Source organism: Saccharospirillum sp. MSK14-1 (genome assembly GCF_003054965.1).
GTDB lineage: Bacteria > Pseudomonadota > Gammaproteobacteria > Pseudomonadales > Natronospirillaceae > Saccharospirillum.
Genome location: NZ_MIES01000020.1, coordinates 1 through 170,507, shown reverse-complemented (window position 1 = coordinate 170,507; position 170,507 = coordinate 1). Strand labels below are relative to the sequence as shown.

Sequence of the window (170,507 nt, the reverse complement as noted above, 5' to 3'; positions counted from 1 at the left end):
GAAGCCACGGAAAGTGAGCTTCGTAAAAACGACAACCACCAACCAGTTTGCTTGACGACCATAGAGCTGTGGAACCACCTGACTCCTTGCCGAACTCAGTCGTGAAACGCAGCCTCGCCGATGGTAGTGTGGGGCTTCCCCATGTGAGAGTAGGTCATCGTCAAGCTTTTAATACCACCCCGGACCAGAGATGGTTCGGGGTTTTTTATTGTCTGCAACACAGGCACCACGATGACCTCCTCTACGAGTAGCGGAGTGCCGCCCAGCGGGATGCCGCCCAGCGGAACGCCGCCCGGGTCATCGTCTGCGAACCCCCGGTCAGAGATGGCTCGGCGGTTCGACTGAAATTTAGGATGAAGAATCAGTGGCCACTGACTGTGGATTGGAATGAAACTGGAAAGCCGCCCGGCCCTTCAACGAAATAGATTTTTTCTCCGTGAGCTTCCATTGGCCCTTGAGGATTAAGACCTTGCTCTTTGGCGCGCGCTGCAAAAGCATCGGCGTCATCAACAACCAGTTGCAGCATGGTGCCAGCGGGCATTCCCTCACCGTCGGGCCAGACTTCAATCCAACTGTCCCCAGCGAGAAAAATACCGCCTTGTTGAGCATCGGACTCTGAATCAGTTTTGGGGGTTAGCCCTAATGCCTGATAGAACTGGAATAACGCTTCAGATTCCTGGCTGATGGTGCAATACCGTAAGCTGAGTACTTTCATGAGTCGCTCCCTGCCTCTAAAAGTTAAGTTATTGTGCTATCCGCCCCAGGCAATAACGCCCATCAAACGATGGGGCAATAACGTAAAAACCCCGGCACCTAGCAGTCCCCAATGGGTCAACAGCATAATTGAACGATGCGTTTTCACACGATGTCGGCGTGCAGCCGTGACACCACTGACCAGACAGATCAGCGTGTAAACGCTGAGGATATGAATGGGACCAAAGCCGCCAGGGAACCAGTGCACGGTGCGCAGCCAAAAAGACGAAATCGCTACACCGGTTAACAGCGCGACCCAGCAGTAGCCGCTCACACGATGAAGCAGGCACCCTTTTCGGCTGCTGAGCGCCACTGCGCCTAATATCACGGCAATCAGTGCTGCACTGGCGTGAACAGCGGTGACTGTTGAAACGGGTTGTTGGACAACGAAGAGTAACAGCTCAATCAATAACCAACTGGAGATCGCAGCCGGTAACAGGATCCAGACGTAATGGCTTGGCGATATGCGGACTTGAACGGTCATCGGGACTCCTTATTGTTGTTTTCCCTGCGTCTTTTAACTGTTTATTCCGGCGAATGTCGTTGCAATTGGTTTTCCAATTCCGCCATACCGGAAGGGACATCCAGGGACTGACCCAGATCGTTAAAAGTAGAGCCCAGAGCATGTAGCGTCCGGAACAGGTTGTGAACACGGCATTGTTCACCCATTTGACCGATACGGACGATGGGTGGTCCGAATGAACCGGCGATTTCTACGCGGTAATGCTGAGAAATATGATCACATACTGGCTTGGCATCCAGGCCGATGGGCAGCTTAATGCCCACCACCGAATTCAATCGTGCTGGCCGTTTAACATAGAGGTTTAGCCCTAACGCTTCGATACCGGCCTGCAATGCACGACTACTGGTTGCATGGCGTTCAAAGCGACGCTCCAGTGTCTCTTCACAGACCAGTCGCATGGCTTCATGCAACGCCAATAAGCCGGAGACCGGAGCGGTATAGTGATAGGAAGCGCGGTGCCAGAACTGGGTAGCCAGAGTGGCATCCAGTGTCCAATGCGGCATCGGCATAGGACGATCGGAAATACGGGCCCAGGCGCGCTCTGAAAATGCCACCAAGGAAACGCCAGGAATGGAACTGAGGCCTTTCTGACCGCCAGTAATGACCGCGTCGATGTTCCAGTTGTCCATTTCCAACGGCATGGTTGAGAGCGTGCAAACGGCATCGACAATAATCAGGCAATCGTATTCGTGAGCCAGTTGGGCGATGCGCGGTAAATCGGTATTGTGAGTCGTATTCGAGGTTTCACCTTGAACCAGGGTCATGACCGCGGGGCGGAATCGTTCTAGCACTTGGCGTATTTGCTCTGGATCGGCGCCCTGCCCGTCCTCAACTTCCAGTTCTTCAACCTCACCGCCCGCGCGACGAGACATTTCAGCCAGACGATGACTGAAAAAGCCATTACGCACACTCAAAACACGAGTACCCGGCCAGACCAGGTTGGCCACGGCCATTTCCATGGCCGCTGATCCCGGTCCGGCAACGCCCATCAGCCAAGGCGATTCGGTTTGAAAAATATAGCGCCCCATGCGTTTTACCTGGTCGATGATGCGCGCCATCGATTCACCCAGATGATTGATCACAATGCCATTAGCCGCAGCGACAGGCCCAGGAATAGGAACCGGACCCGCGCCCATCATAAGCAGGGGTTCTTCGGGCAAAATACGACTGAGGCTATCGATCTGGGGGACTTCTAACATGCTGTTTGACTCACTCTGATACCGCTGGATAACTGTTCAGATACTAGCATGACGCGCACATTAACCGTCATAGGCCGTCAGCTCATTGAAACGAATTATCGCGTCGAGTTCATCGACATACGCCTGACCACGTTGCGAGTAATTGATCAAAGTCGGTGCCAGAGCCAAGCCAGTAACGGGTTCATCTGCTGCACGCAATTGAGCGCGTCGTTCACGCAATTCAGCATAGGCATAGTGGGTATTGATGTTGTTCACGTAGCGACGAACGGATTGTCGTGCTGACGAAAACCGGGCGACTTCATGGCTGGCGTCGTCATCGCGTGCTTCCGGTACCAGTCCGCAGCCGCGCGAATAGCACCACTGACCAAAATAATTATTTCCTTCACGGGCAAAACGCGATGTTCCCCAGGCGCTTTCGTTAGCGGCCTGAGCCAGAGCCAGTGACGGCGGCACAATGTCGACATGAATTAATAAGGCATTCCAGTGTTCAACATTGCTGGATTCAAAATCATCTAATTCATAGCGGTTTGCAAGGGACGCCAACCAGAGTCGGTCAACCCAACGGGCTTGGTCATTGGCGATGATCTCAGTAAGCTTTTCTCGGCTGGAGAGAATGGCTTCGTTTTCCGCATCGATCAGTTGTTCGAAATACGCGAAGAAGGCGTTCTTGCGTTCGTCACCTTCAGAGAAGGTCGTGAAGTCTGGCGCTTTAGGCGTTGTAGGATAGGTGTTCAGCCCGGTCGCCAGTGCTAACAGCAGCACCAGCATCAGACCGATCAGAGGAAGATGGCGTGTCATACAACTCCAAATCGAGATATGTGGAGTCAGTATACCAAGGCTGATGGTAACCGCAGCAGGCTCGCTTCAGCGGCGCCGCATCACAGCAACAAAGAGGGTGTCCGCATCTTCATGAGGTGCACCCAGCAGCCGTTGTTCGATCCGTTCGAACTGAGGATGTTCCGCCAGGAAGTGATTAACCCGGTCCTCATTTTCGGCGACCAGCCAACTGCAGGTTGCGTAAATTAAACGACCGCCACGTTTGACGGCGTTGCTGGTACGACTGAGCAAGGCATCCTGAATGTCGTTCAGCTCGGCCAGCCGCGCACTCGTTAAGCGCCAGCGCGCATCGGGGCTGCGTCGCCAGGTACCTGCTCCGGTACAGGGGGCATCCACTAGAACGGCATCAAAAGGTGCTGTCTCGGGCAGGTCAGTTGTGCCATCCAGAATGGCGGTGTTCAGGCCATTCAACGCCAGTCGAGCAGCACGGTGTAGGCATTGCTTTAAGGCCCCAGGGCGAATGTCGGTGGCTAACACTTGTCCACTCGGTTGCGCTGCATCGAGTAACGCTAACGCCTTTCCACCAGCGCCAGCGCAAACATCCCAACAACGCTCACCACTTTGCAAGGCGACTGCTGTTGCCACCGCCTGGCTGGCTTTATCCTGAATCTCGATCCAGCCTGCCTGCCAAGCCTGAGAGCGCTCTAGTCCTGGCCGTGCGGCTAGCGCCAGGGCTTGATTGTCACGGTCCAGGCATTCAAAGCCCTCTGCGATTAAGCTCGCTTGTGCTTGATCTTCATGGCCATGGGCCAGTCGCAGCCATAACGGCGGGCGTTTGTTCTGCAACGCCAGCCAATTGGCCTGATCGGCTTCACTCCAGTCGCTCGTTGCCGCTCTTTCGGCCAACCAAGGGGTCCATTCGGACAGCCAACCCTCTTCCAATTGTTGAACCGTATCGCGCTGTTGGTCGCTGAGAGAATCCAACCAGGCCCGGCGTTGTGGACCATCGGTAATTTCGCGTGGCAGTTGGTTGTCGGCGCCGTCGAGCAACACGAACCAGCTCCAGATATCGGCGGGCGACATCTGTGTGAGGTAGGGCCAAAGTTGGTCAGCCGAGGGTTCCGTTGCTTCACCTTGCCAGCACTGGTGCAAAAATACGGGAACCGCTGCCTGCCGAGACAAACGAAAGAAAGCGTCACTGTAAAAAGCACGATCTTTACGACCGAACTTTGGCTCGGCACGAAAACGCTCAGCCAGCCAGCGATCGGTCGATGGCCAACTGGGTTCATTCAGCAAAGCTTCAGTCAGGCGTATTAAATGCGACCAACGAAAGCCGGGCCAGGCGTGTGCAGTCATAACAGCACCGGAATCAGACTGGGCGGCGCAGTATAGAGCAGCCGATAGCGGCTGCACAGCCAGAGCGCCTCTGGCAAGATGCCGAAAGAGTCCATCAGGGAGACAACAACAATGACGCAGCCGTTGGCACTGATTACCGGTGGTACGTCAGGCATTGGCGCAGCTTATGCGGCGCTGCTGGCTGAATCGGGTTACAACTTGATACTGATTGGGCGGCGTGAACGACAATTAACCGCCGTTTGCGACAAGCTGACAACGCAATATGCGGTATCCGCTGAGCCTATGCTGACCGATCTATCGGTAGCCTCCGAGCGTGAGGCACTGGTTCAGCGTATTGCCTCCTTGCCCCGACTGGATGTTTTGATCAACAACGCGGGTTATAGCAAAGACGGTCTTTATGGTGACGTCAGTTGGGCAGAGCAAAAGGCTTTGCTGGACGTACATGTGCAAGCCACTTGTGAGCTATCGCACGCAGCATTGCCATTGCTATTGGCGCAAAAAGGCACCCTCATTAATGTCGCCTCGGTCGCGTCCTGGCTGCCGACCCCACATACCGCCCTTTATGGTCCGACCAAAGCCTTTATTCGTTCATTTTCTGAGACATTGGCGCTGGGCTATGGCCGCCAGGGTTTGAGCGTTCAGGCGTTAAGCCCGGGTTTTACCGTGACTGACTTCCATGAAAAATTGGGAATTGCTCCGGAAAAATTTTATCGCAGCACTGGCATACTGCGGGCCTGGAGCCCCGAGCGTGTGGTGCGCAAGTCCTGGCGTGATGTGCAGCGTGGTCGTATTGTCAGCATTCCGGGTTGGAACTACCGTCTGATCGTCATGCTATTGCGTCATATTCCGATGCGCCTCATGCACTGGGTTATGAAACGGTCGACCATCGCGCGCTTTGGTGCCGATTAACCCAGGTGTCCTGTCCACCTGATACCGGCCTTGTACTGGTCGCGCTTAGACGGCAGGCTTGACCTAATTCCACTTAGAAGAAAATCATGCACTGGATAATTACTCTAGGCCTGTGGCTCTATGCGGCCGCGCTGATTGGTTTGAGTCTGCGCATTCTTATGCGCCGTCGGACCGTTGGTGTCACCCTGGCCTGGCTGTTGCTGATCTACGCCTTGCCCTTACTTGGGATCAGTCTTTACGCCTTATTTGGCGAGCGGTATTTGGGGCGATTACGAGCAGGCCGCGCCCGCACGCAGTTCCGTTTTTATAACCAGTGGCTGGAAGACGTCAGTGTCCGTCAGGATATTTCCGCACCGATAAACTCACCCTTACGACCGGTCATGGAACTGACTCGAGGCAGTCTTGGTATGCCGGCGCTGGAAGGCAATCACTGGCGTACGCTCGATACTGCCGACGCAGTTTTTGATGCCTTATTGGCCGATATTGAGCAGGCTCAAGAATGGATCTTCATGGAGTTTTATATTCTGGAAGATCGTGGCCGAGTGGCGGAAGTGTTGAATGCACTCGTGGCTGCACAGTCACGAGGCGTTGCTGTGTATTTGCTGCTCGACAGTGTCGGTTCAAATAAATTTTTATCCAGCAAACGATGCCAGTCCATTAGAGCCGCCGGTATTGACGTTCTGGATGTTCTACACGCCAATGTATTGCGCATGTTTATGCAACGCATGGACCTTCGTCAGCATCGAAAACTGGTTAGCATCGACAATCGTGTTGCCTATAACGGCTCAATGAATCTGGCCGATCCGCGCTGGTTCAAAAAAGATTCCGGTTTTGGTCCCTGGGTGGATTTACAGGTCCGTTTGGAAGGACCGATCGCAGCCATTATTCAGGGCAGTCTGATCTTTGATTGGGAAATGGAAACCGGTGTGCGGTTAGAACCGGCGTTAAGCTGGCCGCAACAAACCCAGGCCGGCGGCAGCCTGATGCAGTTCCTGCCAACAGGCCCTGCCTTTGAAGAAGATATTCTGTTGCAGGTGTTGGTAACGGCCATTCATAACGCCCGCCAGGAAGTCTTTATCAGTACGCCGTATTTCGTGCCGGAAGAAGCGTTGTTATTGGCGCTAAAATCGGCAGCCCGGCGTGGATTGACCGTCACCTTGCTGATACCACGCCGCATCGACAGCCGTTTGGCTCAGTATGCGGGTCGGTCTTTCTTTGATGATCTGTTGCACAGCGGTGTCGAAATTCGACGCTTTACCGGTGGGATGCTGCACACCAAAAGCGTCATCATTGATGATCACCTGGTGCTGGTCGGTTCGGTGAATCTGGATATGCGGTCGCTGTGGCTGAATTTTGAAGCCACCTTGGTGGTTGATGATCCGGCTTTTTACGCTGATATGCGACTGGTGATTGATCGCTATCTCGCGTCCAGTCATCGCCTGGATCTTAAAGAATGGCGTAAACGGAAAGTTCACAAGCGCGTGTTGGAAAACCTGGCGCAGCTGGCCAGTCCGTTGCTGTAAAATTGGTGGCGGTTACAACACAGTACGGCCGTATATTCCCAGCAGCATGGCGACGGACACAACCCCGGTTGCCGGAAATAAAATCAAGAAAAATCGCACTGGGTGATACAGGCCGGATGCGCCAGCCAGTAAACCAATGCCACCGCCGCCGCCGATCATCCAATTGCCGGGTAAATTCACCAATACCACCAGTACCCAATAAGGGTGTGCGACCAGATAGCGCTCGGAAAAACGCAGCAGGCGTGAACGGATGCGGTCGTCATCGGCCGATTGAAACGCCTCATCCAAACGCTGCTGCAATCGCTGAATGACCGGCCAGTCACGCAGGTTTTGCCCTAAGACAAAAGCGACCAGTAAGCCCACTGGGGTTGCCATCCAGATCGCAACAATACCCGGGGTGCCCAAGGCTGCCATGACCATCCAGCCCATTTCGACTGCGGGTACAAAAGGTATGGCCAGCGCCAGCGCGTAGATGGCTGCGGTCAGCACGATAACCCAGGTTGTCGAAAGTCCACGCGCTTCCAGCCAGTCCATGACCAGACCTTTGCCATCGGCAAAAAACAGCAGCCATACCATTGCTGTTAATGCGGCTAAAGCCAATATTCGGCGTGAATAAATAATCAAGTTATTACTCAATAAGGCGGCGCCAACTGTACATCGGAATGGCTGGCAACTTCTGCCGAAGTCATGGTGGGATCGGCCAATATCAAATGGACTTTGGGTGTTAGGCTGCGGGCTTTTTGCAGGGCAGATGTTAGGCGCTGCAATAAGCTCGGTGGTAGTTCATTGGCGCTGGCCAGGGTTGCTCCGATACTGACTTGAATTCGCTCGTTGTGACCACCCAGATCGAACGCCAGCCGTGTGGATGAGTCGTGTATCTGTAGCGCCAGTTCCGTAATACCGGCGGGCTGAATGACGGCATCGCTGGCGAGCATTAATTGGTGCTCAGTGAACCGGCCTACAAAAAGGTTGGCGTTGGTTTCGGTACGCAAACGTTGCACCAGCTTGCGGATCAGCTGATCACCGGCATCCTGACCCAAGCGGCGACTGATTTCAGGGTAGTCGTCAATATCGACCAGAAAAACCGAAAACGGACGGCCTTCGTTAAACCAGCCGGCCAATTGTTGCATCAAACCATGACGGTTCGGTAAACCCGTCAAGGTGTCGATCAGCGCTAACCGTTCCAGCTGCGCCCGTTGTTGTAACAGTCGGTGAATAAAGAATCGGCAGGTAATGGCCATGCACAACAGGCAAACAACCAGGTCGAGCCATTTGAATCGATGAATCTGCTCAGCAGAAATGATCAGCCAGGGATCGGTCGGCTCAGGCAGAATAAAACACAGGCTGAGTAACGCCAGCGTCAAGGTGAGCAGGCTGATTTGCCATTCGCGTTGCTGCGGAGGCAGCACCATAAAAATCAGCGCAGGTACCATGATGAAATAGTATTCGGCACCTTGGCTGTCATTGAAGCCATAAAGATTGATGATGGTGATGTCGAGCAGCACCACCAAGGTCATCCAGACGGATGCAAACAGCGTTTTGCCCAGATAAAAGCCAATGATGCCCAGAAGATGAAGCCCGGCACAGAACACAGGAAACAGGGCCATCATCGGATGGGTGTCGGTCAGGCGTAATAACGCAGCGTAGAGGAGATAGACCAGCAGAAGCGCCCACAACATGATGCGAGTGGCGAGCTCTTGCAGCTGCGCATCGCTGGGCACTGCCATAGGCCAGACTTTCACGATTGAATCTCCCGCTGATGGAAGGAACGCAGATCAATCTTCAGCGGTGAGATTGACCCTAAGGTCTCAAGGTTGTCAAGGCGCCTGGCGGCGCCTTGTTGGGTTTCGATCAGTGGTCGTGATCGTCGCCGGAATGAACATGTCCATGTTCAAGCTCTTCCGCTGATGCTTCACGGACTTCCTCAACGGAACCTTTGAAGCTCAGTGCTTTGCCAGCCAGCGGGTGGTTGCCATCGACGGTGACCTGTTCGTCAGCCACCTGAGTCACGGTGACTTGCAGCGGGCCGTTTTCAGTCTGAGCGGTGAAAACCATGCCTTCTTCAACCTTCTCCACACCCTGGAAGGCTTCTTTCGGTACAGACTGAACCAAACCATCCTGGTGTTCGCCATAGGCTTCTTCAGGCGATACGGTGACGTCAAAATTGTCGCCAACAGCCAAGCCAGCCAGCGCGTTTTCCAAGCCTGGGATGATATTGCGGTGGCCATGCAGATAGACCAGCGGCTCGCGACCTTCGGAGGAATCGACGACGACGCCGTCTTCATCCTTAACTTCGTAATGGATGGAAACAACGCATTGGTCAGCAATGTTCATAGGAAACTCCTGTTGGAGGTGGCCGTGCGATCACGGCCCGAGAATTTATGGCCTCATAAGGCCTTGAGGCCCCGACATCGGTCCGGTTGCGGTCCGGGCCAGAGAGGACCATCTCAGTGAGGATGGTCAGGGAGCACAGATGCGACGGCGTCGAGACAGGTGCAAGAATACCAGCGGCGCGTCGACCAGAAAAGAATAGAGCCCAATGTGGTCGCTTAGATCAGCGTTAAAGTGCTGAATATTGATCGATAAAGGCACGCGTTCGCTGGATGGCACTGTCCAGGTTGTCCGTGTGAGTCAGTCCGCTGGCCTTGCGCGGTTTAAGACTGTGATCGCCATCGGGCAACCAATGCACGTCAATGTGGCTCGGCAAACGATAACCTTCCACCTCATTGCGATTGCCCAATGCATCGCGCTCGCCCTGACAGATCAATACCGGACAGCGAACCTCTGGCAGATGATCCAGGCGCTGTTTTTCCGGCTTGCCGGGTGGGTGAAAGGGGTAGCCATAAACACAAACACCGGCAACCTCTAGCTCCGCTGCCAGCAAGGTTGCCATACGGCCTCCCATGGATTTACCGCCGATAAACACCCGCGGTGTGTCCAACTCGCTGAGCACATCTTGGAAGTGACTGAGCAGCTTGGGGGCTCGATCCGGTGGGCGTTTGGTGCCGGTTTCACGCCGTTGTGCCATATAGGGAAATTCAAAACGAAGCACTCGAATGCCTTCCTGGCCTAAACCTTCGGCCAATTGGTTCATAAAATCGGAGTCCATAGCGGCGCCAGCACCATGGGCGAGCACGAGGGTTGTACCTTGGTCGGGACCATTCGTCAGCATGAGGTATCCTTATTCGCGAATAACGGCATGCTAAAGGCAGAAGCGGTCACTGTGTAGCGCTGTGGTTTTCTTTATACTGACGGTCGATTCATAGGGCAGTCAGTGTTGATCATGTTTAAGCCAACCTTAATTACTGTTGTGATTCTCCTGTTAGCCGGCTGTAGTGCGGTTCCTATTCAGGAAGTAGACCCGGCCGATCTGGATATCAAAGTTGAGTATCGGCATCAGCCCGATACCGTTGACCTGCGTACCCAATTGCGGGCGGGAATGTGGAGCCGTCGCGTGAATGCCGACAGTAACGGCTTGGAGGTGATTACCGCTGGCGGCGAAGTCGTGCGGTTAAAGCCTGGCATTGAAGAGGGCGATTATGGCGCCCAGCTGGAACCGGATTTTGGGCCTTATCAGCTCATTCTGCCGAGCGTGGCGCAAATGACGTTACCGTTGACCGAGCCGGTCACCCTCAATGGGCAGGCGCAAATCGCCGGTCAAGTATTTGATCGCAGCGATGAGTTGTCCTTAGCCGTGGCCGGTCAGACTGAACGGGTTCGTGGCTGGTCTTTCACCGCCTATTGCGGCGCTGAATATTGGACGCTGGATTTGTCGTTAGCGCAGGATGAAACCGAAATACAACTGCCGCTGGCCACCTTGATGCGCCAAATAAATGCGCGGGCCGAGGCGGACCTGGCTGGCCAAATACCGGTCAAGGTGACGCTTTGGGAATCGTATCAGCCGTCCTGGGTTGAGCCTTTCCGTCCCGGCGTTGCCAGAGCGGAAGACAGTGTCGACTTCACCGTGGACACCGCCAGCTTTCGGGTCAGCGGCAACTTCAGGCTGGCGTTATCAGACAACCTGTCCATCGGTGTTAGTAATCAGGCTTGGCCGGTTCGCTATTGCCATTGAGGCAGCTTGATGGACGCAGCTTGTTGCAGCCAGCCGTGCAGCTGGTGCAATGGCATGGGGCGGGCAATCAGATAGCCTTGGGCGCGGTGGCAACCCAGTTCACGGCACAATGACAGGGTGTGTTCATCTTCCACCCCTTCGGCCACGATCAACGCACCCAAAGTCCGGGCGAGTTGGACGATGGCCGTCACAATGTGTTGGTCCGTTTGAGACATGCTCAGAGCGCGGACGAAGGCGCGGTCAATTTTGATTTCATCCGGTTTGATGCGTGATAAGTAAGCCAGAGATGAATAGCCAGTGCCGAAATCGTCGATGGAAAGCAGGCATCCCAACGCCCTCAGTCGCTCCAACGTATCCAGGCAGCGATCGGTTTGTTCCATCACCATGGTTTCGGTGATTTCGACTTTCAGTCGACTGGGTGAGAGCCCGATGTCATCCAAGCAGGAAATTAAATCTCTGCCGTCGACCTCAGCGATCAAATCCAGCACGGATAAATTAACCGACAACGGCCAGCTGGGTGATTGTGGATCGGATTGCCAACGGTCGACTTCCGCCAACACATAGCGGGTTAACGCGGAAACCCGGTTCATCTGTTCAGCCAACGGAATGAATTCAGCCGGTGATACATCCCCGAAAACCGGGCTTTTCCAGCGCAACAGGATTTCACCGCCGGTCACCTCGCCCGTGTTTAAATCGATCACTGGTTGCACATGGCAACTCAGCTCACCTGCCTGCAACGCCTGTGGCAGCGCTTGGGCCAGGCCAATTCGGCGTTGAAAGACGGTATCTTGTTCCAGGCTATAGGATTGAAAGGGTATTCCCTGCTGGTGACCGCTCACTAAGGCGACGTTCAAGCGCCGTAGAATTTCGTCTAACGCTTCCGGTTGAGAACCGACATGAAAACAGGCCACTTGGCTTTCCAGTTCAAAGGACTGCCCGTCCACTTCTAAATCCAAATGGCTTAAGGCGGCCAATCGTGCTTTTAGGTCGGGCTGGCGTTGTTGGTCAACGAGAACCAGAAAGCTGTCGTGGGAGAACACAGCCAAAGAGGCATGACGATAGCCGGGTAAACGCTCAACCCCTGGCAGCTGATTAAGACCTTGATTCCAATACTGCATGGCTTGGACGCTGAGTCGCTGTACCAGGCCCGGACCGAGTAGTTGCAGTAAGGTCCGAAAGCCGTTCAATTGCACCAGCAGCACGACAGGTTCTGACGCGTCGTTACAGAGTTTTTGCCAATGCTCGGAGAGTTCTTGGTCGATATATGGCCGGCCGGGTAAGCCGGTGGCCGTATCGGTGAGCAGTAAGATGTGCTGTCGTTCTTCTAAGAACCTCAGGCGCGCAGCAACGGCAAACGCCATCAATAACAACTCTAACAGCGCTGAAATGAAAAAAGCGTTGAGCGCCAAGTCGGAGACGGGCCACAGACCAGAGTACGCCAGAGTGCCGACTGACCCACCAACAACCTGCACAAAAAGCGCAGCAATCAGCAGACGAGCCGGGTGATAACCCGCACGCTCCTGGCGCCAGGCAAACCAAAAAACCGGCACAACAACCAATAACTGCGCGAGGATATAAAAGGGTAGAACCACGCGATCTGGCCAGGTCAGTGAGGCGGCGACGCCAATCAACTGAATGAACGGGATGCCATAGCGAAACCGTATTGTCTTGGGCGGCGCCGGGTCACCTTGACTCAGAAAAGCCAACGCAAAGCGGTACAGCAGTAATTGAATGATGAAGTTCAGCGCCAGGATGTGATTGCTGAACCAGGAAACCATCGAAGCGGGTAAAAATTGATAGCCAAAGCCTTGCAGCGAGCCGACATAAAGAATGAGCAGAGCATGAAAACTGACTAACCAGCCTTGGGTTGAGTCGAGTCGGCCAAACAATAAAACCAAATTAAAGGCCAGCAAGGTTGCCAGAACCGCAAACATCGACCAGTCGATGGCAAAGTGTTTGCGTTGCAAGGATTCCCAACGAATATCGGGGGTAATGCGAACGGCCAGCGCAATGGGTGTATCGGACTTGAGCCGGGCCATGAGGTGGTAGTGTTGTTGGCCTTCCAGCAATATTGGAGCATTGAATCGTTCATCGGCGGCTAGGCGAGCGTAGTTGGGCTGATTGCGACCTAACGGCAGTGTTTCCAGAATGTCCCCGTCGGGACTCAGCAGGTACAGGTCCAGTTCTGCCAGAATGACGTTCTCATTCGATAAGTAATAGCGTTGCAGACCCTCGTCCGTGTTCTCAATATCAAACAACAACCAGACGGCTTTCCCGGTCAAGCCCGGTGGGGTGGTGGTGTTATCGGCGGCCGACAGTGCCAGCCAAGCCTGTTCCGGCCCTAAACTGGGATCGGCAACCCAGGTGGCATCCGGTTCGGTAAGCCAACGACTGGGCATGTCTGCCGACAATTGATGACCAGCGAGCACCGGGCCTGACAATGCCAAACCCAATAGCCACGCTAATGCCTGCTTACTCCAAGCTGCCATCAATACACTGTGCCTCAATAAAACCGTTAACGCGTAAACGATACGAATCCGTATCAGTCTAGCCCGCTTTCGCCGGGCATGCTGCTCTGTTCAGGCATTGTTCGCGCCACCACCAATAAGGAACATAGCGTCTACCACTTGGAACGCTGTTTGGCTCGATTCCTTCCCGTCTGGGCCGATTACTTCCTAGACGTTTACACGATAAACTGCCTGTACCGCTGCTCCAGGGACTGAAGCTCGGACACTCTCATTCATGTCGCAGCAGGACATTCCCATGACTTGGCTCAGAAATCTGTCGATCGCCAATAAGGTCCGCCTGCCCTTGGCGCTGATCTTGTTGATGACCTTGGTCATGACGGTTGGAGGGATTCAAAGCATGCTGGCACTTAATGCCAGTTCAGAAACTCTAATCAGCCGTTATCAACCAGCGCAATTGGCGCTGGCTGACATCAAATCGAATTTATACCGGGCGCTGGTGGCACAGCGTGATTATATCCAGGGGGGGAACTGGGGTACCCCGCGAGATCAAATGGATGCCTATCGAGACCAGCAGCAAAATGGCATTTCCTTTACCCGAGAGGAAATCGACCGGTTGCGTGGGTTGCTCACCTCTCCGGAAAACCAGGAATTACTAGACGGCATTCTGGCATCGGTTGATGAATGGGAATCTCATTCCACCGAAATATTAGAACTGGCCACCGACGGCTTAGCTTCAGTGGCCTATCAGATCAGTATTACTGACGGTGAAGCGGCGTTTTCTGCGGCCAATACGCTGGTCGATGATTTGGCGCGACAGGTGAACGCAGAAGCCCAAGCGCAGGGTGACAGCGCTATTGCTCAGGGTGACAACACCATCTATGCCTTTCTGATCCAGCTGCTGCTGGCGTTGGTGGTCATATTGGCGATTGGCGTCTTGCTGCCGAGGTCGCTGTCTCGGCCGATCATTCACCTGCGTGATCGACTCAGCGATCTGGCTTCCGGTGAAGGTGATTTAACCGCGCGGTTGACCCTGAGCCAGCGCGATGAAGTGGGTCAATTGGCTGAGCACTTCAATCATCTGATGGAAAAACTGCATCACTCTATGGCCCGGGTGACTCGCGTTAATCGCCAGTTACTGGACAGCGGCCACACCATGAATTCCGCCAGTCGCAGCAACATCCATCTGGCCCAGCAACAAGAAGAATCCATGGACCAAGTGGTGACAGCCGTTGAGCAGCTCCATGGTTCCGCTCGGGAAATTGCCAGTAACGCAGAACGCGGTGCTGTGAGCGCTAATGAAGCGCTGGACAGTGTTCGTGATGGTACAGAGCGGGCGGAACAGGCCAACCAACGGATGCAAACTTTGATGCACGGTCTGAACGATGCTTCAAGTGCGACCCATAACTTGGCGGATGAAGCGGAAAATATCGCCGGCGTTTTGGAAGTGATTAAAGGTATTGCAGAACAGACCAATTTGCTGGCGCTTAACGCAGCGATTGAAGCGGCGCGTGCAGGTGAGCAAGGGCGAGGCTTTGCCGTTGTTGCGGATGAAGTTCGTTCATTGGCCAGTAAAACTCAACAGTCGACGGAAGATATTCAAGAACGCATCGAGCGATTGCAGGCTGGCGTGAATCAGACGGTCGAATCCATGAACCGGGGTACCGAACTCGGTCAGGAAACGGTCTCGGACGTCAGTGAAACGACTCAGGCGTTTCAGAAAATTCAGACGTACATGCAAGAGATTAACGACATCAGTACCCAGATCGCGACGGCTACAGAAGAGCAAAGTCAGGTGGTGTCGGGCATCAATGAGAACTTGCAATCCATTGCTGATTATTCAAAAGAAAATACCGGTAACTCGCAGAAAATTGATCAGGCCGCTGATGAACTGACGCGTCAGTCCGGGGAAATTCAGTCTGTTTTGGATGGTTTTAAACTCTAGGCGCATCATGCGCCTTTGGTGTTATGTCGAGGAAGTGTGTGTTCGTTCAAATTTACAGCCCTTGTAATTTCGCCGAACAGAACCACGTCTTAGTGCATTAATGGTTTTACCGTGACATAACACGAAGGAGAGACATTGATGAATGTGATTATTTTCTTATTAATTGGTGCCCTGGCGGGTTGGCTGGCAGGACAAATTACTCAAGGCGCAGGCTTTGGCATTCTTGGCAACATTGTCGTCGGAGTGGTCGGTTCGTTTATCGGCGGTTTCGCGTTCAGTTTGCTTGGCTTTACCACCTGGAATCTACTGGGTTCTATTGTCACGGCCACGGTCGGTGCGGTGATTTTGCTGTATATCGTCAGGTTGGTGAGCTAAGTGATCAGTTCGGTAGATTGACACTGCAGCATTGTAAGCGCGTTATCGCATTAAAAAGCAGCTTCGGCTGCTTTTTTTATGGATTGCGTGGTTGCAAAAAAAAACCCTCACTTTCGTTGCCAGTAGATGGAGAACATTGAAAGTGAGGGTGAATAGGCGGTTCTTGCGGAATCGCTTTAGCGTTTTCTGTTTCAGGTAAAAATGGCATCCTTGCCAGGCCTCCGTGCCTCAGCTTCCCTAGCTGGAGGGCGAGTCCATTACCAGCGACAAAAATTATGAACCATCGACGTTTGATTGATCGTGGTAAAAACCGTTGTATTTTTTGAATATTTATCCAAATAACATTCAATCGTTTGAGAAAATCCATATATCTACCTGCCGTTGAGCGGTGTCACTCAGAGGTTTGGTGAGAAGCCTGTATCACCATTCGAAAATCGACTGCTCGAGCAACGTTGTTGATTCTGTTGGCTGTAGCACCGTTTAGTGTCGGGCAATAAAGTCACGCACCGCTTGAAGAAAATCCGTCGAGGCGGGTTCCCTTCCCAGTAGCGAATGACTGTCACTGTTCAGGCCGACAAATTCGGCGTTCGGAATGTTGGCCGCCAGATCGAGCCCATCGTTAACCGATACTCGCTGGTCGTCCCTGGAGTGGATGACAAGCGTTGGCACGGCTACCATTGGCAATAAATCCTGAACGTTGATGTGGTCGAATATGGACATGAAACGGGCTGCATTCTTAGGAGACGTGCTGGTTTTTTGGAAGTCATTAAACCAAGCCGCTTCGCTGCTACTGGCACTGGGCATAAACGTGGACGAAAAAATTTGACGATAAGCCGGGTTGTCACGTGACCATCCCATTTCGGTTAAGGTAACAACCGCTTCTCTTTCGCGTTTCAACATTGCGTTGTTGCTCAGTCCATAACCTTTGGCGTAGCCGCCAAACAAAATCAGATGGCTGACTTTGTCAGGGTGTGCGACGGCATAGGCGATTGAAAGTGCCGCACCTTGTGAAATGCCTAACAGCGCAAACCGGTTAACGCCACAGGCACCCACAACCGCTTCCAAATCTTTAATAAAAGCCGGGAAGGAGAGGTCTGCAACGCTCCAATCCGATAACCCGCAACCACGTTCGTCATAGCGAATAAAGCGATGGTCTGACGCTAAGTCTCGAAATAAAGGACTCCAGATGGGCGCATCCCAGTCATGCTCCAGGTGATTCAGCCAATTGGCTGCTTTCACGATGGCAGGTCCGTTGCCGACAGAGGCATAGGCAATGCGAACACTGTCTTCTGTTGTGCAGAACTGAATTTTTTGCCGCCGGGCTAACGAATAATCTTGAGGGTTTCCTATCTCGGTGACGGTAGAACGCGCGTTGTTTTCCGACCGTTTTTTGGGGGACCACTGAATTCCGGCCGTGTGAAACCGTTTGGTTAATTTAATCGATGTTGTGCTCAGTTCCTGAGCCATGCCAATCGATTCCAGAAGTGTTATTAATCGGGTCGCCGCCGACGGATTGTAGGGTTCTAACTCCTCCCATTTGCGAGCCCACAGCAATTGCTTTGACGCCGTTAGTTCCGGATGATTTGAAAGCCGGGACATGACTTTCGCTCTCAACTGGGCCGCCATTCTACGCTGGGCAGTAAGCCACTGTTGAAACAGATCCTGGCCGGGAAGGTCTAGCCCATCGAGAAAGGTTTCTTGCAGTCGTATCGTTAGATTTTCCAGCTCTGTAGGCGATATAAACGGATCGTTTGCTTTCATTTCGATGTCACGAATGTCGATGGAAATGTCGTAAGTCAGCAGTGAAGCGCGTTCTCTATCGGAGACCAGTCGTTCTTTATCGGGTACATTGACGATTTGCCGGATCTTGCTTAATGACCAGCGCAAGGTGCTGCGCGGGTCGTCTGGAAGTTTCCAGAACACCTCGCACAGCCGGTCCCGGCGGTGAGGTCGTGCCGTCACCGCGAGGTAAGCGAGAAGTGCTCGGGTTCTTTTGGAGGGCGGCAGGGCCACGGGGATACCATCGTTACTGATGGCCAGATCACCCAAGGTCTTGATCGATAGTGTCATTGTCCAGCTTCCTGATTCATCGAATGTAAATGCACCCATTGCCCGTTCAAATTTCAAACGTAAGAAACGAATTACCACGTTCGTTCAAACGCTGAGTCAAACGGCAACAAGATAGATTGCGTTGGTGTGCAACGACGTGCAGGAAAATGAGTCGGGATAGTTGGAAGGGTGATCTGGCAGACAGTCGTATGGAAGCCGAATCACGATGCCTATTCTGAACTACATGAATTATTTTTTGCAATGACTAAGTCAATATTTTCTTAATAAAGTGACGTGATCAGTGGATTATATTTTCTTAATTCAGCGTGGCTATAAGCTGGCTATCTCAATGGATTGACGTTTTTCTCGACGTCGTAGGAGGGTCTTTTATTGACCCAAATACGTTGGATGTAGACCGTCTTATGCATGATTTATGGCTGGCTGGGTGTCATATTCTAAGCGTATGGATAACCATATTATTCAAGCTATCTGAGTCGTTAATTAATCAATATCGGCATTATAAAGCACCGATTATTTGGCAAAGTTCCAGGGTTCGCCTTTGTTTTGATCGTATTGCTTTTGGTGTTCGGTGACTTCTTCAATGCGGTTTTCGACGAAATCCGCTAGCTGAGTAACCAGCAATGCACTTTCCCGTCCGAGGTGGGTCAAACTGTAGTCCACATGCGGCGGTAAAACCGGATGCATGGTTCTCTTAACAAAGCCATCGCGTTCGAGGTTTTGTAGAGTCTGGGCCAGCATTTTCTCACTGATACCTCCGATCATCCGTCGCAATTGACTGAATCGATGGCTGGGCTGTGCCAACAGGGCAGCTAAAACGATAACCCCCCATCGACTGGTCAGATGCTGAAGAACGGGACGGGAGGGGCACTGGCTGGCAAAAATATCACCACGGGCCAAAGTGGCACTCAAGCTGCGCCAGGGATGTTCCTGTTGGGTGCTCATAATACTAACCTTTTGGTTGGTACTTACTAAAAGTTAGTGGTTAGTCTAATCTCATTGCCACTGGATGACCAGTCACTATGAGGAGATAACGATGATTGCCATAACCGGTGCCAGCGGCCAATTGGGACGCTTAGTACTTGATCAACTGCTGCAAACCACCGCAGCCAATTACATTGTTGCACTGGCTCGTAAGCCAGAGGCGCTGGCCGCATATGCGGATCAAGGCGTGATGGTTCGTTTTGCCGACTACGATGATCCTGCAACCCTTCCTGCCGCATTAGAGGGGGTTGAAAAGCTGCTGTTGATCTCGGGCAGTGAAGTGGGAAAACGCGCGCCTCAGCATCAGGCCGTCATCGATGCCGCCGCTCAAGTGGGTGTTTCCTTGCTGGCGTACACCAGCATTCTGCACGCCGATCGATCCAGTTTGATGCTGGCGCAGGAGCACCGGGCGACCGAAGCAGCCCTGCAGTCCAGCAGTGTTCCGAGCGTCCTGTTAAGGAACGGTTGGTACAGTGAGAACTACACCGGAACAGCAGCGATGACCATTGATCAGGGCGCTCTCTATGGGTGTGCCGGTGAAGGTCGCATTGCCAGTGCTTCGCGCGCCGATTTCGCAGCGGCTGCAGTGGCAGTGTTGACGTCGGATCAGCCGCAGGCAGGCAACGTGTATGAACTGTCAGGCGATGCCGCTTTTAGCTTGAGTGAGTATGCCGCTGAGCTGGCCAGACAAAGTGGGAAAGCCGTTGTCTATAACAACCTGAGCCAGGATGATTATCAGGCGCTGTTATTGAAAGTGGGCCTGCCAGAAGGGCTTGCTGTCATGCTGGCTGACTCGGAAGGCGGTGCCGCTCAGGGTGATCTCTTTGGCGATTCGGGGGATCTCAGTCACTTAATCGGTCGAGCAACCACGCCGATTGAGGAAAGCATCCGCGACGCATTAAAGGCCTGATTCTGAGGTCGTGCTCAATAAAGTCCCAGTGCTCAGGCTGAGTCGCTGGGACTTTGGCTGTAGGAACCTACTGAACCAGCAACCAAAAAAATCGACAGTTGATTTATTTGGCGCTGATCCAGCCCAATTGACGAAAGAAAATCTCTGGTGCCGGACCAGACAGCGCCTGTTTCTTTGTGTCGATGCCATCTTTTATCGATGACGTCGAACCTATTTGGAGGTCCGAAGAATGATTGTCATCGTCATCACAGACGTCTGCTTTAGCCAGGGCGTTTACATAAGCTGACTGTGCCCACTGCCCGGAGTCTATTCGGCGGAAAATAAAGGCCGCACCTGTATAGCTGGATGCGGTAGTTCCGTGTTTCTTTGGATGCGCTGAACTAAAGTCGTCCTCAGCAATGGCCAGAATATTATTACGGTCATTTAGGTGAACGGCAAAACCGAAATATTCGCAGATTTCAATGTCAGTGGACTTTAAATAGTTGATCGTTTCGGTGAGTTCAGTAGACACTGAAATCAGGGGTGAATCAGTAAAACCCTGCTCATTGAATGCTCTGAGTACATACTGAGCATTGAGTCGGCAGTATAACGGCGTTGTCCATACTAAAGACTCCCTGCCCGGTAAGATGTAGGGCCCTACTAGCTTAAATTCTGCTTGGCCATCGATGCGTTCCAGTAACTGATAGTGGCTGGCACCGTCGACGTCGCGCCATTGAAAGCGCAGGTTGCGTGCAGACGAAAAACGCAGATTAATTTTTGGCACTGCCGGTGTCATTAAGGTGGCCGTGTTTATTGGCTGCGGTGATGTTATCTGCCGTTTCTTTTTCCCTTTGTTTACTAGCATCAAAGTAACTGCAAAGAAGATAAGCAGAGCTGCGACTTTTGACAGCAGCAGGAGATAATCGGAGTAACTCATGGTGGGGTCTCAATAAAAACTGGGATGCTGGTGAATGCTTCAGATAGAGGTGGTGGGGCCCAATCGCATATTCCCTGCTCTTGAACCCCACCCGAAAGACGTCCTTGTCGCGGGAGTCCCTTCCCGGCCCTATCCCCGACTCTTAAGGCTGTGCAACGAACCAGACGTTGCCGACGCCGTGACCATTGGTATCGCCTTCTTTGCGATCGCCAACCCAGGTGTATAGAGGACGACCTTTGTAGGTCCACTGCTGGCTACCATCGTTACGATCAATGATGTCGAAATCGTCCTCAGCAGAAGCCGTAGCGGCCGCAGTAAACGGAGGCCAGTTATCGGCGCAGCCACCGTTGCAGTTTGAAACTTCAGGAGCGTCGTTGATGAACGTGTAGAGCGTCATGCCATCACGATTGGCCAGGACAGTACCCTGGCTGGTGCTGACTTCTTGGGTGAACTGATGGTTGTTGCCATAAGCATCGGTTGCACAACCGGCGGCCGTAATAACGGCCAGAGTCATGGCAGCTCCAAAAGTAGTCGCTTTCATTTTTTCTCGTCCCTTTTCATAAAATTACTGAGCGCAGTGCGCTGTTTTAAAAACGGAGTCCCTGGCTAAGTACCGATGACCCTCCGGTAACGTAATCGCCTTCAAAGAGTGGCCCTTTTGGGTAACAGGCATTTGCTCATTGGCTTTAACAGTCATCCAGACGACGCAGGTGTTGAACCTGGATGCACGGAAAAATAATTTTTTTAAATGCTTTCTCGGATCGGTCATGAAATGGATGACGCAATCGCATCAAGCCGTGCGATCCAGGTGACCGTCGAGGTCATCTGCCAGCATGAGTCCGACTAAGTAGTTAGCTAATTCATAGGGGTCGGCATCGGCGCAAGGACGGTGATCGACTAAATACCCGCAACCTTGCTGCACGACCGAAGGTGGAATGCGAACAGCCGCCGTGCGTTGGGTAATACCGGCACTGAAATGCCAACCTATATCAGGCTGGCAGTGGTAACTGTGGGGTTGTCGCTGTGAGCTGTTGTCGAGTAAGTACGAAACCGCCTGGATGGCATTGAGGCCACAACGCGGATCCCGTGTGTAGCGTGTCGAGAAGCTGGTATGGAGGTGTGCATAGCCTTGCTCAAAATGGTAATGCACATCGAGACCGGCTTGCTCAGCCAGACGTGCCAACAAAAAGCGAGCCATCCATAAATCATCGGACGTTTTGAGAGCGTCACAGACGTCGCCGGCAACGCCACGAGGTCCCATTTGAAAACGCCAGTTATTGTGAGTGGACTCCGAGTTCATACCGTAAAACAACAGGCCAGCCTCCAGGCAGGCCCGAGCGTGTGCTTCCACGACGGAGCAGGTATCGAAGGAGCGTGAGGCAACACTGCAATACGCCGATTTATCATCAGCCGGTGTTGGCTCGGTGCTGCCTTTTCGAGTGAAGTGATAAGGCTGCTCGAAACCGACCCACGGATCGAGATCGTTATAGGTATCGTCCATCAGTGCCCTGAACGGGGCACGCTTATTAGAGATGTGTGTGCAACCGCCAGCGTCCAGGACTTCGCACAATACTAAATAGTGCCCCTGCCCTCGCAATGGATCGGCATAAAGACGAACGGGAGAAAGAACGCAATCATGGTCGTGGCTGTCGGCTTGGGCTGTCAGAGTGCCATCGAAGGACCAGCGCGGCAGGTCGTCAACGGTAGGCGAATCTCCCAAGGACAGAATACGGGCTTTGCTTCTCAAACCCGGCGAAGGTTCATAGCCGTCAAGCCAAATGTATTCGATGATACTGAGCTGGTTCATGAGCGCAGGGTCCTGAGATTCCCGGTTGGTTGAAGGCGTCCTGCTGGCACAAGGCGTAATGGAAGGAATCGGCCGCACCAGCTCGATGGGCGGGAATATAGGGTATGATCGTTTGAATAATCGTTTGAAAAACGAGAAAATTTCGATCTTATCGTGTGAAAAATCGTGGTATTTGTGACGAAATGTTAAAAAACCACGTCTGGTTCAACTTTTTACTTACTCGCTGACCCTTGGAAAACGGACACCGTGAAACTGACTTTGCAGACCCTGGGTGAGTTTAGTATTGCCTGGGATGACCAGCCGGTCGCCTTGCCGTCATCAAAACGAACCCGTGCCCTGCTGGCCTATCTGGCGATGACTGCCCGGCCTCACCGGCGCGATCGTTTGTGCGAGGTGTTCTGGAAGTTACCTGATGACCCTCGGGGCGCGTTGCGTTGGTCGCTCAGTAAGATCCGTCGTCTGGTCAACCAGTCAGACGTAGAGCGTCTGGCCGCTGACCGCGAGCGGGTTGCTCTGTTGACGGCGGATATTGAGATTGACGTCCGTTGTCTGGCCCAACGGTTGGAAGAGCCAGGGCTGACCATTGATGCTCTGATAGACATCGACCGTCAATTACAAGAGCCATTGCTGGATGGTCTGGACTTGGCGAATCAGGAGATTTTCCAGCAATGGCTGAATGCCGAGCGACAGGAAGTCACACGGTTGCGTGCTAAGATCGCCGGTCGTCTGGCCCATCACGACGACATTGACGTCACTGTGCAGTTGGACTGGGCACTCAGTTGGTCCGAATTAGATCCCTTTTCTACACAGGCAGCGCATCGGTTGTTGGAGCTGTTGCAGGTGTCTGGCGACTCGGAAACCTTTGCTAAGACCGCCACTCAATTAACCCAGCGCTTTCGCAACGCCGGTATTCCCTGGTCTCTCAAGTTACCGGATCAGGTTTCTAAGGCAGATCCCGCGGTTAATCCTGATGTGACTGAGCGCGAATTACTGGCCAGACAGAAGATTCAGTTTTGTGCCGCCGCCGATGGTGTGCGAATTGCCTATGCGTCAGTCGGCAATGGGACGCCTATTGTGAAAGCGGCAAACTGGTTAAGCCATTTAGAGCACGACTGGGATGCGCCCATCTGGAGCCCCTTGTTTCGAGAGTTAGCCCGAGACCATCGGTTCGTTCGTTATGACGAGCGAGGCAATGGGTTGTCGGACTGGTTGGTCGGCGAACTTTCGTTCGATGCGTTTGTGACCGATCTGGAAACCGTGGTCGATGCCAGTGGTGTTGATCGATTTGCGTTGATGGGCATTTCACAAGGCGCGGCGGTTTCCATCGCCTATGCGGTCAAGTACCCAGAGCGAGTCAGCCACCTGATTCTATTTGGTGGCTATGCCACCGGTTGGCGTGTTGATGCAACCGAAATTACCCGGCGTGAACGCGAAGCCATCATTACCCTGACCGAGGCGGGTTGGGGCCAGGATAATCCGGCTTATCGACAGATTTTTTCCTCGACTTTTATGCCGAGTGCCAGCGCTCAGGAGTTGGCCTGGTTTAATGAATTTCAACGGCTGACCACATCACCGGAGAACGCAGCACGGTTTTTGTCGGTCTTTGGCGATATTGATGTCCGTGAGCAGCTGGCCCAGGTTCAGGTTCCAACCCTGGTAATTCATTCTCTGGGTGATCAGCGAATTCCCGTCAGTGTTGGTCGTGATATTGCTGCGGCTATACCGCACGCGGAATTTGTTGGCTTGGAAAGTGATGGTCATTTGCTCTTAGGGCGTGAAGCTGCTTCGCAGGCATTTGTCAAAGCCGTTCGGGATTTTATTGCCAATAATTAATTGAACCGCTGTTCGATAATTTGTTGGTAACTTAGCAGGCCAGGCTAAGTCGATAACGTTCAACCGAAACCGATGAATGATGCACAAGGTATATTAAAAAATCATGTTCGCTAATACGCCGAAGCCACCTTATTACGCCGTGATATTTTCGTCCGAATTAAGTGATGACGTCTCAGGCTATGAAGTCATGGCCGAACAGATGATAACGTTGGCAGAACAACAGCCGGGGTTCCTCGGCGTAGAGTCTGCCCGAAGCGAAATTGGCATCACAGTATCGTACTGGTCAAGTCTGGAATCGATTCGAACTTGGAAGCAACAGACGCAGCACCGTCAGGCGCAGCAATTAGGTCGAGATCAATGGTACCGTGATTTTCGGGTGCGGATTGCCAGGGTCGAACACGACTACAGTCTGTGATTTTCACCCGGTTTTGGGCAGGGTTCAGTGCTGTGGGAGTGGCTTTCAAACGCAGTAAGAGTGGTCCGATCATGATAGCCAATGGTGAGATAAGTTTGTTGTTTGAAATAAAACCAAGTAGTTTTGAAAGGATATAACGAACAAAAAAACCGATCGACCTGTATCGGTTTCGACACTATAAGCATCAATTTTATTCAAAAAATCAGGGCTGATTTCCGGATAATTCGTGCTAAAAACACAAAATTTTGCGTGATCGTTTTCAATGGATTACCTATTGAATGATTGAAACGGTCGAATTGATAAATCGCATTGTATGTGCGTAGGAAATTCAGCGTGAACTTGATTGTTAATACCCTGGGTGAATTAAGTATTACCCGGGATGGCCAAACCCTGGCATTACCCTCGTCCAAACGGACACGAGCCCTGCTTGCTTATCTGGTGATGACTGCTCGAACCCATCGCCGAGAACGTCTGTGTGAGGTGTTCTGGAAATTACCGGATGACCCCAGAGGCGCACTGCGGTGGTCGCTGAGCAAAATTCGTGGACTGGTCAATCAGGCTGATCAAGAGCGATTGGCTGCGGATCGAGAGCGTGTGTCCTTGGTGTCGGATGATATCGCCGTGGATGTTCGTATTATGGCGTCCCAGCTTGATGAGGGTCAGCTGTCCACTCACGAACTGGAAAGCATGCGTCTGAAGCTGCAAGAGCCTTTATTGGATGGTTTGGATCTGGCGGATCAGGAGCTGTATCAGCAGTGGCTGAGCAATGAGCGTCTGGCGGTTAAGAAATTGCGTCTGCGCGTGTTGTCGTTGCTGGCACAGCACCCTCAATACAATCAGCATGAACAATTGCATTGGGCGCGCGCCTGGGAATCCATGGACAGCTATAACACGAAAGCCGCCCGACATTTATTGACACTGCTTGAGACGTTGGGGTTAGAGCCTGAGTGGCAGTCTATGCGCACGCAACTCGCCCAACGCTTCCAAAATGCGGGCGTTGAGTGGGTTGATCCTGCCGTTATCCGGGCCGCTCAAGAAGCGGCTAAGCAGGATATTCCGAAGCGCCGGAAAGAATTTGCATCGCGACAGACCATACAGTTTTGTACCGCCCCCGATGGCGTTCGGTTGGCCCATCTGTCGACGGGGTCTGGACCGACCGTGGTTCAAGCGGGACATTGGATCACCAGTTTGACGCAAGACTGGGATGCGCCCACCTACAGTTCGCTCTATCGAGACTTGGAGCAAAATCATCGGCTGGTGCGGTATGACCAGCGAGGGTGCGGGTTGTCGGATCGAGACATCGGCCGGTTTACGCACGATGACTGGGTCAGCGATCTGGAGACCGTGGTCGATGCCAATCAACTGGATCGTTTTGCTCTGTTTGGTATTTCGCAAGGGGCGTCGGTGGCTATCGAATACGCCGCCCGTCATCCCGAGCGGGTCAGTCATTTGGTGTTGCTCGGTGGTTTCCCGGTAGGTTGGCGCAATCGCTCTTTGGAGTCGGCGCGCGAAACCAAAGCCATGATCGATATGAGCATGGTGGGCTGGGACAAAGACGACCCCATTGTGATTCGCTTGTTGGCGGTGTTGCTGATGCCCAATACCAACATCAGTGAGTTGAATTGGTTTGCCAACTATCTGCGCGATATCACCACTCAGGACATGGCCCGACGCATTTTGTATCTGGTGGGGGAAACCGATGTCACCGAGCATCTGGCGAAGGTTCAGGCACCGACTCTGGTCGCTCATTCGCTCGGCGACCGGGCTATTCCCGTCAGTTCCAGTCGGGCCATCGCCACGGCCGTCGCCAAGGCTGAGTTTCTCGGTTTGGAAAGCCAGAACCACATTATGTTCGGCCGGGAACCGGCAGCGCAGGTGTTCACCGAAACGATGCTCGATTTCCTCAGCCGCTAGCGAACCGTCGTTCTTATTGAGCGGCGTTGCCGTCGCTTTGTTCCCATTGCTCGGTGTCTTGGCGTTTAACGGTTTTGTGGTCGTCTTCGTTAACGCCCATTTTCCAGTAGCTGGAAATATAAAAATGGCTCTTGGGAATCTCGGCTGTTTCGCGAAAGTGCTGACGCAACGCGCGCATGGAATTGAATTCACAGGCCGCCCAAACCGACGGCGTTCCCGTTAACCAGGGCAGTTGTTTCACTGCATCTACCAAGCGCTGTCCGCTGGGGTCGGCGCTGGGGGCGATGACCCAGTGCAGTTTCACGCCAGGCGGATGTTGCAACGGCTGAATGTCGCTGTTGTCGGTCACTTCCAGCACAACATGTCCTTGAGCGTTGTCCGGCAACTGCTCCAGATTGACGCTGATGGCCGGCAGCGATGTCATATCGCCGACCAGTAAAAACCAGTCTGCCTCAAAATTAACCATCTTTTTCGGACCCGGACCGCGGATATCAATGCGCTCACCGGGCTGGACGGTTTGTGCCCAGTGCGATGCCAAACCGGCCGGTTCGTGCAGTGCGAAATCAACGTCGATTTCATCGTCGCGTTGGTGACGAATGGTGTAGGTGCGCATCAAGGGTTTGTCGTGGCCTTCGCGCGGAAACAGAAACTTGAAATAGGCGCTGGCCTGGTCGGTCGGAAAATCCGTTGCTTTCAGTCCGCCTAAAGTAACGCGCTTCATATGAGGGCTGACATCCGTCGTGCGGATAACTTCCAGTTGTCGTTGGGCAGGTGCAGGCATGGCTGAGCTCTCCTGGGGTGAACTGGCGGGTGACACATTGGTAATCATGCGCTGCGCCAGTGACATAAATTGAGTGAGATCGTCGGCGTTCAAGGTGTCGGTCAAACGGGCAACCGCTGCTTCTTCGGCGTGTTCCAACTGCAAACGCAGCGCCCGTCCCGTGGCCGTCAGCTGCAACAGTTGGCTGCGACGGTCGTTCGGGTTGTGCTGACTTTCGATTAACTGCGCATCACGCAATTCACCGAGTGCGCGGGTAATTTGCGCTTTGTCAGCACGCATGGCACCAGCAATTTCCCGAGCCGTACAGCCGGGTTGATGAGCAATGCCTTTCAGCACCCGGATATGCGTGACGGGCCAGTCGATACCCGCACGGCGAATCGTGTCGCGCAGTTGCGAGCGGTAAGCATGCATCAGCTGGTGAAGGCTTTCGCTGAGCCGTGTCGACATAAATGAGAACGCTTATCAAAACTATTCGCGGCGGATTGTGCGCGTCATAGTTGACAGTGTCAACCGATTTGCAGTCTCTGGTCATGCGTCATGGCATACGCCAAACTAGCCGCTTTGCTGCCAATTAGGGCGTCGGCTGTGTTGCCACCGCACAGTGTCATTGCCGTGCCGTCGCCTGGCGATGAGTCCTACTGATATAACCGAAGGAACGTTATTGTGCCCTGGAAACCTCAGATTGCGGCGCTGGCCATGGTGTTGCTCAGTGCCTGCGCGTCGAACGCGCCACCGCTTCCTATTGCTGAGGATGATCCGTTGCCCAGCGCCACTCCGGCCGACGTGGGTATGGTGGACGATTATCTGCAGCAGCTGGATGCCGATCTGGCGCAGGTCGAGGATCACCAGCTGCATTCGGTGCTGGTGGCTCGCCAGGGGCAGTTGGTATACGAGCGTTATTACAACGGTTACGCTGCCAACACGCCGCATGACTTACGTTCGGTGACCAAGAGCATCACGTCGTTGCTGACCGGTATGGCGGTGGATGACGGCGCTGTATTGAATGTTGATCAGCCCATGATGGGTTATCTGGGCGAGGCCTATCCACAGGTTGAGAATAAAGGCGGCATCAGCCTTCGGCACCTGCTGACGATGTCGTCCGGTCTCGACTGTGACGATCGCGATGGGCAGTCCCGCGGTCAGGAGGATCGCATGTACCGCCAGCGCGATTGGGTGGCGTATTTTCTGGCGCTGGAGAGCGTTGCACCACCGGGCCAGTACAGCGCGTACTGCACGGGCGGTGTCGTTGCACTCGGTCGGGTGATCAGCGAAGCGACCGGTCTGCCGGTCGATCAGTACGCGCAGCAACGCTTATTGTCGCCGCTGGGCATTCGCAATGTTCGATGGGCGCGCTTTGATGGTGATCGCCAAATCGACACGGGCGGTCATTTGCTGATGACACCTCAGGCGCTGGTCAAAATAGGTCAGCTGATTTTGCAGCAGGGCCAATGGCAGGGTGAGCGTTTAATGAATCCGAACTGGATCGCCGAAGCCACCACACCACAGATGCAGGTCGATGGTACCGACTATGGCTTTCTCTGGTGGTTGCACGAGGTCGATTACGGCTTGCAGCCAGTGCGCATCATTGCCGCCCGGGGGAATGGTGGTCAGACGTTATTTATCGCGCCACAGTTTGACCTGGTGGCGGTGATGACGGCGGGTTATTACAACAATCCCGAGGCATCCGTGGTCGATCGTATTTTCTTCAATGCCATCTTGCCGTCCATTCCCGAATTGCGGGCAGCTGCGCAACGCACTGTGCCTGACGTTGCTGAATAAGGAGTCGACTGATGAGTTATCGTTCACGGGTGGATCTCTGGTTGGTGCTGGTGTTGGCCGGCGCTTTTATCCTCAGTTTGCTCAGCCTGGTGCCGACCTTGGGGTTCGCGTTGGCCGTGCTGCTGGAATTGTTAGTGGTGATGGTCATGGCATTGCTGTTGTGGCCGTGCGAATACCGCCTGGAGCCGGATCGATTGAGCATTCGTTCAGGGCTGCTCAACTGGCGGCTTCGCTATGAAGAAATTGTCAGTGCGCAACTCAGTTATGACCCCACCGCCGCACCGGCCTTGTCATTGCGACGCGTTAAAATTCGCACCACCGGACGCACGTTTTTAGTCTCACCGATGGATCGCGAAGGCTTTATTAACGCGTTGATGGAACGCGTCGATCAGGCCGGCTGACCTTTACAGAAGGCGGCTCTCGAAATCTCCGACTTCGTCTAGACTGGGTTTCAGATCTAGGCAGATTCCAGGGAGATGGGATGAAGCGCCTCAGGCTCGTGCTGGCTGGGTTTTTGTTGCTGGGCAGTGCAGCATTGGTTCCCGGCAGTCAGGCCGAAACAACCCCAGAACTTAATGTTATGTCGATCACTGGTATTCCCAGTGCAGAACTGGCCGGTCGCATTATGACGGCGGCTTACGCCAAGCTGGGTTGGCGCATCAACATCGTTCGCTTACCGGCTAATCGAGCGCTGGTCATGGCGATTAACGGCGAAGCCGATGCGGACATGATGCGCATCGCCGCCTTGGATGGCCGCTACCCCGAACTGGTTCAAGTGCCCTATCCGCTGTTGCGCGGTGAGTTGCGAGCGGTCACCCGGAATTCAAATCTGACCCATTGGGACCCGGTCGCGCTGGCAGATCAACGCATTGCTATTCGACGCGGTGTGGTGATTGCCGAGCGTGCGACTGCGGGCATGCAGGTCACTACCATTGCGGATGCCAAACAATTCTTGCCGATGCTGCTGCGCAATCGGGTGGACATTCTGGTGGTCTCAAACATTGAGGGCATCGATCCGTTTGAAGATGCCGATTGGTCACAGTTAAAGGTGCTTGAAAACGCAGTGGCGCCTTTTACCTTGCATCACTACTTACACCGTCGGCATGCCGATCTGGCTCAGCCGTTGGCCGATGTGCTCGCAAACATGCACGTCAGTGGTGAGACCGACGCCATTACTGCCCGGTTTCTCGAAGAGACCGACCAGGCAGATGTCTGGCAGCCCGGTTCACTCAGCGACCGTTAACTGCAGCCGTGCCTTGCATCTGCCCCAGCCAAACGGACAATAACGGTCCGACCCAACTCTGAGGCCTGACTATGACGCCACATTGCCTGATCCTTCCTGGTTACGGAGACTCCGGCCCACAGCATTGGCAAAGTCGCTGGCAGCAGGACACGCACTTTGAACGGGTTGAGCAAACCGACTGGATTCACGCTGAACGCACCGCCTGGGTGGCAGCGCTGGAGGGCGCGGTGCAGCGTAATGCCGACCGACAATTGTGGCTGGTGGCACACAGCCTGGGGTGTCTGACGGTTGCTTTTTGGGCCGCCGAGCATCCATTAACTCAGGTCCAGGGAGCCTTGCTGGTTGCGCCACCAGACCCCAATGGCGACCAGTTTCCGGCCAGCGTCCGTGGTTTTAATCCGGTGCCAGCGCAATGGCTGCCGTTTCCAAGTACGGTGGTGATGAGTACCAACGATCCCTATGCCAAGCCGGCTTTTGCCGAACAATGTGCCACCCAGTGGGGCAGTCACTTAGTGAATCTTGGCGACTGCGGACACATCAATCACGACAGTGGTTTGGATGACTGGCCAGAAGGCCGGGCGTTACTTCAGGCATTGATGGAACCGTCGCCACGCAGCTAGAGCTGCTGCACGATTCATCTTTTCTAGTCGACGTTTTGATGGCGAATCATCGGTTAATACAACGATAGCTCAAAATTACCACGTATTTTACAACGCTTAATTCAGCGCTTGCCTGAGACCATGACGGTCATTAATACAGGCACAGGATTAAGCCCATGCGATCCCCATTGTTTTTAACGCCTTCCTGGCGCTTCACATTAATGCTGTTGGTCACGGCTGCGATCGGGGGCTGTGATTCAACATCGTCGGCGATGCCGCCAGTGCAGACGACAGCGCTGGCGGACACCGATCGAATTGTGCCGCCTGCGCCGGATGTACAGACCACGGTCGGCGATGCCTTTGGCACCGCCATAGCGATCAGTGCGGATGGCAACACCTTGGCGGTTAGTGCGCCGGGCGAAGACAGCGACGCACGTGGATTCAATGGCGATGAATTCAACAACAAAGCCCTTAATTCCGGCGCGGTTTATCTGTATCACAAAGCCGATGGTCGTTGGATCCGGCAGGGATTCCTGAAAGCCAAAGACAGTCAGTTGGAAGACCGCTTCGGCAGTGGACTTAGCCTCAGCGCCGATGGTTCGGTGCTGGCCGTCGGTGCTTCCCAGACCGATGAGCTGGATGACGTCGCTGCCTATGGCAAAGGCGTCAACCAGGGCTCGGTCTATCTGTATCGACGCAAGCAGCAGCACTGGCACTTCGAAACGCAACTCAAAGCCAGCAATGCCGACAGCTTTGACGGCTTTGGATCGGTACTGACACTCAGTGCCGATGGCCGCACCCTGGCAGTGACAGCACCCGGTGAAGACAGCACTCGTGACGCCATGCCGGATGACAACACCGGCCACAACACTGGGGCGGTTTATCTGTTTGGCTGGCACCGTAACGGCTGGCAACAACAGGCATTGCTGAAAGCGCCCACCACAGAATCCATGGAAAATTTTGGACAGGCGTTGAGTCTCAGCGCGCACGGAAAGATGTTGGCAATCGGGGCCAGTCAACACGATGGGTCAGTGACGGTGGATGGAAAACCCAAACGTCTGCACAACACTGGCGTGGTGTATCTGTTTCAGCACCACCAGGGTCAGTGGCAACCCCAAAGCCAACTCACAGCGCACTACAGTGACGAGCGTGACAACTTTGGCAACGCCGTCAGCCTCAGTGCCGACGGCACGCATCTGGCGGTCAGCGCTCAAGGCGAGGCCGGATTACCTGGCGCAATTCAAGGCGGGCAAGACAACAGCGCCACCAACGCAGGCGCGGTTTATTTGTTTGATTTCATCGCCGGTCAATGGCAGCAGCAGGCCTATCTCAAAGCAGATAATGGCGAACAAAACGACGGCTTTGGCAGCCAATTGCAGTTAAGCGCCGACGGCAAATCATTGGCAGTCAGCGCACAATGGGAAGACAGCGCGGGCGGTAAACATGACAACAGCGCGCTTCAGGCGGGTGCGGTCTATGTCTTTGACCGGCGCGAAACACACTGGAAACAAACGGCCTATTTAAAAGCCAGCGCACCAATGGCTAAGGACCAGTTCGGCAATGCGCTCAGCCTGAGCGCCAACGGACGCACCCTGGTGGTTGGTGTGGCGGCTGAAGATGCAGGCTTAAATGAGAACGGCAAGGACTATCATCCGAGCATGGCGCTCGGCTCTGGCGCGGTGTATTCGTTTTCAAAATCGGCGGATCAGTGGCAGCTAAATAACTATTTCAAATCGAACATGGGCAGCGGCATCAGTCACCCGCCTATTGCGGCCAATCACTAACCGGCCGGTGGCGATCCGGTTTTGGTCGCCACCGAAAACAGCACCATGGGGGAACTGTCGGGCACCCAGTCTTGGTCCAGGTAAAAGCCGGCCGTGCGAAGGTCCTGGCGTAACGCATCCATGGTGAACACTTTCAGCACCGGCAATAAGCCCAGTTTTTGCCCGATGGGCGCCAGATAACGTATCCACGCCATCTTCTCACCGACGCAGGCCGTACTGCTGATAAATTGTCCGCCGGGTTTCAGAATGCGATGCACCTCCACCAGTGTCTCTTCCCGATTGGGCAACAAATGCAGAATGCTCATACCCATGACAACGTCGACACTGTTGTCGGCCAGGTTCAGATCAAACAAGGTGCCGCGGGTAAACTCCACGTTGTTGACGTGGGCGTCGGCCGCTTGCTGATGTGCAATGGCCAACATGCGCTCGGAGATATCGACAGCACGCAGTCGTTTAACAAAGGGGGCTTGTGTCACCGCCGTAGTGCCAGTGCCACAGCCGAATTCCACCACCTCACTGTCGGCGTTGAAGTGCTCACGCATCAGCGTCAATTTGCGTTGATAGTCGGCCTCGCTCGGTACCGGCTGTTGATAGTATTTATTCGCGATGCGGTCCCAAAAACGATGTGCTTGCATCTCAGTCATCCGTCGGCGTGAAGCGTCAGTATTGGAGAAAAAGCGGACGCTTGCCAGTGCGCTTTGGTGAGGCTTGTAAAGCCTGCCGCCAAAGCACGATCTTGGTTACACTGGGTCATCATTTCTGCCGTTGGAGAGAGGCAATGACGCTCACCTTGCGCTGGCTGGTATTAGGTCTGACCGCGGTTACCGCCAGCACCCAGGCCGCTCAATGTTTCGACCGTTCTGAACAATCGCATCGGTTTGTGGTCGACAGTCATTTGCATTTTCAGCCCTTCAGCGGCCCGTCGCTGCCACATGAAGAATTAATCGGTTATCTGGAGCGTGCCGGCATTCAATACGCCAATGTCTATGGCATCGGACAGACGCGTATTCAGGACTGGGGCTGTTTTTATGGCGGGCGTTGTGACGTCAACACCATCATGCCGACGATGAAAAATGATTTTATCAACGCCAAAAACATGGCCGATCATCCGTCGCGTAACGTCGGGCTGACCTTATCGATGACCTTTCCTGATCTGCAGCATCCGGAAACCATCGTGAATCGCATGGACATTTTAGACGCCGAATTTCCGGGTTTTTTCCAATGGATGGGTGAAGCCAATGTGGTTAAACAGGCGCTGTTTACCTGGGGGCATGAACCCGCCACCTTGGAGGACATCGACGCCTGGGCACCTTTTATGGCGCGGCTGCGTGAACGCAATATGCCATTGGCGTTGCATTCGGATTTTGGCAATGACCAGGACCCACTGAAATACCTGCCTCTGATGCAAGCGGTGCTGGAACGTTACCCCGACAACATCATTGTCTGGATGCACCTGGGCATGTCACGTGAACAACGCGATATGGAGCCGCGCCAGCACACCCGAATTCTCAGCGAGATGATGGCAACTCATCCGAATCTTTGGGTCGATATTTCCTGGAGCGTGCTCTACGACTATTACTTTTCTGAGCCAACACGCCGTCCGTTTTACGTCGATTTTCTCAACCAGCATTCGCAACGAGTACTGACCGGAACCGACATCGTCGCCTCAGAAAACACCGGTTATTCACAATACGAACGCGCGCTCGAAACCAACAGCTACATCAACCAGTTTCTGGATGACGACGCCTTTCGCAACATTGCACTGGGGCAGAATTATTTTGAATTGATGGGGCTGGAAGAGACCGCGCCGGTCATTTGCACCGATTGATGTCGGTGCCAACGACCGGACGGAAACAGCGGTTCAGTCGCGGAAATTATTGAACTGCAATGGCAGGTCAATATCGGAGTCTTTCAGCAATGCGATGGCTTGTTGCAGGTCGTCGCGCTTCTTGCCGTTTACCCGAACCTGATCACCCTGAATCGATGCCTGTACTTTCAGTTTGGCGTCTTTGATGAGCTTAACAATCTTCTTCGCCGTGGGCTGATCAATGCCTTGCTTAAAAGTCAGCGTTAGCGCAAACGTCTTACCGGAATGCACCGGCTCGTCATCGATATCAGCGCCCGCTGCGCTGACGTTGTGCTTGGTGCAGGCTTTACGAAACAGATCTTCCAGCTGACGAACCTGAAAATCGGATTCGGTTTTCAGCGTCACTTCCAGACCGTTTTGTTCAATGCTGGCTTCTACGCCGCGGAAGTCAAAGCGGGTAGCCAGTTCGCGGTTGGCGTTATCGACGGCATGACGCAGAGCGACTTCGTCGGTTTCAGATACGATGTCGAAAGTAGGCATGGGTTCTCGCTGTGAATCAGTCAGTTAGCAAGGGTGCATCATAGCACTAAAGACGTGATGCGATTTATTCAAAATTCAGTCGCGCCCGGGCGTTTTGATTACGCAGGGCGTCGTCACGGTTGGCGTACAAGACGATGGCCGCCGGCGTGATCAGCAACGCCTGACCATCGGCCAGGCCAATAAATCCCGCCTTATGCTCGGTCACAAAGCGTTCGCCCGCAGGCGCTAACCGGTGCGCGTCATCCAGCTCGACCAACGCCAGCAAACCGTTGCCCAAGGGATCATCGGGCGAAGCGGCATCCTTGTATAGCGCTACGGCGCCCTGGCTCAACACCAGCACCGGCCCACCTTTAAGGTGCACGCGCTCGGTGGGTTCACCATTAGCCAGGGGCCGGCATTCCAGTTCGGTGACAATGTCTGAGCTGCCATAAAACAACATGGGCTGGGTCCTGTCGGTCGGGGCGAGTACCATAGGCCCGCCGCCGTCCACTGACAAGCCGAACAAGAGACCGCCATGGCCAAACTGATATTCCGATTGCACAACGTCCCTGACGATGAAGCTGACGATGTGCGCCAACTGCTCGATGAGCAGGGCTTTGAAACCTATGAAACCAGCGCCGGTCGCTGGCGCATTTCCATGCCGGGCATCTGGTTGATCGACGACAGCCGCAAAGCGGAAGCGCGAGCGGTGATCGAGGCCTATCAGCAGGAACGGCAGGCGCGACTGCGTGGTGAATATAATGCAGCGCAGCAGGCTGGCGAAGTGCCTTCCATCTGGCAGCGGCTGGTGGCGAATCCGTTGGCCTCCCTGTTGATTCTGGCGGGCCTGATCGCGGTCACTCTGGTATCGACCTTGCCATTTTTCGCCTTTTTATGACGCGTTTTTGGCTGATCCTGGCCTGGGGGTTTCAGCTGGTCAGCCTGGCACTGGTGATGGCTGCCATCGCCTTGCCCCGCCTGCAACCCGCCGATGAAGGGTTCCTCTCGGGCACATTACTTTTAGCTGCCGCCATGGTGTCGGCCGTGCCCGCGCTGATCGCGGAACTCCGAAAGAACGAACTCAGTAGCAGGGTGTTTCGTTGCTTGGTGTATCCAGCCGTCGGCTGGTGGGCGTTGATGGTTCTGCTGTCTCTGGTTGTGCTCGTCCTAAACCTGTCGTTGTTTTCTGTTTGAATCGTTTCAGCACACACTGACCTCGACGCTGGTCGGCGCCGCTGTGGTTATGGCCAGGCGGCAAAGGTGGTGTCGTCGTGAAATTCCTTAGCCCGCATTTCCCGTCGCCAGGCACCGGGTGCGGCGCCGATCTGACGTTTGAAAAAGCGATTGAAATAGGCGGGGTCACGAAAACCCAAGCCGTAGGCAACTTCAGCCACCGACAACGGCGAATGCGCCAGTCGCTGGCAGGCTTCGCTGAGCAGTTTGCGTTGAATCAGCCGACTGGGTGATTGACCGGCATCGCGCTGTGTCGCTGCTTCCAGGCGACGTTCGGTAACGCCCATGCTGGCGGCGTAATCCAGCACTTTCCAGTGTTCGCGAAAGTGCAGTTCCACCAATTGCAGAAAACGTTGATAGACCACGGATCGGGTTTCGCCGGACGCCGGGTGGGGTGGCCGATCGGTATCCAGGCGGTGCAGATGAGTCAGCAAGGTGGTCAGTTGGGCTGCGACAACAGAGCGGGCGCCGATATCGCTTTGTTGAAGTTCGGCTCGAATGGTCGCGAAACAGGGCTCAATGAGCGCCCAAAATCCGGCATCTTCCGGTTGGGTGGCATGAACCGTGTCGGCCAGGACCCGGTAAGGCAGGTCGGGGTCGAGGCGACCGGTCACGGCGGGAATTAACCAGTCTTCTGAAATCGACAACAACATCCCCTGGCTGCCCGCTGCAAATCGCGCCTGCACCATCATGCCCGCCGGCAACCAGGCCAGCGCGGGCGCTTTCAGCGGCAGCTTGGCGCCTTTGAACTGCGCCAGAGCGGAGCCTGATTTCAACAGTATGCATTGGGCAAAATGCCGCCATTCCTGGCGCGGTGCGGTCCAACTTAAATCGGAACGCGGATAGGCCACATCGATGACATCGAGATGGCGTTGAATGGGCTGTGACAATGCGTCTTGGTTCATATATTGACCAATCGATATGGCATAAAGTGCAATTTTTCGTCGTAAAAGTACCATACAAAAGCGTTTTACTGTCCAACGCTTTTCTCTACCGTAAGCGCCAGAGTCGACATACAACGATAAAAATCCGTCGAGGACAGTGTCATGTACGAAGTGCCCATGTGGCTGGCTGGTAAGCCGGTCGACGCGCAGAACAATCGCAGTTACCAGGTTCGCAATCCCATATCGGGTGACGTTGTTACCACCGCGGCCGCGGCGTCGGTTGCCGATGCCCGGGCGGCCGCTGACGCCGCTGCCACTGCTTTTCCCATCTGGTCGCAAAAGACGCCAGGCGAACGCCGCACCGTGTTGTTGAAAGCCGCTGATAATCTGGCCGCGCTGGCCGACGAAGCGGGGCAACGGGTTATGGCCGAAATGGGCGGCACGGGCATGTGGGGTGGGTTCAACATCCACCTGGCGTCCTCGATGCTGCGTGAGGCGGCTGGCATGACCACTCAGATCGACGGCGCCATCATTCCGTCTGATGAAGCCGGCATGATGGCCATGGGCATGCGCCAGCCAGTGGGTGTGGTGCTGGGCATCGCGCCCTGGAACGCGCCCATTATTCTGGGTGTGCGATCGGTCGCCATGCCGTTGGCCTGTGGCAATTCGGTGGTCTTCAAAGCGTCGGAAATTTGCCCGGCAACGCACCAGCTGATTGCTCAGGCGTTGATCGAAGCGGGGTTGCCCGACGGCACGCTGAACATGGTCACCAATGCGCCCGAAGACGCGCCGGAGATTGTTAAAGCGCTGATCGAGCACCCGGCGGTACGGCGTGTGAACTTCACCGGTTCAACACGTGTGGGCCGCATCATTGCCGGATTGTGCGCCGACAACCTCAAACCCGCCTTGCTCGAACTCGGTGGTAAAGCGCCGATGGTGGTGCTCGATGACGCCGACGTCGATGCCGCTGTGAACGCGGCGGCCTTTGGTGCTTACATGAACCAGGGCCAGATCTGTATGTCGACCGAGCGCTTAATCGTCACGCCCGGTATCGCTGACAAATTGGTCACCAAACTGGCCGAAAAGGCGCGCACCATCACCGCGGGCAAGCCGGAAGCCGGGAACACCATTCTTGGCAGCGTGGTGAATGAGGCGGCGCTGGAACGACTCAATCGCCTGATTGACGATGCGGCACGTAAGGGGGCTGAGGTACTGGCCGGTGGTCGCTCGGATTCGGTGTTAATGGACGCCACCTTACTCGACCAGGTCACCTCCTCGATGCAGATATACAGCGAGGAATCCTTTGGCCCAGTGCTCTCTGTTTTGCGCGCTCAGGACGAAGAGGATGCTATCCGCCTGGCGAATGACAGCCGCTACGGCTTGTCAGCGGCGGTGTTCAGCCGCGACTTCAACCGCGCTTTGGCGGTGGCCGGGCGCATCGACAGCGGCATTTGTCACATCAACAGCCCGACGGTGCAGGATCAGGCACAGATGCCCTTCGGTGGCGTTAAAGACAGCGGTTACGGCCGCTTTGGCAGCAAAGCCGCCATCGATGAGTTTACCGAGCTGCGTTGGATCACCAATCAGATGAGCGAGCGTCACTATCCGTTCTAGGATTCGTTGAACGCGCATTTCGCACCCAAGGAATCATGAACCCCGGTCGCCTGAGCGTACCGGGCCAGGCGAAGTGCGTCCGCTTGAACGCCGATTTTCAAAACGGCAGACCCGAGTGTTTGTCGAGACAGGCCTCGCCCGACGTGGCCAACAACAAGAAGAAAACCTGCCATAACAATAAGAGAGGTAAAGGCAATGAGATTGCAATGGATGTCGAAAACGCTGGGTGTCATCACCCTGGCTGGCAGCCTGGCGCTGAGTGCCCAGGCCGAAGACCCGATCCGCATTGGAGCGGTGGCTCCGAAAACCGGCCCGCTCGCCGGTGGCGCGGCGGTCACTTACTGGCCGAACGTGCAGTTGTGGAGCACCCAGGTTAATGACGCCGGCGGCTTGCTGTTGCCCGATGGTTTGCGTCGTCCGGTCGAGATCATCGAATACGATGACCGCACCGACCCCTCCGAAACCATTCGTGCGGTACAGCGGCTGGCGAACAATGACGATGCCGATTTAATCATCCCGCCTTACGGCACCGGTATGGCCTTAGCTGCGGCGCCGATCTTTGATCGCCTCGGTTATCCGATGCTGAACGTGACCGCCATTACCGACCAGACCGATGCGCTGACCGATCGCTACGACGGTGTGTTCTTCACGCTGGGTGCCACCACGCCGATCGCTCAGGGCATCGCCAAACTGGCCGCCGATATGAAAGCCGACGGTGAACTGGGCAACCGGTTGGCCTTGGTCAACGTGGCCGATGCCTTTGGTATTGAGCTGGCGAAAGCCGCGAAAACGGTCTTCGAAGACGAAGGTTTTAACATCGTCTACGAAACCTCTTACCCGCCGACCATTCAGGATGTTTCGCCGATCATCAATTCGGCCATGGACGCCGAGCCGGACTTGTTCGTCGCCTTTTCCTATCCGCCGGACACCTTCGCGCTGACCGAGCAAGCACAGGTCGCCGGTTTGGATGAGCAGGTGGATCTGTTCTACACCGCCGTGGCTAACGCTTTCCCGGCCTACCGCAACCGCTTCGGCGACAGCATCAACGGTGTATACGGCGTTGGTGGGGTGAACCCGGTAAATCCTGATTTTGTGGCCTACCGCGAAGCCCACATTGAGGTGACTGGTCAGGAGCCGGACTACTGGGCCAGTGCGGTGATGTACGCCTCCTTGCAGGTCATGCAGCAAGCTGTCGCAGAGGTCGGTCTGGATCACGATGCCATTATCGATTACGTCAAGAACAACACCTTTGACACCGTGATGGGCGACTGGGATTTCGTCGACCAGCAGATCGAAAACTACTGGACGGTGGGTCAATGGCAGGGCGGCCAGTTCTATGGTCTGGGCTCCACCCAGGGCATGGATGGTGAAGCTGAGCCAATCGACTGACAGTAACTGCGGGCGAAGTCAGCCATGGCATCGCCCGCGTTTCGGTTCGTCGTTCTTCAGGTCGTTCTTTGGGTAAGTGTTGTCATGCAAATTCTGATTACCGGGATACTGCTCGGTGGCGTGTACGCCATCATCGCAGTGGGGCTGTCGTTGCAATACGGTGTGGCCCGCATCATGAATCTCGCCCTGGGTGAAATGCTGGTGGCCGGCGCTTTTGCCGCTTTCTGGTTTGCCACCGCTCAGGCGCTGAATCCGTATTGGGCTTTGTTGGTGGTCGTCCCCGGCGGCTTTATAGCCAACTGGCTGATCTATCAATTCCTGTTGCGACCCTTGGTCCGTCGCGCCAAAAACCGGGGCCAGCTGGAGGTGGATTCCATTCTCGCGACCTTTGGTTTGAGCTTCACGCTGGTCGGTATTTTTTTGTGGATTTTCGGCGGCCAGTTTTTTAATTACAGCTTTTTATCGGTGCCGGTTGAACTCTTCGATTCGCGTTACGGCCAGAACCGAGTACTGGCCTTTGCAATGGCGGTATTGATTTGCGGTGCCTTGTGGATCTGGCTAAACCACACGCGCTCCGGTCTGGCATTGCGAGCGATTTCGGTTGACCCGAAAGCCGCCAGTCTGGTCGCCATCGATGTCGAAAAAACCTCGGCCTTTGCCTTTGCCCTGGGCGGCGCCGTTGCCGCAACCGGCGGTCTGGTGCTGAGCACCTTTTTAACCTTTGACGCCTCCATCGGTATCGTCTTCACGCTGAAGGCGCTGATCATCGTCATCATGGGCGGTGTCGGCGATATTCGCGGCGCAGTGGTGGCCGCTTTGGTGTTGGGCATTACCGAAACCCTGGTTGCCCGACTGATCGATCCGGGGCTGACGCTCGCGGCAGCTTACGTGCTCTTTTTATTGATTCTGCTGTTCCGTCCGCAGGGTTTGTTCGGGAGGTCTCAGTCATGAATCAAAGCACGCTGCGCTGGCTGTTGGTGCTGGCGGTTTATGGTGTCCTCGCCTGGGTGCCGGCGCTGCCCGATGCCGGTGGTTGGTTGTCGTTGATCGTACCGATGACCATGTACATTGCCTTGGCAACTTCCTGGGCGTTGTTCTCCGGTCCGACGCATTACATCTCACTGGCCACGGCCGCTTTTTACGGCGTGGGTACCTACATTCTGGCGATGGGCATCGAAGCCGTGCCTTACCCGTTGTTGCTGTTAATAGCCGCGTTAGCCGGTGCGGTATTAGCCGCTCTGGTGGGCTGGGCAACGTTGCGATTGTCGGGTGTGTATTTCGTGATTTTCACGCTGGGTCTGGCCGAATTGATTCGCCAGGTGGTGACCTGGCTGCAAAACAATTTCGGCGGGTCACGCGGTAAGTATGTGTTTACCGACATCACCGAAGCCCACATTTACTGGCAGTTATTGGCGCTCACGCTCATCGTGTTTTTTGTCGGCTGGTTGATTCAGCGGTCGCGACTGGGATTCGCCATTCGCATCATCGGTGGCGATGAAACGGTGGCAAAGCATTCGGGCATTCATGTGGCCGGTGCCAAGATCGCGTTGTTTATGGTGTCCGGTGCGGTGGCTGCGGTGGTAGGGGCCATTCTGGCGCCGCGTTTCGTCTACATCGAACCGGCCATGGCGTTTAATCCGCAGCTGTCTTTTATGGTGGCCATTATGGCGTTGCTGGGCGGCTTACATCGGTTATGGGGGCCGCTTATGGGCGCCATTCCCTTTGCACTGGTGTGGGAATTCATTGCGGCAAATTTCCCCGAACAAACCACCTTGTTAATGGGCCTCGCCTTTTTGGCGGTGGTGTTTTACATCCCCAATGGCATTGCCGGTGTGATGGAAAGCTGGCACCGCAAACTGCGCGCCAATCAGGAGGTGGATCATGGATAAACGCATCGCTCTGGAAGTGCGGCAGGCCACCAAAAAATTCGGTGGGTTAATTGCGGTCAACGACGTCAGCTTTGAGGTGCACGAACAAGAAGTGGTCGGCCTGATCGGCCCCAACGGTTCGGGTAAAACCACCATGATGAACTTGATCAGTGGCGCGCTGCCGGTCACCGGCGGTTACGTCATGATGGGTGACACCCTGCTCAGTGAATTACCGCCGCGAAAAATTGCCCGCGCCGGGGTCGCGCGCACTTTCCAGTTAGTGCGGGTGATTCCTGCGATGACCGTTTTGGAGAACGTTATGGCTGGCGCGACCTTCGGTCATAAACGGCTTTGGGGGCAGGCGTTGCGGGTTTATTCTCAGCGCCAGCTGGAGCGTGTTGGCTTGGCTGACGCGGCCGAACAACCGATGAGCAACCTCACCTACATTGATCAGAAACGTGTCGAGTTGGCGCGCGCTTTGGCGGCCAATCCGACCGTAATTTTACTGGATGAATGGCTGGCGGGTTTGAACCCAACCGAGCTGCAAACCGGTATTGAACTCATCCGGTCGCTGCGTGATGAAGGTCGCACCATTATTTTGGTGGAGCATGTCATGGACGCCATTCGCAGCCTGTGCGATCGCTGCGTGGTCATGAGCAGCGGCGTCAAAATTGCCGAAGGCTCGCCCGCCCAGGTGTTGTCCGATCCTCAGGTGATCGAAGCCTATTTGGGAGAAGATTATGAATAACTCAACCCAGGGGCTCGTGGTGCAGAACGTCAGTGTTGCCTACGGCAAACACCAGGCGCTGGACAACGTATCGATCGAAGTCGAACCCGGCGAGATCGTCGTCATTCTGGGCGCCAATGGTGCGGGTAAGTCGTCATTGCTTAGCACCATTGCCGGGCTGGTGGAACGGCAAAGCGGTTCCGTCAGCATCGGCGGTGTGGCGACCTCCGGTTTCCGGGCGCATCAGGTGGTGTCGTCTGGCCTGGCCTTGGTGCCGGAAGGTCGCGGTATCTTTGGCGATCTGAGTGTGGAAGAAAACCTGACACTGGGCGCTCATGCGGCTCACGCCCGTGTGCGTGAAAGCGAACAACGCGACCTGGTCTATCAGTTGTTTCCCAAGCTGATTGAACGTCGCCAGCAAATTGCCCGCACTATGAGCGGTGGTGAACAACAGATGGTGGCCATCGGCCGGGCGCTGATGTCGGCGCCGGACATTTTAATGCTCGACGAACCCTCGCTGGGTCTATCGCCATTGCTCGCCAGCGAGGTGTTTAAGACGCTGAAAAAAGTTCGTGAAACCGGACTGGGTATTTTGCTGGTCGAACAAAATGCGAAGCAAAGTCTGGGCATTGCCGACCGAGGTTACCTGCTCGAAACCGGGCGCATTACCGCCGAAGACAGCGCGCAAAATCTGCTGAGTGATCCCGCTGTGCGTCAAGCCTATTTAGGCGGTTCGGCCAGTGCCGAGGTGCCAAAAACCGAGCAACCGGTCGCCGCTAAACTCAGTGCCCCGGCCGTTGAAAATACCCGCCAGCGATTAGCAGGACTGGATCGACAAACGCCGCAAAGTGCCGATCAGCTGGCCGGCGTTAATCTGGCTGACTGGGTCCGCAATGCCGAACTGAAACAGCGTGAAAGTTGGCTCAGTCCGACGCAAACCGAACGTCCCAAAGCCACCGACAGCCAAACGCAAACCGGCAGCGCACTCGATGACATGCTGGCGCGGTTTGAACAATCGGCGCGTCAGGCGGCGAACGAATCATCCGAACAGAGGTGACTATGTTTTCGAATACCATGCCAACTCAATCCGTGTTTCCAATTAAAGGTCAGTATATCGGTGGCCAGTGGCGACCGAGCGACCGTCGTTTCGACGACGTGAATCCTTCCAATGGCGAGCTTTGGGCGCAGCCGTTTGACGCCAGCATCAGCGATACACGAGCAGCCATTGCTGCGGCTCAGGAAGCATTTCATGACTGGTCCGAACGCCCCTACACCGAACGCTCCGCCTATATGTTGAACGTGGCTGAGCTGTTTGAAAAACGCCGCCCGGAGATTGTTAAAGCCGTACAACAGGAAGGCGGTGGCTGGTTCGGCAAAGGCCAGTTTGAAGTGGGATATACCGCTGGGGTTTTCCGTGCCGCTGCGGCGTTGAATTATTCCGCCATTGGCGAAGTGTTGCCGTCCGAACACAACAAGGTGAGCCTGGCGGTTCGTCAGCCAATGGGCGTGGTCGGGGTGATCAGTCCGTGGAATATGCCGTTAATTTTGACTTCGCGCGGCCTGGCGTTTCCGTGCGCGTTCGGTAACACCATTGTGCTGAAGCCGTCCGAAGATACGCCCTACGTTGGGGGGCTGTTGTTTGCCGAATTGTTTGAAGAAGCGGGAGTGCCGCCGGGTGTTCTGAACGTCGTTACGTGCTCGCGTGAATCGGTAGCGGCGGTGGGTGATGAACTCATTGAAAATCCGTCGATTAAAGGCATTTCTTTTACCGGTTCGACCCCGGTTGGCCGGTCCATCGCCGCTAAAGCCGGCGCACATTTAAAGAAAGCCTGTGTCGAACTGGGCGGCAAAGATTCGCTGATCATCCGTGCCGATGCCGATATGGAACGCGCACTGGGTGCCGCCAATTTCGGCAGCTTTATGCACCAGGGGCAGATCTGCATGTCGGTGGAAAAGGTCTTGGTGCACGAAGACATTTTCGATGAATTTCTGCGTCGTTTTGTTGAGCGAGCGGCCCGTTTGAAAATGGGTGACACCGCCGATACGGATGCGGTTATTGGTCCACTGATCAACGACCGTCAGGCGCAGCGAGTGAAAAGCCAGATCGATGACGCCGTCGCCAAAGGGGCTAAAGTCTGGCTCGGCGGTCGGGTACACGAGCGCTTTGTGGAACCGACCATCCTCACCGGGGTCACGCCCGAGATGACACTCTACCGCGACGAAACGTTTGGCCCGGTGGTGCCGGTGATTCCGTTCTCATCCGATGCCGAAGCCATCCGCATTGCCAACGACACCGAATACGGTTTGTCGTCCGGCATCATCAGCGCCGATGAAGAACGCGCACTGGCGATGGCGCGGCAACTGCAAACCGGTTCGTGTCACATCAATTGCAGTTCTGTAAACGACGAACCGCACGTACCTTTTGGTGGCATGAAGGCGTCCGGTTTGGGGAATCACGGTGGCCGCTGGTCGCTGGAGACGTTTTCGCAAACGCGCTGGATCACCATGGATCGCGGCGGCCGGCCCTTCCCGCCGGTTTTCTAACTGATGTCGACAATAATGAATAACAACAAGCCAAACTCAGTGGGAGAATCCGCATGGCTAATTCTTTGATTTGGGTGCTGGTGACGCTGGTCGTCCTGGCTATTGTCATCGCCATTCTGGCGCGTTTTTATCAACGCGGGACCAGTGAAGTGGCGTTAGTGCGGACCGGTTTTGGTGGACGCAAAGTCGTGCTCGATGCGGGTCTGCTGGCGGTGCCGTATTTCAATAACGTCACTCGAGTGAACATGCAGACGTTGCGCCTGGAAGTGAAGCGCAGCGGTAATGCGTCCTTGATCACTCAGGATAAATTGCGCGTCGACGTCGGCGTGGAATTTTACGTGGCCGTGCGCAGCGAACGGGCGGCGGTGAGCCGAGCGGCACAGACGTTAGGCAACCGCACCTTCGATGCCGCGCGCCTGCGCGATTTAATTGAAGGCAAGCTGGTGGATGCGTTGCGCGCGGTGGCGGCACGCTACAGCCTGGATGATCTGCACGAAAAACGCAGTGACTTTGTACTCGAGGTAAAGTCGGCGTTGGAGACCACACTCGAAGGCAACGGTCTGATGTTGGAAAGTGTGTCGCTGACCGATATGGACCAAACGCCCTTTACCGACCTTGACGAAAACAACGCCTTCAACGCCGCCGGTATGCGCAAATTGTCAGAGCTGATCGCGCGTTCGAAAAAGGAACGCGCCGACATCGATGCCGATGCTGAAATGGCGGTGCGTCAGTCGGCGCTGACGCTGGCGAAGCGAAAGCTCGATCTGGATCTGGAAGAAGAGAAAGCGCGCATCGAACAGACGCAGCAAATCGAGTTGCTAAAAGCCGCGCAACTGGCCGACATCGCTGCACGCAAAGCGGACAGTGAACGCACCATTGCCGCCAGCCGGATTGAGATGGAGCGCGCCATTACCGAAGCCACGTTGCAACGCGATATCGATTTGCACAGCCAGCGCGAAGCCGAACGCCAGGCGCGTATCCGGCTGGATGGTATCGAAGCGCAGGCGGTGGCCGCTCAAGAAAAGGTCGCGACGGACAAAGCCGTGGGTGAAGCCGAACGCGGCAAACGCGTGGCTGCATTGAAAGCTGAAGAAGCCGCGGCAGCACGCATTGCCAGCGCGCGTGCTTTGCAGGCCGAACTGGAAGCGGAAGCCGAAGGTCGGCGCGCGTTGGTGCAAGCAGAGAACGGCATGAGCGACAGCTTGATGGCTCTGAAAACCGAGCAGGCACGTTTGGATGCGTTGCCCAAGGCCATCAGTGAAATGGTCAAACCGGCGGAGAAAATTGAGTCGATTAAGATTCACCAGATTTCCGGCCTGGGACAGCCACTGGGTGCCGAGGGCAATCGGGTGGGCGAGCGTTCCGCCAGTCATCAGGCCCTGGACGCCATTCTGAGCATGGCGGTACAGCTGCCGGCGTTACGCAAGCTGGGTGAGGAATTGGGGTTGAGTCTGGACGGTCCGTTGTCGTCAGTGCGCGACGATCGCAAAGACGCTTAAGCCATAAAACGCCATCCCGGCAGGGCGTCGGGATGGCGTTTTTGCGTTTAATCGACCTGGAATTTCCGGGCGATTTGATCGATGCGGGTCGCCACGGTTTTCAATTGGCTCATCACATCCTGCACTTCGGTGGCTTTGGCTTTCACCTTCTCAGACGCTTCGGCCACCATGGCGGTGCGGGCGGACATCTCGGTTGTGACCGATGACTGTTCCGTTGCGCTGGTGGCAATCTGATGGTTCATTTCGACCAGTGCATTCATCTGCTCGCTGGCGTCGGTCACCATGTTTTCAATGCGCGCCATGGCCGCCAGGGTTTCCTCGCGCTGCGTGCGCGACAACTGCATCTTCTCGACGGTCTCTTTCGCCATGCTATTGAGCCGTTCCAGAATGGTGCTGACGTCGTCGGTGCTGGTTTGCGTGCGTTGCGCCAGCTGACGAACTTCGTCGGCGACAACCGAGAAACCCCGACCGTGTTCGCCCGCACGAGCCGCTTCAATGGCCGCGTTTAACGCCAGCAAATTGGTCTGCTCAGAAATGCCGTTGATCTCATCCAAGGTGCGCGAAATGCTTTGAATTTCCTGGTCCAGACCGTTGATGGATTCTTCCACCGACTGCGACAGCGCATCCAGTTCACCCAAGGTGGCCTGGGTCGCTACCGACTGTTCGTTGATGCCCTGCATTTGTTCCTGTGCGGTTTCCGAACGGCTGCGGGTTTCTTCCGAGTGGTTGGCAATGTCGGCAGCGGTGGCCGCCAGCTCTTCAACCGCGGTGGCGTTGGAGTACACCGATTCAGCCTGGTCGTTACTTTCACGCGCCATCAATGTTGCCGATTCGGTGCCTTGATCAGAGACCTGGCTGATGGTGCTCACGTCCTGATTCAACTGACGAATGTCGTTGCGTAATTGACCGAGGAAGGTGTTGAAATCCTGCGCCAGTTCGTTGAATACATCGATGCCACTGCGCGGCAGTTCGGTGGTTAAGTCACCCTGGCCCGATGCCAGTCGTTTAACGGCGCCACCGAGGGCGTCGAGCGCTCGGTAAATGCCGCGAACCAATAGGGTGATCAGCCCCAGAATCAACAAAGTGCCCACGCCCATCACAATGGCGGAGGTCGACATCATGTCCCGGCCTTCATCGACAATGGTGCCACGAATGGCGCCGGTCAGTGATTCGGCCGAGTCGATGTAAAAGCCGGTGCCGAGCATCAGATTCCACTGCTCAACCCAGATGGCGTACGAGTATTTGGGTTCGGCAATGTCCCCGCCCGGACGCGGGAACAAGTAGGTGAAATAGCCGGTTCCGGCTTTGGCCGCGTCGATCAGACCTTTAATCAGGTAAGTGCCGTTGTCGTCCTGGAGGTTGTAGTAGTTATTACCAATACCACCACCGGGGTGCAGCAGACGAACGCCTTCGCCATCGTAGCCAAAAATATAGCCGTCACCCTCGTCAAAGCTGTAGTTGCCGAGCATTTCCATCGCCGCGTCGCGGCCACGCAAACCGGGCTGTTCGAGGTAGGGTTGGAGCAGGCCTTCGACCGAATCCATGATGGTTTTCAGCCGCTGGCTTTCAATATCAATAACGGCGTTGTGGATGTGCTCTGCGGTGTGCTCCTGCAGCGTTTTATTACCCAGGTATTGAGTGCCCATGCCTGCTATCGCCAAAGCGACAACCGGCAATACCGCAATACCGTACAACAAAGCTCTGAGTGACAGCTTCATGCTAAAGATCTCCATTTATTTTGTTGTTTTCTGGAGTATGAGTGAGGTGGACAGAAGTGACACCCATCGACCACTGGTTGATTGTATTTTTGTTTGTTTTTTGGTCAGAACGTCAGCAATAGGGCCAGTTGATGGTTAATTTAGACCAAAAAACGGTCAAGTAGACCTTTGGTTACATCTTGCTACGTCTAACCACGGGTAAGAGGTGGTTAATGCCAATCTTGTTGATAGTAATTATCATTTAATTTATCGTAAGATAAATAACTCAAGATCAATGACAGGAGCCTTCATGTTCAGTCTTAGCCACAGTAGCCGGCAGCTTGCTCGTCGATGGGCGGCTTTGGCGTTGCTGGCCGTCTGCTCGGGCAGTGCCGTGCTGGCCGATCGTTTGGTGGTGTTGGATGCGGGTCATGCCAGCATTCTGGATGCGCTCGGTGTGGCCGATCAGGTGGTGCTGGCGCCCTTGGACCCAACGCTTGAAGGTCGCCTGCTGCAGGCGGAGCGTTTTCATCGGACGGTTTCTGCCGAAAGTCTGATCGCCCTGCGTCCGGACTGGCTCATTATCAGCAACCCTGCGCGCGAAGCCGATCTGCAGCAACATGCCCAACGTCTGAATATTCCAACGGTGGTGATTGAACGGACTTTGCCGGCGATTGAGCGCATCCAGCGGCTGGCAGAACTGACCGCTACGGAGTCCCAGGCCCAGCCATTGATTGACAGCATTCTGCTGGATTATGCCCAGGCCGAAGCGCGTGTTGCTGAACGTGAACCCCTGCGAGTGCTGCATGTTTCCAGTGGCGGCGCCGGTTCCAGCGGCAGCGTGACGGGCGCGGGTGCCGGCACCTCAGCGCATGGCCTGATCGAGCGCGCCGGAGGAATTAATGTCGGCGCCGAGGCCGGGCTGGAACGATATCAGTCGCTCAGTGCCGAGGGTGTTATCCAGATGGCACCTGAGGTGGTGGTGGTTTCCAATCTGGAGTTGCCGGCGCTGGGCGGCCGCGATGGCGTCTTTGAGCGGGTGCCTGGCTTGGCCTACACCCCGGCGGCGCTGAATCAGCGCCTGGTGGTGCTCGATCACGCCGCCATCAAGTTCGACGCCGACAGCTCCGGTGAGGCCACTTTGGCGCTGGCGCGCGCGCTCTATCCGACGGCTGTGACTGAGGCCGGACAATGACACTGGCGCTTGGTTTGATGCGTCGCACTGGCCTGTCACCCCTGGCCTATGCGCTGTTTGGGCTGCTGATTGTGTTGGCGCTGGGCATTACTGTGGCCGTTGGCGTGGTGCCCCTGTCGCTGGCGCAAGTCGGCTCGGCATTGCTGGCACCCTGGCAGGATTCGGGTTCGGATGTGGTCGCTCAGGCTGTCGTCTGGGAGCTGCGCTTGCCGCGCGCCGTCATGGCGTTGTTGGTCGGTGCGGCCCTCGCCACTGCCGGTGCTGCCATGCAGGGTTTGTTTGGCAATCCGCTGGCCGACCCGGGCATTGTCGGCGTCAGTTCCGGGGCCTCTCTGGGTGCGGTGGCCATCATCGTCTTGCAGATCAATACCCTGGGTTCCTGGACCTTGCCGGCGGGTGCCTTTGTTAGCGGTTTTGCTACCACCTGGCTGATTTACTTGCTGGCGCGGCCGTCCAGCCATCCGGGTGATAACGCCCGGCTGTTGTTGATCGGTATCGCCATCAATGCCGTCTGCGGCGCGGTGACCGGGTATCTGACTTACCTGGCCAGCGTCGAACAGCTGGAGCAACTGATGTTCTGGTCGATGGGCTCGCTGGGCAGCGTGCACTGGGTGCCGGTGATGACCATCGCGCCCATCGTCGTAATCGGTGTCTGGCTGCTGCGGCGTCAGGCGGTGCAGCTCGATTTGCTGGCATTGGGCGAGCGTCAGGCGCAACACGCCGGTGTCGATGTGCCACGCCTGCGCCTTGGCTTGATTGCGCTGACCGCGTTGCTCACCGCTGCCGCCGTCGCCTTTACCGGCACCATCGGTTTTGTCGGTCTGGTGATTCCGCATTTGATTCGCACGCTGGTCGGCCCCGGCCATCGTCATCTGCTGCCGTTATCGGCGCTCGGCGGTGGCTTGCTGCTGATGCTGGCCGACCTGGGCGCCCGCTCACTGGATCCGCCGAATGAGATTCCCATCGGCATTTTGACGGCCACCATCGGTGGCCCCTTTTTCCTCTGGCTGATTGCGCGCCAGGGCCGGGCGGGGAGGCTGTGATCATGCTGCGCTTGGAACAGGTATCGCTCGACATCGATGGCCGCCGTTTGCTCGACAACGTCAGTCTGGACTGCCCGGCCGGATCGGTCACCGCACTGATCGGCCCCAACGGTGCCGGTAAATCCACGCTGCTGAGTCTGATGGCCGGCGACCGCGTACCCAGCGCCGGTCGGGTGCTGCTCGATGACGTCGAACCGACCCGGCTGTCGGCGCGTGAACTGGCTGCGCGCCGCGCGGTGATGCCGCAGGACAGCATGCTGCATTTCGCTTATCGGGTGCGCGATGTCGTGCATATGGGCCATGCGCTGCGCGACCTGCCGCCGGATGAAGACGAACAACGCGTGGCTGACGCCATGGCCCAGGTGGAAATCACCGATCTCGCCGACCGCAACGCCATGACGCTGTCCGGCGGCGAACAGGCGCGCACCACCTTTGCCCGCATCCGCGTTCAGCAAACGCCCATTGTGCTGCTCGACGAACCTACCGCCGCACTCGATTTACGGCATCAGGAGCAACTGTTGCAGCGCTCTGCGGCCTGGGCCCGCCAAGGCCATTGTGTGGTGGCGGTGATGCACGATCTGAACCTGGCGGCGGCGCATGCCGACCGTCTGGCGTTGCTGGAGAACGGCCGTCTGGTCGCCGAAGGCACGCCCTGGGAGGTGCTGGAAAGCCAGCGCCTGGAAACCGTTTATCGGCAGCGCGTGGCGGTGATGACGCACCCCGAACGCGGCTGCCCGGTGGTTGTAACCGCCCCTTAAGGAGACGAGATGGACACCCTGGATCAACCCAGCGTACGCGCGGTATTAGACCGCGAACATCAGGCCGCCCAAGCCCAGCGCACCGCGCGGGCGGCCGCCTCATCGGCCCCGGCACCCCGGGTACGCCGGGACTTCCGCGAGGCCGAGTTTTTCCAGCACCGTTACCTGGCCGTCGGTCCGGGTGAGGGCGCTTTGCTGTATATGCTGGCGCGGACCGCCGGCGCCCGAAACATCGTTGAATTCGGTTCGTCCTTCGGCATTTCCACTCTCTACCTGGCGGCCGCAGCGGAAGAGAACGATGGCCGGGTGATCGGCAGCGAATACTATGAAAACAAACGCGATCACGCCTTGAGCAACCTCGAAGACGCCGGTTTGGCGCATCGTGTTGAAATCCGTCTGGGGGATGCGCTCGAAACCCTTGCGGACGTTCCTGACGCCGTGGACCTGGTGTTTCTCGACGGCGACAAAAGCCTTTATTGGCCGGTGCTGGAATTGCTGCGGCCGCAACTGATCGACGGCGCCGTGATCGTCGCCGACAACCTCGACCATTTCGATGACGACCCGGAAAACTTCCGCAGCCGCATCCTGGCGCAACCGGAGCGTTATACCAGCCGTGTTGTCCGGCTTGGTAAAGGCGAAATCAGCATCAGCCGTTATCGCCGCGACTGAATTCCCAACCTTTTCAACCCAGATTCCGTAAGGAGTTTTGCATTATGAATATCGTACGATACAAACGCCTGGCGCTGACGGCGGCGATAGCGCTGTCCGGCCTGGCGGTCGCAGAAGACAATTCCCTGGCTCCGGTCACGGTAACGGCCAGTGCCTCGGGCGAAGCCAAAGACAGCGTGGTGGCACCAGCCAGTATTTCGGTCATCACGCGCGAAGAACTCGAACAAGGGTCCTATCGCGACATTTCCGAAGCCATTCGCTCGGTGCCCGGTCTCTATGTGCCGGAAGGTTCGACCGGCAAGGGCGGCACCGGCGAAATCTCCATTCGCGGTCTCGACCCGCAATACACCCTGATTCTGGTCGATGGCGTGCCTCAGGGCTCGCAACAGGGTTACTACAACGGCTTCGGTTCCGGCGCCGAGTTTGGCTGGTTGCCGCCGGTCAGCGCCATCGAACGCATTGAAGTGATTCGCGGCCCGATGTCGTCGCTGTACGGTTCGGCGGCGCTGGGTGGCGTGGTCAACATCATCACCAAACCGACACCGGAACAGTGGTCCGGCAGCGTCTCGCTCGATCGCATGTCTCAGCAAAACGATGACGCCGGTGACCGCCACCAGGCGCAATTCCAGATGAGCGGCCCCTTGTTGGAAGATCGCCTGGCCGCAACGATTCGAGGCGGTTTCTTTAACCGCGACGAAGACGCCATCGACGGCGGCTACGCCGAATTCCAGCGCCGCGACCTAAGTGCGGCGCTGGACTGGACCATCAGCGAACGTCAGAGTCTGGGCATCGAAGCGGGCGTCGCAACCCAGGATACTTTTGCCCATGCGGAGCTCAGCGGTTCCGACCGGGAACTGCAAACCCAGCGTCTTTATCAGTCACTGAACCACGAACTGAACTGGGCCGGTGGCCTGCGCACACGCAGCTACGTGCAGAACGCTGAACTCGATAACCAGACGCAAAATGCCAGCTATCGTCGCACCACCGTGAACAGCTCGACCTTGGTGCCGCTGGGTGCGCATCTGCTGACGCTGGGCGGTCAATACCGACTGCAACAGACCGACAACCCCGAGCGCGCCATCGGCAAGGCCGAACTGGAACGCTGGGACGCGGCAGCCTTTATGGAAGACGAATGGCTGATGACCGACCGTCTGTCACTGACCGCGGGTGCGCGCTGGGTGCAGGATGAAAACTACGGCGGCGAACTGGTGCCACGCGGCTACGCCGTGTTTGAAGCCACCGAACGGCTGACCTTCAAAGGCGGTGTCAGCGCCGGCTATCGCACGCCCGATCTGAAACAGGGCGATTCCGACTGGGTGGAAGGCGGCGGTGGCGGCTCCGTTGATGGGGCGGACATCGGTAACTCCGATCTGAACGCTGAAAGCAGCCTCAGCTATGAACTGGCGACTTACTGGAGCGGTCGTAACGGGGCTATTGCCGGGGTGACACTGTTTTACACCGACTACAGCGACAAGATCGAAAAACCGCTGATCTGTGACCGCGTCACCGGCCCGGATGGCAGCTGTGTTTATCAGGGTTATGACTACGAAAAAATCTTCGAATATCAGAACGTTGATGAAGCCTGGATTCGCGGTGTGGAGCTGACGCTCGACACGCCGCTGTTCGCCGGCCTGGACCTGCAAGCCGGTTACACCTTCACCGACAGCGAACAGGAATCCGGTGACAACGCCGGCAATGCCCTGAACGATCAGCCGCGTCATCGCGCTAACCTGGACCTGAACTGGCAGGCGACCGACAACACCCGGCTGTGGGGCAATGCCCGCTATCAGGGCGAGGCCGAGCAGGTGCAGGCGAAAGGCGGGCTGAGTGAAGCGTTCGAGGGTTACACCCTGGTCGACGCCGGTGTGCATTATCGTCTGCGCCCGACGGTCGCCTTGCGCGGTGGCGTTTATAACCTGCTCGACGCCGACATCAACGCCGAAGATCACGGCCGGGTGTTGGATGGTCGGCGCTTGAATCTGGGCATCGACATCGCCTTCTAAGGCGTTGCCCCCTTGGGGGCATTCACTTAGTCTGCGTGCTGAGTGAGTGCCCACTTTCGTTCTGTTTAAGGAAATACATCATTGGTTTCGCCCACCACCAACCCGACCACCGACGGCGGCTATCTGGCCGCGGGGATGCCGGCGACGCGCAAGCTCAGCGCCACCGATCTGCGGCTGTTGATCCTGGTGTTGCTCAGTGAGCAGGAAAGTTACGGCACTGAACTGGCCGATCGCATTGAACGCCTGACCGCCGGTTTCTACCGGCCGAGCCCAGGGATGATGTATCCGCGTCTGGCCGAATTGGTTGAGCAGGGTGCGGTGGAATTGCTGCGCGAAGGACGGCGCAAACACCATCGCATCAGCGACCGGGGCCGGGCCTTGCTGGCCGAACACAGCGAAGCCGCTGAGCGGGTACGCTGGCGGCTGGAATCGACCGGGCGCAAGTATCGCAAGCTGCGCGCCTCCATCAGCCAGGCCGTGGATTCCGATGAATCGGGCCTGCCGCTGGCGTATGAGCAATTAGCGGCGCGCCAGGATTTAAAAGCCGCGCTGCGCGAATGCCTCGATCTGGACGCCGCCGGCCAACGCGAAGTGACTCAGATTCTGCAGGAAACCACCGCGCGTATCCGGGCGTTGCGCCACGACTGACGACACCAGCCTGTCATCGCGCTGTGGTAGGCTGGTGTTTTGCATCGCTTCAGGAATGTCCATGCGCATACTCACCGACACCCACGCCCACACCGTCGCGTCCGATCACGCCTACAGCACCGTGCACGATTACTTCCGCATCGCCCGGGAAAAAGGCCTGCAACTGTTCAGCATCACCGATCACGCCCCGACCATGCCCGACGGCGCTCATTACTGGCACTTTGGCAATATGAAGGTGATTCCGCGTGTGGTTGAAAACGTCGCCATGCTGCGTGGCATTGAAGCCAACATTCTTGAGCCTGACGGCGGCGTCGATATTCCCGACAAGCTGCACGGCTTTCTCGATTTCGCCATCGCCAGTTTCCACGAACCGGTGTTCACACCGTCCGACGAAGCGACCAACACCCGAGCCATGGTGAATACGATTGCCAGTGGCCATTGCCAGATCATCGGTCACCCGGGCAACCCGAATTATCCGATTGATGTGGAAGAAGTGATTCGCGCCGCCAAAGACAACAACGTGCTGCTGGAAATCAATAACTCCTCGTTCACCCATTCGCGCATCGGCAGTGAGCCGCATTGCCGTCACATTCTGGAGATGATCGACCGGCTCGACTGGAAAGTTTCTTTCGGGTCCGATTCGCACGTGGCCTTCACCGTCGGTGAGTTCGATCAGGCCATTGCCCAGGCTGAAGCCTTGGGTTTCCCGCAGACCCGTATCGTCACGGCCAATGCGCCGCGGTTTTTAAAGTTTCTCGGCGAACACGGTAAAACGGTGGCCAAAGACCTCGCCGTCTGGGCCGCGCAGTTCGACCCGGATTGATCCGCATTGACAGCGCCGCAGCCGCTGCCTAAGGTAGCGCTTCGGTTGCAGACACCGGCCGCTCGCAGGCGTTAACGCTCTGGTGAAGTTCTGCCTTCTTCGATGTTCCTCCCCCTGCGCATTCTGTTCGCGAAGGTGGTAACGCGAGCCCCATCTCTCCTGTTTACGAACACAGAATGCCAGCGCGTGGAGTAACTGCCGTGACCGCTTCCAATGCTCGTTCCGGTGCGTCGTTTTTGCACGACGACCTGACGTCCCTCTTTGCCCGAACTGCCCTGCCGATCATCGCCATCATGCTCATGAATGGCCTGCTGACGGTGGTGGATGCTTGGTTTCTCGGTGTCTTTGTCGGCGCGGATGCGCTGGGCGCCGTTACCCTGGTGTTCCCGGCCTTTATGTTGATGGTGGCCTTGTCGACGCTGATTTCGGCCGGTATGTCGAGCCTGTTGGCCCGGCATTTAGGCGCCGGCCGTACCGAACAGGCGCAGGGTGTTTTTGTGGCCGCCCAAGGGTTGGCGCTGCTGACCAGCCTGGTGCTGATGGCGCTCTATCTGCTCTGGGGTGGCAGCTTTACCCAGGCCGCCGCCCAGGGCCGGACGGAACTGTCGCAGATGGCGCAGATCTATTTGCGCATCATCGTGTTCACGTCTCCGCTCATGTTCAGCCTCGGTGTGCAGGGCGATGCTCTGCGAAACGAAGGCCGTGCCGGCTGGATGGCGATGATGGGGCTGGTGGTGACGCTGTCGAACATGCTGTTCAACTTCGTGTTGATTGTTGTGTTTGAGTTGGGTGTGGCCGGCTCGGCATACGGCACCGCGGCGGCTCAGTGCTTGGCGTTACTGTTGATTTTTGGCTTGCGCTTACGCGGCGGTACCCGGCTGCAATGGCAATGGCACGCCGGTTTTCAGCGCCTGGACGAATGGCTGCACCGTTGGCGCGATATTCTCAAGCTCGGGGCGCCATCGAGTCTGTCTTTTTTTGGCATGGCGCTGATTTCAGCGACCATCATTGCGTCGTTGAATGCGCAGGACACGCCGAATTATGCCGCCACGGTATCGGCGTACGGCATCGTCACTCGCTTAATGACGCTGTGCTTTATGCCGATGCTGGGGTTGTCGCACGCCTTACAAACCATCTGTGGTCACAATCATGGCGCTCAGTTGTGGCAGCGCAGCGATGATGCCTTGCGGCTGGGCTTAAGCGTAGCGCTTTGTTATGGCGTGCTGGTCGAATTAACGCTGGTGTTTTTCGCCGCACCGATCGGTCGGTTATTCGTCGATGATCCGCTTGTTGTCGCGGAAGTTGCACGCATTTTGCCGGTGATGGTGGCGTTGTATTTTCTCTCCGGCCCGATGCTGATGCTGGGCGCTTATTTTCAGTCGCTCGGCGACGCCACACGCGCCGCTCTGTTCAGTTTGACGCGGCCATACTTGCTGACCCTGCCACTATTGCTGATGTTGCCGTTACTGCTCGGTGAACGTGGCATCTGGCTGGCAATGCCCACTGCCGAAGGCTCGATGTTGGTGATCGCCCTGGTGGTGCTCGCGCAGACTGAACGCCGGCTGGGTCTGCGCCGGGGTGTGTTTCAGGCCAGTCGGTTATGAACGAACCCTTGCCGACGCTGGCGGAAAATAAGGCGCAGGCGAAACGCTTGCGTCAGTTGATGGCTGAGCAGGGCGTGGCCGTCAGCCACAGTCAGTCGCTGGAATTAATCGCCCATAATTATGGCTATCGCGACTGGAATACGCTCAGCGCGCAGCTGAACAAACAGCAGTCACCGGTTGTTGCTGGCAGTACGGTGACGGGCTGTTATTCGGGCCAGACGTTTCGCGCCTCGGTGCGGTCCGTTCAGCCGGAGCGGCTGGGTTTTTGGCGCGTTCAATTGCAGTTGGAGCAGGCAATGGATGTGGTCACGTCGTCGCGGTTTTCGAGTATTCGGCGCCGACTGACCGCCACCATCAATCACCAGGGCGTAACGGAACAAACCCGTGGCAACGGCGAGCCGGTATTACGACTGCACCCTCCTGCCCATCACTGAGTCACTTCAGCTTTGGCGTTGTACAAACTCCGGCGTCAGCCGCAGCACTTCCGGCGAGTCGGTGCGCTGGCTGGCAATGGAGGTGATCAGGTGATCCAGTGCCTGAGTCACCAATTGCTGCACCGGTTGCGCCAGCGTGGTCAGCTGGTAGCCCGGCCAGGCCGCCTGCGGTACGTCATCACAGCCGATCAAACTGAACTGTTCCGGGCTGGTTTTTCCCGCCGCACGCAAGGCATCCATGGCACCGAGTGCCAGTGCATCGCAGGCGCAAAACAGGGCGTCGGTGTCGGGGTGATCGCGCAGCAATTGTTGGGCGGCGCGATAACCACTGGCATAGCTGTAGTCAGGGTTGCTCAAACAAGGAACCGTGTTGAAACCTGTTCGGCTCAGTGTCTCGATAAACCCCTGTTGGCGTTCATGTGAGGCTTGCCCGTCGGCGCGGCCGCCGATAAACGCCGGTGCTTTTCGCTGTTGACGGAGCAGGTAATCGGCGGCGCGTTCACCGACGGCGCGGTTATCGGTGAGAATCGCCGACACCCGCCCGCGTGGGTCTTCTCGGCCCAGCAACACCGCCGGCGTACCCAGCGCCAGAAAGGCATTGGTGGCTTCGGGTGACAGTGAACCGGCGGCGATGATGGCGCCTTCAACCTGATAGGCAATCAGTCGTTCCAAAGCGTCATCCAGGCTGCCCTGGGCATCGGGCATCACCAACATGGCGACCCGCCCTTGCGCTTGCAGCGCTTGCGTTAACTGGCTGAAAAAATGCGGCTGGAAAGGATTGTCGAATTCACCCATCACCACGGCAATTAATCCTGACGAGGGTCCCTGTTTCGATTTCACCAGGGAACGCGCCAAGGCATTGGGCCGGTAACCGAGTTCGCGAGCCACCGCCAACACCTGTTCGCGGGTGCGGGGGTGAATACTCGCTTCGGGGGTGAAGGCGCGCGAGACGGCCGATCGGGAGACGCCGGCGCGGCGTGCGACATCCGAGGCGGTGACGGTGCGTGGGCGTTGGTCCGCGGATGTTTTCAAGGCTGACTCCCCGAGTTTTCAATCTGCCAGCGGCCCCCTTTAAGACGCAGGCAATCGCCGTCGCGCGGTACATAAATGTCGGTCATGGCCGTGGCTTCCTGGCGGATCTGTGTCTGATGATCGGGACCAATGTGGTACGGGCACAACAGGCTGCCGGTTTTGCGCTCCAGTTCCTGACACAGCGGCCAATCGCCGTGATGCGATAACCGCGAGAGTGCCTGACTGACTTCACATTCCTGAAACACAATATCGGCGTTGGCGAGCAGGCTTTTGTTGTGTCGGCTGGGACGACCATCGCCACTGTAAAACAAACTGCCTTGGGCACCGCGCAACCACAATGACCGGTTTGGCACCGAGTGCCGGCTGGTCGCGGTGGCCATCCGCCACGGACCGAGCGCATCGAGGTCGGCACTGTCGACCCACTGTATGGAAAACCCCGGGTCGTCGTCTGGCCAGTGACCAAAATAACTGAGATTTTGCAGCCGGGCCCACTGCGCGCGCTGGGCGACAATCAGCAGCGGTCGTTTGCGCTGGCAATGTTGCCAGTGGTTGATCAGCGTCGTTAGCCCCAGGCAATGATCGGGATGACAATGCGTAAAATAGAGCGCTGATATCGCTTCCGGGTCAAGCTTGCGTCGCCATAATGCCGGTGGCACGGTCGGCCCGCAGTCGATCAAACATTGAAAGCCCTCTTCTTCCAATAATAACGACGCATTAACGCCCTTAGGTTCGTAAGCGGCGCCCACGCCGATAACGTCGATCTTCATTCTATTTCCTTGTTTGTGCCTGCGTACGTGCTTACTGACGGCTTGGCTTTCGGCAGTATGCTGTAAGTACATCTGTATAAGTCGATGGCCGCCCCCGATGTGTCGGACCACCCTGGCGACCGACGCCTGCCGAAAGCCAAGCCGTCAGCAATCACTCGTTTTGTGCCGACATTGTCATCCCGACCTTGAGCCGGGATCTCGGTGTTACTTACCGTTCACTGCGGACTCATCGCAAAGCCACGCAATAAATGTTTTTGCAGATACCCCGCCAACAATAAAACCGGCAACGAACTGAGCGCACCAATCGCCATAAGCGGCCCCCAAAAAGTTTGGTTTTCGGTGGTGAAGGTGGCGATGTATAACGGTAAGGTGAATTGGCTCGGTGTCTGAATAAACAACAGCGCGAACAGAAATTCATTCCACGCTAGCAGCATGGCGAAGATCAATGTTGCGACCAGACCGGGTGCTGCCAACGGTACGACGACGCGCAGTAAGCGTTGCACTAAACCCGCGCCTTCCAGTGAGGCGGCTTCTTCTAAATCAATCGGAATCTGGCGTACAAAACTGAGCAGCATCCAGATGCAAAACGGCAGGGTATACACCTGATAACTGAGCATTAAACCTAAATGCGAGTCGAGTAAATTCAGCGCATTCAGTACACGATACAGCGGAATGGCAACGACGATCGGTGGCAGGGTTTTAATCAACAAAACCAGCAATAAAAACGCATGGTCGAGCCTGGCCGGGAAGCGGTACCGAACCAGTGCATAAGCGGAAATAAAACCGACGCTCAGTGATACCGCTGTGGTGCCAATCGAAACTACCAGTGTATTGAATAAACGCCGTAATACACCTTCATCAAACAACTGAATAAAGTGAGAAAAAGTCGGCTGACTCGGCCAGAAAACCAGACTGGTGCCAATGTATTCAGCCGCCGGTTTGAAGGCGGTGCCGAGCATCCACAGCGTTGGCAAGGTGAAAAACAGCACCGCTAAGGTAACGCCGAGCGGGCGAAGCAAACGAGTCATTAATGCGGTCTCCGCATCACTTGCCAGGCATAGGCCAGACTCAACACCAAAGCGATGATCAGCATCACGACGGCGATAGCGCTGGCGGTACCCAGGTGAAAAAATTTAAAGCCTTGTTTATAGGCAAGCAGCGATAACGTCTCGGTGGAATACGCCGGGCCACCACCGGTTAAGACGTAGTTTTTGTCGAACAATTTAAAGGCGTCGATGGACCGCAACAGCAGCGCTAAAAACAGCGGCGCGCGTACTAACGGCAGCCGTACATGCCAGAAACGTTGCCAGGACGTTGCGCCTTCCAGCGTGGCGGCTTCTTCGATGTCGGGCGGTATGGCTTGCAGACCGGCGAGCAATAATAGGAACGCCAGCGGTGTCCATTGCCAGGTGTCGACCAGCACGATGGCGGCGAGTGCGGTTTGCGGATCGGATAGCCAACTGACGCGGGCAATGCCGAGCACGTCGAAGAAGTTGTTCAGCCAGCCGAAATCGTAATGCAGCCAGGCCTTCCAGATGGATGAACACACCAGCGTCGATAACATCATCGGGTAAATACACAGTGGCAACAGCCAGGCACGACCGCGAAACGGCTGATGAAACAGCAGCGCTAACAGCAAGCCTAAACCGACCTGGGTGAGGGATGCGGCGAGTGTAAAAACGATGGTGTTGCGTGTGGCCTGATTAAAAAACCAGTCGCTGAATAAGTCGCGGAAATTATCGAGGCCGACGAAGGTCATCGGGCCGCCGTATTGGGTGTTGGTGAAGGCCAGCATCAGGCTGTAACCGATGGGGTAGAGCGTGAGCAAAGCCAGCAGCACCAGCGCCGGTGACAGCAACAACAAAGGGTGCCAGTGGGATCGGAACATGGGTGGCCTGTTTTTTTGGGTTTTTGTGGGGGGTGAGGCGGTGCGCCGCCGGTACTGTTGATCGCGGGTCGGCGTGAACCCATCCCTGGGACCTAGGCCTCGGCATCCATGCCTCGGACTACCCGCGATCAACAGTACCGACGTCGCACCTCAGGTTGTGGTGCGGTTGCGGTGAGGTTATTTACCGCGAAGCCACCATCCGTTCATGCGCCTGCTCGGCCGCTTGTTCGGCGCTCAGGCGGCCCAGCAGAGCCAGTTGCAGGTAGTCACCGAGGATCGATTCCAGCTGCTGCCAGTCCTGCACGCGTGGGCGGGCGGTGCCTTGGCGCAGGGCGTTGAGTTGGTTGGGGTACCAGCGGTATTGCGCAACGACGTCATCATCCAGATAAACGCTGGTGCGCGTCGGCGGCAGGCCTTTTTCGAGCGTCAGCTGACGCTGGAAGTCGGCGCTGGTGAAAAACGCCAGGAAGTCTTCGGCCAAATCCGCGTGTTCGGCGTGAGTGGAAACGCCCATCTGCCAAACGCCGAGCATCGGTGTCGATTCATTCACCTGGCCCGGCGGCGGCACGATGTTGACCTGACCGACCACCTGGCTGACTGCCGGGTCGTCCATCGACGGTACCCAGGACGGCCAGACTTCAATGGCCATGGCGGCTTTGCCTTGTTGGATGGCGTCGCGCACTTCGCCGGAGTTGTAGACTTCAACGCCCGTCGGAGCAACGTCGCGCAGGCTGACGAAGGCTTCAATCGCTTCGACAGTGGCCGGGCTGTTCAGCGCAATGTTGCCGTCTTTATCGACGATATGGCCGCCGTAAGCCCACAGCATGGGCAAGAAGCCGGTGACGATGGGGTTGCCTTGCGTGCCACGGAAAACCACACCGGCGCGGTCATTGGTTTTCAGGTTCTGGGCTGAGCGAAAAACGTCGTCCCAGCTTTGCGGTTCGTCCATCAAGTCAGAGCGGTAGGCGAACATCGCCACGTTGCCTACAACCGGCAGCGAGTACAGCGGGCCTTGGCCGACCGGGTAACGGGAGATGTCGGTCAGCGACGGAATGAAGTCCTGGCTGACGGCGTCTTCGTTCAAGGCGGCGAGCCAGTTGTTGCTCATAAATTCCGGCGCCCAGGTGTCGTCGATCATCACCAGATCGAAGCTGGAATCGCCTTCGCGCATGCCGATGACCAGTTTTTCATAGAGCGAGCCGTAGGGCAGTTTCAGCAGTTCAATGTCGGTGCCCGGATGCGCCGCTTCATAGGCGTCGACGCCGGCTTGCAAGGCGTCGCCATAGCCGCCGTCACGGCCAGCGATGACCAGATCGGCCGCTTGAACCACACCGGTCAGCGCCATGGCGCCAGCCAGCAGGGTGGTAGAAAAAGCAGTGATAGGTTTCATGATGTTCTCCGTTGGGAGTCAGTCAGTTTTGAAATTGCACACGTGTGCAACGCTAAGGGCGGGCTGTGACGGTTCAGTAACAGCCCTGTGAAGCTTTAATGAACGTCAGTACGGCAGCAGGTTGAAACGCTGGTTCGCGCCGCCGCTGCAATTGGCCAGTTCCGCCTGCGTGCCGTTTTGCTGGCTGTTGCCCGGTACGGCGGCGCAGCGATTGCCCATGCCGACCAGTTCGCCATGGGTGGTCAGACGCCATTTCTCGCTGTCGCCACCGTCGCAATCCCACAGATGCAGCCCTTTACCGGCAACCGACTGACCGCCGTCGATGTCGAAGCAAAAGGCTTCGTTGCCAACGGTGCGCAGCTGAGTTTCATCGCTGTAACGGAACACCTGATTCACACCGTCGTGGCAGTTCCACTGGTGAATGTCAGCACCGTCGGCGTAGCTGGCGCCTTCGACATCCAGGCACTGACCACTGTGTTCGGCCTGCAAGCGGAAGCGGTTGGGAAGGGAGCGGCGTTCGCCGTTCAGCGGGAGGCGGTTGCCGTAAGTGTCGAGCGTTTCACGGCTGATCATCGAAGCACCGGACGCCACCGCAATGTAGGCGTTGTGATAGGCATCGAAGTGGTGATTATCGGACGACCAGAGGTTGATCACCTGACGATTCAGCGCCGAGGCTTCCACCGTTTGTGACCAGTACTTGAGGTTTTCAGTATTGCCACACACCACCCAGTTATTGGCTGCGTAACCGCTGAAATCCTTGGCACTGCCGTAGGCGTCGAAGTAGATCGGGTCTTCCGCCTGCGGGCAGATCAACGCCTGCGCCTGGCTACCGAACTGTTCGACGTAGGCGCGTTGGGTCTGGTTCTTCTGGCTGATCGGGCCGCCGGTCAACATCACCAGAAACTGGCCGCGCAAACTGCCGATGCTCGGCCAGCCATGATTCAAAACACCCAGACGCAGACTGCTGTTGCCGGTGGACTGACGCAGCTCTTCGGGCGTGAAGATACGACTGCCGAGGGTTTGTGACAGCTGAGTGTTCAGCTGACTGCGCGCGCCGCTGTCCCAGCCGAACAACAAGCCGGCTTTTAGGTCGATTTGCAGCGTGATCGGCAGGTGGTTCGGATGGCTGTTGCTCCAACTCACCAGATCGTTCAGGCAGTCGGCAAAGCTGCCGCCGGAACCGCCGTTGCAGTTGTTGGCGTAGTCGCCATCGGTGCCGTTGTGTTTCACCACCAACTGACCGCCGGATTCCCAGACATCGAGTTCAACCACGCGGTTACCGCGGTTGAGTACATCGAGCAGGTTGGAAAACTGTGCGGTTTCGTAAGGGTTATGCGGGCGAGACCAATAGGCCTGGTCGTACGCCAGGTTATCGGACAGCCCCTCGGCCGACGGCACCGCCGCACTGGCCACAGACGCAATACAGGAGATTAAACCCAGGCCAAGCCAGGCACGGGCATTGGGGAAAGTCATGGCATCGTCCTCTTTATGGTGTTGTTGTCTTCAACGGATGTGCACACGTGTGCAAGGGCGAGGATGTCAAAGCGCTGTGACCATCGACTGACGAGCAAATGAAGCTTTTTTGAACCTAAGGCGATTGGCTTTGGTAGGCTGAGCGGCGTGTCTGGAAATCGCCGGGAGGAACCCGTCCGATGTTTAAAGTCATTCCAATTCTGCGCATCTTTGATGTCGACAAAGCCCTGGCGTTTTATCGCGACTTTCTGGGCATGAACGTCGACTGGCAGCATCGTCACGAACCGGGCCTGCCGTTGTATTGCCAGGTTTCCACCGGCGAGCTGGTGCTGCACCTGAGTGAACATTCCGGCGACTGTTCACCCGGCGCCAAAGTGTTCATCCAAACCGATCAGCTGGATGCTTTGTTTCACGCCATCAGCCAGCGCCACTACGCCTACAGCAAACCCGCCATCGAAACCGCGCCCTGGGGCGATCGCTGCTTTGAAGTGATCGATCCGTTCTCCAATCGTCTGCTGTTCAACCAAGCCTCATGACTCAGTGCCGCGTTCTCAGCGTTCATCACAGCCACTACCCCAACCCCATCCGCTTTCGCCAGGGTGAACCGCTGCAACTGGGTCGGCGCGACGACGAATACCCCGGCTGGGTCTGGACCACCACACCCGACGGCAATCAGGGCTGGGCACCGCTGGCACTGATGAGGGTTGAAGCCGATGGGGTCCAGGCGCAAGCGACCGAGAATTACACCGCCTGGGAACTCACCACCGAGGTGGGCGAACGACTGACGTTGCAGCGTGAATTAAACGAGTGGGGGTGGGTGGTGCGTGCCTCGGGCGAGGCGGGCTGGGTGCCGTTGGCAACCTTAGAAAAAGTGGCCGGCCTTTAGGCCGACCCAGAGCGTCGGGTCATCCGCGCAGATGACCCGATGCCTAAACCGCGCAGCGATCTAGGGGGAGTTGAAGTTCATCCAGCGCAGGTTGCGGGCGGCATCTTGCCAGCTCGGCACCACTCGAAAACCGCGGCGTTTGCGCCAGGGAGATGGCAGTATCGGCGATTCGGCCGGGCTCAGTTCTGGCGCTTCAATATAGGGTTCACAGCTGGACAGATCGTCCGACTGTTCATTGGCTTTGTCGCCACGCATATAAGCCAGCTTGTTCCATTGACCTTTCATATCGCGCAGAAACACATAGGCGGCACAGTGGCTGTCGGTAGCGCCGAGGCTGGCCTGATCGGAGTCAGCAATGATCAGCGTGCGGCCACCCGCGCTTTGAGTCACTGAAAAACCAAAGTAGGCCGTCGGGTCGATGTTGTTCTGTTGCAGATAATTCAGCTTCACCATCAACCGTTCACCAACCGACAGCGCCGCGGAATCGGCAAAGCCGTTGGCGCTGAAAGCCCGCAATACATACTGAGTATTGAGCCGGGCGTGCAGGGGACGATTAATGGTGCGTTTTTCACGACCGGCCGAAATGACCGCACCGACCGGCTGAAACACAGAGTTCGGGCCCGGACGCTCCAGCAATTGGTAATGGGTGGCACCGGTGACGTCGTGCCACTCGAAGCTCAGTTGCTGTGAGGACGTGAACTGCACATCCAGTCGTGGCGCTACCAGCGTGCGCGACTCCCGACGCGCTCGTTGTTGCCACCAGGGTTGGCGCTGAGGTTTGGGTTGATGGCCCAGCGTTCGTACAAACGTCATGGCCAATGCCAACAGAACCAGGCATTTAACGATGATCGTGAAAAAGGTTGGCGCTTCCATGTTTTTATTGTCCTGCTATTCAAACGTCCGTGTGACGTTGCTGTGGTTGATTGAGTGGGTGGTTGAGCCATAGGGCTCGGTTCAGAGTGAGGACAGTGTGCGTCCATATCGTTTGAATAAGCGTTTGAATCAAAGCGATTCATCGAGGATAAAGTGTGACAAACTTGGCAAAATTATCGCCCTTTGATCATCAATAGCGCTTTCAATCGTTTAATTAGATCGAAATGGGCATTAAATGCGGGCCGGTCGATGTCAGCTTCAAACGGTCATGGCGTCGTTGTTATTCACCTCTCGCTCAGGAAGCCAACACGGTGAGCCTTTCATTACAGACGCTCGGTGAACTGATCGTGTTTAATCACGATCAGGCGGTGCCGCTGCCTGCGTCCAAGCGCACCCGCGCCGTTTTGGTCTATCTGATGCTGACCGGCCGAATGCACCGCCGTGACTGGTTGTGCGAGCTGTTCTGGGAAAACGCCGATGATCCCCGAGCCACGCTGCGCTGGTCGTTGAGCAAAATCCGGTCGGTGGTGAATGACGTCGACCACGAGCGCCTCTGGGCCGATCGCGAGCGGGTGCAATTGAACGATCCGGATCTCGACATCGACATTCGCAATCTGGCCGCCAAGGTGTCCGATCCCGCCACCTCAGCTCAGGCATTGAAAGGCATCAACCGGGCGTTAAAACGGCCGCTGCTTAAAGGTCTCGACTTACCAGACCAGCCGCTGTTTCAGCAATGGCTGCAAGCCGAACGCGATGAGGTGCAACTACTGCGCAGCCAGCTGTTAGCCCGACTGGCGAGTGAGCCCCATTTGGACTGGGCGGAACAACTGGAATGGGCCCGTGAATGGCTGGCGTTGGAACCGCTCAATACCTGCGCAGCGACGGCGGTGCTCACGCTGCTCGAACAATTGGGTGATTCCTGGGAGCTGGGCTGGTTGTCGACCGAGCTGAGCCAACGGTTTCTGGAGGCGGGCATCGCCTGGTCGTCGAAGACGCGCACCCAAGCGGACAATTCATCCGGCGCCTTTGTTTATCGCACCCCCGAACGGGAACTGCTGGCGCATCAACGCATTCACCTGTGCACCGCCAAGGATGGTGTTCGGTTGGCGTACGCGGCGGTCGGCTCCGGCTACCCCATCATCAAAGCCGCCAACTGGCTGAGCCACTTGGAGCACGATTGGCACTCGCCGATCTGGAGCCCGTTGTTTCGTCGTTTAGCGCTGAATCATTACGTTGTGCGCTACGACGAGCGCGGCAATGGCCTGTCCGATTGGCACGCCAACGACCTGTCGTTCGACGCCTTCGTGACCGACCTGGAAACCATCGTTGAGGCCAGTGGAGTCGACCGTTTTGCGCTGCTGGGCATCTCCCAGGGCGCGGCGGTTTCCATTGCCTACGCCGTAAAACACCCGGAGCGGGTCTCACACCTGGTGCTTTTTGGCGGCTACCCGGCCGGTTGGCGCATTAACGCCAGCGACCGTGTAATTCGCGAGCGCGAAGCCATCATCACCCTGACCGAAGCAGGCTGGGGACAAGACAACCCCGCCTATCGGCAGATATTTTCATCAACCTTTATGCCCAGCGCCGACAAAGCTGAACTGGACTGGTTCAACGACTTTCAACGCCGTACCGCATCACCGGAAAACGCGGCCCGCTTCTTGTCGGTGTTCGGCGACATCGACGTGCGCCACCTGCTCTCACAGGTTCAGGTACCCACCCTGGTGCTGCATTCCGAGGGCGACCAACGCATTCCAATCCAGACCGGTCGCGACCTCGCCGCCGCCATTCCCGGCGCCAAATTCCACCGCCTCGACAGCGACGGCCACCTGCTCCTGGGTCGCGAACCCGCCTCCAAAGCCTTCATCGACGCCGTCCGCCACTTCATCGCCACCCACTAGCCGGGCGTCAAATGGGCTAACCCCTTGATATGGCGGCGAATCTGGACTTGAACCGGCGAATCTGTATACTGCGCGCCAGTCGTCGAGGCACTATCGTCTCGGTGGATGAAGCCCGGTCTTCGACTGAACAGACCAGAAGACGAGGCTCAAGCAAGACCCGGTTTGTTCAAACGTTATCCGCCCGTCGCTTTTATGCCCGCAGGGTGCAGCTGGATAGAGCGCTGCCCTCCGAAGGCAAAGAGCTGGAACCATCCTCTAACGGACAAGCCAGAGGGTGTGGGAAGGGGATAATGTTGGCCAGTCCGAAAAGTTATCCGCCCGTAGCTCAGCTGGATAGAGCGCTGCCCTCCGGAGGCAGAGGTCTGAGGTTCGAATCCTCTCGGGCGGGCCAAACATAAAAAAAGCCCCGCCCTGTGCGGGGCTTTTTTTATGTCCGCCCACCCGAGTCGGACGAGAACCTCAGTCAGGTTCGATCAAATGCCAAAGGCATTTGAGGCCGCCAAAGGCGCCGCGAAGCGGGCGGTTCCACGCCAAAGCGTGGAAGCGAGCCCATCCTCTCGGGCGCCTAACTAGCCCCGCCCTGTGCGGGGCTTTTTTTATGTTCGCTCGTCCCGAGTCGGACGAGAACCTCAGTCAGGTTCGATCAAATGCCAAAGGCATTTGAGGCCGCCGAAGGCGCCGCGAAGCGGGCGGTTCCACGCCAAAGCGTGGAAGCGAGCCCATCCTCTCGGGCGCCTAACTAGCCCCGCCCTGTGCGGGGCTTTTTTTATGTCCGCCCACCCGAGTCGGACGACAAAGCTGTCGGGAACAGCTTTGCGCGAAGCCCGAAGGGTGAGCATCAGGACGATGCGAACAATACCTCAGTCAGGTTCGATAAAACGCCAAAGGCGTTTGGCACTGCTCCCGGCCTTCCATGGCCTCCGCAGCATTAGCACCTCCGTGTGCGTCGGCCGCCGAAGGCGCGGCGCAGCGGGGGGTTCCATGCGAACAGCATGGAAACCGAGCCCATCCTCTCGGGCACAGACCGAGCCGCCCTGTGCGTTTTTTCATACATCAAAAAATCCCCTAAGCGTTTTAGTTCACCCAACCACGTACGGACAGATGTGACACGCAAAAGATAATTTCAGTTGAATGCCATGAGGCGATTACCTAAATTCGCATGACCTTCAACCTGGGATAATGCAGTTCCGTGAAGCGACTCTTACTGGCACTTCCTCTTGGTTTGATCTCATCGACGTTCACGGTTTCCGCGCAGGCAGAAGGCGCTTATCTGAGTGCAAGCGTTGAAGCGATCGAATTCGCTTCAGACAGCGTTTCCCTGTTATTTGATTCTGCTGCGCCGGTTGTATCGGTCGGGGCAGGGTGGCGGTACACCCCCTATTTTGGCTGGGAAAGCAAAGTGGGCATTGGCCTCAGTGAGTATGCTGAAAGCGACAGCTTTGCCGGATACAACCATGATTTCACCCTCAACCTGTCCGGGTATTTCTCAACCATGCTGGTTGGAATTTGGCCATTGATGGAGGGTTTAGATCTCTATGCCAAAGGCGGAATCACGCACCTGAGTTATGCAATAAATCAGTCCTATGAGAACGATGCTGGCAATGATAACAACAGTCGCCATACCACCGGCTTCTCGTTAACCCCCACGGTCCGCTTCGGTATTGCCTATCGTTTGTTAACGGATTGGTCATTGGGCGTTGAAAGCACCTACCTGGGCAGAATTGAGACCGATTGGATTGGAGAGGGGTTCGACTCAGGGCCGGGCTCCTTTGCCGATGAGTCCGGTGATTTCTATGGCGTAACGGCAACCCTCAGCCGACATTTCTGAAGCATTTATAAAAAGTCCGTTGGCGGCGGGGCTTTGCTTCGGGTCAGGAAAACGTGGGTAAGAGAGTTGGGTGACGGTTTAAGTTACCGCTGTTACATCCACCTCAACCTGCAACTCATGCGCCCCACCCCCATTCATCACGCCTTTCAACGGCGTCACGTCGCCGTAGTCACGTCCCCAGCCCAGCGTTAAATAGCGCTCGTCCGGCAGGCTGCCATTAGTTGGGTCGATGTCGAGCCAGCCCCAGCCGGGCATAAAAACACTCAGCCAGGCGTGGCTGGCGTCGGCGCCGACGAGTTTTTGCTGGCCCGGCGGTGGCAGGGTTTCCAGGTAGCCGCTGACGTAGCGTGCGGGTAAGCCAATGGAACGCAGCGCGCCGATGGCGAGATGAGCGAAGTCCTGACAGACGCCTTTTTTCTGTTGCAGCACCTCAGCGACCGGCGTTGCCAGCGTGCTGAAGCCAGGGTCGTATTGAAAGTCAGTAAAAATGCGTTGGTTAAAATCGAGTATTGCTTCGAGCAGTGGCCGTTGTGCGGTGAAGGATTCCAGCGCGAACTGTTTCAGCTCCAGGCTGTGATGCACAAAGGGTGAATCGAGCGTGAATAATCGAGCTTCCTGGCTGTCGGCATCGTTGCTCTCACTGACCTGACTTTGCGGCGTTAATTGTTCAACCGCCGCTTCCCAGCGGGTCGTGCAGGCGTCGCCTTCGGGTACTGGTCTGGCTTCGGTTGTTACCAGGCTGTGAGCCGTCACTTCCAGCGTGTCGTGAATATCCTGAATGGCAAAATAGGCGACGCGATTGCCAAAAAAATCGCGCCGTTCGTGTTGGCGTTGGGGCGCCGGTGTAATGGTCAGCCGGGTTTGTGTGCAGCGTTGCCAGTCGAGGTTGCGCGGCAACAATCGCGCTTCGTTCTGGCTGAGCGTGACGGCACTGCTGTAGCGGTAGCGCGTGGTGTGGCGTAATTGATATTTCACTAGCCGTTTCCTTGCACCGTGACCAGTTGCTTGGGTTGTTCGGCATGGCTGAAGTAGCTGTTGGAAATCGCTTCGGTGAGTGCATACAGCGGTGCGACCACGTCGTTCAATAAGGTTTCTAAGGCCTGGCGTGCGTCGGCGCTTTGTTCCAGATCGCTCAGGCTGTCCAGATCGACCAGATGCAAATGACTGTTCGCCTGAATGATTAAGCGTATTTCGCGCGGGCGAAACGGCGTGTTTTCCGGGTGCGGCAGTTGCTCAATCTGACGTTGCAAACGGCCGAGCATGTAGCCGATGGAGCGCGGGTTGGTTTCATCGAACAACAGCAAATCGAGAATCGCCGTCGGGTACAGTTGCGAGCGATACCGACGCCGGTAAACGGTTAAATTGTCGGTCGCCGACAGCACCCGTTCCCACAATTCAGGGCCTGGGTTTTGAGCATGAATCATCGACAGTTTTAATAATTCGACACTGGCGATGCAGCGTTCGGTGATGCGGCCAATGTCCATGAATCGCCAGCCAAAATGATGCGGCATGGTTTCGTTGCATAAGCCGAATACCGCCGCCACCAGCGTAATGATTTCTTCCAGACTGTGCTGCGCCGCGCTGGCGCCTTGCAGCGTTGGCAGGGTGTGCACTCTTTGGCGCAAGGTGTTGAGCGTGCGCCAGGCATCGTCGCCCAGATGATCACGAACGGCGCGGCCGTTGTGCAGCAGTGAATGAAACAGCCAGGGAATATCGCCTTCGGTACGGGCAACATCGAGCAGCGCCGAACGCAGCGCACTGAACTGTCGAATGGCACCGGCCGGGTCTTCTGTTTCCGGTTCCTGATAGGGGTTCACGTCGCTGGGCAGTGGCAGTTTTAACGCCGTGAATAAGTCGGGCAACAGGGTGTCGTTGAGCTGCCACTGGCCTTGCTCCACCAGACACACCATGCTTTCACGCACCAGGCGTGAACGGTTATCAAGCCGCTCACCATAACGACCAATCCAGAACAGATTTTCGGCTACACGGCTGGGCAAATCGGAACCATCGCGAGTGACCAATAAGCTCGACTGCGCGCGTTGCAGCAAGCTGACGTGCGGCTGCACCACGGGCGATAACACCCAGATGTCTTTTACCGTTTGGCTGTCCATCGGTGCCGTGCCCGGTTCCGCCACCCAGGCCAAACCGCCGGGCATAATGCGATGACGTTGCGTTGAGTTGGCATCATCGCCCGGGTCGGCCAGCGCAAAGAAACGCAGGCACACAGGCTTGGGTAGAATGCTGTTATTTTGCTGATCGTAGCTGGGGGAGGTGGCGGAAATCAGCGGCTGTTCGGCGACAAAAAAATGCGGCGCATCGGTCATGGTTTGACGCAATTGTTCGAGCTCAGCATCGTCCATATGTTCGGGCTGAATCACCCGTTCGGCATCGCGCACATCGCGAATGCGCCACGGTGTTAAATCACCCAATACGGCGTCGCGGGCCTGTGGCAACCCACACCACAACAATGGGCGGCCCGCCAGCTTTAATGGCTCGCCCAGCAGATGGCGACACAGCGCCGGTAAAAACGCGGCCAGTGCCGGGTGTTCGAGCACGCCCACCCCCAGCCCATTGGCAATGGCCACTTCACCGCGTCGCGCCGCCTGCATTAAACCGGGCACGCCGAGCAGCGAATCGCCCCGCAATTCCAGTGGGTCGCACCACGGATCGGTAATCTGGCGGACAATCACGTCGACGGTTTTCAAACCGCCCAACGTTCGCATGGCGACGCGGCCATCGCGCACCACCAAATCGCTGCCTTCCACCAACGAAAAATTCATGTAGTTGGCCAGCCAGGCGTGTTCAAAATAACCGGGACTGCCCGGTCCGGGCGTTAATAAAACGATGTTGGGTGCATCGCGATTGGGTCGCGCCAGTTCGGCCAGGCAGCGATGAAAATTTTGCAGAAAGCCCGCCAGCCGATGCAAGGGCGCATCGCGGTACAGGCGTGACAGTGCACGCGCCAACACCACCCGGTTTTCCAGTGCATAACCGACGCCCGAACTGGCCTGGGTCCAGTCGCCCAATACGCGCCACTGGCCATGGTGGTCGCGCATCACGTCCATGCCCTGAAACAACACCTGCGGCCGGTCGGCATCGCTGCTGTTATCGGCGGCGGCAAACAGCCAGCCTGGGTGACTGAACACCAGCTCGGCCGGCAAAATGCCATCGCGAATCACACGGCGTTCGCCATACAGATCGGCCACCAGCCGTTCCAGCAAGCGGGCACGTTGTTGCAGGCCGGCTTCGAGAATGTCCCAGCTTTGCGGGGTAATCACATAAGGAATGGGGTCGAGTTGCCAGGAGCGCATTTTGCGCACGTCGTCTTCATAGGCGTTAAAGGTGACGCCGTTTTCATACAGCAAATTCTGCGCTTCGAGCGCCATCTGCTGAAAACCGTCCAACCCCAGCTCGTTGAATTCTTCAATCAATGGCTGCCAGCGCGAGCGCACTTTGCCCGCGGCGTTGACCAGATCGTCATAGGTGTCGTTCGGTTCGTTGCGCCGTTGCTGATAATGGGCGAGCAAACTTTCCGACAGGCTGTGGGTCAAGGTCGGACTGGGCATGGCTGGTTGGTTTCCGCTCAACGTCTGATTCTGTGGATGGCTGATCGTTCCCGGCGTTGAAAGTGCTTGTATTAGCGCCGTTCAGGTCCTCATGATAGCTGATAAATCAGCGTCATCCGACTGAGAATAAGATGCGATTGTTTCACTGCGAATGCTGTGGTCAGCGGCTCTATTTTGAAAACACCCATTGCGTGCATTGCGACACGCCTCAGGGGTTCGACCCTTATACGCTGTCTCTGCGTTCGATGACTTCCGATGCGTTTCGACCCTGTATTAACCGCGAGTCAGGAATATGCAACTGGCTGGTACCTGCCCAAAGCGATGATCAATACTGCTTGTCGTGTCGTATGACGTTGGTCATTCCCGATCTCAGCGTGTCTGGCAATGTGACGCTCTGGGCCGATATGGAAGCGGAAAAGCAGCGGCTCATCTACAGCCTGTTCCGACTGCACCTGCCGTTGGTAACGCGTCAGCTAGACCCCGACAACGGTCTGGGGTTTCGGTTTATGGCCGACGCCCCTCTTGGCGACAGCGAACGCATTATGACCGGCCATCTCGATGGTGTGATTACGCTCAATCTTGCCGAGGCCGATCCTGTGGTACGCGAAGCCACGCGCCGCCAGATGGCCGAACCATACCGCACTATTTTGGGGCATTTTCGGCACGAAGTGGGCCATTATTACTGGCAGCAACTGATCAGCAACGGTGACTGGCAAGAGGATTTCCGGCGCCGCTTTGGCGATGAGCGTGACAATTATGCCCAGGCGTTGCAGCGCCACTACCAGCAAGGACCCCGCCAAGGCTGGCAGCAACACTACATCAGCGCCTATGCCAGCTCACATCCCTGGGAAGACTGGGCCGAAACCTGGGCGCATTATCTGCACATGGTCGATACGCTGGAAACCGCCTACGAATATGGTCTGACCACGATGCCGCGTGGTTCGGCGACGTCCAGCGCGGAAGTGAACCTGCACGACGACCCTTACCAAAAGCTCTCATTTGATCAACTCATCGCTCAGTGGTTACCGTTAACCACAACGATGAACAGCCTCAACCACAGCATGGGCTACGATGATGTGTATCCTTTTAATTTATCGACAACGGTGATCGATAAGTTATCGATGGTTCATTCGGTGATTCATCAGCACTCGAACGGGATTTAACACCGAACGAACTGGCGCAGCTCTTGCTCTACATCAGGAACCGGTTCGAAGTTTTTCACCAAACCGGACATGAACGGCCGCTGGCATTGCCCGGCGGTCCGGACACAGGAGAGTGGTCTATGAGCAAAATACAGTGGTCCGAATACGCCTGCGATGGCTTCTACGATGAACTGCTGGCTCGCCCTGGTGAACCCCACCCGGCAGCATCCATGCTGTGCGATTATCTGTCCGAACTGGGTGGCCGGGAACTGGCCGAATTAAAGAACGCCGCCGAGGTCGCCATTCAGGTGATGGGCATCACCTTCACCGTCTATTCCGAAGGCAGCATGATCGACCGCGCCTGGCCATTCGACATTGTGCCGCGCATCATTCCATTGGATGAATGGCAAAAAACCGAAGCTGGTTTAAAGCAGCGCGTGCAAGCGTTGAATCTGTTTATCGACGATCTGTACCACGATCAACGCATCATCAAAGACAAAATATTACCGGCCGAAGTGCTCGCGCAATCGGTTAATTTCCGCAAGCAATGCGTCGGCATTAATCCGCCGAATAACATCTGGGCGCACATCTGCGGTTCTGACATCGTGCGCGACAAAGACGGCACGCTCTATGTGCTGGAAGACAATTTGCGCGTGCCCTCCGGCGTCTCCTACATGCTGGAAAATCGCAACGTCACCAAACGCATTCTGCCCGAACTGTTTCAGACCGGACGCATCCAGCCGGTCGACGACTACACCGGCCAGCTCTACGACATGCTGGTATCGATGTCGCCGCGCCCCGGCGACGACCCGCAAGTGGTGGTGATGACGCCGGGCATCTACAACTCCGCCTATTTCGAGCACTCCTATTTAGCGCAGCAAATGGGCGTGGAACTGGTGGAAGGCACCGACTTAGTGGTCGATGACGACGACGTGGTGCACATGCTCACCGTCGATGGTTTAAAACGCGTTGATGTGATTTACCGCCGCGTCGACGATCTTTTTCTCGACCCGGAAGTCTTCAACCCCGAATCGGCCCTGGGCGTACCGGGGTTGATGCGCGCCTGGCGCAACGGCAAGGTGGCGTTAGTCAACGCACCGGGTGCGGGCGTGGCGGACGACAAAGTGGTCTACGCCTTCGTGCCCGAGATCATCCGCTACTACCTCAGCGAAGAACCGCTGCTCGCCAACGTGCCCAGTTATTTATGCATGCGCGATGACGACCGCAAATACGTGCTCGATAACCTCGACAAACTGGTGGTGAAACCGGCCAACGAATCGGGTGGTTACGGCATGCTGGTCGGCCCGCACGCGACCAAAAAAGAACGCGCCGCTTTTGCCGAACTGATTAAAGCCAACCCGCGTAATTACATGGCGCAACCGACGCTGAATTTATCGACCACCCCCACGCTGATTGAAGACCGGCTGGAGCCGCGCCATGTTGATTTACGGCCGTTTATTTTATCCGGAAAAAACAGCACCGAAGTGACCACTGGTGGCTTAACGCGGGTAGCGTTGAATAAAGGGTCGCTGGTGGTGAACTCGTCCCAGGGCGGTGGCAGTAAAGACACCTGGATTGTGGATTTAAAATAACGTCGGCGCTGACGCCCGGCTAAAGGAGAAGGCTTATGCTGTCTCGTGTGGCTGAAAACATTTACTGGTTAGCGCGTTATTTGGAACGCGCCGAAGACACCGCCCGTTTAATCAACGTGACCAGCAATCTCTTGCTGGATTTTCCGCGCACCACGCGTCTGGATTGGGACTCGCTGGTGGTCATCAGTGGCGCCGAAGAGATATTCGACGAACATTACGACACCCGCAGCGCCGATAACGTCCTGAACTTTTTATGCGTCGACCAACACTACCCCGGCTCCATCATCTCATCCCTCGACGCCGCGCGCGAAAACCTGCGCACGACCCGCGATATTTTACCGCGAGAAATTTGGGAAGAACTGAACACGCTTTATCTCGACATGCATCGCCAGGCCGAAAACGGCATCACCTCGCGCAAGCGCGATGCCATCATGAAGCGCGTTATCCGAAGCTGCCAAACCATCAATGGCGTAATTGAAGGCTCGCTCAGCCACACCCAGGTGCACACCTTCCTGATGCTCGGCCGCAACCTCGAACGCGGCGACATGACCACACGCATCATCGACGTTCGCTCGGCCAATTTGTTGCCACGCAACACCGACGACCTCACGCCTTTTGAAGGCCTGCAATGGATGAGCGTACTGAAATCCCTGACCGGTTATCAGATGTACCGCCAGCAAGTGCGGCTGCGTGTGAAAGGTCCGGACGTGCTGCGCTTCCTGTTGCAAGACGAATACTTCCCCCGCTCAGTGGCGTCCTGTTTAGGACAGCTCTCCTATGAGTTGGAAGACCTGCCCGGCCACGACGAAGCCCAGGCGCTGGTTGATAAAACCCTGTCATTACTGATCAACGCCAACCTGGTGTCACTGGCCTACGAACCGGACTCACTGCACGACTTTGTGGATGAATTGCAGATCAGTTTTAACGAACTGCATCAGGCGATTGCTGAACAGTATTTCAGTGGTGCGTATCGCAGTCAGAGTCAAAGCAGTGCGGCTTAGAGGCTGGTGTTACGACGGTCATCTTAATGACAAGCCGGGATCTCATTTTTAATTTGCAGAGAATAGTGCCTGCACCTTTTAGCGGCCATCAAGTTCACTCGCGCCGGTAGTGTACCGCTATAACGCCACTACTCAGTGATTGTGTTGAAACCAGTTGTAACTTTCGCGTACTGGGCAGACCGTTCTGGTATAGCGTCGGACCATGCCCGGCTATCCTGGGATGGATTAGAAATTTGTACTCATCAATCAAATCCAGCCGGTCCAGTTCTGTCGCCAGCTGACCGCTGCCAATGAGTACCCCGGCCGGAGTTGCGTCTTTCAGCTTTTGTACGCCGGAAGCCAGGTCGCCGCTGATGTGGTGACTGTTGGACCAGGGAAAGTCTGAACGCGTTTTGGAAACCACATACTTAGGTTGCTGTTCCAGTTTTACGGCCCATTCGTGTATCGCTGGCGATGCTTCAATTTCGCCACGCGCCACTGCCGGCCAGTAGCTTTCCATCATCTCGTAGGTGATTCGGCCCCATAACATAGCGCCGCTGTCGTCCATCATCTGGGTGAAATAGGCGTGCGTTTCATCGTTGGCAATGCCTTCTAAATGGTCGACGCAACCATCCAGCGTGAGGTTAATGCTAAAGGTTAAAAGTCCCATATCCAGCTCTCCGGCTAAGGTAATGACAGGTTAATAGGTTGGTGCAGCAACCATCAGGCTTGGTTGTAGGCATGCTCAAGCAGCGCAACGGCGAGCTTTAGCGTGGTTATCGTAGCGTCCATAACAACCTCGGGCAGGTTATTGAAACTCAGCAAGGGCGTGGCTTTGAACAGGGTGATTGCTCCCGTGTTTAGGCTTTGCCGTCGGCATTGACACAGGCTAGTCGAACCGCAAACGGGTAAATCGACATTGATAAAATGACTGACACATTGATGGTGAAAGCTCAGGGCGTTAGCAGCAAGGCGCACGTCTTTTTGTTCTCATTCTTCGCAACCGCAGCGGCGTTAATGGATGTTGTTAACCCAGCAGCTCAACTACCTTGGTCACAGTTCGCCAATTGCGTGCGGTTGTTGCGACCCCTAATTTCCGCTCTACCCGTTCTGCCAACTTTGAGCGGCCAATTCCATCGGGCGCGAACAGGTAAAATACCTGATCAATCAGCGTGAAATCTTCGCTGTTGCTCTTGAGTTCAGCCAGCTCATTTAATCTGGGATCCACAGCAGGCGTTGCAAGAAAAAACAGCTGCACGCTTTTGGGTTCGTCTTTAGCCTGTGGATATGGGTTGGCAGCAATAGCGGCTTCCAGTTCGGTCTGTGTTAACAGCAGTATCTCGGGTTTAAATCCGTGAGCCTGTTGCACGGCCAGGCCGATCTGTTCGGCTAAATCAGTGGCGTCGCCAGCCGGATGCTCGAAGACGGCATTGCCGCTTTGAATATAGGTGCGGATGTTCTGTGCGCCCAGTTCCGTCAATAGTGCTTTGAGCTGTTTCATCGGCAGGCTGTTACGACCACCGACATTGATGCCACGAAAGAAAGCGATCCAGGTTTGCATATGCCGCTCCTATGAAGGGGATGGTATGACAGTAGCGCAGCATAGCGCGCATTATATTCAAGCATCCATATCGGGCTTTGCCGTCTTATTAGCGCAAAGCCATTAAACCAACCCGCAGGATGCTGACCCAGAGTATCGACCTCATCGGTTCGGGTTCCACTCACCCCATCGTCCCGGCCTTGAACCGGGATCTCAGGCGGCAATGGGTGATCGACGATGGCACTACTTAATACTCCGCACCCGACTCATCAGCAACAACACCGCCACCCCCAACTGGACGGCCAAGCAGCCATAAAACACCGGGCCAATACCGTAGCGGGCGACCCAATAACCCGAGGTCGCCAGGCCAATCGGCATCAGCAGTTTAAACAGTGATCCAGTGATGCCGGCAATGCGCCCCAGATGTTGTTGAGAAAACGCTTCCTGGCGATAACTCCAAATGCAGATGTTGCTGAATAAACCGACCAAAGACAGCAAGAAGAAGGTTGCCATTAATCCGATGGCGGAAGGCCACAACACCGGCCCGGCAAAGCACAAAGCTGACAGCGCTATGCTGGCAATCAGCAGCAGGCCCAACCCAAAACGGCGGCGTATTTTATCGGCGATAAAGGCTGCGATCACACCACCAACACCCGAGGCGGCGACCATATAGCCGACTTCGATGGCGCTCAGTGCCAGGCGGTCTTTGGCGAAGAAGATAGCCTGAATCCAGAACACCGAATCGGTGGTGTTAATGACCATCACCGCCAGGGTAATCAGCACCATGCGCCGGTCCTGAATAAAAACCCGCCAACCTTCGGCCAAGGCATGGCGCAGCGAGGCAGTCTGTTCTGCTTTTACCGAAGCAATATCGAGTCGGTTGAGTTGCCAAAACGCCAGCAGCCAGATCAGCGCCAACAACAAAAACGCCTGATGCAATTGCGAGAACAACAGCAAGGCACCCGACAACACCGGCCCGACGGTTTCCATCAAACTATAGAGCGAGCTCATGCGCGCGGTGGCGATGTTCTGTTGGCTTTGCGGCAGTGCCAGTTTCAGGATCGCCATACGGGCATTGCTATAACCGTAATTAAAAGCGGTCATCAAGAAAGCGCAGGGGAACAATAGCCACAGCGGTTGTGACAACCAACTGACTGCTGCGTAAGACACCATAATGGTGACAATCTGGCCGGCGAGCATAGCCTGCGACCAGTGTTTCTTCTCGAAACGATCGACCCAGACGCCAATAAACAGTGCCAGCAATAAGTTGGGCAGGAACTCGGTGGCTCGCATCCAACCCATCATCTGCGACGATTGCGTCAGGTCGTAGACCAGCAGCGGCAATGCCAGGTTGTAGATTTGCTGGCCAAAGGCCACGAACATAGCGCTGGAAAACAGCGTGAAAAAGGTGGGGTTGGTCCACAGTTTAGGCCGGTCTTCGGTGATGGACTGCATAAAGGTTGCTTTCGAAGTGGATTGGGTTTTCCATTGTCTTCGTTAAAAGATGAAGAAAAATAGAAAGATAAATCCGGGATTTCACCTTTATGTATTACTGGAAGGCGCTGGTCTACCTAAACACCGAGCTGGCTGTTGGCGAGCCCACAGCCATGCCGCTGGATCGGCTGACAAACGCCATCGGCTGTACCCGGCGCAACGCTCAACTGCTGGTCAAAAAACTCAGCGCCGAAGGCGTGATTTATTGGCAGCCAGCGGCGGGGCGGGGGCGTTTACCCAGCATCACCATGTTGCAAGACATAGAGCCGATGCTCGCCAGCCAAGCCCAAAGTTGGTTGGCGGAAGGTAAAATAGAAGCAGCCTTAACCCTGGTGACACCGTCGCAGCGCCAAGCGTTTCTTGCTAATTATTTGCAGCGTTATGCAACACCATCGGCAGCCGGAGATGTGCTGCAAATTCCGTTTTATCGGGCGACTCACGACCTCGATCCGATCAACATTACCCGCCGGACCGAAAGCCATTTGGCGAATTCTCTGTATGCCAAGGTGCTGAAGTGGGATGTGAACAGCGGCCGTTACCTTGGTGATCTGGCACAGCGCTTTGAGCGGGTTGGCGATGCGCTGAACATCACCTTGCGTAAGGATTTACGCTTTCACAACGGCGCGCCGATCTTGGCACAGAGTATTGCTGATCATCTGCACCGCTTGCTCGACCACAGCGAACATTACTGCAACCTCTATCAGTTGATTGATGGTATCGATATTCACGACGACTATCGCTTTTCGGTGCGCAGTCAAAGCGCTGCTAACTTGCTGCCCAAACTATTAGCCAACGGACCCATGGGTATTACGCAAATCGATGCCGGTCGCGTTATTGGCAGCGGGCCGTTTCAGTTGGTGGAGCAAACTCAATGGCGCACGCTGTTGCGAGTGTCGTCGCACTACCACGGTTACCGGCCATGGGTGGATGGCATCGAAGTATGGAACGTTGGCGACAACGCTAAAGATTTCGCCGCTAATAGCCACTTGTTTCATCCGCTCGCGCAACAAGCCAAAAGTAAGCGAGACTACGAAAGCAAAGTGCAGTGGGAGCGCGGTTGTGAATATGTGACTGTTAACGCTAATCGTCCATGGGGCCACAGCCTGAAGCAACGCCAAGCGCTGATGACAATCGTCCGGGCGTTGGCGTTACCGGCACAGTTCCGTGAGGGTTTTGCCGGTGCGAATGGCATGATGTCAGCCCCAGCGGCGCTTGCGGTTATCGATAGTGAGCGTGCCCAGCAGGCGGCTCAGTTGTTAACGAATCGCCTGGCTCCGTTGCAGTTGCTCACCTATCAGTTAAACAACCACATCGAGTATGCGCAGCACTTGCAAAGCGGCTTTCAGCAACTGGGTATTGCCTGTCAGTTGAAGGTATTACCGTTCCCGGAATTCAATCGCAGTACCAGTTTTGCGCAGGCCGATATGGTGATTTCCGGTGAGGTTTTTGAAGAGGATGTTGACCTGGCCTGGCTCGATTGGTTACTCAGCAGTTTGAATCTGCAATCGAACCTGACCGCAAAGCAACGTCAGTGGTTGCAACAGCAGCTCACAAAACTTTATCCGTTAGATGAAGCGCAGCGATTACCCGCGTATCAGCAGCTCGAAAAAAAGTTGATTGATAAGGCCGTGTATCAACCGATTTTCCATGTGCAGCAACGGCTGAACTATGCCGACAGCGTCAGCATGACCGATCTGCTTGCCAATGGTTGGGTGGATTTCTCGGAGGTTGTGTTGCAGCGCTGATTGCCTTATTCCAGACAAACCAGAGGGCAGACACTATTGTTATTGGAGCTTGGGTGTTGAAGTCTTTATTATCCGCGCTCGGTTGAACCCGGCTCTTTTAACACCTTTCTAATAAGCGTTCTATCACAGTGAAACCAGAAATCATGACGTTGTCTCGATCTCCGTTGGCGCTAGTGCCTTTATTGTTGTTCCTGCTGCTTTTTGTCGGCAGTGGTCTTTGGTATCAGGCGCAGGGCGTTGAAATGCCCTTCTATCAAATCAGTGCGCCGGTGGCGATTCTGCCCGCCATTGCGCTGGCGTTGTTGCTGGCGCACGGGCGTTTCAGCGAACGGCTCGATGCCTTTGTGGCGGGCGTGGCCGATCACACCATCATCACCATGGTGCTGATCTACCTGCTCGCCGGTGCCTTTGCCAGCGTGACGGCCGCTATTGGTGGTGTGGATGCCACCGTTAACTGGGCGCTCAGTGTGGTGCCGCCTGCATTGATTCTGCCGGGTTTGTTTGTGGTCACAGCCTTTGTTGCCACCGCCATGGGAACCTCCATGGGCACCATTTCGGCCATTGCGCCGTTGGCGATTGGCGTGGCGGGTGCGACTGAACTGCCATTATTACTGACCGTCGGTACTGTGGTCGGCGGCGCCATGTTCGGCGATAACCTGTCGATCATTTCCGATACCACCATTGCCGCCACCCGCACTCAGGGTTGCGACATGCGCGATAAATTCCGCATGAATTTTAAGATTGCGCTGCCTGCCGCACTGGTTACTTTGGTCTGGTTATTCGTGCTGAGCGGCCGCGCTCAGTTGGGCGATTTACCCGAAGCCGACCTGATTAAAATGCTGCCCTATCTGCTCGTTTTGGGGTTGGCCGTGGCCGGGGTGAATGTCTTTCTGGTGTTGTTCAGTGGTGTGTTGCTATCCGGCGTGATTGGTCTGGCCAGTGTCGATGGTTTCAGCGTCGCCACCTGGTCGGCCAACATTTATGACGGCTACAGCGGCATGCAGGAAATTCTGATTCTGTCGTTGCTGATTGGTGGCCTGGCGGCGCTCATGAAGCGCGAAGGCGGTCTGGGTTGGTTGATCGGTCGCATCGAATGGGTGAGTCGCACTCTGGGTGCCAAACCCGATTCGCGCCGCGCTGGCGAACTCAGCATCAGTGCCTCGGTCGCGCTGACCAACCTGTGTACCGCCAACAACACCGTTGCCATTCTGATCAACGGTTCGGTCGCGAAGGAGCTGGCACAACGCTACAACGTCGACCCGCGTCGCAGTGCCAGCTTGTTGGATATTTTCTCCTGCGTAATACAAGGCTTGCTGCCCTATGGCGCGCAGATTTTACTGGCGGCATCGCTGGCCGGTGTTTCACCGTTAGCGCTGGTCACCGAAGTGCGTTACAACTGGGTCTTGGCGTTGGCAGCATTGCTGTCCATTGCCTTTGCCTGGCCGAAGGTTAAAACCAAAGCGCAGTAAGTTCTTTGCCGTGAAATGGCATGTCCTATCCCGGCTCCGAGCCGGGATTTTTATGTATAAAACCCGGTCATGGACGCGACGGTGTGAACGACCAACAAGCCGACTCGCGTCAGAAACTCAGCTAAACTACCGACGGCCTCACTAACAAGTATTCAAAGGCTCGGTATGAAACAACTGCTCGCACTCATTGCGCTGTCGCTGCCCACGGTGGCCCTCGCTGATTGGCCGCTGGCCGTGACGCTGGGGTTGGAATCTCACACCGGTGGCGACCGCTGGGACAGCATTGAGCGTTCAGGAGAACCCAGTCGGGATATTGACCTGGGTGATGGGCTTTATTTTTCGGGCGGGGTGGCGGCGCAACTGCCCGAGTGGCCCATCAATGGCCGGTTAACGTTGCACTCTCGACTGGGTGTAAAAACGGTGTTGGGTGAAGGCGATGATGGCCGCTATTCCAAACTGGCGTATCCGTTAGAACTGGGCCTTCGTTATACTAACGACTGCGCCTTATTCAGCACCCTGGGGTGTGGTTTTTTTATCGAAGCCGGTGCCGTTTATCCATTCTCTGCGCACTACCGCATGGCTGGCAGCCAGGAACGTGATGACGACTTTGAAACACAACCGGGCTATTCACTTCGCGCCGGTTGGTTTGTGTTCTACCTGGGTTACTGGCACCAGAGGTATCAACTGAATAACGAAGATTATGATGCGTCATCGCTGAACGTTGGTATTGAAGTGCCAGTTGCCGTGAAAGGTAATTGGGGTTTTGGGCGAGAATAGGAGTACGTTTTAACCCCTAGAAAAATGACGCCTTTTAATTTTTCGTACAACGCACCGAAAGATCTATCTGAATAGTTAACCAGTCTGTAACTGGCCTAAGGCTACGAATATAAATTAGTAAAGCCAATATACACAAAAAAGAGGAGGGCGTACTAAGTGAGTGTAGGTCTTAAGATTGGCAGTATTAATACTGAAATTGGAAGTGCTGATTTTTTGCATGCCTTCTTCTCAACGGTGAGCTACCGGTTGGAATCGGATGGCTGGGGTTCGCGGTTCCCCGTTATTATGAACGAGCTTTTCCAAGGCCAGCTGGATGCAGCTCATGTTGACGCAGCGATAGTCGAGCTCGATTCAATACAGGAAGAGCTCAAGTCGTTCAAACCAAAAGATGTAATTTGGGACATTTATAACCTGGATGCGAAGCCACCGTGGGGCGATAACATCAGCGCCCGCATCACTGACTTGTCTAACTACTTTGTCACGAGCAATGGCAGCGATCTTATTGAAGTAATGAGAGATCGATTTAACCGGCTGAAGTTAAAAGGGACATTTCTGGAAATAGCAGGCGTTGGACTGGTTGGAAAGCGCCGCTGATTTATTCAGATCACAGCGCTCATCCAGATGGCCATCTGTCCCATTTATCCAAAAGGTCTATCAAACACCTTCCGTATAAAACCGAATATAAGCATTTTTATGCGTCTTGCTGAGCAGAATTTTCAGCGCCACGGTCAAAGCCATTATCAGAATCAGCACATTGCCAGCGATCAGCACAATGGCAGACAGTATGGCCGGAAAAGCGGTGACAACAATGCCCAGGCACAGATTGACGAGCACAAATGGCAACGCGCCGATAAGAAGGCTCAGCAGGATCAGTCGCCAAGCAAGCGTCCAGCAGAACTCAAAGCTGGGTTCAATTTCGTGTTTTCTTTCCGTGGGTTGTGTTGAGTCTGGCACGGTATGGCCTCGTTAATCAGATTGCATTTAAAGAAGGGTCGTTGAGTCTGCACGCGATCGCGCCGCTCATTTACAGGCCGGTGCCACCCAGCGGCTGTGTTTCAAAGCGTTCACCGAAACCGGCGATTAAGGGTTTGCCTTTGGCGATGGCCTTTTGCACCGATTCCAAATTCAATGAATCCCGATGCGCTTCCTGGCTTTCCCAGACTTCGGTTACCCACAGGGCATCGTCATCGCTGGAATCGTTCGCCACGACGTAGCTCAGGCAACCGGGCATGCCGGCGATGCCATCCAGCAAGATCTCCGATAACGCCTCGCGCTGGCCTGGCTGCACCATCAGTTTTCCGATCAGACCATACAGTGTTCCGTGTGCCATGGCGGCGTCTCTCAATGGGGTTGCGGTTAATGAGCGCCGACTCACCGTCGGGACTGCTTTTAAAAGTATCGCCAAGTTACTGCACTGGCCGCGTGAGTGCCAATCAATGCTGGCACTGCCGGTCAGTCACCCAGAAAGGCCGTCTTTCTGTCCGCCAAAGCAACACCGTCAGAATTATGAATGAAACTAATAATGTCGTGATATTTACTCGCTTTTATTCAACATCCGCAGCCCCTAGACTGCTCTCATTCTTGAAGGCACCCGCCCAAGCGCCGCTCAATCAAATGGGTCAGGACGACGATCGGGCAAGCCTTCACCGCTCAAACACCGCATCAGGATGGCTATGTCAATGAACAGTGAATTTGGATTCCTCATCAAGAGCCTTCGTTTCGATGAAGATTATCAACCGGCGGACAGCACCCGCATGACCACCAACTTTGCCAACCTGGCCCGAGGCGAGCGTCGCGAGGAAAACCTGAAAAATACGCTGCGCATGATCAACAACCGCTTCAACGCCCTGGCGCATTGGGATAACCCAACCGCCGATCGCTACTCGGTTGAGCTGGACATCATTTCCATCGACATCGACGTGGAAGGCAATGGCGAAACCTTCCCGACCATGGAAGTGCTGAAAACCAACATCGTGGATCACCAAACCAATACCCGTATTGAAGGCGTGGTGGGTAACAACTTTTCATCCTACGTGCGCGACTACGATTTCAGCGTGTTGCTGCTGGAGCATAATAAAGACAAACCACAGTTCAGCGTGCCGGAAAACTTTGGCGACCTGCACGGCAAGATGTTCCAGTCGTTCTTACGATCAACCGTTTATAAAGAAAACTTCAGCAAACAGCCGGTCATTTGTCTGAGCGTTTCCACCACCAAAACCTACCACCGCACCGACAACCAGCACCCGGTGTTAGGCGTGGAATACAAGCAGGATGAGTATTCGTTAACCGATGAGTACTTCCGCAAAATGGGCATGAAGGTGCGTTACTTTATGCCGCCGAACAGTCAGGCACCGCTGGCCTTTTATTTCTGCGGCGACCTGCTTACCGACTACACCGACCTGGAACTGATCAGCACCATCAGCACCATGGAATCGTTCCAGAAGATTTATCGCCCGGAAATCTACAACGCCAATTCCACGGCGGCGCAAACCTATCAGCCGAGCCTGAAGTATCAGGATTATTCGGTCACGCAAATTGTGTACGACCGCGAAGAACGCAGTCAGTTAGCGGTGAAGCAGGGCAAGTTTGCCGAAGAGCACTTTATTAAACCCTATCAACGCATTCTCGATTCATGGGCCGCACAGCGCGTTGCTTGATTAACCAGGACTAAAACCAGCATGACAATAAAACAACTGTTACCCACGTCCACCGCCGGCAGTTTGCCGAAACCGTCCTGGCTGGCTGAGCCTGAAAAACTCTGGTCACCCTGGAAACTGGAAGGCGATGAACTGGTGGATGGTAAACGCGATGCGCTGAAAATCTCGCTGCACGAACAGCAGCGTGCGGGCATCGACATCGTCAGCGATGGCGAGCAAACGCGCCAGCACTTTGTGACCACCTTTATTGAACACCTCGATGGCGTCGATTTTGAAAAGCGTGAAACGGTGCGAATCCGCGACCGTTACGACGCCAGCGTACCGTCCGTTGTCGGCGCGGTCAGTCGGCAAAAACCGGTGTTTGTTGAAGACGCTAAATTTCTGCGTCAGCAAACCGACCAACCCATCAAGTGGGCGCTGCCAGGCCCGATGACGATGATCGACACGCTCTACGACGGTCACTACAAAAGTCGCGAAAAACTGGCCTGGGAATTCGCCAAAATTCTTAATCAGGAAGCCAAAGAACTGGCCGCCGCCGGAGTGGACATCATTCAGTTCGACGAACCGGCGTTTAATGTCTTCTTCGATGAAGTGAACGACTGGGGCATCGCCACACTGGAAAAAGCCATCGAAGGGCTGGAGTGCGAAACCGGCGTTCACATCTGCTACGGCTACGGCATTAAAGCCAATACCGATTGGAAAAAAACGCTCGGTTCGGAGTGGCGGCAGTACGAAGAAATTTTCCCGAAACTGCAGGCGTCGAGCATCGATATCGTCTCATTGGAATGCCAGAACTCGCGCGTTCCGATGGATTTAATCGAATTGATTCGCGGCAAAAAAGTGATGGTCGGTGCCATTGATGTTGCTTCCAACACCGTCGAAACGCCGGAGGAAGTGGCCGCAACATTGCGAAAAGCACTGCAGTTCGTCGACGCCGACAAACTCTGCCCCTGCACCAACTGCGGCATGACGCCGCTGCCCCGTCAGGTTGCGCGCGGCAAGCTGGAAGCCTTAAGCGCCGGTGCCGCCATCGTTCGTCAAGAGCTCACTCGTTAAGCCGTCACGACAGAGCGAGCCAACAGACGGTCGTCGGATCACCGGCGGCCGTCGTTCCATTTCAACTCAGGCGAACGATTCAGGAGCCACCATGACCCTGCTCAGCAGCGCGATTGAGCCATTGCAGTTTCGCGATGCGCTGGGGCACTTTGCCTCAGGCATTACCGTCATTACTTCGCAGTTCAACGACGAACCGGTTGGCTTCACCTGCCAGTCGTTTTACAGCGTGTCGATGGAACCGCCCCTGGTCTCGTTCAGCGTCATGGCCCGCTCGCTCAGTTATCCAAAAATCCGCAAAGCCGGACGCTTTGCCGTAAACATTCTTGCGAACGATCAAGCGGCCATTTCCAATCAGTTTGCCCGGCGTGGTGACGACAAATGGCGCGGCGTGCAATGGCAAACCTCACCACTGGGTAACCCACTGATTGATGGCAGCCTGCATTGGCTCGATTGCGACATTCACGCCGAACACGATGCTGGCGATCACCGCATTGTCATCGGTGAAGTCAAAGCACTGAACCCGGCCAGGGGTGCAACAGCACCGCTGCTGTACTTCAAAGGGCAGTATCATAACCTGGCGGAATAGAGAGCCTGGTTACGCCTGAGCGTAAGCCGCTTCCAGTGCTGCAATATCGAGCTTCACCATGGGCATCATGGCATCCATCACCGCCTGAACTTTCTTCGGGTTGTCGTCTGCGATCAGTTCCATAAACCGCCTGGGTACAACCTGCCAGGTCACACCGAATGGATCGGTAATCCAACCGCACTGCAAAGGCGTGGCACCGGCTTCGGTGAGCGCATTCCAATAAGTATCGACTTCGAGTTGATCGTCGCAATCGACATACAACGAAAAGCCCTGAGAAAACTCAAAGTATGGCCCGCCGTTGTAACCTTTAAACGACTGACCACCCACAACAAACTCAGCCGAGGTAATCGGACCGTCGCTGCCGGTACGGGCAATATTGGTGATTTGCGAATCCGGAAAGGTCGCCGTATAGAAGGCAATCGCGGCTTCGAGCTGGTCGTTAAACATCAAAAACGGAGTGACTTTAGACATGGCAGTTGTACCTCGCGTGGATGAAGGTGAGTCAGACACCGTTCTGGTTGCGAAAGTAAGCCACCAGCGCATTCGCATGGCCGTGACCCATCTGGTGTTCGCTCTTCAGCCAGGCCACCATTTCCATATGCTTCAGTTCTGTCTGGGTGGCGAGCAAGTCGAGCCAATGCTGTATCGGAAAGCCGTATTTCGCCTCAATGGACGGAAAGTAAGACGCCGGGCCTTTTACCGGTTTGTCGTTCGTCATGAGCGGGTGCCTACAGTGAGCTAGGGTGATTGGGGTTGCTATAGGCTAGTCGATTGGCGGGGCGTGAATTCGACAACGGTTGGTAACTTTAATGGAGTGATTTAAAGCAGGGGCGGTGTTTTCCGAAAGAGGACGACTAAGCCCTCATTGAATAACGAGGGTCTCACCCGCTTCACTGCAATCACTCACTTCAAACGAATCAACGGCGTTGACGCCGACGTTTATGTTCGTGACACAGAATTCATCGCTGGATTCATAGAGCGCTTTTGAAGTCTGAGATTCCAGTTCCAGCAAGTACAAAGTGCCGGTGCCGTAGATCGGCGATGTCTTAATCAACAGCTCATTGCGATTCGGAACCCAGAAAAAACCCAGTACATCCGTTCCCCAGCTGGCGTCCTGCCAGAAGCGTTCGGCTTCGCGATAGGGTGGCCTGACGTAGCGGCCATAGTCTTTAACAAAGGCAGCGACATTGGTGCCCGCGGCATCATCACAGAAAACATAGAGAGCGAAGTCTCCGTCGGGTTGATCGTACACACCCGGCTCGCAGACTCGCGGGAAAATATCTTGGAGTGGGCCTGCAAAGGTCAGGCTCGACAGTGACAGAAGAAGAACGGCAAAGAGTGTTTTAGGTGTCATTCGATGACTCCTTGTTATAACTCAGATAGCCACCCTACATCGGCTACGCCCGAAATCCTATGGTGTGTTGAAACCTAGATAAATACTGCGGAATGAAATCTAAATCTATGCAGCATATTTTATGTGCTTCTGTCTCTATTATTATAATTGACTGATTTAAACTGGAAAAAATTATATGGTGACGTTACCCAAGGGCGTTAACGATGAGTTTCTAGCGGGATGCGGACCTTTGCCCAGTTCATGAATAAAACGATATTCACCGCCACCCGGGCTTATACCAGAAAAGACAGCACCTTCGTTCAACAGAAGAGTTAACGCAGGTTCGATATGTTGGCAGGAGCGTTTTGTCATCCTAGTTCTAATTAAGTCTATAGGCTCAAGCCATATCCCACGTACACAATTGAATACCATGGCAGCTAAATAAGTACACTGAGACGGTGAAATTTCCCTGCGCCAGATTAGCGACAGGCTCTTCCGGCAGCTTATTCCATAGCCAATCCAGGTCGGTTGATGTTTGATCTTCTTTTGAAAATGCGCCGGTAAAAGCTGCCTTATTATCGAAATCTGTCTTAGAAGCAATTTTTTCAAACACACAGTATTCGCCATTCATTATTGGCCAAATCTGATCTTGCCAAGTTGGTAATGGCGGCGTTCTGTGAATGATGGTCTTTAAGTCTTCCGTATTGCTGCCAAGGGCTTCATTGGTGGCAATGCCCAAGGGCTCAAGCTTCCCTGCTGCTAAGCATCTATCACAGATGCACGCAATCTCATGCACTCCATAAAAGCTGGCAGCGTCAAACCAATGTCCCTCTGTATTGCAGATAGAGCAAGCGAGCGATTCTTCTATTTTATGAGCGAAGTTGTCTGGGTCACGAAAGTACTTGAATCTCATAGTCTCAACCAGTCACTCAGCATTAAACCAGCTCGCCCAACGTTACGTGCTCAACCCGAGAGGTCAATTCACCCGTTACGGGAATCTCTAAAGGCGGGAGGTCGAATGAGGGAAGCTCGATGGTGTGCAGAGCATTTTCAACCCGATAGTGATACACCACGTCATCTTCCTGATGGTAACTGAACGTCAGGCCAGACAGTTGGCCTTGCTCATCGTCATGGCGTATCTGGTAACGGGATTGAATCATCAGATGATCGTCTTCCTCACGAACATCGCGCCAGGCGACAGGTGTGTGGCCGCCTTCATAGCATTCGAATAACAGCATCTGGAATTCGTGCAGGCTGTAGTCGCCCAATTTTTCGTTGTTGGCGTTGAGTGGGCGATAGTACAGGCCGGGTTGGCAGTATTGGCCACTGGCGTGTTTCAGCGTCAGTCTGAGGCCGTCGTGATCGACAAGCTCGAACTCGCTTTTGGGTAAGGTGAGTTGTTGTTCGAAGTGGATGACCTGAACGGTTATGTCGCTCATAGAACCATTGTCAGCAGTAACGAATAGATGAGCCATTATAGAAACAGCCGGTATGGTTATCTATGAAAGGAGGCGTCAGTTATGGTTTTTTTGTGAGCCAGGCAGGCTGCGTACAGAGAACACTCAGTCGCAGCCCTGTCCTGGGGTTGTATCTAAACACGCGAACCAGAAATAAGCGTGGATTGGATGTCCGGCAAGTCCTTCACAATTTTTGCGTAAGCCAGCGACATGCTGCCCGCATCGATGTTGGAAACCCGCCATTGACCGTCGTTCAGCGTAAGAGACCAGACGGTACTGACTTCTTTGTATCGCTTGCTGCCTTCGACGACTTTTCCTGTGTCTGTTTTTTGCAGGTAGTCTTTCATCTTGGCTCTAACGGCAATCACAACCATGGAATCTTCATGTTCCTGGCCGCGATTCCGGTGCACAAATAACAAAGGTCTGATGTTCGAAATTTTCTTCACATCGCATACATTCTTAAGACCCTCTTTTTTCCAGCGTTCCAGATGCACCAATTGTTGATTCTGCCAGTACCAGTCTGTCATCCATTCTGCGGCGCTGGATAGATCTTCGTCGTCCCAGCTGGAGTGAATGCGGAAAAAACAGTCCTTTAACCGTTCCTGTATTTTCAACCATTCAAAATCGGGACTGTGCATCGACATAAAGCGCAGATCTTTTTGGGTCCGTCGCTCTGCAAGTTTCTCCCGCATGGAGACATAAATGATTAACGGGAGAAAAATAATCGTCAGGATAAAAAGCCCAATGCGGCCCCAAAACGACTCGAACGCAGCGCTGGCTATTTTCCCGCCCGGTCCGGCAAAGGCGGGCTCACAGAGCACTAATAGAGAGAGAACAACCACAGCCACGAGGGCGCGTTTATGTTGCTTCATGTCGGTTCCTTCTGTTTCACCGTGCAGGTCCATTCAGGCAGCCTGGGCCATCAAGACGAAGTGCGCTGGCTGGGCTGTTGTTAGCTATCTTTGATTGAAGAATAAACAGTCTTCATACCGTTGGCGAGTTGATTCAGTGGCGTCTGGCGCTAACCTGGCCGGGCTTAAACAACATTAACAACGAGCAGGGCGTTGCTTTATACCACCGGCGCCCCTTCCGGGTATTGCGGCAACCCATCGGAAAGCGTGACCCAGCCCTGTTTGGACGACACCCAAAAGTGCATATCCGGTTTGAACAGCGATGGGTCGTCCAGGCTGCCAACGGTAAGGCCCATAACCCCGGCCGCTGCGCGCCGGGAAAACACGCTGGCGCCGCAGTGTGAACAGAAGCCTCGCTCCAGTGTTTCGGAGGAGCGGTAAATGCTCACCGGGCCGGTCATGGCCACATCGTCAATGCGCATCAGCACGCGTGCATTAAAGGCCGCACCAATGGCTTTCTGGCACAGCCGGCAATGACAGATTCGCTGGTTTAACGGCTCACCCGTTGTTTCATAACGAATGGCTTGGCACAAACAACCGCCGGTGAATTGAATCATGGTTCAGCCCTCTGTTCCGTACTGTTTCAGCCGGTACAGTGCTACTCAGCGCTGATTCTGTCCAGCATCAGGTACTTGGGCGCGCATTCCCCAAAGACGGTATAGGGGTTCATGCTGTTGCCATAGTTCTGAATCAGCAACGAGCCTTCCTCCAGCACGGCGGTCACTGCCTGGGGTTCGCTGGCATTGGTGTCGGATGCAAACAGTTCCGAAAAAATAATCCCATCATTCTCCAACTGAAAGTAACCCGTGACCGCACGGCTGGTTGTGGTCAGGGTGTAGATACCGCGGCCGTCTTTTTCTCTGAGCTCAATTGTTAGTTCGCACGCCATAGGTTGAGCGCTTTCATAACGCCCAACAACGGCATCAAGGGTGTCGGCCCGGGCAACGAAAGAGCAGAGCGCCGGAAGCATCAGGCAGGTATTTCTTACGACAGCTTTCAGTGAGTAATGCATGGTTTCCCTCAGTGCGATTGTAGGCAGGCGGTACAGATGGATCGGGTGTTAGCCCGGCCTTGATTGAACCATTATGTCGCTAAAGCTTGTTGTGTGGCGTGATGAGGCTTTGCTTTTCGTGTGTTCCATTCTCGCTTGTCTATCGTGTTTCGCTTTTCGAATAAAAGCCACAGCGGCAACGTATCCTGAAAACCCAGTCTGAAACCTGGCAATCGACCTAAGCAGAACCATTGGCTATGGTAATGACGCTGAACATTGCACTCGCCAAAAGGAGGGCGCTGTGATGAAACGGGTAACCGGTATAGGCGGTGTGTTTTTTCGGGCCAACGATCCGCAAGCCTTGGGTGATTGGTATAAAACCCACCTGGGCATCGACGTTCAAAGCTGGGGTGGCACGGTGTTTCGCTGGGCTGACGAGAACGGCACGCCCAGCGCCGGAACGACCACCTGGTCCGTTAGCGACGGCCGCTATTTCGCACCCAGTCAATCGGGTTTTATGATCAACTACCGAGTGGCCGACTTGCACGCCCTGTTACAACAACTGCGCGCAGAAGGTTGCCAGGTGATGGACCAGACGGAAGAGTCTGAATACGGCAAGTTTGGCTGGGTGATGGACCCGGAAGGCAACAAGGTAGAATTATGGGAGCCACCGGAAGGCCAGTAACGTCGCACAAGTCGTACAAAAAAGTGGCCAGAGCGTAAGCGTCGCTAAGGTGTAAAAACGATGGGCCTGGATTTAAACGCGTTAGGAAAACCCAAACCGGGAATGGAACAAGAATTTAACCGCCTGTTCCATGAAATCCCCCAGTTAACCGGCGAAGAACGGCAACAAAAAATGAACCGGTGGTTTGATGTTCAAATATCACCCTATGACACCTTGGAAACACCGAGAGTCGGGGTGGATCAACAAGCCACCGATTGGTTGCGGGAGCACTACCGAAAAGAAGGCATCGCGGACCAAACCGAAGAAGAATACCTTCAAAAGCACCACGGCGTGTATGTGCCCAGGCTTACCAAGCCGTGTGATGGCATACCGGTCTATTCGAACTCTGGCTTGAACATGGCGGCCATACACAGCTTCAGAGGGCAGTTCGTCGTTGAAGATTGCTCGGAACTAGTTGGGGTATCGAACCTTGACCGCTTATACCAAAACACCCTGGCCGAAGACGCGCTGCTACTGGCAGAAGACATTCAAACCCTTGCGAAAACCTATGCGTTAAAAGAAGGCGTCGCTTATGTTGAACACCTGAAGAGTGTCGACGCCGCCGATACATCGGCAGCGCAGAATGCGCACATCCTGTTCTCGCTGGCAAAGTGGTTACGGTATTGGGGCTTTCGAGGGCATGGCTTTGAAGCGGATTATTAGCGGGGGTTAACCGAACCCCCTTTGTTCACGGGCCAGTTAACAGGCCAACCATAAACAGGGCGCCATCGGCGCCCTGTTTAACGATGCAAGCACCGTTCATTCATCGTCAATCGGGTTGGGTTGGAAATGGAATGGCACCTTCACCCCCATTTCCCAACTGGCGCCATGGGTGGTGGAGCGCCATACGGGGTCTGGAGCAGGGGTAGAGTACTCGCTTGGTCTATTGCTCCCGCCGCCGACCAGCAACAGGCTGTATTTTTTACCGATGGGGTCGAAATACGGGGCCACTTGGTGGGTGCTGCGGGCGGTGAATGGCATGGGGTGCTCGTACTGAGTCCAGTCTGTGCCATTGGGCGAGGTCCAGACGTCGTTTTTGTTTTCTGCGTCGCTACCGTAACCGCCAATCATGATCAGCTTTGTACTCACACCATCGTTATAGGGCACCACCTGATGCTCGGTGCGTGCGCCATAGGCATCGCCCGCTTTTTTCTCCCAGGTTTTACCGTCTGCCGAAAACCAGATATCGCCCTGAATGCCGTTGTCATCTGTACCGCCAAACAACCAGAGCCCATCGCCAAACGCCACCACCTGATGGCCGTGCCTTGGGCTGAATCGCTCACCCGTTGCAATTTGTTCCCAGTCGATGCCGTTGGTCGATACCCAGACATCGTTGTGCTTACTGGTAGCATTAACACCGCCAATCAACATCAGCTGATCGCGCACGCCGTTGTTAAACACCAGCAGCTGGTGCCCTTTACGAGCCGCGCTAAAGCCATTGCCCTTAGGCGTAATTTTTTCCCAGCGCAGGCCATCACGTGATGCCCAGAGTTTGGCGTCGTAACGCCCAAGCATGTTTCCGCCAACCAGCCACAATCGCTCCCCTTGCCCATCATTGAACGCAACGACTTGAGAGTCATGGCGTAACTTTCCATAAGCGGGGTTGTCGTTTCTCAGGTTCCATTTCAAACCCTGGGTAGAAGTAAAAATCGTATTGTTGGTAAACAACCACAGCTGAGCGCCAGTGCCATCATCGTACGTTAACAGCTGATGATTGACCGAACTATCAGGGTATAGACTCATCACATTGTGCGACTGCCAATCAGCGCCGTTGCCGGATGACCATACGTCTGAATAATAAATGCCATCATTATTGTCTCCAGCGGTTAACCAAATACGATTGCCAGTGCCCGCGTTGAAGACCACGGCTTGATGTCCGTATCGGGCAGGGAAGCCAGCGTCGGGTGTTTTTTGGGTCCAGCGCTTACCATCTTTGGATACCCATACATCTTTGAATGCCCATGCATCATTTTCCGAGTTATACTGATAGTCATAACCCCCAATGAGCCAAAGCTGTTCGCCCTGTCCATCATCAAAGGCAACAACCTCTGTCGCATAGCGAGCCCCAAAGCCTGCGCTGCTGGTGATTTTTTTCCAGACGATGCCGTCGCTGGAGGCCCAGATGGTATCGGGTTGGTTTTCTCCACCGACCCGCCACAATTGCCGGCCTTGGCCATCGCCGGCATCGAACACCACCAGCTCGCCATCGTGATCGCCAAAAGCCGCGTCGTTGGTGAGCACCTCCCAATCGATTCCGTTGCTGGAGACCAAAACATTGTTTCGTGACCCATCGTTCCTGTGGGTTGCACCAACGCGCCAAAGTTGCTCGCCAAGACCTGCATCAAACACAACGACGCGACCGCCGTAGTAATCGTTAAAGGTTTGCGGTGTATCCTTCCGTACCCAGGTGGTGCCGTTATCCGATACCCAGATATCTTCTACAGGTCTGCCGTTATCCCACCCACTGAACAGCCATAGCAGTTCGTTAAACACCACAGCATCGCCTGGCTGACGAGGCACAAACTCTGCCGCCTCTGTACGTTGGCGCCAACTGACGCCATCGGAAGAAGACCAGACGTCATTGAGAGTTTGACCGCCATCATCCTGCCCTCCAATCACCCATAGCTGATTGTTAAACACCGCCATTGCATGGGCACTTCGGGCTGAGAAAAACTCGGTCGATATCCGGGTATTGGCGGTTTGGTTGCCCTGGCGTAATTGGTAATAGCCGGTTTGGGAAAGAGTGGCGTGGGTATCTTCAATAATGATAGAGCCGTCGGTGACGGTTTCGGGGGTGGCGCAAATTCCGGACGCATCGTAATCGCAGTTTGGATCGCTGGTGGCGTAGAACTCGGCGGGTTCGTCGCGGATCAGTTCTATTTCTAAGTCGGAGGAGTCTGCGCCAATCCAGCCGAACAACTGGTTTTGCGGTTCCGGGGGGATCAGCGTTGGCGGGGGAGTACCCTCGGCACCCGTCCGCGACGGACCACTTTCAGAATTACAGCCCGCCAAAACCAGCAAGCCAGCCAGCAGGCTTGCCAGTAACGCAAACCGAGGGGAGTGAAGGGAATTCAGAGAGGTCATGATGAGCATTCCTTGCATCGCCTTGCTTAAAGGAATGGCCATCATCTCAACCGATGGTTTGAAAAATCGTTTGTATGTGGGTGGTGAGTTGTAAATTAAGCGTTTGAACGGAGGGTTATTTGGGGGTGATTACAACGGTAGGGTCTCTTCTGTGCTTTGTTGATCGTTTTCGGACAGGCGGCCACGACTGGGTAAAACGCACAAACCGACAATGAAAGAGGTCAGAACGCCATACATTAGATCCGGACCGGTAAGGAACTCAAAACTCGTGAACGTGTGCAGCCCTCCACCCAACCGAAGTACCCAGACTGACCAGCAGGAAGCACCCAACCCACCACACACGGAAACAAAGGCTACACCAGCGAGGGTCTTTTTGATTTTGAGCAGTGAGTACATCACCCCCAACAGCAGCGCCGGTATAAAGTAGACGAATCCGAGGGCCGCCATCTTGATGGTCAAGGGCAGTGTTTCTTTGGGGGCAATGAATATGGGGAACATCGACATGAGCACACTCGCTGAAACCGACACATAGAGTGGGCAGAGCGAGAAATAGAAAGCGACTTTAATGGATGGGTATTTCATGGGTGTGTTTTCACAGGCCTATATTGCAATGTGTTATTGGCTGCTTTCGTCAGTCGCGCCCTTCGATCTACACCGACACTAAATGCCAGCGGGAATCGGTGAACTCTACCAGTGTTACCCTATGCTCACTCGACCCTACATGCATTGTAAACGGATGCGTTTCTCCCGCTGGAATTTTAAGCCAGACCGAACTCATACTGTCTACTGATAAAGAACCTGTCGTGACGCACTCCGACGAATACTGGCCGCTACAAAGTTGAATGCCATTCAAATCGGACAGAACAACAGACGCAGAGGGACTCAGGTTTTTAAACTGAACTTTACGCGACCGTACAACGTCGTAAGCGAGCCGTGAGTTTCTGTTTAACTGCGGAATAATGGGAATGATGATGCCAATATACTTGGAGGTTCTTCGATAGGGACGAGAGCAAACCTGTACCGATTCAATGTCCTCAGGCGTATAACACCAGATGTTGCTAAAGCTGTCGTAGCTTGATGCGCTGTTGGGTTGCAACTCAAAATGATGGTTTCTGGCAGAGATGGTACAGCCGGAAATGAGGATGATGGTTGCAAGGAGGGTGGTGGTTTTCATTCTTTGGCTTTCTACTCAGCGGAACTGGCGTTGGCTTCAGTTAGTATGAGATACCCATTGTCGATTGCACCACCTGAATCCCAGGAAATTTCTAAAACACGAAAGCCTTCTGAACTTGGAAAATTAGGCGATTCCACTTCTTTTCGAAAGGTCACTGTATCCTTCACTTCCTCTCCTGTTTCTGCCCAGTAGCTAGTAGCCTTGATTTTACTTTTAAGGCCAAAGTCGAATTCGCTGAGATCCAGTTTCGAAACGCAATGTTCGAACAAAAGTTCATAGATGCCATTGCCTAACGGTTCGAACTTGCACTCTTCCTGACCGAGCGAAATTTTATGTAGTACGAGCATTTGAGCCTCCTTCATGAATCTCTGGTATGAAACCTATGCCTGACTAGAAAGTATTGGGCTGCCCTGGAATAGTGACGAGCTAACCAAACATTGAATGCTTTGGGAGTGTTCTTCAACAGGCCTCAAGCTTCCACATTCCGTAAGGGTTGTTCAACAAGGTGTTACCACCGTAATGGATGGAAGGGTGAGCTTTTATGCGGTAAGCGGGAGACTATGAATCAACCGAGAAAGTCTGACCGTCGGTTCAGTTAATAGCAGTTAATAGGACATCCACCTTAAGCCTCTCTTAGAGTGGGCGTCCTGTTAGCACCTTAGATCACTTTATTAAGCCTAATATCTCTGACTTCGTCGGCTCAGGTACATTCACCCAAATGGTATTATCTGATACTTGAAGAGAGAGTCTTAGGCCTGAAGCGGCCACCGAAACAATATGCTTATACCAGTCAACATGACTCCACTTTCTAGGCGTTGGTGCTTTGAAGGCTTTACGCTCTCTGTCCCAATATACCTCGGCTGCTTCACGATATATGTTGTGATATTCCTCTTTCCCACCACTGGAAAGTACAAGGTACATTTCGCCGTTTTCAAGAATCTCTATCTTGGATATTTCTTCGACTATCATAGAGCTACTGTTTTCTGTATTGATTGGTGTCTGATTAAAGTACTGCTGTGAAGAATGTTCTGGTAGTCCATTTTTACTACTGTGGGTTTCCTGTTCAGTTCTTCTTGATGCTTTAAAGCAGAAAAAATAAGTAGCAACTAACATGGCTACCGCCAATAGGTTAATAGCAAAACCAGGACCTGGGTTGAATAGGTCCTCTGATCGCGCCGTGATAGAAAAATGTAAACCGGGACTGAATATGTAATACCATGTTTCAGTATATAAGCGGACGGTTTGCGGCAGGTAAAAAATTAAAAACAGAGCGCCACCGATCCGCGTATTGAAGAACATGTCAATTGCCCCAACAGCACCTGCAACTGAAAAAGCACTGAATAGCAGATTGTGATTACTTAGGAGTGTTAGAGACCACAAAGAGAGTAGCAGACTGAAGGCGGCAAGAGCATAGAGCTTTTTTACTTCGTTTTGTCATATGAGGCCTTGGGGAAGTTGGGTGAGGTGCTAGTCTCTAAATGGGCTGTGCGATACCAGTTCTAGTGATCGGCACCCTGCTTACTTTTAACGCATTCATTCCAAAATGAGAGTACAGATTTTGCAGCCCTAGCGCTCCTATCGGCAGCTTCCCCAGTAACAGTCTGTACGAATGGGGGGATGATCTTTTTAGGCGTTTTCGAGAAATCAACTGTCGACATTCTCTGCCCGTCCTCTCCTTCCGTTTGACTGAGCGGCGGCAAGATGAATCTTGTGGCGGTATCTGTCAGCTTATAATGAATGAGTTTATTTCTAAGTCTGACCAAGTCTTCAACTGAAGAAAGAAGTGACTGTTTCACTTTAATATCGAAAGCTTCCTGGAAAATAAGTGCTACCTTCTTTGTGAGTGATGACGACTTCCCTGACTTTTTGAACCTATTCCTTAGAAAAGAAAAGTCTTCCAGATCCGTGTTTTTGAATAAATCCTCCGCCATTTCATTTACGAAAGCCTCAATACACATTGAGGCGAAAACAATTGCTACAATTGAATCTGATTGAAGCACGCCATCGGTATGGTTATTCACAGAAATGTCAGCGTATCTTTCGGCTTGAACTAAATAGAATGTAACCAAGGAGTGGTGTTTAAAAAAAATACTGTCGCTATTAGCATTTCCCTCAAAAATTAGTGCCATTAATATTCCCTAATAATATAGGATATTTGTTAGGAGCTGCTTTTGTTTAGCCATTCATCTTTCCAGGCAAGGAAGTCAAAATCTCCTTGGATAGAGAGTGCCGAAACGGTATCTGTAATTAGGTTTTCCAAATCAGAAATAACATCTCCGCCTGCCTGTACTCCTACAATTGTGCCGCCCGATCCTGGTCCATTCGGCTCGTGCTTTGACCAATGAAAAGTGAACCTGTCAGTGATGTATTGACGTATATAGGATTCTGCATCCTGATTAGCCCAGTGTTTATCAGGATAAAATCTTGCTATCACTAGCCACGCATACTCCAGAAAATCTATGACGTCATAACTTGCTTGGCGCATATCCGTTGTTATACCTGTATCCCACCCCTCCCGGGCATTTTCCATGACTGCCTTTCTCATCACAGGTAGTGCTTTGATGAAACGATAATGGCTAGGGTTGTCTAAGTATCTACGTGAAAATGTATTCGCTGGAGACTCTGTTGTTCCTTTTGGCTTTGTAGTCAGCTTTTTTGGGGCACTCTTCTTGTTGTTGCTAGTTTGGAGGAGCCAAGCTACAACTACGGCAATAACAGTTGCGAATGCACCTATTATTGCCGAAACTATATTTGAGTCCATATATCAAAATACCTAATTGGTTTCCAATCATTAATGTAGAAAAAATGGACACTCACTCTAGCCCAAGAGTGTCAGCTAATATATAGCCAAGATCTAAACACTGTTTATTTATTGGAATCGCTAGATATGATTAAGCCAAGGGCAAAATTTTATGATCTTTAGTTGCGTCCTACTTTTCTAGATAGAACTCCTGACCTTAAATTAGCTATTGGGTTCGCTGTTACCTGTCCATTTTTGATTGATTTCAACACTACTGGGGCACTTGCATTTTCCATTAGCCAGTTTAATGGTGGCCGTCTGGTTAGCCGATGCTAGCCTGAAACATTTTTGTATTTTTCATATTCATCTTGGAATAAACGTTCTGACTCATCATGAAATTGACCTCTTTTATTATGGAGGTCATTTAGCTTTTCGCTAATGCTTTTATAAATGATTTGGTGTGCTTGATTTTTTAATTTTTCTTCATTGTACTCGTCAATCTCAAAACTATCGCCAAGAGCTAAGTTGACTAATTTTAACAGAGTTGTTTTATCAATCTTGTCGATAGTCTCGTATTCTCCTATATCTGTCAGAAAGTACCCTTGGCTATTCTCAATTTTTAATGTTTTCATATCCTTCCCTTCTATCTAAATAGGCATCTTCGCCAGCTTCTAATGCATTCATAGTTACATGAAAATTACTGATTGATTTTCCGTCAGTAGAACGTAGATCTGTATCAGATGGATGGCCAGAATATCTTCTATATATAATGTTATTTCCTTCTATCTCTTTGGATGTATAAACTACATAATCGGCATTAATTGACGCACCCACTGTACTGTTATGTGTTACAACGACTACTGGCATGGTCTTGGCAATCTGCTTCAGCATCTGATTGGCTTCGCTTTTCAAGAAAATGTTATCAAACGAAGATTCAGGTTCGTCTATCAAAAGGTAGTCAAAATTTTGAGCATCTTTAATTTCTTGTAGAAGACGAAATTCTGATCTTTCGCCACCGGAAACCTTGAATCCGTCTTTATTGAGTATTTCATACTCAATACATGCAAAATACTTATAAAACTCAGATGGGGTCCAAGCTCCATTCTCTTTTAATGCGATAAGATATTTATATGGGAAGTCGTATTCTTTGTAGGCATCGCTAAACCCAGCTCGCTGTCCACTTACTCGTAAGATTTCACCAGCTCCATTAAAGGCTCGTTGCTTGCATATTACTTTGAACTCCTGGATATTTTCCTGAAATATTATCTTCTCAGTCTGTAATAGCTTTGCAATTTGGTTGAATTTAGAGACTTTTTCATTCTCCATCATGACTGTGTATAGATCGATATCTTTAACTTGTGTTGCTGATGTTCTTAAATGCAGCTTGCCTTTAACATCTTTTACTATGTCATTGACCCATACTTTCTTCTTTCTTTCATATGCTTTGTCCCAAAGAAGCTCTATTAACTCTATAGCTAGAGACTTTAAGTGACTAACTTCAATATGCTTATCAATGATTCCTCTATATTCAATGTTGTCTATTAATTTTCGAACAGCTCCTATAAGTTCACTAAGTCCATTGTCTTTAGTAACTTCAAAGTTAGTTTCATTAAACAGTGCTGATTTAGAAAATGCATCTCGCTTCTCCGCTTCATCAGCTGACTTTAAGAGCGTTGATAGATACTCATCAGTCTTTCTTTCATTGATCCTAATATCGATGTTTAGTATTTCATCTAGAACCTTCTTGAATGGAGTTAGGTGTTTGTCGGCAAATACACTCTTCTTGCGAGCAATATCTTCATTGAATTCCTTTTCGTAATTAGCATCATCTCTCTGAACAAGAGAGAATTGAGGAATGTACTTTACATTTTCACAGTCCTTGTTGATCTGAGTCAGTGTTTCTGTTTTTCCTGATGACCGAGCTCCGAGGATAATATTAAGGCCAGTGGATAATTTTTGTCCGTCATCAAAAATTTGAAAAAGCGAATTGCCCTCTGTCCTTGATAGCGCCACCTTATTTTTGTCGCGAAGACTATGTTTTAAAGATTTTAATGTGATTTTCCCGCAATCGACGTATGTATGTTTAGTGGGGAATTTTTTGATGCCTTCGCGAATTCGGACGTCACTAAATATAACTGGTGTTATTTCTTTATTGTCTTTTGCCAGACGAATGAATTTTTTTGGGCTGTCAACCTCACCGGCAGATATGTATTTTATTATTTTCGATAGTGTGCTTCTTGATATGGCTGGCTTTTTTTCATAGTGGGGGATTAGTAGGTATTTGTTTAAGTCACCAAAGATAGTAATCAGTTCATCTACGCTAATAGAATCTCCGGTATTTTTAATTTTGTCAGTTACACCCTGAGTTTTGATTTTAAATTCTTCTAGGTTCTGATTTTCGGAGATTAGAAGAAGGTGCCCTGTGGTTAAGTTAATTTCAATGCCCGGGAATATTACACAGTCAAGCTCACTATCAATTTTTCTGAATTGCTCCAAGTCGAAAAAATCATGATTAGTTATCGCTATGGCGTCAAGTTCAGCTGATTTGACATATTCCTTTAATTTCTCCAGCGAAAAATCAAAGTGGCCATCACTAATTGTAGGGACCGTGTGCATGTGAAGGTCAATTTTCTTCATTTTTCCTCCATTAAACTAAAAGAACACAAGATCCCGGACGCACAGGAGTATAAAATATGGCGAGTGTCATTTTTGTGTAATATTGCCTTTCTCTTTAGTACAGTTAGGACCTCAAACACGCTACCGCCCAGCCAGCTACAAGGCACACCAATCCCTCAGGTTGTAACCGCATACAGCAGTCCCGACAGGATGCCCCCGATCTGTGATGGGCTTCAAGAAAGACAGGCGCGTTTGTGTCCGCTTTTGGGAAGAGAATTGCTTGGAAAGGTTGGCGGGAGAAATCCAGAATCAGGTGATCCCAAATAAAACGCCCGCCAATACAACAACTTATAAGACACTAACCGAATGGTGCGGCTCGTTCTTTAAACCGCCGCCGAATGCCTCTGCGCATTCGCTTCCAGATACCCATCAAACGCCGCACACACGGCTCTGACCAAAGGCCGTCCGGTTTCGGTTAGCTGAATGTTCCAGCCGTTTACTTCCACAATGCCGTCGCCGGTCATGGCGCGGATTCGGTCGAGTTCCGGTAAGAACCGGTCGGGGAAGGTTTGGTGTTGGGCGCAGAGGTCGCTTAGGTCGACCGATAGGTCACACATCAGGCGGTTGATGATGTCGCGGCGCAGGGTGTCTTCGGCATCGACGGCGACGCCTTTGGCGAGGGCGCTGTTGCCTTGGGCGATGGCTTTGCGCCAGTCGCCGACGCCGGTGAGGTTTTGGGCGTAGCCTTGCGGTAACGATGAAATGGCCGAGGGGCCGAAGGCGATGAGGGCTTCGGCGTTGTCGGTGGTGTAGCCTTGGAAGTTTCGGTGCAGTTCGCCATTGCGTTGGGCGATGGCGAGGCTGTCGTTGCGGTGGGCGAAGTGGTCGAGGCCGATGGCTTGGTAGCCGTGGGCGGCCAGTTGGTTTTGAATGGCTTCGTATTGCGCCCAGCGTTCTTCGACGTCCGGCAGGGTGTCGGTGGCGATCACTTGCTGGTGTTTCTTCATCCAGGGCACATGGGCGTAGCCAAATATCGACAGGCGGTCGGGCCGCAGGCCGATGGTTTGGTCGACGGTGTTGATGAGCGTTTCGACGCTCTGGTTGGGCAGGCCGTACATCAGGTCGACGTTGATGCCGTTAATGCCTTTGGCGCGCAGTTTGTTGATGATGTCGGCGACGTCTTCGAGGCTTTGTTCGCGGTTTACGGCCTTTTGCACGGCGGGGTTAAAGTCTTGAATGCCGATGCTGGCACGGTTGAAACCGTTGGCGGCCATGGCGTCGATAAAGGCGTCGGTGGAGGTGCGCGGGTCCATTTCCAGCGCGACTTCGGCGGTGGGCAGAATGTCGAGCCGGCTGCGCAGTAATTCCATGATGCGGTTTAAGTCGCTGGCCGAAAGAATGGTTGGGCTGCCGCCGCCAAAGTGCAGATGGGCCACGTTAAAGCGTTGGCCGTGGGGCAGCAGTGACAGGCGCTGATCAATTTCTTCGAGCAGTAAATCGACGTATTGGCTGACCGGTTGGTAGCGATGGGTGATCTGCGTATTGCAGCCGCAGAACCAGCACATTTTTTCGCAATAGGGTACGTGCAGGTAGAGCGACAGCGGTTGCGCCGGGTCCAGCTCGCCCAGCCAGCGAGCGAACTGCTCACCCTGGATGCCCGAGTGAAAATGCGGGGCGGTGGGGTAGCTGGTGTAACGGGGCAGGCGCAGATCGTATTTTTCGTAGAGGGCGAGTTGCATGGCAAGCGGACCGGCTTCTGTGTGTCGATGATGGAATGGCGGCAGTGTGCCGCCTTCCGGCCCGGTGCGTTTTGATGTGGGTCAAGGTTGGGTGGGTCGGAAAAGGTGCATTTCTGTCCGCTTTTGAAATGGCGGAAAAGCCATGGCGTGACTACTTTTAAGGGCTGATAACCATAAAAAGGAGCGCGAGAATGACGCTCAAGCGACGTCTGATGTTAACCCTGCTCGGCGTGGGGTTATTGCCCGTCATGCTGTTGGCCATTTTGAGCACCCGAGATGCCCGAACCGCCCTGGAAAGCCAGGCGTTTGCGCAGCTGGAATCGGTACGGGCCATTAAGCGCGCAGCCGTGGAGCGTTACCTCACCACCATTGTTGACCAGACCTCGAGCCTGGCGCGCAGTCAGGCGGTGGTCGATGCGATGGTCGATTTCGAAGAAGGTTACCGGTTGTACGCGCGCGAATCGGGCCGGTCGCAATCGTCGTTGCGTTCTCGCGTGCTGCCGTATTACGAGCAGGAATTTGTGCCACGGGTAGTTGATGCTCACCCGGAGGCGCAAATTGAAGCCAATGACTTAGTTGAGCCATTAAGCCTCAGTGCGTTGGCCATGCAATACGCCTACATCATCGAGAACCCGAATGAGGTAGGCAGTAAAGACGAAATGACGGCGCCAAGAACCTTTTTCGGTTATGACCAGGCGCACATGCAGTGGCACCCCTATTTCCGCGATTTTCTACAGCGCTTTGGCTTTTACGATATTTTTCTGATCAACAACGGTGGCGACATCGTTTATTCGGTGTTCAAAGAAGTCGATTTTGCGACCTCTCTGGTCGATGGCCCCTATGCCGATTCGGGTTTGGCTGAAGCGTTCCGTTTGGCATTGGAGGCACCCTTTGAAGACGATGCAGTGCTGGTCGACTTCAGTATTTACCGGCCGTCCTACGATGCCCCGGCGGGGTTTCTGGCGGTGCCGGTGTTTGAGAATAATGAGCGCGTGGGCGTACTGGCATTGAAATTCCCGCTCGACCGGCTCGGCAGCATCATGCAAGAGCGCGCGGGCTTGGGCCAAACCGGTGAAACCTATTTGGTGGGCAGCGATGGCCTGATGCGTTCTGATTCGGTGATGGACCCGGACCATCACAGCGTGGAAATGTCGTTCCGTCACCCCGAAACCGGCCGTGTGGATACCGACGCAGTGCGCGCGGGTTTGAGCGGAGAAACCGGCAGTCTGATCGGCACCGACTACAGCGGCGGCACGGTGTTATCCACCTACGCGCCCATAACGATTGCCGGTTTGGATTGGGTTTTGGTGGCCGAGCAAGATCAGGCGGAAGCCTTTGCACCGGCGAACCAATTGCTGGTCAGCGCGGCGATCATCGTGGCTGTTTTAGTGGTGATTGTGGTCGGCATCGCGCTCTATACCGCGCGCAGTATTTTGAAACCCCTGGGTCGCGAACCGGCCGATTTGCAACGCGTGGCGGTTGCCATTGCCGACGGCGATTTGCGGCTGCACGACGATAACCACGAGGCCACCAGCGGTGTGTATCGCTCCATGCAGGAGATGGTGAACGGCCTGCGTTCGTTGGTGCAGCACATCATTGAAGCGGCTGATCAGCAGGCGTCATCGGCTCAACAACTGACGGCCATTACCGATCACACCCTGGAAAACGTGAATCGCCAGAACGAGCAAACCGAGCAGGTGGCCACCGCCATTGAACAGATGAGCAGCGCCATCAATGAGGTGACGCGCAACACCAACGAATCCGCCGAGGTGGCAAAAACCACGCACCAGGCAGTGAATCAGGGCGTGGATGATGTGGTGCAGATGTCGGGCGACATTAACCAGATGTCCAACGACCTGCGCGATGCCAACGCGCGCATTCAGGCGTTGCGTGAAGAAATGAAAGGCGTCGACGCCATTCTGGAAACCATTAAAGGCGTGGCCGAACAAACCAACTTGCTGGCGTTGAACGCGGCCATCGAAGCGGCGCGGGCCGGTGAACATGGCCGTGGCTTTGCGGTGGTGGCCGACGAAGTGCGCAGTTTGGCGCAGAATACTCAGTCGGCAACCGACGAGATTGCCAACACCGTCGATTCGTTGCTGGTGTCGTCGAAGGAAGCCGCCACCCTCACCGACGATTGCAGCGCTTCCGCCCAGACCATTGCCGAGCGGTCCACCGAGGCTGCCCAGCGCTTGCGCGATACGCTCAAAGAAGTGCAGCAAATTGTGGATATTACGCTGCAAATCGCCAGTGCCTCGGAAGAGCAATCGTCGGTGGCCTCGGAGGTAACGTCACACGTGGCGCGCATTTCCTCGATGGCGTCGGAAACCGAAACCGCGGTGCAGGAAATCAGCGTAGCCAGCGCCGGTTTGGCGAAACTGGCCAGCGAGCTGCAAAACAGCGTCACCCGTTTCCATTTGGATTAACGTCCTCCCCCCAAAAAAGCGCGGCTGGGACGCTGCGTTCAGCAAAAATCAGCGTCGGTATATTGGCGAAATTATCGCCATCTTGGGTAGTAAAACCGGCGACGTTCTCTATTAGCACACGTTTCTATACGGGCCTTATAGCCATTCTGTAAACGCTTACAGAGCGCCATAAGCCGGTAATTTGACGATTAACGTTAAATCGACCGATGTTCCGGTTGGCGTTTTGGTCGGATTGGGCGATTAAGGTTCGTTGACTTCGGCCGACATGAATCGATGATGACCGGCGGTCGGGTTGATTAAAAAACAATCGACCTTCGCCTTGCTTCGCAAGCAAACATTCAAGTGATAACTCAAGTGATAACAACAGGGATCACCCTGACTCCATCATGCCCGGTATGACTGATTTTCGGCGACGGTGTGTCGCCGAACGGGAATGGCTGTGTCTGGTGGATATTCAATGTGTAAAGGAGTAACGGATGTCTTTGAATATTCGCGCCCGCATTTTGGTGCTGGCGATTGTGCCTTTGGTCTTGGTGGCGGCGCTGCTGACGGCCATTAACCTGCGTCAGGCGTCCAAAATGGGCACTGAATCGGTCGGTGCTTTTGAGCAGACGCTGTCGCAAACCTATGGCGCTCAGCTGGACAGCTATTTGTCGCTGGCGCGCACCGCCATTGTCGATCTGTACGAAGGTAATGTGTCGGGCAGTGAATCCCAGCGCCAGGAACGCGCGCTGAATATTCTGCGCAAGCTGCGTTACATCGACTCCGGCGCGCCGGGGTATTTCTTCGTGATGGACGACAAGGTAAACATGCTGGCGCATGGCGCGAACTCCGCGCTCGATGGCCAGAACCACGCCAATCTGGAAGACGTTAATGGCGTGCGTTTTTCCAAGTCGATGGTCGATAAAGCCACCGCCGGTTCCGAAGACGTAACGCGTTACTGGTGGAACAATTCTGAAGGCGTACCGGCGCCAAAAATCAGCAAGGCGATTTATCTGCCGGACTGGAACTGGGTGATTGGCACCGGCTTTTATATCGATGGCCTGGAAGCGCAGTTGAACGTCGCCCGCGATGAAGTGCAGGGCCACCTGACTCGGGCCACCGGTATTTCGTTGACGGCCGCCGTGTTGGCCGTGTTGGGCATTGCCGTGGTGGCGCTGGTGGTGGCACGGGGCATCAGTAACCCGCTGCACCGTGTGGTGCATGCCATGAACGACATTGCCAATGGCGATGGCGATTTAACCCAGCGCATCGAGATCAGCAGCCGCGACGAAATTGGCGACCTAAGCCACAGCTTTAACGCCTTTGCCGATCAGGTGACGGCGCTGGTGCAACAGATTCACCGCTCATCCGGCGATATCAACGGGTCGGTCTCCAAGCTTGATGCCATTTTGAGCCAGACCGAAACCGGGGTGATCAGCCAGCAAGAAGAAAGCGATCAGGCCGCGGCCGCCATTAACGAAATGGCCGCAGCGTCTCAGGAAGTGGCACGTTCGGCCAACGATGCCGCCGCGGCGGCCAACGATGCGCAGCAGCAGACCGAAGATGCGCAGTCGAAACTGGGCCGGGCCATTGCGGTGATTGATGGTATGGCCGATCGCGTCAGCGAAGGCGTGGCGGCCACGCAAAACCTGAGCAAGGAATCGGACGCCATTGGTGCGGTGCTCGATGTGATTCGCGAAGTGGCCGAGCAGACCAACCTGCTGGCTCTGAACGCGGCCATTGAGGCGGCGCGCGCCGGTGAAGCCGGCCGAGGCTTTGCGGTGGTGGCCGATGAAGTGCGTCAGTTGGCCAGCCGCAGTCAGCAATCGACCGAAGAGATTGAAACCATCGTCACCCGTTTGCAGAGCGGTTCCAGCGAAGTGGCACGCATGATTGAGTCGATTCGTGGCAGCAGCAACGACACCGTGTCTGAAGCGCACGAAGTGGAAACGGCGTTGCAAAGTGTGTTGGCGGCGGTAAACACCATCAACGGTCAGAACGCTCAAATTGCCAGCGCCGCCGAAGAGCAGAATTCGGTGTCGGAAACCATTAACGAGAACATGCAACGCATCGTGACCGTTTCCAGTGAAACGGCGACCGGTACCCGGTCGGCGCGCGATTACAGCCAACAGTTGTCGAAGGCCGTTCAGGATCTGGATGCCATCGTGAAAGGTTACCAAGTGTAATTTCCTGCTTGAGCGCCTCGCCGGAGAAGCCCGTGTGAGGCGCTTTGGCCCTCCGTATAGAAATCGAACAAAAAAGTACTGGTTGGAATAATGGTCTGAACTAGACTGCCACGCGTATTTGATTTTTCTAATGTTCTAACTAGGAACCTGGCGAATGAAGTTCGGTATCACCTCTGATGCAGATGCAGTCTTAAAGGCCATTAACAGTTCTCAGGCGGTTATTCAGTTTAAGCCTGACGGCACGATTATTACGGCCAATCCGCTGTTTCTCGATTTAATGGGTTACCGACTCGAAGAAGTCGTCGGTAAGCACCATCGTCTGTTCGTTGAATCTGGCATGGCTGCCAGTGCCGACTATAAAACGTTCTGGGCCGACCTGGCCGCAGGCGAGGCGAAAACCGCCACCTTTAACCGCGTTGCCAAAGACGGCACCGAAGTCTGGATTCGCGCCACCTACACGCCGGTGGTACGCGGCGGTAAGGTGCAGCGCATTATTAAATTCGCGACCGATGTTACCGCTCAGGTTGCTGCCAAAGCGGAGGCAAAATCGCAGCTGGATGCGATCCGTCAGGTTCAAGCGGTTATCGAATTTAAACTCGACGGCACCATTGTTAACGCCAACGATAATTTTCTGCAGTTAATGGGTTATCGGCTGTCGGAAATCCAGGGTCAGCATCACCGTTTGTTTGTTGATAAAACCGAAGCCGACAGCGCTGATTACCGAGCGTTTTGGGAATCTTTGCGTCAAGGCGAGCATAAAACGGCGGAATTTAAACGTATTACCAAAGATGGCTCTGATGTCTGGATTCACGCCACCTATAACCCGATTCGTGATGCCCAAAACCGGGTGGTGAAAGTCATCAAGTTTGCCAACGACATTACCGCTGAAGTGCGTAAGCGTGAGCAGTTCCGGTTGCTATCGCTGGTGGCCGATGAAACCGATAACGCGGTGATGATTACCGACGCTCAGCACCGCATTCTGTATGTGAACCCGGGCTTTAACCGGATGACCGGCTACAGCGCGCATGAGACGTTAGATCGCAAACCCAGTGAGATTTTAGCCGGTGCCAATACCAGCCCGGTGACGCGTGACCGCATTCGTGGCGAGCTGGATGCACGCCGACCCTTTTACGAGGAAGTGGAAGTACACCGCAGTGACGATTCACCCATCTGGGTCTCGGCGACGGTGAACCCGGTGTTCGATCCGCAGAGCAAAGCGCACGTCGGATTTGTGGTGATCATGGCCGATATTACCGATGTCAAAGTGAAAGCACTGGAAGCACAAACGCGCTTTGCGGTGATCAACGAAACCAATGTGTTGATTGAATGGTCGCGCGATGGCCGGTTGCAGGCATTGAACGATTACCTGCAACAAAGCCGGGGTTTGCAGCGCGAGGCTCTGGAGAAGGCGTTGTCGTCCTGGGAAAACTATCTTGACGACCAACAGCGCCAAACATTATTGGACGGCCAGAGCGTTAAGCTCGACATTGTGGTTTCGGTTGACCAACAGCAGGTGGGCATTGGTGCCACCTTTACCGCCATGCGCGACAGCCAGGGCGATGTCACCAAAGTGATTCTGTACGGCACCGACATCAGTGAACGCATGAAGGTGGTGCAAACCAGCGAAGCGGTGATGGGCGAGTTGTTGCAATCGGGTGAAAACATCAATCGCATGGTGTCGAGCATTAATGGTATTGCCGAACAAACCAACTTGTTGGCCTTGAACGCGGCCATTGAAGCAGCGCGTGCCGGTGAAGCGGGCCGTGGTTTTGCGGTGGTGGCCGATGAAGTGCGATCGCTGGCGGCAAAAGCGGGAGAATCGGCCAGCGAAATTAACCAGGTGGTGAGCAAAAACCAGGAATTACTGGGCGCTTTGTCATCGACGCTGAATGACTTGAGCAGCGAACGAAAGGCCGATTAATCGGTGCTGTAGTCCGCCATGATCTGCGCATAAATGCCGTTGGCCCGGATGGTGGCCAAGCCAGTGGCGAGCGCGCGTTGTAATCGTTGCGTACGTGAAGAGTCCAACGGCATTAAAACCACCGTATCACTTTGCCCAATAGTGCGGTCATCTATAACCAATTCCGACACGCTGGGCAGTTTTGTGTGTAACTCCCGGATGTAAGCCCGGGCGGCAACCTGATCGAAAGCAGCGACATCAAACCGTCCGTAAGCCAGCATGCGGAACAACAGTTCCTCGCTGTTCACCACTTCCAATGATTGTCCGCTTTGTTCAATCCATTGATAAAAATCGACAGCGATTTCGTAACCGACCACGTTGCCGAATCGCAGCCCATCAAGATCGGAAAATTCCTGCCAGTGACGTTCCTCGCCCGGTGCGAATATCAGACTGAACTGGTGTTCAAAGACGGGTTCAGAGAGCGCAAAGTGGTCGGCGCGGTCGCCTTGATTGGTCCAGGGAAAGGTGCCGTCGATCTGACCTTCCTGAGCCATGCGGTAGGCGCGCGGCCAGGGTACAAAAATGAAGTTAGCATCGTGCGATTGGGTGGCCAGAGCCGCACGGACAATGCGCGGCCCAAGACCAAAGCCTTCGGCGTTGCGATCAACGAAGGGTGGAAAATCGTTTATCGCAAAGCTGAACGTATCGGCTTTAGCGGCCAGCGCAAGGATGACGAATAGTGATACAACCCACTGTTTCATTCACTGATCCGAGTGGCAATAAAAATAGCTTGAATGGCATCCTCCGCTTTTTTTTGTCGAATTGCTACGCCTGACCGCACAACTTTCAGGATCGGAACAGGTCGACCTCAATGCCGGCGGACGCGAATACATGATCGCGACTGTTTTCCAGACCCGCGCGCAGATGTTCAATGTCGACGTTTAACAGGCGGCCTTGCCATTTCCGAAGTTTACCCGCTACCAATACGGTATCGACGTTGCTGCGATCCATCAGCGACACCACAGCGCCGGGTACATTATTTAATGGCGCAACATTCATGGCTTGTGCATCGAGCAAAATAATATCGGCGTCTTTGCCGGGGGTTAAAGAACCGACTTTATGGTCAAGTTTTAAGCCACGCGCGCCTTCGATGGTGGCAAATCGCAGGCAGTCACGTGCGGTTAACAAGGCTGGTAAATTTTCTTCCCCGGCGAGGGCCGCTTCGTTAATAAAAGCGCGTTGCAGCGTTAACGTTGAGCGCATCTGGGTGAACGGATCAGCGGTCATGGTGCATTCCACATCCGTTGATAACGACGGCTGCAAACCCAGGTCGAGGCATTTTTGAATCGGTGGCATGCCATGACGCATGGTCATTTCAATCGGCACCGACAGCGAAACATGGGCACCGGCGTCAGCGGCTTTTTGCCAGGCCATATCGCTCATGCCGGTCATGTGAATAAAAATATTGTCCGGGCCAAATTCACCCGCGCTGGCGAGCTGATCGAACGTGGGTGCCATGCCGAAGGTACCGACCACATGCAAGGCGATGGGCAGACCCAGTTCACGACCCACACGCCAGGCGTTTTCATAGCCGGGCAAATAAATTTCACCACCCATGATCATGGTGGTCAGTTGATCGTCGGAACTGAAATGCTCTTTGCGAATGCGGCGTGCATCTTCGGGGTAGCGGGCATCGTCGCCCCAGCCTTCAAAGTAGCCGAATACAGCGCGGCGGCCGGTGTCTCTCAGTGCCTGAATGGCCGAGTCGGAATGTTCCGGTGAATGGTGAATCTGGCTTACGTCCATCACACTGGTGACACCGGTATCGAGCTGTGACAAACCGCCAAAGAGTTCGTTGATGTAGACGTCCTCGGTGCGGTATTGCAACGACAGTGATTGCAAAATAGTTTCGTAATAGTTTTGTTCGCTGTGCGGTTGGCCATCATTGATCAGAATGCCGTTCACCAGAAATGAACGCAGCGCGGTTTCAAACTGGTGATGATGGGTATCGATAAAACCGGGCATGACAATTTTGCCAGTGGCATCGATAACGGCGGCATCGGGTGCATCGATGTGTGCTGCGACCTCGACAATGCGGCTGCCTTCGAGCAGTACATCGCCCACCGGAAAATCGCCAATGCTGTCGTCCATGCTTAACACGGAACCGCCGCGAATCAATGTGCGGCGCCCAGTATCACCGACGCCTTGTGGCAGCGCTTGCGCTTGCCCGACTGTGGCTGAGGTTGCACCGGGCGCGAGCAAAGGCGCATCGCCACCACCGGCGGCCATTTTCAGAAAGTCACGCCGGCTATCGGCGCCATGGGCTTGATTGCGATGATCACAGAGACGACACATGGGATAACCCTCTTGTTGTTGTTTTGTTGTGGTCCAAACGCGAAATTCGGGCACTGTTCACTTTGCCAATAAATCCAGCGCTTCGTTGTCAAACTTTGAAATAGCGATGCTATTCCTGCGGCTTTCCACCTCGCTCTGAACTTATTGGCGTCGCTCCTTAGTGACTGAACTTCACCTTTGGACCACTGGTGGATCTATGAATGTTTATGGTTTTGTTTATTGGCCTCACAACAGTTGGCAGCAGTCTTCAAACGACAATCGTGGCAAACGGTCATGCAGTTGTGATCGATCGCCGTAGCCGAGATTGCATAAAAAATTACTGCGATAAGCGTGGTGGGCGCTGTCACTGAAAAACAGTCGATCAACGGCATCGTTATCGAAGCCGGACAGCGGGCCGCAGTCGAGACCTAAGGCGCGTGCCGCCATAATGAAATAACCGCCTTGCAAGCTGGCATTCCGCAACGCCGTTTCTTCACGCAGCGGCTCGTTACCGACAAAGTCGTTACGCGCTGCCTGAGCGTGTGGAAACAGTGTTGGCAGTTGATCGTGAAAGCGACGATCGTAAGCCAGAATGGCAGTGACTGGAGCGGCTTCCACCTTGGCCACATTGCCCGATGCTAACGCCGGTAACAGGGTTTGTTTGGCGTGTTCCGTGCGTAGAAAAACCAACCGGAGCGGACTGCAGTTTTTACTGGTCGGCCCCAGGCAAACCAGCTGATAAAGGTCGCGCAATAATGCATCGGGCACGGCTCTATCTTGCCAGTAAGAAAACGAGCGCCCCTGATGGAACAGTTGTTCAAGGCTGGCCGTTGGCAGAGCGCGGGTGTCCGAATGGTTCATGACAGGTCCTCAGTACAAGTAGGCCAGGGTGGTCGACAGTGACGGAAAGGCCGTCAGCACCGCGAGACCCACCAACATGGCAAAAAAGAACGGCATCACGCCTTTGAAAATTTCCTGGATCGGAACGCTGTCGTCATTCAGGCTGGCTTTGACGGTATACACCGAAATACCGAACGGCGGTGTGACCAACCCAATTTCCACGGCGATGACGGTAATGACCCCAAACCAGATCAGATCGAGGTTAAAAAACTGGGCAATGGGTAAGACGATGGGCAACACAATCAACATGATCGACACCGAATCGATGATGCAACCCATCAAGATAATGACCAGCAAATACACCACTAAAAACTGGTAAACGCCCAGCTCCAAACCGGTCACCCACTGAGCAATGTTCATAGGCAGACCGGTCAGTGCCAGCATGCGGCTGTACAGCGAAGCGGCCAGAATCAGAAATAAAATGGACACGGCGACATGGCCGGTTTCACTGAGTACGCCGTAGAAAGAGCGCCAGCTTAAGCGCCGCTTGACCAATGCCAGAACCAACGCACCGCTGGCACCCACGGCACCGGCTTCGGTGGGGGTGAAAAAGCCGGAATACAGGCCGCCGAGCACGAGCACCATGAGCAGCAGAATCGGTACCAGTTTGGCCATCAGCTGACCGGGGCTGGGTTGGTCGTGATCTAAATCGGCGTTGCTGTAGTTGGGCTGCTCCATAAACGCTGGCCGCAGCCAGGCAATTAAAACGATGGTGGCGATAAAGCCCAGCGCCAACAAAATGCCCGGCACGATACCGGCGATGAACATCCGCCCGACCGATTGCTCAGCCAATACGCCGTAGACGATCATCAGCAGTGATGGCGGAATCAACATGCCCAATACCGAACTGCCCGCGACAACGCCGACCGAAAAACGGGGCGTGTAACCATGGCGACGCATTTCCGGTACGGCGACCTTAGTGAACACCGCCGCCGAAGCAATGGATACGCCGGTGATGGACGCAAAAACGCCGTTGGCGCCGACGGTGGCAATGCCCAGGCCGCCGCGCAGTTTGCGCAGAAAATGTTGGAACACATCGAAGGTGTCGCGGCCGATGCCAGAGATCACCACCAGCAATCCCATCAACACAAATAAAGGCACCACGCCGTAGAGATAACTGCTCAGCGAATCGTTTGCCGCGGCGCTGACCATCCGAGTGGCGAGTTCCGGCCCGCGTAAGGCAGCGATGGCCACGAACGAAACGCTCATCAACGCGATAGCGATGTGCAAACCGATATAAATCAAGACCAGCATGGCCACAATGGCGATGGCGCCGATTTCCAAACCACTCATTCGGCGTTCTCCTCAGTGTGGGTCACTGGTTGAAAGATCCGGCCGATTTCACGCACCGCCAGCAAGATATATTGCAGCACAGTCACGGCGGCGCAGAACAGCACGACCAGACGAATGGGCCAGATCGGAAAGGTGAATACGCCCTCCACGCCCATGAATAATTGGCGGTCAACGGCGTTGAGAAAAACCGGCAATGTGCCGTCGAAAATGATGGCGAGCATGGCCGCGCCCAGCAGATAAAAAATGGTTTTTAGGGCATGACCCAGACGCGGGAATTGGCGCGAAAAACCGGCGATAAAGATGTCCGCCTGCGCCATGCGGCCGTGACGTAAGGCGCTGGCCAGTTGAAAAAAAACGATCATGACGATGGACGCCGATACCAGTTCGGCGACGCCACTGATGGGGTGATTGAAAAAATTGCGCGCCAGCACATCCGCGCAGATCAGCGCCATGATGGCGAAAATCAGCACAGAGCCAACGGCGTTCAGGCCATCGGTGAGGGCACCAAACCAGCTTTGTCGTTGGGTCGGGCCTTTAAGCCAGGTCGAAAGAGTCACAGTCAGGCTCCTCGGTGCGAACCCGGCACGGCCGGGTTCGGTTGCAGGGAAATGCGCGTACCGGTTATTCCTGATCCCAGGCGCGTGCGGGTTCAAAACCGCGCTCACGCATGGCGTTCATATAGGTACTGAGCAATTCTGAGGCGGGCAGTCCACGCGCTTCGTTGCGTTCAACCCACTGATCGGCGAGGTCGGGCATGCCATCGATCCAGGACTGACGTTGCTCGGGCGACAATTCAAACACCTGCACCGGCGGGTTCTGATCGGCGCCGAGAATAAGCATTTCTTCGAGCGCGTTGTCATAGCGTGAAGCCAGGTCGCTGCCGTGTGCTTTGGAATACACCGAGCCTGCTTCCATTAAGGCGTCTTGAACCACCTCAGGCAGGCTGTCGAAACGGTCTTGGTTGAAGCCGAGGCCGCCGGAGAACACCACGCCCATATTCACTTTGGTGATGTAAGGCGCTACCTCGTAAACCCGCGCTGGCAGAATACCGGTGGCCAGGCTGACCACACCTTCGGAGACGCCGGTTTGAATATCGGTGTAGTAGCTGGCCAGCGTGCCATCGACTGGGGTGGCATCGACCGGGTTTAGCCAGACACCCAACACACCGGGAGCGGAGATGCGTCGTCCGTTGAAATCATCGAGGCTGTCGACCGGGAAGTTGGTGTACAGATCGTAGGTATCGGAGGCCGTCGCGCCGAGAAAGACCACGCCGTTGTCGGTCCATTCACTGGCCAGTGCCGGTTCGGAACGCACCAGGTCGTTCATCACATCGAGCATCAAGATCGGGTCGCCCGTGGTGAACGGCGTGTACGCACTGATCTGACTGAGCGGCATGCGCGAGCCTTCCAGATAACTGAACACCCAGCCCATATCGGCAATGCCATCGCGCACCGAGGTTAAGGTGGCGTTGGCGCCGTAGAGCTGACCGGCATACGCTTCGGTCCACTGGATTTTATAGCGACCATCGGCCGCCAGAATGCGATCCACTTCGGGGATAAAAACGCCCGGAATCATGCCCACCCAGGGAATGGTGGTCGGGTGACTGGAACCCACGGTCAGACGAATGGTTTCTTCGGCCTGGCTCGCCAGCGGCAGTGATGCCAGGGCGCTGGCGGTCAGCCCTAAGGTGATGCCGGCGAACCGGCGGGCAATGGGGTGATGGTTCGGTTTCATAGCAATCTCTCTTTCGGTTTTGTTGTTGTACAGAGTGATTTGAGGCGTCCGATCCTCAGTCGATGGGCGATTTCGGCAAGCGCGATTCGCCTTCCGATAAGTCGAAAATCAATTCCAGCGTGCTGTACTGACCGCTGACGTCCTCGGCCGGTGCCTTGCCGTCATCGTGAATGGGGAACGGCACGGCGAGGTCGGCACAGGTGACGCCGAACACACAGTCGGATTCGATAAAGCGATCGTCAGCGGGGAAAATCTGCGTCACCAGCGTGCTGTGATCGGGCGCTGACACGGTGAAGTGCAGGTGCGCCGCCCGGAACGGATGGCGGTTCTGGGCCGCCAGCATTTCACCGACGATGCCGTGGGTCGGAATGGGATAGCTGGCGGGGCGGATGGTGCGGAAATGGAAGCGACCATCGGCGTCGGTGCGGAATTTTCCGCGCAGGTTTAAATACGGCTGGTCCGGGTCCTGGTTTTCGTACAGACCTTCGGGTGAGGCGTGCCAGACTTCCACCAGCGCATTGGCCAGCGGCTGGCCATTCACGCTCTGCACCTGCCCGGAAACAAAGAGCGGAATATCGCTCGGTTTGGGGTCGGCGCGATTGATGTTGGTGCCCAGGGGGTATTCAGGGTCTTTGCGGCTGTAAAACGGACCGAGCAGCGCCGGCGACATTTGGTCCGCCTGGCGGTTTTGATTGAGGATCATCACCAGGGTGGAAAAGCCGAGCGCGTCGGACATGACCATGGTTTCGTTGTGACGATCTTTGGTCAGATGACCCAAACGGGTGACGGCGTTAATGGCCATCATAAATTCTTCGTCGGAAAGTTTGACCTCCCGACCGAAGGCGTGCAGATGACGCACCAACGCTTCGAGAATCTCACGCAGGCGTGGATTTTCGGTGCGGCCCATGGCGCGTAAAACGATGTCGGTAATATCGTCGGGCGTTGACGGAATACCGTGACAGAAGATGTCTTCTTTTGCGGGTAAATCGAACATGATCGGGCTCCGTTTTTGTTGTGTTCTGGATGCCGTTGATTCAGCGGTTTTACTTTTTGTTGAGTTGTTTGTTATTCAGTTCGTCCAGAATTTCCTGGCGGTGTTGATCGAGCAAGGGCGGCGCGCTCATCTGCAGTGGCCGCTGGCCGTCGTAACTAATGGGTGAGCGTACCGAGCGAAAGGTTCCACCGGCAGGATGCTCTGTCTTAATTTCCAGTTGCAGGTGTTTGGCCTGAGGGTCGTTGAGCGCTTCGCTGGCGTTATACATGGGTGCGTGGGGCACGTCTTCGGCCAGTAACCGGGCGCACCACTCATCGCGTGGTTGTTGGCGGAAGATGCCTTGTAACACCTCGATCATCGCTTCCTGGTTGTCGATGCGGCGTTCGCGGCTGCTAAAACGGTCGTCTTCGAGCAATTCCGGATAACCGATGGCGCGTGCCAGGCCTTGCCAGAATTTCTCCGGCGACGACATGTGCAGCGCCACCCAGTGACCGTCGCTGCATTCCATCACATACGACTGCGATACCTGTGGCCGGCTGTAAGGCCCCATGATTTCGCCTTCGGAAAAATAATGGGTGAAGGCATCGAGGTTGAAATGGCACATGGCTTCGAGCATTGACACATCGACACGACGACCGACGCCGGTGCGGCTGCGTTCGAACAGCGCGCCCAGAATGCCGTAGGCGGCGTAAAAGCCGGACAGCGAATCGGCCATGGCCGGACCCACAACGCGCGGGTTTTCCGGATTGATCAACAAGTTCAGAAAACCGCTGGCAGCCTGGGCAACGGTATCGTAACTGGGGCGCTGCGCCGCTGGACCGTCCTGACCAAAGCCGCTGATGGCGCAATAGACCAGCTGAGGGTTCAACTCGCGCAGGCGTTCTTCACCGGCACCCAGCCGGTCGGCGGCGCCGGGACGAAAATTCTGAATGTAGACATCGGCGTTGCGGATCAGGTCGTCAAAGATGGCGCGGTCGCTGTCGTCTTTGGTGTCCAGCGCGATGGAGCGTTTGTTGCGGTTGTACGTCTGGTAATGCGGGCTGTACAAGCCGCCTTTAAAGGCGCGAAACGGGTCGCCGCTGCCCGGCCGCTCTACTTTAATGACGTTGGCGCCCAGATCGGCCAGCAACATGCTGGCGGCGGGTCCGGTGATAAAGGTGCCTTGTTCGATGACGGTAATGCCGTCCAATACCTTACTCATGGCCGCAGTATCCTCAGGTTCAGCGCTGGAAGTCGGCCGGCACGGTGCCGGTGTATTCGTAGTGTTCGGTCGCCTGGTACGACAGCGCGAAACCGGCCGGCTGGTCGGCTTCTTCGTTGAGATGCGCAATCAGGCTCGCGGTGCGTGCCAAAATCGGTACGCCGCGCAACGCACGGACCGGGAAGTCGACCCCCAGCAGTACCGCGGGAATGGCGGCGGATACATTGAGCTTGAGGTCTTTGCCGATGACGTTGGGAATGGCGGCTTCGACGGCCTCGGCCATGTCGATAAAGCGAGTGTCCGCACCGGCCTTGCGCGCCACCCGGAACAAGGCCTCAACGCGTGGGTCACGGGCTTTGTGTTGCGGGTGGCCATAGCCGGGAATGGGCTGACGTTCGGCGCGTAACGCCTGGACAGCATCAAGAGCGGCCTGAGCCAGGTCGGTGCCGTTCTGCTGGCGTTGTTCAATGTCTTTAAACAGTCGGCCCGCATTCTCCGACGCGCCGAGAATGACTGGGCCGCAACCGAGAATACCGGCCGCCACCGCGCCTTGCAGCGCATCGGGTGCGGCGGCAAAGGTCATGCGGCTGGCCTGCACGGACGGTACGAAACCATGCTCGGCAATGGCGACCAGGGTGGCATCGAGTACCGCACGGGCGGCGTCGGTCGGTTGTTTTCCGGTGAGCAGCAGATGGAAGTAGTCGGAGAAGCTGGTATGGCCGATCAGGTCGTCACACAGATCCTGGCCGCGCACGACAATGCGCTCGGCGTTGGAAATGCAGATGGCGCTACGTGGGGTGGTTTCGCGTCCGATTTTCATGGTTCGGTTCCTGCGCTGTTTTTATTTTGAACCTACCCTAAGCGCCCTTTATGATTTATAAAAATGATAAATATCGTTAAAAACGATCGATATCATCGATAATAAAAAGAACAGGGGATGGGAATGGAACTGCGACACTTACGGTATTGCCTGGCGTTGGCTGAGGTGCAGAACTTCACTCGGGCGGCGCAGCGGGTGCATGTCACGCAGTCGACTCTGTCGCACCAGATTCGCCAGCTGGAAGACGAACTGGGCGTGCAGCTGTTTCACCGCCACGGCAAGCGCGTGACCATCACCGAGTCGGGCCGTGCCTTTGTGGATCAGATCAACCCCATTGTCGGTCAGGTGGATGGCATCGTGGCCTCGTTGAAAAATGTGCCGGATGAACTGACCGGGGAATTGCGTATAGCGGCGACGCACAGCTTTAACGTCCAGCTGATTCCTCAGTGTCTGGCGGCGTTCATGCAACGCTTCCCGCGCGTCAAAATGGTGGTGGAGGAATTATCGGGCGCGTCGATTGCCGTGGGTCTGGAAAATGGCAGTCTGGATTTGGGCGTGTCGTACCGCCCGGCCGTACCGCGTGGGCTGTGGTTTGAGCCGCTCTTTAATGAAGAACTGAAACTGATCGTCGCGCCGGATCACGCCTTGGCTAAACGCAAACGCGTGCGGATGGGTGAACTGAACGGGCTGCCGCTGGCGTTATTAACGCCGAATTTTTCCACCCGTCAGTTACTCGATGAATGTTTTATGGCCGCCGGTGCCACGCCTCAGGTGGTGGCCGAAATGAACGCCATATCACCCATGGTGGAATTGGTGCGCCAAACGGGTTTGGCGAGCATTGTGTCAGCGAATGCTTTGGCGGGGGAGCCGGGGTTGGTTGCCGTGGCATTGGAAAACCCAACACCGGTACGCACACCGGGATTACTGTGGAATAAGGCGACGATGAACCGCCCGGCAACGCGCCAGATGGCCGATATCATTCGCCAGCAGGCGCACAGCGATATGGCCTGATCAGTGCTGGTAATTCGCCAGCCATTCATCTCCCGGCGTGGGGCGGCTGAAGTAATAGCCTTGCAGATTGGCTTCCGGATAGTGTGCCAGCAATTTCAGTTGTGCTTCGTTTTCGACGCCTTCGATGACCGTGCGCAGACCGAGCTTTTTCGCCAACAGATAGATCAGGTCAACAATGATCGCACCGGCAGAACCGGGGGTAATGTCGGCACTGAATGACCGGTCGATTTTAAGCTCGGAGATGGGCAGCGTTTGCAGGTAGCTGAGGCTGGAATAGCCGGTGCCGAAGTCGTCGATCGACACTTCCACGCCCAGGCCGTTCAGGCGCAGAATTTTGTTAATGACCTCGTCTTTGTCTTGAATCATCACGCTTTCGGTCATCTCAATCACCAGATGCTGACCGGGAATATTGGCTTCGTCGATGGCGTTAGAAATGAATGTTACGAAATCCGGACGCGCAAAGTGATCGGACGTCACGTTCACCGCCAGCCGGAACGGATCGTCTGGCAGCAGGGGTAATGCTTTTAAATAAGCGAGTGACTTTTGAATCACCCAGCGGTCGATGTCGGGCATTAACCCCAACTGCGCGGCCAGGGGTAAAAACTGATCGGGTGGTACCAGTCCGCGCTCCGGGTGTTGCCAGCGAACCAGGGCTTCGGCCCCGACCACCTTGCCTTGATGATCGTGCTGGGTTTGCAGATAAACGCATAGCTCGTTGTTTTCGATGGCGGATTTCAATGCCTGACCGAGCTGGAAATTTTCCATCACGGCGTCGCCCATCGGCGTTTCAAAAAACACCACCTGTGCATGATCCACTTCTTTAGCGCGATGATGGGCAGTTTTAGCGTTACGCAGAGCATCAAACGCCGATTCTTTTTCACTGTGCGGCAACAGGCTAACGCCAATAGTGGTGCTGATGTCGATGCTGTTGTCATTCACCAGCAAGGGTTCACCCGTGTGCCAGAGAATGTTTTCCACCAGTAGCGAAATGGCCTGTGTTAACGATTCCGAGTCACCATCGGCGACTTGCAAGGCGGGTAACAGAAAGGCGAACTCATCGCTGTCCATGCGCGACAGAAAATCAAAGTGAGAGGCCAGGTCTTGCAGTTTGTTGGCAAACTGAACCAGCACTTCATCGCCGACGGGAATGCCGAGTGAATCGTTGATCTGTTTGAACTGATTGATATCGAGGAAGAGGATCGCCGACATGCGGTTGTTGCGCCGGCAGGCTTTCAAGGTGGCGTCGAGGCGATCCAGAAAGAATGCCCGGTTGGGCAATTTGGTTAAGGGGTCGTACCAGGTGAGAAAATCGATGGTGAATTCGGTTTCTTTAACCGAAGTAATGTCACTGAACACCGAGACATAATATTTCACTTTATTGTCCGAGCCGCGAATGCTGCTGATGGTGCGTAACTCCGGATAACTGGAGCCGTCTTTGCGACGGTTCATTAATTCACCGCGCCAATGACCTTCCTGCTTCAGTGACGTCCATATGTGGTGATCGAACTCCATGCGTTTGAAATGCTGGCGCAAGTATTCCGGCCCTTTGCGCAGTACTTCGTCGTCTTTCAAACCGGTAATGCGACTGTACGCCGGATTGATGGCTTCGATGGTGCCCAGGGCGTCGGTAATGACCACGGCTTCCATGGCCTGGGTAAAGACCGATTGCAACAACAAATCGGCAATGTGCGCATCAGGGTCAGGCACCAGACTGCTGTGCCCCAGATCGACATTACCGATGCGCTCTTCCAGTTGCGACGCGCGTTCCATGATGCGTCCCATCATGCCATGAACCGACAAATGGGAGCGGATGCGTGACAGGACCACGGAGCGATTGAACGGCTTATGGATGTAATCGATAGCGCCCAGCTGAAAGCCCGCTTCTTCGGAGGCAGCATCGGTTTTAGCGGTGATAAACATCACCGGAATTTCGCGCCAGTCGACGCTGTTTTTCAGTACCTGACAGAGGGCATAGCCGTCCATGCCGGGCATGACGATATCGAGCAAAATCAGATTCGGGCGGGCTTCGTTTTCCAGGTAACGCAGCGCCTGTTCTGCACTGGTGACAACGGCCACGCGATAATCAAACTTTAACGTATCGGCCAACACCTTAAGGTTGTCTGGTTCGTCGTCCACTAACAGAATAAGAGGCTGCAAGGTGGCGCTGATGTCGGTGTTCATGTGCCCTCTCCTTCGCTGATGACTCGGTTCCTGCCTTCGGCCTTGGCCTGGTACAAATATTGGTCAGCCCGTTGGATCAGATCGTGGCTGATTTGAGAATGCTCTGGAACCGTTGTGGCCATTCCCCAACTGGCGGTCAGATGGATGTCTTGATCGTTAAAGGTAATCTTCGTATTGGCCAACAGCGACTGTGCCTTCTTGGCCAGTTGCAGTGCAAATTTATACGGCGTATTGGGCAACAGAACCACGAATTCTTCGCCGCCGTAACGACACACCAAATCGGATGGGCGTTTGGCTGTGGCGGTCAGAACCCGCGCCATTTCAATCAGGCAATGATCGCCGCCGTCGTGGCCGAAGGTATCATTTACGGCTTTGAAATGATCCAGGTCGCCGAACAGCAATGACATAGGGGCTTTTTGTCGGTAGTGCAGTGACCAGTAACGTTCATAGACCGAATCGAAGGTGCGCCGGTTGGCCAGGCCGGTCAGTGGATCAAGGCTGGCGAGGTTAATCAGCAATTGAGTTTTTTGTTGCAGTTCCAGGTGCGATCGCAATCGCGCCTGTAACACCGGCAGAGAAATGGGTTTGCGCAAAAAATCGCTGGCACCGGCTTGCAGGCAACGCACCTCGGTATCGGCGTCATGGCTGGCAGTCAGAACCACCAGGGGAATATTGGAGGCGTGTAATTGATGGCGCAATAAACGAATCAGTTCCAGTCCATGCATGTCAGGCAAGTTCAGGTCGAGCAGGATCAGGTTGGGTTGTTCCTGTGCCAGGTTCAGTGCCTGCTCACCATTGGTGGCGATGAGCGTTTCGCCGCATTCATTCAGGGTGGGCAGGATGGAATGGATGATCAACGGATCGTCTTCAATAATCAGAATGCGGGCATCCGGCGTGTCGTGATTAAACATCGCTGCGCTCCTTGATCTTTTTGATGGTGCTGCGGGCATTGGTGTAGTCGAACTGGTCAATCTGCTCGAGTAACTGTTGATAGCGGCTCGCCATGGCACCAGACGAGGCAAGCCCGCGTAATTGCATCAAGAGTTCATCGGAAACAACTCGTGACCGCGACAAAATGGCATCAACCTCATTGAGCAACGCCGGGCTGTCTTCTGCATTGACGGCAGTTTGGGGTAAGTTGTTCAGCGATAACGGTTTTAGAGCCGATAAGGTTTGCTCCAGCGGTTGCTTGATGCTGTCGAGTGGGACCGGCCATTGTGATTTAACCCTTTGTTCCAGTGACTGGGCGGCCTCGCTGAGTTGCAATAGACCCAGACTGCCAGAGGTTCCTTTAATGGTGTGTAGCATCCGTTTGACCGTTTGAACGTCATCCGCCTCGGCGGCCTGGTTGAGCTGTTTACTGAAGTCCTGATAATTGCGCGCAAAACCCAACAGCAAATGTAGGACAGCGGCTTCCTGCCCTTGAAAACGACGCATGACTTCGTCGGTATTTTCGCCCATCTGGTCGAAGAGACTTTCCAGGTCGACGCCGGATTCCGATTGAGTATTGGCGATGGGTCCGGCTTCTGTCGGTTGCGTTTCCGGCGAGACTAGCAACCAGTGGTACAGCGTATCGACCAGCTGTACCAGATCGATAGGTTTGGCCACATGGTCGTCCATGCCCGCGCCCTTGGCCTGAGCGATATCGTCTTCCATCACAGCGGCACTGAGCGCGATGATTGGCAGTTCAGGTCCAAGCATTTCGCGGATACGGCGGGTGGTTTCGAAGCCATCCATCTCCGGCATATGCAGGTCCATCAGGATGGCGTCGTATTCGTTATCGTGCACCAACGCCAATGCTGTTTCACCGCTGTCACACACCTCTAAAGAAATGCCCAGATTGGCCAGTAAGGTACGGGCAATTTCCTGATTCAACGCATTGTCTTCGACCATCAAGATGCGTTTATCACTCAGCTGCTTGGCCTGGTCTTTCATGCGCGCTTGATCGTCTTCATCCTGAGTCAACTCGCTGTCAGCGCTGTTGCTATCCAGGCGGGCGAGGACATCGTAGAGCGCTGAGGAGGTGAAGGGTTTTTTCAGCAGAGGGACGTCATGGATATCTTGAGCTTTGATGTCATTGAGCAGATCGTAAGGGGCTTGGTTGGTCGTTAAAACTGTGAGTGGTGGTGTCTCATCGTCATTGCGCACGGCGTTAATGAGTTCCAGGCCGGAATCTTCATTGAGTTGCCAGTCGACCAAGATGGCGTCGTAATCTTTGTCGTCCTGGTTCACCGCCGCTAATCCTTCTTCCAGGGTCAGGGCGGTATCGGCTTTTATGTTCCAGCTTTCGAGGTAGGCTTTGGTCATATTCACAGAGGCTCTGCTGCTATCGACCACTAGTACCTGTTTCATTCGGGGTGGACGCTGGATTGCCTCTTCAACCACTTCATGATCCAACTCGAAATAGAATTCACTGCCTTTGTTTTCGGTGCTGCTGACACCAATGGTGCCGTCCATGAGTTGCACCAGCGTCCGACAGATACTTAAGCCCAGCCCAGTGCCGCCGAATTCGCGAGTGGTGTCGTTATCGGCCTGGTTGAAGTATTCGAAAATACTCTGCTGTTTCTCTTCAGGAATGCCGATGCCGCTGTCTTTGACGGAATAAATCAGATGCGCATTTAGGGCATCTTTGCTGGCCAGGGTGACGGATAAGATAACCTCGCCTTGGCGAGTGAATTTAAGGGCGTTGCCGACCAGATTATTCAACACCTGGTTCAAACGATGCGGGTCGCCTTTTAATCGGCGCGGTATGCGCGGATCAACCCAGACCAAGAGTTCGACGTCTTTTTTATAGAAGGCGGAATCGAATAATTTAACGGTATTGTTAAACAGCCGCTCCACATCGAAGGATTCATAGTTGATGGTTAATTTTCCCGCCTCAAGTTTCGACAGGTCAAGAATGTCGTTGAGCACATGCAGCAATGATTTGGCCGACGCCCGGGCATTGTTGATGTAGTCGTGTTGCTGAATGTTCAGTTCAGTATCGCGAATGATATCCAACAGCCCGATGATGGCGTTCATCGGTGTGCGAATTTCATGGCTCATATTGGCCAGAAAGTGGCTTTTGGTCGCCGCAGTAGCTTCGGCCTGGCGGGTGCGTTCGGCCAGCGCCTGGTTCAGTGCTTCGACATCTTTGCGCGCCTGAATGATTTCTGTGAGATCGGTGCTGATGGAAATCACACCGTTGATCATCGACCGCTGGCTGTTGGCCGGGTCCGGTTTGATGTGGGGCACGTAAGTTGTGTGCAGATGTTGCGTGCGATTTTCGCCATCGATAACGGTGCGCTCAAAGGTGGTTTTGTCACCCTCCATTGCCCGTGTTAGCAAGGGGTAGCACAGTTGGTAGTCATCGCCTTCAAGCGCTTCATTGAAATATTTACCGAGCAGCTCGGAGCTGGGTACTTTGAACCAACGCTCGAAGGTTTCGTTGACGTATTCGCATTGTTCGTCACGATTCCAGTAAATCACCAGGGCGGGCAATACATTGTTCAGGGTTTGCTGAAAGGTCAGGCTGGCGTCGAGTTCCTGAGTCACATCAGCATTGTCGCGGCGCAATTGGGTGGCGCGTTTTTGGGTTTGATACATCACTGTGCTGAATGCAGCCAGGGCCAATAACAAGGCGCCGCTGACTAACAGAAAATAGCGCAGGTTACCGCTGGCGGCGGCGTTCAACGCACTGCGCGGCACCACGGCCATGACCCATAATTCGGTGCTGGCGATAACGGCTTCGCTGTCGTTGCCGATCATCAATTTCGACCACCGCCATTTACCCGAGGGTAACTCAGCGAGGTTGTCAGCACCCTGGCTATTGTTCAGGCTCTCCCAAAGTTCGGGGTAAGTTTGGCCAATGGTGATATCGCTGCCTAATTGCGAACCCCACAGCCATTCCTGGCGATCGTGCAATAGCCACTGACCTTGGGAATCGGCCAGATAAAGACGGTTTTCGGACTGAAAGCGATGGACGGTTTCGAGCAGGGTGCTGAGTTCCAGATTAAAAATCAGGTAACCCAGATCAACATCATTAACAACGGGCAGGCGCAAGCTGTATCGGATGGTGGGCCGCAGCGGGCGCTCAATTTCACCAAACTCAACGTTTAAATCGGCGTCTGTAATGGCGACCTCGTAAGGCTGCGACGAGATGGCGAGTTGGTGATAGTAGCGATCGGCTTTGTTCTGCAATTCGTCATTGGGCGATTGGGTAATGTTGCCAGTTTCCCGGTCGACATCGACGCGTAAGGCTTCGTCGCCGTCAGGCAGTATCCAGCGCAGTTGCATGTAGTCGCGATTGCGCAGCGCGACGCCACTCAAGCTCGCGGCCAGGGCACGGTTGCGCTCAACCGGGTTGCCACTGGACATGGCTTGCAAAACGAAGGGATTGGCAACGGTACCGATGAGGTGCTGGATGGGTTGGTTTAATGCAGCGTTCAGCAGTGCGCGTGTTTCAGCCAGTTCGCGAATTTGTAATTCGTCAAAAGCGGCTTTTTGTTGTTCTTCGCGTTCATGTTCGATGCTGTAGCCAAGAAAAATAAACAGCAGGGTGATAGGCACCAATACCAACGTTAATAACCGTTTTGCATCCTGGTCCAGTGTTGGCAGGTTCGACTCACTCATCAACCACAACCTCCTTCTTGATTGTTACTTGGCAAAAAACACCGCACCCCTCTCCTGAGGCCTATTTCAGCGTAGTCTAACATTGGCCGATTGGTATTTTTTTACATCCCGATCAGCGAGATTCGTAAAACGTCCCGGCAGATGAACGCCCTGTTCCCAGTCAAGCGCCCGATCAGATGACTTGCGTCAGTTTGAACGTTCCGGACTGCTCTAGTCTGTGATGCTGAAAACAAAAAGGAGCCTTGCTATGTCGATTCCTCATTCTCCGCCGGGTACTCAGGTCTTTGATGGCCCTATGGCGACGCAGGGTTATGCCCTGAATAAGCTGTGTTATTCCTTTAATGAAGCCGCTGCGCGCGAGGCCTTTCAGGCAGATGAAAGCGCTTATTGCGACCGTTTTGGTCTGAGTGCTGAGCAAAAAGAGGCGCTGCTGAAGCGCGATGTGCTCAAACTGCAGGCGCTGGGTGGTTCGATTTATTACCTGGCGAAATTCGCCGGTGTACTGGGTTTGGGTGTGCAGGATGTCGGTGGTTTGCAAACCGGGATGAGCACCGACGAATTTAAAGCCATGCTGGTTGATGGCGGTAACCGTCGTTTTGGAGAGTATGATTATGAGTAAGATCATCGGCGGTATTACCACCAGCCATATTCCGGCCATCGGTGTTGCGATGGACAAAGGCCTGGAAAACGAACCCTATTGGAAAGAATTTTTCGCCGCTTATCCGCCGGTTCGACAATGGCTGAATGAACAAAAGCCCGACATTGCCATCGTGTTCTACAACGATCACGGTCTGGAGTTTTTCCTCGACCGCAAACCGACCTTTGCCATTGGCACCGCCCGTGAGTATCACAACGCCGACGAAGGCTGGGGCATCAAGCCCATTCCGCCCATTACCGGTGAAACGGATTTGTCGTGGCACATCGTGAACAGTCTGATTGAAGACGACTTCGACCCGACTGTTTGTCAGGAAATGCGTGTCGACCACGGTTTGACGGTTCCGCTGTCGCTGATGTACCCAGGCCACGATTACCAGCATATTCAGGTGATTCCGGTGGCCATTAACTGCGAACGTCACCCCATGCCGAAACCGTCACGCAGCTTTGCCCTGGGTCAGGCTATTGGCCGGGCGGTGGAATCCTGGTCGGGCGATAAGAAGGTGGTGATGTTCGGGACCGGTGGTTTGTCGCACCAACTCGATGGTGAGCGCGCTGGTTACATTAACCACGAATTTGACCACTACTGCATGGATCAGCTGGTGCCGAACCCGGAAGCGCTAACGCGTTACTCCAATGGCGATCTGCTGAAAATCGCCGGTTCACAAGGCGTGGAACTGGCCATGTGGCTGGCGATGCGCGGTGCGCTGCCGGGCAAGCTGACCGAACTGCACCGGTCTTACCACGCACCGATTTCCAATACCGGTGCTGGCGTGATGTTGATTCAAAACGACTGAACGAAAAAAACCCCGCCGAAGCGGGGTTACTGCGCTGAAGGCCGCCGGGCTAAAAGAGGGAAAACGCACCGGCGGGTGGCGTACAATCGTTTGGCTTAAGCCGCTTGTTTCTTGGCGGTTTCAGCGACGTGCTGGCCTTGGAAGCGGGCGATGTCCAGTTCGTTCTCGCTCGGCTGACGGCTGCCGTCGCCACCGGCCAGGGTGCCGGCACCGTAAGGGCTGCCACCGGTGATGTCGTCCATATAGGTCAGGCCAGGACAGGTGTAAGGCACGCCAACGATGACCATGCCTTGGTGCAGCAAGGTGGTGTGGAACGAGGTGATGGTGGTTTCGTGACCGCCGTGCTGAGTGCCGGTGGAGGTGAATACAGAACCCACTTTGCCCACCAGTTTGCCTTGTGCCCACAGACCGCCGGTCTGGTCGAGGAAGGTGCGCATTTGGCCGGTCATGTTGCCGAAACGAGTCGGGCTGCCGAAGATGATGGCGTCGTAATCGGCCAGTTCATCAACGCTGGCAACCGGATGTTCGAAGTCGGTTTTGGCACCGATGGCCGCCAGCGCTTCAGCGCCCATGGTTTCCGGGACGCGCTTGATGGTTACGTCAACGTCGCCAGCGCTTTTGGCACCTTCGGCAACGGCTTTGGCCATGGTTTCCATATGGCCATACATGGAGTAGTAGAGCACCAGTACTTTAGTCATGTCAGTTTCCTCACTGGACAATGTGAACGAAAAGTTCGAATACGGGGCTCAGTATGCGCGCCTGCTGTCGTGATCAAAGCGAAGGAAATTGACGCCTGGGTTCAAAGATTTTCACCAAGGTGAGAAACGACGTTATCCGCCGCGCTCGAGCACTTTCTGGACGTACCAGCAGCTGGCGTGGATGTTCAATCCTTCCTGCCGTGCCCAGCCTAAACCGGCGTCGACCAGCTTTCGGGCCAGTCCGCGACCGCGCCAGTTGCCGGGCACATAGGTGGAGGTGAAGTCGATGTCCTGGCCGTTGATCTGATAGCGCAGATGACCCTGACCATCGTCCAGTGAGAGGATGAATAGCTGTTCGTCGGGGCGATGTTCAACCGCGTTCATGGTGGCTCCAGTGGCAGGAAAGAGGTGTTCATTCTTGCCGTTCCACCGCGCTTGCGTCCAGTGTTGCTAGAGCACGCGACCTTGGAGGTTGGCTTCCAGTCGTTCGATGCTGCGTTTACTGCTGTTTGATTGCGGGTAGATTTCCAGCACGGCTTCAAAGGCGCGAATGGCGGCGTTGGGTTGTTCCAGCTGCGCGAAAATGGCGCCGAGGCCGGACAAGGCGCCAAAGTGACGCGGTTCTAATGCTAGCGTTTGGTCGATGTCGGCGATTGATTGCTGGTAGTTACCCAGCAGGTAATGCACGGTGGCGCGTTTGTTCCAGGCTTCGGCGAAGTCGGGTTCGACGTCGATCAACGCATCGAAATTACTCAAGGCGGTTTCCAACTGACCGGCGCGCAGCGCGGCGGTACCGCGACGCATCAGCAGACCGGCTTCGTCGTTGGGCGCTTCGCTCCAGGCGCGCCAGATTTGTTGTTCGATCATGGCCGAGGTGGTGGCGTCGGGCGCGCGTTGCAGTCGGGCGAAAAGCGGATCGAGCCGGACATTGAACTGATCGGCCGCGGTCAGGCTGGCAAAGACCACCAGCAACAGCGACAGACTCCAGCGATGAACGGACATAAGGCGGCTTCCGTTAACGTCATCTTGGAATCGGCAGTCTAGACCAAAACCGGCGGCTTCACTGTCGACGGTAACCGGGAGGGGGTTAGAAATTCGCCGGCGTGGTGGCTGAGATGATCTGACAGGGTTCGTCGTAGGGGTTGCGGAAACGGTGCGGTCGGGTGGAATCGAAGTAGTAGCTGTCGCCTTTGCTCAACTGGTAGACCTCGCTGCCAACCGTCAACTCAAAGGCACCGCGCACCACCAGTCCGGCTTCTTCGCCTTCGTGCACATAAAGGTCGGCGCCGGTGTCAGCACCGGGTTCGTAGGTTTCGATCATAAACGCCAGAGCGCGTTTGCCGAAGGCGCGGCCGACCAGCTTCAGCTGGACGTCGTTGACCGACAGATCGAGCAGATCGTCCGGCGCATAGACCACCGGTTGGGTGGATTCGTTGTCGCTGTCTTCAGCGAAGAATTCGACCAGCGACATGGGGATGCCCTGCAGCACCTTTTTCAGCGAACTGACGCTGGGGCTGACGCTGTTTTTTTCGATCATGGAAATGGTGCTGTTGGTGACGCCGGCGCGCTTGGCCAGCTCCCGCTGCGATAATCCATGTTGTTCACGAATGGCTTTGAGTCGTTCGCCTACATCCAAGGGTGCATCCCTCCAGGGGGTTTCATTATTTTTTACAGACTATCAAACGCTACCGACCCTCACGATGCAAGCCCAGAAGCCACGGTGGTTATGGCTTGCAAAGCGCCGGTCGCTATGTCAAAAATACCAAACAATTGCCCAGTATAATTAACAGTTGAACCCATGACCACGATGTTGAATCCCCGCACCCATGGCCCGGATCATCCGGCCTCCTATTACGTTGATACCGCCCGCTACGACCAACGCTATCCGCAACTGACGGAATCGATTCAGGCCGATGTCTGCGTCGTCGGTGGTGGTTTCAGTGGCGTGAATACCGCGCTGGAACTGGCCGAGCGCGGCTACAACGTGGTGCTGCTGGAGGCGCATCGCATTGGTTGGGGGGCGTCCGGTCGCAATGGTGGTCAGTTGGTGCGCGGCATCGGTCATGGTTTAGCGCCGTTCCGCAAAGCCCTGGGCGACAGTGGCATGGCGGAAGTGGAAGCCATGGGCAGCGAGGCGCTCGCTATTGTGGCCCAGCGCATTGAACGCTATGGCATCGATTGTGATCTGCGCTGGGGGTATGCCGATGTCGCCAACCGGCCCCGGCATTGGCGTGAACTTCAGGCCGACGTTGAGGCTCTGAAAAAGACGTCGCTGGGTGATCAATTTGAGTTGGTTCCGCCGGAGCGTCTGGGCGAGGTGGTTGGTTCGGATCGTTATCTGGGCGGCGTGGTCGATCACGGCAGTGGTCATCTGCATCCGCTGAATCTGGTGACCGGCGAAGCCAGAGCTGCGGCCGATCTGGGTGTGCGGATTTTTGAACGCAGCGCCGTGACCGAGATGGTTGAAGGCGAACCGGTGCGCATCAAAACCGAATTGGGTGAGGTGACCGCGCAGCGGCTGGTGCTGTGTGGCAATGCGTATGTTGCCGGTCTGAACAAGACGCTGGCCGGGAAAGTGCTGCCTGCGGGCAGCTATGTGATGGCGACCGAGCCTCTCGATGACGCCACGGCCAAACGCGTGTTGCCGGGGAATCACGCGGTCTGCGACATGAATGTAGCGCTCGATTATTACCGGCTGTCGGCCGACAACCGCCTGCTGTTCGGCGGTCTGTGCAACTATTCCGGGCGCGACCCGCATTCCATCGAAGCGGTGCTGAAACCGCATCTGGAGCGAGTGTTCCCCTATTTAAAAGACGTGCGCATCGACTACCAGTGGGGCGGCATGATCGGCATCGGCGCCAACCGCTTCCCCCAGGTGGGCCGACTGCAACCCAACATCTACTACGCCCAGGCTTATTCCGGCCACGGCGTCAACGTCACTCACCTGGCGGCCCGGGTGATTGCCGAAAGCATTCACGCTGAAAGCGGGCGTCTGGATTTGCTGGAGAAGGTCAAACACATCACCTTCCCCGGCGGCCCGCGTTTTCGTTCGCCGTTGCTGGCGCTGGGGATGTTGTATCACCGCTTGAAGGATGTGCTTTAACCAAGGGCGCTGTCACAATGACGACCCGATCAACCATGGAACTCAGCTAATGAACCCAGTCGAACACCTGAGCATCTACATTGATGCCAAACCCGAAGCGGTTTATGCCTTTGCGGGAAATCCGGAAAATTTGCCGCAGTGGGCGGCGGGTCTGGCGCAAGCGCAACTGGAGCGTGACGGCGAAGTGTGGATTGCGGAAGCACCCTTCGGCACGGCCCGGGTCCGATTCACGCCCGACAATACCCTGGGCGTGATGGATCATCAGGTCGAACTCGATAACGGCGAAGTGGTGTTGAACCCGATGCGGGTGTTCGCCAACGGTACGGGCAGCGAGTTTGTGTTCACCCTGATGCGCCGCCCGGCCATGACCGACAGCGAATTTCAGGATGACAAAGCGGCCATTGAACGTGATCTGGCCGCGTTGAAATCGCTGCTCGAACGCTGACGCCGGTTAACCCGGCTCAGCTATCAAACCCCAGCGCTTCGCGTACTTCGTTAACGTCGTCGGCGATGTCGTCTTCGTCATTACTGTAGCGGGAAAAATCTTCCTGCACCGCCGCGAAAAATTCCTCGACCTTGTTGTTATCGGTCAGCCATTGAGCAATGTTCAGTTGCTCGCTCCAGGTGAAGAAATCATCGCGTCCCCACTGGTCGGCGGCGTGCGTCAGTCTCGCCAGTATTACCGGGTAGGTGTGGTCGTTGATGCCGCGTTGCGGAATGAGTTCACGCAGGAATTCACCGACGGTTTCTTCCGGCACCGCCAGCGTCAGGGAGGCGAGGTATTCGGCATAGAGCGGGCCGTATTCGTCACTGTGGCGCAGCAGCGCTTCGGCAGCGTAATTGCCGTAAGGCGTGTCGTCTTCGTACCAGCCATTGCCGTTGTCTATCTTAATCAGCCAGTCGATCTGGGCGCGCAGGTAGCCTTCGATTTGCGGCCAGGCTTGCAGTTCGGCGGCACGGTTGAACAGGGCATCGAGATACTCGCTGATGGTGACGTCGGGCAGATCCGTTTCGCTGATGGCGAGCGCTTCGATCGGGTGTTGCAGGTAGCTATATAACTGCGCTTCCAGCGCCTTTTGTTCGCCCGATTTCAGCCAGTCGTCCAGGTGGTTGTATTCGAAACTGCCGATGTCCGGATCGCGTTTGGTGTTATGGCTTTCGATCAGCCAGTCATCGAGCAAGGTGCCAATGGCATCGGCCGAATCGGCGCTGGCAATGGAATCGAGTTTTTGTTGCCAGTGCTCAAGCGCACGCTGCTTCATATCGGCTAGCTGACTGAGTAACTCAGCCGGAATGCCAGCGCGGATTTCTTCGTCGCTGCGTTGGGGGCCACTGAAGTAACCTTCGTCTTCCCAGTCTTCATCGGGGCCAATCGGAGCGGGTAGTGACTGATAGAACTCATCCCACTGCTCGCTGTCGCCGTGGCGTTCTTCCAACAGGAAAATCCCTTCACTGGCAAAAAAGGCTTCGTGATCGGGGTCGATGGCGTTCAGGTAGCGGCTGATTAACGGCAGCCAGCGGGCGTCGCTTAAGCCCAGTTGGAGCGCACAGTCGGCCAGTGCCGGTTTATCGCCTTCACCGAAGCAGTTATCGGCGTCGGGATAGTCGATAAAGTGTTCGAGAATTTCCGCCATCTGAGCGGCGCCGTCTTTTACGTCAATGGCGCGCGCAAAAAAGCGCTCCTCGTTCCACACCTGTTTGCCGTCGCTCAGCGCAATGATCAGTCGGTTGCCGTGACACAGTTCAGCGATGTCTTCGCATTTGACGACCAGGCGTTTCAGCGCGAAGCCGACGCCCACATCGCTATTGAGGTTAAAGACGTCGAGCACGGTGCGGCCGACCAGGGCCAGGTCTATTTCCTGTTCGGCGCTGGCTTCCCAGCCGTCTTCCCAGTACTGCTGGTCATCGGGCAGCAGGCACCAGTCATCGAGGCCGGCGCTGTCGCCCGTGAGCCGCGCTATGGCGTTTTGATCGAGCGATAGCCAGTGCCGGTGATGCCAGTCGTCGAACACAAAAGCCGGTTGTTCGGCGCTGGGCCATTGCACCAGACCGCGTTCGAGAAAAAAGTGGCGGCGTTTATTGGCGTCGGTTTTTTCAGCGGCACCAAAGAGCGGCGAACGCCATTGGCCGTCGACACTCAGACCGCGTACCGAGCCATCGCTATAGACCACCCAGACCTTGCTGTCGGCAAAATGCAGTGCGCTGATGCGTGCGAGAAATTCCTGGCGGTGTTCATCATTGTTCGGGTCGCTGATGTCGTCCAGTTCATCCGGGCTGAAAGCGCGCACCGTTAAGCGCTGTACCAGGGCGTTGTTGCCGCTGCCGAACTGGGTGCTGTCGATCAGATCGATCTGACTCAGCCAGCGGCCGTCGGCATCGACGTAAATTTTCATGGTCGGCAATGCCAATAAACCGCTGTGAGTTTCGACTGCAACGCGGCCGCTGTTGTGGCTCCAGTCTTCCGGTGGCGCGTCGAGATTGTGTTCGTATTCCCAGGCCACACCGGCGTCGCGATCGATGCTCAGGCGCAGCCCAAATTGCGCCGGCCTCCATTGGTCGTCGCTGTGCCGGTAGTCGCCGGCGCAGGCGACAATCAGGCTGTTGTCCGGTCCGGCAAAGAGCGGATCGGTGAACTTAATGTCGTAGAACGGGTAGGGGCCGACTTCGTCTTCGTCGATGTCGTCGTCGGCGAATTCGAGTTTCAGCGTCTGGCTGAAGGTCAGTTCATCGCCTTCGAATTGCCACAGATCGAGCTGGTCATCGTTGTGGCTTTTCTCCGACAACACGGCAAGCGTTTTGCCGTCGCTGAGCACCACAGCGTGGCAATACTGGCGCTGATAATGATGCACAAAGGTGGTTTGCTGACGCTGCGTATCGAGCAGATAAAAACAGCCATTAATATCGTAAGCAACGCGGCTGTGTTGCTGGCCTTCGACGCCATGAAACGGCTGTGTCAGGGCGATGCTGCCACTGGCTTTATCGAGCGCTGTGGTCCAGCGCAGTTGCCATTCTTTCAGGTTGTTGCCGGCTTGTAATAAGTACAGACGCGGCGCGCCGTTTTCGCAGTCGGCGTAGAGCAGGTGGTTGGCTTGTAGCGCAAAGAAATTTTGCATCGTCGGATCACCAGTCGTCGTAAGGATCGCGCACGTCGGCGCGGGCATCGCTGTCGTTGTAAGGCGCGGGCACGGCGGCTAAAAATTCAGCCAGTTCGCTGCTGCCGTCGTGTTGTTCGCGGATCAGCGGCAGCGTCTGGTTAAGGTGCAGCGGGTCGGCTTGTTCCAGATTGGTATTGGCGTGCTGGAAATAACGCGCCAGCAGCGGCAGCTCTTCGGCTTTGTAGGCCAGGCAGATGGCCAGATCGCCGAGTACGCTCTTGCGGTCGAGCGGTTGTTCCGGGTCGATATTGGCGCGCAGATTTTGCCATTGCTCGGTCGATAACGGCCAGTCAAGCAGGGCGTTCAAAATGGCCTGCGACAGCTCACGACCATTCTGGCCATCGCTGTCGGCGTGGCCGGCGTAAGGGAAAAACTGGGCTTCGCTTTGCCGACGGCCGAGGCTGTCGCTGAACGCAAAGTAGCAACGCGGCTGGTTTTGCTGAGCGAGTTGCGCGCCGATGGCGGGCATCAGCGTCAGCAGTTGTTGCAGCGCGGCAATCTGGCCAGCGTCGCTTTCCAGATCGCTGCTGGCGATTTCGATGCGGCCGCTGGCGGCAGGAATGGCCTGGCGTTGTGCCTCCAGTTGCAGCGCGGCGGGTTGATAGGGCGAACAGATCAGCCAGTCGTCTTGTATCTGGTCGAGCTGCGCCTGCCAGGTTCTGGCGTCTTCGAATTCGCCGATCGACAACCGCAGTTCACCGGCCGGCGCGGGCAGCAAGGCGACGACTTCGGCGTCGCTGAACAGCGCTTTGACTTCGCCGTTAACCAAACGACCCAGTTTGTAGAGTGGTGAAACAGCCTGGCCGTCCTGGCTGATTTTTAAAACACGGCCATCGAGCCACGCCAGCCAGAAGTGCTCTGGCTGGTTGGGGTCGATCCAGACGCCGGTCAGGGTGTTGAGAAAATCCTGCCAGCTGTCGTTGTATTGCGAGCTGAGTTCGCCGGAGGCCAGCGCCGCTAAATCGTCGCAGGCGTCGTCGTCGAGATCGATCATGGCCGGGTCGAGCCAGCGCAGCGGCAACCGCCAGCTGGCGTCCGGCTGATTCAGATTGATGGCGGTGACGCCGGCCTGAAAACGACGCTCGTCGCCTTCGCCTTGGGCAACCACTTCATTGGCCGCCGACTGCACCAGCCAGCCAGCTTCTTTAAACAGAAACTGGCTGCGACGGACGCTGACTGATTCCGGTGTCGGTTTGGAATCGAGTTCGAGCCAGTCGGCTTGCTCGTTATCCGGATCGATGATCAGCAATTGATGGTCGCGGAATTTGTAGCCGTCTTTGTCGTTGCGCGCATAGAGCGCGAACTTGCCATCGGCGCGCAGCGTCAGCATCTCGTACTCGAAGCGCAACTCGTCCGGGGCGTCCAGCGCCAGTCGCGGACCGTCGGCTAGGTCCGGCAGGTTGAAGCTGATCAGGTGAGGGCCACGGATGCCGGGCAGCCGCATCCGGCCAGCCATCCACAAGCGCTGACGGTTGGCATCGAGACAGACGCCCAGATCGCCACCGAAGTTTTGTTTCAGCGTCGGTTCCAGGGTGTGAATATAACCGTTGCCTTCAGTCCCGCCTTCGGCATTGGCGATATAGATCGAACCGTCGCGGCAGACGGCGATAAAACGCTGCGCATCGAGCCAGTCGAGCAGGTGAATGTCGGCGTCTTCGGTGCCGATCAGTTCGTACTGGGCGACCAGTTCGGGCGCGCTGTCGCCCTGGCGTGTGATGCGAACCTGCTGCGGGCCAATGTAGTCGAGCGCGGCGGCGCTGAGCGTCAGGGTATTTTCAGACATAAAACCTCCGAATTAAGAACGGCCCAGCAGGGCATTAAAGGCACGCGCTACCACAGCGCCCACGGCGCGGGAACGATCGGACTTCAGGCTTTCCAGGCCGGGACGGTGACGCTCGGCATCTTCTGCCAGCCAACTGACCAGGCGCTGGCGGTTTTTGGCGTTGAGCACTTTATCGAGCGGCGGGAAGGCGTCTTTGCTGGCCCAGTCCGATAGATACGGAAAAACGTCATAGTCGACCGCCAGAGCCACGCGCATGGCCGGCGGGATATCCAGATGGTCGATTTTCCCCAGTACCCAGGCGGCGGTGTCGCTCTGCAGTTGGGCCGAGACATCCGGGTCGCGAATGCTGTCGTGGCCCATCACCGGATGCGACCAGCGCTGTTCCATCTCGACGTTGCCACTGGTGATTTGCGCGGCCACATAGGCCGGTTCCATCGGCTGCCGTTCCAGCAGTTTCAGGCCGCGCCGACCGTGGTTGAGCATCAGCGTGACCAGTCGATTGCTGCGCCGTTCATCGAGCAGCGTCCACAGATAATATTGCGGGCCGAGCAGCGTTTCGGTGTTGGTGCGTGAACTGAGGTCCTGCGCCAGATGTTTAGCCAGGAAGTGCTGCAGTTCGCTGCGGTCTGGGTTATCGGCCGGCTCGTTCAGGTAAGCGAGTACTCGCTGGGCGGTTTCCAGCCCGACTTTTTGCCGCGCCGGGTAGATCTCGTCCCAGTCGAGGTTGTCGTCCACCACCGAATGGTCGATCAGGTAATGCGTCAGCGCCTGTTCGAAATCGCTGTCCAGCCAGTCCGGCAGATGCAGTTCGTTGCCCGGGTCGGTGGCGGCATGTCGGCTTTGCAGGTCGATGCAGAACTGGATGCGGTCGCAGTCTTCGCGACGCTGCAGGGCGTCGAGAAAGGCCAGATATTGCTTGCGCGCATGGGCTGCCAACATGCCGCCGCCGTTCAGCTCGACCTCGGCGAAGTGATCGAGTTTGGCGATGTAGCGCTGCCAGAAACGCGGATGCGCCGGTCGGTAATGACTGACGCGCTGATCCGAGATCACCTCGAACACTGCCAGTTGCGCTTCATCGACGCCGCAAGCTTCCAGTTGCTGGTACAGCTGGTGCTCCAGCACCTCGTCGTCGATGCCATGCAGCAGCGGGTATTGGCTGTGGATGCGCAAGGTTTTGCGCAGCATCCGTTGCGGTGCCAGATCGAGCAATAAACGCCACAGACGCTGCACAGACTCAAGCAATTCCGTTGCGGAAATCTGGTTCTGCTGCTGCGCCACCTGAAGTTGGAACAGCAGCATGGCGCCGGCCTGGAAGCCGTTGCGCTGGAAGAACAGCGAATAGCCGGGCTGGTTATTGGAGATGCGATCGCCCAGCGTGCCGGCATCGTTACTCAGGTGCTGCGCTAACCAATCGCGGGCGCTGGCGTGATCGCTGCCGCTGCCTGCCAGAATGTATTGGCGCACCGACTCGTCGAGTTGGCCGTCGCGGCACGCCTGCGCCAGGGTGTCGCACAGGCTGGGCATCAGGTTTTGCTCGATCCAGTTAAACAGCAAACGCCGGGTATCGGCTGCGACTTCCGGTCGCTGATAGCTGTGCCAGGCGTAGTAGAGCGTGCCCGGTCGCACCGGCCAGCGGTCGGGGTTGAGCACCTGCGGAAACTGATCGGCCAGTTCGTCCGGCAGGCGACACGAATGCGGTTCGATGTCGTAGCGATCCAACCCGCCCAGCCAGTCGCTGAAGCTGCGCGCTTTTGCGCGGTCGTTCAGGGCGGCCATTTGTTCGGCCGGGGTCTGGCGTCTGGGCGGCTCGTCGTTAATGTCGTCCGCTTCGTCTTCCATATGCGCCAGAGCGATGACGACGAGTGGATCTTCATCGACGTTGGCGCTTTCGATCTGTTGTTCCAGCGCCATGGCTTCGCTTTCCAGCGTGCCGCTTTGGAAAGGCTGTTGGTTCACCTCATCGAGCCATGCTTCGTCGTCGTCGCGCTCCACCTCGACCGGCCAGTCGGCGTCCAGGCTTTGGTAAAAGCTCAGTACCGGTTCGGTGTCGTCGTAGCTCTGTTCGCCGTGGTAGGCCAGCAGCGGCCGTTCCATCAGGCGTTCATGCAGTTGCTCGCGGAACTGCTGGTAGCGCTGGGCGTCGTTTTGCAGCACCTGATAGAGCGATTCGGCTTCAGGCTGAGCTTCCTCGTTTAAGTGAAAACGGCTGCGGAAGCCGGGGTTGTCGCACCACAGATAGGCGCGCAGCAGGTTGTCGTCCCAGCCGTGCTGTTGCAGAAACGGCAGCATCAGACCGTCGGCCAGGCGGTGATGTTCGTTGTCCCAGTAGGGAATGATAAAGCTGGTGAAACGCCACAGTTGTGCCGGGTCGTCCAGCGCCAGCAGGTAGAGCGCTTCCAGACCGAACAGAAACTCATCGTCGACATTCATATCGGCGCTGTCGTTGCGACGGCGGGCGTAGTCGAGGATAAACAGCGACGTCTGGTGCAGCGCCGGTTTCAGTTCCGGGTAGTTCAGCGCCGCCGCAAACAACAGCGCTTCGCTGAGATAGATCGGTTGGCCGTCGCTGATGGATGTGGGTAATGCCTGCTGGCGGATGCGTTGTACGGCCCGTTCCAGTTGCGGTAGCTGCTTGCCCGCGTCCGCAGGCTGCAGACGGCTGCCGTCGGGGTGCACAAATTCGACATTGAGCAGGCGCTGGTTGCCTTTGTCGAAGGCCTCGTCGCTATCGAGCAGCAGCCGGTACTGACGCAGAGCGTCCTCAAAACTGCTGGGGTCAGCGGGATCGACAACAATAAAAATCTCTTTGTCGAACTGGCTCATCGGCGGCACTCCAGATTTTAAAGCGGCGCAAAATAATCGACCGACCACCAATGCGCAATGACGCAGATCGCATTAAGCGTTTGTTTTTATTAATTTTTGTGTGCGTTTTTTAACCAGGAACGGCCGCCGAATTGGCAGCCGTTTGAAGGTTTTAATGCAGCGGGTTTTAAGTGTCTCCCGTCCAGCGTCTCCCGCTGCAAGCGCAGCCTACAGCGCTTACAGCTTTATCCAGGTCGCCTTAATCTCCGAGTACTTATCGAACGCATGCAGCGATTTATCGCGGCCATTGCCCGACTGTTTATAACCGCCGAAGGGCGCCGTCATGTCCCCAGCGTCCCACTGGTTGACCCAAATCGAGCCGGCGCGCAGGCCTTTGGCAAAGCGATGGGCGCGGCTGAGGTTGGCGGTCCAGACGGCGGCCGCCAAACCATAAACGCTGTCGTTGGCGATGCGCAGTGCTTCGTCTTCGTCGTTGAAGCGAATCACCGACAGCACCGGGCCGAAGATCTCTTCCTGGGCGATGCGCATGTCGGCGGTGACGTCTTCAAACACCGTCGGCTCGACAAAGAAGCCGCCGTCGACGGCGTTCAGGCGTTCGCCACCGGCGGTCAGGCGGGCGCCGCCTTCGTGGCCGGCAGCGATGTAGCTTTGTACGCGCTGCAATTGGGCTTCATCGACAATGGCGCCAACGTTGGTGGCCGGGTCGAGCGGGTTGCCGGGTTTCCAGGTGGCGATGGCAGCGCGCACCTTCTCCATAAATTCATCGGCGATGCTGGCTTCAACCAGCAAGCGCGAACCGGCGGTGCAGACTTCGCCCTGGTTAAAGCAGATGCCTTCGGCGGCGGCCGCAGCGGCGGCGTCCAGATCGGGCGCATCGGCGAAAACAACGTTCGGTGACTTACCGCCGGCTTCGCTCCAGATGCGTTTTAAGTTGGACTCGCCCGAGTACACCATCAGCTGTTTGGCGACGCCGGTGGAGCCGGTAAATACCAGCGTATCGACGTCCATATGCAGCGCCAGCGCTTTGCCGACGGTATGGCCGAAGCCGGGCAGCACGTTGAACACGCCTTTGGGAATGCCGGCTTCGGTGGCAAGCGCGGCCAGTCGAATGGCGCTCAATGGCGATTTTTCCGAGGGTTTCAGAATGACCGAATTGCCCATCGCCAGCGCCGGACCGATCTTCCAGCTGGCCATGATCATCGGGAAATTCCACGGCACGATGGCGGCGACCACACCGACCGGTTCGCGCGTCACCAGGCCGAGTTCATCGTGCGCCGTTGGGGCAATCTCGTCGTACAGCTTGTCGATGGCTTCGGCCGACCATTGAATGGAGCGCACCGTGGCGGGAATATCGACGCTGGTGGAATCGCCAATCGGCTTGCCCATATCGAGGGTGTCGAGCAGCGCCAGTTCGTCGCCATGCGCTTTGATCAGTTCCGCAAAACGCAGCAGCACCGATTTGCGTTTGGCCGGTGGCAGTTGTGACCACTCACCACCATCGAAGGCTGTGCGGGCGGCGACGACGGCGCGGTCGGCATCGGCGGCGTTGCAGGCGGCGACATTGGCCAGCAGACGGTTGTCGATGGGGCTGCGTGATTCGAACGTTTCGCCCGACAGCGCATCGCTGTATTCGCCATCAATATAGGCGCGGCCTTCGGGTTTCAGAGTGGCGGCCTCTTGGGTCCAGTATGCAAGCGTTTGGGTGGTCATGGCGGCCTCGGCAATGGCATTTGAATGCTGCCACCTTACTCCACTGCCTTGTGAACTTTCAATATATTGAACGCTTGTTGAGGCGCGCTTTTGGTGCAGCTCGGCTCAGACAGAATCAACCTATGCGGTGGTTGGCGGCCGTGAATCTTTGGCATACACTGGCGCGACATGTTCAAAATAACAAACGTCGCGATGCCGATTTCGAGCAAGCCGATGTTTCACCTCATTGCCATAGCGAGGCTGCCATGTCTGTTAATACCGATGCCTTCTGGATGCCCTTCACCGCCAATCGCCAATTCAAGGCCGAACCGCGCCTGCTGGTAGCGGCCGAAGGCATGCACTACACCACTGAAGACGGTCGTACTCTGCTCGACGGCACCGCGGGCCTGTGGTGTGTGAACGCCGGTCACGGTCGTGAGTCTATTTCCTCCGCGGTGCATAAACAAATCAGCACTCTTGATTACGGCCCGACGTTTCAGATGGGCCACCCGGCACCGTTCGAGCTGGCCGAGCGTCTGGTGCAGTACACGCCCGAAGGTATGAACAAGGTGTTCTTCACCAACTCCGGTTCCGAATCGGTCGATACCGCCCTGAAGATTGCGCTCGCCTATCACCGCGCCAAGGGCGACGGTCAGCGCACCCGTTTGATCGGCCGCGAGAAGGGTTATCACGGCGTTGGTTTCGGTGGCATTTCGGTGGGCGGCCTGGTGAATAACAAGCGCGCCTTTGGTCCTGGTCTGCCCAATGTGGCGCACTTGCGTCATACGCTGCTGCCGGAAAATGCCTTCAGCCGGGGTTTGCCGGAAGCCGGTGTCGATTTGGCCGAAGACCTGCAACGCATGATCGACCTTTACGGCGCCGACACCATCGCCGCGGTTATTGTCGAACCGGTCGCCGGGTCGGCCGGTGTGGTGTTGCCGCCAGTGGGTTATTTGAAACGCCTGCGCGAGCTGACCCAACAGCATGGCATTCTGCTGATTTTCGATGAAGTCATTACCGGTTTCGGTCGCGTTGGCGAAGCCTTTGCTGCGACGCGTTTTGGTGTGACGCCCGATTTAATGACCACCGCCAAAGGCCTGACCAACGGCTCTGTGCCGATGGGCGCGGTGTTTGCCGCCGACTTTATTCACGATGCCTTTATGAACGGATCCGATGCGACCATCGAGCTGTTCCACGGCTACACCTATTCCGGTCATCCGGTGGCGGCGGCTGCTGGTCTGGCGACGCTCGATATTTACGAAGCTGAAGGTTTGTTCCAGCGCGCACTGGAACTGGAAGTGCGCTTCCAGGATGCGTTGCACAGCCTGAATGACCTGGATGTGGTGAAAGACATTCGCAACATCGGTCTGGTCGGTGGCATTGAATTGCATCCGCGCGATGGCGCTGTGGGCGCGCGCGGCTACGATGTGTTCCATCACTGTTACTGGCAAGGCAATGTGCTGACCCGCTGCACTGGCGATACGCTGGCGCTGTCGCCGCCGCTGATCATCAGCGAAGACCAGATCGACCAAATCATCAGTGCCATCCGCACTGCCATCCAGAGCGTTGGCTGACACCGAATCGAGGAGTTTGTTATGCAACAGATCAATCACTTTATTGGCGGCCAGCACACCGGCGCATCCAACCGTCAGGGGCCGGTGTTTAACCCGGCCTTGGGTGAACAAACGGCTCAGGTTTCGCTGGCGTCGAAAGCCGAGGTGCAACAGGCCGTCGACGCCGCACGCGCAGCCTTGCCCGACTGGATGGAAACCTCCCCCCTGAATCGGGCGCGAATTTTATTTCGCTTCAAAATGCTGCTCGATGAACGCCTCGATGAGCTGGCGCGGGTAATCAGCGCCGAGCACGGTAAGGTGTTTGAAGACGCCCGCGGTGAAGTGATTCGCGGCATGGAAGTGGTCGAGTTTGCCTGTGGTATTCCGCATTTATTGAAAGGCGAAATCACCGAACAGGTTGGTCGTGGTGTTGATGCCTGGTCGGTTAATCAACCGCTCGGTGTGGTCGCCGGTATTTCGCCCTTTAACTTCCCGGCCATGGTACCGATGTGGATGTGGCCGGTGGCCATTGCTTGCGGCAACACCTTTGTGATGAAGCCCTCGGAAAAAGACCCGAGTGCGGCGTTGCTGGTCGCCGACTGGCTCAAAGAAGCCGGCTTGCCCGACGGCGTGATGAATGTGGTCAATGGCGATAAAGAAGCCGTCGATGAATTGTTGGTGAACCCGCACGTCCAGGCCGTGAGCTTTGTTGGATCCACACCCATTGCCGAATACATCTATCGCACCGCCAGCGAACACGGCAAACGGGTGCAGGCTTTGGGCGGCGCCAAAAACCACTTGGTCGTGATGCCCGATGCCGATCTGGATGGCGCGGTGAATGCATTGATGGGTGCGGCTTACGGGTCGGCCGGTGAGCGTTGTATGGCGATTTCCGTCGCAGTTGCGGTGGGTGACGTTGCCGACGAGCTGGTGGAAAAACTGGCCGCCAAAACACGCGAATTAAAAATCGGTAACGGCGCTGAAAAAGGTCTGGATATGGGACCGCTGGTCAGCGAAGCGCATTTGCAGAAAGTGACCGGCTACGTCGATAAAGGCGTGGCCGAAGGCGCGCAATTGGTCGTCGACGGTCGTGGCTTGCAAGTCGCCGGTTGCGAGAACGGTTACTTTATTGGCGGCTGTCTGTTCGATCAGGTGACGGCGGACATGACCATCTACCGCGAAGAAATTTTTGGCCCGGTTCTGTGCGTGGTGCGCGTGCCCGATTACGTCAGTGCCGTGAAACTGATCAACGCTCATGAGTTTGGCAATGGCACGTCCATTTACACCCGCAGCGGCGGTGTGGCGCGCCAGTTTGTGCGCGATATTCAGGTCGGTATGGTCGGTGTGAATGTGCCCATCCCGGTGCCGATGGCTTTCCACGCTTTTGGTGGCTGGAAGCGGTCATTGTTTGGCAGCAATCACGTTCATGGCATGGAAGGTGTGCGCTTCTACACCAAGCGCAAAGCGGTCACCGCGCGCTGGCCCGAAGGCGACCTGGGTGCCGAATTTGTGATGCCGACGCTGGACTGAGCCAGAGTCAGTTATTCCATTGGCTGGATGGAATACGTTGCAGGTGGATGTGGCTGGCCAGCCGCAGGGTTGGCCGGATTAAAAACTGAAAACTGCCGACGATAAAGAACCAGACCGCCAGCGTTTCCTGGCTGGGAAACAGAAACAAAACACTGCCGACAAAAAACCAGATGGCGATAAGGAAGTCGTTAACAATACTCAGCACTTCGTAGCGTCGTCGGATGACCAGTTGCTCATGACCCAATTGCAGGGTGAGTGGGTTGTCCAGGTTGGTGTCGGTCATCGTTGTCTCCATTGCCGTTAACCTTGGCAAGCATAGAGGCACGACAATTCACAACGCAAACAGTGCTCTTGCAGGAGAGTTTTGAAGATGGCTGAACGCATCGAACACACCGGTTCTTATTACGCGGCCACGGCCAATGCGGCACCGGACCGGGCACCGCTGACGGAATCGATCGACGCTGATGTGTGTGTTATTGGCGCGGGCTTTACCGGGTTATCAACGGCACTGCATCTGGCCGAAGCCGGTTTCAAGGTGGTGGTGCTGGAAGCGGCGCGCATTGGCTTCGGCGCCAGCGGCCGTAACGGTGGCCAGCTGGTCAACAGTTACAGCCGTGATCTGGATGTGATCGAGCGTCATTACGGTCATGACATGGCGAAGATGCTCGGCTCAATGGCGTTCGAAGGCGCTGACATTATTCGCCAGCGCATCGCGCAATATCAGATCGATTGTGACTACAAACCCGGTGGATTATTCGTCGCGTTTAACAAACGTCAGATGCATGAACTGACGGAGCAGAAAGCGTTGTGGGCGCGGTATGGCAACGACGAGATGAGTTTGCTGGATCAGGGCTCGCTCGGTGATTACCTGAAATCTGACCGTTACATTGGCGGTTTGCTGGACCAGCGCGGTGGTCATATCCATCCGCTGAATCTGGCACTCGGTGAAGCGGCGGCGATTGAAAGCCACGGTGGCCAGATTTTTGAAGACTCAAAGGTGATCCGCATCGACCGCGGTGAAAAGCCGGTTGTACACACCGACCAAGGCCAGGTAACGGCGAACTATATTATGGTCGCCGGCAATGCTTACCTGGGTAATCTGGTGCCGGAACTGGCGGCGAAATCGATGCCCTGTGGCACGCAAATTGTCACCACCGAAGTGCTCGGTGAAGCCAAAGCGCGTGAACTGATCCCGCAATTGCAGTGCGTCGAAGACTGTAATTACAAGCTCGATTATTACCGCATCACCGGCGATTTCCGGTTGCTCTACGGCGGTGGTGTGACCTACGGCGGTGGCGATCCACGCTCCATCGAAAACTTCTTACGGCCGCATCTGGAAAGCACTTTCCCGCAACTGAAAGGCGTGAAATTTGACTACGCCTGGGGCGGCGATTTCCTGCTCACCATGAGCCGCCTGCCGCAGTTCGGCCGCATCGGTGACAACATCTATTACGCTCAGGGTTACAGCGGTCACGGTGTCACCACCACACATCTGGCGGGCAAACTCATTGCCGAAGCGTTGCGCGGCCAGGCCGAACGTTTCGACGCCTTCAGCGCGCTAAAACACTTTCCGTTCCCGGGTGGCCGACTGCTGCGCGCGCCCTACACGGCGGTGGGCGCGCTCTATTACGGCCTGCGCGATAAGCTGGGCCTGTAACGGGTTAAAACGCCCCGGCAATGCGCTCTGGTGCGAAGATTTCAATCCAGTAGCCGTCCGGGTCTTTGATAAAGGCCAGATCGTTCATCTTGCCGTCTTCCGGGCGTTTGACGTACTCGACGCCCAGTTCATCAAAACGCGCGCAGGCGGCGTCTAAATCCGGTACGGCAAAGCCAATGTGTCCGAACCCCTGTGGCTGGTCGTTGCCGTTGTGGTAATGGAAGTCGGCGTCGTTCTCGGTACCCCAGTTGTGCGTTAATTCCAGCATGGCCGGGCGACCGAAGGTTTGGGCGGTGCGGGTTTGGTTATCGTCGGACCAGTCGCTCAACTCATCCGGTTTGATGGCGGCTAAGAAGTAGAGTGAGAAATTCATCGCGTCGAAATCGAGCTTTTTCACCAGCGTCATGCCCATCACCCGAGTGTAGAAATCGAGCGTGACCGCCGGGTCTTTGATGCGCAGCATGGTCTGGTTAAACACAAAGTCGTGAGTGGCCGGGTCGCGTTCTTCGTTCAGGCCGGGGGCAGTTTCAAAATGACGGCTCATGGCAGGCTCCTTTCATTGAGCGAATTCAGGTTCGGCTAAGATGGTGCTGTGCGGCGGCTTTTAAACCGTTGTCGCCGGTCATGCTAGACTGGCGGCGGTTAACCGATGAGACAAACAATGACGATCTGGGTCGATGCCGACGCCTGTCCGGGCGTGGTGAAAGAAATTTTGTTTCGCGCCGCTGAGCGCACTGAGACGGAACTGGTGCTGGTGGCCAACCAGCCGATGCGCACACCGCCGTCAAAACACATCCGCAGTGTGCAGGTGGCGTCTGGATTTGATGTGGCCGATAACGAGATTGTGCAACGTGTTCAGCCGGGGGATCTGGTGATTACCGCTGACATTCCGCTGGCTGCGGAGGTGATCGATGCGGGCGGTTTGGCGCTGAGTCCGCGCGGTGAAGCCTTTACCAAGGACAACATCAAAGGCCGGCTGAACATGCGCGACTTTCTCGATACGATGCGCAGCAGTGGTATCCAGACCGGTGGCCCGGCGGCGTTTAACCAAAGTGACCGCCAGGCGTTTGCCAATCAACTCGACCGCTGGCTGGCGCGCCAGCGATAGGCCATTCATCAGCATTAAGGAAGACAGCATGAGCGTCAGCGATTTTATGACTCCCAATCCGGTGAAAGTGGGCACCGAACACACCCTGGCGAGCATTCGCGAGCTGTTCGAAGAACACCACTTTCATCACGTGCTGGTTACCGAACACGGCAAGCTGGTCGGTATTATTTCCGATCGCGATGTGCTCAAAGCCTTGTCGCCGTTCGTGGGAAAATACGAAGAAGAACTGCGCGATACGCACACCATGATCAAGCGCGCTTATGAGCTGATGACGCGTGACCCGATCACCGTTTCGCCCGAAGCGCCGATCATTGAGGCCGTGCGGTTGATGCATGACAAAGGTTTGTCATGCGTGCCGGTGGTTAACAGCTCTCAGCAGCCGATGGGTATTCTCACCTGGCGCGATCTGGTGCGCGCCATGATTGAACATTCCTATCGCAAAAAACCCAAAAGTTAGTTTTTTCGCTAGTCGATGGGTGTGGCGTCGTCCGGTGCGTCCGGGCGAGGCTCATGCCGCCGCTCTTCCGGCGGCTCAATTTCCTCTTCCGAATCCGGGTGCAGCGGCAATACGTTGGGGCCGGTGCGTACCATCGCCACGAAGTGACCTTCGTAATCGGTCGGTTTTTCCACCACCCTGGACTGGCGCAATTGCCAGGCGACGACCAGCAACGCCAGCAAGGTAACCAGTGCAAAGAATCCCGGTAACGACTGGCCACCCAGCTGCTGCAAACCGACGCCGGCCAGCGCCGGGCCAATAAAAGAACCCAGACCATAGAGCAGCAAAAGGCCGCTGGAGCCAGCGACCAGATGATCCTTATGAATGTGGTCCACCAAATGCGCCACACCGATCGGGTATACCGCCAGTGCCAGACCGACAAACAGCATCGCCAGGATAACGACTAACCACAGATGCGATGGCAACAGATAAGCAACGGCCACTAACGCCAGACTGATCAGTGACGTGGCGGCCAATACACCCAAAATAACCAGTCGCCGATCGATCAGATCGGACAGCCGACCGACCGGGTATTGAATGGCCGCGCCCCCCAAAACCGCCAGTGAAATAAAGATCGCCACCTGGCTTTCGCTGTAACCCAGGCTTGCCGCGAACAAAGGTGATAACCCCCAGAACGGACCCAGCGTTAAACCGGAAATCACCACGGCGGTCACTGCCACGGGTGCCGATTCAATCAGGCGGGGCAGGTCCATCTTAGGCATGTCCAACGCCACGTTCGGTTGTTGCAGACGCGTCCAGGACACCGGCATCACCGCGGCCGAAGCGAGCACAGCCGCAATGGCAAAGAGGGTGAAGGCATCGGCGCTGTCGAGGTGCAAAAACTGCTGGGCAGCGGCGGCGGCCAACATCTGCACCACCATGTAGAGCGAGAAAATGCGGCTGCGGTATTCGTCGGGTGTCTGGCCGTTGAGCCAGCTTTCGATGACGGTAAAGAGCACAAAGACGCCGAAGCCGGTGAGCAGACGAATGATCATCCAGGCCACCGGAGAGAGCAGCAGTACATAGAGAACGGTGCCGCACGACAACAACGCTGCGCAGAAGGTGAAACAGCGGATGTGACCCATCTGCCGGATCATACGCCCGGCAAACCAGGTGCCGAGCAGGGCGCCGAGGTAATAGCTCGATGACAGCAGGCCGAGAAATTGCTCGGAGAACCCTTCGCTGACACCGCGAATGACCAGCAGAGTACTGAGCAGACTGTTGCCCATCAGCAACAGAGCCAGACCAAAAAACAGGGCAGTAATGGACAGCAGAATGGAGCGCATGGCGGTACTCGAGCCAGAACGAAAACACGACGCTGGCGCGGCAGAACCAAGCCAACTTTCAGCGCGTTACTCTAGCACCCTTTTGGCCGGGCGCTAGGGCGCAGATCAAGGTTTTAGCTCGATTGGTTGCTGTCGGAATAGACGCGGAAACCGAAGATGATGATCAGCGCGGTGAGCGGTTTAAACAGCACACCGATAAAGACCTCGATCGGGCCATAGCCACCGGTCTCCGCTGTGAGGGTGTAAGTGATGGTTTGCATCAGCAGCATAATGACGCCGTAAAACAGCAGGTAGCCGCCAAGCAATGTCCAGCCATACCCGTCGCTGCCGCGCCAGGCCGATTGCATGGCGGTACCAATGGACTGCCGGTCGAGCACCAGATAAAAGCTGCTCAGGGCCAGCTTAATGCCCAGATAAATGCCGGGAACGATCAGAAATACAAAGCCAATGGAGATGCCGATGGCAATCAGTATTTGCAAACCCGCCAGTGGTAATACGAAAGCCAGGGCTTTTTGCCAAGCATTGACCGGCGACAGATATTGCCCACCCAGGGCGTGGTCGAGATAGAGAATCACCGCCGCCATGGTCCAAATCGAACCTAGCCATTGCAGCAGGTAAGAAAACCAGGGAAAAACAAGTTCGTCAGGCGCGGTTTGCGGCCAGCTGAGCATGACCAACAGTTCAAACACCAACCCCAGGCTGGCGGTGATGACGGTCAACGGAATCCAGTGGTGGCCGAAAAATCGGATGGTGTCGCGCAGAAATGAATACAGCATGGGCATCGTTATTGGTTGAGGTGGCAAAACAGTATCACAGCCGGGCAGTAAGTGAAGTGCAGCCCGGTGCGTTTACGTCGGTGCCCGGCTCAGTGGCCGTGGGTATCGAGAGACAGCTCTGCTTGCAAAGCCTCCAGCGACACCAGCACCGACGCCAGCGTTGGTTCGCTTTGTTCGCTGACCGCCCGACATAGCTGGGCGCAATTGAGGTGGGTATGTTGGGCGATGATTTCGACACCTTTGGATTCGGCAACGATGCCAAACGCACTGGCAATAAAACTGACGTCCTTGGTTTGCAGCGCTTCGTTCAGGAAGGCGTAGACGTCGTGTGGCGTCAGTAGGTAGTCGGCCATATTGAAGGTGTTTTTGTCGTTGGGCATGTGTCCTCCTCGTCTGGGTTGCGAGGGTGAGTTTTAAATAGCCAGGCTCGACTCGATTTCTGAATCTGCTAAGTATTAGCCTGGATCGGAATTGGCCGATGACAACTCTGGTGTCGACGGTTGAAATGGGCTGTGGGTGTAAACTTGGAAGACGAAAATATATAGCGGAACAACGGTCAAAAATGGCGTACTGATCATTAACAAGGCCAGCAGATAAAAACGGATATCGAATAGACCGGAATTCCAGGATGAGGGGATCAAAAAGAAGGAAACTGCGAACGAGCCGACTAAGGCGGCTAAGAAAATGAAATGTGCGAACATCAGTATCCAGACGGAACCCCGGCTGTTTTTCCAGGCAGAGCGAAGGGCCTCCATGACCCCCGATTGGCGGATCACCGTGTCCATTGTTGCCAACAACACTAAACGCGCGCCCAGAAAAAATAACAGTCCATAGACGATGTTATGGGCCCATACTTCTTTTAGGTTTGATAGGCCCTCATAAATGAAGGGCAATAAAATGAGCGTTGTGATGAACAGCAGCATTTGCAGAACAAACACCGGAGTGATGGGTGCCATACCTCGGTGAATGGCTGAGAATGGGGAGATTTTACGCCCGTCAGTACTGGCATTGATGTAATAAATGGTGGCCGTAGCGACCCAGATAATGCCGACCCACCCGACTAAGAGCGTCAAATTAACGATCGCAGTGCCCTCTCTCGAGAATTGCTCAACGGCGACAACAGCGCCAATGGTGATGAATCGAATGACGACATTGATGCACAGCAATTTGAGCCAATGCTCGCGGAAATATCGAAAGGTGGCGCGTAGATGGAGGAAGAACGTCATGGTGTTGTGTGGGTGACGAAAGGAATCAGAACAGTACCACAGGCCAGTCCCGAGAAGGATGGCGCCATGGCACATCTGTCCACGTTCTAGCGGTTATGTAGGCCACCCCGCTTTTAGGCCAAAGGCTGCTGCTGCGTAATACAATGAATATTGCCACCACCCAATAAAATTTCCCGACTCGCCACCGGCACAATTTCCCGGTTCGGGCACAGATCCGTCAGGATGTTCGCCGCTCGTTCATCCATGGCATCTCCGAAGGCGGGCAGAATCAAACCGCCATTAACCAGCAGGAAATTCACGTAGCTGGCCGCCATGCGTTCGCCGGCGCGACGGGGCCAGGCTTTGGCGGCCTGGTCGATGCCGTCGGCTTCGTCATCGGTTTGGATCAGCGGTTGTGGCAGCGGCAGCTTGGTGACTTTCAGTTTACGGTCCCGGGCGTCGCGCTGGCTTTGCAAGTATTCCAATGCCGTACGGCTGCGTTTGTATTGCGGGTCGGATTCATCGTCGGTCCAGGCGAGCACCACATGGCCCGGTTCGATAAAGCAGGCGATGTTGTCGATGTGGCCGTTGGTCTCGTCGTTGAAGATGCCTTCGGGTAACCACAGAACTTTATCGATGCCGAGGTGGTCGCGCAGCTTCTGTTCGATGTCGCCGCGGCTTAAATGCGGGTTGCGATTAACGTTCAGCAGACACTCTTCTGTGGTTAATAAGGTGCCTTCGCCATCAACATGAATGGCACCGCCTTCGAGCACAAACCCATCGGTGCGGTAACGTTCGATGCGTTCCATGTTGCAGATTTTCTGTGCCACCTGATCGTCGCGATTCCAGGGCTGATAAAGCCCGCCGGTCAAACCGCCCCAGGCGTTAAATTCCCAGTCGTTGGCGCGCAGGTTGCCTTGGACGTCGATGACGAACGTCGGGCCGGTGTCGCGCACCCAGGCGTCGTTGCTCGACAGTTCGACGACGCGGATTTTTTCGCTCAGCCGGGCGCAGGCGTTTTCGTATTGGTCGGCCGATACGCCCATGGTGACTGGTTCAAAACGGGCGATGGCTTCGGCGACAGCGGTGTAGGCACGTTGGGCGGGTTTGGCGCCGTAGCGCCAGTTGTCCGGGCGTTCCGGCCACAGCATCCAGGTCTGGCTGTGCGGATGCCATTCGGCGGGCATATAGAAACCATCGGCGTGCGGTGTGCTGGCGAGCGGAAACGGCACCTCAGTTGCCTCCGTCCTTAGTCAATAACGGGCTGTACAGATCTGGGCGGCGGTCGCGGAAAACACCCCAGGCGTGACGCGTGGCAGCAACGTCATCCAGATCGAAAGTGTGCACCAAAACGCCTTCTTCCTCGCGGCCGAATTCGGCAACTTTTTCACCCAGTTCGTTGGCAATAAAAGAGGAACCATAGAAGGTGATCGATTGCTCGCCTTCGGTTTCCACGCCAGTGCGGTTGCTGGCGATGTAGGGCGTTAAGTTGGCGGCGGCGTGACCCTGTTGAGTGCGCTGCCAGTGGTCGCGTGAATCGATGCCACTGTCTTGTGGTTCGCTGCCGATGGCGGTCGGGTAGAACAGCAGTTCGGCGCCCATCAGTGCCATGGAACGCGCGGTTTCCGGAAACCACTGATCCCAGCAAATGCCGACGCCAATGCGTGCGTAGGCGGTGTCCCAGACTTTGAAGCCGGTATCGCCGGGCGTGAAATAGAATTTTTCCGAGTAACCCGGGCCGTCAGGAATGTGGGTCTTGCGGTAAATACCTAGGTTGCTGCCGTCGGCATCGATGATGGCAACGGAGTTGTAGTAGGCGTTGTTGGCACGCTCATAAAAACTGATCGGCAATACGACTTTTAATTCAGCGGCGACTTTCTGGAAGTGCGCGATGGCCGGGTTCTCCGCCATCGGCGTGGCGAAATGCAGATAGGCTTCTTTCTGTTTCTGGCAGAAATAGCAGCGCTCAAACAACTCCTGAATCAGGATGATTTGCGCACCCTGACTGGCGGCCTGGCGAACCAGTTGGTCGGCCTTGGCAATGTTGGCGTCGACGTCCCAACCACAGCTCATCTGGGTGGCGGCTACGGTGACCTGGCGCATCGGCATGTTCTCCGGTTTTAAAAGGGTTGAGTGCCTAAAGGGCGGCGCATTTTAGGGCCGGTTTTGGCGCTTGTCTTGTGATTTTTTAAGCGTCTTCCGTTAAGCGTTTCCCGGCCCTTGTGGCCCCTCAAACGTCTTCCGTCCAATCAAACATAGGGCAACAGCAACTCATATTCCAACGGCGTCACCTGATGTTCAAACAGCCGTACTTCGCTCCATTTGCAGATGCGGTACATGTCGATGAAGTCTTCACCGAACCAGGTGTTAACGCGCGGATCTTTGTCCATGGCGCGCAACGCATCGCGTGGGTTGTCGGCGATGACCGGGTGTTCCTGATCGTAGGCATTGCCGGTGACCGGTTCTGGTGGTTCGGTGCGGTTTTGCAAACCTTCGGTAACGCCAGCCAGCACCGCTGCCACCGCCAGATACGGATTCGCATCGGCGCCGCTGAAACGGTGCTCCACGCGGGTCGCTTCGATGCTGCCGGAAGGAATGCGCAGCGCCAGGGTGCGGTTGTCGTAGCCCCAGGTTTTGGAGGTGGGCGCGAAGGCATCGGGTGACAGGCGCCGGTAAGAGTTGATCGACGGACACAGCAAAGCTTGTACGCCGTCGGCCATGGCGATCAGGCCGCCCATGGCCCAGCGCATAAAGTCATTTTGCTCGGGATCTTCGCTGGCGAAGATGTTGTTGCCGTCAGCATCCATCAGGCTTAAATGAATGTGCATGCCGCTGCCCGCTTCTTCGATGTAGGGCTTGGCCATAAAGGTGGCTTCCATTTCCCACTTGCGGGCGACCTGAGCGATCACCCGTTTGAGCAACACGGCATCATCGGCGGCTTTCATCGGGTCGTCGCAGTGGTGCAGGTTGACCTCAAACTGGCCCGGCGCGTATTCGGTAATGACGGTGTCGGCCGGGATGTTCTGGGCGTGGGCGGTGTCGATCACATCGCGAATAAAGAAGTCGTACTCGTCGAGGTCGTCCATCGAGTAAACCTGCTTGGAACTCATGCGCCGGCCCGAGGTTGGCGACACGGGGGGTTGCAGGCCGCCATTGGCGTCTCGTTCGGTGTCGATTAAGTAGAACTCCAGCTCGACCGCGATACCCGGTGTGTAACCCAGCTGCTTGAAGCGCTCGATGACGCTGGCTAACACCTGGCGCGGGTCCATGGCGAAGGGGGTTTCGCCGTCGGTCTCGAACATGCAAAACAGTGCCTGGGCGCGGTCGTCGCCTTGCCAGGGAACGGGCGCCAATGAACCGGGAACCGGCAGGCAGAGGCGGTCGCGATCGCCGTCTTCGGCGCCGAGGCCGGTTTCTTCAACGGTGGTGCCGGTGGCGTCCAGCGCCATCACGGAACCGGGCAGGCTGAAGCCTTCGGTGAACACTTTTTCCAGCAAGTCACGTTCGATGCGCTTGCCGCGGATAACGCCGTTTAAGTCACTGACCAGCAGCTCGACGGTGGTGATGTCGGGATGCTGGTCGAGAAAGGCGGCGATTTCAGAGTGGGGCATGATGTTGTCTCAGTAAAAGTAGCGGTCAGCGATCCAGACCGCCCAGGCAGAGATACTTGATCTCCAGGTATTCGTCGAGGCCATAGTGGCTGCCTTCGCGGCCCAGACCCGATTCTTTAACGCCACCGAAAGGTGCGATCTCGGTAGAGATCAGGCCTTCGTTGATGCCGACCATGCCGTATTCCAGTGCTTCGGCCACGCGCCAGATGCGTGCCAGATTGCCGCTGTAGAAATAGGAGGCCAGACCAAAGGGCGTGTCGTTGGCCATGGCGATGGCTTCGTCTTCTGTATTAAAGACGCTAATGGCCGCCAATGGGCCAAATATTTCTTCCTGACTGATGCGCATCTTGGGTGTGATGCCGGTCAGTACCGTCGGTTCAAAGAAGTTGCCACCCAGGCTGTGACGCTGACCGCCGGTGAGCACTTTGGCGCCGTTATCGGTGGCGTCTTTCAGCAGGGTTTCAACTTTCTCCAGACCAGCGTCGTTGATCAGCGGGCCTTGCTGCACACCGTCGTCCAAACCATTGCCGACTTTTAATTGCTTGGAGCGTTCGGCCAGTTTGGCGGCGAATTGGTCGTGAATGCCCGCCTGAACAATAAAGCGATTCACGCAAACGCAGGTCTGGCCGGTGTTGCGGTATTTGGAGGCGATGGCGCCTTCGACGGCGGCATCGAGATCGGCGTCATCAAAGACAATAAAGGGCGCGTTGCCGCCGAGTTCCATCGACACTTTTTTAACGCTGTCGGCGGCCTGTTTGATCAGTTGTTTACCGACCGGCGTGGAACCGGTGAAGCTGATTTTACGCACCAGCGGATGAGTGCTCAGCACTTCGCCGACGGCTTTGCCGTTGCTGGCGGTGACGACGTTAAAGACACCGGCGGGTAAGCCGGCTTCTTCACCCAACTGCGCCAAGGCAAGCGCGGTAAAGGGCGTGGCTTCGGCCGGTTTGACCACCATGGTGCAGCCGGCGGCCAGAGCAGGCCCGACCTTACGGCCGATCATCGCCAGCGGGAAATTCCACGGCGTAATGGCGGTGCAGACGCCGACCGGTTGTTTAATGGCGAAGACGCGTTTATCGCTGGCGTGAGTGGGAATGGCATCGCCGTAGGCGCGTTTGCCTTCTTCAGCAAACCATTCAATAAAGGACGCGCCGTACGCGACCTCGCCTTTGGATTCGGCCAGCGGTTTGCCGCATTCCAGTGTCATCAATTCAGCCAGGCTGTCCTGATGTTGCATGATCAGATCGAACCAGCGGCGCAGAATCTGGGCGCGGGCTTTGGCGGTCTGTTGTTTCCAGTCCCCGAACGCGGCATGGGCGGCTTCGATGGCGGCGCTGGCATCGTCCTGGCCGCAATCGGCGAGTTGGGCGAGTGTTTCGCCGGTGGCCGGATTGATCACCTCGTATTGGCGTCCCGAGGCGGCACTGCTCCATTGGCCGTTGATGTAGCTTTGGGTGTGCAGCAGAGGATGGGTCACGCTGGGTCTCCTTGGTATCCAAGGGCACGAAAATGTGCCCGGATATCGCGTCTTGGAATGGCAGCCATCAAGCTAACCCCATTTGTGCCTGGAGCTCAAGTGCGTGATTAGAATATTTGACAACACTAGGTTTTATGGGCATGAATGGGCGGGGTAAGTGTTTTAAATATTATACATGGCCGCTAAGACCTGCACGCGAACGCCGTTTTCGGCACCCATTAAATTTCGGTGCCTGAATGCCCGCTCGCTCCTATAATTGAGCAGCCTGACCAACGCTTTCGGTGCGTTGGCGGACCATGACCCAACAACGCCTTGAGGCCGTACGGTGACGCCCCGTTTTAGGCGCGATAACTGAACGGAAACGTATGGAAAACCTGATTAAGTGGCTGAAAGACAATCGCATTACCGAAGTGGAATGCGTGACCCCCGACCAGACCGGCATCGCCCGCGGAAAAATTCAGCCCACCAGTAAGTTCATTAATGAAGGCGGCATTCGCCTGCCCGAAAGCGTTCTGCTGCAAACCGCCACCGGCGATTATCCCGACGACGACGCCTACTACAACCTGCTCGACCCCGCCGACATCGACATGTTACTGCGCCCGGATGAGCGCGCCTGTTTTATTGTGCCCTGGGCGGAAGAGCCTACCGCTCAGGTGATTCACGATTGTTACGATTCGATGGGCAATATGATCAGCCTGTCGCCGCGCGCGGTGTTGCGCAAAATTCTCGCGCTTTATGAAGAGCAGGGTTGGAAGCCGATTGTGGCGCCGGAAGTGGAGTTTTATCTGACTCAGCGCTGCACCGATCCGGACTTGCCGCTGGAACCGCCGATTGGTCGTTCCGGCCGTAAGGAAAGTGGTCGCCAGTCGTTCTCCATCGATGCGGCCAACGAATTCGATCCGATCATCGACGACATCTACGATTGGTGTGAGGCGATGGAGCTGGACATCGACACCCTGATTCACGAAGAAGGCACCGCCCAGATGGAATTCAACTTCCGTCATGGTGAAGCGATGACGCTGGCCGATCAGGTGTTTGTGTTTAAGCGTACCGTGCGCGAAGCGGCACTGAAGCACAAAATTGGCGCCACCTTTATGGCCAAGCCGATCACCGGTGAACCGGGCAGTTCGATGCACATTCACCAGTCGCTGATCGACATCAAAACCGGCCAGAATCTGTTTTCCAATAAAGACGGTTCAGCCTCGCCGCGCTTTTTGAATTACATCGCCGGTTTACAGACCTACATTCCTTTTATGATGCCGATGTTCGCGCCCAACGTGAATTCCTACCGGCGCTACTTGCCGGGCGCCGATGGCAACGCGCCGGTGAACATCGAATGGGGCGAAGAGAACCGCACCTGTGGCCTGCGTGTGCCCAATGCACCGCCGGAAGCGCGACGCGTGGAAAACCGTCTGCCCGGTTCCGACACCAATCCTTACCTGGCGCTGGCGGCCAACCTGGCCTGTGGTTATCTGGGTATGATCGAAGATCTCAAACCGCGCAAACCCATGGCCGGCCGTGCCGGTGCCGAAGCCGATCCGGATGTGCCTTTTAACCTGGAAGCGGCGCTCGACATGATGTCGTCCAACGACACCGTGCGGGAGATTCTTGGCGCTCAGTTTGTCGATGGTTTTATCGCCACGCGCTGGGCGGAACAGGAAGGCTTTAAACGCGTGATCAGTTCCTGGGAACGCGAGTTCCTGTTATCGGCTGTGTGACCGGGAGAGGCAGATGACCCAGAGCTCTGACCCCACCGCGCACTGGCAGCAACAGGATGCCGATCATCATCTGCATCCGTTTGGAGACAGTGGCGCCATTGCAAACGAAGGCGCGCGCATCATCACCAAAGCCTCGGGCGTGACGGTTTGGGACAGCAATGGCAGAGCCTATTTGGATGCTTTTGCTGGTTTGTGGTGTGTGAATCTGGGTTATGGCCGACAGGAATTGGTTGAGGCGGCGCGCCGACAGATGAGCGAGCTGCCTTACTACAACCTGTTCTTTAAAACGGCGACGCCGCCGGTCACTGAATTGTCCGCGGCCCTTGCCGACATAGCGCCGCCACACATCAACCATACGTTCTTTACCAACAGCGGCAGCGAAGCCAACGATACCGTGTTTCGGATGGTGCGCCGTTATTGGGACATCAAAGGTCAGCCGAGCAAAAAAACCATCATCGGTCGCCACAATGGCTATCACGGTTCCACCGTGGCCGGTGCCAGTCTCGGTGGTATGAAACCCATGCACGCTCAGGGTGATTTACCGATCACTGGCGTGGCGCATATTCGTCAGCCGTATTGGTTTGGTGAAGGCGGAGACCTGAGTCCCGATGAATTTGGCCTGGTAGCAGCGCAGGCGCTGGAAGAGAAGATTCTCGAACTGGGCGCCGACAATGTGGCCGCCTTTATTGCCGAACCGATTCAGGGTGCCGGTGGCATCATCATTCCACCCGCGACCTATTGGCCGGAAATTCAGCGCATCGTGCGGCAGTACAATATTTTGCTGGTGGCCGATGAAGTGATCTGTGGTTTTGGTCGCACCGGCGAATGGTTTGGCTGCGATACGTTTGATATCGAAGCGGACCTGATGCCCATCGCCAAAGGTCTGTCATCGGGTTATTTGCCGATTGGCGGGGTGATGGTGTCGGATGGCGTCGCTGAGGTCTTGAAAAGTGGTGGTGAGTTCCACCATGGTTTTACCTATTCGGGGCATCCGGTCAGTGCGGCCGTGGCTTTGGAGAATCTGCGGATTTTGCGTACCGAGGGCATCATCGATCGGGTCAAGGCAGAAACCGCTCCCTATATGCAATCACAGTTGCGGACATTGGCGGACCACCCCCTGGTGGGTGAGGTTCGCGGTGTTGGTATGTTAGGCGCGGTCGAACTGGTGCAAGATAAGGCCAGCCGACGTCGCTACGCTGACGAAGGACAAACGGGTACGGTGTGCCGGGATAAAGCTCTCGAAGAAGGGCTCATTCTGCGCGCAACCGGCGACACGATGTTGATGTCGCCACCGCTTGTTATCCATCGCGCTGAAATCGACGAACTGGTCGCCAAGACCCGGCAAGCGTTGGATAATACGCTCGCCGCGCTCTAGGGCAGTGACTGACTGGTCGATGATTGGCGCTGTTGGCCGCACACCCATACCGGGTCGGCCGCATAATGATACTGCAGGGGAGTTCCCACCAATGAAGACATTGAGCAAAACCGTCGCACTGACCGCCCTGGCGGCATCCGTGGCTGGCGCGGCCTTGGCCGAAGACCGAGTGGTTCGCATCTACAACTGGTCGGACTACATCGCCGAAGACACGCTGGAAAACTTCACCGCCGAAACCGGCATCGACACCGTCTATGACGTCTACGATTCCAATGACATCCTGGAAGCCAAGGTGTTGTCGGGTCAGTCTGGTTACGATCTGGTGATGCCGACCACCGACTATATGGCGCGTCAGATTCAGGCCGGTGCTTATCAGAAACTGGATAAGTCGCTGATCCCGAACTGGGGCAATCTGAATGCGGACGTCATGGCCAGCCTGGCCAGCTACGATCCGGGTAACGAGTACGGTGTGCCGTGGCAGTTGGGTACCACCGGCATTGGTTACAACGTCGACAAGATTCAGGAAATTCTCGGCGACGACGCACCAGTCGGTTCCTGGGCGCTGGTGTTTGAGCCGGAATACGCCTCGAAGCTGGCTGAGTGCGGCATCACCATGCTGGACTCTCCGGATGAAGTGTACGCCAATGTTCTGCAATACATGGGCATGGATCCGAACAGTGAAAACCCGGACGACTACGCCGCGGCCACTGAAAAACTCGAAGCGGTACGTCCTTACGTTCAGTACTTCCACAGCTCGCGTTACATCACCGACTTGGCCAATGGTGACGTCTGTATCTCCATCGGTTGGTCCGGCGATGTGTTCCAGGCCATGGCACGTGCCGAAGAAGCTGAAAATGATGTGACGGTCGACTACTACATTCCGCGTGAAGGTGCGCCGTTGTGGGCCGACATGATGGTGATTCCGGCGGATTCCCGTAATGCCGAAGCCGCTCATGCCTTCATCAACTACATGCTGCAGCCGCAGCCGGCCGCTGACCTGACGAACTACGTCTGGTATGGCAGCCCGGTTGAAGCCGCCAAGCCTTACATCGATGAAGAAATCCTCAACAACCCGGGCATTTATCCGGAAGAAGGCACCGAGCTGTTCTCGTTCGAAGTGCTCTCTAATTCCACTCAGCGTCTGATGACGCGCAGTTGGACACGTCTGAAATCAGGCAGCTGATTTTGACGGGGCCGGGTCTATCCCGGCCCTTGCCGCAAGCGCCTTGGTGACAGGACGTTTGCGGCAAGCCGATCGCAGATCTCAATAAAAAAACCACAACACCCAATTGGCCTGACCATCGAAGGGGGCAGCAGATGGCAATATCGGCGGGCGCGCGTCGCCAGCAAAACGAGATGGAACACCAGCAGCGTGGCAGTGAAACGCTGTTGAGTATTGAGGGCATCAGCAAATATTTTGACGACGCTCTGGCGGTCGACAACGTCAGTCTGGATATCCGCAAAGGCGAAATCTTCGCCTTGCTGGGCGCATCCGGCTCCGGTAAATCCACGCTGCTGCGCATGATGGCCGGCTTCGAAGTGCCGACCGAAGGTCGCATCATTCTCGATGGCGAAGACATCACCTGGCAGCCGCCGTACCAGCGTCAGATCAATATGATGTTTCAGTCCTACGCGCTGTTTCCGCATATGACGGTGGAGCAGAATGTCGCCTTTGGTTTGCGTCAGGACAAACTGGCCAGAGACGTGATCGCCGAGCGCGTGCAGCGCATGCTCAAGCTGGTGCATATGGAAAAATATGCGCGCCGTAAACCGCATCAATTATCCGGCGGTCAGCGACAGCGGGTGGCACTGGCGCGCAGCCTGGCGAAGCAACCCAAGCTGTTGCTGCTCGATGAACCCATGGGCGCGCTGGATAAAAAACTGCGTACCGAAATGCAGCTGGAAGTGGTCGATATTCTGGAAAATGTCGGCGTGACCTGTGTGATGGTGACGCACGATCAGGAAGAGGCCATGACCATGGCCGACCGCATCGCCATTATGGATGAAGGCTACATCCAGCAGGTCGGTTCGCCGGTCGACGTTTATGAAAGCCCGGTCAATCGGATGGTGGCGGAATTTATCGGTTCGGTGAATCTGTTCGAAGGCGAAATCATCGCTGACGAAGGTGACCATATGCGGCTGCATTGCGCTGACCTGGAGCGCGAAATTTATATCGGCCACGGTGTCAGCTCGAGTGCTGAAGATCTCGCCATGCTGTACGCGCTGCGTCCGGAGAAAACCTGGTTATCGCTGCAACAACCTGAAGGTGATACCAACTGGTCGTCCGGCATCGTGCACGACATCGCTTATCTCGGTGGTCATTCGGTGTATCACGTGCGTTTGCCGAGCGGCAAAATCGTGCAGTGTTTTCTGGCCAACACCGAACGTCGTGCTGAACGCCCGACCTGGGATGACGAAGTCTATATTCATTGGTCGGACGACAGCGGCGTGGTGATTCGCCCATGAGTGACCTCAAACTGCGCAAGCTCGATCTGAGCCGATTGCCAGGTGGTCGTCGTTGGGTAATCTCGGTGCCTTATGCCTGGCTGCTGGTGTTTTTCCTGCTGCCTTTTATCATCGTCGCCAAGATTTCCTTTGCCACGGCTGAGCTGGCTATTCCTCCCTACAGCGCCATGTTCGAATGGGTGAACAACGCGCTGACCATTCGGCTGAATCTGGATTCCTATTTATGGTTATTCAGTGACGATATTTATATTCACGCCTACTGGAATTCGATTCGCATCGCGTTTAATTCTACGGTGCTGTGTTTGTTGGTGGGCTACCCGATGGCGTACGCCATTGCCAAAGCACCGGCCCGGGTTCAGGCCACGTTATTGTTGCTGATTCTGCTGCCTTCCTGGACGTCCTTTTTGATTCGCGTCTACGCCTGGATGGGGTTGCTGAGCAACAGCGGTATCATTAATTCGTTTTTGATGTGGCTGGGGGTCATTGGCGATCCGATTCAGATGCTGAACACCGACTTCGCGGTTTATATCGGCGTGGTCTACGCCTATCTGCCCTTTATGATTTTGCCGCTCTACGCCAACCTGGTGAAACACGATCCGACCTTGCTCGAAGCCGCCAATGACTTAGGCGCGCGCAAGTGGACGACCTTTTTCCGCATCACCTTGCCGCTGTCGAAGAACGGCATCATCGCCGGCTCCATGCTGGTGTTTATTCCCGTGGTCGGTGAATACGTGATTCCTGAACTGCTTGGCGGTGCCGAGACGGTGATGATCGGTAAAGTCTTATGGCAGGAGTTTTTCAATAACCGTGACTGGCCGGTGGCTTCGGCGCTGGCGGTATTGATGATTCTGATTTTGATCGTGCCGATCATCCTGTTCCACCGTTACCAGAGTAAGGAGCTGAACTCATGAGCCGTCGCCGTTTCAGTCTCAGTACGTTGTGCTTCTGGTTGGGCATCGTCTTTTTGTATGCGCCGATGCTGGTGTTGATTGTTTATTCCTTTAACTCATCGCGATTAGTCACCGTTTGGGCCGGTTGGTCGACCAAATGGTATGGCGAACTGTTTCGCGACGAACAGTTGATGACCGCTGTCTGGCGCTCGTTTCAAGTGGCCTTCTATGCCGCAACCGCCGCTGTATTAATTGGCTTGCTGGCGTCGGTGGTGATGGTGCGTTACACCCGCTTTAAAGGTCGTACGCTGTTTTCTGGAATGATCACCGCGCCGCTGGTCATGCCCGATGTGGTGATCGGTTTGTCGATGCTGTTGCTGTTCGTGGCGGCGGCGCAAACCATTGGCTGGCCACCGCATCGGGGTTTGCTGACCGTGTGGATTGCGCACACTACCTTCTGCATTGCCTATTCCACGGTGGTGATCAGTTCGCGTTTGCGTGAGATGGATCAGAGCCTGGAAGAAGCCGCACTCGATTTGGGTGCGCCGCCGCTGACCGCTTTCTTTAAAGTGACCTTGCCCATCATTGCACCGTCTATTCTGTCGGCCTGGTTGTTGTCGTTTACGCTGTCGTTGGATGATGTGGTGATTGCCAGTTTCGTCACCGGCCCGGGTGCGACAACCTTGCCGATTGAAGTCTTCAGTTCGGTGAAGTTGGGCGTGACGCCCAAGGTGAATGCCTTGGCGACGATCATCATCGGCATTGTCTCGATGGTGGCGCTGGGGTCTTGGTTTGTATCGCGTCGCATGGATGAACGACACAAAGCATCGTTGCGAATGGCCGCTGGCGCGTAAATAAACCGCCCAATAAAAAAAGCCCGTGGTGATGGCTCACCACGGGCTTTTTTTATGCGGATTGTTACAGCTTAAACTGCCGCACCAACTGATTCAGCAGTTGTGACAACTCATTCAGCTGACGGCTGGAGCCGGTCAGTTGGTCAGCGATATCGGCTGTCTCGGTGGTCAGCGTATTGATGCTTTCCACATCGCGACTCAGTTCGGCCACAACCGTTGACTGCTCTTCCGTTGCTGTCGCCACCTGCAACGTGATGTCACTGATGCTGCTGACAAAGTCGGTAATGCTGCCCAGCGATTGGTTGGCGGAGTCGGCCTGTTCACGTACAGCCTGACTGTGGGTTTTGCTGTCCTGCATGGCCTCGACACTCTTGCCGGCTTGCTCTTGCAGTTGATCGATCATGGTCTGTATTTCGTCGGTGGAGGCAGCCGAACGATTGGCCAAATTGCGAACTTCGTCGGCCACCACGGCGAAACCGCGCCCCTGTTCTCCGGCACGGGCCGCTTCAATGGCAGCGTTTAAGGCCAAGAGGTTGGTCTGTTCGGAAATGCCGCGAATGGTTTCCAGAATGCCACCGATGGATTCGGTGTGTTCGGCCAGTGAACCGATCACCTCGCTGACTTTGTCGATTTCAGTCGACAGCTGACCCACACCTTGGCGAGCGTTGGCCACAATGCGCGCGCCTTCGACCGATTGATCGTTGGCTTTCTTGGCAGAGTCTGCGGCTTCTGAGGCGTTCTGGGCAATGTTCTCGACGGTGGCGCCCATTTCATTAATGGCAGTCGCCATCTGCATGGAGCGGTCGCGTTCATTGGTGCAGTTATCGTGAGTCAGCTGAGCTTTGGATGCGACTTCGCTGGCGGTTTGTGACAGCTTACGTGAGTTGTCGGCGACCGCTTCGATGGCGCTGCGAATTTTACTGACAAACTGATTAAAGTCGTTGGCAATGCCGGCCAGTTCGTCACGACCGCGCAGGTCCAGTGCGCTGCTTAAATCCAGATTGGCGGCCGACTGCGCAATGTGGCTTTGCAACTGAACAACACGGCGACTCAGACGGCGCAACATGATCGCCGAAACGAGGATGGTGGCCAGTAATGCAGCGACCACCAAGACCAGCATTTCCAATTGCGCGAACCGGAAGTGGGCTTCGCTGGTTTCATGGAGCTGCTGTGCTTGATCAACGAGATAGTCGAGCACCTGATTCACGCCCGCGCGCATTTCACCGTAGGCCGGGGCGTATTGGTTGCGGTAAATGTCGTAGGCTCGATCGAGATTGTTGCGTTCCAGTGCCGTGAGCATCGGTTCAAGTACCGAGCGTTTTACGTTGCTGAATTGATCGACCAGACCTTGTACCTGGGTGCGGGCTTCAGGTGTTGCCTGAGCATTCAGCGCGGTTTGCAGGGCTTGCTCCATTTCCACAATGTCTTCATTGCGGGCTTCCTGGATGCGTGTGGTAACCCCTTTGGCGTCTTGCATACCGGGCACTTCCTGCAGCAGCATCATATCGAAACCGACCCGCATGCGTGGAATGCGCGAGTTCACTTCTGCCAAGGCACGCAACGGCAGGCTGGTGTTCTGGGCCAGTGCCCGGGCCTGATTCTGAATACTGACCATGCCATAAAAACCGGCCAGACTGACCAGAATTAAAACCAAACAGGGTAACGCAATGGCAGCGATAAACTGCCCGCGAAGCGTCATTCGTAACATCCGGCTCAATGCCTCCCAACGGCGATGAAGTAATGGGACCGTACAGTCCGTTTGTTGCGGTGAAGAGATCACTGTATCGGCCTGATATGACGCTTTTTGAATCGCTGTACGGTTTCTTTATGAACAAAATTAAAATCACCGGTACAGGGAGCAGGGATGTTGCGATTCAGGCAAAATAGCGTGACTGATTAAGGGTTGGGTCATGAAATCGCTGTTTCGTTTATTACCACTGCTGCGTCACGATCAGTTCCAATCGGGAACGGCGCTGGCCGATAGCTTGGGTGTCACTCGTCCGACGGTGGCTGCCTGGGTGACGCAAATGCGTGAGCTGGGGGTGGATATCCATGTCGTGAAAGGTCGTGGATACCGGCTGGCAGAACCGATCAGTTTGTTGGATCGGGAGCGTATTTTTGCCGGTCTTAGTGCGTCGCTACGCTCTGTGTTGCATGTGCTCGATATTCAGACCGATCTGGATTCAACCAACCGCTGGGTGATGGAGCAAAAACCGGCGCCGGGGCAATGGTCGATCTGTGCAGCGGAGTATCAATATCAGGGGCGGGGTCGACGAGGTCGGGTGTGGCGCAGTCCTCCTGCCTCGAATTTGATGGTGTCGATCGCTTTACGGGCCGATTTGCCCAGCCGGGCGCTGTACGCGGCAAGCCTGGTTGCCGGAGTGGCAACCGTTCGCGCCTTGCGCTCGCAATTATCGGTGCCGGTGGCATTGAAATGGCCAAATGACCTTTATATAGAAGACGCTAAGTTGGGTGGCATCTTGTGCGAGTTGCAGGGCAACCCACAGGATCATCCCGTGTTGGCGATTGGTTTGGGTTTGAACGTTTCGTGCAAACCGGATGGCCTGGATCAGCCAGCGGTGGCGTTGGCTGATGTGGTGCCGGGGTCGCTGGATCGAAATACGTTATTAATCGCCATCGTCAATCAGCTGTACGATGTTTTTGTGCAGGTGCAGACCGACCGTGGTGTGAATGAGTTGCTCGAAGAATGGGGGCAATACGATTGCATTCGTAATCGCACAGTTCGTTTGTTGCGAGCTCAGCGCACGGAAACGGTGGTGGCTCGTGGTGTGGATGATGCCGGGCAGTTGGTGGTGGAATCGGCTGATGGTGAGCGCTTCAGTGTTAATGGTGGTGAGGTGTCGGTGCGATGGTGAGCACACCTTTATTACTCGATTGCGGTAATTCCTCGTGCAAATTTTGGTGTGCGCAACACAGCGGTCGGCTGAATGATCAGGCTGAGGTGCTGGACTGTGTGCGCCGATTGCAGCCATCAGAGGTGGTCGTTGCCAGTGTGTCGCAACTGGGCTTGGAGCTGGCGCAGGCATTAACCGCTGAGGGTGTGCCGGTGCTGTCGCTGGCGGTTAAGGATCGTCAGCAGGGGTTGCGTCTGGCGTATGCGCAGCCGCAGCAGTTGGGTGTGGATCGTTGGCTGGCCATGTTGGCAGTGCTGGATCGAGGTCGGCCAACGGTGGTAGTGGATGCGGGTACCGCCTTGACCATCGACCTGATCGACGCCGACCGCGAGCACCGTGGCGGCTATATCCTGCCGGGCCTGAGTCTGATGCGTCGAGCGCTGGTTGATGATACATTCGCTCTGCCGCCGGTGACCGACCCCGGCGGTCTAAACGCTGGGCAGAATACCGTGGAATGCATTGCCAATGGCTCGGTGTTGGCGTTGGTGGGCGCCGTGAATGATGCGGTCGAACGGTTTCCCGTGGCGCCGCACGATGTGGTCTGGACGGGCGGCGATGCCCCCGCATTACGCACGCTATCTCGCTGGCCTGGCGAGCACGATCCGCATTTGATATTTGAGGGAATGATGACTTTGATCGCCGATTCTGATTACCGGGCGTCGTTGAAATGAAAGCGATTATTTTGACGTTGGTGGTACTGAATCTGGCCTTTGGGGGTTGGCTGTATTGGCAGCAGCAAGAAGCGGTCGATGATGCTCTGACAGAACCTCTGGCGCAATTGAATAACCTGGGTTTGGATGAAGCCACTCGCGCTCGACTGACCCAGTCCGGTCGTCAGCGCGACAATGCGGGTCAGCCTGCGCAATGCATTTTGATTCGCGGTATTGGTTCGGTTGAAGACAGTCGAGTCATTCAGGCTCGGCTGACTGCACTGGAAGTGCCTGCCGAAGAACAAATTCGCTCTGAAGTCACCCGCACCGATCACTGGGTGGTGTTGGGTCCGTTTGAATCGACCGCGCGTGCGCGCGAACGGCTGGCGCAATTGCAGGCCGACGACGTTGAAAGTTTTCTGATCAATCAAGGCCGCCTCGAAGGTGGTATCTCTCTGGGCTTGTTTTCATCCAGCAGTAACGCTGAAAACCGCCGCGCTGCTCTGGTTGAGGCGGGCATTGATGCGCGCATTGAAGAGTTTGAGCGGTTACGCGAAGTGAGAGATTTAAATATCGCCGCCGATGCCGCGCGACTGTTATCGGACAGTGCGCTGGAGTCGATTCTTGATCGATTCGAAGGCGTCGAATTTCAGCGCTACGGTTGCTGATCGAACAGCAGTGTTGCAATCGCCAAATAGAATCAATAAGATGCGCGCTCTCTTGCAAGGCAAGAGGTTTTGCCAGGGTCGTACCGGCGTCTAAGTTCTTGTTCTGATTGAAAAAAGCTTTTCGTTCAGAGTTGACAGGTTCTGGGGCTTGGTGCAAACTCTGCGCCCGCTTGGAGGGGTTCCCGAGTGGTCAAAGGGAGCAGACTGTAAATCTGCCGCTTTATGCTTCGATGGTTCGAATCCGTCCCCCTCCACCATTTCCTCCTTCTGGGGGAAGCTGCGGGTATAGTTCAACGGTAGAACCTTAGCCTTCCAAGCTAATGATGCGGGTTCGATTCCCGCTACCCGCTCCAATTGTTATGGCTTCGGTCATAAAAGTAGTTAGGCTCGCGTAGCTCAGTGGTAGAGCACTCCATTGGTAATGGAGAGGTCATGAGTTCAAATCTCATCGTGAGCACCATTTTGGTTGCAAAAGGCAGGCGCGCTGGCGGCTGCCTTTTGTGCATGAGCATCCTGGTGAGAGGCTGACACCATGTCCAAGGCGACTTTTGAACGTAGCAAGCCCCACGTCAACGTGGGCACCATTGGTCACGTTGACCACGGTAAGACCACTCTGACGGCAGCGCTGACTCGCGTTTGTCACGACGTATGGGGTACAGGTTCAGCGATGGCGTTTGACGGCATCGATAACGCCCCGGAAGA

General features: G+C 55.4%; 155 protein-coding genes, 4 tRNA genes, 1 rRNA gene and 3 pseudogenes. 80 read left to right on the top strand and 83 right to left on the bottom strand.

Annotation, left to right across the window (positions count from 1 at the left end):
• Positions 1–50 precede the first annotated feature (50 nt).
• Positions 51–166: ribosomal RNA gene (rrf, locus tag BGP77_RS03695) — 5S ribosomal RNA — on the top strand.
• Between the two features lie 195 nt (positions 167–361).
• Here the strand turns inward: rrf and BGP77_RS03690 are convergent.
• The 5 genes from BGP77_RS03690 to BGP77_RS03670 all read right to left on the bottom strand — a co-directional run bounded on the left by BGP77_RS03690 (position 362) and on the right by BGP77_RS03670 (position 4,608).
• On the bottom strand, positions 362–715 hold the full coding sequence (locus tag BGP77_RS03690) for a hypothetical protein (RefSeq protein ID WP_108163387.1): 354 nt from the start codon (positions 713–715) through the stop codon (positions 362–364).
• A 36-nt stretch (positions 716–751) separates the two neighbouring features.
• Positions 752–1,237, bottom strand: a complete 486-nt coding sequence (locus BGP77_RS03685; protein ID WP_108163386.1) for a DUF2306 domain-containing protein — start codon at positions 1,235–1,237, stop codon at positions 752–754.
• 41 nt (positions 1,238–1,278) lie between these two features.
• Positions 1,279–2,475: an alanine--glyoxylate aminotransferase family protein gene (locus tag BGP77_RS03680; RefSeq protein WP_108163385.1), complete on the bottom strand. Its 1,197-nt coding sequence runs from the start codon at positions 2,473–2,475 to the stop codon at positions 1,279–1,281.
• A 60-nt stretch (positions 2,476–2,535) separates the two neighbouring features.
• Positions 2,536–3,273 (bottom strand): glucosaminidase domain-containing protein, encoded by a 738-nt coding sequence (locus BGP77_RS03675; RefSeq protein WP_108163384.1) that lies wholly within the window; start codon positions 3,271–3,273, stop codon positions 2,536–2,538.
• 66 nt (positions 3,274–3,339) lie between these two features.
• Positions 3,340–4,608 carry an RsmB/NOP family class I SAM-dependent RNA methyltransferase gene (locus BGP77_RS03670; RefSeq protein ID WP_108163383.1) on the bottom strand — a complete coding sequence of 423 codons (1,269 nt, stop codon included), beginning with the start codon at positions 4,606–4,608 and terminating at the stop codon, positions 3,340–3,342.
• Between the two features lie 111 nt (positions 4,609–4,719).
• On the opposite strand from BGP77_RS03670, the gene BGP77_RS03665 reads away from it, so the two are divergent.
• On the top strand, positions 4,720–5,517 hold the full coding sequence (locus BGP77_RS03665; RefSeq protein ID WP_158269258.1) for an SDR family oxidoreductase: 798 nt from the start codon (positions 4,720–4,722) through the stop codon (positions 5,515–5,517).
• Positions 5,518–5,603: 86 nt separating this feature from the next.
• Positions 5,604–7,040: a cardiolipin synthase gene (gene cls, locus BGP77_RS03660; protein ID WP_108163381.1), complete on the top strand. Its 1,437-nt coding sequence runs from the start codon at positions 5,604–5,606 to the stop codon at positions 7,038–7,040.
• A 12-nt stretch (positions 7,041–7,052) separates the two neighbouring features.
• Here the strand turns inward: cls and BGP77_RS03655 are convergent, their stop codons facing one another.
• From BGP77_RS03655 to BGP77_RS03640, 4 genes are all read right to left on the bottom strand, one after another.
• On the bottom strand, positions 7,053–7,616 hold the full coding sequence (locus tag BGP77_RS03655; protein ID WP_146171186.1) for a hypothetical protein: 564 nt from the start codon (positions 7,614–7,616) through the stop codon (positions 7,053–7,055).
• Between the two features lie 56 nt (positions 7,617–7,672).
• Positions 7,673–8,782: a GGDEF domain-containing protein gene (locus BGP77_RS03650; RefSeq protein WP_146171185.1), complete on the bottom strand. Its 1,110-nt coding sequence runs from the start codon at positions 8,780–8,782 to the stop codon at positions 7,673–7,675.
• Positions 8,783–8,891: 109 nt separating this feature from the next.
• Positions 8,892–9,374: a peptidylprolyl isomerase gene (gene slyD, locus BGP77_RS03645; protein WP_108163378.1), complete on the bottom strand. Its 483-nt coding sequence runs from the start codon at positions 9,372–9,374 to the stop codon at positions 8,892–8,894.
• A 226-nt stretch (positions 9,375–9,600) separates the two neighbouring features.
• On the bottom strand, positions 9,601–10,212 hold the full coding sequence (locus BGP77_RS03640) for an alpha/beta fold hydrolase (protein WP_108163377.1): 612 nt from the start codon (positions 10,210–10,212) through the stop codon (positions 9,601–9,603).
• Positions 10,213–10,323: 111 nt separating this feature from the next.
• Here BGP77_RS03640 and BGP77_RS03635 point away from each other — a divergent pair, with 111 nt between their 5' ends.
• Positions 10,324–11,112 (top strand): hypothetical protein, encoded by a 789-nt coding sequence (locus BGP77_RS03635; RefSeq protein WP_108163376.1) that lies wholly within the window; start codon positions 10,324–10,326, stop codon positions 11,110–11,112.
• On the opposite strand, the gene BGP77_RS03630 is transcribed toward BGP77_RS03635, so the two are convergent.
• The gene (locus tag BGP77_RS03630; RefSeq protein ID WP_108163375.1) at positions 11,100–13,601 is read right to left on the bottom strand and encodes an EAL domain-containing protein; all 2,502 of its coding nucleotides are present in this window, start codon (positions 13,599–13,601) and stop codon (positions 11,100–11,102) included. The two genes, BGP77_RS03635 and BGP77_RS03630, sit on opposite strands and share 13 nt — an antisense overlap.
• Positions 13,602–13,875: 274 nt before the next feature.
• Between BGP77_RS03630 and BGP77_RS03625 the strand changes: the two genes are divergently transcribed.
• Positions 13,876–15,522 carry a methyl-accepting chemotaxis protein gene (locus BGP77_RS03625; protein WP_158269257.1) on the top strand — a complete coding sequence of 549 codons (1,647 nt, stop codon included), beginning with the start codon at positions 13,876–13,878 and terminating at the stop codon, positions 15,520–15,522.
• Positions 15,523–15,660: 138 nt separating this feature from the next.
• The gene (locus BGP77_RS03620) at positions 15,661–15,897 is read left to right on the top strand and encodes a GlsB/YeaQ/YmgE family stress response membrane protein (RefSeq protein ID WP_108163373.1); all 237 of its coding nucleotides are present in this window, start codon (positions 15,661–15,663) and stop codon (positions 15,895–15,897) included.
• Between the two features lie 480 nt (positions 15,898–16,377).
• On the opposite strand, the gene BGP77_RS03615 is transcribed toward BGP77_RS03620, so the two are convergent.
• Together BGP77_RS03615 and BGP77_RS03610 are read right to left on the bottom strand one after the other, a co-directional pair.
• Positions 16,378–18,045 carry an alpha/beta hydrolase gene (locus BGP77_RS03615; RefSeq protein WP_233252287.1) on the bottom strand — a complete coding sequence of 556 codons (1,668 nt, stop codon included), beginning with the start codon at positions 18,043–18,045 and terminating at the stop codon, positions 16,378–16,380.
• A 432-nt stretch (positions 18,046–18,477) separates the two neighbouring features.
• Positions 18,478–18,909: a helix-turn-helix domain-containing protein gene (locus BGP77_RS03610; protein ID WP_108163371.1), complete on the bottom strand. Its 432-nt coding sequence runs from the start codon at positions 18,907–18,909 to the stop codon at positions 18,478–18,480.
• Between the two features lie 91 nt (positions 18,910–19,000).
• Here BGP77_RS03610 and BGP77_RS03605 point away from each other — a divergent pair, with 91 nt between their 5' ends.
• Positions 19,001–19,858 (top strand): SDR family oxidoreductase, encoded by an 858-nt coding sequence (locus tag BGP77_RS03605; protein WP_108163370.1) that lies wholly within the window; start codon positions 19,001–19,003, stop codon positions 19,856–19,858.
• A 103-nt stretch (positions 19,859–19,961) separates the two neighbouring features.
• Here BGP77_RS03605 and BGP77_RS03600 read toward each other — a convergent pair whose 3' ends face one another.
• The 3 genes from BGP77_RS03600 to BGP77_RS03590 all read right to left on the bottom strand — a co-directional run bounded on the left by BGP77_RS03600 (position 19,962) and on the right by BGP77_RS03590 (position 22,581).
• Positions 19,962–20,774: a hypothetical protein gene (locus tag BGP77_RS03600; RefSeq protein ID WP_108163369.1), complete on the bottom strand. Its 813-nt coding sequence runs from the start codon at positions 20,772–20,774 to the stop codon at positions 19,962–19,964.
• A 142-nt stretch (positions 20,775–20,916) separates the two neighbouring features.
• Positions 20,917–21,288, bottom strand: a complete 372-nt coding sequence (locus BGP77_RS03595) for a hypothetical protein (protein ID WP_233252286.1) — start codon at positions 21,286–21,288, stop codon at positions 20,917–20,919.
• A 276-nt stretch (positions 21,289–21,564) separates the two neighbouring features.
• Positions 21,565–22,581, bottom strand: coding sequence for a glutamine synthetase beta-grasp domain-containing protein (locus BGP77_RS03590; protein WP_108163367.1), 1,017 nt, complete (start codon positions 22,579–22,581; stop codon positions 21,565–21,567).
• 246 nt (positions 22,582–22,827) lie between these two features.
• Here BGP77_RS03590 and BGP77_RS03585 point away from each other — a divergent pair, with 246 nt between their 5' ends.
• The 3 genes from BGP77_RS03585 to BGP77_RS18190 all read left to right on the top strand — a co-directional run bounded on the left by BGP77_RS03585 (position 22,828) and on the right by BGP77_RS18190 (position 26,743).
• Positions 22,828–24,414 (top strand): alpha/beta hydrolase, encoded by a 1,587-nt coding sequence (locus BGP77_RS03585; protein WP_233252285.1) that lies wholly within the window; start codon positions 22,828–22,830, stop codon positions 24,412–24,414.
• 103 nt (positions 24,415–24,517) lie between these two features.
• Positions 24,518–24,829, top strand: coding sequence for an antibiotic biosynthesis monooxygenase (locus tag BGP77_RS03580; protein WP_108163366.1), 312 nt, complete (start codon positions 24,518–24,520; stop codon positions 24,827–24,829).
• A 333-nt stretch (positions 24,830–25,162) separates the two neighbouring features.
• Entirely contained in the window at positions 25,163–26,743 is a 1,581-nt protein-coding gene (locus BGP77_RS18190; protein ID WP_108163365.1) for an alpha/beta hydrolase, read from the top strand.
• Between the two features lie 13 nt (positions 26,744–26,756).
• Here BGP77_RS18190 and BGP77_RS03570 read toward each other — a convergent pair whose 3' ends face one another.
• The gene (locus tag BGP77_RS03570; RefSeq protein ID WP_108163364.1) at positions 26,757–27,971 is read right to left on the bottom strand and encodes an SIP domain-containing protein; all 1,215 of its coding nucleotides are present in this window, start codon (positions 27,969–27,971) and stop codon (positions 26,757–26,759) included.
• Positions 27,972–28,187: 216 nt separating this feature from the next.
• On the opposite strand from BGP77_RS03570, the gene BGP77_RS03565 reads away from it, so the two are divergent.
• From BGP77_RS03565 to BGP77_RS03545, 5 genes are all read left to right on the top strand, one after another.
• On the top strand, positions 28,188–29,303 hold the full coding sequence (locus BGP77_RS03565) for a serine hydrolase (protein WP_108163363.1): 1,116 nt from the start codon (positions 28,188–28,190) through the stop codon (positions 29,301–29,303).
• Between the two features lie 11 nt (positions 29,304–29,314).
• On the top strand, positions 29,315–29,704 hold the full coding sequence (locus tag BGP77_RS03560; RefSeq protein WP_108163362.1) for a PH domain-containing protein: 390 nt from the start codon (positions 29,315–29,317) through the stop codon (positions 29,702–29,704).
• 80 nt (positions 29,705–29,784) lie between these two features.
• A complete protein-coding gene (locus BGP77_RS03555) occupies positions 29,785–30,546 on the top strand; it encodes an ABC transporter substrate-binding protein (protein WP_108163361.1) in 762 nt (253 codons plus the stop codon).
• A 71-nt stretch (positions 30,547–30,617) separates the two neighbouring features.
• Positions 30,618–31,166: an alpha/beta hydrolase gene (locus BGP77_RS03550; protein WP_108163360.1), complete on the top strand. Its 549-nt coding sequence runs from the start codon at positions 30,618–30,620 to the stop codon at positions 31,164–31,166.
• A 155-nt stretch (positions 31,167–31,321) separates the two neighbouring features.
• A complete protein-coding gene (locus BGP77_RS03545) occupies positions 31,322–32,929 on the top strand; it encodes an integrin (RefSeq protein WP_108163359.1) in 1,608 nt (535 codons plus the stop codon).
• On the opposite strand, the gene BGP77_RS03540 is transcribed toward BGP77_RS03545, so the two are convergent.
• Positions 32,926–33,564: a class I SAM-dependent methyltransferase gene (locus tag BGP77_RS03540; protein WP_108163358.1), complete on the bottom strand. Its 639-nt coding sequence runs from the start codon at positions 33,562–33,564 to the stop codon at positions 32,926–32,928. The genes BGP77_RS03545 and BGP77_RS03540 overlap by 4 nt on opposite strands.
• A 143-nt stretch (positions 33,565–33,707) precedes the next feature.
• Between BGP77_RS03540 and BGP77_RS03535 the strand changes: the two genes are divergently transcribed.
• Positions 33,708–34,757, top strand: coding sequence for an amidohydrolase family protein (locus tag BGP77_RS03535; RefSeq protein WP_108163357.1), 1,050 nt, complete (start codon positions 33,708–33,710; stop codon positions 34,755–34,757).
• 33 nt (positions 34,758–34,790) lie between these two features.
• Here BGP77_RS03535 and BGP77_RS03530 read toward each other — a convergent pair whose 3' ends face one another.
• The gene (locus tag BGP77_RS03530; RefSeq protein ID WP_108163356.1) at positions 34,791–35,276 is read right to left on the bottom strand and encodes a YajQ family cyclic di-GMP-binding protein; all 486 of its coding nucleotides are present in this window, start codon (positions 35,274–35,276) and stop codon (positions 34,791–34,793) included.
• Between the two features lie 64 nt (positions 35,277–35,340).
• Positions 35,341–35,715 carry a hypothetical protein gene (locus tag BGP77_RS03525; RefSeq protein WP_108163355.1) on the bottom strand — a complete coding sequence of 125 codons (375 nt, stop codon included), beginning with the start codon at positions 35,713–35,715 and terminating at the stop codon, positions 35,341–35,343.
• A gap of 75 nt (positions 35,716–35,790) precedes the next feature.
• Here BGP77_RS03525 and BGP77_RS03520 point away from each other — a divergent pair, with 75 nt between their 5' ends.
• Positions 35,791–36,153 carry a DUF6164 family protein gene (locus tag BGP77_RS03520; protein ID WP_108163354.1) on the top strand — a complete coding sequence of 121 codons (363 nt, stop codon included), beginning with the start codon at positions 35,791–35,793 and terminating at the stop codon, positions 36,151–36,153.
• A complete protein-coding gene (locus BGP77_RS03515) occupies positions 36,150–36,449 on the top strand; it encodes a hypothetical protein (protein WP_108163353.1) in 300 nt (99 codons plus the stop codon). Before BGP77_RS03520 ends, BGP77_RS03515 begins: the two co-directional genes overlap by 4 nt.
• 47 nt (positions 36,450–36,496) lie before the next feature.
• Here the strand turns inward: BGP77_RS03515 and BGP77_RS03510 are convergent, their stop codons facing one another.
• Positions 36,497–37,393, bottom strand: coding sequence for a helix-turn-helix domain-containing protein (locus BGP77_RS03510; RefSeq protein WP_158269256.1), 897 nt, complete (start codon positions 37,391–37,393; stop codon positions 36,497–36,499).
• 141 nt (positions 37,394–37,534) lie between these two features.
• Between BGP77_RS03510 and BGP77_RS03505 the strand changes: the two genes are divergently transcribed.
• The 8 genes and pseudogenes from BGP77_RS03505 to BGP77_RS03470 all read left to right on the top strand — a co-directional run bounded on the left by BGP77_RS03505 (position 37,535) and on the right by BGP77_RS03470 (position 47,013).
• A complete protein-coding gene (locus BGP77_RS03505; protein ID WP_108163351.1) occupies positions 37,535–38,986 on the top strand; it encodes an aldehyde dehydrogenase in 1,452 nt (483 codons plus the stop codon).
• Positions 38,987–39,181: 195 nt separating this feature from the next.
• A complete protein-coding gene (locus BGP77_RS03500; protein ID WP_108163350.1) occupies positions 39,182–40,375 on the top strand; it encodes an amino acid ABC transporter substrate-binding protein in 1,194 nt (397 codons plus the stop codon).
• A gap of 84 nt (positions 40,376–40,459) precedes the next feature.
• Positions 40,460–41,326 carry a branched-chain amino acid ABC transporter permease gene (locus BGP77_RS03495; protein ID WP_108163349.1) on the top strand — a complete coding sequence of 289 codons (867 nt, stop codon included), beginning with the start codon at positions 40,460–40,462 and terminating at the stop codon, positions 41,324–41,326.
• Complete coding sequence (locus BGP77_RS03490) at positions 41,323–42,264, top strand: branched-chain amino acid ABC transporter permease (protein WP_108163348.1); 942 nt, start codon at positions 41,323–41,325, stop codon at positions 42,262–42,264. Before BGP77_RS03495 ends, BGP77_RS03490 begins: the two co-directional genes overlap by 4 nt.
• Positions 42,257–42,991 (top strand): ABC transporter ATP-binding protein, encoded by a 735-nt coding sequence (locus BGP77_RS03485; protein ID WP_108163347.1) that lies wholly within the window; start codon positions 42,257–42,259, stop codon positions 42,989–42,991. Before BGP77_RS03490 ends, BGP77_RS03485 begins: the two co-directional genes overlap by 8 nt.
• A pseudogene (locus tag BGP77_RS03480) lies at positions 42,984–43,703 on the top strand (ABC transporter ATP-binding protein); the annotation flags it as partial. The gene BGP77_RS03485 and the pseudogene BGP77_RS03480, both read left to right, overlap by 8 nt.
• Positions 43,704–44,029: 326 nt before the next feature.
• The gene (locus tag BGP77_RS03475) at positions 44,030–45,514 is read left to right on the top strand and encodes an aldehyde dehydrogenase family protein (protein ID WP_199224186.1); all 1,485 of its coding nucleotides are present in this window, start codon (positions 44,030–44,032) and stop codon (positions 45,512–45,514) included.
• A 53-nt stretch (positions 45,515–45,567) separates the two neighbouring features.
• Positions 45,568–47,013: a flotillin family protein gene (locus BGP77_RS03470; RefSeq protein WP_108163345.1), complete on the top strand. Its 1,446-nt coding sequence runs from the start codon at positions 45,568–45,570 to the stop codon at positions 47,011–47,013.
• A 47-nt stretch (positions 47,014–47,060) separates the two neighbouring features.
• Here BGP77_RS03470 and BGP77_RS03465 read toward each other — a convergent pair whose 3' ends face one another.
• Positions 47,061–48,731: a methyl-accepting chemotaxis protein gene (locus BGP77_RS03465; RefSeq protein WP_158269255.1), complete on the bottom strand. Its 1,671-nt coding sequence runs from the start codon at positions 48,729–48,731 to the stop codon at positions 47,061–47,063.
• A 289-nt stretch (positions 48,732–49,020) separates the two neighbouring features.
• Here BGP77_RS03465 and BGP77_RS03460 point away from each other — a divergent pair, with 289 nt between their 5' ends.
• From BGP77_RS03460 to BGP77_RS03420, 9 genes are all read left to right on the top strand, one after another.
• Positions 49,021–49,905 carry an ABC transporter substrate-binding protein gene (locus tag BGP77_RS03460; protein WP_158269254.1) on the top strand — a complete coding sequence of 295 codons (885 nt, stop codon included), beginning with the start codon at positions 49,021–49,023 and terminating at the stop codon, positions 49,903–49,905.
• Positions 49,902–50,948: an iron ABC transporter permease gene (locus BGP77_RS03455; RefSeq protein ID WP_199224185.1), complete on the top strand. Its 1,047-nt coding sequence runs from the start codon at positions 49,902–49,904 to the stop codon at positions 50,946–50,948. The genes BGP77_RS03460 and BGP77_RS03455 overlap by 4 nt, the downstream gene beginning before the upstream one ends.
• A gap of 2 nt (positions 50,949–50,950) precedes the next feature.
• Positions 50,951–51,706, top strand: coding sequence for a heme ABC transporter ATP-binding protein (locus tag BGP77_RS03450; RefSeq protein ID WP_108163342.1), 756 nt, complete (start codon positions 50,951–50,953; stop codon positions 51,704–51,706).
• A 9-nt stretch (positions 51,707–51,715) separates the two neighbouring features.
• Complete coding sequence (locus BGP77_RS03445) at positions 51,716–52,375, top strand: O-methyltransferase (protein WP_108163341.1); 660 nt, start codon at positions 51,716–51,718, stop codon at positions 52,373–52,375.
• 44 nt (positions 52,376–52,419) lie between these two features.
• Positions 52,420–54,378: a TonB-dependent receptor domain-containing protein gene (locus BGP77_RS03440; RefSeq protein WP_108163340.1), complete on the top strand. Its 1,959-nt coding sequence runs from the start codon at positions 52,420–52,422 to the stop codon at positions 54,376–54,378.
• A gap of 81 nt (positions 54,379–54,459) precedes the next feature.
• Positions 54,460–55,026: a PadR family transcriptional regulator gene (locus BGP77_RS03435; protein WP_108163339.1), complete on the top strand. Its 567-nt coding sequence runs from the start codon at positions 54,460–54,462 to the stop codon at positions 55,024–55,026.
• Positions 55,027–55,087: 61 nt separating this feature from the next.
• Positions 55,088–55,849 carry a phosphatase gene (locus BGP77_RS03430; protein WP_108163338.1) on the top strand — a complete coding sequence of 254 codons (762 nt, stop codon included), beginning with the start codon at positions 55,088–55,090 and terminating at the stop codon, positions 55,847–55,849.
• A gap of 200 nt (positions 55,850–56,049) precedes the next feature.
• The gene (locus BGP77_RS03425) at positions 56,050–57,453 is read left to right on the top strand and encodes an MATE family efflux transporter (protein ID WP_199224184.1); all 1,404 of its coding nucleotides are present in this window, start codon (positions 56,050–56,052) and stop codon (positions 57,451–57,453) included.
• On the top strand, positions 57,450–57,887 hold the full coding sequence (locus BGP77_RS03420) for a glyoxalase superfamily protein (protein WP_108163336.1): 438 nt from the start codon (positions 57,450–57,452) through the stop codon (positions 57,885–57,887). Before BGP77_RS03425 ends, BGP77_RS03420 begins: the two co-directional genes overlap by 4 nt.
• 6 nt (positions 57,888–57,893) lie before the next feature.
• Here BGP77_RS03420 and BGP77_RS03415 read toward each other — a convergent pair whose 3' ends face one another.
• From BGP77_RS03415 to BGP77_RS03390, 6 genes are all read right to left on the bottom strand, one after another.
• Positions 57,894–58,919 carry a LacI family DNA-binding transcriptional regulator gene (locus tag BGP77_RS03415; RefSeq protein ID WP_108163335.1) on the bottom strand — a complete coding sequence of 342 codons (1,026 nt, stop codon included), beginning with the start codon at positions 58,917–58,919 and terminating at the stop codon, positions 57,894–57,896.
• A complete protein-coding gene (locus tag BGP77_RS03410; RefSeq protein ID WP_158269253.1) occupies positions 58,916–59,686 on the bottom strand; it encodes an MBL fold metallo-hydrolase in 771 nt (256 codons plus the stop codon). Before BGP77_RS03410 ends, BGP77_RS03415 begins: the two co-directional genes overlap by 4 nt.
• A gap of 215 nt (positions 59,687–59,901) precedes the next feature.
• Complete coding sequence (locus tag BGP77_RS03405; RefSeq protein ID WP_108163333.1) at positions 59,902–60,714, bottom strand: carbohydrate ABC transporter permease; 813 nt, start codon at positions 60,712–60,714, stop codon at positions 59,902–59,904.
• Complete coding sequence (locus tag BGP77_RS03400) at positions 60,714–61,574, bottom strand: carbohydrate ABC transporter permease (RefSeq protein WP_108163332.1); 861 nt, start codon at positions 61,572–61,574, stop codon at positions 60,714–60,716. Before BGP77_RS03400 ends, BGP77_RS03405 begins: the two co-directional genes overlap by 1 nt.
• 181 nt (positions 61,575–61,755) lie before the next feature.
• Positions 61,756–62,964, bottom strand: a complete 1,209-nt coding sequence (locus BGP77_RS03395; RefSeq protein ID WP_108163331.1) for an ABC transporter substrate-binding protein — start codon at positions 62,962–62,964, stop codon at positions 61,756–61,758.
• 105 nt (positions 62,965–63,069) lie between these two features.
• Positions 63,070–64,437: a Ca2+-dependent phosphoinositide-specific phospholipase C gene (locus BGP77_RS03390; protein WP_108163330.1), complete on the bottom strand. Its 1,368-nt coding sequence runs from the start codon at positions 64,435–64,437 to the stop codon at positions 63,070–63,072.
• A 179-nt stretch (positions 64,438–64,616) separates the two neighbouring features.
• Between BGP77_RS03390 and BGP77_RS03385 the strand changes: the two genes are divergently transcribed.
• Complete coding sequence (locus BGP77_RS03385) at positions 64,617–64,973, top strand: glyoxalase superfamily protein (RefSeq protein WP_108163329.1); 357 nt, start codon at positions 64,617–64,619, stop codon at positions 64,971–64,973.
• Positions 64,970–65,323: an SH3 domain-containing protein gene (locus BGP77_RS03380; protein WP_108163328.1), complete on the top strand. Its 354-nt coding sequence runs from the start codon at positions 64,970–64,972 to the stop codon at positions 65,321–65,323. The genes BGP77_RS03385 and BGP77_RS03380 overlap by 4 nt, the downstream gene beginning before the upstream one ends.
• Positions 65,324–65,383: 60 nt before the next feature.
• Here BGP77_RS03380 and BGP77_RS03375 read toward each other — a convergent pair whose 3' ends face one another.
• The gene (locus BGP77_RS03375; RefSeq protein WP_108163327.1) at positions 65,384–66,196 is read right to left on the bottom strand and encodes a hypothetical protein; all 813 of its coding nucleotides are present in this window, start codon (positions 66,194–66,196) and stop codon (positions 65,384–65,386) included.
• A gap of 311 nt (positions 66,197–66,507) precedes the next feature.
• On the opposite strand from BGP77_RS03375, the gene BGP77_RS03370 reads away from it, so the two are divergent.
• The 3 genes from BGP77_RS03370 (at position 66,508) to BGP77_RS03360 (ending at position 69,922) form a co-directional block, all read left to right on the top strand.
• Complete coding sequence (locus BGP77_RS03370) at positions 66,508–68,094, top strand: alpha/beta hydrolase (RefSeq protein ID WP_233252284.1); 1,587 nt, start codon at positions 66,508–66,510, stop codon at positions 68,092–68,094.
• Between the two features lie 314 nt (positions 68,095–68,408).
• A tRNA-Arg gene (locus BGP77_RS03365) sits at positions 68,409–68,485 on the top strand.
• 798 nt (positions 68,486–69,283) lie between these two features.
• Positions 69,284–69,922 (top strand): outer membrane beta-barrel protein, encoded by a 639-nt coding sequence (locus BGP77_RS03360; protein ID WP_108163325.1) that lies wholly within the window; start codon positions 69,284–69,286, stop codon positions 69,920–69,922.
• 78 nt (positions 69,923–70,000) lie between these two features.
• Here the strand turns inward: BGP77_RS03360 and BGP77_RS03355 are convergent, their stop codons facing one another.
• Positions 70,001–70,897: a transglutaminase family protein gene (locus BGP77_RS03355; RefSeq protein WP_108163324.1), complete on the bottom strand. Its 897-nt coding sequence runs from the start codon at positions 70,895–70,897 to the stop codon at positions 70,001–70,003.
• Positions 70,897–73,488, bottom strand: a complete 2,592-nt coding sequence (locus tag BGP77_RS03350) for a circularly permuted type 2 ATP-grasp protein (RefSeq protein ID WP_108163323.1) — start codon at positions 73,486–73,488, stop codon at positions 70,897–70,899. Before BGP77_RS03350 ends, BGP77_RS03355 begins: the two co-directional genes overlap by 1 nt.
• Before the next feature lie 131 nt (positions 73,489–73,619).
• Here BGP77_RS03350 and BGP77_RS03345 point away from each other — a divergent pair, with 131 nt between their 5' ends.
• From BGP77_RS03345 to BGP77_RS03335, 3 genes are all read left to right on the top strand, one after another.
• On the top strand, positions 73,620–74,651 hold the full coding sequence (locus tag BGP77_RS03345; RefSeq protein WP_108163322.1) for a putative zinc-binding metallopeptidase: 1,032 nt from the start codon (positions 73,620–73,622) through the stop codon (positions 74,649–74,651).
• A 119-nt stretch (positions 74,652–74,770) separates the two neighbouring features.
• Positions 74,771–76,222, top strand: coding sequence for a circularly permuted type 2 ATP-grasp protein (locus BGP77_RS03340; protein ID WP_108163321.1), 1,452 nt, complete (start codon positions 74,771–74,773; stop codon positions 76,220–76,222).
• A 35-nt stretch (positions 76,223–76,257) separates the two neighbouring features.
• Positions 76,258–77,223, top strand: a complete 966-nt coding sequence (locus tag BGP77_RS03335) for an alpha-E domain-containing protein (RefSeq protein ID WP_108163320.1) — start codon at positions 76,258–76,260, stop codon at positions 77,221–77,223.
• A gap of 94 nt (positions 77,224–77,317) precedes the next feature.
• Here BGP77_RS03335 and BGP77_RS03330 read toward each other — a convergent pair whose 3' ends face one another.
• From BGP77_RS03330 to BGP77_RS03320, 3 genes are all read right to left on the bottom strand, one after another.
• Positions 77,318–77,872 (bottom strand): dihydrofolate reductase family protein, encoded by a 555-nt coding sequence (locus BGP77_RS03330; protein ID WP_108163319.1) that lies wholly within the window; start codon positions 77,870–77,872, stop codon positions 77,318–77,320.
• Positions 77,873–78,229: 357 nt separating this feature from the next.
• The gene (locus BGP77_RS03325; RefSeq protein WP_108163318.1) at positions 78,230–78,763 is read right to left on the bottom strand and encodes a DUF1697 domain-containing protein; all 534 of its coding nucleotides are present in this window, start codon (positions 78,761–78,763) and stop codon (positions 78,230–78,232) included.
• A 222-nt stretch (positions 78,764–78,985) separates the two neighbouring features.
• The gene (locus BGP77_RS03320) at positions 78,986–80,197 is read right to left on the bottom strand and encodes an MFS transporter (RefSeq protein WP_108163317.1); all 1,212 of its coding nucleotides are present in this window, start codon (positions 80,195–80,197) and stop codon (positions 78,986–78,988) included.
• A gap of 89 nt (positions 80,198–80,286) precedes the next feature.
• On the opposite strand from BGP77_RS03320, the gene BGP77_RS03315 reads away from it, so the two are divergent.
• From BGP77_RS03315 to BGP77_RS17905, 5 genes are all read left to right on the top strand, one after another.
• On the top strand, positions 80,287–81,981 hold the full coding sequence (locus BGP77_RS03315) for an ABC transporter substrate-binding protein (protein ID WP_108163316.1): 1,695 nt from the start codon (positions 80,287–80,289) through the stop codon (positions 81,979–81,981).
• Between the two features lie 143 nt (positions 81,982–82,124).
• On the top strand, positions 82,125–83,450 hold the full coding sequence (locus BGP77_RS03310; protein ID WP_108163315.1) for a Na+/H+ antiporter NhaC family protein: 1,326 nt from the start codon (positions 82,125–82,127) through the stop codon (positions 83,448–83,450).
• A 165-nt stretch (positions 83,451–83,615) separates the two neighbouring features.
• Positions 83,616–84,227: a hypothetical protein gene (locus BGP77_RS03305; protein WP_108163314.1), complete on the top strand. Its 612-nt coding sequence runs from the start codon at positions 83,616–83,618 to the stop codon at positions 84,225–84,227.
• 156 nt (positions 84,228–84,383) lie between these two features.
• Complete coding sequence (locus BGP77_RS03300) at positions 84,384–84,821, top strand: immunity 70 family protein (RefSeq protein ID WP_108163313.1); 438 nt, start codon at positions 84,384–84,386, stop codon at positions 84,819–84,821.
• Between the two features lie 27 nt (positions 84,822–84,848).
• Entirely contained in the window at positions 84,849–85,172 is a 324-nt protein-coding gene (locus tag BGP77_RS17905) for a hypothetical protein (protein WP_146171184.1), read from the top strand.
• A gap of 79 nt (positions 85,173–85,251) precedes the next feature.
• Here the strand turns inward: BGP77_RS17905 and BGP77_RS03290 are convergent, their stop codons facing one another.
• Entirely contained in the window at positions 85,252–85,557 is a 306-nt protein-coding gene (locus tag BGP77_RS03290) for a putative quinol monooxygenase (protein WP_108163311.1), read from the bottom strand.
• Positions 85,558–85,906: 349 nt separating this feature from the next.
• Between BGP77_RS03290 and BGP77_RS03285 the strand changes: the two genes are divergently transcribed.
• The 3 genes from BGP77_RS03285 (at position 85,907) to BGP77_RS03275 (ending at position 88,526) form a co-directional block, all read left to right on the top strand.
• A complete protein-coding gene (locus tag BGP77_RS03285) occupies positions 85,907–86,884 on the top strand; it encodes a DUF1852 domain-containing protein (protein WP_108163310.1) in 978 nt (325 codons plus the stop codon).
• A 27-nt stretch (positions 86,885–86,911) separates the two neighbouring features.
• Positions 86,912–87,940, top strand: a complete 1,029-nt coding sequence (locus tag BGP77_RS03280; RefSeq protein ID WP_108163391.1) for a methionine synthase — start codon at positions 86,912–86,914, stop codon at positions 87,938–87,940.
• A gap of 91 nt (positions 87,941–88,031) precedes the next feature.
• Positions 88,032–88,526 carry a flavin reductase family protein gene (locus BGP77_RS03275; RefSeq protein WP_108163309.1) on the top strand — a complete coding sequence of 165 codons (495 nt, stop codon included), beginning with the start codon at positions 88,032–88,034 and terminating at the stop codon, positions 88,524–88,526.
• A gap of 9 nt (positions 88,527–88,535) precedes the next feature.
• Here BGP77_RS03275 and BGP77_RS03270 read toward each other — a convergent pair whose 3' ends face one another.
• The 8 genes from BGP77_RS03270 to BGP77_RS03235 all read right to left on the bottom strand — a co-directional run bounded on the left by BGP77_RS03270 (position 88,536) and on the right by BGP77_RS03235 (position 93,239).
• Positions 88,536–88,997, bottom strand: coding sequence for a VOC family protein (locus BGP77_RS03270; protein WP_108163308.1), 462 nt, complete (start codon positions 88,995–88,997; stop codon positions 88,536–88,538).
• Between the two features lie 31 nt (positions 88,998–89,028).
• Complete coding sequence (locus BGP77_RS03265) at positions 89,029–89,244, bottom strand: DUF4287 domain-containing protein (RefSeq protein ID WP_108163307.1); 216 nt, start codon at positions 89,242–89,244, stop codon at positions 89,029–89,031.
• Between the two features lie 144 nt (positions 89,245–89,388).
• Complete coding sequence (locus BGP77_RS03260; protein ID WP_108163306.1) at positions 89,389–89,880, bottom strand: hypothetical protein; 492 nt, start codon at positions 89,878–89,880, stop codon at positions 89,389–89,391.
• 376 nt (positions 89,881–90,256) lie between these two features.
• Positions 90,257–90,772 (bottom strand): CbrC family protein, encoded by a 516-nt coding sequence (locus BGP77_RS03255; RefSeq protein WP_108163305.1) that lies wholly within the window; start codon positions 90,770–90,772, stop codon positions 90,257–90,259.
• A 22-nt stretch (positions 90,773–90,794) separates the two neighbouring features.
• The gene (locus BGP77_RS03250; RefSeq protein WP_108163304.1) at positions 90,795–91,298 is read right to left on the bottom strand and encodes a hypothetical protein; all 504 of its coding nucleotides are present in this window, start codon (positions 91,296–91,298) and stop codon (positions 90,795–90,797) included.
• A 152-nt stretch (positions 91,299–91,450) separates the two neighbouring features.
• Positions 91,451–92,188 (bottom strand): Tim44-like domain-containing protein, encoded by a 738-nt coding sequence (locus tag BGP77_RS03245; protein ID WP_108163303.1) that lies wholly within the window; start codon positions 92,186–92,188, stop codon positions 91,451–91,453.
• Between the two features lie 197 nt (positions 92,189–92,385).
• The gene (locus BGP77_RS03240; RefSeq protein ID WP_108163302.1) at positions 92,386–92,784 is read right to left on the bottom strand and encodes a GFA family protein; all 399 of its coding nucleotides are present in this window, start codon (positions 92,782–92,784) and stop codon (positions 92,386–92,388) included.
• A gap of 41 nt (positions 92,785–92,825) precedes the next feature.
• Positions 92,826–93,239 (bottom strand): hypothetical protein, encoded by a 414-nt coding sequence (locus tag BGP77_RS03235; RefSeq protein ID WP_146171183.1) that lies wholly within the window; start codon positions 93,237–93,239, stop codon positions 92,826–92,828.
• Positions 93,240–93,522: 283 nt separating this feature from the next.
• Between BGP77_RS03235 and BGP77_RS03230 the strand changes: the two genes are divergently transcribed.
• Positions 93,523–93,903 (top strand): VOC family protein, encoded by a 381-nt coding sequence (locus BGP77_RS03230; protein ID WP_108163300.1) that lies wholly within the window; start codon positions 93,523–93,525, stop codon positions 93,901–93,903.
• Positions 93,904–93,963: 60 nt separating this feature from the next.
• Entirely contained in the window at positions 93,964–94,605 is a 642-nt protein-coding gene (locus BGP77_RS03225) for a hypothetical protein (protein ID WP_108163299.1), read from the top strand.
• 96 nt (positions 94,606–94,701) lie between these two features.
• Here BGP77_RS03225 and BGP77_RS03220 read toward each other — a convergent pair whose 3' ends face one another.
• The 10 genes from BGP77_RS03220 to hemN all read right to left on the bottom strand — a co-directional run bounded on the left by BGP77_RS03220 (position 94,702) and on the right by hemN (position 105,295).
• A complete protein-coding gene (locus tag BGP77_RS03220) occupies positions 94,702–97,026 on the bottom strand; it encodes a hypothetical protein (RefSeq protein ID WP_158269252.1) in 2,325 nt (774 codons plus the stop codon).
• A gap of 129 nt (positions 97,027–97,155) precedes the next feature.
• Positions 97,156–97,608, bottom strand: a complete 453-nt coding sequence (locus tag BGP77_RS03215) for a hypothetical protein (RefSeq protein ID WP_146171182.1) — start codon at positions 97,606–97,608, stop codon at positions 97,156–97,158.
• A 67-nt stretch (positions 97,609–97,675) separates the two neighbouring features.
• Positions 97,676–98,200, bottom strand: coding sequence for a hypothetical protein (locus BGP77_RS17900; protein ID WP_146171181.1), 525 nt, complete (start codon positions 98,198–98,200; stop codon positions 97,676–97,678).
• 11 nt (positions 98,201–98,211) lie between these two features.
• A complete protein-coding gene (locus BGP77_RS03210; RefSeq protein ID WP_108163296.1) occupies positions 98,212–98,547 on the bottom strand; it encodes a hypothetical protein in 336 nt (111 codons plus the stop codon).
• Positions 98,548–98,863: 316 nt separating this feature from the next.
• Positions 98,864–99,499 carry a hypothetical protein gene (locus tag BGP77_RS17895; protein WP_146171180.1) on the bottom strand — a complete coding sequence of 212 codons (636 nt, stop codon included), beginning with the start codon at positions 99,497–99,499 and terminating at the stop codon, positions 98,864–98,866.
• 200 nt (positions 99,500–99,699) lie between these two features.
• Positions 99,700–100,329: a hypothetical protein gene (locus tag BGP77_RS03200; protein ID WP_108163294.1), complete on the bottom strand. Its 630-nt coding sequence runs from the start codon at positions 100,327–100,329 to the stop codon at positions 99,700–99,702.
• 29 nt (positions 100,330–100,358) lie between these two features.
• Positions 100,359–100,961, bottom strand: a complete 603-nt coding sequence (locus BGP77_RS03195; protein WP_108163293.1) for a hypothetical protein — start codon at positions 100,959–100,961, stop codon at positions 100,359–100,361.
• A 311-nt stretch (positions 100,962–101,272) separates the two neighbouring features.
• The gene (locus BGP77_RS03190; protein WP_108163292.1) at positions 101,273–101,572 is read right to left on the bottom strand and encodes a hypothetical protein; all 300 of its coding nucleotides are present in this window, start codon (positions 101,570–101,572) and stop codon (positions 101,273–101,275) included.
• Complete coding sequence (locus BGP77_RS03185; RefSeq protein WP_108163291.1) at positions 101,553–103,577, bottom strand: phosphotransferase; 2,025 nt, start codon at positions 103,575–103,577, stop codon at positions 101,553–101,555. The genes BGP77_RS03190 and BGP77_RS03185 overlap by 20 nt, the downstream gene beginning before the upstream one ends.
• 362 nt (positions 103,578–103,939) lie before the next feature.
• On the bottom strand, positions 103,940–105,295 hold the full coding sequence (hemN, locus tag BGP77_RS03180) for an oxygen-independent coproporphyrinogen III oxidase (protein WP_108163290.1): 1,356 nt from the start codon (positions 105,293–105,295) through the stop codon (positions 103,940–103,942).
• A gap of 191 nt (positions 105,296–105,486) precedes the next feature.
• Here hemN and BGP77_RS03175 point away from each other — a divergent pair, with 191 nt between their 5' ends.
• The 4 genes and pseudogenes from BGP77_RS03175 to BGP77_RS18360 all read left to right on the top strand — a co-directional run.
• Positions 105,487–107,721, top strand: a complete 2,235-nt coding sequence (locus tag BGP77_RS03175) for a methyl-accepting chemotaxis protein (protein WP_108163289.1) — start codon at positions 105,487–105,489, stop codon at positions 107,719–107,721.
• A 476-nt stretch (positions 107,722–108,197) separates the two neighbouring features.
• On the top strand, positions 108,198–109,889 hold the full coding sequence (locus BGP77_RS03170) for a methyl-accepting chemotaxis protein (RefSeq protein WP_108163288.1): 1,692 nt from the start codon (positions 108,198–108,200) through the stop codon (positions 109,887–109,889).
• A gap of 154 nt (positions 109,890–110,043) precedes the next feature.
• Positions 110,044–111,141 (top strand): annotated as a pseudogene (locus BGP77_RS18365) (PAS domain S-box protein); the annotation flags it as partial.
• A pseudogene (locus BGP77_RS18360) lies at positions 111,130–111,694 on the top strand (methyl-accepting chemotaxis protein); the annotation flags it as partial. The pseudogenes BGP77_RS18365 and BGP77_RS18360, both read left to right, overlap by 12 nt.
• Positions 111,695–111,806: 112 nt before the next feature.
• Here the strand turns inward: BGP77_RS18360 and BGP77_RS03160 are convergent.
• From BGP77_RS03160 to BGP77_RS03120, 9 genes are all read right to left on the bottom strand, one after another.
• Positions 111,807–112,550 (bottom strand): ABC transporter substrate-binding protein, encoded by a 744-nt coding sequence (locus BGP77_RS03160; protein ID WP_108163286.1) that lies wholly within the window; start codon positions 112,548–112,550, stop codon positions 111,807–111,809.
• 85 nt (positions 112,551–112,635) lie between these two features.
• On the bottom strand, positions 112,636–114,144 hold the full coding sequence (locus tag BGP77_RS03155; protein ID WP_108163285.1) for an amidohydrolase family protein: 1,509 nt from the start codon (positions 114,142–114,144) through the stop codon (positions 112,636–112,638).
• 225 nt (positions 114,145–114,369) lie between these two features.
• Entirely contained in the window at positions 114,370–114,984 is a 615-nt protein-coding gene (locus BGP77_RS03150; RefSeq protein ID WP_108163284.1) for a malonic semialdehyde reductase, read from the bottom strand.
• A gap of 9 nt (positions 114,985–114,993) precedes the next feature.
• Positions 114,994–116,316, bottom strand: a complete 1,323-nt coding sequence (locus BGP77_RS03145; RefSeq protein ID WP_108163283.1) for a TRAP transporter large permease — start codon at positions 116,314–116,316, stop codon at positions 114,994–114,996.
• The gene (locus BGP77_RS03140; RefSeq protein WP_233252283.1) at positions 116,313–116,873 is read right to left on the bottom strand and encodes a TRAP transporter small permease subunit; all 561 of its coding nucleotides are present in this window, start codon (positions 116,871–116,873) and stop codon (positions 116,313–116,315) included. Before BGP77_RS03140 ends, BGP77_RS03145 begins: the two co-directional genes overlap by 4 nt.
• A gap of 64 nt (positions 116,874–116,937) precedes the next feature.
• Positions 116,938–118,050, bottom strand: coding sequence for a C4-dicarboxylate TRAP transporter substrate-binding protein (locus BGP77_RS03135; RefSeq protein WP_108163282.1), 1,113 nt, complete (start codon positions 118,048–118,050; stop codon positions 116,938–116,940).
• A 55-nt stretch (positions 118,051–118,105) separates the two neighbouring features.
• Complete coding sequence (locus BGP77_RS03130; RefSeq protein WP_108163281.1) at positions 118,106–119,044, bottom strand: dioxygenase; 939 nt, start codon at positions 119,042–119,044, stop codon at positions 118,106–118,108.
• A 49-nt stretch (positions 119,045–119,093) separates the two neighbouring features.
• Positions 119,094–120,245: a CaiB/BaiF CoA-transferase family protein gene (locus tag BGP77_RS03125; RefSeq protein WP_108163280.1), complete on the bottom strand. Its 1,152-nt coding sequence runs from the start codon at positions 120,243–120,245 to the stop codon at positions 119,094–119,096.
• A 19-nt stretch (positions 120,246–120,264) separates the two neighbouring features.
• On the bottom strand, positions 120,265–121,065 hold the full coding sequence (locus BGP77_RS03120; RefSeq protein ID WP_108163279.1) for a citryl-CoA lyase: 801 nt from the start codon (positions 121,063–121,065) through the stop codon (positions 120,265–120,267).
• A 123-nt stretch (positions 121,066–121,188) separates the two neighbouring features.
• Between BGP77_RS03120 and BGP77_RS03115 the strand changes: the two genes are divergently transcribed.
• Positions 121,189–122,076 carry a LysR substrate-binding domain-containing protein gene (locus BGP77_RS03115; RefSeq protein ID WP_108163278.1) on the top strand — a complete coding sequence of 296 codons (888 nt, stop codon included), beginning with the start codon at positions 121,189–121,191 and terminating at the stop codon, positions 122,074–122,076.
• Here the strand turns inward: BGP77_RS03115 and BGP77_RS03110 are convergent, their stop codons facing one another.
• Genes BGP77_RS03110 through BGP77_RS03100 form a run of 3 tightly spaced genes read right to left on the bottom strand, consistent with a single transcriptional unit; the run spans position 122,077 to position 128,868 of the window.
• Complete coding sequence (locus BGP77_RS03110) at positions 122,077–124,257, bottom strand: EAL domain-containing protein (RefSeq protein WP_108163277.1); 2,181 nt, start codon at positions 124,255–124,257, stop codon at positions 122,077–122,079. It lies immediately after the preceding gene.
• Positions 124,254–125,168: a diguanylate cyclase gene (locus BGP77_RS03105; RefSeq protein WP_158269251.1), complete on the bottom strand. Its 915-nt coding sequence runs from the start codon at positions 125,166–125,168 to the stop codon at positions 124,254–124,256. Before BGP77_RS03105 ends, BGP77_RS03110 begins: the two co-directional genes overlap by 4 nt.
• Positions 125,161–128,868, bottom strand: a complete 3,708-nt coding sequence (locus tag BGP77_RS03100; protein WP_108163275.1) for a response regulator — start codon at positions 128,866–128,868, stop codon at positions 125,161–125,163. The genes BGP77_RS03105 and BGP77_RS03100 overlap by 8 nt, the downstream gene beginning before the upstream one ends.
• 247 nt (positions 128,869–129,115) lie before the next feature.
• On the opposite strand from BGP77_RS03100, the gene BGP77_RS03095 reads away from it, so the two are divergent.
• Both BGP77_RS03095 and BGP77_RS03090 read left to right on the top strand, forming a co-directional pair.
• The gene (locus tag BGP77_RS03095) at positions 129,116–129,487 is read left to right on the top strand and encodes a protocatechuate 4,5-dioxygenase subunit alpha (RefSeq protein WP_108163274.1); all 372 of its coding nucleotides are present in this window, start codon (positions 129,116–129,118) and stop codon (positions 129,485–129,487) included.
• On the top strand, positions 129,480–130,319 hold the full coding sequence (locus BGP77_RS03090; RefSeq protein WP_108163273.1) for a class III extradiol dioxygenase family protein: 840 nt from the start codon (positions 129,480–129,482) through the stop codon (positions 130,317–130,319). Before BGP77_RS03095 ends, BGP77_RS03090 begins: the two co-directional genes overlap by 8 nt.
• A 95-nt stretch (positions 130,320–130,414) precedes the next feature.
• Here BGP77_RS03090 and wrbA read toward each other — a convergent pair whose 3' ends face one another.
• From wrbA to BGP77_RS03070, 4 genes are all read right to left on the bottom strand, one after another.
• Positions 130,415–131,017, bottom strand: coding sequence for an NAD(P)H:quinone oxidoreductase (gene wrbA / locus BGP77_RS03085; RefSeq protein ID WP_108163272.1), 603 nt, complete (start codon positions 131,015–131,017; stop codon positions 130,415–130,417).
• Between the two features lie 132 nt (positions 131,018–131,149).
• Positions 131,150–131,401, bottom strand: coding sequence for a GNAT family N-acetyltransferase (locus BGP77_RS03080; RefSeq protein WP_108163271.1), 252 nt, complete (start codon positions 131,399–131,401; stop codon positions 131,150–131,152).
• Positions 131,402–131,467: 66 nt separating this feature from the next.
• Positions 131,468–132,019 (bottom strand): tetratricopeptide repeat protein, encoded by a 552-nt coding sequence (locus BGP77_RS03075; protein WP_108163270.1) that lies wholly within the window; start codon positions 132,017–132,019, stop codon positions 131,468–131,470.
• Positions 132,020–132,104: 85 nt separating this feature from the next.
• Entirely contained in the window at positions 132,105–132,653 is a 549-nt protein-coding gene (locus tag BGP77_RS03070; protein WP_108163269.1) for a cupin domain-containing protein, read from the bottom strand.
• Between the two features lie 162 nt (positions 132,654–132,815).
• Between BGP77_RS03070 and BGP77_RS03065 the strand changes: the two genes are divergently transcribed.
• Complete coding sequence (locus tag BGP77_RS03065) at positions 132,816–134,120, top strand: FAD-binding oxidoreductase (RefSeq protein WP_233252282.1); 1,305 nt, start codon at positions 132,816–132,818, stop codon at positions 134,118–134,120.
• Positions 134,121–134,169: 49 nt separating this feature from the next.
• Positions 134,170–134,565, top strand: coding sequence for an SRPBCC family protein (locus BGP77_RS03060; RefSeq protein WP_108163268.1), 396 nt, complete (start codon positions 134,170–134,172; stop codon positions 134,563–134,565).
• A 16-nt stretch (positions 134,566–134,581) separates the two neighbouring features.
• Here the strand turns inward: BGP77_RS03060 and BGP77_RS03055 are convergent, their stop codons facing one another.
• The 4 genes from BGP77_RS03055 to BGP77_RS03040 form a co-directional block, all read right to left on the bottom strand.
• A complete protein-coding gene (locus BGP77_RS03055; RefSeq protein ID WP_108163267.1) occupies positions 134,582–137,233 on the bottom strand; it encodes a hypothetical protein in 2,652 nt (883 codons plus the stop codon).
• A gap of 7 nt (positions 137,234–137,240) precedes the next feature.
• Positions 137,241–139,058: a hypothetical protein gene (locus tag BGP77_RS03050; protein ID WP_108163266.1), complete on the bottom strand. Its 1,818-nt coding sequence runs from the start codon at positions 139,056–139,058 to the stop codon at positions 137,241–137,243.
• Positions 139,059–139,070: 12 nt separating this feature from the next.
• Positions 139,071–141,881, bottom strand: a complete 2,811-nt coding sequence (locus BGP77_RS03045; protein WP_108163265.1) for a hypothetical protein — start codon at positions 141,879–141,881, stop codon at positions 139,071–139,073.
• 216 nt (positions 141,882–142,097) lie between these two features.
• Entirely contained in the window at positions 142,098–143,591 is a 1,494-nt protein-coding gene (locus BGP77_RS03040) for an aldehyde dehydrogenase (RefSeq protein WP_108163264.1), read from the bottom strand.
• A 245-nt stretch (positions 143,592–143,836) separates the two neighbouring features.
• Between BGP77_RS03040 and BGP77_RS03035 the strand changes: the two genes are divergently transcribed.
• Positions 143,837–145,144, top strand: coding sequence for an aspartate aminotransferase family protein (locus BGP77_RS03035; protein ID WP_108163388.1), 1,308 nt, complete (start codon positions 143,837–143,839; stop codon positions 145,142–145,144).
• A 21-nt stretch (positions 145,145–145,165) separates the two neighbouring features.
• Positions 145,166–146,653, top strand: coding sequence for a CoA-acylating methylmalonate-semialdehyde dehydrogenase (locus tag BGP77_RS03030; RefSeq protein ID WP_108163263.1), 1,488 nt, complete (start codon positions 145,166–145,168; stop codon positions 146,651–146,653).
• Between the two features lie 7 nt (positions 146,654–146,660).
• Here the strand turns inward: BGP77_RS03030 and BGP77_RS03025 are convergent, their stop codons facing one another.
• Positions 146,661–146,936 carry a YrhK family protein gene (locus BGP77_RS03025; protein WP_108163262.1) on the bottom strand — a complete coding sequence of 92 codons (276 nt, stop codon included), beginning with the start codon at positions 146,934–146,936 and terminating at the stop codon, positions 146,661–146,663.
• An 87-nt stretch (positions 146,937–147,023) separates the two neighbouring features.
• Between BGP77_RS03025 and BGP77_RS03020 the strand changes: the two genes are divergently transcribed.
• A complete protein-coding gene (locus BGP77_RS03020) occupies positions 147,024–148,310 on the top strand; it encodes an FAD-binding oxidoreductase (RefSeq protein WP_108163261.1) in 1,287 nt (428 codons plus the stop codon).
• Positions 148,311–148,314: 4 nt separating this feature from the next.
• Here BGP77_RS03020 and gloA read toward each other — a convergent pair whose 3' ends face one another.
• A complete protein-coding gene (gene gloA, locus BGP77_RS03015) occupies positions 148,315–148,854 on the bottom strand; it encodes a lactoylglutathione lyase (RefSeq protein WP_108163260.1) in 540 nt (179 codons plus the stop codon).
• Between the two features lie 117 nt (positions 148,855–148,971).
• On the opposite strand from gloA, the gene BGP77_RS03010 reads away from it, so the two are divergent.
• Entirely contained in the window at positions 148,972–149,418 is a 447-nt protein-coding gene (locus BGP77_RS03010; protein WP_108163259.1) for a YaiI/YqxD family protein, read from the top strand.
• 28 nt (positions 149,419–149,446) lie between these two features.
• Entirely contained in the window at positions 149,447–149,875 is a 429-nt protein-coding gene (locus BGP77_RS03005) for a CBS domain-containing protein (RefSeq protein WP_108163258.1), read from the top strand.
• An 8-nt stretch (positions 149,876–149,883) separates the two neighbouring features.
• Here BGP77_RS03005 and BGP77_RS03000 read toward each other — a convergent pair whose 3' ends face one another.
• From BGP77_RS03000 to BGP77_RS02965, 8 genes are all read right to left on the bottom strand, one after another.
• Positions 149,884–151,200 carry an MFS transporter gene (locus BGP77_RS03000; protein WP_108163257.1) on the bottom strand — a complete coding sequence of 439 codons (1,317 nt, stop codon included), beginning with the start codon at positions 151,198–151,200 and terminating at the stop codon, positions 149,884–149,886.
• 113 nt (positions 151,201–151,313) lie between these two features.
• Positions 151,314–151,976 (bottom strand): YciC family protein, encoded by a 663-nt coding sequence (locus BGP77_RS02995; RefSeq protein ID WP_158269250.1) that lies wholly within the window; start codon positions 151,974–151,976, stop codon positions 151,314–151,316.
• A gap of 89 nt (positions 151,977–152,065) precedes the next feature.
• On the bottom strand, positions 152,066–152,356 hold the full coding sequence (locus tag BGP77_RS02990) for an addiction module antidote protein (RefSeq protein WP_108163255.1): 291 nt from the start codon (positions 152,354–152,356) through the stop codon (positions 152,066–152,068).
• A gap of 75 nt (positions 152,357–152,431) precedes the next feature.
• Positions 152,432–153,202, bottom strand: coding sequence for a hypothetical protein (locus tag BGP77_RS02985; RefSeq protein ID WP_146171179.1), 771 nt, complete (start codon positions 153,200–153,202; stop codon positions 152,432–152,434).
• A gap of 113 nt (positions 153,203–153,315) precedes the next feature.
• Positions 153,316–154,413 carry an agmatine deiminase gene (gene aguA / locus BGP77_RS02980; protein ID WP_108163253.1) on the bottom strand — a complete coding sequence of 366 codons (1,098 nt, stop codon included), beginning with the start codon at positions 154,411–154,413 and terminating at the stop codon, positions 153,316–153,318.
• A gap of 1 nt (position 154,414) precedes the next feature.
• Positions 154,415–155,284, bottom strand: a complete 870-nt coding sequence (aguB, locus tag BGP77_RS02975; RefSeq protein ID WP_108163252.1) for an N-carbamoylputrescine amidase — start codon at positions 155,282–155,284, stop codon at positions 154,415–154,417.
• 146 nt (positions 155,285–155,430) lie between these two features.
• Positions 155,431–156,792, bottom strand: a complete 1,362-nt coding sequence (locus BGP77_RS02970; protein ID WP_108163251.1) for a glutamine synthetase family protein — start codon at positions 156,790–156,792, stop codon at positions 155,431–155,433.
• A gap of 25 nt (positions 156,793–156,817) precedes the next feature.
• Positions 156,818–158,269 (bottom strand): NAD-dependent succinate-semialdehyde dehydrogenase, encoded by a 1,452-nt coding sequence (locus BGP77_RS02965; protein ID WP_108163250.1) that lies wholly within the window; start codon positions 158,267–158,269, stop codon positions 156,818–156,820.
• Between the two features lie 365 nt (positions 158,270–158,634).
• Between BGP77_RS02965 and BGP77_RS02960 the strand changes: the two genes are divergently transcribed.
• From BGP77_RS02960 to BGP77_RS02935, 6 genes are all read left to right on the top strand, one after another.
• Positions 158,635–159,987: a glutamine synthetase family protein gene (locus BGP77_RS02960; protein ID WP_108163249.1), complete on the top strand. Its 1,353-nt coding sequence runs from the start codon at positions 158,635–158,637 to the stop codon at positions 159,985–159,987.
• Between the two features lie 13 nt (positions 159,988–160,000).
• The gene (locus BGP77_RS02955; RefSeq protein ID WP_108163248.1) at positions 160,001–161,362 is read left to right on the top strand and encodes an aspartate aminotransferase family protein; all 1,362 of its coding nucleotides are present in this window, start codon (positions 160,001–160,003) and stop codon (positions 161,360–161,362) included.
• 91 nt (positions 161,363–161,453) lie between these two features.
• Positions 161,454–162,545: a polyamine ABC transporter substrate-binding protein gene (locus tag BGP77_RS02950; protein ID WP_108163247.1), complete on the top strand. Its 1,092-nt coding sequence runs from the start codon at positions 161,454–161,456 to the stop codon at positions 162,543–162,545.
• Positions 162,546–162,718: 173 nt separating this feature from the next.
• Positions 162,719–163,828, top strand: coding sequence for an ABC transporter ATP-binding protein (locus BGP77_RS02945; protein WP_233252289.1), 1,110 nt, complete (start codon positions 162,719–162,721; stop codon positions 163,826–163,828).
• Positions 163,825–164,739 (top strand): ABC transporter permease subunit, encoded by a 915-nt coding sequence (locus BGP77_RS02940; RefSeq protein ID WP_108163245.1) that lies wholly within the window; start codon positions 163,825–163,827, stop codon positions 164,737–164,739. The genes BGP77_RS02945 and BGP77_RS02940 overlap by 4 nt, the downstream gene beginning before the upstream one ends.
• Positions 164,736–165,572, top strand: coding sequence for an ABC transporter permease subunit (locus BGP77_RS02935; RefSeq protein ID WP_108163244.1), 837 nt, complete (start codon positions 164,736–164,738; stop codon positions 165,570–165,572). Before BGP77_RS02940 ends, BGP77_RS02935 begins: the two co-directional genes overlap by 4 nt.
• Before the next feature lie 64 nt (positions 165,573–165,636).
• On the opposite strand, the gene BGP77_RS02930 is transcribed toward BGP77_RS02935, so the two are convergent.
• The gene (locus tag BGP77_RS02930) at positions 165,637–167,271 is read right to left on the bottom strand and encodes a methyl-accepting chemotaxis protein (RefSeq protein WP_199224183.1); all 1,635 of its coding nucleotides are present in this window, start codon (positions 167,269–167,271) and stop codon (positions 165,637–165,639) included.
• A gap of 211 nt (positions 167,272–167,482) precedes the next feature.
• Between BGP77_RS02930 and BGP77_RS02925 the strand changes: the two genes are divergently transcribed.
• The 7 genes from BGP77_RS02925 to BGP77_RS02895 all read left to right on the top strand — a co-directional run.
• Entirely contained in the window at positions 167,483–168,448 is a 966-nt protein-coding gene (locus BGP77_RS02925; protein WP_108163242.1) for a biotin--[acetyl-CoA-carboxylase] ligase, read from the top strand.
• Positions 168,442–169,158 carry a type III pantothenate kinase gene (locus BGP77_RS02920; protein ID WP_108163241.1) on the top strand — a complete coding sequence of 239 codons (717 nt, stop codon included), beginning with the start codon at positions 168,442–168,444 and terminating at the stop codon, positions 169,156–169,158. Before BGP77_RS02925 ends, BGP77_RS02920 begins: the two co-directional genes overlap by 7 nt.
• Positions 169,155–169,805, top strand: coding sequence for an SPOR domain-containing protein (locus BGP77_RS02915; protein WP_108163240.1), 651 nt, complete (start codon positions 169,155–169,157; stop codon positions 169,803–169,805). The genes BGP77_RS02920 and BGP77_RS02915 overlap by 4 nt, the downstream gene beginning before the upstream one ends.
• A 172-nt stretch (positions 169,806–169,977) precedes the next feature.
• Positions 169,978–170,062, top strand: a tRNA-Tyr gene (locus BGP77_RS02910).
• Between the two features lie 22 nt (positions 170,063–170,084).
• A tRNA-Gly gene (locus BGP77_RS02905) sits at positions 170,085–170,158 on the top strand.
• A gap of 32 nt (positions 170,159–170,190) precedes the next feature.
• Positions 170,191–170,265 (top strand) — tRNA-Thr (locus BGP77_RS02900).
• 72 nt (positions 170,266–170,337) lie between these two features.
• Positions 170,338–170,507, top strand: a 170-nt coding sequence (locus tag BGP77_RS02895; RefSeq protein ID WP_233252288.1) for a GTP-binding protein, incomplete at its 3' end; no start/stop codon positions are given.

Bases quoted from the DNA above. Each gene is read 5' to 3' on its own strand.
- BGP77_RS03690 (WP_108163387.1), bottom strand. From the start codon at position 715: ATGAAAGTACTCAGCTTACGGTATTGCACCATCAGCCAGGAATCTGAA.
- BGP77_RS03685 (WP_108163386.1), bottom strand. From the start codon at position 1,237: ATGACCGTTCAAGTCCGCATATCGCCAAGCCATTACGTCTGGATCCTG.
- BGP77_RS03680 (WP_108163385.1), bottom strand. From the start codon at position 2,475: ATGTTAGAAGTCCCCCAGATCGATAGCCTCAGTCGTATTTTGCCCGAA.
- BGP77_RS03675 (WP_108163384.1), bottom strand. From the start codon at position 3,273: ATGACACGCCATCTTCCTCTGATCGGTCTGATGCTGGTGCTGCTGTTA.
- BGP77_RS03670 (WP_108163383.1), bottom strand. From the start codon at position 4,608: ATGACTGCACACGCCTGGCCCGGCTTTCGTTGGTCGCATTTAATACGC.
- BGP77_RS03665 (WP_158269258.1), top strand. From the start codon at position 4,720: ATGACGCAGCCGTTGGCACTGATTACCGGTGGTACGTCAGGCATTGGC.
- cls (WP_108163381.1), top strand. From the start codon at position 5,604: ATGCACTGGATAATTACTCTAGGCCTGTGGCTCTATGCGGCCGCGCTG.
- BGP77_RS03655 (WP_146171186.1), bottom strand. From the start codon at position 7,616: ATGGTATGGCTGCTGTTTTTTGCCGATGGCAAAGGTCTGGTCATGGAC.
- slyD (WP_108163378.1), bottom strand. From the start codon at position 9,374: ATGAACATTGCTGACCAATGCGTTGTTTCCATCCATTACGAAGTTAAG.
- BGP77_RS03640 (WP_108163377.1), bottom strand. From the start codon at position 10,212: ATGCTGACGAATGGTCCCGACCAAGGTACAACCCTCGTGCTCGCCCAT.
- BGP77_RS03635 (WP_108163376.1), top strand. From the start codon at position 10,324: ATGTTTAAGCCAACCTTAATTACTGTTGTGATTCTCCTGTTAGCCGGC.
- BGP77_RS03630 (WP_108163375.1), bottom strand. From the start codon at position 13,601: ATGGCAGCTTGGAGTAAGCAGGCATTAGCGTGGCTATTGGGTTTGGCA.
- BGP77_RS03625 (WP_158269257.1), top strand. From the start codon at position 13,876: ATGACTTGGCTCAGAAATCTGTCGATCGCCAATAAGGTCCGCCTGCCC.
- BGP77_RS03620 (WP_108163373.1), top strand. From the start codon at position 15,661: ATGAATGTGATTATTTTCTTATTAATTGGTGCCCTGGCGGGTTGGCTG.
- BGP77_RS03610 (WP_108163371.1), bottom strand. From the start codon at position 18,909: ATGAGCACCCAACAGGAACATCCCTGGCGCAGCTTGAGTGCCACTTTG.
- BGP77_RS03605 (WP_108163370.1), top strand. From the start codon at position 19,001: ATGATTGCCATAACCGGTGCCAGCGGCCAATTGGGACGCTTAGTACTT.
- BGP77_RS03600 (WP_108163369.1), bottom strand. From the start codon at position 20,774: ATGAGTTACTCCGATTATCTCCTGCTGCTGTCAAAAGTCGCAGCTCTG.
- BGP77_RS03595 (WP_233252286.1), bottom strand. From the start codon at position 21,288: ATGACTCTGGCCGTTATTACGGCCGCCGGTTGTGCAACCGATGCTTAT.
- BGP77_RS03590 (WP_108163367.1), bottom strand. From the start codon at position 22,581: ATGAACCAGCTCAGTATCATCGAATACATTTGGCTTGACGGCTATGAA.
- BGP77_RS03580 (WP_108163366.1), top strand. From the start codon at position 24,518: ATGTTCGCTAATACGCCGAAGCCACCTTATTACGCCGTGATATTTTCG.
- BGP77_RS03570 (WP_108163364.1), bottom strand. From the start codon at position 27,971: ATGTCGACACGGCTCAGCGAAAGCCTTCACCAGCTGATGCATGCTTAC.
- BGP77_RS03560 (WP_108163362.1), top strand. From the start codon at position 29,315: ATGAGTTATCGTTCACGGGTGGATCTCTGGTTGGTGCTGGTGTTGGCC.
- BGP77_RS03555 (WP_108163361.1), top strand. From the start codon at position 29,785: ATGAAGCGCCTCAGGCTCGTGCTGGCTGGGTTTTTGTTGCTGGGCAGT.
- BGP77_RS03550 (WP_108163360.1), top strand. From the start codon at position 30,618: ATGACGCCACATTGCCTGATCCTTCCTGGTTACGGAGACTCCGGCCCA.
- BGP77_RS03545 (WP_108163359.1), top strand. From the start codon at position 31,322: ATGCGATCCCCATTGTTTTTAACGCCTTCCTGGCGCTTCACATTAATG.
- BGP77_RS03540 (WP_108163358.1), bottom strand. From the start codon at position 33,564: ATGCAAGCACATCGTTTTTGGGACCGCATCGCGAATAAATACTATCAA.
- BGP77_RS03535 (WP_108163357.1), top strand. From the start codon at position 33,708: ATGACGCTCACCTTGCGCTGGCTGGTATTAGGTCTGACCGCGGTTACC.
- BGP77_RS03530 (WP_108163356.1), bottom strand. From the start codon at position 35,276: ATGCCTACTTTCGACATCGTATCTGAAACCGACGAAGTCGCTCTGCGT.
- BGP77_RS03525 (WP_108163355.1), bottom strand. From the start codon at position 35,715: ATGTTGTTTTATGGCAGCTCAGACATTGTCACCGAACTGGAATGCCGG.
- BGP77_RS03520 (WP_108163354.1), top strand. From the start codon at position 35,791: ATGGCCAAACTGATATTCCGATTGCACAACGTCCCTGACGATGAAGCT.
- BGP77_RS03515 (WP_108163353.1), top strand. From the start codon at position 36,150: ATGACGCGTTTTTGGCTGATCCTGGCCTGGGGGTTTCAGCTGGTCAGC.
- BGP77_RS03510 (WP_158269256.1), bottom strand. From the start codon at position 37,393: ATGAACCAAGACGCATTGTCACAGCCCATTCAACGCCATCTCGATGTC.
- BGP77_RS03505 (WP_108163351.1), top strand. From the start codon at position 37,535: ATGTACGAAGTGCCCATGTGGCTGGCTGGTAAGCCGGTCGACGCGCAG.
- BGP77_RS03500 (WP_108163350.1), top strand. From the start codon at position 39,182: ATGAGATTGCAATGGATGTCGAAAACGCTGGGTGTCATCACCCTGGCT.
- BGP77_RS03495 (WP_108163349.1), top strand. From the start codon at position 40,460: ATGCAAATTCTGATTACCGGGATACTGCTCGGTGGCGTGTACGCCATC.
- BGP77_RS03490 (WP_108163348.1), top strand. From the start codon at position 41,323: ATGAATCAAAGCACGCTGCGCTGGCTGTTGGTGCTGGCGGTTTATGGT.
- BGP77_RS03485 (WP_108163347.1), top strand. From the start codon at position 42,257: ATGGATAAACGCATCGCTCTGGAAGTGCGGCAGGCCACCAAAAAATTC.
- BGP77_RS03475 (WP_199224186.1), top strand. From the start codon at position 44,030: ATGTTTTCGAATACCATGCCAACTCAATCCGTGTTTCCAATTAAAGGT.
- BGP77_RS03470 (WP_108163345.1), top strand. From the start codon at position 45,568: ATGGCTAATTCTTTGATTTGGGTGCTGGTGACGCTGGTCGTCCTGGCT.
- BGP77_RS03465 (WP_158269255.1), bottom strand. From the start codon at position 48,731: ATGAAGCTGTCACTCAGAGCTTTGTTGTACGGTATTGCGGTATTGCCG.
- BGP77_RS03460 (WP_158269254.1), top strand. From the start codon at position 49,021: ATGTTCAGTCTTAGCCACAGTAGCCGGCAGCTTGCTCGTCGATGGGCG.
- BGP77_RS03455 (WP_199224185.1), top strand. From the start codon at position 49,902: ATGACACTGGCGCTTGGTTTGATGCGTCGCACTGGCCTGTCACCCCTG.
- BGP77_RS03450 (WP_108163342.1), top strand. From the start codon at position 50,951: ATGCTGCGCTTGGAACAGGTATCGCTCGACATCGATGGCCGCCGTTTG.
- BGP77_RS03445 (WP_108163341.1), top strand. From the start codon at position 51,716: ATGGACACCCTGGATCAACCCAGCGTACGCGCGGTATTAGACCGCGAA.
- BGP77_RS03440 (WP_108163340.1), top strand. From the start codon at position 52,420: ATGAATATCGTACGATACAAACGCCTGGCGCTGACGGCGGCGATAGCG.
- BGP77_RS03430 (WP_108163338.1), top strand. From the start codon at position 55,088: ATGCGCATACTCACCGACACCCACGCCCACACCGTCGCGTCCGATCAC.
- BGP77_RS03420 (WP_108163336.1), top strand. From the start codon at position 57,450: ATGAACGAACCCTTGCCGACGCTGGCGGAAAATAAGGCGCAGGCGAAA.
- BGP77_RS03410 (WP_158269253.1), bottom strand. From the start codon at position 59,686: ATGAAGATCGACGTTATCGGCGTGGGCGCCGCTTACGAACCTAAGGGC.
- BGP77_RS03405 (WP_108163333.1), bottom strand. From the start codon at position 60,714: ATGACTCGTTTGCTTCGCCCGCTCGGCGTTACCTTAGCGGTGCTGTTT.
- BGP77_RS03400 (WP_108163332.1), bottom strand. From the start codon at position 61,574: ATGTTCCGATCCCACTGGCACCCTTTGTTGTTGCTGTCACCGGCGCTG.
- BGP77_RS03395 (WP_108163331.1), bottom strand. From the start codon at position 62,964: ATGAAACCTATCACTGCTTTTTCTACCACCCTGCTGGCTGGCGCCATG.
- BGP77_RS03390 (WP_108163330.1), bottom strand. From the start codon at position 64,437: ATGACTTTCCCCAATGCCCGTGCCTGGCTTGGCCTGGGTTTAATCTCC.
- BGP77_RS03385 (WP_108163329.1), top strand. From the start codon at position 64,617: ATGTTTAAAGTCATTCCAATTCTGCGCATCTTTGATGTCGACAAAGCC.
- BGP77_RS03380 (WP_108163328.1), top strand. From the start codon at position 64,970: ATGACTCAGTGCCGCGTTCTCAGCGTTCATCACAGCCACTACCCCAAC.
- BGP77_RS03375 (WP_108163327.1), bottom strand. From the start codon at position 66,196: ATGGAAGCGCCAACCTTTTTCACGATCATCGTTAAATGCCTGGTTCTG.
- BGP77_RS03350 (WP_108163323.1), bottom strand. From the start codon at position 73,488: ATGCCCAGTCCGACCTTGACCCACAGCCTGTCGGAAAGTTTGCTCGCC.
- BGP77_RS03345 (WP_108163322.1), top strand. From the start codon at position 73,620: ATGCGATTGTTTCACTGCGAATGCTGTGGTCAGCGGCTCTATTTTGAA.
- BGP77_RS03340 (WP_108163321.1), top strand. From the start codon at position 74,771: ATGAGCAAAATACAGTGGTCCGAATACGCCTGCGATGGCTTCTACGAT.
- BGP77_RS03335 (WP_108163320.1), top strand. From the start codon at position 76,258: ATGCTGTCTCGTGTGGCTGAAAACATTTACTGGTTAGCGCGTTATTTG.
- BGP77_RS03330 (WP_108163319.1), bottom strand. From the start codon at position 77,872: ATGGGACTTTTAACCTTTAGCATTAACCTCACGCTGGATGGTTGCGTC.
- BGP77_RS03325 (WP_108163318.1), bottom strand. From the start codon at position 78,763: ATGCAAACCTGGATCGCTTTCTTTCGTGGCATCAATGTCGGTGGTCGT.
- BGP77_RS03320 (WP_108163317.1), bottom strand. From the start codon at position 80,197: ATGCAGTCCATCACCGAAGACCGGCCTAAACTGTGGACCAACCCCACC.
- BGP77_RS03315 (WP_108163316.1), top strand. From the start codon at position 80,287: ATGTATTACTGGAAGGCGCTGGTCTACCTAAACACCGAGCTGGCTGTT.
- BGP77_RS03310 (WP_108163315.1), top strand. From the start codon at position 82,125: ATGACGTTGTCTCGATCTCCGTTGGCGCTAGTGCCTTTATTGTTGTTC.
- BGP77_RS03305 (WP_108163314.1), top strand. From the start codon at position 83,616: ATGAAACAACTGCTCGCACTCATTGCGCTGTCGCTGCCCACGGTGGCC.
- BGP77_RS17905 (WP_146171184.1), top strand. From the start codon at position 84,849: ATGGCCATCTGTCCCATTTATCCAAAAGGTCTATCAAACACCTTCCGT.
- BGP77_RS03290 (WP_108163311.1), bottom strand. From the start codon at position 85,557: ATGGCACACGGAACACTGTATGGTCTGATCGGAAAACTGATGGTGCAG.
- BGP77_RS03285 (WP_108163310.1), top strand. From the start codon at position 85,907: ATGAACAGTGAATTTGGATTCCTCATCAAGAGCCTTCGTTTCGATGAA.
- BGP77_RS03275 (WP_108163309.1), top strand. From the start codon at position 88,032: ATGACCCTGCTCAGCAGCGCGATTGAGCCATTGCAGTTTCGCGATGCG.
- BGP77_RS03270 (WP_108163308.1), bottom strand. From the start codon at position 88,997: ATGTCTAAAGTCACTCCGTTTTTGATGTTTAACGACCAGCTCGAAGCC.
- BGP77_RS03265 (WP_108163307.1), bottom strand. From the start codon at position 89,244: ATGACGAACGACAAACCGGTAAAAGGCCCGGCGTCTTACTTTCCGTCC.
- BGP77_RS03260 (WP_108163306.1), bottom strand. From the start codon at position 89,880: ATGACACCTAAAACACTCTTTGCCGTTCTTCTTCTGTCACTGTCGAGC.
- BGP77_RS03255 (WP_108163305.1), bottom strand. From the start codon at position 90,772: ATGAGATTCAAGTACTTTCGTGACCCAGACAACTTCGCTCATAAAATA.
- BGP77_RS03250 (WP_108163304.1), bottom strand. From the start codon at position 91,298: ATGAGCGACATAACCGTTCAGGTCATCCACTTCGAACAACAACTCACC.
- BGP77_RS03245 (WP_108163303.1), bottom strand. From the start codon at position 92,188: ATGAAGCAACATAAACGCGCCCTCGTGGCTGTGGTTGTTCTCTCTCTA.
- BGP77_RS03240 (WP_108163302.1), bottom strand. From the start codon at position 92,784: ATGATTCAATTCACCGGCGGTTGTTTGTGCCAAGCCATTCGTTATGAA.
- BGP77_RS03235 (WP_146171183.1), bottom strand. From the start codon at position 93,239: ATGCATTACTCACTGAAAGCTGTCGTAAGAAATACCTGCCTGATGCTT.
- BGP77_RS03230 (WP_108163300.1), top strand. From the start codon at position 93,523: ATGAAACGGGTAACCGGTATAGGCGGTGTGTTTTTTCGGGCCAACGAT.
- BGP77_RS03225 (WP_108163299.1), top strand. From the start codon at position 93,964: ATGGGCCTGGATTTAAACGCGTTAGGAAAACCCAAACCGGGAATGGAA.
- BGP77_RS03220 (WP_158269252.1), bottom strand. From the start codon at position 97,026: ATGACCTCTCTGAATTCCCTTCACTCCCCTCGGTTTGCGTTACTGGCA.
- BGP77_RS03215 (WP_146171182.1), bottom strand. From the start codon at position 97,608: ATGAAATACCCATCCATTAAAGTCGCTTTCTATTTCTCGCTCTGCCCA.
- BGP77_RS17900 (WP_146171181.1), bottom strand. From the start codon at position 98,200: ATGAAAACCACCACCCTCCTTGCAACCATCATCCTCATTTCCGGCTGT.
- BGP77_RS03210 (WP_108163296.1), bottom strand. From the start codon at position 98,547: ATGCTCGTACTACATAAAATTTCGCTCGGTCAGGAAGAGTGCAAGTTC.
- BGP77_RS17895 (WP_146171180.1), bottom strand. From the start codon at position 99,499: ATGTTCTTCAATACGCGGATCGGTGGCGCTCTGTTTTTAATTTTTTAC.
- BGP77_RS03200 (WP_108163294.1), bottom strand. From the start codon at position 100,329: ATGGCACTAATTTTTGAGGGAAATGCTAATAGCGACAGTATTTTTTTT.
- BGP77_RS03195 (WP_108163293.1), bottom strand. From the start codon at position 100,961: ATGGACTCAAATATAGTTTCGGCAATAATAGGTGCATTCGCAACTGTT.
- BGP77_RS03190 (WP_108163292.1), bottom strand. From the start codon at position 101,572: ATGAAAACATTAAAAATTGAGAATAGCCAAGGGTACTTTCTGACAGAT.
- BGP77_RS03185 (WP_108163291.1), bottom strand. From the start codon at position 103,577: ATGAAGAAAATTGACCTTCACATGCACACGGTCCCTACAATTAGTGAT.
- hemN (WP_108163290.1), bottom strand. From the start codon at position 105,295: ATGCAACTCGCCCTCTACGAAAAATACGATCTGCGCCTGCCCCGTTAC.
- BGP77_RS03175 (WP_108163289.1), top strand. From the start codon at position 105,487: ATGACGCTCAAGCGACGTCTGATGTTAACCCTGCTCGGCGTGGGGTTA.
- BGP77_RS03170 (WP_108163288.1), top strand. From the start codon at position 108,198: ATGTCTTTGAATATTCGCGCCCGCATTTTGGTGCTGGCGATTGTGCCT.
- BGP77_RS03160 (WP_108163286.1), bottom strand. From the start codon at position 112,550: ATGAAACAGTGGGTTGTATCACTATTCGTCATCCTTGCGCTGGCCGCT.
- BGP77_RS03155 (WP_108163285.1), bottom strand. From the start codon at position 114,144: ATGTGTCGTCTCTGTGATCATCGCAATCAAGCCCATGGCGCCGATAGC.
- BGP77_RS03150 (WP_108163284.1), bottom strand. From the start codon at position 114,984: ATGAACCATTCGGACACCCGCGCTCTGCCAACGGCCAGCCTTGAACAA.
- BGP77_RS03145 (WP_108163283.1), bottom strand. From the start codon at position 116,316: ATGAGTGGTTTGGAAATCGGCGCCATCGCCATTGTGGCCATGCTGGTC.
- BGP77_RS03135 (WP_108163282.1), bottom strand. From the start codon at position 118,050: ATGAAACCGAACCATCACCCCATTGCCCGCCGGTTCGCCGGCATCACC.
- BGP77_RS03130 (WP_108163281.1), bottom strand. From the start codon at position 119,044: ATGTTCGATTTACCCGCAAAAGAAGACATCTTCTGTCACGGTATTCCG.
- BGP77_RS03125 (WP_108163280.1), bottom strand. From the start codon at position 120,245: ATGAGTAAGGTATTGGACGGCATTACCGTCATCGAACAAGGCACCTTT.
- BGP77_RS03120 (WP_108163279.1), bottom strand. From the start codon at position 121,065: ATGAAAATCGGACGCGAAACCACCCCACGTAGCGCCATCTGCATTTCC.
- BGP77_RS03115 (WP_108163278.1), top strand. From the start codon at position 121,189: ATGGAACTGCGACACTTACGGTATTGCCTGGCGTTGGCTGAGGTGCAG.
- BGP77_RS03110 (WP_108163277.1), bottom strand. From the start codon at position 124,257: ATGAACACCGACATCAGCGCCACCTTGCAGCCTCTTATTCTGTTAGTG.
- BGP77_RS03105 (WP_158269251.1), bottom strand. From the start codon at position 125,168: ATGTTTAATCACGACACGCCGGATGCCCGCATTCTGATTATTGAAGAC.
- BGP77_RS03100 (WP_108163275.1), bottom strand. From the start codon at position 128,868: ATGAGTGAGTCGAACCTGCCAACACTGGACCAGGATGCAAAACGGTTA.
- BGP77_RS03095 (WP_108163274.1), top strand. From the start codon at position 129,116: ATGTCGATTCCTCATTCTCCGCCGGGTACTCAGGTCTTTGATGGCCCT.
- BGP77_RS03090 (WP_108163273.1), top strand. From the start codon at position 129,480: ATGAGTAAGATCATCGGCGGTATTACCACCAGCCATATTCCGGCCATC.
- wrbA (WP_108163272.1), bottom strand. From the start codon at position 131,017: ATGACTAAAGTACTGGTGCTCTACTACTCCATGTATGGCCATATGGAA.
- BGP77_RS03080 (WP_108163271.1), bottom strand. From the start codon at position 131,401: ATGAACGCGGTTGAACATCGCCCCGACGAACAGCTATTCATCCTCTCA.
- BGP77_RS03075 (WP_108163270.1), bottom strand. From the start codon at position 132,019: ATGTCCGTTCATCGCTGGAGTCTGTCGCTGTTGCTGGTGGTCTTTGCC.
- BGP77_RS03065 (WP_233252282.1), top strand. From the start codon at position 132,816: ATGACCACGATGTTGAATCCCCGCACCCATGGCCCGGATCATCCGGCC.
- BGP77_RS03060 (WP_108163268.1), top strand. From the start codon at position 134,170: ATGAACCCAGTCGAACACCTGAGCATCTACATTGATGCCAAACCCGAA.
- BGP77_RS03055 (WP_108163267.1), bottom strand. From the start codon at position 137,233: ATGCAAAATTTCTTTGCGCTACAAGCCAACCACCTGCTCTACGCCGAC.
- BGP77_RS03050 (WP_108163266.1), bottom strand. From the start codon at position 139,058: ATGTCTGAAAATACCCTGACGCTCAGCGCCGCCGCGCTCGACTACATT.
- BGP77_RS03045 (WP_108163265.1), bottom strand. From the start codon at position 141,881: ATGAGCCAGTTCGACAAAGAGATTTTTATTGTTGTCGATCCCGCTGAC.
- BGP77_RS03040 (WP_108163264.1), bottom strand. From the start codon at position 143,591: ATGACCACCCAAACGCTTGCATACTGGACCCAAGAGGCCGCCACTCTG.
- BGP77_RS03035 (WP_108163388.1), top strand. From the start codon at position 143,837: ATGTCTGTTAATACCGATGCCTTCTGGATGCCCTTCACCGCCAATCGC.
- BGP77_RS03030 (WP_108163263.1), top strand. From the start codon at position 145,166: ATGCAACAGATCAATCACTTTATTGGCGGCCAGCACACCGGCGCATCC.
- BGP77_RS03025 (WP_108163262.1), bottom strand. From the start codon at position 146,936: ATGACCGACACCAACCTGGACAACCCACTCACCCTGCAATTGGGTCAT.
- BGP77_RS03020 (WP_108163261.1), top strand. From the start codon at position 147,024: ATGGCTGAACGCATCGAACACACCGGTTCTTATTACGCGGCCACGGCC.
- gloA (WP_108163260.1), bottom strand. From the start codon at position 148,854: ATGAGCCGTCATTTTGAAACTGCCCCCGGCCTGAACGAAGAACGCGAC.
- BGP77_RS03010 (WP_108163259.1), top strand. From the start codon at position 148,972: ATGACGATCTGGGTCGATGCCGACGCCTGTCCGGGCGTGGTGAAAGAA.
- BGP77_RS03005 (WP_108163258.1), top strand. From the start codon at position 149,447: ATGAGCGTCAGCGATTTTATGACTCCCAATCCGGTGAAAGTGGGCACC.
- BGP77_RS03000 (WP_108163257.1), bottom strand. From the start codon at position 151,200: ATGCGCTCCATTCTGCTGTCCATTACTGCCCTGTTTTTTGGTCTGGCT.
- BGP77_RS02995 (WP_158269250.1), bottom strand. From the start codon at position 151,976: ATGCTGTATTCATTTCTGCGCGACACCATCCGATTTTTCGGCCACCAC.
- BGP77_RS02990 (WP_108163255.1), bottom strand. From the start codon at position 152,356: ATGCCCAACGACAAAAACACCTTCAATATGGCCGACTACCTACTGACG.
- BGP77_RS02985 (WP_146171179.1), bottom strand. From the start codon at position 153,202: ATGACGTTCTTCCTCCATCTACGCGCCACCTTTCGATATTTCCGCGAG.
- aguB (WP_108163252.1), bottom strand. From the start codon at position 155,284: ATGCGCCAGGTCACCGTAGCCGCCACCCAGATGAGCTGTGGTTGGGAC.
- BGP77_RS02970 (WP_108163251.1), bottom strand. From the start codon at position 156,792: ATGCCCCACTCTGAAATCGCCGCCTTTCTCGACCAGCATCCCGACATC.
- BGP77_RS02960 (WP_108163249.1), top strand. From the start codon at position 158,635: ATGGAAAACCTGATTAAGTGGCTGAAAGACAATCGCATTACCGAAGTG.
- BGP77_RS02955 (WP_108163248.1), top strand. From the start codon at position 160,001: ATGACCCAGAGCTCTGACCCCACCGCGCACTGGCAGCAACAGGATGCC.
- BGP77_RS02950 (WP_108163247.1), top strand. From the start codon at position 161,454: ATGAAGACATTGAGCAAAACCGTCGCACTGACCGCCCTGGCGGCATCC.
- BGP77_RS02945 (WP_233252289.1), top strand. From the start codon at position 162,719: ATGGAACACCAGCAGCGTGGCAGTGAAACGCTGTTGAGTATTGAGGGC.
- BGP77_RS02940 (WP_108163245.1), top strand. From the start codon at position 163,825: ATGAGTGACCTCAAACTGCGCAAGCTCGATCTGAGCCGATTGCCAGGT.
- BGP77_RS02935 (WP_108163244.1), top strand. From the start codon at position 164,736: ATGAGCCGTCGCCGTTTCAGTCTCAGTACGTTGTGCTTCTGGTTGGGC.
- BGP77_RS02930 (WP_199224183.1), bottom strand. From the start codon at position 167,271: ATGACGCTTCGCGGGCAGTTTATCGCTGCCATTGCGTTACCCTGTTTG.
- BGP77_RS02925 (WP_108163242.1), top strand. From the start codon at position 167,483: ATGAAATCGCTGTTTCGTTTATTACCACTGCTGCGTCACGATCAGTTC.
- BGP77_RS02920 (WP_108163241.1), top strand. From the start codon at position 168,442: ATGGTGAGCACACCTTTATTACTCGATTGCGGTAATTCCTCGTGCAAA.
- BGP77_RS02915 (WP_108163240.1), top strand. From the start codon at position 169,155: ATGAAAGCGATTATTTTGACGTTGGTGGTACTGAATCTGGCCTTTGGG.